We start from the raw sequence: 176,921 nt of genomic DNA, 5'->3' as shown, positions 1-176,921 counted from the left end.
CCTGTTGTTCCTGTTGCCGAAGCCCCATCAACATAAGTTTTTATGGCCTTAACACTTGGATATTTGGTATCGGAAGCTGCATCGGCTGCAACATTGGTGCTTTTATTTGCAGCAGCTTCTTTGGCAGCTACAGCTGTAGTTAACACGCCTTCTGCTGTTGTTGCGCGTGTGGTTTCCGCCGTTAATGCATTTGAATTGGCTAATATAGCTGCATCAACATAAGTAACAGTGGCCTTGCCATTAAATATCAGCCAGTCGGCTTTACTTAAATACCCATCGGTAGTGGCATCTGCTTTACCAATTGTAGCGGCTATATCACTTGGCAGCCAAACAGTTCCATTCCATTTAAGGATCTGTCCATTAAGCGGTACCGCAGTACTCACAGCAGCGCCCTGAAGTTTGGTTACTGTTGGATTAGGGTAAGTACCTCCCAAATCTCCTCCCGCAGTCCCACCTGGTGCGGCAGTACTTGCGTAAATGGCATAGGGAACAGACTGAAGCTGAGAAGTGCCCATATCTATAAAACTTCCACCTCCTGCAGGATCGATTTCTACCTGGAGAAATTTATTGCCGGTAGACCAGTTCACAGTGGTCATTGAACCGGTTTGCGAAAGCGCTCCTGTACTGCCAATCACCACAGCATATAAACCAAATTTGTTTGTGGTCCGCTGCCTGGTTTCCGAATAAACGCTGCTGCCGGTTGCCCCGCCATCACGAATAGTTAACCTTAATGCTATAGATTGCTCCATTACCGGGCTGCCATCAGCTTTTCTGGCCACCCCCTGATAATTGATTTGCGGAAGTTGTTGAGCCTGTACCTGTATACAGCTAAACAGGATCAATGCAAAAACCGCTAAAAAAAAACGTGTTTGGTAAAAATTAACCATATGTGTAGGAATAAGTGTTATTTTATTAGAGTAATGAATCCTCTTACTACGCCGATCTTACCGTCTTTTTTAAGCTTAATGCTATAAAAGTAAGTACCCTCAGGAAGTGGAACTCCCGAAAAATGGCCTGTCCAGTCGTTCTGGTAATTGTTTGTATGAAACAGAGCCCGGCCGGAAATGTCAAATATAGTTAACTCATTATCCGGAAATCTTTCGATATCCTTAATCTCCCAGGTATCATTTTTCCCATCCCCGTTAGGTGAAAGAATATTAGTGGCAAGGACCGGAAATCCTTCTGTAATGAAATGTATGGGCAGAACTGGCTGCAACAGACCGTTGGTAATAATTGCACGGCTATTTGTCATAGTTTCAACAAGGGCCAGTTCGCCAACGCTCCACTCAAATATAATTCCGGTGTTGTGAGTATAAGTATTGCCGGTGGCGTTGATAACTGTCTGATTCGTGGTTTGCGCGTCGCTCTGTCCAACAACAAATGCGACTATTAAGGAAGACAATAGATACTTCATAATGGGGATGAATTTGAAAATCTTTTTAAAAGGTACTAAAATTAAATCCAAAACTATCAAGAACATTACATAATAGTTAAATTTTAACTGCAGATTTTATACAACTATTCAATAGTTATAGTTAATTAGTAAAACTGCTGAAGTTATCAGAAAGGTTTATGACACTTGTTTTTGTGAAAAATAGGGTTTAGGCATCAGGCCAGCTTCTTTTTTAAAGGCATTGTAAAAAGTAGCCAGATTTTTAAAGCCAGATTCATGAGCAAGGGCTTCTATAATTATTTTTCACAAAAAAGCCCCTGTGAATGAATTTCACAGGGGCTTTCCTATTGTAACTGGAGGTTACTTACTCAAATTCAATCTTAAATTCAGTTCAAAACTACCATTGGTGTAACTACTCAAGGCCGAAGTCTGCGTGGTATAAGTACCACTGATCAGGTATTTCTTTTTATAATCCATACCCAAACCGAAGGTAGCATTTTCTGTACTGTGATACATCGCTAACAAAAGGACCTGCTTATTGGCAATACTAAATTGTGCGCCAGCATCCCAGATATTGTCAAACCCTTTCACTCCGCGGTATGCAACTTTAGGTTCTACGTCCATGCCCTCCATTCCTTCGCTGATACCAATTTTATAACTTACCGCTGTATAAAAAGTAGCCACATCAGCCAATTTGATTACATCTTTTTTCAATACACTTTTAAGGTTAGGAATAGCAGCCTGTACATTCAGTTTATCCGAAGTATAAGCTACCCCAAAGTCGCCGTCCAAATAAGTTTTACGATCATTATACTGCCCTACTGTTGGGTCATTTGGATTACCATAAATATCCGCATTCTCTAGTCGCTGATTCATGAACCCCAATGACACCCCAAAGTGTAACCTCTGGTTACCTTCATTCAATTGCAGGTGATAAGCATAACTCCCCACTACCCGTGTTTGTCTTTGCAAACCGGCACTCTCATTGTTCACAGTAAGCCCTACACCTACTTTTCCAAAACCATAATCGGCTGTCAGGCTCTGGGTTAAAGGGGAACCCGGTACATTGCTCCAAAGCTTGCGGTAAGCACCGTTTAATTTTATTCCTTCTCCTGCACCGGCAAAAGCCGGATTAATTAAATACTGGTTGGTATAATATTGTGCCGATAGTGGGTTCAACTGTGCTTTCGCCGAAGTGCCCATGACAACAAACGCGGATATTAATGCTGCTTTATATATTGTTTTCATCTGTTAGATCGATTGTACAAAAATATTTAAATTATTTATCGGGCCGACTCTCCTCTGACTACAGTAATATAGCCTTTAAATTTAACCCTACCGGTTCCAAAGTCGATAATATAATAATAAGTATCTTCAGCCAATGGCGAACCATTAACAGTAGCATCCCAACTATTGTCATATCCTTTTTTGCTGTATATCAAGCGACCGCTTCTATCGAAGATTTTCGCCTCATTATTCGGATAAAAATCGATATTATCAATCACCCACTTATCGTTAATACCGTCACCATTCGGTGATAAGATATTGGCCGCTTTAATCTTGGCCAAATCATCCAGTACCGTTAAAGTAAAGGTTTGTGCTTGCGAACATCCACTGGCATTAGTCACTGTTACGGTATAAGTAGTCGTTTCACGTGGCCTTACTGTCAATGTTGCCGAATTTAGTCCATTTTGAATGCTGTTGTGAGGTACCCAGGCATAACTGGAGCCACCCACCGCATTTAGGATTACTGTTTCACCTTTACTAATCTGTGTACCTTTATCGCTATTTATAGCAACAATTGGCAAAGCATTGATGGTGATCACAAAAGTTCTGCTATAAGTGTCCACACCACCGTTGGCAGCACCACCATTATCTTTAACGGTTACAGTAATGGTAGCCGTTCCTGAAACGCCGATTTTGGCTTTGTAGTTTACAGAGCCAGTAATACCTGAACCCGTTACATCTAAACTTTCAAATAAGTTCGCATTGGTGCTGCTTACGCTTAATGTAGTGGTTTGTGCAGTCTCGGGGCCGGCACTGATGCCATTTAAAGCTACCGTTTGATTTAAAGTCGTGTAACAAATCGTTTGATTATTAATTACTGAGAGTGTTGGAATTTCGTTTACATCACTTAAAGCAATAGTAAAGACTTTCTCCAGACTCAAGCCATGCTGTGTTGTGCTTTTGACACGAATACTATAGTTGGCTTTAGACTCAAAATTTAGACTTGCTGCCGTATTGATGGTATTTCCATTAATAACAAATGAGGCGTTATCAGTATCACCGATTCCACCAACCAATACATAGGTAAAAGTTGCTGAAGGATCATCTGAAGTGCTACTCAACATTCCTGCATTGGTTCCGGCGGTTTTGTTTTCAAACAATGTAACTCCAGCAAGGCTAATGTTAGTTGGTGCACCAGGTTTTACTTTCAAAATACCATCTACATAAGTAATGTCGTAATTTGCAGCAACAGCTCCGTTAGCTTTAATTGGGTAATTACCAGGGGCGCTGCCTAAGGTAGCCGTAGTAGTTATTGTAGGAAGCGTACTCAAAGCCGTACTACTTTCTCCGGTAATAAAACCTGTATATTTAATCGTAAACACCGGGTTTTCAGTACCTGCAAAGCGTTCTTTATCTTCAGCTGTGACGGTTAAAGCCTTCTTGTTCACTGTTAAAGTTTGCTGCACATTAGGCGCAGGATTATAATTGCTATTTCCTGTCTGACTTGCAGTAACCAAAGTACTTCCAGCTTTCAGAATTGTTGCCATGTTACCAACAATAGAAACAACAGAAGGATCAGTAGCTGTATAGGTTACAGGAAGATTACCTGAGGAATTTACATTACCCAGTGAGAAAGCAACGTCACCATAAATCTTCACTGTAATCGGGTTGAAAGTAATAGTTTGGCTATGATCAAAGGTATAAACATCACCGGCAGTATAACCTCCCGAAACGTTTCCAATCACATCTGTGATACCTGTTCCAGTGGCTTTTAAATCCAGTCTCAGTGTTCCGTCGCCCGTTACTGCATTTACAGTTACGGTATATACAATATTATCAATGGTTGAGACATTCGAAATTGTTCCATTCGTACCGGATGTGGTTAATACAAAATCATTCACATCTACATTGTTCACCTTTTCAGAGAAGGTAACAGTGTAGTTAACACTACTTGCATTGGTAGGACTAACATTTGCGCGCACTATAGCATTGACAGCAGGCGCAACATTATCAATAACATAATTATTACTGCTGGAGGTTCCTGTTCCGATATTGCCCGCTGCATCAACAACCCCCGAATTAGTCAGTGAAATCAAATTGGAATCATCGACAATAGAGGCGGTAGGTGTAAAAGTTGCTGTCCAGGTAACATTTCCATCAGATGAACTGACTGCTGTTAAAGTACCATTAGCAATAGTTAGATCGGCATTTGTAAAACCAGAAATTGCTTCATTAAAGGTAATCGTAACCAATGATGTTTCTCCAATACTAAGCCCTGCATCGGCTATTACTATGGTAGCCGTTGGACGTGTTGTATCAATAGCATAATTATTAGAGTTGGTAGTGCCGGTTCCCATGTTTCCGGATGCATTTTGTATGCCGGTATTGTCTTGTACAATCGCATTGCTAGCGTCTGTAATGTCAGTAGCAGGTGTAAAAGTTGCGGTCCAGGTAACCCCACCGTCTAATGAGCTAACCGCAGATAAAGTTCCGTTAGCAATGGTTAGGTCGTCATTGGCAAAACCGCTAACAGCTTCGCTAAAAGTAATGGTTACCAAAGAAGTTTCTCCAATCTTCATTGCGTTATCGGCTACAACAATAGTAGCTGTCGGACGTATGGTACTTATAGTAAAATTAGCAGAATTAGCAGTTCCCGTTCCTGCATTACCGGCTAGATCTAAAACACCAGAATTATTCAGTGAAATCAAATTGGTAGCAACGGCAATACCAGCAGCAGGTGTAAATGTTGCTGTCCAGGTAATTCCACCATCAGATGAGCTAACAAGAGTTAAATTCCCATTAGGAATGGTTAAGTCGGCATTAGTAAAATCGCTAACAGCTTCGCTAAAAGTAATGGTTACCAAAGAAGTTTCTCCGGCAATCAGTGCTGCATCGGCAACAACAATCGTAGCTGTCGGACGTTGACTGTCAATGGTATAATTATTAGAATTGGCAATTCCACTTCCTGCATTACCAGCAAGATCTGCAACACCCGTATTATCTAATGTAATCACATTGCTTGCATCTGTAATACTAGCTACGGGTGTCAAAGTCGCCGTCCAGATAATCCCATCAAAGGAACTAAAAGCAGATAAAGTTCCATTAGCTACGGTTAGGTCGGCATTGGTAAAACCGCCAACAGCTTCGCTGAAAGTGATGGTAACCAGAGAAGTTTGCCCAATAGCCAGCGCTGCATCAGTTATTACAATTGTAGCTGTTGGTCGTTTGGTATCGATAGCATAATTATTTGAGTTAGTAGTGCCACTTCCGGTATTCCCGGATGCATTTGAGACACCTGTATTATCCAGGGTAATTAAATTGCTTGCATCGGTAATGCTAACAGTTGGTGTAAAAGTTGCAGTCCAGGTAATTTCACCATCAGAGGAGCTAACAAGAGTTAAAGTCCCATTTGGAATGGTTAAATCGGCATTGGTAAAATCACTAACAGCTTCGCTAAAAGTAATGGTGATTAAGGAAGTTTCTCCAATCTTCATTGCGTTATCGGCTACAACAATAGTAGCTGTCGGACGTATGGTATTTATAGTAAAATTAGCCGAATTGACAGTTCCCGTTCCGGCATTACCGGCTAGATCTAAAACGCCAGTATTATTCAGTGAAATCAAATTAGTTGGATCGGCAATATTGTTTGCTGGTGTAAAGGTCGCCGTCCAGGTAATTCCACCATCAGATGAGCTAACAAGAGTTAAAGTCCCATTAGGAATGGTTAAGTCGGCATTAGTAAAATCGCCCACAGCTTCGCTAAAAGTAATGGTCACCAAAGAAGTTTCTCCAGCAATCAGTGCTGCATCGGCAACAACTATTGTAGCTGTTGGACGCGTAGAGTCGATAGCATAATTATTAGAATCGCTAGTCCCGCTCCCAGCATTACCCGATAAATCTGCAATACCTGTATTATCCAGCGTAATTAAATTGCTTGCATCGGTAATACTTGCTGAAGGTGTAAAGGTCCCGGTCCAGGTAATCCCACCATCAGCCGTGCTAACAGCAGATAAAGTTCCATTAGCAATAGTTAAATCGGCATTCGTCAAACCGCCAACAGCTTCGCTGAAAGTGATGGTAACCAGAGAAGTTTGCCCAATAGCCAGCGCTGCATCGGTGATTACAATTGTAGCTGTTGGTCGTTTGGTGTCGATAGCATAATTATTTGAGTTGGTAGTTCCACTTCCGGTGTTCCCGGATGCATTTAATACACCTGTATTAGCCAGGGTAATTAAATTGATTGCACTGGTAGTGCTAGCCGTTGGTGTAAAAGTTGACGTCCAGGTAACCCCACCATCTAATGAGCTAACCGCAGATAAAGTTCCGTTAGCAATGATTAGATCGTCATTAGCAAAACCGCTAATCGCCTCGCTAAAAGTAATGGTTACCAATGAAGTTTCTCCAATCCTCAATGCATCATCGGCGACTACAATCGTAGCTGTTGGACGAGTCGTATCAATGGTATAATTATTAGAATTAGTTGTTCCGGTTCCTGCATTGCCAGCGGCATCCGCAACACCTGCATTATTCAGGGTAATTACATTAGTAGGATCTGTAACACTAGCTACAGGTGTAAAAGTTGCCGTCCAGGTAATTCCACCATCAGATGTACTTACTGAAGATAAAGTACCATTGCCAATTGTCAGATCAGCATTAGCAAAACCGGTAACCGCTTCGCTAAAAGTAATAGTTACCAATGAAGTTTCTCCTGCAATCAGTGTCACATCAGCAACAACAATCGTAGCTGTTGGACGAGTCGTATCAATGGCATAATTATTAGAATTAGTTGTTCCGGTTCCTGCATTGCCAGCGGCATCCGCAACACCTGCATTATTCAGGGTAATCAAATTGGTTGGGTCTGAAACACTAGCTAAAGGCGTAAAAGTTGCCGTCCAGGTAATCCCATCACCTGAACCGACAGTAGTTAAAGTACCATTTACAATGGTGAGATCATCATTTGCAAACCCGCTAATAGCTTCACTGAAAGTAATGGTAACCAAAGAAGTCTCTCCAATCCTCAATGCATTATCTGTTACTACAATAGTAGCTGTTGGTATGGTATGATCAATGGTAAAAATCTGTCCAGAGGTATACCCACCGGAAACTGGAACTGCCCCTCCGTTTTGTATCCCGGTTCCACTGCTGTTAAGATCTAATCTTAGCGTCCCATTACCAGTGACCGGATTCACAGTTACGGTATATGTAGTGCCAGATCCTGATACCGATGCAATGGTACCAGCCGCTGTCTCTGTTGTTGTAAGTGCGAAATCGCTGACATTCACACCAGTAACACTTTCCGAGAAAACTACAGTAAATTGTTCTGAACTCCTATTACTTGGAGTTGTGCCCACACGGTTAATAGAACTTACAGTTGGAGGTGGTGGGGCCAAGCCAATACCATTAATAGAATGATTTGTTTTTGATTGATCAAGAAGATAGCCGCCTCCCGAAATATAAATCCGAACCTCATCAACATAGTCAAATGAACTACCTAAAGTAATTAGGTTGTTTGCATATCCGCTAGTAATTCCATCATAAATAAATGTAGTAGAAGCGACCTCAACACCATCCCTATATCCTTTAACGGTATTTGTTAAAATCTCTGTATCACCCCAATTTGAATAATTAAAATGATTGAGACCAAATTCTTTGCCATCCTTTGACCTGATTGACATTCCTTTTGCGCCATCGTTTTCATTAGGTGTCAAACCACCATCACCATAATAATTTTGGTAAGAAATAGCACCAAAATTATTACCTGCAATATTCGAGATACTCAGTACTTCAATTATAATACCGGGAATATTCACAGATCCACCTTCACCATCTTCGGCAATCCCGTCGGTCCAAGCACCATCAGCAGTAAATGTTAAAGTAGCATTTGTCGTCAATTGCGCCCTCGTCGCAAAAAAAAACAAAGAAAAAAATAAAGAAAGTAAAATTCTTTTCATGTGAGATTGTTATTAGATATAAATTAAATCGTTATAAATTTAAAACCGAGCAAAACGAGCAAGCCAATTAAACCGGTAGTTAAATATAATATTAATTTCTATTTCTATCCAACTATTCAATAGTTACAACAAAAAGAAAAAATCAGGAAACTTTTTTTTGAGAAAAGAAGGTCTTAGGCATTAAACCGGTTTCTTTTTTAAAGGCATTATAAAAAGTAGCCAGACTTTTAAAGCCAGACTCATAAGCGATTGCCTCTATAGTCATCAGTTCAGACTTTAACGGATATTGTTCAATAAAAAACCCAATCCGGTATCCATTGATCCAATCACGAAAATTTTTACCCAGTAAGTTATTTAACACAAAAGAACAATGATGTACCGGGATGTCCAGTTCACCAGCCAGATCCACAATCTGAAAATCATTCTGAAGATAAGGAGCCTTATTTTCCATATACGACTTCATAGAATCTGAATAGGTCGACAACTGGTCTGGCAATAATTTCACCTTCTTGGAAACCAAGGTCGCCGCTACAACTGGCTCTGGCAGCTCCTTAACCACTTCCACAGCATCATTACCCAGGTCGACCGATACAAACAGGTACCCGTAAAACATACGCGGCTGATGAAGGATAAACACCACGATAACTAAAAGTACCAGGCAATTCAGCAAAATGAAAGAAACATTAACCATAGGCTCTTTCATATCCCATACAATCAATGGCATAAAACTAACCACCTGAAAAAAAGTTCCGGCTTTAAGGAAGAAGAATATCCATTTTCTATCCGAATCACTTATCAATGTATGAATAGTCTTTGATTTCAGTACAGCAAACCAACTGGCACATAAGTACCCCAGTAACAAAGCAGGCCTCCCCAGATAATAAAACCAGGCTGCAAAATTCCCACTTCTTTCTGTAATAAAAAGCTGCTTATTATCTGTAATCTGATTGGCAATAACCTCCCATCTGATAGATGGAGAAAAAGGCAGAGGGAGCACATGAATCAAAGCCAGCACTGCCGGAATAAGATGAAGCCAATCCAATTTACCAAAACGAGTACGAGCACTTACAAAATTGGCAATATACAGGTAAAAACAAGCTGGCCCCAGGAAATATACAGGCGTGAATAATTGGTAAAAGAAGGCTAAAAAGTTATGCTGATTCGAACTGACGAGCAACATAACCAGAACCTGTCCAAATCTTGAAAAAAATATAATAGAGAGCAAGCGATTCAATAGCCTAGACCCTCGTTTTGCAAAAAACAAATGCAAAGAAAGCACTAGTAAAAAAAAACAGCTAATGCTGGCAAAAAAGCTCGACACCTCCATAAAGAGCCTGCAAGGTAGAGGTTTTTCTTCAAAAAATAGCAAGAATCAGATTTCTATTACCCTTGATTTTACCGACTTTTGCTAACATATTTTTTCAGGAGTTATTGAGCAAAAAAACAAAAGATGGACTTATTCAACACTGATACACCGGGTTCTAGAAATCTACTCCCCTATGACGGATCGGTGCAATATTTCGGTAAACTCATGTCTGGGCAGACTGCCGATCATTATTTAGATACCCTGTTGCATAATATTGAATGGAAAAATGATGAGGCGGTTATCTTCGGCAAGCACATTCTTACCAAACGAAAAGTTGCCTGGTATGGTGATCAGGAATTCGAATACACCTATTCCAATACGACAAAGCGCGCCTTACCCTGGACAACAGCCTTGCTCGAATTAAAAAAAATTGCGGAAAAAACCTTAGGCGAAACCTTCAACTCTTGTCTACTTAACCTTTACCATAATGGCGATGAGGGTATGGCCTGGCATAGCGATGGCGAAAAAGATCTTAAAAAAAATGGTGCAATCGGCTCCATGAGTTTTGGTGCTGAAAGAAAATTCGCCTTTAAACATAAACAGAACAAGCAAACGGTCTCTCTCATCCTGGAACATGGCAGTCTACTGGTAATGAAAGACAATACCCAAACCAATTGGTTACACAGACTCCCTCCTACTAAACTTACACAAAAGCCCAGGGTCAACCTTACCTTCCGTACGATTGTAACCTGAGCTTTAGCTTAAACTATTTACTTATATAAAATCTTCCCGGTGCGGGCTAAACACATCAATCAATACCCCTGGTTCCAAACAAACACAACCATGCAAAGTACTTGGCGGTACGTAGAAACCGTCACCCGTTTTCAAAACCCGCGTCTCATCTGCTATGGTTAACTCAAAAACGCCGCTCTCCACATAACTAACCTGGGTATGAGGATGCTGATGCACATCGCCCACCGCACCTTTCTCAAACTTAACCTTTACCAGCATCACCCGATCATCATAACCGTAAACCTGCCTTTGAATCCCCGGAGATGCATACTCCCATTCAAGATCTGAGCCAGTTTGAAAGTTTGGGCTTTTTAATAAGTCGCTCATATTCCTATTATTTGTACAAGGTTGCAAAAATAACACTTAAAAGCGCAGGCTTACTCGTATTCCATCAAAAATTTAATAAATCCACCTACATTCACTGATATCTTTAGTATTTTTAAACAATCATCCCAACCGCTCTATGGAAATACATTCCGGCTATGCTACACGCAGGCCATTTCTTTTTATTATTATCATTTATCTTCTTGCAGGACTGGCTTGGTTACACCTTGGCAAAATCATTATAGGTACTATTGACAGGAACAACCCCAACACAGACCTTCGCTTTCTGTACGACTTAAAAAACATTTCCTTTATGTTTTTTACAGCAGCCGCCTTATACTTCCTTCTCAGGGCAAGGCAGAAAAACCTACAAAAAGCGGAAAGTAATTATTTTAAGTTATTTGAGGCTTCGCCAGGAGCAGTGTACGTAATAGATAAATCCAACTTCAGATTTCTGGCAGTAAATAATGTAATGGTAAATAAGTACGGATATAGTCGTGCTCAACTGCTTAAAATGACAGCACTAGATATTCGTCCTGAAAATGAACGAGAACGATTAAGCAAGTACCTTCTGTCAGATCACGACGAAGGTCACGAAACGGGAATTTGGCTACATCAGAAGAAAAATGGGGACCTTTTTTACATGCTGATCTCTCACCACTCCATCAAATTCAAAAACATTGACGCATACATTGTCATTGCTATTAATGTTGATCAAAGTGTGCGAAATGAAAAAAGACTCAAGGAAATTGCCTGGACAAATTCACATGAGATCAGAAAACCGGTCAGTAATATATTGGGGTTGGTAGCATTAATGAAAACTGACGCCTCAGTCGAAATAGTCGACTCTAGGGTAATCGAAATGCTAATCTCTTCAGCAAATGAGCTTGATACAGTCGTAAAAAAGATCAACTCACATGCCGAAGAGTGGGAAAAGACCAGCTAGGAAGTAGCTACGTCTTTATCTTGCTTTGGAGGTCTTGGACCTCTTTTATAAATCACAAGTCCGTTTAAAAAGTTGCGCAGAATCTGATCACCACATTTCTTAAAATTAGGATGATCATCGGCTCTAAAAATATCTCCAAGCTCACTCTTACTCACCTTGAACTGTACCAGTTCCATTATTTTAATGATATCATCATTCGTAAGCGATAATGCTACACGTAGTTTTTTAAAAATATCGTTATTACTCATATTACATTGCTATTTCAATCTTTACCTTTTTATTCTTTATTTTCTCATTAAGCAGAGCACCCAATACACGAGGCACCATCTTCCGCTTTACAGCCACATAGGAAGCCTGATCCTTCACCTCAATTAAGCCAACATCTTCCTTTTGCAGTCCACCTTTTTTCAACAACAAACCAACAATATCGATTTTGTTTACCTTGTCTTTTTTACCAGCAGCGATGTACAAGGTTTGCCACTCGCTATCCCTCGGAAGAGAAAAACTACCTTTCAAATTCTCCGTTTCCATATCACTTTTCAAAAAAGGATACTTCTCATCATCCGCAACAATCAGGTAAGCAGTACCTTTTGCATTCATACGCGCTGTACGGCCGTTACGATGCAAAAATGCATCTTCGGTATAAGGAAGCTGATAGTGAATGATACATTCCACTTCCGGAATATCCAAACCTCTTGAGGCCAGATCCGTAGTAATCAGAATTTTAATACTACCGTTTCTAAATTTCAACAGAGCACGCTCACGTTCATCCTGTTCCATTCCCCCGTGAAAAATATCATGGGCAAGATCCTGATCAATCAACAAATCACTAATGCGATCAACCGTCTCCCTATGGTTACAGAAAATCAACATGTTCTTATTACCAACCTTGCAAATCAACTTCATCAAGGTCTCCAGCTTATCTTCCGCAGTCGTAGAAACTCTTTTCAGCTTTAAATCCGGGGCAACAGCAGCGTCCTTCAAAAAATTAATCTCTACAGGCTTTGCAATTCCAGTAAAATCAGGGATATCTTCCATCGCAGTTGCGGATGTTAACAAACGCTGTTTTAAAGAAAGTAGCTTACGGATGATATAAGACATATCCTCCTGAAAACCAAATTCAAGTGCTTTATCAAATTCATCCAGCACCAGGGTAGTAATAGACGATTCGTCGAAATTCTCATGACGAAGGTGGTAAGCAATCCTTCCTGGTGTACCAATAAGTACTGCAGGAGGTTGCTCAAAGTTATTCCGTTCAGTTCTTACAGCGTGCCCACCATAACAGCAGTTCACTTTGAAACCCGTCGACATTTGCCTGAATACCATTTCGATCTGCAAAGCCAGTTCGCGGGAAGGAACCAGGATCAACGCCTGTACACCCTGAACATCTTTCTTTAAATTATTTAATACCGGCAGCAAGAAACCTAACGTTTTACCAGAACCGGTAGGTGCCAGCAAAACTATATCACTCCCATCCTTACTTGCAGCCAATGTGTCCAACTGCATTTGATTAAGGGAAGTAATCTTTAATTTCTCCAGTATCTTTTCTACCATCATGGTGCAAAGATAGTGCAATTAAGCCTTAAAAATTCAGATACTTCTTCCTTAAGTACTTCAGCGAGCTATTCAGCTTCACATCCAGATTCATCAGCATACGTCCCCGTTCAGAAATCCAGGACGTCATTTTTTTATTAACCTTCCTAACCGGCATGTAAACACGATCCTCGATCACCTCATCATAATTAACCGAGGCCATGCTTTGTTGTAGCAGGTAAAACTCATTTAACAATTCTGTCTTCATAATACTCCTAGTTTAGTTTACTTCTCTTTTATATTAATGAATCGCAATTCCTTGTTATAACAATTATAAATCAAAAAGGGTTTCAATAAAGCTAATCTGTTGACAAATAGATAATTGTTGACAAATAAACAACAATTAATTAACGATTTTTAAATTTTATACACCTAATTTTAAGAAACCTAAATACGGGTTGTTTAAAATTAACACCAATAAACGTATGAACTGGAAGAAATTTAGTGGAGAAATCATCCACGCACCTATCTTAGAAGAGGTAGAAAACGCAATCATCAGGGAAACCGACAACGGCTACAAGCTAAAGGTCTGCATAGGTACCGACTCACAGGTAAAAGGCGCACACACGGATTTTGCGACAGTAATTGTTTTACTTAGGGAACATCATGGTGGATTCATGTACATCCATCAGGAAAAAACCACTCAACAGATGAGCATCAAGGAAAGGATGCTGGTTGAAGTGCAAAAATCTATTGAAACCGCCTACTCTATTTGCGATCTCTTAGATCTGTACAATGTTGATCTGGAAGTGCACGCAGACATCAACACGAGCCCAATGTTCAAATCAAATAAAGCATTGAACGAAGCAATGGGTTATATCTTAAGCATGGGCTTCATCTTTAAAGCAAAACCTGAAGCATTTGCAAGCTCTACCTGCGCAGATAAAATGGTGCATTAATCACCATTTCTGAGTAGGATTTACCGGTACTGCCTTAACTGCTGGTTGAACAGCGGCCCTACCTTTCATCGCCTCTTTAAAACGCTCCGCAAAAGCATTAACCGCCCTGGTTGTCGCTTTTAAGTAACTAGCCCACTCTCCGGCATTCAACTTTCCAGGCTTAGTTTCAAGTGGCGTACCAACAGTCGTTGAAGGCACAAAATTGCCATAGCGATCCCTTTGGTAAGGAATGAAATTAAAATCCGTAAGCCAGAAACGATATTTACCATCCCTGTTTTCTACATAGAAATTATAAAGCACTTCACCCGAAGGCCGACTTAAAACCAATGCTGTTTTATTGATAATCATTTTTCCTGAAGCATGAATCAAGGAATCTACCGCTAATGATTTCTGTTTTAGTGATTTGGCAGAGTTTTTAAAAAACGCAGCTAATCTTGCATCTAAGGAATCTTTAGTAGCCTCCTTCAATACAACTACCTCATAAAAAATCAACTTACCCCTGTCATCGTTCAACAAAGGCTTATCCTGTCCGAAGGCGGCAAGCGTAAAAAACAATAGAATAAATGGAGTTAAAAGTTTCATTTTATAAAGGTATAAAAGGTATATACAAAAAGGGGCATATCATAAGATATGATACACCCCTAAAATTAATCACAAGACAAACTAAAAAGCATAAACCGCTGCCAAAGAAAACTGTGATGCAGTTTTTGTTGCTGCCCCACTGCTTTTCACAAACGCCTGTGTATAGTCCTTATCATTATCCAAACGAACTTCCGGAATAAAAGTTAAGCCCCCGGCTTTAATGTTCGCAGAAAGTGTGCCGGACAAAATTGATGCGTCTGTCGCAGCTCCAACGCCTTTGATGTTAAAATATTCACCCCTCAAGCCTAAAGAAACAGCAGGAGTAAATGCATATTGAGGATATAGTGCCGCACCGCTATACCCACCATTATCATTCGAAACCGAATAATCAGCAGCGTTTATTCCTAATTTAAACTTATCTGTAACCTGATAAGCAGCAGTCAAATCAACAATAGTCCCAACGCCATCAGCACCATCAGAAAAACCACTTAAGGCATTCAAATAAGCTGTCAATCCTTTTACTGGTGCTACCATCAATTGAGCACCCACATGCGACACCCCATTAAAATCCTGATAAACATTCCAATCATTAAACAAACCTACCATCAAGCTAACCTTATCAGAAAAAGCATAAGCTCCCTTAATACCTGCGTTCTGAAATGGCCCTGCGCCGAAAAGATACGAGGTAGAATAGTTGAAGTTAGCCACAGGCGAAATCACTTCATACCCAATAAAGGTCCCCATATAACCCGCAGTCATGGTAAACTTGTCTGTAAAAGCATAATTCACGTATAGGTTCTGGATGTGAAATGACTCCCCGTCTTCACTTGGCACAATTGATTGAGCCTGTCCACGTGGTCCAAAAGACAGCTCTCCAACAAATGATGCCTTACCTGTGCTTTTCTTTAAAGTCAAATCAATCATACCTATTGAGACTGAATTCTGCTCTGAAGCAAAGTATGTCTTGATATTTGGCGTCTTTGCAAAATCATACTTAAAATAAGTATCCACTGATCCTGAAATTTGCAAAGGCGCTTCTACAGTCTCCTGGGCACTGGCCGCAGAAGCAATTGTCAATGTAATTAAAGTTAATAGAGATCTAAATTTCATAATCGGTTTGGTTTTAGGTTGAAATTTCGGTTGGTTGTATAGGCTTAACTAAATGGCATTCTCAAGCTCCTCACCTGTTGAAGAAACGATCAAAGTACCTTGAGTATATTTTTCATTATGCTGACTCGCATCTAGTCCTTCTTCTTCTTCTTCAGAAGTTACACGAATTGGCTGTACCAGATTGATCAGTTTAAAGATGACAAACGACATGACAAAGCTGAAGATGACCACAATCACCACACCTTTTAACTGAGTAAGGAAGAATGCTGGATTACCGTACAGCAAGCCATCAACACCAGCACCATTTACAGTCTTGGTAGCAAATACACCTGTCAATAACATACCTACTATACCACCAACACCGTGACAAGGGAATACATCTAAAGTATCGTCAAGACTTGTTTTTTGTTTCCATGATACCGCAAGGTTTGAGATAACCGCTGCAATCACTCCGATAAATATGCTGGAAGGAATACTTACAAAACCCGCTCCCGGTGTAATCGCTACCAATCCTACAACAGCACCGATACAGAAACCCAAAACCGATGGTTTTTTGCCTCTTGAAACATCAAAGAACATCCATGACAAACCTGCCGCGCCTGCAGCAATGTTAGTTGTGATAAAAGCTGATACCGCTAAGCTATTTGCACCCAATGCAGATCCGGCATTAAAGCCAAACCATCCAAACCAAAGCAATCCTGTACCAATTAATACATACGGGATGTTAGCAGGAGGTACTTCACGATGCTCAACATGTGATTTTCTACGTTTCAACACTAAGGCTCCGGCTAAAGCAGCCATACCCGCAGAAATATGAACTACTGTACCACCAGCAAAGTCAAGCACGCCCATCTGAAACAGAATGCCATCAGGATGCCATGTCCAGTGTGCCAATGGTGAGTATACGAACAACGAGAACAATACTATAAATAAGATATATGAAGTGAAACGAATACGCTCAGCTACAGCGCCTACCACTAACCCAGGGGTAATAATGGCGAACATCAATTGAAACACAGCGAATAAAGAAAGTGGAATAGTAGCAGCCAAACTCCATGAAGGGCTTGAATTTACACCCTGAAAAAAGAAGTAGGTCATAGGGCTGCCAATGAAACCTCCAATGGAGTCACCAAAGGCCAAACTAAAACTAACTACCACCCATAGTACAGAGATTACTCCCGCAGCTACTACACTTTTAATCATGGTAGAGAGTACATTCTTGCGATGAACCATACCGCCATAGAAAAACGCAAGCCCCGGAGTCATTAAAAACACCAATGCTGAAGCTATTAATACAAATGCGATATCTGGTGCACTGTATTTTCCCTCATCAAAATTAGGAAGCAAGGGAATAAATAGAGCTAGAACTGCAATTATTAATAAAACTGCGAACGGCCCCCACTGTTTAAACAAAACTTTTGCCATGATTTTAGATTTTACTTGTTATAATTATTAGTTTGTTTGATTTTTATTTAAATCTAGGCATTAATTATAACAAAACACAAAAACACACTAGTAAAATCAACGAAAACGTTATAATTTTCATCACAAATCACCAAAAACAATGAAACAATTAGAATAAAACTCTAAATATTTTGAATAAATCAAATATTCAGACTCAAAACATAGTTATTTTTTGATAAAAAAATAAAAATCACATAAAAACAGAAAAAAATTCAAAAACAAGCAATCGATGCTAAGAGAAATCATAAAAAACAAAACAAAAGGAAATAAAAATCCTCCGAATAACTTTTCGTATATTTAAGAAGCATGAAATTATAGTTTTTCTGTTCTCCCATTGGATATGGAGAAATAATGGCCGCAAGAATAAGCCAATAAGATATCGTAGCCAACGAGCTGCTACGTATTTTTAGTGTTATCCGGAGATCAGGAGATGAACTCCGGATAAAATCTGCTTAATGAAAGAAGAGTGTCGAATCCACATCTTTAAGCTGACCAGATGGCGCTTTATACTGCAGGTTTAGCGTATAACCGCCACCACCTTCTATAAATAGCAGTTCAAAAGGATGATAACCTTTCTCAAGCGCTATCTGTGCTGTTTTTTCAACGGCAGGATGCAAGCCGTCATTATCGATCAGCAACCGATTACCCAGTTTTAATACACTTCCATCGTCAGAGCGAAGGGCAAAGGAATAAATACCAGTTTCCGCTGCATAAAAATACCCCTTATGACGGGTAGCAAAACTGTCAGCAGTTTTTTCCACAGGAATCTCAATTACAGCACTAATATTTTGCTTTGCCAGATCGGTTTCCTGAATTGCATTTACCGTTTTATAAAATTTAGGATAGTACGAGAAATTTAAGCCCTTCTGAGCAGTAAATAATTCCACCGGCTTCAGGTAATTTTGCTGTTCGTAATTAATGGTATAGACATCACCTCTATTTCCATTCGACCTGAATGCGGCTACCTTAAACTCCACAGGCCTGGTTACTGTCAGATCTTCAGTAAATATCTTTGATTGCATCGTTGGCAATGTACCGTCAGTTGTATATCTAATGGTTAAACCCGCTAATGGTTTATTGATATGTAATATACCTTTATCAACAAATACACTCTGTGTAATAAAACCATCCAGATCAGGAAGGCGATAGTTTACGCCCATGGCATCCAGCAAAGGAAAATGCTTATGCACGCGCTGCTCAAAGCCAGTCCAATCTTCTCCACCTTTATACCAGGCTACTTCAGCCATCGCCAACATCCTTGGGAACACCATATACTCTAACCTTCTTTCAGAAGGAATGTATTCAGTCCATATATTCCCCTGAATACCTATTATAAATTTCTTCTCTTTTTCTGTGAGGTTGAACTGATAGGGATCAAAGGAATACACTTTTTTCAGCGACCCTCCATCCTGCTGAGCATCAAAATAACAAAACTCACCAGGTGTCATGATCACATCATTACCTTTTTCTGCCGCGTGTTTGGGTGCAGAAGGCACCCATGTCCTCCAGTACATCATCGTAGCTGTTGAGGAAACACCTCCATCAAGAATTTCATCCCAGCCAATTAGCTTCTTACCCTTCGTATTGAAAAACTTCTCCATCCTGCGCACAAAATAACTTTGTAACTCATCTACGCTTTTCAATCCTTCCTTACGCATCAAAGCTTCACACTCCGGCACATTTTTCCAGCTACTTTTTTCAACCTCATCAGCGCCAAGGTGAATATATTTACTCGGAAACAACGCAGCAATCTCTGTAAAGACATTTTCTGCGAACTCAAACGTAGTCTCTTTACATGGACACAAAGGCTCAGAGAAATCTTTGGCTTGTCCACCTTTACCATGAGAGGTTAGCCATGGCATCAGGTTCGTTGCCGCCATCATATGACCAGGCATATCAATTTCCGGTATAATTTCTATTCCTTTTGAGTATGCATAGGCAATCAGGCCCCGCATCTCATCCTGCGTATAGAAACCGCCATACATTCTTTTACCATCTATTACTTTAAAATGCTTTTCGGGTATAGCGTAATCAGGGTTTGTCTTAGACCGGGCAATACATTCTGCATCCTGATCATTCATATTTCTCCAGGCACCCTTTTCTGTTAGCTCAGGATATTTCTTAATCTCTATTCTCCAGCCCTGATCATCTGTTAAGTGTAAATGGAATTTATTGAATTTATAATAAGCCATCCTGTCGATCATCCTACGCAGATAACGCAAATCAAAAAAGTGACGCGAGACATCGAGGTGTATTCCTCTCCATGCAAAGCGAGGGGCATCCTCAATTTTCACACAAGGAATAACGATTGAACTGAACAGTGTTTTACGCATAACCTGTTTAGCTTGAAATATCTTGGCTCCCATCATTTGCTTTAAAGTAGCTACAGCCCAAAAAGCTCCTTGTACAGAAGCCGCATTAATCACAATCGCATTCCTATCTACAGACAGCGTATATCCTTCATTTTCTATAGAAGCATCAAGATTTAGGGTCACCACATTTACCGGCCCCTTCTCTTTTTTGAGATTCGCAGAAATAGCCCTTAATTCATTTAAAGCGGGCGCCAAGCGCTGCGCATTTTCTGCTAGAATTATCTTCGTTGAATTACTCCACTGAAAAGTGCCAGAAGCAGGGATTAGCTTTACAGGCCGAGGTATAATTGCATAAGTAGGTTTTGCTTGCTGCCCAAAAGTAGAAAGCGCACAAAAAAAGAGCACTAAAGTTATCTTTAGGCTCCGGTTAATCATTTTTTTCATTATACGTGTTTAGATGGTTTCCTAATTTAACCTATTTAGGCAGATATTCCGATCCCTGCACTACACCTCTACGTTCTATTTCCTTGTCAATATAAGTTTGAATAGCCGATTTATTCAGTCCCCAGTTTGGAGCAATCAGTAAATCCCAATCCGATATCCCAAATAATCGTTGTATAACAACATCAGGCCTAAGTAAAGGAATCAATTTGCACAACAAATCAGTGTATTCTTCGAGCGAGAACAGCTTAAACGGCTGTTTTTTATATTTAGCACCCATTATAGAACCCTCAACGATGTGAAGGTGATGGAATTTCACGAATTTAATCTGAGGGAATCTATTGATCTCATGAATATAGCCCAACATCATTTCCTCTGTTTCCCATGGGAAACCAAAAATAGTATGCACACAAAGATCAAGTTTTGAGTTTTCAAGCAATTTAACGGCTTCAACAAACTCACCATGGCTACAACCTCTATTGATCTGATTTAAGGTTTCGTCATATATCGACTCCATCCCCATTTCCAAATCCACATCAAAACGATCCGTATAACTTTCAAGTAGCGCCACCTTTTCGGCATCAATACAATCCGGTCTGGTACCCACTGAAAAACCAACAACATCTTCGGTATTTATAGAAAGTGCTTCATCATACATCATCTTTAAATAATGTACTGGTGCATAAGTATTGGTATTGGGTTGAAAATAAACAATAAACTTATCTGCTTTATAAAAGCCTTTACCTCTTTCCATCCCTTGCTCCAGTTGCTCGCGGATGGTAGGAAGTTTACGTGAAAGCTCAGGTGTAAAAGAGTCGACGTTACAGTACGTGCAACCACCATAACCTTTACTACCATCACGGTTAGGACAGGTAAAACCTCCATCAACAATTACTTTAAATACACGCTGCCCCTTGTATTTTTGTTTAAGGTGCGTACCGTAATTATTATATCCCTTTATGCCTAAATCTAACAGAGTTCCCAATTGCTTTATGTTTTCTGCAAAAGTACGGCTTTTTAATTTATTCTGTTGCCCTCCCAACAAAAGGACAACAGAATGAATCATAAAATTACTTTAGCAAGGTATTTATGGCAGTAACCGCTGCTGCTTCAGAAGGCATTGGCGCATCCATATCTACCATTTTAAAGTCCTTATCGATCAGTAAGCTTCTAGGAATACCTACAATATTATAAGCCTGCAGTTTAGCTCTGTTGATTAACCATTGGTATCCATCGGCTTTACGACTCTCCACACTTTGCTTCCATGGTTTTTCGCTATCGTCTATAGATAAGGATACAAAAACCACATTCGGGTTATCTTTATATTGCAATTTAAGTTTCTCAAAATGCGGCATCTCCTGCATACACGGGCCACACCAGGTTGCCCAGATATCCACATAGATAACTTTACCATTTAAGCTACTTAAACTAACCTGATTTCCTGCCAAATCAACTGTTGTAAAGTCAACAGCCGTATCGCCTTTTCCGAAAGACATCAAATGCTGCAACATTTTACTTGCAGCCACTTTATAACTCTCTGTTTTTAACGCAGCTATTTTTTCTTTAAAGGTTATCAGTTGTTGCTTGTCACTTACTTTTTGCATTTCTCTAACCAAAGTATTGGCAGTATACCAATCTTTGATCTTTTGGATATCAGCCGGGTCACCCCCTTGCTTTATCACATCATCTGCAATATCACGGTATACCACCATCTTCATCAAAGAAGCATCGGTAAAACCTTTGCTGTATGTTGCAACTTTTAACGAAACTGCCTTCAAGTAATTTTCAGTATAAGTTTTAGCGGCATCACCTTTTAATTTAAACATATAAGTACCATAATTCTCACCATTGTTGATACTATTAATCAAATCAGCCTTGATACGCGCTGTTTCCAAACGCCTAAATTCCTTAGTTACATTTTTAACAGCAGCCAGCTCTCTGGTACGCAAAGCAGCTCGTTCTTCAACCGCAGCCACAGTAGCCTCAGGTATTTCCTTCACATACTTACCACCTTCAATGAAAGAACCTCCTTTTGGAAAAGGTGTATTCATCATATAAGTATTTGCCGCTGAACCTTGTCCTTTAAACGTAGCCAGCTTTGGATTGCCCTTATCTATAAATACCTCCAGATTATCACCAGGTGTAAGATAAAGTGCATTTCTGCCTAAGCGATAATAATTAGGAGCGGCAGCTTTAAATTTTACACTAAATTTCCCTTCCGCATCTGGTATCACCATCCTTTCAGCAGATGGAGGAAGCAGATACTGGAACTCAGATAAATCTTCAATTTCGACCTGATTACTAAAACCCTTTAATTGGCCTTTCACGGTTATCCAACCTTCCTTCTGTTGTCCGAATGCACTTGCCAGCGTAAACAGGCTGAGGCAATATATCAAGGCAACTCTTTTAATTATCTTCATGTTTAATTTCATCTATTTATTTTTTTCCTTCAGTTGTCAGGTGGACCTTTGATGTCGGGTTCATTTCACAATTGATCCTTTACGTTGTAGCATTAAATTAATCATCAATTCGAGTTCATCTTCATTATCACCATCTGTTCTGAAATTTGAAAATACAACGCGACCCTCTTTGTCTATGATGAAATTTGCCGGAGCAGCACCCCTATTGTCAAGATTACCTTTTTGTCTGCCTTCAATATCTTCCAAAGGCGTGAAGCTATAGCCACTTCCTTTCATAAAGGGCACAACATATTCATTTTGGTCAGACACGATATTGATCCCTACATAGCTAAAATCTTTTCCTTTAAACTTACGGACAACATTTTCGAAGTGAGGGAATTCACCTCTGCATGGTCCACAACCGGGGAACCAATAGGTCAGCAACACAACTTTCCCTTTGTAATCAGACAATGAAGTCTGACCAGGCATCAGGTAGTTTTTTAATGTAAACGGTGTTGCCGTCTGCGCATTACTGTTAATATATTTCAAAATGTCGGTATTTACCTGACCTTCATTTTTGCCCAATTTGACACCATAACCATTAATAACTAATTTCAGTTTAACGCCAGGTTGTTTCGCAAAAGAAACAATTAAACTATCATAAGCGGCATTGGTATTACCTGCCAGTGCATAGGCTTCGGCTTTTAAAACCAGTATTTCTTTATTAAAACTATAATATCTTGGCAGTTTCACCTGAGCCAACAATGCCAGGGCCTCTGCGGATTTCTTTTCTTTCATTAAAGCTTTCGCATCATTAACACGTTGCGCTTGTAATTTAAGGTTGGTCCAATCCTTTTCCTGCTTTTCAATTTTAGCCATATCCTGTGCCAGCTCTAAAGCCTTTTTTGAATCTTCAGCCAACAATAAATCAAAATAAGAAGTCATACCACTTGCCGACCAGTTAAATTTGGCTGGTGAATAGCTGGTACGCAACAACTCATAATATTTCATCTTATCGGCAATATCTTTTGAACGCGTAGCATACCAATATAAGGCCTGGGCACCACGATCACTCTCAGGAAAACGTTTAGCAACACCCATTGTTAAATCATGATATGTTTTTGGGTCTTTGTCGCGGAAACTACTCGAATAATAAAATGCATAGGAAGCATTTTGAGGATCACTCTCTGTTGCTTTCTTTAAATACTCATCCCCGCCTTTGAAATCGCCCCAGCGTTGTGCATCTGTCCATAAACCACCCCAGGCTTCTGTAAAATTAGTATCAATGGCAACAACTTTTAGCAGATAAGGCTTTGCTTTAGGGCTTTCATGATTCAAATATGCTTTAGCTAAAGCATAAGGTACTATGGCCGACTTAGGGAATTTCTTCATCCACTTGTCGTACTGCGCAACTACCGCGGGGTTGTTTACACCTGCTGCTTTAATATATGCATCATGAGCAGTTAAACTATCAGGAGCAGCTTCAACAGCTTTAACTAAGGTCGAAAGTGTTGCTTTATCTGCAACCGTTTCAGCTTTTTTACCTTGAGCAATGCTCAGGGTTGGTATGGCAAGACTGCATATTAATGCAATTTTAATTAATCTTTTCATGCTATCAGGGTTATGCTTAGGTAAGGAAAAATATTTAATAAGGGTTTTGTGCGATTTGACCTTTACTGGCATCCATTTCTACACCATTAATAGGTACGAGCAAACGATTTGCACTTAGGGTATACGTTTTAGGCGCATTCATATTTACACCGGTAAGATTTACCTCAAAGAAATCACGGACTACCGTAACATTATCAGCAGGATAATCATTTACACTAAAGCGACGAATGTCGTACCAACGCAGCGCAAAAGGCATTTCCCTCCTTCTTTCCTCTAAAACCTTTTTAATGGCATCATCTTTATCTATAGCTGTTAAAGCAGTATAAGTACTCATTCGCTTTTGTCTGAGTATATTCACCGTATTCATTGCCCCCGAAGCATCTCCTTTACGAGCCAGTACTTCTGCTTTGTTTAACAAAACTTCTCCAAAACTAGGTCCTTCCGGTATGTACCTTCCATCATTAAATACTGTATACCTGAATGCACTTGGAGTAACTACAGAAAACCTTCTTCCCCCGTTAGGAATCATGAAACTCTTGTAACGTAAATCGTTTTGAGTATCATACAAGGCTAACAACCCATTACTTGGAACAAACCATTGGGCGCCTGTGTAAGCATAACGTGTATAATAGAATTCAGACCAATACAAAAACTTGGAGGCTGCCCAGTCATTCTGCTCAACATATTTTAATGTAGCTGCGGGGTTAGCATATGATACAGGAATTCCCGGCACCAGTGTATTATAATCTACCAGCTTAGCCGTTGCAGTGGTCAGCGCGATTTCCGCTTGAGCCAAACTCTGATCATACTCTCCTCTAAATAAGTAAACACGGCTCAAAAATGCTGCAATAGCTTTCTTACTTACTCTCCACGGACGAAGTGACTCAACGTCATCATTGGTTACTTTTTGAGCCTCAGCAATGTCACTCAGGATAAAATCGTAAGTTTCCTGTAAGGTTGCTCTTTTTAAAGATTCTGTATAATTCACAGTCTTCTTTAAAGGTAATCCTAAAGCATTTAGATTTGCAGCACTATACGGCGCACAGTAGTAGTTGGCGAGCACCCAATAAGAATAAGCTCTTATAAAATAAGCATCTGCTTTTACACGTTGTCTGCGTACATCATCGCCGGTTACCTGATCTATATTTTCGAGAATAAGATTTGCAGTAAAGATCTTTTTAAACTCTCCTGACCATAGGGCATCAGTAGCTGCAGCAACCACGCCATCAACACTATTCACATAATATTGTAGATTATCAATAGTAAAAGCAGTTGAATTGTTTTGATATAGCGCTTTTGGAATTTCTGTATCATCTGTGCTGTAAGCAGCGGTCTGAGAAGCTATATTAGAGAAATCAGTTGCATTGTCTACCAAGGCCTCTAACTGATCTACTGTCTTGATACTGGCTTGCTTTTTGGGTTCTTCTGAAAGGTATTTTTTACACCCCGCAAATAGGATTAAACCCATAATTATCATTAACGATTGTTGTAATTTCATAATGTTTAGGTATTAAAATTGAAGGTTTACACCGAAAGTATAAGTTTGCACAGGTCTGTTTGTACCAGGCAACCAGTCTGGGTTATACCCTTTACTGTTCGCATGCCATACCATTCCCAGGTCACGGGTTTGCGCAAACACTTTTACATTATTTACCTGTATGGCTTTTGCTAGCTTTTTAGACAATCTATATTCCAATGTAAGCTCTTTACATTCTATGTAAGAAGAACTTTCTACAAAGCTACTTAATGCCGGGGCGTAACGATCCCACAGGTAAGTTTTTGTTTCATTAGGATTTGCAAAGCCAGGAACATCAGGATTACCAGCAAGGACATCACTAATGTATTTACTTACAAAAGATTTACCGCCACCTACGGTAGTTGCATAGCTGAAACCAGGATTACGATACACACCACCCATTTTACCTACAAATACTGCGGTAAGGTTAAAGTTGTGCACCCTGATGTTATTTACCCAACCCAATGTATGCGGAGGTGTTGCAGTACCTTCATAATTTAGGAAAGGCAAGCCTAATCCCCTGTTGTATAGAGATACATCATTAAACGACTGTAAAGTACCATTTGGACCGGCAACCTGAGGCACACCGTCTTTCATTCCCATATAAGTGAATGAGTAAACCGCATTTACAGGTTTCCCTTCAACAAAAGCCCCTTCTATCATCTGAAACACATACAGCGAAGGGTTATACAAACTACTGATATTATTGTAGTTGTATGCGTAATTAAATGATGTGGTATAATTAATTGGCGTATTAGGTATATCTACATTTGTACCCAATAAAATTTCAACACCCCTGTTGGTGATCCCCGCATTGTTAAACTTTTGGCTGGTGGTACCCGTTGCAGCCGCCAAAGCTACTGTACCAATAATTCCCTCTCCTTGCTTGTTATAAAGATCAACCGACCCGAACAACTTGTTATTTAACAAGGCGAAGTCAACACCAAAGTTTGTACTTGTAGTTTTTTCCCACTGTAAAAAAGGATTCCCATTATCGGCAACTCTACCTGTTATGGTACCTGTACTCGCGTTCAAACTAGAACCAATATTCAAAAGTGCTTTTGTAGAAGTACTTCCATCTACGTTTCCGTTTTTACCATAAGTTAAACGAAGATCTAAACGATCTACTGCACCAATATGATCCATGAAATTTTCGTTCTTCATGTTCCACTTCGCACCTACAGACCACAATGGCGACCAGCGCATTTTAGGATCATCAGTAATGAAGTTAGAGGCATCACTTCTTACACTTCCCGTTAGGGTATATTTATTGTCGTAGGTGTAAGACGCATTGCTATAGAAAGAAACGTACTTGGTCCGGCCCCAGTCAAACACAGTGTTTCCACCTGGGATCGTAGCATTGGTACCCTGAAAATTTTTAAATTGATCAATAGAGCTACCATAACCATATGGAGGAGCGGTAGCCTGCAATTTATCAGAGTAATAGCCATAAACATAAGGATTAGCACGTTGATTTGTAGTATACTGCGCCATTTCCATACCTGCAATTACAGAAATACTATGTTTCGATCCTATGTTCTTATCGAAGTTGAATTGGTTCCTGAATAAGTAGCTCTCCAGATCGAGATTATTGACATCGTATTTGGTACCATTAGAAGCGGTAAACTCACGTCCTTTTAATATCCCCCCTTTTGGGATATAAACCTTTCCTACGGTTTTAGTAGCATTATTATACTCGGTCATCCTGTTTATCAATCCCCTAACAAAGAAAGTATTCTCATCAAAATAATCCTTGTAGTCCGTCCTTGCTCTTTCGTACTGAAGCTTGGTATCAAAAGTCAGCCCATTAACTATTTTCAAGTTAAGCCCTGTCTGGATTCGCATACTTAAGTTCTCAGTTTTTAACGATCGTCCGTCAACTTCACGCAACAGATTATATGACCAATCCGAATAGGTAAACTTGTCTGTTGGGATAAGTGCCAATTGTTCACGGTTATATATATTTAGGTTCGTCCCATAGCTGCCGTCAGCATTTAACAAAAGTTCATAGGGAGAGAGGTCCTGAATTTCAGCAATAGTAGCTCCACTACTTTCCTGATCTTTATACTGAAGATTGGCAGCAATGTTAAAATTAAGTCTCTTGGAGATTTTAAAATCGTTATTAAAGTTCAGGTTGATTCGATCATAACCATTTTTGATAAATGCGCCCTTGTTATTCTCATACATTAAAGACACATATGTTTTAGAACGCTCAGTGCCCGACTGCAGGTTTACATTATATTGATTTAGGATTGCTTTACGCATCAATAAATCCTGGACTTGCGACCTGTTGCTGATTTTGCTTAAACGATCAAGACCAGCATTCATATCTGCAGCACTTACTGTGCCTCCTCTGTTTGCATACAGTAATTCCTGGGCCAAAGTAAGCGATTTGGTAATATCACCGAAAGAGCCTGCGTACGGACTCAAAACCCAATTGTTCTCAAATGCTTTACGTTCATAGGCAACATGATCGCTTGAATTTGCCTGCGTAAATGCCTGATCAAGATCTACCCTGTTTGATATTCTTGAAAATACATTTGCATCAATTGTTAGCTTTTGATTTCCTTTCGCTCTCTTTGTTACCACAACGACTACACCATTTGCAGCACGAGCACCCCAGATAGAAGCAGCAGCGGCATCTTTCAATACCGTTACAGATTCAACGTCATTAGGGTTGATATCTGAAAAATCACTGTTTGAAACAGGAAAACCATCCACTACAACTAAAGGTTTTCTATCTGCATATAAACTAGTATTACCACGAATGAGGAAGTCCACACTGCCATCTGCATTTTCTTTAGCTTGCATTCCGGCAACTGTCCCCTGTAACGCGGTCGACAAGTTGGATACCGGACGGCGATCCAGGGTCTCCCTGTTTACCTGGCTAAACGAGCCAGTAGCACGTTCCTTTGATATTTTCTGATATCCAGTAACCATAACCTGCTCCAGGCTGGATAATTCTGGCTCCATCTGTATTTTTAAAAACTTCCCACTACCAACAGTTACTTCCTTTGTTTTATAACCGATAAATGATACTGTCAGAATGGTAGTCTCCTCCACTCCTGCCAGTTCAAACTCACCGTTGCTATTGGTAATTACGGTCTTCGTCCCATTTTTAACTTTAATGGTCGCACCGGGTAATGGGCCTCCGTCTTCGCTTACCACTACGCCCTTTACGGTTATAGCTTTAAAAAGATGGATTACCCTATCTAAAATACTAACCTGCTTCCTTCTCACCACAATGGTATTCTGGTCGATGGCATAAGTTAAAGGCTGATTGGCAAATACGATATCCAACAACACTTTAAGGTCTGTATTAGTTGCATTTATATTGACTCGTGTTGCAGCCTTCAATTCGTTTGGTTCGTATAGAAAATCATAGCCACTCTGGCTTTTAATTTCTTTAAATAGCTGCTGTAGGGTGATGTTATTTTTAGACAAATTTATTTTCTGCGCAAAACTTGTTGCGCTGACCTGAAGTAAACTTGTTAGGAGAACGATGCAAGTTAGGTTAATCCGCATGATGGTTCTTTTAGAAGGCATTGGTATTTTTTGCCATAAACAGGCATTATAAACCTGCAAAAATTGTAGGTAAATTTTCATACTTTTGGTTTAATGGGTTAGTTGATATGGTTGTTAACAGCAATTTGAAGGGTAACCCTATATTCTACCGGGAGTGGCTCGAATCACTCCTGGTTTTTTATAATTACCCAGTTATACGTAAAAATCTATGGCATAACGATAATTCTCCTTTCTTCTATTTTAAAATGAATATCTCCTGTTAATTCAAATTTTCTTAAGACTTCTGACACATTTTTAAAGCGTGATATAGACCCTTCAAAGGATCGATTGTGAAAATCTTTCGAAAAAACGACTTCCACGTCATACCAACGCGCTATCTTACGCATAATACTGCGCATCTCCTCATCCTTAAATATAAAATAACCATTTTTCCAGGCTACCTCGGCATCTGTGTCAACATTTTTAACATTTAATTGAGCCGCCTTTAACAACGCTTGCTGCCCCGGTTTTAATATAATTCCAGTTTTAATGACATCGTCGTTTGCCCCAATACTTATTCTCTTCACCTTTACAGCTCCTTCTACCAATGTTGTCCTGGTCTCCGCATCATCCGCATAACTACTAATGTTAAAATGAGTACCCAAAACTTCAACTTCCTGGTCATTGGTCCTTACCAAAAAAGGCATTCTTTCCTTAGCCCTACGTCCATTAGCTGCGCCATGTACCTTTGCCACTTCAAAATACCCTTCGCCTCTCAACTCCACAACTCGATTATCGCTTCCTGTAAATTCAGTTGGAAACTTAAGAGACGAACTAGCATTAAGCCATACCTTTGTCCCATCGGGTAAATTAACCTGATATTGCCCACCCTTTGGTGTTTCTATGGTGTTATAGCCAACTTCTTCTTTTCCCTTGGTCTTAACATGTGAAACTTCATAAACAATTTGTCCATCCGCTGTTTTCTGAATAGACAATCCTGATTGCTCTGCAATTTTTCCTGCAGCAGCTGCTGTCAATTCAATTTTTTGTCCATTGGCCAGGGTTAATACTGCATTATTACCACCAGGTTTAACATCGTGCGTTGCAAAATCACTTAAACCTAAACCAATAGAATTATCGTCTAAATAAAAAAAGAGGCCCACCGACAAGGTGATCAGTATCAACGCGGCTGCCGCAATACGTGGCCATAGTTTAATAGCGACCTTTTTCTTTTGAATGGGCTGCTGATCAAAGCGGCTATCTCCTATAATACGCTGGTACAACATGGCTGATTGTAAATCAGAAAAAGGCTGTCCAGTGGGACGACTATCCCATATTTTTTGCATAAAAGTATATAATTCTTCATCATGATTTGACAAAACGACTAAATCCATCAGCTCATTGTATTCCTGTATAGAAATCTTATTACTGGAGTAAGCAATCAATAAATTTTGCAGTCGTCTTTTGTTCATTTTGTTTTATTAATCCTGATATTTACGCGAAATCTATAGGTAATACACGGCAGCCCCCTTATATAACTAGTCGAATAGTAATTATTTTTTCAGATTACAAATAAATGCAAAAATGAATGTAAAAACACATGATGAAAGTCAGCTAATTGCAGATTTACTGAAGAGCGATGAATCTGCCTTTGCCCGGGTGTTTGACATTTACAAAGCAAAACTGTATAGTTTCGCCTGGCGGTTTTTAAAAAACCGAGAGTTAAGTGAAGAGGTTGTACAGGAGACATTGATTCTTTTATGGACCAATCGACTTACACTTGACATCAGGTACCCCTTAGGTCCCTACCTTTATACTATTGCACGAAGATTAACATTAAATGTGCTCCGCAATGCGGCTACTGCAGGTGCAGCAAGGGAGAAGCTTTGGATTGACCTTAACCAGGCGCATAACGACACTGAGGAGGCTATTTTATTAGCTGACCTGGAAGCTTTTACAGAACAAAGTGTATCAAAATTACCAGCCCGGCAGCAATTAATTTTTAAATTAAGTCGTTACGAAGGTCTTACCCACGAACAGATTGCTGAAACCTTGAATATTTCTAAGAGCACGGTAAACAATCATTTGGTTGAGGCCCTTAAAACCCTTCACAAACAATTTAAAGACTCTGGAATATCTTACAGCATACTAATCGCCTGGTTATTTTTGAAATGAAACTGTCAAAAACCTATTTATCTATCCTCATGGCTTCAATTTCGCTCATGTATTTAGTTAGCGCAGCCCTATAGGTTAAGTCTTGCCCAGCCAGGTTAGTTAAAAAGCTTTTAAAGTCATCCAGATCTACCGCAGTAAATCCCATTCTTACAAACAGCTCTTTATCGGTATCCCAATTGGCCATATTGATTTTCTTTTGCGCCAGTTCTCTATACAGCAACAAGCCTTTCACAAAATCCTTATAGGCAATCGTTTTTTTATAATCATTAAAATAATCAATAAGCGTACGATAAGTAGCGGGTTTCCCAATTCTCACCTGATCAAGCAGTAGTGTCCCAAGCATTGATCCCTTAAGAAAAACACTATCTATACTTTCGAAATTACCACAATGCTTAAGGATGGCGATATCGCGTTTCAGCAGACTATCCTTTTCAGAAGTTTTATGCTTAACAAAATAAGGCTCTGTATCCAGTACTTTTCCACAGTCTATTTCCTGTGCAGTCGCAACAGTACATAAAAAAACGCAAATGGAAAGAAGCAGATATTTAAAAGGCATAATTTATAGGAATCATTTAGAAAGCACAAAGGTATAAGCTTATCATTAAAAAGGCTGCCTTTTTACAAAGACAGCCCTTTAAAAACTTTATTAGTTTCGTTCAAATTCAACTCTTCGATTTAAAGCCTTACCTTCTTCGGTATCATTTGATGCCACAGGCTTGGTAGCACCATATCCTTTAATAGATAAATTACCAGAGCTTACTCCTGCGTTCACCAGGTACAACTTAACAGAATTTGCTCTATCCACAGATAAAGACATATTGTGCGCAGCAGATCCTTCTAATGAAGAATGACCGTTTAAAATGAATTTCACAGATGGGTCTTTCTTCATCTCACGAGCTACTTTGTCCAGGATTTCAAATGAAGCTGTTTTCAATACGCCCGAGTTAAACTCAAACTGAACATTGCTAAAATTATAATCTGGCTTTTCCGCAACCGGCGCAGGTTCTGGCTTAGGCTCAGGAACTGGTTCAGGTTTCTTCTCTTCTACTGGCGGTGCAGGTGCTTCAACAGGTGCTGCAGGTTTAACAATTGCTTTCTTTGTCTTACATGATTGCGCCGAAATAGCTAGCAGCCCAATAGCCGCCAATAATAAACTGGTTCTTGAAAATTTCATTTGTTTTGTGTCTTTGTGTTCGTAATGATAAAAAAATAAGTTTCACATCTAAAAAAGAACGCCCATTTAAAACGAACTATTTACACAAATAGTGCTCATGAAATTTAATTCCCTATTTCAACACCTCCTCAAGCTTAGCTGCTAAATCATTACCGCGTAAATTACTGGCTATGATCTTGCCATCAGGACCGATCAAATAATTTTGCGGTATTGACCTAACACCATAAAGACCAGCGACAGCATTTTTCCATCCCTGCAAATCACTCAATTGTGTCCATTCCAATTTATCCTTCTCAATAGCTTTCAACCAATCCTCTCTTTTTCCAGGGTTATCTAATGAAACACCTAAAACTGTAAAGTTTTTATCTTTAAACTTATGAAAAGTGGCTACAACATTTGGGTTTTCTGCGCGGCAGGGGCCACACCAGCTAGCCCAAAAATCTAAAAGAACATATTTTCCTTTGAAATCAGAAAGCTTTACATCTTTACCATTTACATCGGTCTGTGCAAAATCTGGTGCAATAGCACCTTTTGATGTCTTCTTAGCCAATGCGATTTGTTTCGCAAAAGATTGTCCGGCGGCACTACTTTTATTTGAAGCAGATAAAGTGCTAAACAATTGCTCTGCTTTTTCCACATCAAGAGGTGAACCACTTACATCTTTCAAGGCTGAAAAACTAAAATACGAATCCGGGTTCTTTAGAATATACTCCCTTTGAATTCTTTGCTTTTCTTCATTAAATGGCTGAGCCTTTGATCTTAATCGTTTAGCCAAACTTCCATCTTTTTTCTCTGCCTCAGTTCCCGCAGCCCATTCTTTATCCAGATTTTCAAGTGCCAGCTTCTGAGGCGCTATAAGCTTGCTGTACCGGTCATAATCTACACTTATTTTAGCTCCAGAAATAGAAGCATACTTAATAGAATCCTTTACAGAAACCACAGTGGCACCATTTTCTACATAAATGATGTAATAATCAGGATTCTTTCCAAGCCCACGTTCGCTATGACTAAGTTTCAATATGGCATGTGTAGGTCTCGATACTTTACCGGAAAATGAAAACGCTCCATTTTTCACTTCACAAGAATCTATTTTCCCTATTTCGCCAGGCATATATACTAAATATGCTTTTGCTCCTTTTTTAGGCTTTGATACTTTTCCTTCAATACTAAATGTATCGTTTTGAGCCCAAACAAAAAGTGGCAAAGACAATACTGCTGTTAATATTACTTTCTTCATCATTTTATCTTTATTTTAGGCTTTACTTTTTCTCTCTAATCTAGCCTTTTCTTTTTCTCTGATACCTTTAACCATTTCAATCTGGCTGTCAATTGTTTTAGTCGATTTTCCGCTTTTAACTGCATTCTCACGAATTTCATTACCTATTTCAAGCGCCTTTTCTACATTGTAATTTCTCCACAGAATATAGAAATAAGTTTCTAAATAACGAGGATTTCGATTCCTTTCCAGCAGATCTTCCATCCACTTGATGCCAGCCTTACCCAAATCTCTTCCTCCAGTCCAATTGCCTAGCATACTAGTCAACGATACGGTATAAGCATCATTCTTTTTGCCATACTTATTTAAGAAATCCGTACCTCTCTTCATATAGAGATTGATGTCACTTTTCCCTTTATCATCCTTTGAGTCAAAAATGGCGTAAAACTCAGCATACTCATCGTAAAAAGGGTAATTCTTGTCTTTGAACAACTTCATTTTGGCATCAAACTCGGTCAGATTATTATTGATGAGCCCTCCAGTGTGTAAACCCTTAAAATACCAAAGGTAAGAGGTCGCAATAGTACTATCGATCTTTGCCTTTCCTATGACCTTGTAATAATCCTTTATATTTTTCTCCATATAGTCAAAAGGAGTTGAGAAAGGACCTACGTTAAGAATCTTCATCAGACCATAGGTATCTTTGGAAGCTTTTTTATCCTTTGGAAGAGACTGAAAGTATTTTTCAAAGTCGTGTTGCGCCTTGTCACCACGGTAAGACCTGATCAACATCTGGAAGTACTTATCCATAAAAGCTTGGTCTCTGTTACCGGCATCCCATTCTTTGACTAAGACTAGCTGATTTTTATTAGGATCCAAAGCTGTTTTACCTAACTCGACAAAGGCTGCCACATCCAAACCACCCGCTACAGAGTGTGCCGTGATACCATTTGCATCCAGGTACATCAAGGTAGGATAAGCATTTACTTTATATTTTTTGCCTAACTCAACACCATAGCCAGAATCATCACATTGGATCTTGACATTAATAAATTTATTATTATAAAAGTCGCCTACAGATTTTTGTGGAAATATATCGGCCGACATGACCTTGCAGGGACCACACCATGAGGTGTAGAAATCCACAAAAATCATTTTGTTTTCAGCCTTTGCCTTTGCCAAAGCCTCATCAAGGTTATGTAGAAATGTGATGCCCTGTGCATAAGTAATTACAGGGGCGCATGCTATCCCTAAAAGGAAGATGCAAGCAACGATCAGTTTTTTAAAATTTTTCATTTGAATATAATTTTGTTTTTTAATGGTAATGAAGCTATCATGAGCAATATTCATTGCTATTTGTGAGCGTTAAAAATCCGGCCTCTTTCCCTCTCGTTATTTTCAGGCTTTGGAGGCATCATGACCTCCAAAGCCTGAAAATGATATTAAATCTGAATACCAAATGCGGTAATTCTTCCGAACCCATCGTAGGTACGGATATAATCGGGGTTAGTCACTAGCCCGCCTACACCTAATGTTTCAATTGGAATGGTTATGATCTTTCCTTCCTTGGTACTTTCATTATACGTACTGAGAATCACCAATCGTTGGGCAGCACTGAATGTTACACGTTTAGACCAATCAGTAGGGGCACTTGTACTAGGCAAATACATACGTCCTGCTCCTCCGTCATAAACCCCTGCGCCAAAATAAATATTCATACCAGTGATCTTCTCTCCTGGTTTTACTGTATAGCGCAAGTTGGTTGTAGAGGGCGACCCAATTTCAGTGATCATTGCATAAACCTTGTCCTCCGTCGCATAGAATAAGACCTGCTCCATGTTGGAAGAGGTAAAGTATTTCGCTTTGTTAATATCCGGATTTTGACTGATGTCATTGGCTGCTACACCCATAATTCCCGAAAATGGATTCACTAGTTTAAGTTGGTAAGCATAATATTTGTCTTGATCCCGTTCCTTCATTATAGAAACAATTCGTGAATCGTAGCCTTCAAATAGGTGCAAACAGGTCTTGTTACCCATATTATTCGGGTCGAATTTGGTCGCTGTATTGCCCATATCTGTCGCAGGGAAATTTCTAAGTGGATCCGCATTAGAAGTCATCCTTGGCAATAAAAGGAAACGATTATTCAATTCATCGTATACGACTCCGCCTGATTGTACAACCCCTGGATTCTGTAAGCCCAAAATCTTATTGGCTTTATAACCTTTACTATCTGAGGCCAGGAACGAGTAGACAAATTGTCGATTGTCCCCGTATCTACCAAAGCCTTTTCCATCATTGAGGATATACTGATGTTGGTTCATATAGTGAGCTGTTGAGATATCATCGGGCTGGATCTTATCTGGTGAAATCACAAAAAGCTTAGCGTCTACATCTTTTTTCTGATAGGTGTTGGGGTCAATACGAATAAAGGATTTATCCGTCATGAAAGTAACATCCTTATAAGAATTATACTTGTGGTAACTAAGCTGTTTGACAATGCCGCTTATTTTTTCACCATTGGCGGTACTATAAGCATTACGCATGATATTTGTATTTGCACTGTCTTTGGGTATGGATGTGGTAAAGTTAAACGCCATAATCAGATTGACATCGCTATTCTGTTCATCGCGGGTATCTGCTACAATAAGACCTTGACCAAATGGGGAAATAACCGTGATATCCCAGGTAAAAAAGGCTTTGATATTATTGCTGGAATCCGTTGCCGTAAATATCAACTTGTAGGGGGTTGCTGATGGCACTTCAGTGATTTCAGCATTTAGTTGCGCTTCGGCACCTACCACACGTTCATAGCCTTGATAGGCATTCATCGTCCATTTGTAGATCAGATGTTCTTGGTTGCCATTTTTGATGGTCACGGTAGGCTTTACACTTAGTATCCCCTTTTGGAATACAGTATATCGTACGGGTAGACCTGCGGTATCAATGCCAATGTTGGAGACCTCATGCAGATTCAAGGTTGATTTGTCCTTCATACAGGAGCCCATTAACACAGCGATACAAAATAATATATAAATTATATGTCTCATTTTCTTTAGTTTTAGTTATAAGGTAACTGGAAGTCCCTTGCTTGGGCCATCATCGTGAACAAAAGGGTCGTTGGGGTGTTCTAAATTATATTTGATAAGTGCTTCCTTTACTTTTAATCCCAAGGCTTGTATTTCCCCTGCGCCCATCCACCAGGTTACAGGGTCAGCACCCGACAAGCTAGGGTTGTAAGGGAAGGAAGTTCTTCCAGTAACCTGCATCACAAATTTGTACCAACCTGTAGAGAATGGCACACCAAGGTAATAGCGCAACCATTGGTTCCAATTGACAGGTTGTATGATTTTTGCTGTCCAGGTTACTTTGGACCTGGTGCCAAGCATCGTTCCAAGCTCTTTCGATGGCAGTAATTGCAAATTCAGGTCAACCAGGGAAGTATCTACGGTCATGTTACGTTTCAACACAATAGCAACACGTCCTTCGGTGCTATTCTTGGGTAATACACCTTCTTTGATTTCAAACCATTCGGGTTTGGCGGTCGTAGTGTTATCGAAGACAGGCTCTACTTTGAAGCTGCGATCATAACCCTTCAGTTCACCAGATAATCTGACGGTAAGGTAGATGGTCTTCGATTGCGCCGTCAGATCCTCAATAAAAGAATAGGAATAGCCAGAGAGTCCGTATAGAGATGGAGATTCGTCCTTATAGATTTCCAACTCTTCTTTCTGGCAGGCGGCCAAAAGTAGCAGAACCAAGAAGGAAAGACTAAAAAATGCTTTATTTGGTTTCATAATATTTGTATTAGAGTTTTACACTATTAGTTGCCTATTTCGATTTCGCGTTGTGGAAGTGGTAGTACATATACGCTATTGTTCATCACCTTATTGGTGCCTGGAATAGTCGTATTGCCTCTTCGTTTAAAGAAATAGAAGAGTTGGCCTTCGCTGATAAATTCCTTACGGTATTCCAGTTGAATTTCGGCTTGTACCTGTGCTTGATTTAAACTTTCACTAAGCTTGTAGGTCGTAGCAATCCCTCTATTGGTGCGTACCGTGTTCAGTTGTTCTACTGCCAAAGGGCTATTCCCCAATTCATTGTAACATTCTGCTAAAATGTAATACATTTCCGGTAGTTTGATCAAAGGCATTCGATCTTTGAAAGTTGAAGCGGTCACAAAGGTGAATTTCAATAATAAATATTCCGTTGATGAGACCTTGTTGTATAGCTCTTTATATCGATAATCCGAAAGGGACATTCCTCCCTTGGTATTGATTTCAAACAAGGTATTGGCAATACTACCTACTTGCGCCAGCCTCCTGCTGTTTACATTTAATCCATCTGGGCCATATTGAGTAATATAGGGTTTAATATACTCGAACATATTCTGCACATTCAAAGCAAAAATATGCTCGGTACTAAAGGTATAATCCTTGCTTACTGCATTCGGGTTATTGATATTGCCATTATGAAAAGTCACGAGTGTAGTCCGACCGTTGGTAGTTACAATTTCCGCTGCATCTCTGGCCTTCTCATAGTCTCCTCTCCATAGGTACAAGCGGGCTTGGGTGGCTTTAACTGCATAATAATTAAAACGCATTCTTCTGTTGCTGTAGAATTGATCCTGGTTTGGAACCTCAACATCTGGATCGAACTTTTCCGAGACCGCATCGTACTTAGATAGTAGCGCTTCGGATGCTGCAAGGTCTTTTTCTACCTGACCTAAATAATCTCTACCCGTAGTCGGCGGTGTAATCTGCTTAGAATATGTATTTACATAAGGGAGTCCAATTACATCTAAGCCTTGCGGCGCATTTTTCAAATTACCATAACCAAAAAGTCTATAGAGATCCAGATGTATAAAAGCCCTTAACCCCAGAGCCTCGCCCTTAATCATGGCGTAATTAGTGGGATGCATCTTATCTTTATAGCCATCGATGGTGTTGATGATATTGTTCAAATTAGCAATTACGGAGTAGCTTTTTGACCATATGTTGTCCTTCATGCTCATGAACGAGCCATTAAGAAATTGGTAGGTAGAGATATTTGCATAGGGATGTCCCGCAGCTGTAGTTGGATACTGTTGAGCCAACACATCTACAAAACCTATGGTACTTTCAAATCCATAAGCACCTTTATCGGTCATCAATAGATACGCTCCCATTAACGCGTCCTTAAAGCCCTGTTCGGATTTAAAAAGATCAGCGGAGGCTATTTCCGATTTGGGCGAAACGGAGAGCCATTTTTTGCAGGAACTCAGGCTCAAAATGACTAAAACAGGTAATATAATTTTTTTCATTTCTTTAGGTTTTAAAATGTGGCAGATAAGCTAAATGAAAATTTTCGCGCAAATGGATAACTCAATCCACGTTCCGTGGGTATGGTTGAGGCCGTAAATACATCATTGGTGTAAAGGGCACAACGCAAACGCTCAACCCTCATTACTTTCAGGTATTTCCAACGGTAGAAATCATAAGATAAACTCAAAGAAGCAAGAGATATTTCATTCTTATTCATCACAAACCGATCCGACGCTTGAGTGCGGACAAATTGCCTTAACCATGTGCCGTCCGGTTGTTGAATTTCCACAGACCCCAATGCTTTAAAAGGCTTGATATCACCCGGTTGATGCCAGGTTCCATTGAGTACACGTTTGTCCACATTGTAACTCATATCCACATTTTCCACACGATCAATCAAGGTTTGGTTGTACATCTGTCCACCATAAAGGAATCTAAAATAAGCCGAAAGCCCAATTCCTTTATATTCTCCATTCAGACCAAACGAACCAGATACCTTAGGCATCTTATCTCCAACAACAACCTGATCAGCAGGAGAATAAGCATAAACCTTCTCGTTATTTCTGTTTAAGAAGATTTCCTGACCATTGGCTGGATCTATACCCAAAGAACGAACCGCCCAAATCGCATCCATAGAGACACCATCATAGTATTTGGTAACCGGTCTATTGTTGAATCTATCTCCCGCTATTTTATCCTGTGCTTCGTTATAAGTTTTCAGCGCATCAGATATGGATACAATTACGTTCTTATTTTTGATTGCCGACCCTGTCACCGAGAAGTAAGAGCGATTTTTAGGATCAGAATAAACATTGTAAGTCAACATCAATTCCATACCCGTATTCCTAATCTTACCCAGGTTTTCTTTTATACTCGAGAATCCTGTCGAAGGCGGGAGTGTAAAATCCAATAAGGTATTTTCGGTAATAGATCTATAGTAATCAAACCTACCCGTTATTTTACGCAGGAAAGAAAAATCCAATCCGATGTTGTAATCCATTTTTTGTTGCCATTTCAAATCTGGATTGGCCAAGCCCTTGAGGTAAGATCCCAGGAAACCCTGGTACACTTTGTCCATAAAATAATTGTAGGTAGAGATGGATTGGTAAGAACTGAAGTTTTGCGAACCCGTAGATCCAACTGAAGCTCTGACCTTTAATCTTTCAAAAGCATTAAGATCCCTCATCCATCTTTCATTGTGAATGTTCCAGCCCACACCGGTACTCCAGAAAGCACCCCAGCGTTTATTGGCGCCAAATTGCGAAGAGGCCGAACCACGAAAAGAGGCATCCGCAAAGAACCTGTTATCATAGGAATAACTCGCAATGGATAATATCCCCAGGTCGCGGGTAGTTCCTTCTGTTCCTGTTGGTCTGTTTTGGAATTCGCTGTATTGCTTCGCAAATAGAATATCATTCATCCGATCATTAGGGAATCCCTCGGTATTGTAAATGACTTCTTCAAATGTACGTTCGCTAATGCTAGCGCCCATATTAACAAATAGTAAATGTTTTTCTCCAAATGGTTTGTTATAATTAATATTGATATCGCCCGAATAGCGCATTTGTGTACCCTCATTCTTCTTGTAGGAACCTTTCCTAAAAAAGTCGTCATCCTTATAACTATCAAACTTCAGGTGATTAGCAGGATAAAATTCATCTGCATGGTTCTTTGTATTGGTAAAGCTTCCACGCAAGAGCATTTTTAATCCGGTCATCAACATAGCTTCGGCATAGAGATTATTGGTAAATTCCGTGTATTTTTTGGATAACTTTGTGTTTAATGTAGAATTGTACAAAGGATTTGCGAAAGATATTGTGCTGGTAGCAGTACTTCCTACATAAGGCACAAGCCCTGTTTCTGCATTTTTCTTTAAATTTCCAAATTCATCATAAGGCGTCCAGTAAGGATTCATTTTGGAATAATCGGCGAAAGTTCCATACGGCGAATCATTGCTGGTTCCATCAGTATAGCTAATGATATTGCGGAATAAGAACCCTTTAAATCGATAAGACATCATCGCTGAAGTCGCTATCACACTTCTATTGGAGCCCTTCATAACACCAGCCACATTATTGTACGAGAAATCAGTAATTAATTTCAAATCTCGATCCCCAAATTCCATGGATACTCCATGTTTCTGGCCAATGGCATTGCGTAGTGGCAATGACATCCAATCGGTATTGACACCCGAAAGCACGGCCTTAAGACGCTGGTTGTATTGCTGGTCTAATGTCAATTGGGTGGCATAATTGGGAGCGTATGGACTGATTTGAGAATACATACCATAAATCCGTTCTGCTTCCAGTTTTTCTGCGGAATTAGTCAGGTTATAACTGCTCAGATCTGGTAATTCCGCATCTAAACTTCCATTGTAACTGATCAAGACCTTATTCGCTGTGGTTTTCTTGGTTTCAATGACAACGACTCCATTAGCGGCTTTTGCGCCATAAATAGCTTTGGCCGAGGCATCTTTGAGGATAGTGACACTTTCAATGCGATTCATGTCCAAATCGACAACTTTTGTCAGACTCACTTCAAAACCATCTAAAATAAAGAGCGGCTGATTCGGGTTATTAACATAATCACCTTTCAAATCGGTTGATGCATCTTGTGGGAATGATGAATTACCGCGAAGTGTCATTTGAGGCATTGCATTTGGATCTGAACCCAAATTCAAATTGTCAAAGATCATTAAGGATGGCTCCAGGACTTTCAAACTCTGAACAATGTTCTTATGACTCACACGCTGCAGTTCTTCTTTGGAAATACGATTAGCTGCACCGGTAAAGGTATTTAGATTTCTATCAATAATACCTGTAGAAACCACATTTACCGCCTCCAATTCAGACGACTGTGCTTCCATAACAATATTAAAAGGACTGCGTTGGCTTGCCTGAACTTCCTTTGTTTTATACCCGAGATATGAAATGACCAAAACATCCTTATCATCCAGGTTTTTAAACTCAAACTCTCCCAGATTATTTGTCTTAGTAGTTTTACTACTGTTTTTAACTTTTACAGTAGCATTCACTAAAGGCTTTCCCTTTTCATCCAGGACTTTACCTTTTACATCAATTGGCTTTCTGGCATTCAACAAACCTGTCATCAATAAACTAGCCTTTTTAACGATAACTGTTTTTTCCTCCAGGGTATAAATCAAGGACTGATTGGCAAAACATCGATCCAGAACATCCTTAAGGTCACCCTTACTAATACTGATACTGATGGGTTTCTTTGCTTTAATCAGGTCGGCATCGTAAAAAAAATCATATCCTGTTTGTTTTCTGATCTCTTTAAATACCTTTTCAAGTGGCGTATTTCTTTCATTTAAGGTTATCAGTTGCCCTCTTGCACCAAAAGAAACCTGCAAAAAGGTGGTGACTAAGATTAATACAGTCAAATTAACTCGCATGAGCAGTTTTCTCCTATTTATTTGCCTGACCTGGCTAGGAATAAAATCCATAACCAATAGGCATTTAATGATGTAGCCAGAAAGACTACATACAAATTTGTAAAAATTCATACATTTGAATAGTTTGGGTTAGTGATTATAAATTGTGTTTAGTCGCATCTTTTGACGCATTGCCCGAACGCTGTCAAGGGTGTTACCGCATCCTTGACTTTGTTTTTTATAGCATAGTGGTCTGAATTAGGGGGAGCTTTTCTCTTTCATTTTCGGTTTGTTTGGTTTTTAGGTTAATAGTAAGGTTAATTTTGTATTACAGTTATTTTACGGCCTTGCACTTTAAAGCTCACCTGGCCTGTCGACTGCATAATCTTTAATACTGCCGATATGTTTTTTGCTCTGGATACTATTCCTCCAAAATGCATTTCCTTGTCAGGTTTCTCCATATAAAACACCTCTACATCATACCATCTCGATATTTTGCGCATAATAGATTCCAGACCGTCGCGATCAAAAACAAAATCGCCATTTTTCCAGGCTATTTCATTATCTACATCTATACTTCGCACTTGTATACCATCACTGAGTACTGCCTGCTGGTTAGGCTCGAGTACAACTTGTTTATTACTTCCAGACACCCTTACACTGCCTTCAATTAAAGTAGTTTTGATACTGGCTTCATCGGGATAAGAATTAACATTAAAATGTGTTCCAAGCACTTGAACTTCCTGTCCCATACTTTTCACGATGAAAGGCTTATTCTTATTTTTAGTTACTTCAAAATAAGCTTCGCCAATCAACTCAACTCTCCGATCCTTTAACTGTGCAAAATTTGAAGGGAACTTTAATAACGACGCGGCATTAAGCCAAACCTTAGTACCATCAGGCAAAACTACATCGTATTGGCCGCCCCGTGGGGTACTAACAGTAAGGTTTTCTGCTGGCAACACAGCTCCTCCTTTCTTAGCCCTGATGGATTTTGCAGAAACAACAGATCCATCATTATAAGTTAATTTACCTGCATCTATAACTATCCCCGTTTTAGCATCACTTAAGCTAATCGTCTTGCCATTTGGCAAGACAAGCGTAGCCATATTTTTACCAGGAGCAATATCTATATCAGCCATAACATGACTACCATCTTTATCACCTTGCTTATTTATATAAAAGAACATGGAAAATCCTAAAATGACACCTATTGTAGCTGCCACAGCGATACGATACCATAATCGGGTTGTTTTTACAGCTTTATCACGTTCATTTAAGGCTGCCATTAAATCATGATCCAAGCGGCTAAGCAATGACTGAACCACAGGATGTGATTGACGAGCATCATCCTCAACTTCCAGTTCACGCTGAATAACACTACTCAACTCATGATTGCCTGCTGAATTATAAAAGCACTCCAGCAACTCATCAAGCTCTTCTGCCGTATAGTCATTATCCAGATACCTTTGATAAAGTGCTTTTATGTCTTGCGAATTGTTCAATTTCTGTCTTTTAATAGCTAATACGCCTGGGTTTGAAAAAGTACTTAGTCAACATTAAAAAAAACTAAAATTATTTCAACTGTCTGCTGATTAAATCCCCTTTAAGATCATTCCGACGAGTAGCATCCAGCCTTTCCCGGATTCAGACATAAAATGTTGCTTTAAAAACTTATTTGCCTGAAATAAGTGGCTATTAATGGTTTTAGCATTGATCCCAAGAATTTGTTCTATTTCTTTGTACGACTTGCCTTCCAGTTTACATAGCGTATATATTCGCTTACGCTGGGGCGGCATTAGATCAATTGCCTCATGTAGTAGTTCTGCATTTTCCTTTTTGAACAGTTGCTCTTCTATATGCGTATATATTTCAGTACTTGCCAGAATCATTTTATCACGCATCCCCCTATCGCGGGCAGCCCGACGGTAATAATCCATCGCCATGTTCTCGGCAATTTTAAATAAATAGGATTTGAAAGATTTTTCAGGATCAATCTGGGCCCTGGTATCCCATATCTTTAAAAAGAGATCCTGCAGAATTTCCAGGGTCAGGTCCTCGCATTTCAATAACTTAAACAAGTTACCCGCAAGTCGTTTTTTGTATTGATTATACAGCGTTTCAAAAGCCGACTTAGAACCATCCTTCAACGAAGCGACCAATTCCTTTTCAGAAAGATTGCTGTATACCATTTATTGCCCCCAAGTTAATTAGTTAACGCTTCTGCAATCTTAAATAATTATTTCCATTTGGTGGTTATTTATTTTTACAGTTATGCAATATTCAAGGCACTTCTACAAAAAATTAAAGGGTATCTTTTTAATGGTTGATCCGGACATAACCGAACCAACCATTAAACTAACGATTAATGCGAATGTCCTTCGTGTGAATGCGCAGTATCAATAGCAACTGAATCTGCTGGTGTTTTTTGAGTAGAATCAGCTACGTGATCATGTGCTCCATGAACAGTTCCATCTTCGTGTGTATGGGTTTCTTCAGTTTTTGCTGTGCTGTTGCAGGATGCTGCAAATAATCCAATGGTAATGGCCATTGCCAGAATAGTTTTTTTCATGTTTATAAATTTGTTGGCAAGTATATTAAAAATCATCACCTGCTTCCAACTGTTTGCATGAATATTGTCCCTGAGTAACAAAGATTTTTCATCTTCGGGAAGGAGTTTTAAGATTTATTGATCACACCAAATGCCATTGTTTTCCATTTGATATAACCAAGTTTCGCACATTGATCAGCTACTTCGGTCTCAATACTTGCAGGCACATCGTTAACAATCTGCCAGCGAACGCTATATTTACTATTGTAACCGATGTAAATCACTACATCGTCAAATAAGGGCTCAACAGTTTCCAGTCCCTTAAGGTGTGTATCCTGTAGTTCTTTTGCAAAACGTACAAGTCTTTCGTTCATCACTTTTGCCAGCGGTGGTGCAGGCTTAACATCTGGTTCTATAATCGCAAGTACAGTTACAGTCATCGGCTAAATATCAGTAATACTACTATTTTTAGCAAATCTAATTAATTTTCCTGAATTTATTAACATCTTGGTGGCGGATACAAAGTTATTTTTATGAGCAATATGTTATTTATTGTTACAATAATCGACTTTTCCGAGTAAACAACTGTCAGATAACCACTTGCTACAAACGAATTAAATCCACAATTACAAACATTTCAACAATAGGCACAACAGCAAAAAATTCAATTAAATTTGCTGCATGAGTAATGGCGGTTCTTCCAATTCAATTTTCGACAAGGTCCTTTCTTTCATTGAGTATACGAACAGGAATATTTTCCTGACCGGAAAAGCCGGTACAGGGAAAACAACGCTACTTAAACGGATCAAAGAAACCAGCTCGAAAAAGATGGCCATTATTGCGCCAACAGGAGTTGCAGCGATGAATGCCAAGGGCACTACCATCAACTCATTTTTCCAATTGCCTCCAGGCTCCTTCTTTCCAGGCGACATTAGTCTGGAAAACCTGCAATCAGGAATACTATCCATTCAATCGATGGTTTCCGATTTAAGCTATAGCAGAGAAAAGATAAGTCTTTTTAATGAACTGGCGCTACTGGTAATTGATGAGGTATCAATGGTACGCTCCGATTTATTGGATGTGATCGATGCCATATTACGTAGCGTAAGAAAAAACAATGCCCCGTTTGGTGGTGTACAATTACTGCTTATCGGCGATCTGTACCAATTACCTCCGGTAACAAAAAGAGAAGACTGGGCCTTTTTAAGTAAAGCGTACCCTTCTCCTTATTTTTTTGATGCCCTGGTCATCCGCAGAAATCCAGTTTTGCAAATAGAGCTGACAACCGTGTTCCGTCAAACTGAACCGGAGTTCATCAATATATTAAATGATATCAGAAACAACCAGATCAACGAAACCGGTCTGGCCCTATTAAATAAAAGATACAATTCGGAATACAATAATCCGGATGAGGTAAGTCCCATTATCATCACTTCGCACAATGCCGAAGCCAATACCATCAACAAGGAAAAGTTGGACGAACTCTCGGGTACTGAATATACCTTTGAAGGCGAAGTGAGTGGCGAGTTCAGAGAATTTGGTTTACAGGCCGAGCAAAGTCTGAAGCTGAAAGAAGGTGCCCAGATCATGTTCATCAAGAACGATACGGGCGAAAACCGGAAATTCTACAATGGAAAAATTGGCAAGGTAAAATCTGTTAGAGAGGGAGAAATCTATATCTCCTTTCCACAAGAAGAAGATTTGCTGCTGGAAAAAACCTCCTGGCAGTCCTTCGAATACAGAACTGATACCGAAGAAGCCATTGTACAGCAGCAAGTAGGAGAGTTTTCGCAATACCCGATTAAATTAGCCTGGGCAGTAACCATTCATAAAAGTCAGGGTTTAACATTCGACAGTGCCATTATTGATGCTGGGAAATCATTTGTTGCCGGACAGGTTTATGTGGCTTTAAGTCGTGTTAGAACACTTAACGGATTGATCTTAAAATCAAAGATCAGTACCGATAGTTTAAGATCGAATACAGAGGTAATTAATTACATGAAGCCGTCGAAAGAAGAAGAGTTGGACAATATTTTGGTTCAAGAGCAAGAAAGGTTTATCCTTCAATTGGTACTGGATCACTTCTCCTTCAGTCGCATCTATAGCGGATTGGAGACCATGGCCTCCAACCCCGAGGTTGTCAAATCAATACTTCCTGAATTCAAATCTTTACTGGCGCAACTCAACAAATCAGTTAATGATCTGTTGGGCTTGTCAGACCGCTTCCAAACCCAGGTAAAACAATTACATCAACAAACTGGCTTTAAAGATCAACAGGCATTGCAAGCCAGAATTGAATCGGCCATCACCTATTTCAGCAAAGAGCTCAACCTGCAACTCATCAATCAACTCAATAAGAACATAAGGGTTAAACCAAAAAACAAAATCCAGCAACAACTGCAACACCTGATGCAAAAATACAGACAGGTGATTGAGACCAGGATGGTGTTGATGCAGTACGCCGGAGGTTTATTGAAAGAACCAATTAAACCGACTGATTATACAGACTGGATCAGTAAACATAAAGCCCCTAAAAGCACGAAGTCAAACGCACAAGCCAATGATCAACCAACTATAAACCTCCAATTGTTTTAAAGCGTTTTCCGCTCTACTGAACTATTTCCTTTGGTCGGGTTAAATAATAAATCGGTATTCCGATAAGCACGATAATAAGTCCCGGCCAGGTAAACTGTGGTTTGAACCAGATTAACAAAAGACAGAAACTAATTCCCAGAACAATATATATGGCCGGCAACAGCGGATAGCCAAATGCTTTGTACGGACGCTCAGCGTGGGGTAATCTTTTCCGGAGAATAAAAATACCACCGATAGTAAGTACATAAAATATAACTACAACAAAGGAGATCATATCCAGCAGATCGCCATACTTACCACTGAGGCAAAGAATCGCGGCAACCAGACATTGTGCCCAAAGTGCCCATTGCGGTACACCATGCTTGTTTAATTTTCCAGCACTTTTAAAGAATAAACCATCTTGCGCCATGGTATAATATACCCTTGAGCCAGCAAGTATGAGACCATTGTTACAGCCAAAGGTTGAGATCATGATCATCACAGCAATCAATGCTGTACCCATACCGCCAAAAATAACTGTAGAAGCTGTTACGGCCACCCTATCCTTTGTAGCATGTGCTATTTCATCCATAGGTAACACCGCAAGGTAGACCAGGTTGGCACATACATAGATAATAGTCACAATAAGTGTCCCCAGGAACAGACTAAGCCCTATATTTCTTTTCGGGTTTTTCATTTCACCTGCGATAAAGGTCACGTTGTTCCAGGCATCACTACTAAAAACAGAACCTACCATAGCGGCAGCAATACCACCCAACAAGGCAGTTCCGGCAATTGGGGTTACACTGAATCCTGCAGCAGGGTTACAGCTATCTACTAACGCAGCCTTTGTTGCCATCCAGGTATTGGTCCAGTTAGCATTCCATACTTCCGGCTTAAACATGACAAAACCTGCGATAATCAAACCGAAAAGCGCGAGTAATTTGGTGGAGGTAAAAATATTCTGAATCCATTTTCCGCCTTTTACACCACGGGTATTGGAATAGGTAAGTAATGCTATAATCGCTATAGACATGATCTGCGCAGAACTTACAGAAAAATAGGTTGGACTATTACAACTATCAAGCCCTGTCTGTATCTGAAGCAGTTTATTGTCTTCACTCAATGCCGGAATCAGGTAAGCTGCAAATTTGGAGAAAGCAACCCCTACTGCCGCTATAGTACCTGTTTGTATCACCGCAAAAAAACTCCAGCCATATAAAAAGGCAATCAATTTGTTGTAAGATTCTTTAAGATAAACATACTGACCGCCAGCCTTTGGATACATACCGCTCAATTCTCCATAACTTATAGCAGCAGTCATGGTCATCAGCCCGGTGATTACCCATACGGCTATCAGCCATCCGGCACTCCCCACATTTCGTGTAATATCTGCACTTACAATAAATATCCCTGAACCTATCATTGATCCAACGACAAGCATTGTACCATCTAAAAGCCCAAGCTCTCTTTTAAAAGAGCTATCCTGATTTTCTTTCTCCATTTTTTTGGTTTAATTTGGTTGGTTTTCCAGGGTTTTTATCTCTCAAATCGAAATCAGGAGGCACATCCCTAGGCGCTAAGATATTTAAAAATCAGTATTGTCTGCTAAAACCAATATATTTTTTGTCGGATAACGGCATAAGGCATACCTTACCACGCCTTCTACTTTCCTCCTATTACAGCGTTTTAAATTTAGGTCCATCATAGGTTACTCAAAGGCTATTCAAAGGTCTACAGGCCCTACGAACCTCCTTTAAACATCCTATGAACCGCCTTTTTTCCTCCTTTGGTACTAAGAACCTGGTCAAAGGACACCTTGACTTGATATCAACCAGATACTCACGGAATCAGAACACTTGACGCCCCAAACGGCAATTAAACTCATATTCAATAAAATATTTTCCTCTTTTTAAAATGAAGCAGCTGTAAAATAAAAAGTGGCCCCAAATGCAAAAAAATGCGCAATGGATTATATTTTAAAAAAAGGTTAGCAATCAATTGATTAAAAATTTGTTAATTACATATACACAACTATTTTTGTTGTAAAGCCTATTTGAAAAAACGCATCAAGAACCACCGCGGATCACGAATATGCAAAACCAAACGAAAAAATTAAACAACCTAAACGAGAAGAATTAAAGTATGGAGTTTTTACAAAACAATTTAATTTACATGATCCCAGCAATGGGCTTAGTGGGTATTCTGGTAATGGCTATTAAGAGCGCATGGGTAAACAAACAAGATGCAGGTGATGCGAATATGCAGGAACTGGCCGGCTATATTGCCGATGGTGCCATGGCTTTTTTAAAAGCCGAATGGAAGGTGCTAAGTATTTTTGTGGTATTTACCGCAGCTATATTGGCTTATTCCGGAACGGTACATGAAATAAACGGGATACCCTTGCATTCCAGCTGGATCATTGCTATTGCCTTTATTATTGGAGCCGTATTTTCTGCAACAGCGGGATATATTGGGATGAAAGCCGCAACCAAGGCAAACGTTCGCACTACACAAGCGGCAAGAACAAGCTTAAAACAAGCACTGAAGGTATCTTTTACCGGTGGTACTGTGATGGGACTTGGTGTTGCCGGCTTGGCCATTTTAGGTTTGGGAGGTTTATTCATCGTTTTCCTTCAGATATTTAATGTAGTTGAAGCCAACAGTACAGAAATGAGAACAGCGATTGAAGTGCTGACTGGTTTTTCGCTAGGTGCTGAATCAATAGCCTTATTTGCTCGTGTTGGTGGTGGTATTTATACCAAAGCAGCCGATGTGGGCGCCGATTTAGTAGGTAAGGTTGAAGCAGGCATCCCTGAGGATGATGTGCGTAATCCTGCTACAATTGCCGATAACGTGGGTGATAACGTAGGTGACGTAGCCGGTATGGGTGCCGATTTGTTCGGCTCATACGTAGCCACCATTCTCGCAACGATGGTACTGGGACAAGAAATTGTAGTGGATAAATTAAATGGAGTTGCAGTAGACAACCTGAATGGTTTTTCTCCCGTTTTACTACCGATGGTGATCTGCGGGTTAGGAATTCTGTTTTCTATCATAGGCACCTGGTTTGTTCGCATTAAAGGCGAAGATTCAAACGTGCAGACAGCCCTGAACTTAGGCAACTGGGGATCCATCCTGATTACCGCCATTGCTTCTTATTTTGTGGTGATGGCCATGCTGCCCTCGCATTTACATTTGCGTGGCGTTAGCTTTACCAATCTGGACGTATACTGTTCCATCATTGTAGGCTTAGTGGTAGGTACTTTAATGAGTATCATTACTGAGTATTATACGGCTATGGGTAAAGGCCCTGTTAATTCAATTATCCAGCAATCGGGAACAGGTCATGCCACCAACATCATTGGTGGTTTATCTGTGGGCATGAAATCAACTGTTGCCCCTATCCTGGTTTTAGCTGGTGGTATCATTTTCTCTTATGCCTTTGCAGGTTTATACGGAGTGGCGATCGCCGCAGCAGGTATGATGGCTACTACTGCGATGCAACTGGCTATCGATGCTTTCGGACCAATTGCTGATAATGCCGGTGGTATTGCCGAAATGAGTCAACTCCCTCCGGAAGTACGTGAACGCACCGATAACCTGGATGCCGTTGGTAATACGACAGCCGCTACAGGTAAAGGATTTGCGATTGCTTCTGCGGCATTAACTTCATTGGCGCTATTTGCTGCCTTTGTAGGTGTTGCCGGTATCGATGCTATTGACATTTATAAGGCCCCGGTTTTAGCGGGTCTGTTTGTAGGCGCCATGATTCCTTTCATTTTCTCGGCCCTATGTATTGCAGCAGTTGGTAAAGCCGCTATGGACATGGTACAGGAAGTTCGTCGTCAGTTCCGCGAAATCCCCGGAATTATGGAATATAAAGCTAAACCTGAGTATGAAAAATGTGTAGCCATCTCTACTAAAGCTTCTATCCGTGAAATGATGCTGCCAGGCGCTATTGCATTGCTGGTTCCGATCATTGTTGGCTTTGGGTTCAAAGGAGTTTTTCCTTTAGTAAGCTCAGCCGAGATATTAGGTGGTTTATTGGCAGGCGTTACTGTTTCGGGCGTATTGATGGGAATTTTCCAGTCGAACGCCGGTGGCGCATGGGATAACGCCAAGAAATCATTTGAAAAAGGTGTATCCATCAATGGAGAGATGCATTATAAAAAATCAGAACCGCATAAGGCTTCCGTAACCGGAGATACTGTTGGTGATCCGTTTAAAGATACTTCAGGTCCTTCAATGAACATCCTCATCAAATTGATGTCGATCGTTTCACTGGTTATTGCACCATATATTGCCGTAAGTGCTTCAGACAAAGCAAAGGTTAAAGCATATTTAAAGCAAATCGAGATTATAGCTGCTCCGGGTATTCCTACAAAAGTCATTTCAGTGACCGAAACGATTCAAAGTGTGAAAGATACCACCGTTACCATCCGATAGTTAACAATATTGTTAAAAAATAAAAGGGATTTCTAAAAAAAATCCCTTTTATTTTTAGATATATTTTCTTTAGGTTTGACAATCATATGATAATTATGAATTTTGCATTAATGTGCAGCTGAAAAAGATTATCCAAATTAATCACCATTACAAAAACTAACTTATTAAACTAAACCACAAATTATGAATTTTAGAAAGTCTATTGACTTACTCACCATGGAAGCTGCAGAGAGCGGTGAGGGAACGCTAAAAAGAACACTTGGGCCGGTAAACCTGGTTGCTTTAGGTATTGGCGCCATCATCGGAGCCGGACTTTTCTCCATTACAGGTTCTGCAGCAGCCAACAACGCTGGTCCTGCCATCACCATATCATTTATTATTGCAGCTATAGGCTGTGCTTTTGCTGGCTTATGCTATGCTGAGTTTGCATCAATGATCCCGGTAGCTGGTAGTGCCTATACCTATTCGTATGCAACGATGGGCGAATTTGTAGCCTGGGTAATTGGTTGGGATTTAGTGTTAGAGTATGCTTTGGGAGCTGCAACAGTATCCATTAGCTGGAGCAGGTATCTGGTCAAGTTTTTGGGTTATTACGACCTTCATCTCCCTCCACAAGTAACGATGTCGCCTTTTGAGCATGCTACCTTGTTAGATGGCACGGTGGTTTCAGGGATGTTTAACTTACCTGCGGTATTTATCATTGTCTTAATGTCCTTTGTATTGATCAGAGGAACGAGCGAATCGGCTTTTATAAACGGACTTATTGTAGCCATTAAAGTGGTGATTGTTTTCATATTTATATTATTAGGATGGAAATACATCAACACAGAGAACTATACTCCATATTTTATCCCTGGCGACAAGCCTGGTCATGAGAGCGTGTTTACACACGGATGGGGAGGTGTAATACGAGCCGCCGGAATTGTATTCTTTGCCTATATCGGCTTTGACGCGGTTTCGACAGCTGCACAAGAGGCAAAGAATCCTAAGAGAGATATGCCAATTGGTATTCTGGTTTCCTTGTTTATATGTACCATACTATATATCCTTTTTGCACACGTAATGACAGGTGTTGCCAACTACGATCTTTTCAAAGGTCAGGATGGTATCGCTCCGGTTGCTGTTGCGATCGACAACATGGGGGCTAAGGATGCTGCAGGTGTAGTTACACCAGCATTTCCATGGTTAAACAAATTGATTATCCTTGCTATTTTAGGTGGTTACGCTTCAGTAATCCTGGTGATGCTTTTGGGACAATCAAGGGTATTCTTCTCAATGAGTAAAGATGGTTTATTACCTAAAGTATTCTCAAAAGTACACCCTAAATACAGCACTCCTGCAAAGAGCAATTTATTGTTCATGGTATTTGTAAGTTTATTTGCTGCATTTGTACCAGCTACTGTAGTTGGCGAGATGACCAGTATAGGTACCTTATTGGCCTTTATCCTGGTATGTATTGGTGTGGTTATTTTAAGAAAACGCATGCCTGATTTGCCAAGAGCATTTAAAGTGCCTTTGGTTCCATTAATTCCAATATTAGGTGTAGCAGTTTGTTTAGGTATGATGGTATTTTTACCATTAGATACCTGGGTACGTTTATTGGTTTGGATGATCATTGGGGTAAATGTTTACCTGTTCTATGGTATGAAAAACAGTCTGCTTTCTGACAACAAACAGGAAACATTAATGAAAAGCACTAAAACAGTTTCTTACATAGGATTGGCATTAACTGTTCTTTTAGTTATTGTAGCCATCATTCACCACCACATTACCGATGGCAAGGATATGGGCTTATATTACTTCTCATTGATTTTTGCAGCTGCACATTTTATTCTTTATGTGTTTAAAGCAGCTACAGCAAGTAGCGTAACAGCTAAATAATATATTCAATAATCAAAAAAGGCTCCTTGTACATAGGTATAAGGAGCCTTTTTCTTTATAAGCCGTTTCTCTACCTCAGGTTAACTCCTCACATAAAACACCGTTTTCCATTAAGATGGCCCTCACCATGTCTGTACAAGGGACAGACGACATTACTTTAAGCAACTTGTCTTCAAATGAAAACAACCAGTTTTGCTTACCAAACAACAAATTAAATACAGGTTTTACAGCGATCATATCGATTCTGTTTTGTACTGATGTTTTAAAGACCACGGTGCTCATAGCTTATAAATTATAGCATAAAGATGCAGGGTCTGCCACACAGTTAAAAGATTAACAAGGCAGAAATAAACAAAGCCCCGGTGAACTGTGAAAAATAGTCGGTGAATGTATCAGGACTCAAAACTCCGGGCGTCTGCTACTTTACCGATAATAATGATTGCAGGATAGGTAAGTCCACCCTCTGCAGCAGCTATAGAAAGATCTTCAGCTTTGCAAACAACCTTTTTCTGATTTGGCAATGTTGCATGTTGAATAATTGCTGCCGGCATATCTCCAAGCCCTGCATCCTTATAAATCCCAGCGATTTCTACCAGTTTTTTCATCCCCATATAAATAACAACCGTTGCAGAACTGTTGATTGCACACTTAAGGTCTTTAGATAAACTACCATCTTTTTTGGTACCGGTAATAATCCACATGCTTTCGCTAACCCCACGATGTGTTAAAGGAATACCACTGAACCCACCAGCTTGCATGCTGCTGATTCCAGGTATATAATGAGCTGGTATCCCATGTTTTTCAGCAAAAAGAACTTCTTCGTATCCTCTTCCAAAAATAAAAGGATCTCCTCCCTTCAAACGAACCACCACCTTATGTGTTAAGGCATATTCTTTTATCAGATCATGAATAACTTCCTGCGGAGTATAGTTTCCATAAGGTTGTTTACCCACATATATCATTTTACAATCCTTCGGAGCCAGTTCTAATAGCTTTGTGTTGATTAAATTATCATAAAGTATCACTTCCGCTCTTTTTAAGACCCGATATCCTTTTAAAGTAATCAATTCTGGATCTCCCGGACCCCCTCCTATTACAAATAACCCAAAATCATCTAATATTTCCGACATATTCCACAAAATAACTGATAAAAATTATATAAACAATTAAAAATACGATGAAAAATAAATTATTCAATGATTAATATCATATTATTTTGATTTTAACCTCACAAAAACATACATTTGAATAACAGAAACAATACAAAAATCAAAATACAACCAACAAAACCATATAAATACAAATATTTAAAGCACAAAAACAACAAATTAGATTAAAATACAAAACAAAACATCAACAATCCATATTGCAAATTCAATTACACTCAAAATAATAAAATTCTAAGATCATGAAACACAAAAAAATAGTCATAATTGGAAATGGAATGGTCGGATATAAGTTTTGTGAAAAAATAATAAGCAAATCAAACGATTTCGACCTCATAATTTTCGGAGAAGAGCCAAGAAGGGCATATGATAGAGTCCATCTAAGCGAATACTTCAACGGAAAATCTGCAGACGACTTATCTTTGTCTACAGAAACCTGGTATGCGGAACAAGGAATAACACTTTATCTAAATGACCCTGTAAAAGAAATAGACAGGGACAATAAAACAATACACTCTTCAAAAGGTCTTACAGTAACCTACGATTATTTAATTATTGCTACAGGCTCTGCTCCTTTTGTACCTGATATCCCTGGCATAGATAAAGAAGGCGTTTTTGTATATCGAACAATCGAAGACCTTAATTTGATCAAAAATTATACAGCTTATGCTAAAACAGGTGCTGTATTAGGAGGGGGATTACTAGGCCTCGAGGCAGCAAAAGCCTTGATAGACTTAAACCTTGAAGAAACAAACGTAATAGAATTTGCGCCTCGTTTAATGCCCAGGCAAATTGACAGCGCCGGAAGCGGAATGCTGCAAAGCAAACTTAAAGCATTAGGCCTGAACATCTACACCAATAAAGGGACAAGCAGTATTGAAGGCACAGACCGCATAAGCTCATTAAAATTTAATGATGGCAGTGAATTAAAAACAGATATGCTGGTTATCTCTGCCGGAATAAGACCAAGAGATGAATTAGCTAAACTTTCGGGTATTGAAGTAGGAACAAGAGGCGGGATTATTGTAAATGAATATATGCAAACCAGTGATCCCGCAGTTTTTGCCATAGGCGAGTGCGCTCTCTTTGATCATAACATTTATGGATTAATTGCCCCGGGTTACGAAATGGCCGAGGTAGCAGCAGCTAAACTGTGTGACGATAACAAAACCTTCAAAGGTTTTGACATGAGCACTAAGCTAAAATTGATTGGTGTGGATGTGGCAAGTTTTGGAGACCCTTTCACAACAGAACCGGATGCAAGATCTATTATTTTTGAAGACAGTCATAAAGGCATATATAAGCGCATCAACATCAGCAATGATGGAAAACAACTACTTGGCGGGATATTGATCGGAGAAGCTGAAGCTTACAACATGTTGCTCCAAACTGTAAATAACAAAATATTACTCTCACCCAACCCTGAAGACCTTATTCTAGGTTCAAGAGGCGGCAGCTCCCAAACAGAAAACGCAGGACTGGCAGGACTTCCGGACGACGCGCTAATCTGCAGCTGTGAAGGCATATCAAAAGGCACAATCTGTAATGCAGTGAATGAAGATGGTTGCGAATCAGTTGACGCATTGAAGAAATGCACAAAAGCAGGAACAGGATGTGGCGGATGCATACCTATGGTAAAAGACCTCATGTTGCATACCATGAAACAAAATGGCAAATACGTTAGAAATGTAGTTTGCGAGCACTTTCATTTAAGCAGACAGGAACTTTATGATCTGATAAAAATACATAACCTAAAAAGTTACGAGCAAGTACTGGATAATCTGGGCAAAGGAGATGGTTGCGAAGTTTGCAAACCATTGGTATCATCGCTTCTAGCGAGTCTGTGGAATGACATGATTCTTAAAAAAGGTAATGATACCGCCCAGGACAGTAACGACCGCTTTTTAGCTAATATACAAAAAGGAGGCACCTACTCTGTGGTTCCACGTATCCCGGGAGGAGAGATTACTCCCGAGAAACTAGTTGTTATAGGTCAGGTTGCAGAAAAATACGGCCTTTACACCAAAATAACCGGCGGACAACGTATAGATATGTTTGGCGCACACCTAAGTGACCTTCCCTTAATATGGGAAGAACTAATAGCTGCTGGTTTTGAAAGCGGGCACGCTTATGGCAAAGCCTTACGCACCGTAAAAAGTTGCGTTGGCAGCACCTGGTGCAGATTCGGCTTACATGATAGTGTTAGCTACGCCATCAGAATAGAAGAGCGTTACAGAGGACTGCGCGCACCTCACAAATTAAAATCAGCCGTTAGTGGCTGCATCCGGGAATGCGCTGAAGCACAAAGCAAAGATTTTGGAATTATAGCCACAGAAAAAGGTTGGAACCTATATGTATGCGGCAATGGAGGCAGCAAACCGCAGCATGCCCTATTACTTGCTGCTGATGTGGATAGCGACACCTGCATTAAATACATTGACCGCTTTTTAATGTTTTACATCCGCACCGCCGATCCTTTAACGCGGACCGCTCCATGGCTGAACAAGATGGAAGGCGGCATGGAATACTTACGAAATGTGGTTGTAAATGATAGCCTGGGCATGGCAGAACAATGGGAGCTGGAAATGCAGGCGCTGGTAGACAGCTACCAATGCGAATGGAAAACAGCCATTGAAGACCCGGAAATCAGAAAACGATTTAATCACTTTGTAAATGCACCAGAAGAAAAAGATCCTAGTGTAAAATTTGATGAGATGCGCGGTCAGAAAAAAGCAGCTGACTGGACATTAGCTTAACCCCAAAGACAGAAATCATGATAGAAACAACAACAAACTGGTTTGCAGCCTGCCGCGTAGAGGATGCGGTAGAGAATGGTGGAGTATGTGTGAAATGTGGAGATGATCAAATTGCACTGTTTTACTTTACCCGCCGAAATGAATGGTATGCTACGCAAAATCTTTGTCCACACCGCCAGCAAATGGCCCTAAGTCGTGGAATGATCGGGTCCTCAGGAGAAGATCCTAAGATAGCCTGTCCCTTTCATAAAAAAACCTTTTCACTGGCAACAGGCGAATGCCTCAGTGGGGATGAATGTGCGATACAAACATATCCGGTAAAAATAGAGAATGGACTAGTATATATAGGCCTAAAGAACTAAGCACAAATTGTAACAAAAAAGATCGTTTGAGCATGAACAAGAACTATTACAAGAGTCATTTAAAGTTAGACTTTATAGCCATGACTGGTCAGCATAAGCTGAACAGTGCAAAGGTTCTTGTAATAGGTGCAGGAGGACTAGGTTGCCCATGTCTTACAGCGCTGACTGCTGCCGGAATAGGAAATATCGGCATTGCCGATGGAGACATCATCAGCACTTCAAATATTTCGAGGCAAACGCTTTTTAATTATGCGGATACCGGAAAGTCTAAAACAACCATTGCAATCAATTCACTCAGGCTTAAAAACCCTTACCTGCTTTATCATGAACATTGCTTTTTTGTGAACGAAGAGAACATTTTAACACTGATTGAACCATATGATATTATCGTAGATGCTACTGACAATTTTCATGCAAGGTATTTAATCAATGACGCCTGTGTAATAAAAAACAAACCCTTGGTTTATGGGGCTATTTTCCAAAGTGACGGACACCTAACAGTATTCAACTATCAAAAATCGGCAACACTTCGTTGTCTTTTCCCAGAACCTGACCAGGAAGCAGGTATCCCTTCATGCGCAGACACTGGCGCTTACATGATTACAACCAATATCATTGGAACCATGATGGCTAATGAGGTTATAAAAATCATCTTGCAACAGGAGGATGTATTAATCGGAAAACTACTGTCTTTCGAGTCGTTGAACAATCAGACAACCTTTACCACCTATTACCCGAATAAATTTTCGGCCAACAAAAGCATTTCCAGGTTTAACACTTTACAAAAAACTATTGAACTGACAGCGGAAGAGTTTGCAGGAAAGACACAGACGATAGGCATTGAGGTGATCGATGTGAGAACTGCAGCAGAAAGAGCAATTCAAAATATAGGCGGCAAGCACATTCCATTACCAGAACTAAAACTACTTGATTTAAACAGATTTGCTTTCACGCAGCATTTTTACTTCTACTGTGAAACCGGAGTTAGAAGTTTGCAGGCAGCCAAATGGCTACGGGCAAATGGCTATAAAAATGCATTCAGTCTAAAAAATGGAATAACAAATTTCAACGACATAACAAATCTCAATTACCAAATTCAAAAACTCTGACCCATGCGCGATATCACCGGTAAACAGATTACATTAAGAACAGCACATGCTGTAGCGGTGATTTATTGCACAATAGAAACCATCGCCTTAATCAGAAATAATGAATTACCTAAAGGCAATCTGTTTGATGTAGCCAGAGCCGCCGGATTTTTAGGCGCTAAGCTTACCCCTCAGCTGCTCCCACATTGCCACCCGGTAACTATAGATGGCATGGACATCAGCTTCGAGATCAATGACACAGAAAGACCAGGAATCACGATTAGCGGAAACGCCAAATCTATAGGAAGAACAGGTATTGAAATGGAAATGCTAACCGCAGTTTCTATAGCAGCTTTAGAAATTTACGATATGCTTAAACCCGTTGACACCACCCTGGAGATCGGAGGCATTAAACTATTACAAAAAACAGGTGGCAAAAGCGACCGCAAAAAATATTTTTCAACCCCTCCTGTTTGCGCCATTTTGGTATGCTCCGACTCAACCGCCGCGGGGAAACGAGAAGATAAAAGCGGGGTGATGATCAGACAAATGCTGGAGCAGGTAAACGCAAAAGTAGCAGCCTATGAAATCGTTGCAGACGATAAAGAACTCATCCAGCAACAACTGTTAAAATGGGTAGCCGAAGATGTTCATTTTATATTCACTACAGGAGGAACCGGATTAGGTCCCCGCGACAATACAGTAACTGCAGTATCAGAAATACTGGAGCGCGATGCAGATGGCATTACCGAAGCCATGCGCAATTTCGGACAAATGCGCACGCCTATGGCTATGATGAGCCGCGCGGTAGCGGGATCAATATCAAATACCCTGGTCCTTACCCTTCCAGGCAGCACGGATGGCGCAAGAGAATCTCTGGAAGCAGTATTACCCGGCATATTCCATGCCCGAAAAATGATGAAGGGAGGAGGGCATTAATATGAAGACTTTTGAAGAAGCTATTGAAATCATCTCCAACATCTCCACTCCTTTTAAAAAGGAAACCATTAACCTGGAAGAAGCCAACGGAAGAATACTGGCGGAAAACATTTATGCAGACCGCGATTATCCACCTTTTAACAGAGCTGCAATGGATGGCTATGCCATCATGGAAAGTGACTGGGAAAAAGGCATCAGAAAATATAGCATCATAGACACCATCTTTACTGGTCAGCCGGCTAAACACCCCTTGGTTTCCGGTGCCTGTTATAAAATAATGACAGGTTCGGCAACCCCAGAAACTGCAAGTATCATTATCAGAAGAGAAGATGCAGAAGAATTTGGCGACAAAGTTGTTTTGCACGCAAACGCAATTAAAAGTTATCAGAATATTGCGCAACAAGGGGAAGACACTCAAAAAGGAACATTACTCCTCTCCTCAGCCCTAAGATGTACACCTCAGGTGATAAGTTTATTAACAACCGTTGGTAAAGCCACCCTGCAGGCCTACGCCTTACCAAAAGTAGCTATTGTGACCACTGGTGATGAAGTCGTTAGCCCCAACGCCACGCTCCATCCTTTTCAGATTCGCAACAGCAACCAGTACCTTTTAAAATCGCTTTTTGAACAATGGAAAATACAACCTGTTTTATGCGAACATGTGAGTGACGATAAAGCTAAGCTGACTACCACATTAACAGCTGCGCTGGAAGCCGATCTGGTTATCATCAACGGAGCTGTTTCAGCTGGCGATGCCGATCATGTACCTGCTGCACTTCGCGAACTAGGCGTCAAAATACTATTCCACAAAGTAAGTATTCGTCCAGGCAAACCCTTACTGGTAGGAAAAACACCTTCCGGAACAATTGTTTTCGCCTTACCTGGTAACCCACTTTCCTGCCTTACCACATTTACCATTTTTGTTGAACATTACCTATACCTGTGCTTTGGATTTGAAAGCAGACCTTTTCAAACCATTCCACTTTTGGAAAGCAGAATTAAAAAACACCCGTTAACAGAGTTTTTCCCTGTAAGCACAGGGCTTTGTGGCGGACTAAACCTCTTACCCTTCAATGGCTCAGGTGATGTTACTTCTTGCATAAATGCCAATGGGCTCGCCATGCAGCCGGCAGTCTCAGCGCAACTAAATAAAAATGACATCATCAATTTCTATCCATTTAACAATTATTTCAAATAACCATTATAAGCAAAAAACGGCGCCATAATCAATCATTTTAGAACCTTAACCTAAACCAACATGACTGCTGACTTTAAACCACTAAGTAAACTAAACATCTTTTCAGCCAAGGGCATTCAAATGCGAACCTTTCATATCACATGGGTGACCTTCTTTTTCTGCTTCTTTGGTTGGTTTGGAGTTGCCCCCTTAATGCCACTGATTCGGGAACAGTTGCATTTGAGTAAAAGTGAAATTGGCAACATCATCATTGCCTCCGTTTCAGCTACAATTATTGCCCGCTTAATTATTGGAAAACTCTGCGATACTTTAGGCCCCCGTTTATCCTACACCATACTGCTTGCAGTGGGCTCTATTCCTGTAATGTGTATTGGGCTAAGCAACAGCTATGAAAGCTTTTTATTATTCCGCTTTGTTATCGGAATTATTGGCGCCTCATTTGTCATCACTCAGTTTCACACCTCAATGATGTTTGCACCCAATGTGGTGGGCACAGCCAATGCAGTAACCGGAGGTTGGGGCAACCTGGGCGGTGGAGTTACCAATTTAATTATGCCGCTTATTGCAGCTGGGTTTGCCGGATTAGGATTTGTGAACCAGGCCGACTCCTGGCGCTTAGCGATGGTTGTTCCGGGAATAATCCTACTGATCATGGCTTTCATTTATTACAAATACACTAAAGACACCCCTGCAGGAAACTTTAAAGACCTGGAACAGTCGAACGTTAAAACAGCGAAAAAAGGTTCTTTTGTAACCGCCCTAAAAGATTACCGTACCTGGGTCCTTGCGCTTGCCTATGCTGCCTGTTTTGGCATTGAGATTACCGTAGACAATGTAGCAGCCACCTTTTTTACAGATCAGTTTGGCGCATCGATGATCATGGCCGGAGCCATGGCCAGCATATTTGGCGGGATGAACATTTTTGCAAGAGCACTTGGGGGATATGTGAGTGATAAAGTAGGCAAATCATACGGGCTTAGGGGAAAAGGAATACTACTAGGAGGTTTACTCGTGTTGGAAGGCGTAGGAATTAGCCTTTTCGCACACACACATTCACTAACTATGGCCATAATAGCTATGCTATTCTTTGCACTCTTCCTGAAAATGGCCAATGGAGGGACTTACGGCATCGTACCATTCATCAATAAAAATTCTATTGGAACGGTAAGCGGTATTGTAGGCGCAGGCGGTAACATTGGCGCAATGCTGGTGGGCTTCCTGTTCAAATCAGAACACCTCACCTACGCCGATGCCTTCCATTACATTGGGATTGGCGTAGCGATTATAGGTTTACTTGTGTTTATCACCAAATTCCAGGTTAAAGAAGCAGAGAAGACAGAAGCCATCATACCAGAGTTACAACAAGCTTAATACAAACATTAAGAATCAATTTATGCCAGCGCACAGAAATAAAACATACACAAGTACCTGCTGCTATTGCGGGGTGGGCTGTGGCGTAAAGATAACACTGGATAAGAACAAAAACATAGCTGTTGAAGGCGATAAGGATCACCCGGTTAACCATGGCATGCTTTGCAGCAAAGGCCTTAACCTACAATACACGGTTAACGACAAAAGCGACCGACTGCTCTATCCCCAAATGAGATACAGCAAAAGTATGCCTTTGCAAAGGGTAAGCTGGGATGATGCTTTGAACAGAACAGCAGCTGTGTTTAAGACATTCATCGACAAATACGGTCCCGATTCAGTGGCATTTTATGCATCGGGACAATGCCTCACTGAAGAGTATTATGTAATCAACAAGCTGATTAAAGGCTTTATTGGCAGCAATAATATAGATACCAATTCGCGCTTGTGTATGAGCAGTGCCGTTACAGCCTATAAAATGTCTTTAGGAGAAGACAGTGTACCCATTTGTTATGATGATATCGAGTTGGCGGATTGCTTTTTTGTTACAGGAGCCAATCCGGCATGGTGCCACCCAATCCTTTGGCGTCGTGTGGAGGCTTATAAAGCTGCTCACCCTGAAGTTAAACTAATTATTGCCGACCCAAGGGTAACGGATTCATGTAGTCTGGCTGACCTTCACCTTCAAATCAATCCAGGGACCGACGTTACACTCAACCACGCCATAGGAAGGATACTTATAGAAAAAGGTCACATCGATCATGATTTTATTGAGCGCCGTACAGAAGGCTTTAAAGCTTATCGGAGCAGAGTATTTGAAAGAACATTAAAAGAGTCTGCCGGAATCTGTGGAGTTACTGCAGCAGAAATAGAACTTGCAGCAAGCTATATAGGCAATGCAAAAAGCTTTTTAACCATGTGGACCATGGGCTTAAACCAGAGTTCCATTGGTGTAAATAAGAACCTGAGCCTGATTAACCTGAACCTGATTACTGGCCAAATAGGAAAACCAGGCTCTGGCCCATTCTCACTTACCGGGCAACCGAATGCTATGGGGGGGCGGGAAGTTGGAGGTTTGGCAAACCTATTGCCTGCACATCGCGACTTACTTAATGAAACACACCGCAAAGAAGTGCAGCAGTTTTGGGGTGGAACGACCATTTCAGGTAAAGCTGGACTTACTGCAACGGAAATGTTCGAAGCCTTAAATGACGGGCGACTCAAAGCGATATGGATCCTTTGCACAAACCCCATAACCAGTTTGCCAAATGCCCGCTTTGCAGAGCAAGCTTTAAAAAAGGCAAAATTTGTAGTCGTTCAGGAAATTACAGACAAAGCCGAAACCCTCGCCTATGCTGATGTGATTTTGCCGGCCGCCGCGTGGACCGAAAAGGAAGGCACCATGACAAATTCTGAAAGAAGAATCAGTCACCTTCAAAAAGTAACGGATGCTCCTGGTGAAGCTTTACCGGACGCAGAGATTATCTGTCGATTTGCAACAAAAATGGGCTATAAAGGTTTTGCATACAAAGGCATGGAGGACATTTATAAAGAACATACCAAGCTTACCCGCAAGTCGAGCATCGACATCAGCGGTTTGGACTACAAGCAGATTGACGATTGCAAGACCGTACAATGGCCTTACAACAAAAAAACACAAAGCGGGACAAAACGGCTATTTACTAATCATATTTTCCATACCGCATCTAAGAAGGCCATCATACACAATCCTTCTGATGAACTAAACAGCGAATTACCGGATGAAGATTTCCCTTTTATTTTAACCACAGGAAGGGTGCGCGATCAGTGGCACACGATGTCGAAGACCGGCAAAGTAAGTAAACTGAAACAGCACATTAAACATGCTTATCTGGAAATCCACCCTATTGACGCAGCATTAATGGAGATTTCAGACAATCAGGTGCTGACTGTGAGATCCAGACGTGGAGAAGTACAAGTAAAGGCAAGGGTGTCGGCCACAATAAAACAAGGGGTGGTTTTTCTTCCGATGCATTGGGGCAAAATTTTGGGTAGCGATCTGAACCGGGCCAACAACCTTACCAGCACCATTATAGATCCGATATCAAAAGAACCCGATTTTAAATACTGTGCCGTCAGTATAGAAAAGTACAAAAAGGATTTCCAACGCATCGTAGTAATTGGTGCAGGTGCCGGAGCACATGGATTTGTAAGATCATACAGGGAGCTTAATAAAGAGGATCAGATTACCATTTTCAGCAAGGAGAATCTTCCTTTTTACAATCGGGTAATGCTTCCCGACTATATCAGTGGCACCCAAAAATGGGAACAACTGGTTAAGATGAAAGACGAAGAAGAACCGGCATACAACATCAAACACCTAAGAGGCGTAGGCATTGAAAAAATTGATAGAGAGAAAAAATATGTAACAGATGTAACAGGTCGAAAAACGCCTTACGATGTACTCGTGATGGCTACCGGCAGCAGGGCAACCTTACCAAAAAATGCACCCTCGTTACCTGGGATTTTCACCATGCGTAACCGAAACGATGCGGATAATTTTAGACAACACATTCCTAAAAATGCCCATGTAGTTATAGTTGGAGGTGGCTTGCTTGGTCTGGAAATGGCAGCCTCCCTGCGAGAAATCGGCGTACGTATTACCGTTGTACAGCGGGTATCCAGATTCCTGAACCGACAATTGGACCCACTGGGAAGTCAACTTTTACACGAAGAAATGGTCGACCAGGGTTGTGACATTTACTACAATGACGAAGTGCAGCTTTACTACGGCCGATCGAAGCTAACCGGAATTGAGTTAAAAAGCGGCAGAAGAATAAACTGTGATGCGGTGATATTAGCCATAGGCACTACTCCAAATATTGAGTTAGCCAGAGAATGCGGGCTGGATTGCAAGCGTGGAGTATTGGTAAATGAGCGTTTACAAACCAGCGATCCCTCTGTATATGCTATTGGCGAAATCGCTGAATTTGAAGGCACGCTTTACGGAATAACCGCAGCGGCAGAGCAACAAGCAGAGGTTGTGGCCAAGTTCCACAATGGCGACATCAGCACATATTACCAGGGCAGCTTATTCATGAATATTATAAAAATTCATGGTTTTGACCTCTGCAGCATTGGCCTTTCAGAGTGCCCGGATCAGGTTAACTACGAAGAGATTGTCTTTATTGACAAAGCCAAACGCTACTATAAAAAATGTATCATCCACCAGGACAAGCTCGTAGGCACCATCTTAATAGGTGACAAGAGTGAATTCCTGGAGTTCAGGGATTTAATTGCCAATAAGACAGAACTGAGCGATAAAAGACTACAGTTACTCAGAAGTGGGAAGAAAACAGAACCTGTGATCGGCAAACTGGTGTGCAGCTGCAACAACGTTGGCGCAGGGAACCTACAAAAGAAAATTACGTCTGGATGTACAGACCTTATACAACTTTGCGAAAGTACAGGAGCAGGAATGGGCTGTGGGTCATGCAAACCGGAAGTTAAGCTCATTCTTCAGGAGGCATTGCAGACACAACTAGAAAAAACACTTTAATATGGAAGGCAGGGAAATTAAAAACCATCAGATCAAAGTTAACCTCCCTGGAGGCATTGTATCCGTAGGCGACCTTTCGGTGATCGTGGAAATACTGGAAAAGGCTGGTATAGAAAATGTAAGATTCGGAACCCGCCAACAGCTTTATTTCTCAGCAAGTTCTACGCAGCTGGAGGATATCGAGCATGGTTTCCTCATGTCGGATACTGACTTTGAAACGGATGCAGACCGACATCCGAATATAGTGAGTTCCTATGTAGCAGAAGAGCTATTTAATAGTGCAAACTGGCTACGTGAAGGCGTATACAAGGACATACTAGATACATTTAGCTATACGCCTGGACTTAAAATCAACCTGATTGATGACAGTCAGACGTTGATTCCCTTTTTTAGCGGAAACCTAAATTTCATTTCCTCGGACATTGGCAATTACTGGCATTTATATCTGCGCTTCCCTAAAACCAATCACATTTATTACTGGTCGTCTTTGGTTTATTCGGAAGACATCGCGGTGTTAAGCGAAATGATTGAATCCATGATTCTAAGTCAGAAAAATTTATACTACGACCAGCCAGAAATTGATGGAAATCAACTCGAAGCAAACGTTAGGGCTAGTGGTAATTTTCTTTTTCAGTCTCCTATATCTTTACTTAAGGCCCCGGAATTTCAGGTGCCCTATTATGAAGGCTTTAATAAATACAACGAAAAGTACTGGCTGGGCATTTACCGGAGAAACGAGCTTTTTCCTGTTGCCTTTTTAAAGGATCTCTGCAACATTTGCCGTAAAACCAGAATTGGACAGCTTTATACTACTCCCTGGAAATCCATCATCATCAAGGGTGTAGAATCTGCTGACAGGAAACTATGGAATGCTGCACTGGATAAAAACAGGATCAATGTTCGTCATGCTTCAAATGAACTGAACTGGCAAACCGAGGACCTCTGTGAAGAAAGCCTGGCATTAAAACACGAATTGATCAGGCAATTTAATGAGTACGATCTCAGAACCTTTAAGCTTTGCTTTGCCATTAAAATCAACCCTAAGAGTGGACTCTTTGGATCTGTAGTGATCAGAAAGCAAACAGCAGAGGGAACAGAAACTGATGCCCGATTTGACTTGCTCCATACGATTGACTTCAATCCCAATTCAAAGCATTACCACACTTATGCCAAGGGCATCAAAAAAACGGATTTACTTCCCTTTCTTATACAGCTTTGCGAAGATTACTATTACCTGCAAACTCTGGCCGCAGGGAAACAAACGGATAACTATTACGAAATCAACCAAAATATTGAGCAGGAAGTAACTTACGTGCAACAATGCAGTGTTTGCCTCAGCATTTATGATGAGGTATGGGGAGAAGAAAGTAAAGGAATACCAGCTGGAACTCCATTTTCTGCCCTTCCTGAAGAATATTGCTGCCCACTTTGTGAAGCAGACCTCTCTCAATTTACGCCAATTATTAAAGAAACCCTAAACACATTTTAAGCTATGGAACTTGACATCAGTATCGCATTTGCTTTATACCTGGTAGGTTTTCTCTATGCATCAGTGGGTCATGGTGGTGCCAGCGGATACATTGCTGTACTTTCCTTATTTGCCATCCCGGTTACCACTTACAAGCCGCTTATATTGATTTTGAACATCCTGGTAGCAGGCATGGGTTTTTATCAATTCTGGGAAGCGGGTTATTTTAAATGGAAACTTTGCAGGACATTTCTTATCACCTCCATTCCAGCAGCGTTTATTGGCTCCAAATATTCCCTTGAGGGCAATATTTATCATTTTTTGTTAGGATTAGCCCTGGTACTACCCATCATTAAACTATTAGACATCAAGCCCAATGAAAATAAAGCTTCAAAACCGGTAAAACTGATCCCAGCGCTGTTAATCGGCACACTAATCGGCGGACTTTCGGGAATGCTAAACATTGGTGGTGGCATCTTTTTAAGTCCCATCCTCATTCTGCTAGGCTGGGCAAACGTAAAGGAAGCGGCTGCGGCATCGGCCTTATTTATTGTATTAAACTCTATTAGCGGCCTTTTAGGCAGCTCAGCTACGCTCGTTATAACCCCATCAGCAATTACCTGGTTTATTATGGCAGCCGCCGGAGGTATTACCGGTGCCTATTGGGGCAGCAGCAGATTTCAACACATCACAGTACGATACCTGTTGAGCGCCGTACTGGCTATAGCATCTGTTAAACTTTTATTTTTTATGTGATGGAAGCAATTAAAGACCATTTGGGAAGAACTTTTAAAACACTGAGAATTAGCCTGATTAACACTTGCAATCTGGCCTGTACTTATTGTAGCTATAGTAATGAGGAAAACCACAAAAATGACTCAACCAATAAGGGCGCCGGGCTGACACCAACAGAACTGATGAACCTTGTTATTAAATTACACGAACGACTAAACTTTAGTACCGTCAGGTTTACAGGCGGTGAGCCATTACTATACAAAGAGCTACCTGCACTGATTAAAGGAACCAGAGCGCTAGGGATTACAGACCTCAACCTAACCACCAACGGACTCTTACTTCATAAAAAAGTACCAGCTTTAAAAGCAGCGGGTTTAACAGCGATCAATGTTTCGCTTGATGCAACAGATCCAATGACATTTTTTATGATGGCAAGGAGACATGGGCTTGAACAAACGTTAAAAGGCATAGATGCAGCGCTCAATGCCGGAATTGCGGTAAAAATTAATTCCGTCATCATGAAGGGCCTCAACCATATGCAGGTAATTCCATTATTAAAATATGCAGCGGATAAACAGATCATCATCCGCTTTTTAGAAATCATGGCAATGGGGCATTTACATGGAAAGGCCGACGAGTACTTTTTTCCGCAAAAGGAAATACTTGAGTTGATCAGTAAACAGTATCGATTTGCACCTATCCGAAGAAAACCGGGAGCTACGTCCAATTACTGGCAAACAGAAGAAGGGAATATTTTCGGCATCATTGCCAATGAAAGTCATCCTTTTTGTACGGATTGCGATCGTTTGCGACTAGATGCGTACGGAAATATCTATGGCTGTTTAAGCAGCAACTCCCCTATCCCACTAAGGGATTTAGAAGCTGCAGCGCTTGATTCCTCTTTAAGGAAAGCACTTGCACAAAAACAATCAACAAAATTTACTGGAAGCAAACTGAGCATGCTTCATATAGGAGGATAAAAAAATGAGAATACAGGTATTTGCAGTATTAAAGACCTTTTTTAAAAAAGAGTTTGAACTTAAAGCACGAATCAATACGATAGCTGAGCTAAGAACACATCTGCGAGTGGTCAATCCAGATGCCGCAGCGGTACTGGAACTCTGCCGTTTTGCTGTGCAGGACGAATTCGTAACAGATCAGTATATCTTAACAGGGAATGAGCATATCGTTGTCATTCCACCAAGCAGCGGAGGTTAATATGGATTTCATTACTAAAAAAGAAATAGACCTGGTTGCACTTCTTCAGAAATCTCATTGCCCATCGGCCGGAGCAGTGGTTTTATTTAGCGGAGAGGTCAGAAACCACAATATCGGCAAATCGGTGAGGTATCTTGAATACGAAGCCCATACCAATATGGCTACTAAAATGATTGCAGAAATCCTGTTAGCTGCAAGGAACCGCTGGAGTTTAAGCATCGCCTTCGCACAACACAGAATAGGAAAAGTAAAAGTTACGGAATCTGCGGTAGTGGTGATTACTGCCTCGGTACACAGAGGTGAAGCATACGCCAGCAACCGCTATATCATCGACAGGATTAAGCATGAAGTGCCCATCTGGAAGTGTGAACATTTTGCAGATGGCACTAAAGAATGGGGAGGTAACTGCAACTGTGCTAAGGATACCGGAGATGTAAATAAACACCTTTACGAATTTGAATCTGTATGATTAGGGGCGTAGTATTATGCGGCGGAGAAAGTAAGCGGATGGGCCGCGACAAAGGCCTGCTTCCCATGGTGAACAAAACCTGGGCACAACACGCCGTAGACAAGTTGCAGTCCTTAAACATCCCGGTCCTTGTCTCCATTAATAAAACCCAGGCGCGTAACTATCATTGTTTTTTTTCTCCCGAGCAGTTGGTTATCGATCAGGTAGCGTCTAAAGGTCCACTAACTGGCTTATTGAGTACACATCTTAATTATCCAGATGACAACCTATTGTTACTAGCCTGCGACATGACTGAAATGGATGAAGGCACTTTACAAGCTTTAAAGAGCAGTATAATAATATTTCCGGGCTTTGATTATTACCTGTTTGAACAGAGAGATTTTATGGAGCCTTTATGTGCGATTTACACATCGAGGATATTAAAAAAGCTATACCACAATCTTCATAATGGAGGCTTATCAAACTTTTCGTTGCATAAACTCATTAAGCAGGGCAACTATAAAACACTGTCAATTATCGACACTAAAAGCTTCAGCAATCACAATACAGCAACCAATAAACTCAACATATGACAAATCACTACAAAAAATCAATCTACCTCTTTGTTAGTCTTTCTCTTTTGGCCTTAACTGCCAGATCACAAAGCAATGCTGTTCAAACCAAGGCCACACTTTTTGAAGGTGTAATTGTTGCTGGTTATGTAGACAAAGGCGCCTTCATCAATTGCACAGGACCAGCCATCAAATTCTCTAAAAAACCATTCGCGGTATTGTTGGGATTGCTACCCAGCTTACGGATTAAAAAAGATAAAGTGGCAGCAGCTGCTCCACAAAACTCCGTAATCACCCCCAATCTGGGTGTAGGTATTACCGCAATCTACAAACATCTAGCCATTCAGGTTCCGGTATATTACAATACCAAAACAAGTACCAGGGATGGAAAATGGAACCCGGGGATAGGTATTGGGTATAAGTTTTAAGCTAATTAAGATTCCTGCGTAAGGAATCTTAATTTTTCTTCATTTATGATAGCAATCTGCTTCCCTGATAAAGCGATCAGGTTCTCGTTTACAAGTTCCGTTGTCATCCTGAATACGGTTTCATAAGTGGCACCAGTAAAAGCTGCCAGATCCTGCTTACTGAGTTCAATATTCAAATTACCGGCTTCAGTAAGTCCGAATTGATCCTTTAGCTGTAACAATGCAACTGCAAGCCTGTTTTTGACGGACATCAGCGCCAGATTGCGCATTTTCTTCTCGGATTCCTGTAATTCGTCAGCATAAAACAACATCAGATTAAAAGCAAAATCATGATTTACTTTTAAGGTTGCCATAAAAAACTCCAGATCTATAAAACAGAGCGTCGTTTCTTCAAGAGCCGTAGCAGAAATCGGGTAAACTGAGCTATATGTACCTAAGCCACGATGTCCAAAAATTTTACCATCATTAGCAAAACGTACAATTAGTTCCTTATCACCCCAGTGCTTATGTACTTTAACGTTCCCCTTATACACAAAATACACACCTGCTACAGGATCGCCTTCCTTAAAAATCTGTTCTCCCTTTTTTGCTATAAAATTCTTTCGGTGACTGTCGATTGTCAGCTTCCATTCTTTAAGCACCAACCTGCACATCAGACAGGTTTCAAGATCACAGCATTTACCCTTTTTCATATTTTCCGCAGCTTTTAAGTTGCAGTTTCTAATATCCTGATCTTTTTACTATCATTTATATTTTCGTTGTAAATAATACAACTCTGTTGGCGATAGGGCTATTCTATTTTTAAGCTTGATTTCATTTTCACCATCTAATCCAGGTGAAATACCTGCTCCAACGTTATACTAACCGGCGAATTATCTGAATTAGTTTCCATAATATCAGCCATGTAAGCCCACCATTTTCGTACAATCTCTGTAGTACCCAGGTCCTGGGATGATGCACCATCCTGGTGCTGGACGGCAAATAAGGTGTTGGTTTCTTCATCCAGAAAGATTGAATAATTACTTATCCCATTGCATTTTAACAATGCCGCCAATTCCGGCCATATTTCGTCATGTCTTTTTTTATACTCAGCTTTAGCACCGGCTTTCAATTTCATTTTAAATGCAATCCTTGACATAGTTACCCCTTTATTGACAAAATATAGATTTATTAACAGAATGGCGTCCTGCTGCATCCTGTCCCCTATAAACTACATTATATATTTCATTACTGCAGAAGGCTATGCGGTTCCTACCACGAAGAGAACCATTTTTTTTATGTTACTTTGTAAAATAAATCAACAGCTATGGAATTTAATTTCAGTCAGATTCTTTCGACATCAATGGTCCTATTTGCCATCATTGATATTTTAGGGGCTATACCTATTGTTATAGAACTTAGAAAAAAGGCGGGACATATCCAGTCTGAAAAAGCAACCATAGTTGCCACCATTTTAATGGTGATCTTTTTATTTGCCGGAGAAAGCCTTTTAAAGGTGATTGGTTTAGATGTAGCCTCCTTTGCCATTGCAGGTTCAATGGTGATCTTCTTTATTGCTATGGAAATGATATTGGGCTTAACTATATTTAAAGAAGGTGACGCTCCGGAAACGGTTTCTATTGTCCCTCTTGCTTTCCCACTAATTGCGGGTGCAGGTACCATGACAACCCTCCTATCATTGAAAACAGAGTATGCGACTCAAAACATCATTGTGGGTATCCTGATTAATATGCTCTTTGTTTATTTTGTGCTAAAGAATACCGAGCGCTTAGAAAGGCTTTTCGGAAAATCAGGCCTGAATGTATTGAGGAAAGCTTTTGGTATTATCCTATTGGCGATTGCCATTAAGCTGTTTCGAAATAATACAGGACTGTAATATACAGCAGGTGCTGCATTAAACACCTGCTATACAAATACACTAATTTGTTTTAACCAAACGGGCAACGAACATCGTATCTGCCTTATGGTTATATCCTTTAATGAGTTCCATCTGCTCTAACTTTAGAGGCAGGTGCTCGACCAGATAAGCAATCACTTCTTCATTTTCCTCTTTGAATACCGAACAAGTAATATAAATCAAGGGCTTCCCTTCTTTCAGATATTTTACAACATTCGTAGCAATGTTTTGCTGCAGCTTTGAAAAATAACTGATTTTGTGCGATTCGAAATAGTATAACATTTCGGGTGTTCTTCCCCAGGTTCCTGAACCAGAGCAAGGTGCATCCAATATAATCCCATCAAATTCGTAATGATGCAGATCCTGCTCATTGTTCTGAAGTAGATCCAACACCTTTTTCTGATACTTCTTTAATCCCGCTTCTCTGAAACGTTCATCAAGATTATTTAAGCTATTTTCTCTAACATCACTAACCAGTAACTCCACTTTAGGTTCCAGATCATGCAGAAGTAGCGACTTACCGCCGGATGCGGCACAACAATCCCACCATTTATCCCATGGCTGAGGCTGAAAAAAGCGGCCTGTCTGCTGGGATGAAAGATCCTGAACCTGATAATTTCGTTGTTCCGCTAAAATCTGATCCAATTTAGTACCATTAGCAACGGCTATGGTATTGTCGCCAATCTTTTCAGCAACAACCCCTTCTTTGTCCAGTATCTCTGCTACTTTCTCCTGCTGACCGGTATTTACTCTGATAAACAGATCGGGTTGCGTAAAAAAGGATTGAAAGAATTCCTGCTTATCAATGCTCTCCGAAAGTGATTCATGAAAACTAAAAACATCAGACAAGTCAAATGCAGGGTATCGTGACTGGATCAATGCCAGTTTTTCGGAAACTGGAAGTGCAATATGTTGATTCAATTCCGGCAAATGCGCTTCTATCACCAAACTTGTGGTATGATTACATAGAAAGTCTGCAATTGCCAAACGAAGCACCTTATCTTCTTTAATTAAAGCCTTTCCAAGTCTAAAAAAACTGTAGATATAACGAGAAGCCCAACGTCTGTCGGACGAGCCCATTTGCTTATTCTGCTTAAAATAAACGAACAAAAAGCGATGCAATGGCAATGCCCCATCATAGCTCTTAAAAATCTGTTCAAAAGCCCGAATCTGGTGTTCTACTCTCATTCTACAATATTTAAAGCAAAGTTCTTATAACGTAACAGCATCAGACTGGTGTTGATATAGCCAAACTTAACATCATGAACAAAATGGAAGGTGTTATGAAGTCCCCTATAATCTTGTTTAGTAAGGTGCTTTAGATAGTCGTCCCCATAAGCGGAAAGTAGCTTTCCAAAATACAAACCGATATCAAACCCCTTAAAGGCATATTCTCCTGGTTCAAAATTAAATGAAGCTCTGTACTTTTTAATAAAGTTATTCACCTCTGGCCTGGTATAATCAACCTTATACGAAGATGAAATAATGGTATTTAAAGCCTGTAGCTGGTCAGTATTGTAATTCTGTTTAACCCAATCCGGATGTCCAAAAAGCGAAACATTCAATCCCTTTTTCTTCATCTTCATTAGTTTATCCAATGTAGGCACGACGAACTTTTTGTCAGGCGAACTTACAATAACTACATATTGTTTCCCCTTCTGTAACTTGGTTTCCAAGGTGAAAACAGAAGCGTATTCCTGCAATGAAAAGCCTTTTTTACTATGTTCAAAATAAGCTCTTAATGGCTTCGCCATCACCTCATCAGATGCTCCTTTAGGATTGATCAATACCACAACAGTAGTTGCAGAATTGTACGTTTTAGCAATGTAGTTACCAACCTTTTCTGCATGAAGGTCGATGTTATTAACGATCGATATCAGATTAGGATTAGCAAATTCTGTAGGATGAGAAGCGGCAAGAGGGTTTACAACAGGGATTTCCCTGGATATAGAAAAATTGGTAATGTACTTTAATCCTTCAGGGTATACGGGACCAACGATTAGATTACCTACTAATCCGGCATTGTCAATTAAGTTAGAGATTGGATTATTGTTGTCCTGGGTATCGTAAACCTTTAGCTTAAAGCTTTTACCTGATGTTGCGGCAGAATCAATACCGAGCTTAAATCCCTGGTAAAAATCTATAGCAAGAGCAGCCTTTTCGACATCAGCTTTGGTTGCAGTTTTTAGCTTAATTTCATTCAAGCGAAAAGGAGCAAGTAAAGAAATAATAGCCTGCTGAGATTTTGCAGCAGGCTTTTCTATTTTCTTTTCTTCCTTTGGAGGTTCGGGCTTTTTGCTGACCGTTCTTATTTTTGGAGAACAGGCCGACAAAAAAAGCACCGAAAGTATTAGGATATAATACTTATTCCCACTCAATTGTTGCAGGGGGTTTTGAACTAATGTCATATACAACTCGGTTAATTCCTTTTACTTTGTTAATTATTTCATTAGAAATTTTTGCGAGTACGTTATATGGTAAATGGCACCAGTCAGCAGTCATGCCATCAACAGATTCAACAGCACGTAAGGCAATTGCATTCTCGTAAGTACGCTCATCACCCATTACTCCTACTGATTGAACCGGAAGGAATATTGCACCTGCCTGCCATACTTTATCGTACAAACCAGCTTCTTTTAAGTTGTTGATGTAAATGGCATCAGCTTCCTGCAGGATCGCTACCTTCTCAGCAGTTACTTCACCAAGAATACGGATAGCTAAACCTGGTCCCGGGAAAGGGTGACGACCGATGATAAAGTGCTCTAATCCTAATGATCTTCCTACTCTTCTAACTTCATCTTTAAACAAAGTATTCAATGGCTCAACCACTTTCAATTTCATGAAATCAGGTAAACCACCAACATTATGGTGTGATTTAATGGTTGCAGAAGGACCTTTAACAGAAACCGACTCAATGATATCAGGATAGATTGTACCCTGAGCTAACCATTTCACATCCTGTACCTGGTGAGCTTCATCATCAAACACCTCAATAAATACGCGGCCAATAGCTTTACGTTTCAATTCAGGGTCTGTAAGACCAGCAAGCTGACTTAAGAAGCGTTCTTTAGCATCAACACCTTTGATGTTTAATCCTAAGTGCTTGTATTGCTCAAGTACACCTTCGTACTCATCTTTACGCAGCAAACCATTATCTACAAATATACAGTGTAGGTTTTTGCCTATAGCTTTGTGTAATAATATAGCGGCAACACTTGAGTCAACACCACCCGAAAGGGCAAGTACAACTTTATCTTCACCTAATTGCGACTGTAAAGCCGCGATAGTTGTTTCAACGAAAGCATCCGGAGTCCATTCTTGCTTACATCCACAGATGTCTACCAGGAAGTTTTCCAGCAATTGTTTACCATCGGTACTGTGCGTAACTTCTGGGTGAAACTGTATCGCATAGGTATCAGTATCTTTAACCTGATAAGCAGCTACTTTTACGCTTTCAGTACTTGCAATAAGTTCAAAGTTTTCAGGAACCTGAGTAATGGTATCACCATGTGACATCCATACCTGCGAATCAAGGGCAATATTTTTAAATAATTTATTGCTGTTAGACACATAATTAAGGTTGGCCCTACCATACTCACGAGTTGATGATGCCTGTACCTCACCACCCGATTGCTGAGCGATATACTGGGCGCCATAACAAACGGCAAGCATTGGATAATTGTCGAACGTATTAAGGTCTACCTGAGGAGCATCATCCTGACGAACAGAATATGGGCTACCTGAAAGGATAATACCTTTAACGTTTGAAGTAATTTCAGGGATATTGTTAAATGGATGAATTTCACAATAAACATTTAACTCGCGTACCCTGCGTGCAATTAACTGTGTATATTGGGATCCAAAATCGAGAATTATGATTTTTTCTAGCATGGCCAAAGTTAAGAAAACTTCTGTGGCGCTACAAGCAGGATTGTTAATTAACCGTTATTTTCGTACTTAATTACCTCCACACCAAACCTTTTTAGGAAATCTACCCCTTCATCAGAAGGTAAACCTTTGTAAGCAGCGTAAGAATCTTTGTAATAAACTACCTTAATACCCGACGATAAAATCAAACGTGCACAGGCAATACACGGTGACAAAGTAGTATACAAAGTAGCACCTTCTATTTTCGAACCATTTTTGATGCCATATAAAATAGCATTCTCTTCCGCATGTAGCGCCAATGAACAGCTTCCGCGTGAATCTCTTGCGCAACCATCTTCAGGCCATTCTACATCACAATTATGTGTACCAGCGGGCGGACCGTTGTAACCTATGGAGATAATTCGCGTGTCTTTAGTTAATACTGCTCCTACCTGTGCACGCACGCAATGCGAACGAAACGCAAGGTCGGTAGCTAAATTCATAAATATGTTGTTGAAACTTGGTTTTACAGTCATTCTATTGATTTCTGCCATGATATTTATTAAAAATCACGGTCATTTATTTAATAATAATATGGAAAGGATGTCTTTTTTTGGGGCTAATTTATGTTTAAAATTGCATATTAGCACAAAATATACGTTAGGTGAATGTTTGAAGCTATATTACAAGGGATAGGTGCAGGAGTTTTATTTTCTTTTTTAACAGGGCCCGTATTCTTTTCAATGATCAAAACGAGCATTGAAAAAGGATTCAAGGCTGGATTTTCGCTAGCGATAGGTGTCATATTAAGTGACATCATCTTTATCAGTTTAACCATATTCTCTTCCCAGTTTGTTGATTACAACTCAACATACAATCAATATATAGGAATCATTGGAGGTTTATTTTTATTTGGCATTGGGTTATATTACCTGATAAACAAAGTAAAAGTAAGTTACAATATTGAAGAGGCAGTCAAGATCAGAAAGCGAGGATACATCATAAAAGGCTTTTTCATGTGTCTGCTATCTCCTTCCACCCTGATGTTCTGGATTATGGTAGGTGGGATTGTATCTGTGCATCTGCATTATGAAATGGCAGAAAAGATTGCATTCTTTATCGTTGCCATGGCAACGCAGCTGTCTGTTGATTGCTTAAAAACTTATTATGCCGCTAAATTGAGGTATAGGATCAAAGAGAAAACCATTCAAAACCTGAATAGGATTGCTGGGGCAGTCATATTGTTATTCGCGATCAGACTGTTTATTGAGGTGATCATTAAATATTATTCAAAATAAGCCATTCTATTCTGAGGCTGGAATAAGTTGCGCTGAAGAAGCGCAAATGAATCCTATGCCTCCTCATAGAAGACATATTTTGTTTCAATAGCTACACCACAAAACGCAAAAAAGAAGCAAAAAGAATAGGCCTGCTACAATCATGTAACAGGCCTATTCCTTAAGTTATATTATGTGCTACCTGTAAGTAGTAAAAGGCTTACTATGAGGAGGTATAGGATCCATTGATACTCTTCCGCATCAATTTTTCAGCCTTCTAATAGCACAGCTTTTTTACCCCCTTAGTAGGCTCTTTGGTTATTTCCTTCTTTCCAGTTAACAAAGGCTTTATTAACAACCTTATTACCACCTGGAGTTGGATAATTACCTGAGAAGTACCAATCACCAGTGTGATTAGGACAAGCTACGTGTAAGTTATCTAATGTCTGATAGATTACTTCTACTTCAGCAACAGTACCTGCCGGAGTAATAATCTTAGTAATCTGTGCAGAGATTTCTTCTTGTGTAAATGGTCTGTAAATATCCTTCACGTGGTTTACAATCTCCTCTTTAGGCAATAATAAAGAAGCTTTACATTTTTGATAAACTTCTTCGATTACATTTTCCATTCCACGAGCCTTCAACAATTGTATGGCAGCTTCAAATGCAACGAATTCGCCCATTTTAGACATATCAATGCCATAGCAATCCGGGTAGCGGATCTGTGGGGCAGAAGAAACAATAATGATCTTCTTAGGATGTAACCGGTCGATAATTTTAATGATACTCTGTTTTAAGGTCGTTCCCCTTACAATCGAATCATCAACTGCTACCAAAGTATCTACATGGTCCTTAATCACGCCATAGGTGGTGTCGTAAACATGTGCCACCATATCACTCCGCTCAGCATCCTGAGTAATAAAGGTTCTCAGTTTCACATCCTTTATCGCCAGTTTCTCAACCCTTGGACGCATAGACAATAATTCATCTAATTCTTTATCGTCCAATATATCTTTACGACCTAGCAGAACTTCTTTCTGCACCTTTCTGATATAGCTATGTAAGCCATCTACCATTCCATAAAATGATACTTCAGCTGTGTTAGGAATGAAAGAGAATACTGTATTTTTCAAATCAGCATTTACCGATTTCAAAATCTGATCGCACAATAAAGCGCCTAAATGCTTTCTTTCTTTATAAATTTCAGCATCACTACCTCTTGAGAAGTAAATGCGTTCAAATGAACATGCTCTTTTCTCTTCCGGTTCTCTGAAAAGCTCCTGTGTTACAGTACCGCTTTTCTTAACGATAAGTGCATGTCCGGGATCTATTTCTTTTACCTTATCAAACGGAATATTGAAAGCAGTCTGTATAGCTGGTCTTTCTGAGGCAGCAACCACAATCTCATCATCTGCATAATAATAAGCAGGACGTATTCCTGAAGGGTCACGAAGCACAAACGCATCTCCGTTACCTACAATACCCGAAATCGCATAACCACCGTCCCAGGTTTTAGCCGAGCGACGCAATATCTTAGCGATGTCAAGGTTCTCTGAAATTTTATGGGTGATCTCTACATTGTCAAGACCTTCTTTTTTATAGCTGTCAAACAATTCCTGATTCTCGTCATCCAGGAAGTGACCAATCTTTTCCAAAACAGTAACTGTATCAGCCTGCTCCTTTGGATGCTGACCAAGTTCGTATAACTGCTCCAGTAATTCATCTACGTTAGTCATGTTGAAGTTACCTGCAATTACCAGATTTTTAGTCATCCAGTTATTCTGACGTAAAAATGGATGGCAACTTTCAATGCTGTTTTTACCGTGGGTACCATACCTTAAATGGCCCAGTAACACCTCCCCAATAAAACTAACATTTTGTTTTAACCACTCAGGATCTTGCATCAGTTCAGGCGTTTCGTTCTGAATATCTACAAACTTGCTCTGAACGTATCCAAAAATATCTGCTACTGCATTCTGGGCCATCGACCTGTAACGGCTAATGTAACGGTGACCAGGCTTAACATCTAATTTGATTGTAGCAATACCAGCTCCATCCTGTCCACGGTTGTGCTGTTTTTCCATCAAAAGATAAAGCTTGTTGAGTCCGTAAAGTGCAGTACCGTATTTTTCCTGGTAGTATGAGAGCGGTTTTAAAAGGCGGATAAAGGCAATTCCGCATTCATGTTTTATCGAGTCACTCATTCGTGTGTGTTGTTTGAGCCGCAAATTTACCGTTAATAATAATTAGAACCTAGAAAGAAATATAAAGAAAATTTCGACCGGCCTAATGTGGCGAAAAACAAAAACGGGCTTAACGGCTACTTAAACAGCACTTTCAATATTCACACAATATTTAAAACGACTGCTATTTTCCTTTTGCTCAAGTCAATAGCATGTAATTTTTATTTACTTATTCCTATTTTATCAATAAGGGGAGGCGCGAATGGCGACAATCTCTTCGCCAAAAAATATAGAGGCACTGGAATTGAAATCTTCCTGATCGCCAGAAGTGAAAAAGGCAGTCTTCCCTTCTTTAGCTATTTGACTCTCTAACTCAGGATGATTTTGGAGATACAATACCAAACTATCAGCAACAATATCAGATTGCCCCAGCAAATTAATCTCTGGCGGTAATATCTCCCTTATTTTAGGAACTAACAATGGATAGTGGGTACAGGCCAAAACGATACAATCTATATTGCTGTCTTTGCTCAACAATTCGTTCACATACTTCTCCACGAAGTAGTCAGCCCCCGGACTCAGGTGCTCATTATTTTCTATTAAAGGCACCCACATTGGGCAACTTTGCTGCGCAATCTGTACACCAGGGAAGAACTTATTGATCTCCATTAAATAAGATTCAGAATTGATTGTCCCTCTTGTCCCCATTACTCCGATGCGTTTGGTCTGTGTGTATTCACCTACGATCTCAGCGGTAGGTCTAATCACTCCTAACACACGATGGTTAGGATACTTATAGGGCAATACATTTTGCTGTATAGAGCGTAATGCTTTTGCTGAAGCGGTATTACAGGCCAGGATTACCAGTGGGCAACCTTGGGCAAACAGCCACTCTACACACTCAAGGGTGTACTGATATATGGTTTCAAAAGAATGATCCCCATAAGGTGCGCGGGCATTATCGCCGAAATAGATATAATTGTACTCAGGTAGTTTTCCAATGATAGACTTAAATACAGTGAGGCCACCGTACCCTGAATCGAAAACACCTATTGATTGCTTATTCTTCATTATAAAAAAAGGCTGTATCATGATTAATGATACAGCCTGCAATTTAAATATTTTAGCTTATAAAACCTTTTTTCAAAGGTCACAGCAAGTTTTATTTTTTAGGTGCTACTGCTGCTGCAGTGATACCTAATTTAGTTCTTACTAAAGCAGTGATATCTTCACCACCATCCCAGTAAATTAAAGCCTGGTTTGCAGTATCAAATACATAAGCAAAACCCTTTTCTTTAGCTACTGCTTTAATTGCATTGTCAGCTTTCACTTGAATAGGGTTAAACAATTCTGCATTTTTAGCTTCTAATTCTTGTTGAGCTTTAGTTCTTGCGTCGTTAATACGTTTTTCAAGATCCTGAAGTTCAGTACCCATCACTTGCAATTCTTTAGTAACTGCTTCTTTGTTAGCCTCACTCATCGTCTTCTCTTTATCTTGAGCTGCTTTAAGTTTAGTCTGATATTCAGAAATCATTTTCTCAATTTCAGCTTGTTTAGCTTTCTGGATGTTTTCTAATGTTGTACGCGCAGTTTTAACCTCAGGCATTGCCTCAATAATCTGCGCAGAGTTTAAGTGTGCGAGCTTTTGTTGTGCATTTGCAATGTTAGCAGTAAACAATAATCCTGCTGCTAAAAAAAATGCGCTAATTAACTTTCTCATTCTATTTGTCTTAATAATTGTTTCTAATTTTTGTTCAATATATCTATTTAATTGCTGATTCAGGCTTATATCCTAATTTTTTTATCACATCATTGCTAACGTCATAACCACTACTTGCATAGATCATCATTGTTGCTTCGCTGCTTTTATCAAAGATAAAATCAAGTAGTTTCGCTTTAGCAATCTCTGCAACAGCCTTGGTTACATTGTTTTGAATCGGACTTAACAATTTAGTTCTGGCCTGGAACAATTCACCTTCAGGGCCGAATATTTTACGCTGAAATTCCTTTGCCTCTTTCTCTTTTTCAATAATATCGTTCTCTCTTCTTTTGCGCATATCATCAGTTAATAAAACCTGATCAGCCTGATATGCTTTATACATTTTATCAATCTCGATGAAATTATTATCCACTTGTTTCTGCCATTGTTGAGACAAAACGTTCAACTGATTTAATGATGATTTATAATCAGGTAAATGTTTAAGGATATACTCTGTGTCAACGTAGGCAAACTTCTGTGCAAATGCACCCGAACCTACAAACAGCAAAATGCAAATTAAAAAATACTTTTTCATGGGCTTCTGATTTATTTAAAAGTTAAACAGCGACCTAATTAAATCCGCCCAATTGCTGAGCGATACTAAAGTGGAACTGTCCTTTGTTGGCATCCGGTGATCCTGGAATTTTATCAAATCCATAACCCCAATCTATCCCTAACAAGCCAAATATCGGTAAAAATATTTTTGCACCAAAACCGGCCGACCGTCTAACGTTAAACGGATTAAAATCAGAAAACTTATCCCAGGTGTTACCACCTTCAGCAAAAGCTACTAAAAACGCTGTAGCTTGCTGACTAGCGATTACCGGATATCTTACTTCCATTACATACTTGGTGAAGATCGGGCTACCTGATTGCTGAGCAATATTAGGGTTTGATCCTACCGGTATTACTGAGTTGTTGGCATATCCACGCATCGCGATTAATTCAGACCCCTGAAGGAAGTCGAAACCTTGCATACCGTCACCACCCAATTTAAACCTTTCGAAAGCCGACTGACCAACGGCACTGTTGTATGAACCTAAGAAACCAAACTGCGCTTGTGCTTTAACAACAAACTTACCTGCTAACCTTTGGAACCACTGCGATTCAAATTTCCATTTATGGTACTCTGTGAATTTATAACGTTGCTGATCTGAAGCAGTCTCATAGTTCACATTGTTCAACAATGAATATGGAGGTGTTGCCTGAACAGTAAATTTAAAGTAAGAACCTCCGGTTGGGAAGATTGGGGAATCTCTTGAATCCCTGCTCAACTCCTGAGTTAAGTTAAAGTTATATGAAGTACCTGTGCTGAATAAAAATCCACCATAGTTCTTCAGGATATACTGCTGTGCATTGATCGCATGTGTTAACTGGAAATAGTTATCAGGGAAATTCAACCTTCTACCCAAACTAACTGTAACACCATTTAAGCGGATTTTTGAATACTGACTGCTATTAGGATCAATCGTACCATAGTAGCTTCTTCCACCGTTCGACTGCAATGAAGTAAATGCACTCACACCAAAACTGATTGGTTTTTTACCACCTAACCACGGCTCAGAGAAGGAGAAACTATATGACTGGTAATATTTACCATTGGTTTGCCCACGTAAACTTAATTTTTGTCCGTCACCTTTTGGCAATGGCTTATAAGCTTTTAAATTGAATAGGTTTCTTAACGAGAAGTTGTTAAATGTTAAACCTAAAGTACCGATGATGTTACCACCACCAAAACCACCTGATAACTCAATCTGATCAGAAGGTTTTTCTTCTACATGGTACTCAATATCTACTGTACCATCAGCCGGGTTAGGCTTAGGAATAGGATTAGTTTTTGACTCATCAAAGTTACCTAACTGACCGATCTCACGAACCGTACGGATCAATTGATCTTTAGAGAACTTTTCACCTGGCTTAGTACGAATTTCACGCATCACTACGTGGTCATTTGTAATGGTATTACCAATTACAGAAATACGGTTGTTCGTGTACTGAGGTCCTTCGTATATTCTCATCTCCATTTCCACAGTATCGTTGTAAATTTTGGTTTGAACAGGCTCAACGTTAAATGTTAAATAACCATCATTAAGATAGATGCTGGATACATCATCACCGTTAGCACTTCCTCTTAACTTCTTCTCTAATTTCTCTTCGCTAAACACCTCACCTTTTTCAATACCTAGTGCGGTTTTCAAATAATCAGTGGTGTATTTCGCATTACCTACCCAGGTGATGTTACCGAAATAATATTTAGGACCTTCAAACAAATCGATCTTAATGCCTACAGCTTTAGGGCTATACTGATAAATGCTATCTTTTAGAATCACCGCATCACGGTAACCCTTATCATGCATTTTAGCGATCAGTTTTACCTTATCCTCATCATATTTATCCTTGTTGAACTTTCCTGAACCAAATACTTTATAAAAAGCCTGTTGCTTAGTTTTCTTCAAATACTTGCGCAATTTAGCTGAGCTAAAATCTTTATTTCCGGTAAAGTTAATCTCATGAACTTTAACCTTACGGCCTTTGTCAATAGCGACCTGTAGGACAACGCTATTTTCCTGACTAGGATCAGGTTTGGTTTTATATTCAACATTGGTAAAGAAATAGCCTTTACCCAATAAAAATTTCTTTATGGTCGCCGTGGTGCTGCTATACAAGTTATCATTGATAATTGCTTTACCCGCTTTTTCACCTAACTTCTCCATCAGATCCGTTTTCTGTGATTTACTGATTCCGGTAAATTCAAAAGAACCTAAGCGCGGGCGCTCAACCACTTCAATATCAAAATAAACGGTATCCTCAACGATTTTAACGATATCCAACTGAACATCATCAAATAAGCCTTGAGCCCAAAGATTTTTGATGGCATTTGCAGTCGCCTCACCTGGAAGTATAATTCTTTCCCCCTTAATCAGTTTCGATAAGGTGATAATTACTTCCTTATCCAGATACTGAGTACCGGTTAAAGTAGTACCTCCAATGATATACTCTTTAGGATTGAAATAATCCAGTTCTAACCCTTTAACTTTTAGAGAAGGAGCTGCAGGATTGGACTGAGGACGTGTGATCTGTGCCATTGTTGGTAACCCAATCAATAACAATAATATAAGTTGGTATATTCTTTTCATTACAATCTAAAAATCGATGCTAAGTTAATTTAAACACATGTTAAAAAGTGTTAAAAGTAAAATTAGTTAAGTTGTTCACTAATTTTACCGAAGCGGCGTTCGCGTTTTTGGTAGTCTACAATAGCCTCAAAAAGATCTTCTTGTCTAAAGTCAGGCCATAAGACATCAGTAAAATACAACTCCGTATAGGCCATTTGCCATAACAGAAAATTACTAACCCTGTGTTCGCCACTGGTTCTGATCATCAATTCCGGATCGGGCATATTTACCGTGGTAAGCTGAGCTGAGAATTGCGCTTCGTTAATATCTTCAATATTTAATTGCTGATCCTTAACCTGTTGCGCCAATTTCTTTGCAGCTTCAATAATTTCCCATTTGGCACTATAACTCAAGGCCAAAGTTAAGGTACAGCGCGTATTATTGGCTGTCTTATCCATAGCACTCTTTAAGTCTTCAATGCATTTCTGAGGAAGAGAAGAAATGTCTCCTATTGCGTTAAGTCTGATGTTGTTCTTGGTAAGTGTTTCGGTTTCCTGGTTAATGGTTGAAATCAACAATTCCATTAGCGCATCCACCTCTTCTGCAGGTCTGTTCCAGTTTTCTGTTGAAAAAGCATAAACCGTTAGGTATTTGATACCTATATCCACGCAACCTTCAACAATATCTTTTACTGATAACACACCGCTTTCATGTCCGAAAACCCTAAATTTACCCTGATTTTTAGCCCATCTTCCATTACCATCCATGATGATAGCGATGTGTTCAGGCAAGCGTGTGATATCTATTTGTTCTTTAAATCCCATGTACTTCCGCAAATATGCTTAAAATGTATAACATTTTTGGGACACAAAGGTATAAGATATGCCAATACCTACAAACATATATGTATCCCTTTTTCTAAAATCGCCTCTCTGAATACCTGGATAGCCATATTGTGTGAGTGAAGGATCCGAAAGAAACTTACGATCAGCCAAATAGGCATCATTTTCCCAGACATTTGGATCAGGATATTTGCCACTCACATCGTCCAGATAATCCGTAAAAGCGGTTCGATATCCGACCTGTGAAAATAAGCCCAGATTGTTTTTCAACTGCAATTTAAAGCCTATTCCATATGGAACATTAAGGGCATATGACCTGCACGCCTCCGTTTGCCCCTCAGTCTGGTAAAACCTTAAATTGTATTCTTTATCATTATAAACGGCCTTCGGACTATAGAAAACCCCACCTATTCCTGTAAAAATATATGGTGTAAACTTCTTAGTTCCGCCCCCGGCGAAGTAATTCAAAAAATTAAAATCAATCTGCAGGTTAACTTCATTCAAAGTCGTTTTGAAATTTATATTGCGGTCTTTAAACTGACTATTAACAGACTCAGCATCATTTGCTTTAATTGTACCATGGGTATAATGTAAGCCTACAGACCAATACCCATCAATGTTCAACTTGCCATAACCACCTATCGAAAAACCGCTTATTTTTAAAGGATCATTTTGATTCAAATCCCCCATATAACCTGCTCCACCTCCCATCAATCCAATCTCTAAAGTCTGGGCATGAACCCCCAATATCCCCCAGAAAAAAGTAAAAAGATAAACAAGTGGCTTAATATATTGCATGTTAATAGTTCCGGGTATCAATCCCCCAAAGAAGTTTATTCCTTAACGTTGTCAGATAGCTTTCATTGTTAAGTCTGATCAGGTTTACATGAAAATTAGCCCTGTTTAGGGTAAGCTTTACTGATCGATCTACAGTCTTCGTTCTTGAATCACAAGACACCAGGAATTTGGTACTTCTGGCCTCTACCTCAAAGGTTAGTGAAACATCATCCGGGACAATAACCGGTCTGACATTCAAATTATGAGGTGCAATTGGAGTAATAACAAAATTCTGAGAACTCGGATAAATAATAGGTCCGCCGCAGCTTAACGAATAAGCAGTAGAACCTGTTGGCGTTGCTATAATTAAACCGTCGGCCCAATAAGAATTTACAAACTCATTATTCATATAAGCATGAATAATCATCATCGCAGAGTTATCGCGTCTGTGAATAGTAATGTCATTCAGTGCAAAATTCTCTTCCTCAAACAAGTCGATGGTTGAATCCAGACTCAATAAAGTTCTTTTATCCAGCGAATATTCTTTATTCTTTAAAGCTTCAATTGCCGTTTTTATCTCGTCTTTATTGATACTGGCTAAAAAACCAAGTCTACCGAAATTGATTCCGATTACAGGGATTCCCGAATCGCGCACTAATGATAAAGTATCCAGCAAAGTTCCATCTCCCCCCAGACTAATCAGTACATCCGTGTGCCCTACCAGCTCTGTATGCTGTTCAAAGGCTTCAATATTATTGGATAGCTTAATCTTATCCTGAATGAAATCAAGATATTTTTTATAGACATAAACAGGTGTTTTATACTGATCAAGAACATTAAAAACCTCTTGAACATAAGGCAACACACTGTTATTAAACTCTCTACCGTAAATTGCAATCCTCATCTAAAAATTGATTTTCATCCGTATTATAAATACAATTTTACACATTCAGATAATTCATAAATGAATTGAATCTGTCTTCCGTTCCGTCATCGGTTCTGGTGCTATTAAATACGGATTTCACGTGGTAATCATAACGCTCAAAAGAAGCTATAATCCCCGATAATTCTGTTTTATTAACCTTCAAAGTAACTTCCAGCTTGGTCGAATCTGGAAATGACTGCACATAAGATGAAAGGATCTGTGCATTATCAGCTTCCACAATCTGAGCCATGTGTGCCAAAGAATTATTTCTGTTACTGATTTCTAAAACGATGATCCCCCCAGGTTCTTTTAAGGCGAAAATATCTGAAGCATAAGTTAAAAGGTTCCTTTCAGTAACAAGTCCAAGATAGTTTTTCTTATAATCAAGCACAGGTACGACCGAAAGGTTCAATAGGTTTAGCAGCCGGATTACATCATATACATGCGTATCTTCATAAACAAAGGGATTTAAGAGCGATAAGGAAAGGCCTCCAATTGGCTCATTTAAATCTTTAACCTCTATCAATTCATCTTCCGACAATAGCCCTAGAAACTGGCTTTCATTTACTATGGGTAAATGCATCAATTTGAACTCAGTCATCCGCTCTAAAGCCTTCTGAGCAGAGTCAGATGTTTTTAGAGGTGGGATTGAATTTGATATGAGTTCAGATGCTTGCATTATTTAAGTAAGATTCTATTTAAAAAGGTTTCCAGATATCCATTAAAAACTTCCGGGCGCTCCATCATAGGTGCATGCCCGCATTTATCCACCCAGTTCAGTTCTGAGTTTGGTAAAAGTTCATGAAACTCTTCTGCCACCTCCGGTGGTGTTACTTTGTCTTGTTGTCCCCAGATCAATGAAACAGGGATTGTAATTCGTGATAAGTCCTTAGACATATTATGCCTGATGGCAGACTTTGCCAAGGCCAGAATACGAATCACTCTTGAGCGCTCATTTACCGTTTTATAAACCTCGTCAACCAATGATTTGGTTGCTGTGGCAGGATCATAAAAAGTAAATTCTACTTTCTCACGGATATAATCGTAACTCTCTCTTTTTGGGAAAGATCCTCCAAAAGCGTTTTCATATAAACCAGAACTACCGGTTAGCACTAGAGCCTTTACACTTTCCTGATGCGCAAGGGTAAATACAAGCCCAACATGTCCACCAAGAGAGTTACCAATTAAAACAACCTGATTAAGCTTTTTATGTTTTAAAAATTTGTGTACGTATTTAGACAAGCTTCTAACACCGAGTGTTAAAATGGGTAGTTCATAAATTGGCAGAATTGGTACAAGAACGTGATAATTTTCTTTAAAATGATCAATTACCGGCTCCCAGTTGCTCAACTCGCCCATTAAACCATGAAGTAATACCAGGGTTTCACCTTTTCCGGCTTCTATATATTTAAACCCGCCTTCGTCTATTACTTCGTATGTCATATATATATTGTGTATTGATTATTGCTACTAAGTTAGTAGAGTAAAATTATTAAATGTAATTTAATGTATTAATTTATTGAAAATAACTCAAACATTGTAATTGTATTGCACAATTTATGCCAATTGCTTTTTCACCAGTTCAGCAATGAGTTTTCCATCAGCCTTACCTGCCAACTCTTTGTTAGCCAAGCCCATTACCTTACCCATTTCCTTAACCGAAGTGGCGCCTGAATCTTTAATCAACTGAACAATAATCTGCTCAATTTCCGCAGCATCCAGTTGTTTAGGCATAAAAGCACTGATAACAGCTATTTCTTCTTCCTCAACTATACTAAGGTCTTCCCTGCCTTGTTGTTTATAAATATCAGCAGATTCTTTTCTTTGCTTAACCAACTTCTGTAAAAGTTTCAATTCCGTTTCTTCTGTAATTTCTTCGGAAGTTCCCTTTTCAGTTTTAGCTAATAACAACGCAGCTTTTATAGCTCGTAAGCCTCTTAATTTAGCCTGGTCTTTCGCCAGCATAGCTTGTTTTATTTCCTGATCTATAGTATTTGATATCATGATTGTTCTTCTTTATTTTCTATCTATTATTGTTCCTGTAGCTTGTGCTGTAGGCATAATTAGCATATCATTAATATTAACATGTGGTGGTCTGCTTACTATAAACCAAATGGCCTCGGCAATATCATCCGCGATCAGTGGCTCCAAACCATCATAAACTTTTTTAGCTCTGTTCTCATCTCCCTTGAAACGCACTTTCGAAAATTCTGTTTCCACCATACCGGGATGGATCGCAGAAACCTTTATTCCGTAAGGTAGTAAATCGATCCTCATGCTCTTATTTAAAGCATCAACCGCATGTTTTGTTGCGCAATATACATTACCATTAGGGTATACTTCTTTTCCGGCAATAGAGCCAATGTTGATGATGTGTCCACGTTTTTCGGCTACCATCCAGTTTGAAACTATTTTGGTGGAATAAAGTAATCCTTTGATATTGGTATCAATCATGGTATCCCAATCGGAAATACTTCCCTTATGGATAGGATCTAGACCCTGACTCAAGCCTGCATTGTTGATTAAAACATCTACCTTTTTCCATTCGGCTGGTAACGTTTCCAGGGCATATGATAAATTTTCAAAATCCCTGATGTCCTGAACAATCTTTTTCACCTCTATACCATACTTATCTTCCAGGTGTCTGGCTCTTTCAGCTAGTAACTCGGCCCTCCTGGCTACCAGTATTAAACGATAACCTTGTGCTGCAAACAAATGTGCACATGCAGCTCCTATGCCTGAAGTTGCTCCGGTAATTAAGGCTGTTTTCATTGGGTATAATTTTATTTTTCAATGGTAATGAAGCGATCATAAAAATGATCAGGCAAAGCTATAATTTTTTTATCAGTATAGTTGTGTTTTTGCCCTTAGGCCCTACTCAAAAAATAAACTGAAGGTAACATGACGTAGCATCAACTTATCAATTGGTGCTGAGTAAGGACTTGGGTCATTCTTTAAAATGCTATTTAAAGAATAGGATAATTTAATTTCGGGCGACATCTTAAAGTATTCAAAGTACAGATCCATACCGAAACCGGCCTCGTAAGACAAAAAACTCGCTTTATTTTTCAGAAACTTCTCCATTGGTGGATTAGGCGCATCATTGCTTCTTTTCTTTGACGCAATGTCCATCGAATACTTTGCTCCTCCTATTACATAAGCTCTGAAATTATTTCTCCTGTCCGATTTTAGTTTAAAGCCAAGAGGCAGATCAATCATGGTCGACTGCACCTTTCTTTCTATTGGAGCCTCTTCTCCTCCAAAATCATAATAAGCCAACCGATCGTTAAACACAAGTGTTGGTGTAAGTCGCAGATCTGCATTTTCTCCCAAACGTTTGTTGATTACAAAACCAATTCCAAAGCCAGGTGAACTTACCGAAGAAAGGGACCTTAGCTGTCCCGATACCTCCGATCCTGTTTCGGGATCAATGTAAGGTTTCTGCCAGCTGTACTTTTTTAAAATCTTAAATTCTGAAGAAAGATACTGAAAAGTGAAACCAAAATGTAAATTATCATCATCTACCCCGCCACCCCAATTCTGAGCACTGGCCGTATGTACAGTCAGACCACATAAAAGCAGCAGAGATAGTTTAATTTTATTTAACACCTGTATAGATTGCACTTATTCCGAAAGTCAAACGAATATCGTTACTTTTCTTAAAACCTACTTTATCCATTAACTTAATAAAGTCCTCCCCATCCGGAAATGCGGCGACGGATTCCGGCAAGTAAGTATATGCACAATTGTCCTTTGAAAAGACCTTACCAAAAAAAGGAAGCACCTGATTGGAATAAAAATTATAAGCTTGTTTAATAGGAAATGCTCTTGGTTTAGAGAACTCAAGAATCACAATTTTACCTCCCGGTTTTAACACCCTATACATATCGGCCAATCCTTTTTCCAGGTTTTGATAATTCCTTACTCCAAAGGCTACAGTTATGGCATCAAAGTGATCATCAGTAAACTGCAATCCTTCAGAATCGCCCATTTGAACTGAAAAAATATGCTGAAGTTTCCGGTCATTGATTTTTTTTCTTGCGACTTCCAACATTCCTTCTGAAATATCTACGCCAATTATTTTTTCCGGCTTCAGAATATTAATCGCCTCAAACGCAAAATCACCGGTACCGGTAGCTACATCAAGTATAATCCTGGGTTTTATAGATTTAAGCTCTTTAATCGCTCTTTTTCTCCATATAATGTCAATACCCAATGAAAGAAAATGATTTAAAAAATCATAAGTTTTCGATATATTATTAAACATTGTGGCTACCTGCTCTTTCTTAGTAGCGTTTTGAGATTGGTATGGTGTAATATTTTCGCTCATAGTAAGCAGCAAAGATAAGTATTGTTGAATTCTATTTTTCTACCTTTGTCAAATGATTATAAAATCAGCAACATTTATTTGTAGTAATACAAAGGTTTCGGCGTTACCTACAGCCAATATGCCTGAATATGCATTTATCGGCCGTTCAAATGTAGGTAAATCATCATTGATCAACATGTTGGTAAACCAGCATGGTTTGGCAAAAACCTCACAAAGACCTGGTAAAACCCAGCTTATCAACCATTTTCTAATCAATGAGAAATGGTATATTGTAGATTTACCTGGCTATGGCTACGCCAAAGTATCAAAAACCAGCAGGGAAAACTGGGAAAAATTCATCCGTAACTACATCACGAAGAGAGAGAGTTTACAATGTGTATTTGTTTTAATTGACAGCAGACTGGAGCCCCAGAAAATTGATCTGGAGTTTTGTTGCTGGATGGGTGAAATTCAAATTCCTTTTGCACTAATTTTTACAAAGGCCGACAAACAATCCGCAGTAAAAACGGATAAAAATGTTGCTTTGTTCAAGAAAGAACTAAGTGGATGGTTTGAAGAGATTCCTCCCACTTTCGTAACTTCAGCCGAAAAAGGTGCCGGAAGGGATAAAGTTCTTGACTTTATTGAAGAGGTAAACCATGATTTTGTGATGCCGATTTTGCCACCTTCTAATTCTTAAATTTATACTTGTACATGAAAAAGTATTTTTCATTGGTTCTGTTTGCGCACTCTATTTTTGCACTACCATTTGCAATGATTGGTTTTTTTCTGGGTGTTACCACTACCGAAAACCCCTTTAACTGGCTTAAGCTTGCACTGGTCTTGTTGTGCATGGTGTTTGCCCGTAACGCGGCTATGGCTTTCAACCGTTATCTGGACAGAAATATAGATGCCAAAAATCCTCGCACACAAATGCGTGACATCCCGGCGGGAAAAGTATCTGCAAGTGAAGCGTTGACATTTGTAATCATCAATTGTGTGCTTTTTGTCATCACTACGGCTTTCATCAATAACCTTTGTCTGTATCTTTCACCTGTAGCCTTATTTGTGGTTCTGTTTTACAGTTACACCAAAAGATTTACAGCACTATGTCACCTGGTTTTAGGCCTGGGTCTATCGCTAGCGCCAATAGGCGCTTATATTGCCGTAACAGGTGTGTTTAACCTGGTACCGGTTCTGTATTCATTAGCCGTACTATTTTGGGTTAGCGGATTCGATATCATATATGCCCTTCAGGATGAAGACTTTGACAGAGATGAAAAACTACATTCTATTCCGGCTGCCTTGGGTATCAGGAATGCATTAAACTTGTCGATAGGCCTGCATGTTTTATCCGCAGCCTGTGTAATACTTCCAGTATTCTTCACCGATTTTAGCTGGGTATATTATATTGGTGTAGCTTTTTTCTGCTTCATGCTAACTTATCAGCACTTACTTGTAAAACCGAACGACATCAGTAAAGTAAACAGAGCTTTTGCAACCACCAACGGTTTCGCTTCTGTTGTTTTTGCCATATGTTTTTTACTGGATGCTTTTTTAAGAACTCATTTTAATTTTTAGATTCAATGATCAACCTTACTATACCTCAGAAAACAAGAACCTATATCCCTCAAGACCTGGAAATTGAATGGAAAAACCTCGAGTCCATTTTCAATGAATTACTCCTGCGCCCTATAGATAATGTTGATGAATTAGAACAATGGCTTAAGGACAAAAGTGAGCTTGAAGCCGCTTTAGAAGAGGATTTCGCATGGCGTTATATCAAAATGAGTTGTGATACAGCTAATGAGGAACTGGTAAAAAACTTCCAATACTTTGCTACTGAAATTGAGCCTAAGATTTCTCCGGTTGCGAATCAACTGAATCAGAAATTTAATGACAGTCCTTTTATTGATGAATTGGATCAGGATAAATATTTTGTTTACATCAGAGCCATCAGAAAGGCGCTTGAAATTTACAGAGAGGAAAACGTTGAACTGTTAACTCAACTACAGGTTGCCCAGCAAAAATACCAGAGTATTACCGGTGCAATGACAGTAATGATTAACGGTCAGGAATATACCCTGGAGCAAGCCTCGAACTTTATTAAAGATACAGACAGACAGGTTAGACAACAAGCCTGGGAAACCATACAGCAACGCCGATTGGTTGACAAAGATGATTTAAACATGTTGTTTGATGAATTGATTGTTATGCGTCACCAGGTTGCTTTAAACGCAGGTTTTGAAAATTACCGCGATTACATGTTCCAGGCGTTGGGCAGGTTTGACTACACTGCTCATGATTGTTATCACTTCCATGAGGCTATAGAAAAAAAGATTGTTCCAATTTTAAAAGCTCAGGCTGAAAAAAGAGCGGAATTATTGGGTATTGAAGTGCTTAAACCATGGGATATGGAAGTGAGCACCACCGGAAAACCTGCTTTAAAACCGTTTAAAAATGGTAAAGAATTGATCGACAAAAGCATTGAATGCTTCAATGTGATCGACCCGAAATTAGGCCAGATGCTTGCCACAATGAAGGAAAACAACCTTTTCGATGTAGAAAGCAGAAAAGGTAAGGCTCCAGGTGGATACAATTACCCATTGGCTGAAACCGGTGCTCCATTTATCTTTATGAATTCTGCCAATTCGTTCAGAGATTTAACGACTATGGTGCACGAAGGCGGTCACGCCATCCATACTTTCCTTACTGCAAACCTGGAGCTAAACGATTTTAAACATTGCCCTTCAGAAGTAGCTGAACTAGCCTCAATGAGCATGGAATTAATATCCATGGACAATTGGGATATCTATTTTGATAACGAGGAAGACCTGATCCGCGCAAAGAAAGAGCAATTGGCTGATGTACTTAAAACCCTTCCATGGGTTGCTGTAATCGATCAGTTCCAGCATTGGATTTACACTAACCCTAGCCATAATGCAGCCGATCGTGAAGAAGCCTTCAAACAGATTTATACGCGCTTTGGCGCAGGCTTTACCAATTGGGATGGAATAGAAAAGGAATTTGGAAACGTTTGGCAAAAGCAATTGCACCTTTTTGAAGTGCCTTTTTACTATATAGAATACGCTATTGCTCAATTAGGCGCCATTGCAATTTGGAAAAACTACAAGGAAAACCCTCATAAAGCATTACAACAATATCTTGATGCATTAGCTTTAGGTTATACCAAACCAATAAATGAAATTTATGAAACTGCAGGGATCAAGTTCGATTTCAGTTTGAATTATATTGAAGAGCTGGCATCATTTGTTAAAGATGAATTACAGAAATTAGGATAGTTTACAAACTAAATTTATATGTTTGAAACAATACCAGCCAAACTAACTAATTTATGCTTGATAAACTGTTCAGGAAAAAATCCGTTGAAAAAATACTTGCAGATGCCGAAAAGGGATATGGAGAACACGGAACTTCCTTACACAAAACACTCGGTGTCAGAGATCTGACTGCCTTTGGGATTGCCGCCATTATTGGAGCCGGTATTTTTAGCACTATCGGAAAAGCAAGTGCTGATGGTGGACCGGCAGTAATATTTCTATTCATTTTCACAGCTATCGCCTGCAGTTTTGCGGCATTTGCCTATGCCGAATTTGCTTCTATGGTACCGGTTTCGGGAAGTGCCTATACCTATTCATATGTTGCCTTTGGTGAGCTCGTTGCCTGGATTATAGGCTGGTCGCTGATTATGGAATATGCCATTGGAAACATTACAGTGGCCATTTCCTGGTCCGATTATTTCACGGGACTACTCTCCTCCATAAACATTTCGGCCTTAAATATTAAAGGTATAAATCTGCCCGACTGGATGACTATGGATTACCTTACGGCCTACAATGGTCATAAGCATGCCGAAGCACTAATCAATGCTGGAAAGAGCTATGCAAATCTTGATGACGCCACCAGAATTGCCAATAACGCCTGGGCTACTGCACCAAAAATAGGCAGCTTTCACCTTGTTGCAGATTTACCTGCGCTAGGGATCATTATATTCATCACCTGGTTGGTTTACCGCGGGATGAAAGAGTCGAGGAATGCCAGCAATGCGATGGTGATTGTAAAGCTCGCTGTAATCCTATTAGTGCTTTCTGTAGGGATCTTTTATGTGGATACCAGCAACTGGAATCCTTTTGCACCTAATGGTGTATCAGGTGTATTAAAAGGCGTTTCTGCTGTATTCTTTGCCTACATAGGCTTCGATGCCATATCAACCACAGCAGAGGAATGTAAAAATCCGCAGCGAGATCTTCCCAGGGGGATGATGTGGGCAATTATCATTTGTACGGTGCTATATGTAGCCATTGCCCTTGTGCTAACCGGTATTGTTAATTACAGTTTATTAGCCGTAGGCGATCCTTTAGCCTTTGTATTTGATCAAATAAATTTGAAACTTATGAGCGGTATTATTGCCGTAAGTGCTGTTTTTGCCATGGCAAGTGTATTATTGGTATTCCAAATGGGACAACCGAGAATATGGATGAGCATGAGTCGTGATGGTTTATTGCCTAAAGCGTTTTCTAAAATCCATCCTAAATACCAGACCCCTTCCTTTTCTACCATTGTGGTGGGGTTTGTAGTTGCTGTACCTTCCTTATTCATGAACCTGACCATCGTAACCGATCTATGTTCTATCGGAACCCTATTTGCATTTGTTTTGGTTTGCGCAGGCGTATTGGTTCTACAAAATAAACCGGATATAAAAAGAGGTAAATTCAGGATTCCTTATGTAAATTCTAAATATGTAATACCTGTATTGTTTATTGGCCTTCTTGCAGCTGGCTTTACTTTATACGAGAAAGAGACCAAGGCATTTGTGTTTAACACTCCTGCATTAAACGAACCTTTAAAAATCATTACTTCCTTAAATGATACCGAGCGGACTGTGATCAAACAAGAAATTGTTGAAGCACAGACAAAAGCCAACACTGTTGTTAACAATGTGGATGCAGAAGCTTATTTGAATAAACTAACACCGGAACAATACCGTGATTTTATTGATCAATCAGGTATCAGCAGTACTAAAAAGTACGAAACTGGCTGGAGTCTATTTAGACATAAAATACCGATGTGGATTTTCTTCTTCATCAGTATTGCAGTCACCTATTTCTGCATCACTAAAAATCTTTCTCTTATACCGGTTTTAGGATTACTGAGCTGCCTGTATATGATGTGCGAACTGGGCATATCTAACTGGATAGGTTTTGGCATCTGGCTGATTGTTGGCTTGGTAGTTTACTTTTTATATGGATATAAACACAGTAAACTTAGTGTAGAAAATAATCCCCAATAGAAAATTTTTTGTAGATTTATTATAATATATTAATAATATACCATACATTAGAGTGGTAATCTGTAACGAGTTACACAAATGCTCTTTTTTCCCCAATTCAGGGAAAACATACCAAGTAGCATGATTAAATTGCCCTCCTAATTATCCCTATAGTTGTATGGTCGGACGACCAACAATAAAGGCTCCTCCCCGGAGCCTTATTTGTTTAATCAATTTCCGATTCAATTATTTCGATATCATTACAATAGTATTTAACTGAAGCAATGCAATTAACTTTGTATCGAATACAACAAACTATTAAGACTATTAATTGTTTTCATTGAGACTAACGTCAAGACATCGAACCAAAAGACAATAAGCGCGCCTGCCAAGGGCATAAAACTGCTTTACGATCTAAGTTCGCCACCTATTTTCTACTTAAACCTTTAGTAAAATGAAAACAATGAAAATGACTTCAATGGCGTTGCTGTTGGGATTATTCCTGACACTGAGCGCGAATGTGTATGCACAAGACCCGATGACTGTGGCTCCTAGTGCCTACAAAAAAGTTCTTCTGGAAAATGAAAAAGTACGGGTAATGGAAGTTGAACTTGCGCCCGGCGCTGAAGTACCTTGGCACAGTCACCCTAACCATGTCGTGTACGCTTTAGCAGATGGAAAGCTGGAACTGACTGAAAAAGGCAAAACCGCAGTTGTTGCAGACGTCAAAGCAGGTGAGGCCATGTACTTTCCTGCTGTAACCCATATGGCAAAAAACGTTGGGGAAACCACGCTTAAAATGATTGTAACCGAACTAAAAATGGGGAAAATGAGTAAAATGAAAAAGATGTAAATGTTAATTACTCGGGTTACTTTTAAAAAAGCAGGGTGGCGAAGTTTAATAACCACCCTGCTTTTTTTGAAAAAATTACGTTCTCAGAAAGAGCCTTCGCATTCTTCAATCTTCAGCGAAGTAATGCAACTCTTAAAAAGAACGACTACTGTTTAAATTGGCAACCTGTTCAACTCAATATCATCAGGTGTAACAAATATCAACGGAACTTTTTCAACGTTAACATAACTGGAATCTAATCCAAAACTTCGCTCTTCAGAAAGACTCAGTCGTTTCAGAATGAAATAATAATCCATAATGGTACGTTCGTAAAAACTTAGCTTAGAGAATTTAGACAAATGCTTTTCTAAGAGTACAAATCTAAAATCACCAGCGATTTTATGTTTATTCAATGAAGTGTACTGACTGGTAATATCAACCTCGCCATTTTTAACGAGCTCTTCAATCACCTTTCTGTATAACAAATTAACGCGCTGTTCGACCCTGAAACCAAGCTTGAAATCTATCCGGATCAATTTACCCGGAATTAAAAATTCCACCTTATAATCCCTTGTAAAAGGCTCATCAACCACATCAACGTGCACTAACCAGTAAACATCCGCTCTTTTAGGCTCTTTCTGAATAATTGAGTAAATGATCTTCGACTCAATCTCTGTTTTAAAATTCGCGCTGGTTAAATACACCAATTGCGAAGAGTATTTTGGAACTGAAATATCCTCACTCAGTTCATTAATGATCTGATAGTAATCTTCAATTTCAACATATTTAACAAATCTGTTCTTGATTTTTCTGGCTACATACCAACTCCACATTACAGTAAATAACGCCGAACCGATCAACACGGTTACCCATCCTCCATGTAGGAATTTAGACATATTACCCACTAAAAATGTAAGCTCAAGGGCCATATATATAGCTAAGAATATCCCAATAGCATATAATGGAACTTTTTTGCGCTTCATGTAGGCAGCAATCAGTATTGTGGTAGATAAGAACGCAAGGTTAATAGCCAAACCATAAGCTCCCTCCATTCGTCCAGAATTCTTAAAGATCAAAACAATAACAATACAACCGGCCCACAATATCCAGTTTATTGAAGGGACGTAAATTTGTCCTTTCATGTTACTTGGATAATTGATCCGCACTTTAGGCCAAAGGTTTAATCTTACGGCCTCTGATATCAATGTAAATGATCCTGTGATCATAGCCTGGCTCGCAATTACCGCAGCAACTGTAGCCAAAGCTACCATAAACAAGAGATAAGGAGCAGGAACAATCTCAAAGAAAGGATTTAAAGTAGCGTCATAATTACCATGTTTTAAAATCCAAACTCCTTGTCCCAGGTAGTTCAAGATCAGCATAATCTTAACAAAGATCCAGCTAATCTGAATATTGGGACGTCCACAATGCCCCATATCCGAATACAAAGCTTCCGCTCCGGTTGTACATAAAAACACACCACCCAAAATCAATAGAGCTTTAGGATTATTGACCAATAAATTGAAGGCGTAATACGGATTTAATGCTTTAAAAATGGTTAAATCCTGCAAGACAAACAACAAACCGAGCAAACCCAGAGCCCCAAACCATAAAAGCATGATTGGCCCAAACAACTTACCAACAAGGTTAGTACCGAACTGCTGTATAATAAACAGTCCCGTTATGATCGCCAGTACGATCGGGATAACACTTACGGTTGGAAATTTCAGCTGTAAACCTTCAATTGCCGATGTAACAGTTATACTCGGTGTAATGATCCCATCAGCTAATAAGGCGCAGCCTCCTACAATTGCAGGAATAACCAGCCACTTGGCATTTTTACGCACTAATGAATAAAGGGAAAACACCCCCCCCTCACCTTTGTTATCCGCCCTTAGCGTTAACACGACATACTTAATCGTAGTTTGCAAAGTTAATGTCCAAATGACACATGAGAGCGCGCCAAGTACCAGGTCGGCAGTAATAACCTGAGGATTCGGCATACCAATCACCGAATTAAAAATTGCTTTTAAGGTATAGAGTGGCGATGTACCAATATCACCATAAACGATACCTAAACTTACTAATAAACCGCCGGCAGAAAGGGCATTAAGGTTTTTATGACTTGACACTATTTAATGATAAGATTTGATAGTTATTTAACTTTAAACTAGGCAAAAGTACAGTAAATAAACAAAATTCAATCCATTAATATTTAGGGAGAATTTTAGACTAAATAAAAAACAAAAACCCGCCGTAAACGAATAAACTTGTTAAATATTGTTAAATATTGAAATAACAAACAAAATCATTGATTTTTTTATTTTATTATTTATATTTTTGGCAACAACCAAGCATGAAGAGAAAACTACCTATAGCGTACTTCCTTAACATTTCCTGCATAATTTGCATGAGTGTTTTGTGCAGCGTTAGTGTTTTTGGGCAGAAAAGCGACAGTTTATCGGTTGGTATCAGGTCAAAAAAGATCAACAAAACTCCTCAAATCAAGGCAAATATTCCTACATACAAGCCAAAGTTCAGTGTGGGCTACATTCCATACAACGACCTGGTTTCAGGAAACAAGAATGCAAACAGCCCTAAACAGGATAAAATTCTTTCCGTTTTAAAAGTCTATCCAAATCCTGTGGATGATCAGATCAATATCATCCTACGCATGGATAGAGAATCTAATCTTTCGGTTAAAATAATGGATTTACTGGGCAATGAAATTGTTACCCTCGCAAATGAACGAATCCCTGCAGGTGAACAAACGAAAAGCTATACCATTCCAAATCGCTTAAATAGCGGCATTTATTTCTTAAAAATAATGTCAGGCTCTGAAACTATTGTAAAACGTATCTCTGTTTTATAATAACCTCTGCACTATACTTCCTGCTAATTCTTTCTTATTTTTGGAACACAAAGTCGTTTTGACTTAATTCTTGTTATCATTTAATACAAATCCAGCATGAAGATAATTGCCATAGGTCGCAACTATGCCGAACACGCCAAAGAACTAAATAACCCTATTCCAACCACTCCGGTTATCTTTTTAAAACCCGATACGGCCCTTCTAAAAGACAATAAGCCTTTTTACATCCCCGATTTCTCATCTGACATTCATTTTGAACTGGAAGTGGTTTTAAAAATAGCCAAGGAAGGAAAACACATATCAGAAAAATTTGCGCATAAATATTATGAAGAAATAGGTTTAGGTATAGATTTCACAGCACGAGACATCCAAACTGCCCACAAAGCAAAAGGATTGCCCTGGGAACTGGCTAAGGCATTTGATCATTCGGCGGCTGTAAGTAACTTCATTCCTAAAACGGACATTGAAAATATCTACGATCTACCCTTTGAACTAAAAATTAACAATGAAGGCAGACAAAATGGTAATACAAAAAATATGATATTTTCGTTTGAAAAGATCATAGCCTTTGTGTCTCGTTATATCACTTTGAAAAAAGGCGATCTTATTTTTACCGGGACTCCTGAAGGTGTAGGCCAGGTTCATCAGGGTGATAAACTGGAAGCCTGGTTACAAGGACAACAACTACTTAATTTTCACATAAAATAGCCTTAATGATTAAAAAAAATGTACTGCTGGCCGTTGGAATACTTTGTTCATTAAACAGCTACAGTCAGCAAATATTTAGCAACAATAAATATCCGCTTGTAGATTTCAGAGCACCTTTAGATCTGTCTCCTCCTGCGCTTGCAGGTTCCTTTGGAGAACTCCGGGCTAATCATTTCCACTCAGGAATGGACTACCGTACCAATCAACGTGAAGGTTACCCGGTATACGCCATTGCCGATGGTTATATTTCGCGTTTACGTGTGCAGAATGGGGGCTTCGGACTGGCTTTATACATTAATCATCCGAATGGCTTTACTTCAGTTTATGCACACTTGCAACGATTTGGCCCTAGAATAGCTCAACAGGTAAAATCTATTCAATACCAGAAAAAGACCTTCGAAATAGATGATTTCCCCAATGCCACAGTTATACCTGTCCGCAAAGGTGATCTCATCGCATATACAGGAAACACAGGTGGCTCGGGTGGGCCACACCTACATTTCGAAATCAGAGATTCCAAAACGGAAGCTACCATAAACCCGCAACTGTTTGGATTTGAAATTGCCGACAACATCTCTCCTGTTATCCATTCTATGTACGTATACCGTCTAAACGGTAAGCCCTTTAATGAATTTGTCCCCAAACAATACTTTCAGGTTCTTGGTTCGGGAGGCAATTACCAGTTGAATAAAGTATCGACCATTAATCTGGGTGGGGAAGTCGGTTTTGGGATTGTAACCACCGACAAGCACAATGGGGCATCAGGTACCAATGGCGTCTATTCTATAACACTTGAATTAGATGGACAGCCCGTTTATACCTCCGCCCTGGAAAAATTTTCGTTCGAAAACAGCAAAGCCATCAACTCCCATATTGATTACCCTACTTACATCAATACCAAAAGAAGCATACAAAAAAGTTTTGTTGATTTGGGTAACCCTCTTAAAATTTATTACAATCTCGTAAACAATGGTAAAATAGCTTTTACAGATGGGAAACTACATAAGCTGAAATACACCGTTACTGATGGGAAAGGCAACAAAAGTACATTGGCTTTTAATGTTCAGGCTGATGCCAAAACCCTTATCGAAACACCTGAAGCGAGCCCTGGTGCTACAAGCTATGCTTACAACAATGTAAATGAGTTTAACAATGCCGAGGTAAAAGTGATTATCCCTAAAGGAAGTCTATACAACGACCTGAATTTCACCTATAAAAAGCTGCCTAAACCGGCTACCAATGCCTATTCGGCCATACATCAGATTCACAACAATCTTACTCCTTTACATACCGGCTTTGAGCTTTGGATTAAAGCGGATAGCAGCTTAAACAAATACAAGGAAAAGGCAGTTATTGTAAATACAGGCAGAGCATCTCAGGGTGGATATTTTGAAAATGGCTATGTAAAAGCAAAGCCGCGTACTTTTGGCAGTTACTTCATTGCGACTGATACCATAGCTCCTACCGTTACACCCCTAAACATTTCTGATGGCAAAAACATGAACGGTATCAGCAAAATGTCCTTCAAAATCAGAGATAACCTTTCGGGCATAAAAAGCTTTAATGGTTATATTGATGGCAAATGGATCTTAATGGAGTTTGACAGCAAGACAGCCACCCTATGGCACACCTTTGATGAGCGAACCAGCCCGGGAAAACATACGTTGGAAATTATTGTTACTGACATGAAAGACAACAACAAGAACTATTCAATTACTTTTTATAAATAGCATTATGAGTGAATTAAAAGAAGGTCAAAAAGCACCGGATTTTTCGGCAAAAGACCAGCAAGGCAATACGGTATCGCTTGATCAGTTTAAAGGAAAAACGGTAGTTCTGTATTTTTATCCTAAAGATGACACCCCGGGTTGTACAGCTGAGGCCTGCAATTTCAGAGACAACTACCAGGGATTAACCGCTCAGGGTATTGTAGTTTTAGGTGTTAGCACAGATGATGAAAAATCACATGACAAATTTGTGAACAAGCATAGCCTGCCTTTTACGCTACTGGCAGACACGGATAAGAAAATTGTAGAGGATTATGGCGTGTGGGGCGAAAAAAACATGTATGGCAAGAAGTACATGGGAACTAACAGAACGACCTTTATAATTGATGAAAATGGTGTTATTGCGCATGTTATCAAGAAGGTGGATACTAAGAATTCTACAGCTCAAGTATTGGAGTTACTTTCAACAGCGAAGTAAATAAAATCTTCTCTTCCAGGGTAAAAAAGTTGTGCTTTCTCAGACGGGCATGACTTTTTTACTTTCTTTAACCAACAATCTAATCTTTTCATACAGTTCTGTAGCCTGAAAGGGTTTCGATATATAAGCGTTCATACCAATTTTCAGACATTTTTCACTTTCCCCCTTAATGGTGTGGGCTGTCATAGCCACAATAGGTATATTCTTTTTATAAGAGTCAAGGTTCCGAATATGAATGGTGGTTTCATAGCCATCCATCTCAGGCATTTGAAGGTCCATCAAAATGATGTCAAAATCTACCTGGTTATATTTATGAAGGGCAATCTTTCCGTTTTCAGCTACCGTAGTCTGATATCCTTTCTTTTGCAGCAGTTTAATCACCAGCAACTGGTTTATTGTATTATCTTCAACAACCAGCACGCTTATCCCTTTCCCGACCTCCGATTCAAGTATGCCCTTTGATGGATCGTTCGCTGACGTTTCCCATTTTCCACCTGCATTAGCCTTAAAGAATGACATTCGAAAATAAAACTCAGAGCCTTCATTTTGGATGCTTTTCACTTTTATTTCGCCCCCCATTAAAGTAACTAAATGTTTTACAATGCTTAAACCGATTCCGATACCACCAAACTTGCGCTTCATGTGGTTACTTCCCTGTTCAAATGGATTAAAAATCTCTTCCTGCTTAGAGGATGGAATCCCAATACCACTATCCTTCACATTGAATTCAATTAGAATCTGGTCTTCCTGATCGGATATAGTCCTTACAAAAATAGAAACACCACCACTTTCAGTGAACTTAATGGCATTGGAGGTAAGACTTAAAATGATCTGACTTAGCCTTATTGAATCGCCATAGATTGCATCAGGTATATTCTTATCGAGGGTATAACTTAATCCAACTCCCTTTATTCGGGCTTTAGATTCCATGAGCATACAGACCGATTGAATAGAGTCTCTTAGATTAAAAGGAAGGCAAACAAAACTGATTTCCCCGGTTTCAATATTGGCAAAATCAAGAATATCATTTAAAGTAACCAAAAGGTGATCGCCGGATTTAATGATCATTTTTATAGATTCCAGCTGATCCGGGTCTTTTAAAGACTCCTGTAAATAACGGGCAAAACCCAATATGGCATTCATCGGTGTACGAATTTCGTGGCTCATATTAACCAGAAAATACTCCTTTACTTTTTGATAATGTCGAGTTTGCTCCTCTTCTTTTGACAACAAGAGGCTTAACCGGTCAACTTCAGTAATATGTGTTTCCAGTTTCCTGACCAGTTCGTTAAAAGTCCAGAACAGTATGCTCATTTCATTTTTCGACTCTCCGTCGATTCTGGCTTTCAGGTCACCTCTTTTGATGCGTCCCGCTCCGGTTACAATGCCTTTAATCCCTTCTACAACACTATCTCTTACCGATATCGCAATGATAATGCCGGCGGAACCACACATCAAACCTATTGTTCCGAGGGTATAAGCGGCTATAAATGATAATCGCAGCCACAAACTACATAGTCCTACCAGTACCAATACACCAATACCGTAAATAATATAATGTATCCGCTTTAATATGGATATTTCATTCAATCTTCTGAATAGAATGCGGAACATATAAACTCGTTAACAATTAAACTTCCTGTATTTACAATTAATTACAATAATAGGCAACACTCTATTTAGTTTGCCTATTCATTTTGTTCAACTATTGCGAACGAAAAGTATAGAAAATAGAAAGGGCAAAGCTTTTAAAGCTCTGCCCTTTCTATTTTAAACCATGGATAAAGCTATGCTTTACTCCTGATCTTATGTCCAGCTACAGCATAATAGCAAATAAACAAGTAACAAGGTACCATGATCCAATAAGCATGATGAGGGTTTACAACATCTGCTAAATAACCATATAATAATGGAATCACAGCGCCCCCAGCAATACCCATAATTAATAGAGAAGCACCTGTTTTTGTAAAACGGCCTAAGCCCGCTATTGCTAAAGGCCAAATTGCCGGCCACATTAATGAGTTAGCTAATCCTAATAAAGAGATGAATAATACCGATACATAACCATCAGTAAATATCGCCGCTATAGATAAGATCACGCCCAATATAGCAGAAACCTTTAAAGCTGTTTGTTGGGAGAAATATTTAGGAATACACAATATTCCAATGATGTACCCCACGATCATACTAACAAGCGTATAGGTAGTGAAGAATTTAGCCGTTGACAATGCTATACCTTGCGAAGATCCGTAGCTAATTACGGTATCACCAGCCATAACCTCAACACCAACGTACAAGAAAAGCGTTAAAACACCTAGTAATAAATGCGGAAACTGCATAATACTTGTTTTATTACTATTTGCTAAGGCAACATCATCATCTTCTTTATCTGTATCTATTTCTGGTAGATTTGAAAAATACACCAATACGGAAAGTACAATAAGCACAGCTATAATAGCAACATAAGGTAAAATTACTTTATGGGCTAATGCATCCAATTCCAATGCTTTTTCTGTAAGATTCATATTTGCAACTCTTGCCGTTACCCCGTCAGCGTCTTTTAAAGTTACTGCACCTAACAAAATTGGAGCAATAGCACCGGCTACTTTGTTACAAATCCCCATTATACTGATACGTTTTGCGGCACTCTCTGGTGGTCCCAAAATCGTAATGTATGGATTAGATGCTGTTTGAAGCACCGTTAAACCTGTTCCCTGGATAAAAAGTCCCAGAAGGAAAAGAGAATAAGTTCGGGTTAATGCCGCAGGAATAAATATCAAAGCACCTACTGCCATGATTACTAATCCAACAGCCATACCTTTTTTAAACCCTGTTTTTTTAAGTACCCATGCGGAAGGCAATGCCATTACGATGTACGCGATATAAAAAGCAAAAGCTACCAGATACGATTCAAAATTGGTTAGCTCACAAGCAATTTTCAAATATGGTATGAGTACAGAATTGAGCCAGGTTACGAACCCGAACACAAAAAATAAAGCACCTATAATAAAAATAGGACTTGAAGAATTTTTAACTGTCATAATGGTTATCTAAATGTTTAGTTTAAGGTTTAATGGTGTGTGATATGTACTTTTTTAACTATTTTAAAAACTTGACGGTCTAAAAATATAAATTTTCATTGAATTACCTGCTTTATTAGCTTTTTTCACGCAAACGTTTGCCTAAAAGCATTGGATCTTGTCAAATTACCATTAGATGTTACCCCCAACGTATTTTTAATTACATTTGTTCCATTAATCAAAACCCCAATTAATGAAACATAAAATAAATGAATTAGAGGATATCGCTGCTCAGGTAAGAAGGGATATTGTTAGAATGGTACATGCCTGCCAATCGGGTCACCCGGGAGGTTCATTAGGTTGTGCAGATTTTATGACTGCATTGTATTTTGAAATCATGAACCACTCTACTGATTTTAAAATGGACGGTAAAGGCGAAGATTTGTTCTTTCTGTCGAACGGACACATCTCACCGGTTTTTTATAGCGTTTTAGCTAGATCCGGATATTTTGAAGTAAGCGAGCTTGCAACATTCAGAAAGCTGAATTCAAGATTACAAGGTCACCCTACTACTCACGAAGGCTTACCTGGTATCAGAATTGCCTCTGGGTCTTTGGGACAAGGTTTATCGGTTGCCATTGGTGCAGCCCAGGCTAAAAAATTAAATAGAGATCATTCAACAGTATTTGTTTTACTTGGGGATGGTGAGTTACAAGAAGGCCAAAATTGGGAAGCCATCATGTATGCTCCACATAATAAGGTTGACAATCTGATTGCTTCTGTTGATTATAACGGACAACAGATTGACGGACCTACAGAAAAGGTATTATCGTTGGAAAACCTTCAGGCTAAATTTGAAGCTTTTGGATGGCATGTGATCAATTCTGACGGTAACGATATGGATGCGATTGTAAAGGCTTTACATCATGCTAAATCATTAACAGGTAAAGGGAAACCTATCCTGAACTTAATGAGCACTCAAATGGGCTATGGTGTTGATTTCATGATGGGATCACATAAGTGGCATGGTGTTGCTCCAAATGATGAGCAGCTTACAGCAGCCCTTAATCAATTAAGTAGTACCCATAAAGATTATTAAGAATGAAAAAGTATACATACACTGAAAAAAAAGATACACGTTCTGGTTTCGGAGCAGGATTGCTTGAAGCTGGGAAAAAGAATCCTGAAGTAGTAGCGCTGTGTGCTGACCTTGTTGGGTCCTTAAAAATGGATGCCTTTATTAAAGAATTTCCTGAGCGTTTTTTCCAGATCGGTATTGCAGAAGCTAATATGATCGGAATTGCAGCAGGTTTAACCATTGGTGGTAAAGTCCCTTTTACCGGAACCTTCGCTAACTTCTCTACAGGAAGGGTGTACGATCAGATCCGCCAATCGGTAGCTTACTCGGATAAAAATGTTAAAATCTGTGCTTCTCATGCGGGCTTAACCTTGGGTGAAGATGGTGCAACCCACCAGATTTTGGAAGACATAGGCTTGATGAAAATGTTGCCAGGTATGACCGTAATCAACACTTGCGATTACAACCAGACTAAAGCTGCTACCATTGCCATCGCAGAACACCACGGTCCGGTATACCTACGCTTTGGCCGCCCGGTTATCCCTGTTTTTACTGATCCTGATCAGAAATTTGAAATTGGAAAAGCCTGGATGGTAAATGAAGGTACAGATGTAACCATCATTGCTACCGGTCACATGGTTTGGAAAGCAATTGAGGCTGGAGAAAAACTGGCTGAATTAGGAATCGATGCTGAGATCATCAATATCCACACCATTAAACCATTGGATGAGGAAGCTATATTGAAATCAGTTAAGAAAACCGGTTGTGTGGTTACTTGTGAAGAGCACAACAAATATGGTGGACTGGGAGAAAGTGTTGCAAGATTACTTTCAACTGAGTTGCCAACTCCACAGGAGTTTGTTGCGGTTAACGATAGTTTCGGCGAGAGTGGCACACCAGATCAACTGATGACCAAATACGGTTTAGACAGCGTTAATATTGTTGAGGCTGCTCAAAAAGTAATGAAAAGAGCCATTAAAGTAACAATTAGCGAATAATAAAAAATTCAATTAATGAAGCAGGTTGAAGATTCAGAGATTTTAGAAAAGTTCTTAAACGTAAAAACTCGTGATGAAGCCTTTAACCTGCTTCTGAATAAATACCAGCAGAAAATCTACTGGCATATCAGGCGTTTGGTAATTGACCATGATGATGCCGACGATCTGGTACAGGATACCTTTATAAAGGTTTGGAAGAATCTTGAAAAATTCCGCAGTGACGCTCAACTGTATACCTGGATTTATCGCATTGCGACCAATGAAACGATTACTTTTTTAAATAAAAAGAAACAGCGTAACAACACCCCGTTAGACGAGGTATCTGCAGAACTCGCTGAAACTTTAGTGGCTTCCTCTCATTTTAACGGAGATAAGGTTCAGCTAAAACTTCAACAGGCCCTGCTTACCCTACCCGAGAAGCAACGACTAATATTTAACATGAAGTACTTTGATGACTTGAAATATGAGGAAATTTCGAACATCACAGGTACCAGCGTAGGGGCCTTAAAAGCCTCATTTCACATCGCGGTGAAAAAAGTTGAAACTTTTATGCTAAATGAAGACATTACCTTTTAAACCTTTTGGCTTATAATGCATCAATATATTTGAAATGGATAATAATTTAGAAAATAACGATTGGAAGAAGGAAGCCCCCATTTTGGCGGCCTTGCCTATCCACAATCCTTTTTCTGCTCCCGAAGGATATTTTGACGATTTATCGCTACAGATTACAAATGTGGTATATCTTGAAAAAATGAAAAACAAAGTGGCTGAACCGGGTTTTAACACACCTGAAAACTACTTTGATGAACTTAGTCAGGATATCAATACTGAAATACTAACATCACGCCTTAAATCTATTTCAACTGCTCAGAATTTTACTGCTCCGGCAAATTATTTTGAGCAAATGCAACAGCGAATCCTTGATCAAACGGTTAGAAAAGAAACTAAGGTATTGCGCTTGTGGCATTCAAGACTGTTAAAATACGCTTCGGCCGCCTGCCTGGCGATATTATGCAGTATTGGTTTTTATTTTTACCAGCACAAGTCTGCAGGCAGCAAATTAGCGTATATGGATATGGCTACCGAGCAGATGCTATATGACATTGACGAACAAGTGATCATTGATCACATAGAGGCTAATGGCCTTGAACAAGCAAAACCATCGGCTTCAGAGCTAGCCATGGAAAACTATATCCTCAGCAATTACTCGCAAAGTGATATTGCTGGGAATTTATAATCTATCATCTAATGAAAAACCTAATTATAGCTGTCCTCTTCATACTCCCAACTTTTGCTATCGCACAAAGGGGTAGCGAGCGCAATGCTGAAATTGAATCTTATAGAATTGCCTATTTAACTCAAAAACTTGATCTGTCGACCGAAGAGGCCAGGATTTTCTGGCCAATTTATAACGACTGGCAACGAGAGCAGGATCTTTTACGTAAAGAACGCACAAAAATGATCAGTTTCAGAAAGATAACAGAAATTGAGGCGCTGTCTGACACGGAGGTTCAAACATTGATTCTGAATGATTTCAGCTTTAAACAGAGGGAATTAAACCTGGAAAAAAGATATTTTCTAAAGTTAAAATCCAGCCTACCTATAAAAATAGTCGGCAAATACTATAGAGCTCAGGAAGCTTTCAAACGAGAATTACTGGCTAAATACAGGGCCAACGCCTCGCCACAGCGAAATTAATTCGTATTTTTGTGTATGCTTACACAACGTCAATTATTTCTGCAACATAATGCTCAAACAACCTTAGAACCGCTATTGCTGGAATTTGTCAAAGCCAGCGGGATGTATCTTTATGATACAGAGGGCAAAAAATATATGGATTTAATTGCCGGTATTGGTGTAAGCAATGTAGGGCATTGCCACCCGGCAGTTGTAACAGCGGTACAACAACAGGCAGCAAGTTATATGCATATTATGGTTTATGGAGAGTTTGTTCAAAACCCTCAGGTAAATTTTGCTAAAGCGCTTTCTGATGTGCTTCCTCCAAATTTAAATTGCACTTACTTTGTAAATTCAGGAGCTGAGGCCGTTGAAGGAGCCATGAAACTAGCAAAAAAATATACTGGACGTTCGGAAATCATTTCCTGCTACAATTCTTATCATGGCAGCACCCAAGGCGCCCTTAGCCTGATGGGTAATGAGGAATTTAAGCAAGCCTACAGACCACTTTTACCACATATAAAATTCATCAACTACTGCCATTTACCCGATTTGGACCTGATTACTAACCAAACTGCGGCTGTATTTATGGAAACCATCCAGGGTGAAGCTGGAATAAAAGTAGCGGACAAAGCTTATTTCACAGCACTTAGAGAAAAATGTACAGCGACAGGCACATTGCTTGTTCTTGATGAAATACAATGTGGCTTTGGCCGTACCGGAAGAATGTTTGGTTTTGAGCATTTTGACATTGTCCCTGACATACTGCTATTGGCTAAAGGTATTGGCGGAGGAATGCCTATTGGCGCCTTTATCAGCTCCAAAGAAATGATGCTAACGTTGGCAACAAATCCGATACTAGGTCATATCACAACCTTTGGTGGCCACCCAGTAAGTTGTGCAGCAGGATTAGCTACTTTGCAAACCATCATTAGCGAAAACATTGTAGCAGGCGTAACCGAAAAAGGTTTACATTTTAGAAAACTACTTCAACATAAAGCCATTAAAGGAATACGCGGTATTGGATTAATGATGGCTGTAGAGTTCGAAAGCTTTGAGGTAAACAAAAAGATTATTGATGCTTGTATTGCAGATGGCTTAATTACCGACTGGTTCTTACATTGCAGCAATGCGATGCGTTTAGCACCACCACTGATTATCACTCACGAAGAAATTGAAAAAGCTTGTGCTATTATTCTGAAGAATATTGATGCGATAGCATAATATCTTAAATTTTTTAGCTCATTTTTTGGCGCTTGATCAGATAAGCTTGTAATATCGGATAAAAGCCCTGCGCAATATCGGCATCTATCATATCGATTTTGTATTGGCTGCATTTTAATTGAATTTCCTGGCGGTATTCCTGCATACGGGCAAGGTAAGCATCCTTAACCTTTGATGTATGGGTTTTCAATGAAGCTCCTGTTTCCATATCGACAAATTCATATGGGCGGCTCTCGAATTTAAAATCTACTTCTTTAGCTTTATCAGTAACATTGAAGATGATGACCTCGTGTTTATTGAATTTCAAGTGCTGAAGCGCAGCAAACAAGCCTTCAATATGATGTTCATCCTGCATTGTGCTGAGCATATCACTAAAAATAACAACCAGGGAACGCTTATGAATCAGTTCGGCAATTTGGTGCAATGCGCTTTCCAAATTTGTCTGCACATTCATTTGTTCCTGGTTAAGAATCTCTTCCAACTTTGCAAACAAAAACTTTTGATGTGTAGTTGTTGATTTTGCTGTGGTATTCAATACCAGATGATCGGTAAAGAGGCTTAAGCCAAATGCATCACGCTGCCTTTTTAACAGGTAAATCAGCGCAGCAACAGCCTGTACTGAAAAATTGAGTTTGTTGTATTCCTTTAAAGGGAAATACATGGATGATGAAACATCAATAATAAACTGACAGCGCAAATTAGTCTCCTCTTCATAGCGCTTGCTAAACAGTTTATCGGTCCTGGCATATAACTTCCAGTCTATATTTTTAACGTTGTCACCAACATTATAAAGCCTGTGTTCAGCAAACTCAACAGAGAAACCATGAAAAGGGCTCTTGTGCAGTCCAGTGATAAAACCTTCAACCACCTGTCGGGCTAGTAGCTCGAGGTTAGTATTAAAATGTAGACTTTGTTCATCGATGGGCGACTGCATAGTGTAAATATAAAAAAAGCGTTCATAATGTTATGAACGCTTTTTTTATTGGTATTGAAATATATTACAACAATTGCTTGTCTAATTTTTGTGCAAGTACTGATTTAGGCACAGCACCAACTTGCTTATCTACTACTTCACCGTTTTTGAAGAACAACAAAGCCGGGATGTTGCGGATGCCAAACTGAGTAGAGATTTGAGGGTTGTTATCAACATTAACCTTTCCTACAATTGCCTTTCCGTCATATTCCTTTGAGATTTCATCTACAACAGGACCTACCATGCGACATGGACCACACCATTCCGCCCAAAAGTCAACTAAAACGGGTTTATCTGATTTTAACACAACTTCCTCGAAGTTAGCATCTGTGATTTCTAAAGCCATAATTCTATTTTTTTTAAATTAGTTATCTTATCTATTGCCTGAGTCTGATTTACTTAATCTATGGCTCATGCAGGTTGCAAATATATAATCAATTGTAATGCCATCAAGTTTGGTAATGCCATTATGACATTAGTTCAACTTTGAGGTCACATTTAAAGCGTCCAATTCCGCTAAAAAATCGTTTGTAGGGTTAATTTTAAACGACTTTGAGGGCATTTTCACCACCACGTTTTGCTCTCTATCGTATACATCAAAGAGCAATTGACAGTTTTGCTGCTCAGTGCTGGCCTTATTATTCTCAAGAATGGCGTGCACCTGAGCCATAAATTCATCGTTAACGCGCTCTATTGGCACCTGTATGGTTACACTCTTAGCTAATTTGTCTCTTAATTCTGACAACAGGTTAATCGAGGTAATTTTAAATTCCCAATCTCCTTCTTTTCTAAAGCGCTCTCCTACCCGTCCACGGATTTGCAAAAAGTATCCGTCAGTTAAAAACTGTTTGAATTTGATGAAATCGTCCCCAAATAAGGCCAGTTCACAGGTGTCCTCATAATCTTCGAACACCATTGTACCGAAAGGTTTTCCGGTTTTTGTCATGCGTTGTGCGGCAATAACGACCAATCCCCCCACTACTAGTTCCCTGTTCTTTATGCTTTCAAACTCGGCAAGAACTTCTTCATTGGTGTCACCGGTTCTTATTTTATTCACCAAAGCCAAGTGTCGTACTTTATTCTGACAGAATTCCTTTAGCTCTAATTTATAATTATCAAGAGGGTGCCCGGACAAAAATATTCCGATAGCATCCTTTTCATATTTTAGTCTGTCTATTAAACTCCACTCGGGCGCAACGGGTAAGCTAGGCTCAAGAATAAGATCGGCAACAGTGCCTCCAAACAATGAAGATTGTGAAGATGACTCATTGCTCTGAAAATCATTGGCATACTTGATTACCTTTTCAATACCATTCATTTTGTCGTTAATCCCAACAAAAAAATACTGGGCGCGATGATTACCGAAGCAATCAAATGCACCGCTGTAAATGAAACTTTCGTAAGCTTTTTTATTTACGGTACGCGTGTTCGATCTTCTGGCAAAATCATAAAGATCTTTATACATCCCCTTCTCTGCACGGTCTTCAATGATACTTTCTACAGCCTTATCACCAACACCTTTGATACCGGACAGACCAAAACGAACTTCGCCCTGCGTATTTACAGAAAACTTAGTACCCGACTCGTTTACATCCGGTCCAAGTACCTGAACGCCCAATTGCTTACACTCTTCCATAAAGAAGGCTACCTGCTTAATATCGTTCATGTTGTTGGATAGTACTGCAGCCATATATTCAGCCGGATAGTGTGCTTTTAAATAGGCTGTTTGATAAGCAATCCATGCGTAGCAGGTAGAGTGCGATTTGTTGAAGGCGTAGGACGCAAAAGCTTCCCAGTCTTTCCAGATCTTCTCTAATGTTGCCGGATCATGTCCCTTTTCCGCAGCCTGCTTTACAAACTTTGGTTTCATCTTATCCAGAACTTCTTTCTGCTTCTTACCCATCGCCTTACGCAAAACATCGGCCTCACCTTTGGTAAATCCGGCTAACTTTTGCGATAAAAGCATCACCTGCTCCTGGTATACGGTAATTCCGTAAGTTTCTTTCAGATACTCTTCACAAGCATCTAAATCGTATTTAATCTCTTCTTCACCATTCTTTCTGCGTACAAAACTCGGGATATACTCCAGCGGTCCGGGACGATACAAGGCGTTCATGGCAATTAAATCCGCAAATACTGTCGGTTTTAATTCCTTCATGTATTTCTGCATCCCTGTACTTTCGTACTGGAAGATACCGATCGTTTCACCTCTCTGGAAAAGCTCGTAAGTCCTGACATCGTCGATCGGGAAGTTATCCGGATCAAGGTCTATATTATGTCTAAATTTAACCAGTTTAACCGTATCCTTAATCAGGGTCAAAGTTTTCAACCCCAAAAAGTCCATTTTCAGCAAGCCGGCGCTTTCTACCACCGAGTTATCGAACTGGGTAACATATAGATCTGAGTCCTTTGCTGTAGCTACAGGAACGAAATTGGTAATATCGCTCGGCGTAATGATTACCCCGCAGGCGTGAATACCCGTATTCCTTAAAGATCCTTCCAGGATCTGTGCCTGTTCCAGTGTTTTAGCACCCAGATCTTTTGCTCCTGCCAGATTTTTAAGCTCCAGTACTTTCTCGTACTCATCCGCACGAAGTGCTTCTTTTAAGGTCTTTTCATCAAGTGTAAAGATCTTAGCCAGCTTCATATTAGGAATCAGCTTGGCAATTTTCTCCGCCTCAAATAATGGGAGATCCAATACCCTTGCTGTATCTTTTACTGAAGACTTAGCAGCCATGGTACCATAGGTGATGATTTGTGCCACCTGGTTGGAACCATATTTTTTGATTACATAGTCCATTACCCTGCCACGGCCTTCATCATCAAAATCGATATCGATATCGGGCATGGATACGCGGTCGGGGTTCAGAAAACGCTCAAAAAGGAGATCGTACTTGATTGGATCTATATTGGTAATTCCTAAACAATATGCTACCGCAGAACCTGCGGCAGACCCCCTACCGGGACCTACAGATACATCCAGATTTCGGGCCTCAGCAATAAAATCCTGTACAATCAGGAAGTATCCCGGATATCCGGTTTTTTCGATGGTCTGCAACTCGAAATCAAGACGTTCCTCAATCTCAGGGGTAATTTCGCCATACCGTTTTTTGGCACCTACATAAGTTAAGTGTCGCAGGTATTTATTCTCACCCCTTTTACCACCATCCTCTTCATCTTCCTTAACCAGAAATTCCTCGGAGATATCAAATTTAGGTAAAAGGACTTCGCGGGCGAGTTTATAGATTTCGATCTTATCGACAATTTCCTGAATATTAACAATTGCTTCCGGTAAATCAGCAAATAGTCCCTTCATTTCGTCAGGTGACTTGAAATAGTACTCCTGATTGGGCAAACCGAATCTAAATCCGCGGCCTCTTCCTATTGGGGTTGCCTGTTTTTCACCATCCTTCACACATAATAAAATATCATGTGCATTGGCATCTTTTTTATTAATGTAATAAGTATTGTTAGTAGCAATCAGCTTAACATCATGTTTTTTTGCAAGTGTTACCAGCGAGGTATTTACAATATCTTCATCCTCCTGGCTATGGCGCATCACCTCAACATAAAAATCTGCACCGAACTGCGATTTCCACCAAAGCAAGGCTTCTTCCGCCTGCTTTTCACCGAGGTTCAACAATTTACTTGAAATCTCTCCGTATAAGTTACCGGACAATACAATGATATCCTCTTTATATTGTTCAATAACGGCCTTATCTATCCTAGGGATATAGTAAAATCCCCTGGTGTAAGCTATAGATGACATTTTGGCCAGGTTATGATAACCGGCTTTATTTTTCGCCAATAATACTACCTGGTAGCCATTGTCCTTTCTACTCTTGTCTTCATGATTTTCACACACGAAAAATTCGCAACCTACAATTGGTTTGATGATTGCCTCTTCAGGAGTTTTTCCTTCGTCGATAGCAGCTTGATTCCTGGCTTCTACCCCTTTGTTGTGATTAAGTACCTGTGCAACAAAATGAAAGGCTCCCATCATATTGGCATGATCGGTCATGGCTACAGCACCCATTTTATAACCTGCAGTGGCCTTTATCAGGGAAGGGATATTTATGGTCGACTGAAGAACAGAGAACTGGGTATGGTTGTGTAAGTGCACAAAATTTGCCGATGCGAGTTCCTTTTTGTTCTCTTTCAGCGTATCCTTAGAAACTTTAGGCGCTTCGGTCTGTTGTAAGCGCTTCCTGATTTCCTCTGAAGCAGACTTTAGGTTAACGTGATTTAAGCCTACCCGTTCAAATACTTGTGGTGTATTTTGTTTAAAACGTTGTATATAGGCCTGATCAGTCTGTAATTGATCAAGCCTGAAAACCTCTAATTTGATCAGCTGTAAAAAACAACGTGTAGTCGCCTCCACATCGGCCGTTGCATTGTGGGCTTCAGAAAATGGCTCACCAAAAAGATATTGGTGAAGTTCTGTTAACGTTGGCAGTTTAAACCTTCCCCCACGTCCACCTGGAAGCTTTAACAGTTCAGCTGTAGTTTCGGTACAAGTATCGAGCACTGGCATTTGCGCCATCGGACTGTCAACACCGAGACGGTGAAACTCACAACCCATAATGTTCACATCGAAGCCAACATTTTGTCCGACAACAAATTTAGCTTTAGACAAAGCCACGTTAAATTTCTCTAGTACTTCGGCAAGTGGTATACCCTGTTCTGCCGCAAGTTCTGTTGAAATCCCGTGAATACGTTCAGCATCGTATGGAATATTAAATCCATCGGGGCTTACCAGGTAATCCTGGTGTTCAATCAGATTACCGAGTTCATCATGTAATTGCCATGCGATCTGAATACACCGTGGCCAATTGTCCGTATCGGTAATTGGGGCATTCCAATTGCGTGGTAAACCTGTGGTTTCGGTATCAAATATTAAATACATAGCTGGTAATTATTCTCGTTTTCTGAAATCAAAATGAAGGCTCAAAAATACGGAATTTTAGCTGCGTTTGATGAAAGCAATTGTAATTTTAAGCAGGTTCCTTTTCAAGCTCCTGACGCGGGGCTTTATGTCCTTGAGATACAAGTCTGCTGGTATCGTAACCTTTCTTGTTACATCGATCAACAATCTCCAACAACAGCTCCTTTGGTAATTCGGGCCTACGCGACATAATATAAAGGTTCTTATGCTTAGGGTGGCCCACTACTACATAAGAATAATCCTCAGCGAGCTCAATCACCCAATAATCATGCTTAAATGGCCATACAACCTGGGCTTTGAAAACGGCATTCCCTGTTCCCCGAACTACAAATAATTTAGACCTTATGTACTTTCTTTTTTGCTCTCCTACAATGTTGTAAGTAGTAAAAACGGCATAGTACCCATCGGGATGGATCACATAAGTTTCTATTTTCCTTCGCCAATGCTTGTCCATAAAGGTAGGAGTAGAATACAATGAATACCACTTCCCTGCGTACGCCATAATATCTACCCGTTTTACTGGTTGGTTATTCATAAGCTCCGATTATCAAGTATTTGGCAAATGTAAATTCTTTATCATAAAACCACTAACGTTAAATAAAGTTTTCAAAAGCATTTTTTAAACACATCTTATTTTCTAACTTCGACAGAAGGTAACATAAAACAAATATTTATGAAGATAACAGTTGTAGGCGCGGGTGCCGTAGGTGCCACATGCGCAGATAATATTGCCAGAAAAGAATTAGCCGAAGAACTTATTTTATTAGACATCAAAGAGGGGTTTGCTGAAGGCAAATCAATCGACATGATGCAGACATCGGCCTTGTTAGGTTTCGATACTAAAATTAAAGGTGTTACCAATGATTATGCGAGCACAGCCGACTCTGAAGTAGTAGTAATTACTTCAGGACTACCACGTAAACCAGGCATGACTCGTGAAGAATTGATCGGTACAAATGCAAATATTGTAAAAGGTGTTACCGAGAATATCTTAAAATACTCTCCCAATACGATCATCATTGTGGTTTCCAACCCAATGGACACCATGAATTACCTTACCTTAAAAACTTCAGGCTTACCTAAAAACCGAATTCTTGGTATGGGTGGAGCATTAGATTCATCAAGGTTTAAATATTACTTAAGTCTGGAACTAGGCTGCTCTCCTGCAGATTTAAATGCTGTAGTTATTGGTGGCCATGGTGATACAACCATGATTCCATTGATCAACCATGCAACCTGGAACAGTATCCCGGTAACGCAATTATTAACCAAGGAACAGCAGGATAAAGTTGTTAAAGCGACAATGGTTGGTGGCGCTACATTGACAGGATTAATCGGCACATCTGCATGGTATGCTCCGGGAGCAGGAACAGCTACCATGGTTGAAAGTATTGTGCGTGACCAGAAAAAACTAATCTCTTCAGGTGTTTACCTGGATGGCGAATATGGACAAAAGGATATATCGTTGGTAGTACCTGTCATTATCGGCAAAAATGGTGCTGAGAAAATCCTTGACTTCAAACTAAGTGATGAAGAGCAGGCTGCATTTAGTAAAAGTGCAGAGGCGGTACGCAGCATGAATGCGGTACTGACTGATATGAAACTAGTTTAGCAAGCGCATTTGAATGAGAACAATTTCTGTTCCCCTGATTTTAATAAATTTACAAGACGACGGTTTCCACCTATTGGTGGAAATTGTTGCTTTTGGGCAAAAGCTATTAGCGGTGGTTGATACCGGGGCCTCGAGATCTGTTTTCGACAGGTCGTTTATCGAATCTCATGTCAAAGAGATAGAACATACCGAAGAAGCCCATGCCACTACTCTTTTTACAACCTCCAGCACTTTACAGGCAACCATCCCTAAATTAAAGGTGGGTGGCCTGATTTTAAAAGATTACGAAACTGTCGCGCTTGATCTGGAGGCCGTAAATCAAGCTTACGAAGGCTTAGGACACCCTCCTATCGGGGCAATAATTGGTGGCGATCTGTTGTTGCAGTTTCATGCAACAATCAATTACCGGAAAATGAAATTGTTCCTGTATAAGGAATAAAAAAGCTGCCATAGATTTTATACTCCATGACAGCTTTTTTATACGATTGGGATTACTTTGTTTTCTCTAAAAATTTAGCCAATTCCTTCTAAACAACAACTAATTGCAGGACGAATCCCCAATAAAAAAGAGGGTACCTGCTGGCACCCTCTTTTTGTTATTTTGAAATAAAAAATTACCTTCTCAACGGGTATTTTTTACTATGCATCAATCTTCGCATATTTTGCATTACGTTCAATAAACTCTCTACGCGGAGCAACTTCATCACCCATCAACATAGAGAAAGTATGATCGCATTCAGCAGCATTTTCTATAGTAGCTTGCATCAAAGTACGTGTTGCAGGGTTCAGGGTTGTATCCCAAAGCTGTTCAGCGTTCATCTCACCCAAACCTTTATAGCGTTGAATATGTACGCTTTCTTCTTTACCTGCACCTTTTAAACGTTGTACGGCAGCATCACGTTGCTTATCATTCCAGCAATATTCAAACTCTCTACCCTTTTTAACCTGATACAAAGGCGGCGCAGCAATGTAAACATAACCCGCTTCGATAAGCGCCTTCATATACCTGAAGAAGAAAGTTAAAATAAGTGTTGTAATGTGTGAACCGTCAATATCAGCATCCGTCATGATCACAATCTTGTGGTAACGAAGCTTGGTAATATTTAAAGCTTTATCATCTTCCGGAGTTCCTATGCTTACACCTAAAGCTGTAAACATATTCTTGATCTCATCATTTTCATAGATCTTATGCTCCATTGCTTTCTCCACGTTCAGGATTTTACCTTTTAATGGAAGGATAGCCTGGAAGTTACGGTCGCGGCCCTGCTTAGCAGTACCACCCGCCGAGTCTCCCTCCACCAGGTATAACTCGCATTTTTCCGGATCACTATCAGAGCAATCGGCCAGTTTACCAGGTAAGCCTGAACCGCCCATAACACTTTTACGTTGAACCATCTCACGAGCCTTACGCGCTGCTGCACGGGCTGTTGCGGCAAGAATAACCTTATTAACGATCATTCTGGCCTCTTTCGGATATTCCTCCAGGTAAATACCCAGTGCTTCACCTACAGCGATATCTACGGCACCCATAACCTCGGAGTTACCCAATTTGGTTTTGGTCTGTCCTTCGAATTGTGGCTCCTGAACTTTTACAGATATTACAGCTGTCAATCCTTCCCTGAAGTCATCACCTGTAATCTCAAACTTTACGTTTTTAAGCAAACCGGATTTATCAGCATAAGCTTTCAATGTCCTGGTTAAACCTCTTCTAAAACCGGCAATGTGTGTACCTCCCTCATGTGTATTAATGTTATTCACATAAGAATGCACATTCTCAGAATAACTATCGTTATACTGTAAAGCAAGCTCTACAGGAATACCATTCTTTATACCTTCAACATAAATAGGCTCAGGAATCAACGAAGGACGTGTACCATCAAGGAACTGAACAAATTCTTTTAGTCCGCCTTCCGAGTGGAATAGTTCCGTTAAGAATTTACCGTCTTCCATTATTTCACGCTCATCAGTTAGCGTTAGCTTGATGCCCTTGTTCAAAAACGAAAGTTCTCTTAATCTAGAGGCTAAAGTATCAAAACGATACTCTGTGGTTTGCGTGAAAATAGTCGGATCTGGTGTAAAGGTAATTACCGTACCTCTTTTATCAGATTCGCCAACGATTTTAACATCGTATTGCGGCTTTCCTTTTTCATATTCCTGTGCCCAGATCTTACCTTCACCGTAAACTTCGGCCTTAAGATGTGTCGACAATGCGTTAACACAACTTACCCCCACACCGTGTAAACCGCCAGAAACTTTATAAGTATCCTTATCAAATTTACCACCCGCGTGTAGTACAGTCATTACAATTTCAAGAGCTGATTTTTGCTCCTTTTGCATGATCCCTGTAGGAATACCACGTCCGTTATCTTCAACCCTGATAGAGTTGTCTTTTAAAATATTTACATAAATAGTATCAGCATGACCTGCCAATGCCTCATCGATTGAGTTGTCTACTACCTCATATACAAGGTGATGTAAACCTTTAATCCCAGTATCGCCTATATACATCGAAGGGCGCTTACGCACCGCTTCTAATCCTTCTAATACCTGTATATTATCTGCCGAATAATTTGACTTTGGATCTTTTTCTTCGCTCATATTTTTTTATAAAACAATAAGATTCAAATTTAACCAATTATGGTCAATTTAAGGCAAATGTGGATAACTATTTGACCAAATAATGGCCTAAAAACATTCTAAAAACGATACTTCCTTAGGATACTAGTTTTGAAATTTTATATTTGTTGAAATTTATCCGTAAAAGATAAGTCATATGGCATTGAAATAAACGTCAGAACGCCTATCAATCAGATAACAAACACATTTTTTGACAAAAAAGAATAATTAATATAGATGAAAACAACATTAAAATTAAGCGGTATTGCTACAGCGGTTGCTTTAGTTTCTGTTATGGCATCATGCCAGAATAAAGATGATAAAGGTACTGCACCTAAAAAAAACGATTCAACGACAGTTTCAAACAGCGAAAAAATTGTTTATGTAAACTCTGATTCTCTTTTAACAAAATACAGCTACTTTAAAGACCTGAAGGTAAAATTAGAAGCAAAATCTAAAACTGCACAAACTGACCTTGCTTCTAAGCAACAAGCTTTTCAACGTGAAGTTGCTCAATATCAGCAGCAGGCTAATACCCTACCTGCCGATCAAAGAGCTTCTACAGAAGAAAGATTAGCACGTAAACAACAAGAATTACAAGCTTATACGCAAAATGCGGGCGCTGCAATTCAAAATGAGCAAGCTGCAGAAAACGAAAAACTTTACGATAAAGTTGCTGACTATTTAAAAGAATATGCGAAAAAGAAAGGCTATAAAATGGTATTGGGTTACTCAAAAGGTAACGGTACAATCTTATTTGCTGACGAAAGCTTAGATGTAACCAGCGAAGTAATTGTTGGCTTGAATGAAGCTTACAAAAAATAAATTCTATTACTGAATTGTGATGCCCCCGATCTGTCGGGGGCATTTTTTTTGTACTATATTTAGGTATGGATAAAATAGATCAACACGAAAAATTCATGAAGCTGGCCATACAGCTTTCAGAAAAAAATGTACTGGATAGCATTGGAGGTCCTTTTGGCGCAGTGATCGTAAAAGATGGAAAAGTAATTGCAAAGAGTGCAAACAAAGTTACTGCTACAAATGACCCAACTGCGCATGCAGAGGTATCAGCGATACGACTGGCGTGTAAAAAGTTAAAAACATTCGACCTGTCTGGCTGTATCGTTTACACCAGTTGCGAACCTTGTCCAATGTGCTTGAGTGCTGTGTACTGGGCAAAAATTGACATCATCTATTACGCCAACACCAAACTGGATGCAGATGCCATCGGCTTTAGCGATAAATTCATCTACGACGAACTAGATAAACCCATGAACCAACGCCAGCTTACCATCAAACAAATAATGCGTGATGAAGCCTTAAAGGCTTTTAAACTATGGGAACAAAGCCCTATCCGAACAGCATATTAAATTCTTATTTGCCTCCAGCTAACACCATACCTATCATGGTATCTAGTTCCCTTACAACTGCATCTGCAGATCCCGAAAAGCCCGTTGATTTAAAACGTATATTTCCATCCGGACCTATTATATATTTAGTAGGAATTCCGTCCACTTTATACGCGCTTACAACATCAAACTTTGATGGATCCTGTTTATTTTTGGTATCAAATAAAACATTAAACGAAACCTTCTTTTCTGCAATAAAGTCTCCAACCAATTTTTCACGGTTATCTTCTGTTTGCCAGGTATTCACAAAAAGGAAAACTACATTAGGATCGGCCGCGTACTTGGTAACCGCTTTTTGCATACCCGGAAATGAGGCTACACAAGGTCCACACCAGGTAGCCCAGTAATCAACAATAACCACTTTGCCTTTTAAATCCGACAACTTTACTAATTCTCCCTTTAAATTCCTGAGCGAAAAATCGGGTGCAGGCATATTGATCATTTTCTTTGCCCATTCTTCACGCTCTTTGGCTAGCGCCATCTTTTCCACACCTGCCAAATAGGTTTCAAAAGGCTCTTTAAGCTTCTTACTTTCATAAAGTACTTTGAATCGTTCCCTTATTTGATCAGTACCATTACCCGCTCTCAAATAACTCTCAGCGGTTGTAAATGCTTTCTCCTTATTTCCCGTCAAATCTAAATACATAACATAGCGCTCATTTTTACTAACATTGTCAAATGGCTTTGCTTTTTCCTGATAAACCAGCGCTTCAGCATTGTTACCCATGTTATGCATGATCAATGCATAGGTATCCGCATAATTCGCATAAGCTTTGGTTAAACCATCTAAATATTGTTCTTTTGAAAAGTAAAAAATGGGAACTTCGTCATTTTTTGCAGCAGTCGCCAAATCCAACGATTTTTTAGAAAGATCTGCAGCTAAGGCCGTCTCTTCGTTCTTTTCCGCTAAGTCCCAGGCAACAATATTATACAGGTCAGCCAACCTAGCTTTATCATCTATCTTATTTGCATACTGCTTGAATTTATCATATTTTTTTTCGTTGGCATACACCCGTGCAAGTTGTGGGAATATAAACGACATCCTTTTCCGGTCGCCATCTTTGTTCATATCCAAACCAAACTTCTGAATGAATTCATTAAGTCGTTGCTCCATTACAGTTCCCGCTTTCTCGGCATATATTGAATTTAAAACACTGTTCATCGCACTCGGACCTTGAGGAAATTTGGCAATAACTACTTTAAACATAGAATCAGCTTTCGGCTTTTGTTTCAAAATAGAATACATATTACCAATTAACACTAAGTTTTCTTCAGTCTCAGGCTTTGTGGCCGCCAGCTTATTGATATTATCATTAATCATCTTCCCACCGGTTTCTTTATCCTCCATGTAATTCAACCTAAGGTAGGAGATCAAAGATTTTCGCTTTAGTTTAGGGTCAATTCTAAATCCTTCATTATAAGCGGAAATCGCTTTTTCAGAATTTGCCTTCATTCCCAGATAATACCGTCCAAAAAAATCGTATACATAAGCTTCATTTATATACGCCCCGCCCGGTATTTTGCCATTTTTGGATAACTTAACAAAATACCCTTCAGGAAAATCATCCTTTACTTTCTCAGATGAAAATGCCAGCGCAACCAAATTTGTGCTATCAGTTGTGGGCACTTCGCCTTTATAAACCCCGCCTTCTTTAATCAAACGAATCTTAGTTGGCCCTGGCGATTTATATGTAAAAAGAAAAGCATCACATTCAATATTATTCTTTCCCGCAAGATTAGTACCCACCGGATCATAAACGAATTTAATCACATCTCCTGCCTCAGGAAGAGTTTTTGAAAACTTTATATGCTGACTGAGAACAGAAAGCGGCGCCATCAAAGACAGCAACAGGAAAGCACTATTGAACAATCTCATAATCATGGGTTTATATAAAAATGATACTTAAATATATAGTTTTCCATTCGAAAAAGAAAGTACTACTAAAAAAAGATCTGGTGGAATTAATGTAATTTTGTTTGGCTATGAAGTATGAAGAAAAAATAAAAATCGAGCTTGAATTCTGGAAAAGAGAAATGATGCAAAAACCTTCTCTTCTAAATAAAGTTACGAACAGTGTTCAGAAAAAGATCAATAGCTATATCCCCAAAAAAGTTCATCAAGCCATTACAACTGCCATGAAAGGTATGGTAAAGACCGTGCTCTACGGATCCACTTACACCACAACAGCCATGCCGCCAAAGGAAATGAGCATGATTCATCGGGAGGCACTTATCCTGCAAAAAATAGATAATTATTGCAAAACAGGAGCTGCCGAAGGAGGCATAACAGGTGCCGGCGGATTTTTAATGAGCATGGCAGATTTCCCAATCTTAATTGGTATAAAACTAAAAATGCTTTTTGAGATTGCCGCGCTATACGGCTTCGATGTAAAAGACTTCAGGGAGCGCCTTTACATCCTTTATATTTTTCAATTGGCATTTTCGAGTAAACAAGGCACTACAAAAGTTTTTCTGCATCTTAAAGATTGGGAAAGCCAGCGCTCCGCTCTTCCCGAACAACCTGAAGATTTTGACTGGCTTACCTTTCAACAGGAATACCGAGACTATATAGACCTCGCTAAACTGGCACAACTCCTCCCGGTAGTTGGCGCCGCAGTTGGTGCTGTGGCCAATTATCAATTGATTAAAAAACTAGGAAAAACAGCTATGCAAGCTTATCGATTACGTTTACTGGATAAACCGGCACTACCTGCCTAATCTTCCTCAAACATCCCCCCTATTAAATCATCAGTTTCCCGTCTGTCTTTTTTAGTAGGCCTGCCCGTACCGCGATCTCTTTTAAGCGCCGGTGCATGGAACATAGATTTAAATCCGTGTGTTTCCTCTAGCGGAGTAATGTCTTTGTACTTGGTGACCGCAATCTTCGATTCTACCCTGTTATACAGCAATTCAACTACCTCAATTACTTTCTTCTCTATTCCCCTCGACACCTGATATACATCCCCGGGTTTGACAATAGCCGAAGGCTTCAAATTCTGACCATTAAATTTAACACGGCCCGCTCTGCAAGCCTCAGTGGCCAGACTTCTGGTCTTAAACAACCTGATGGCCCATAAATATTTGTCTATCCGTAATTTTTCCTGTTCACTCATAACACCCCAAAAATAGTTATAATAACAATTTTATAAACTTTTCTAGAGGAAAATACACAGAAAAGATCGCTCAATACATAAAATTGATTTATTTTGTCAAAAAATAACAATCAATCATGATAGCACAATTAAAAAAGTTAGTAGAAGCCGCTTGGGACGACAGAACTTTATTAGAATATAGTGAACATTGCGAAGCAATTGAAACTGTAGTTATGCAGTTAGATAAGGGAGAATTACGCGTTGCAGAGCCTGTGCTGAACTCCTGGGGCGTCAATGAGTGGATTAAAAAAGCTGTTATACTTTACTTTCCTATCAGACAAATGAAGGAAATGGAAGTTGGCCCTTTTATTTTCCATGACAAAATGAAATTAAAAACTAATTACAAAGAAATTGGTGTAAGGGTTGTTCCTGGTGCAAGTGCACGTTATGGAGCATATTTAGCCAAAGGCGTAATTATGATGCCTTCTTATGTAAATATCGGCGCATATGTTGACGAAGGTACTATGGTGGATACATGGGCAACTGTAGGTTCATGTGCTCAAATTGGAAAACATGTACACTTAAGTGGTGGTGTTGGTATTGGTGGCGTTCTAGAGCCAATTCAAGCTTCTCCGGTAATTATCGAAGATAACTGTTTCCTGGGTTCAAGAGCTATCGTTGTTGAAGGTGTACGCGTAGAAAAAGAAGCAGTTTTAGGTGCCAATGTGGTATTAACAGCCTCTACCAAAATTATTGATGTAACTGGCCCAACTCCTATTGAATATAAAGGCATCGTTCCTGCACGTTCAGTAGTAATTCCTGGTAGCTATGCAAAGAAATTCCCTGCAGGTGAATACCATGTTCCTTGTGCCTTGATCATTGGTCAACGTAAAGAATCAACTGATAAAAAGACTTCTTTGAATGATGCATTAAGAGAAAACAACGTAGCAGTATAATTTAATAAATAATGAAAATTGGTTTTGATGGAAAAAGAGCTGCTAATAATCTTACCGGCTTAGGTAACTACAGTCGCTCGCTAATTGCCCACCTGGCAAATTATTTCCCTCAAAACCAATATTTCGTTTACAGCCCCAAAGTAAAAGACAATCCCCAGATTAAGTTTTTTACCAACACCAAGGGAATTCTGCTCAAATTACCTGAAACAAAAGGCTTGCTGTGGAGAACACTAGGCATTAAAAGACAGCTGATAAAAGATCAGATAGACCTCTATCACGGCTTAAGTCATGAACTTCCAATTGGCATCCATAAAACCGGTATCCGATCTATAGTAACCATACACGACCTCATCTTCATCCGATTCCCCCAGAACTTCGGAGCTATTGATCGCTTTATCTATAAGCTAAAAACAAAGTATGCCTGTGAACAGGCCGACCGTATCGTTGCTATTAGTGAGCAAACCAAACAAGATATCATTGAATTTTACAAGGTACATCCCGAGAAAATTGAAGTCGTTTATCAAAGTTGTGACGATAGTTTCAAATCAATTGCGGATGATGAAGTGAAAAAGGTGGTGAAGCAAAAATATAACTTACCAGATCAGTATATTTTAAATGTTGGCACCATCGAAACCAGAAAAAACCTGGTTACTTTGATAAAGGCCCTAAAAAATGTAAATGAAGATTATAAGTTGGTAGTTATTGGTAAAAAAACAGCTTACTTTAAATTGGTAGAAGAAGAAATCCAAAAGCTTGGATTAAAGGACCGGGTAATGTTCTTAAAAAACATCCCATTTACCGATCTTCCTGTCATTTACCAACTCGCCGCCACTTTTGCATACCCATCAGTTTTCGAAGGGTTTGGTATACCAATAATCGAGGCGCTATACACCCGCGTTCCGGTCGTTGCTGCAACCGGCTCCTGCCTGGAAGAAGCCGGAGGTCCATCGAGCTTATATGTTCAGCCTTACGACCACGTTGCAATGGCTAACGCCATCAACACCATATTGGCAGACCCCAATCTGCAAACAGAAATGAAAGAAAAAGGCATAGCTTACGTTCAAAAATTCAATAATGAGCAGATAAGCAGGCAAATGATGCAGTTATACACTAAAACTTTAGATAAAACTGTAATTTTACCCTATGCTAAGAACAGAAATTGAAAAGGCACTCGCTGTTTTAAAAAATGGAGGAGTAATCCTTTACCCAACTGACACGGTTTGGGGATTGGGCTGTGACGCCACCAATGAGCAGGCCGTTGCAAAAATCAACGAAATTAAAGGTCGCGCTGCCGACAAAAGCTTTATCATTCTTTTAGACACCGATGCTAAGTTGCAGAGTTATGTAACAGAAGTACCTGATGTGGCCTATGATCTGATTGAGTATACTGAAAATCCACTCACCCTCGTATTCCCAGGAGCAAAGAATCTGGCAAAAAATGCAATCAATGCGGATGGAAGCATAGGCATAAGAATCGTGAAACATGACTTTTGTCAACAACTGATTCAAAGATTTCGCAAACCTATCATATCAACTTCAGCAAATATATCCGGTGCTCCAACCCCACTCTTTTTCGACGAAATAAGCGATGAAATAAAAGAGCAGGTTGATCATATCGTTGATTGGGAACAGGAGATCAAAACGCAAAAAAAACCATCAACCATTATGAAATTAGCGCCCGGAGGTCAATTTTCCTTTATTAGAAGGTAAGTTTTACTACTTTTGCAATCTCATCAATGGAACAACATTTACAACACCCTGTTTTTAAAGCTCTTGCCGACATAGCCGACGCGCATCATATTGAAGCCTATATTATTGGGGGTTATGTGAGGGATATTTTCCTGCACAGGCCATCTAAAGACATTGATATTGTAGTGCTTGGAAATGGAATTGAATTTGCCGAACTCGCAGGGAAACAGCTGAAAAGTAAGGTAGCGGTTTTTAAAAACTTTGGTACGGCAATGCTAAAATACCAGGACCTCGAAATAGAATTCGTAGGTGCCAGGAAAGAATCATATCGCTCAGATTCGCGTAAACCCATTGTCGAGAATGGTACGATTAAAGATGATCAGTTAAGAAGAGATTTCACCATTAATGCCCTTGCGATCTCCTTAAACAAGGAAAACTATGGCAAACTGGTTGATCCATTTAATGGCTTGGTAGATCTGGAGAACAAATTAATCAGAACACCATTAGATGCAGAGCTTACCTTTTCTGATGATCCGCTACGCATGATGCGTGCCATTCGCTTTGCTTCACAACTCAACTTCTCAATTGATGAACAGGCAATAAATGCCATAAAGAAGCAAAAAGAACGCATCAGCATTGTTTCCAAAGAACGGATAACTGATGAGCTGAACAAAATCATCCTTTCAAAAATCCCATCCATTGGATTTAAATACTTATTTGATACAGGGCTCCTGCATCTTATATTTCCACAAATGTCAAATCTTTATGGCGTTGATATCATAAACGGCAAAGGACATAAAGATAATTTTTATCATACTTTGCAGGTACTAGACAATATCTGCGAAGCTACTGAAGACCTTTGGCTACGGTGGGCTGCAATTTTACACGACATTGCGAAGCCTGCAACCAAACGCTTCGAAGAAGGCCACGGCTGGACCTTCCATGGCCATGAAGACAAAGGTGCAAGGATGGTACCCAAAATATTTGCACACCTTAAACTTCCTTTGAATGAAAAGATGAAGTTTGTACAAAAGATGGTACAACTACATCTCCGCCCTATTGTTCTGGCACAGGAAGTGGTAACCGATTCGGCGGTAAGACGACTCTTATTTGATGCCGGAGAAGATATTGAAAGTCTGATGATCCTGTGCAATGCTGATGTAACCACCAAAAATGAATACAAAGTAAAAAAATACCGCAATAACTTTGAATTGGTAAAACAGAAGCTCAAAGATGTCGAGGACCGCGATAAAATCAGAAACTGGCAACCTCCTATTTCCGGAAATGACATCATGGAAATTTTCGGATTAAGCGCAGGAAAAGAAGTTGGCCTGATTAAAAACGCCATAAGAGAAGCAATTCTTGAAGGCGAAATAACAAACACATACGACAACGCATTACAGTTTATGCTTGAAAAAGCTAAAGAGTTCGGGCTTCAGCCAATAAAGCGTTAATACAATTATATAAAGTATATTTTATTTTTTAATTTTATACCTAGAAAAGAGGCTAAAATGGCAATTTATAGATTTAGAATAAGTTTCGAAGATTTCGATGAAGTAGTAAGGGAAATAGATATAAAGTCCACCCAAACATTTGAAGATTTACATAAAGCAATACACCGCTCTACGGGGTATTCTGCTGAAAAATCATCTTCATTTTTTGTGAGTACTGATAACTGGATAAAAGGTGATGAAATTGCTTATTTGCCAGTTCAGCGTAAGATCGACAGAGGAGTGACTTTGATGGAAAATTCCAAACTTAACAAGTTCATCGAAGATCCTCATCAGAAATTTTATTACATCTATAACTTCGATCGTCCTTTTGATTTCCATGTAGAACTCATCAAGATCATTCTTGATACAGATCCTAACATCGAATATCCATTCCTGGTAAAAAGTACCGGAGAAGCCCCTAAAATAATCGAGAAGAACAACTTTGATGCTGTAGCTGTATCTTCAAATCCTGTATCTACAGAGTTTGACTTCTTAAATGAAATGGACTTCGTACCCGAGGATACCGAAGAGATTGAAGCAATGGGTGGAAGAGGAATCAACACCGAAGAAAAATCAGAGGATGCTGAAGAAGACTCAGACGATACGGACGAGTTCGCAGACAATGACTTCGAAGACGAAGAATATAAGGAAGACGATTATTAATGCCCTATTATGGCATTAAATAAGACTTTAGTCGTAATCGTCGGTCCAACAGGAATAGGAAAAACTGCCCTGGCCATCTCATTGGCCAGGCACTTTTCTACTGAAATTATCTCAGCGGATTCCAGACAGTTTTTTAAAGAGATGGAGATCGGCACTGCAAAGCCCTCCGCCGAAGAACTGGCCGCTGCCCCCCACCATTTTGTAAACTCCCATAGCATTCAAAATCTGTTCAGCACAGGTGATTTCGAAATACAGGCCATTGACCTGATTAATCAGCTCTTTAAAAAACATGAGTTGCTGGTTATGGTAGGTGGATCAGGCCTTTATATCGATGCCGTATGTAACGGGCTGGATGATCTCCCTGAAACAGATCTCGCCATCCGTGAAAAGCTAAACCAACAACTTGCAAATGAAGGGTTGGAATCCATTAAAAAACAGCTCAGCGAATATGACCCCGAATATTACAACAAAGTTGATCAGGCTAATCCCCAACGCATGATCAGAGGTTTGGAATTCTACTTGTCTACAGGTACAAAACTCTCAGCGCATTTAACCAATAGCAAAAAGGTAAGGCCATTCAATATTATCAAAATCGGACTGAATATGGACCGTGCTGAGCTCTACAACCGTATAAACACGCGGGTAGATAAAATGATGGAGTCGGGATTGCTTGAAGAAGTTAAAGGATTAGTACCGTTTAGGAAATACAATGCTTTAAATACAGTGGGCTATTCAGAAATATTTGCACATCTGGATGGTGAACTTACCTTACCTGAAGCCGTTGAAAAAATAAAACAGAACACCAGGCGCTTCGCAAAACGCCAGTTAACCTGGTTTAGAAGAGATGACAGCACTGTCTGGTTTGAACCCGGACAAGATCATGCCGTCATCGATTATGTTACTCAGAAGACCAATTAAGCCTGAGCAGCTGGTCCACCAAAATTCATTGGAAAACCCGGAGGCTCCTCTTGTGTCTTAATACGTCCATTTGCAGCTTCATACTTTTCAATATTATCTTGCATAGCAGCTAATAAACGCTTAGCATGCTCAGGAGTCAATATAATTCTCGATTTAACCCTTGCTTTAGGAACACCAGGCATTACCCTGATAAAATCCAGTACAAACTCCGTATTGGAGTGGGTGATAATAGCCAGATTAGAAAATATACCTTCTGCAATTTCTTCAGAAAGTTCAATATTCAGTTGATTGTCGTTGTTTTGTTCTTCCATATAACAAACTTAGATAAATTTTAGTATTGAGTGGTCAAAAAAAATCCCCCAACTTTAAAAGAAGGGGGATTTAAGAAATAATATATTAAAGTATTAAGCTTCTACTTCGTCTTGTTTCGAAGCTAATAATTTATCGTATTCTTCTTGTGAACCTACAATGATACGCTCATATCCACGTACACCAGTACCTGAAGGGATTAAGTGTCCAACAATTACGTTTTCTTTCAATCCAAGCATGTTATCACGTTTACCAGCAATCGCTGCTTCGTTCAACACTTTTGTAGTTTCCTGGAACGATGCTGCTGAGATAAATGATTTCGTACCTAATGACGCACGAGTAATACCTTGTAGCATAGAGCTCGCAGTTGCAGGTCTTGCATCACGTACCTCTATTTGTTTCAAATCTCTACGTTTTAATTGAGAATTCTCATCTCTTAATTTACGTAATGAAACAATCTGACCAGGTTTAACTGTGTTAGAGTCACCAGCTTCAACGACAACCTTTTTATCATAGATCTCATCGTTTTCGATCATGAAGTCCCAACGATCTACAGAGTTGTTCTCTAAGAAAGTGGTATCTCCCGGATCTTCGATGTGAACTTTTTGCATCATCTGGTGTACAATAACTTCAAAGTGCTTATCGTTAATTTTCACACCTTGTAAACGGTAAACCTCCTGGATACCATTCACTAAGTATTCTTGTACAGCAGCAGGTCCTTTAATTGCCAAAATATCAGCAGGTGAAATTGAACCATCAGATAAAGGCATACCAGCTTTCACAAAGTCATTATCCTGTACCAGGATGTGTTTAGACAATGGAACAAGGTATTTTTTAACCTCACCGTCTTTAGATTCGATGGTCATCTCACGATTACCACGTTTAACACCACCTAAAGTTACCACACCATCAATCTCTGTTACTACAGCAGGGTTAGATGGGTTACGTGCTTCGAAAAGTTCAGTTACACGTGGTAAACCACCCGTAATATCCCTTGTTTTTCCAGTTGCACGAGGTATCTTAACTAAGATCTGACCTGTTTGAACCATATCACCCTCGTCGATGGCAATGTGCGCACCAACCGGGATGTTATAACCTCTGATCAATTCGCCTTTTTTGTCAACGATCCTTACAGAAGGGTTTTTAGTTTTATCACGTGTATCGATAATTACTTTCTCACGGTGACCAGTTTGCTCATCCGACTCCTCACGGAAGGTTACACCCTCAATGATTGCATCAAATTCAATCTTACCGGCAAATTCCGAGATAATTACCGCATTGTACGGATCCCATGAACAAATCCTGTCACCTTTAGTGATTTTAGCTCCATCCTCAACATATAAGAATGAACCATAAGGAATGTTATTTGTCATGATGATCTTACCAGTAACTGGCTCAACGATCTTAAATTCACCTGAACGTCCCAATACAATCTGCGTATCACCATCTTCAGTTTTTGTAGCAACCGTACGAACGTTTTCAAATTCGATGACACCATCAAATTTAGCCATGATCTGAGATTCTGCAGCAATGTTTGATGCAGTACCCCCAACGTGGAACGTACGTAATGTTAACTGTGTACCCGGCTCACCGATTGACTGTGCAGCAATTACACCTACAGCCTCACCTTTTTGAACACGTTTACCAGTTGCTAAGTTACGACCGTAACATAGCGCACAAACTCCTCTTTGGTTTTCGCAGGTTAATACCGAACGAATTTCAATACCTTCTAATGGAGACTCTTCGATTTTTTTAGCAATCTCTTCAGTTACATCCTGTCCGGCACCTACCAATAATTGTCCATCTAATGGATTGAATACATCATGTAGTGAAATACGACCCAAAATTCTGTCATATAACGGCTCAACAATGTCTTCGTTATCTTTCAATGCAGTAGTAAACATACCTCTCAATGTACCGCAATCCTCAGAATTAACGATCATATCCTGGGCCACATCATGTAAACGACGTGTCAAGTAACCAGCATCGGCAGTTTTCAAAGCCGTATCCGCCAAACCTTTACGAGCACCGTGGGTAGAGATAAAGTACTCTAATACCGACAGACCTTCTTTAAAGTTTGATAAGATCGGGTTTTCAATAATCTCACCACCTGAACCTGATTTCTGAGGCTTAGCCATCAAACCACGCATACCGCATAGCTGACGAATCTGCTCTTTCGAACCACGGGCTCCAGAATCCAACATCATATATACCGAGTTGAAACCTTGGTTATCGCTAGATAACTGGTTCATCACGAATGATGTTAAACGGTTATTAATACGTGTCCAGATATCGATAATCTGATTGTAACGCTCGTTGTTGGTAATGAAACCCATGTTATAGTTGTTTCTTACCTCATCAACTTCTGCAGAAGCTTGTTCTAATAAAACTTGCTTCTCAGCAGGGATGTTTACATCCTGTAAGTTAAATGATAAACCACCACGGAATGCCATTTGGAAACCTAATTCCTTAATGTCATCAAGGAACCTTGATGCACGTGCCATACCTGTGATTTTAACAACCTCACCAATGATATCTCTTAATGATTTCTTGGTAAGCAATTCGTTGATATAACCTACTTCCGCCGGAACCATTTGATTAAATAGTACACGTCCTACAGTAGTTTCTGTCAACTTATTAACAATCGTACCATCCTCTAATTTTACATTTACTTTTACTTTAATAAATGCATGAAGATCAATACGTTTCTCATTATAAGCAATGATAACCTCTTCCGGAGAATAGAAAGAAGAATCTTGTCCTTTAACTACACGTCCTTCGTCAGTTCTGCGGCCTTTAGTAATGTAATAAAGACCCAAAACCATATCCTGAGAAGGTACAGTAATAGGTGTACCGTTTGCAGGGTTCAGAATGTTGTGTGCTGCAAGCATTAATACTTGCGCTTCAAGGATTGCGGCGTGCCCTAATGGTAAATGTACTGCCATCTGGTCACCGTCAAAATCCGCGTTAAAAGCCGTACACACTAATGGGTGTAATTGGATCGCTTTACCTTCAACCAATTTAGGCTGGAACGACTGGATACCTAATCTGTGCAACGTAGGCGCACGGTTTAGTAATACAGGGTGTCCCTTTAAAACATTCTCAAGAATATCCCAAACTAATGGATCTTTCCTGTCTACAATTTTCTTTGCAGATTTTACTGTTTTAACAATACCTCTTTCTATCATCTTACGGATGATAAATGGTTTGAACAGCTCAGCTGCCATGTCCTTAGGCAAACCGCACTCGTGTAATTTAAGGTTTGGACCTACAACAATTACCGAACGTGCCGAGTAATCCACACGTTTACCTAATAAGTTCTGACGGAAACGACCTTGTTTACCTTTCAAAATATCAGAAAGGGATTTCAAAGCACGGTTACCTTCAGTTTTTACAGCATTAACTTTACGTGAGTTATCAAATAACGAATCTACAGCTTCCTGTAACATACGTTTTTCGTTACGTAAGATTACCTCTGGAGCTTTGATCTCGATCAAACGCTTCAAACGGTTGTTACGGATAATCACACGACGATATAGATCATTCAAATCTGAAGTCGCAAAACGACCACCTTCCAAAGGAACTAAAGGACGTAATTCTGGTGGAATAACCGGAACAATCTTAATGATCATCCACTCTGGGTTATTCTCGATACGTGATCTTGAACCGCGGAAAGCCTCAACAACCTGTAAACGTTTCAAAGCTTCGTTTTTACGTTGCTGAGAAGTTTCGTTTGCAGCCTGGTGACGCAAATTATATGATAATGTATCTAAATCAATACGTTTTAATAAATCCTCTAATGCTTCAGCACCCATTTTGGCGATGAATTTATTAGGATCTTTATCATCCAGATATTGGTTTTCTTTAGGCAACTTATCCAGAATATCAAGATATTCTTCTTCAGTTAAGAAATCCATAAACTGAATACCTTCTTCTGCCATAAAACCTGGCTGAATTACTACATAACGCTCGTAGTAAATGATCAGGTCAAGTCTCTTTGTAGGTAAGCCTAATAAGTATCCAATTTTATTTGGTAATGAACGGAAATACCAGATATGCGCAACAGGAACCACCAAATTGATGTGTCCCATACGCTCTCTACGCACTTTCTTTTCCGTTACTTCAACACCACAACGGTCACAAACAATACCTTTATAACGGATACGTTTATATTTACCGCAATGGCATTCGTAATCTTTTACCGGACCAAAAATACGCTCGCAAAACAAACCGTCACGTTCAGGTTTGTAAGTACGATAATTGATAGTCTCAGGTTTTAACACCTCACCACTAGAGCGCTCTAAAATAGCCTCCGGCGATGCCAAACTAATGGTAATCGAGGTGAAATTGCTTTTTAATTTATTATCCTTTTTGTAAGACATAGCTCTTTTGTTTGAAAGTTGAAAAATTTAAAAAGTTGGGATGCTTAACAGCACCCCAACAAAATAACTTTCAACATTAGTCTAACGTAATATCTAAACCTAATCCACGTAACTCATGCACCAATACGTTAAACGATTCTGGTACACCAGGAGTAGGAAGGTTCTCGCCTTTTACAATCGCCTCATAAGTTTTGGCCCTACCGATAACATCATCTGACTTAACAGTTAATATCTCTTGCAGGATATTGGCTGCACCAAATGCTTCCAATGCCCAAACCTCCATCTCACCGAAACGCTGACCACCGAACTGGGCTTTACCACCCAATGGTTGTTGTGTAATCAATGAGTATGGTCCGATTGAACGGGCGTGCATCTTATCATCAACCATGTGTCCTAATTTCAACATGTAGATAATACCTACAGTTGTTGGCTGGTCAAATTTCTCACCCGTTAAACCATTATGCAAATAAGTTCTGCCTGAAGCAGGAACACCGGCTTTAGCGATCCAATCTTCTACCTCCTCATGTTTAGCACCATCAAAAATCGGAGTCGCAAATTTAACACCCAATTCTTTACCCGCCCATGCCAATACAGTTTCATAGATCTGGCCCAAGTTCATACGTGAAGGTACACCCAGTGGGTTCAACACGATATCAACTGGAGTTCCATCTTCAAGGAATGGCATATCTTCATCACGTACAATACGGGCAACAATACCCTTATTACCGTGACGACCGGCCATCTTATCCCCTACTTTCAACTTACGTTTTTTAGCTACATAAACTTTAGCCATTTGTACAATACCTGATGGCAATTCATCACCAACACTGATGGCAAATTTATCACGTTTGTAAGCGCCTAGCTCTTCGTTTACACGAATACCGTAGTTATGTATCAATAATTTGATCTGATCATTTTTGTCATCATCAGTAGTCCATTTGTATGGATTGATGTGCGCAAATTCAAGATCTGCCAAACTTTTCTGAGTAAACTTAGCACCTTTAGGGAACAACAATTCTTTATAAACGTTGTATACACCCTGAGATGTTTTACCATTCACAATCTGGAATAGTTTGTCTACCAATTCATTTTTCAGATTTGAAACAGCCAGTTCATATCTCTTATCTAATTTCTCTATCGCCGATTTTTCTTCAGCTTTAGTAGTTTTCTTAGCTCTTGAGAATAACTTAGTGTCAATTACTACACCTCTGATAGATGGTGGAGTTTTCAAAGATGCATCTTTAACATCTCCTGCTTTATCACCAAATATCGCACGTAATAATTTCTCTTCCGGTGAAGGATCAGACTCTCCTTTAGGAGTGATCTTACCGATTAGGATATCACCTTCTTTAACCTCAGCACCGATACGGATGATACCGTTTTCATCTAAATCTTTAGTAGCTTCCTCAGAAACGTTAGGGATATCTGGTGTTAATTCCTCTTCTCCACGTTTTGTATCACGTACTTCCAATTCAAACTCTTCAATGTGTAAAGAGGTAAAGATATCTTCACGAACAATACGCTCGCTAATTACGATCGCATCCTCAAAGTTATATCCTTGCCAAGGCATGAAAGCAACTTTTAAGTTTCTTCCTAATGCCAGCTCACCATTTTCAGTAGCGTAACCTTCACAAAGTACTTGTCCTTTAACAACTTTCTGACCTTTCTTAACGATTGGTTTCAAGTTGATACAAGTATTCTGGTTGGTTTTCTTGAATTTGATTAATTTATAAGTTTTACTATCACCTTCGAAAGAAACCAAACGATCGCCGTCGTTTCTAACATATTTAATAGTGATCTCATTTGCATCCACATATTCAACTACACCATCACCTTCAGCATTGATCAGTGTTCTTGAATCGCGGGCTACGCGACCTTCCAAACCTGTACCAACGATTGGAGCCTCAGGACGCAACAAAGGTACGGCCTGACGTTGCATGTTCGATCCCATCAAAGCCCTGTTCGCATCATCATGCTCAAGGAAAGGAATCAACGATGCAGCGATCGAAGTAATCTGATTAGGTGCCACGTCCATTAAGTCTAATTTCTCAGGCTCAATAACCGGGAAGTCACCCTCATAACGCGCTTTTACACGTGATGTAGTGAAATTACCTTTATCATCATAAGAAGCATTGGCCTGGGCAATCGTTTTACCATCTTCATCTTCAGCAGATAAATAGATAACCGGTTCATCCATGGCAACAATACCATTCTCTACTTTTTTGTATGGCGTTTCAATGAAACCTAAGTTGTTGATCTTCGCATGTACACAAAGAGAAGAAATCAAACCAATGTTTGGTCCCTCTGGAGTTTCAATCGTACACAAACGACCGTAGTGCGTATAGTGAACGTCACGAACCTCGAAACCTGCACGCTCACGTGACAGACCACCTGGGCCTAAGGCTGACAAACGACGCTTGTGCGTAATCTCTGCCAAAGGATTCGTCTGATCCATGAACTGTGATAACTGGTTTGTACCAAAGAATGAATTAATAACCGATGATAAAGTACGGGCATTAATCAAGTCAGTTGGCGTAAACACCTCGTTGTCACGAATGTTCATACGCTCACGAATGGTACGAGCCATACGCGCTAAACCAACACCAAATTGAGCGTATAATTGCTCACCTACTGTACGAACACGACGATTCGACAAGTGATCAATATCATCCACCTCTTCTTTAGAGTTGATCAGTTTAATCAAATATTTAACAATCGCAATAATATCTGCTTTTGTTAAAACCTTTACATGATCAGGAGTGTCCATCTTCAACTTACGGTTGATACGGTATCTACCCACATCACCTAAGTCATAACGTTTATCCGAGAAGAACAAACGCTCGATAATACCTCTAGCAGTTTCCTCATCAGGTGGTTCTGCGTTACGCAAAGCACGATAGATGTTTTCAACAGCCTCTTTTTCAGAGTTAGAAGTATCCTTTTGTAAAGTATTATATATAATGGTATAATCAGCCTGGCTTGCACCATCATCTTTAGATAAGATGATCGTTTTAACACCAGCATCAATGATCATATCAATATGGTCGTCTTCTAATACAGTATCCCTGTCTAAGATCACTTCATTACGATCGATAGAAACTACCTCGCCAGTGTCCTCATCCACAAAATCCTCTACCCACTTCCTTAATACTCTTGCAGCAAGCTTACGTCCGATGTATTTCTTCAAACCTGATTTGCTAACCTTAACCTCATCGGCAAGATCAAACAATTCAAGAATGTCCTTATCAGAATCGTAACCAATAGCACGCAATAAGGTGGTAACAGGGAACTTCTTCTTACGGTCGATATAAGCATACATTACGTTATTCACGTCAGTAGCAAACTCGATCCATGAACCTTTGAAAGGAATTACACGGGCAGAATATAATTTAGTTCCGTTTGTGTGACGGCTTTGACCGAAGAACACACCCGGAGACCTGTGTAGTTGCGAAACAATTACACGCTCTGCACCGTTAATTACAAACGTACCTTTAGGAGTCATATAAGGTATGGTTCCTAAATATACATCTTGAATGATGGTTTCAAAATCTTCGTGTTCTGCATCATTACACGAAAGCTTTAATTTAGCTTTCAATGGAACACTATAAGTTAACCCACGGTCAATACACTCAGGTATATCATAACGTGGTGGGTCAATAAAATAATCCAGGAATTCTAAAACAAAGATGTTTCTAGAATCTGTGATTGGGAAGTTTTCAGCGAATACTTTAAACAGACCCTCTGTGTGACGGTTATCTGAAGTGGTTTCTATCTGAAAAAATTCTCTGAATGATTGCAACTGCACATCTAGAAAATCCGGGTAATCTATGATATGCTTACTACGTGCAAAATTTACTCTTTGGTCGACTTTATTTGCCAATGGACTAAAGTTAATTTACTTTAAGAATAAACTATTTGTTTGATTTGCCGTTAAATGCATTTCATCAATCAAACTAAATGAAATGTTTATAAACAGGTATAGACTCCGACTATACAGTCGGAGTCTATGTTAAAGTTATATTAAATTAAGTTATTACTTAATTTCAACTACAGCTCCAGCTTCTTCTAATTGAGTTTTCAAAGCATTAGCTTCGTCTTTAGAAACACCAGCTTTCAATTCTTTTGGTGCACCGTCAACTAAATCTTTAGCTTCTTTCAAACCTAAACCAGTTAAGTCTTTTACCAATTTAACTACTGCTAATTTAGAACCACCAGCTTCTTTCAATATTACATCAAAAGTAGTTTTTTCTTCAGCTACAGGAGCAGCATCACCAGCAGGACCTGCAACAGCAACTGCAGCAGCAGCTGGTTCAATACCATACTCGTCTTTTAAGATTTGAGCTAATTCGTTAACTTCTTTAACTGTTAAGTTTACCAATTGCTCAGCAAACGCTTTTAAATCTGCCATTTTTATAGATTTTAAAAATTTACGTAAAAATAATTTGTTTAATATGAACTTTTAAGGTGTCCTTAACCTTCTCTTTCTTGAAGAGTTTTAACAATTCCTGCAATTTTGCCACCACTTGACTTTAATGCCGATATCACGTTTTTAGCTGGTGACTGTAATAAACCAATGATGTCTCCAATAAGCTCTTCTCTTGATTTCAAGCTCACTAATGCATCTAAATGGTTATCTCCAACGTATATTGATGAATCGATATAAGCTGCTTTAAGCTGAGGTTTATCAGATCCTTTTCTCAACGCTTTAATCAGTTTCGCCGGAGCGCTACTTGTAGTTGAGAATAATAATGCTGACTGACCTTTAAGGGCTGCAAAGATTTCTGATGCATCGCCTTCCAAACCTTCAATCGCTTTTCTGATCAAAGTGTTTTTAGCAACTTGCATTTCAATCCCGCTTTCGAAACATTTACGACGGATACTGTTTATTTTCTCAACAGATAAGCTAGATGTATCGGCAATGTAAAAATTACCGAATTCCTGCATCTTCTCTTGAAGAGCCGAAACGACTACGTGTTTTTCTTCTCTGTTCATAATTAGATCCCCGCTACTGATTTAGTTTCGATTGCAATTCCAGGACTCATAGTTGAAGAAACATGAATGCTCTTAAAATAAGTTCCCTTTGCAGCAGATGGTTTTAGCTTAGAAATTACTTGAAGTACTTCTAATGCATTTTCATATATTTTTTCTGCTGGGAATGATACTTTTCCTACTGAAGCGTGTATAATGCCACTTTTGTCAACTTTAAAATCAATCTTACCGCCTTTTACATCAGTAACTGCTTTACCAACTTCGTTAGTTACAGTACCTGACTTAGGGTTTGGCATAAGGTTACGTGGACCTAAAACGCGGCCCAGTTTACCTACTTTTGCCATACAAGCAGGAGTAGTGATAATAATGTCAACATCAGTCCATCCACCTTCAATCTTGGCTACATATTCGTCTAAACCTACAAAATCTGCACCTGCCGCTTTAGCCTCTTCTTCCTTATCAGGAGTACAAAGAACTAATACACGTACAGTTTTACCTGTACCGTGTGGTAAAGTAGCAATACCACGTACCATTTGATTGGCTTTACGTGGGTCTACACCTAATGAAACATCAATATCAACTGATGCATCAAATTTAGTTGTAGTAATCTCTTTTACCAAAGCAGCCGCATCCTTTAAAGAATACGTTTTACCAGATTCTAGTTTAGCATGTGCCTTTTTTTGATTTTTTGTTAATTTAGCCACTGTTGTAAACTGTTTTTTGTTAATTAATTTGTCCAAGGTGCATCACCACTAACGGTGATTCCCATACTGCGTGCTGTACCGGCAACCATACTCATTGCCGATTCGATAGTAAATGCGTTTAAATCAACCATTTTATCTTCAGCAATTGACTTAACCTGATCCCAAGTCACCGAACCAACTTTCTTACGGTTGGGCTCAGCAGAACCACTCGTTAATTTAGTAGCATCCTTAAGTTGGATAGCAACAGGAGGGGTTTTGATGATAAATTCGAAAGACTTGTCAGCATAAACAGTAATTACAACTGGTAATACTTTACCTGGCTTATCTTGGGTACGAGCATTGAATTGCTTGCAAAATTCCATAATGTTCACCCCCTTAGCACCTAACGCAGGCCCTACTGGTGGCGATGGATTTGCAGCTCCACCCTTGATTTGTAATTTAACAAGCGCACTGACTTCTTTTGCCATTTTCTGTTTTGTTAATTAGTAATACTCAATGTTATTATGTTGGAAGCATGTAACATTTAAGATCTTATTATTGTTTCAAATAGTTTAAACTATTCTTTTTCAACTTGCATATAGTTAAGCTCCAATGGAGTCTTTCTTCCGAAAATCTTAACCATAACTTTTAATTTTTTCTTCTCTTCGTTAACCTCTTCAATAACGCCTGTAAAACCATTAAATGGTCCATCCATTACTTTAACGTTCTCTCCAACATAATAAGCTACGTTCATGGTTTCACCTTGCTGGCTCATCTCATCAACTTTACCTAAAATGCGGTTAACTTCTGCCTGGCGCATAGGTACCGGATTTCCACCCTTATCCCCTAAAAAGCCAATCACACTATTAATGTTCTTAATAATGTGCTCTAATTCTCCATCTAAAATAGCTTCGATCAAAACATAACCAGGATAGTAGTTACGTTCCTTTGCGATCTTCTTACCATCCTTCATCTGATAGTATTTCTCCATTGGTATCAATACCTGAGGTACCAAATGAGAAAATCCTAAACGACTAATTTCTGAATCGATATACTGCTTTACTTTCTTTTCTTTACCGCTAACAGCTCTAACTACATACCATTTCAACTGACCATCCATTGAGCTCTATTAATTAGAAAGTGATTTATAAAAAGTATCTAAAACAAAAGTAGATCCCTTATCCATTGCAAATACTACACATGCAATGATTAATGAAGCTACTAAAACCAACACCGCAGAATTTTGTAATTCTCCCCATGTAGGCCAGGTAACCTTCTGGGTCATTTCTTCGTACGATTCTTTAATAAATTGAACTACTTTAGCCATAATTATCTTTTTGCACGGGAACAAGGATTCGAACCCTGATCAAAGGTTTTGGAGACCTCTATTCTACCGTTGAACTATTCCCGTGTATATTAATTCTTATATTAAGAATCAGTACTTTTCATTTAAACAAAGTACTTAGGTGATAAAGCCTAAGTACTTTGCTTTATTTATCTATACTTCCCGAAGGAGATATTGACTATTTTACAATTTCAGTTACCTGACCAGCACCTACTGTTCTACCACCCTCACGGATTGCGAAACGTAGACCTTTTTCCATTGCGATTGCGTTGATCAATTTAACACTGATTGTAACGTTATCACCTGGCATAACCATTTCAGTTCCTTCAGCTAGTGAGATCTCACCAGTTACATCTGTGGTACGGAAATAGAATTGTGGACGGTATTTGTTAAAGAATGGAGTGTGACGTCCACCTTCTGCTTTTGACAATACATAGATCTCAGCTTTGAAATCAGTGTGAGGATTAACAGAACCTGGTTTACAAATAACCATACCACGACGGATATCAGTTTTCTCAATACCACGTAACAATAAACCTACGTTATCACCAGCTTCACCATAATCAAGGATCTTACGGAACATCTCAACACCTGTTACAGTTGATTTAAGATTTTCTGCACCCATACCCAAGATCTCAACTGGATCACCAGAGTTGATTACACCACGCTCAATACGACCAGTTGCTACAGTACCACGACCAGTGATCGAGAATACATCTTCAACAGGCATTAAGAATGGAAGCTCAGTTAAACGTGGAGGAATTGGAATGTAGCTATCAACAGCATCCATTAATTCCATGATTTTACCTACCCATTTCGGATCTCCGTTCAAGCCACCAAGAGCCGAACCTTGAATAACAGGGATATCATCACCAGGGAATTCATAGAATGATAATAATTCACGAATTTCCATCTCTACTAATTCTAATAACTCAGGATCATCAACCATATCCACTTTATTCATGAATACAACTAATGAAGGTACACCTACCTGACGAGCCAATAGAATGTGCTCACGAGTTTGTGGCATCGGACCATCTGTAGCAGCTACAACGATGATAGCTCCATCCATTTGCGCAGCACCAGTAACCATGTTTTTCACGTAATCCGCGTGACCTGGACAGTCAACGTGTGCATAGTGACGGTTAGCTGTTGAATACTCAACGTGTGATGTATTGATAGTGATACCTCTTTCTTTTTCCTCTGGAGCAGAGTCAATAGAATCAAATGAACGCGCCTCAGATAAACCAGCATCAGATAACACTTTAGTGATAGCTGCTGTTAAGGTTGTTTTACCGTGGTCAACGTGACCGATTGTGCCGATGTTTAAGTGCGGCTTGCTGCGGTCAAACTTTTCTTTTGCCATGTTTTTATACTTATTAGTAGGTTAACTTTTTATTTATTATTTGTTTTGATACTATTTCAACACGAAAAACCTTGTTCAGCTGCTTTCTACAACAGTTTCACAAAGCATCTCTTTTTTGAGCCAAAGATGGGACTTGAACCCACGACCTCTTCCTTACCAAGGAAGTGCTCTACCGCTGAGCTACTTCGGCTTTTAATCTTAATCTGCAACCCGTTTAACCGAAACAAAGGTTAAACTTCCACGCCTGCAGACTGCCCAGCTTTTTCCATTTTTGAGCGGAAGACGAGGTTCGAACTCGCGACCTATAGCTTGGAAGGCTATCGCTCTACCAACTGAGCTACTTCCGCTTTTGATTGCCAATCTTTCGATTTTAAATCTATGGTGGGGGGAGAAGGATTCGAACCTTCGAAGTCTTGCGACAACAGAGTTACAGTCTGTCCCATTTGGCCACTCTGGTATCCCCCCGCTTTTAATTTGCCAACACCTTACGACATCGAAATTAAAAGAGCCTCCTATCGGAATCGAACCAATGACCTACTGATTACAAGTCAGTTGCTCTACCAGCTGAGCTAAGGAGGCTTATATATACACCGCTGATAAATCAAGCAATGTTTTCTACAATATTAATCTTTCACAGAACTTCTCTCATTCTTGTTAGGCCTACGCCCTCTCTGAATGGGAATGCAAATCTACAAGAATTTCTATATGATGCAAAATTATTTTCAAAAAAAAATTGGCAGAAGTAAATCTGCCAATTTCATATCAAAAAGCTAAGAAATATCTACCTAATAATCAGATACTTCATTTGCATTCAAAAGAATCTTGTGTTCGCTCAACTTAATTCTCGTCTTATCTTTATGTTTAGTGATTTGCTTTCTTAACGACTCTATTGCTAAATCCGTGGCCTCTTCAAATGTTTTACATTGCTCTTTCGCAAACATCGTAACCCCCGGAACGATTAATTTTATCTCACTTATTTTATTTGCCTCATCGTCTACATTTTCTAATTTTAAATAAACTTCACCACTAATAATCTGATCAAAGAACTGATCCAACTTATCAACTTTTTTCTGAATAAAATCTAACAACTTCTGGTCTGCATTGAAATGGATCGATTGAACTGTAATTTTCATGTTTTCCTCCTTTTTTTACGCCTTTGGATGGGCCTGTTTATATATTGTTTTTAATCTCTCGACTGAATTATGCGTGTAAACCTGCGTAGCAGCCAAACTTGCGTGTCCCAATAATTCCTTTATTGCATTGAGGTCTGCTCCTCTATTCAACAGACTAGTCGCATAGGAATGCCGCAACACATGCGGGCTTTTTTTGTCCTGCGTCGAGATAAAGGCCAAATAACGCTGCACAATCCCTCTGATAAATCCAGGATAAGCATCCGCTCCTTTATCTGTAACGATTAATCCCGTCGTTTTGTTATGAAAGTTTTGTAATGTTTTCAGTGAAATATAATTTTTCAACTGTTCTGCCAGGCCTTTACCTATGGGGATGATGCGCTCCTTGCTCCTTTTACCCATTACACGGATCGTTGAATCATAAAAATTAACATCAGCATCCTTAAGTGCCAGCAACTCGGCCAAACGCATCCCTGTACCGAATAAAGTCTCAATAATCAACTTGTCCCGTACCGAAGGGAAACTGTCATCAAACAGCTCTTCAGAATCCAGCAACAGGTCCAGCTTAGTATCCTCTATAAATACAGGAAGTTTTTTAGGAACCTTAGGCGCTTTAACCAAAGCCATCGGACTGGCCGTGATTATATTTTCACGCAGCAGGAATTTATAAAAACTGCGAAGGGTCGATAATTTCCGGCCTACAGAATTAGCAGATACCTCATGATCCATTAAAGTGACCATAAAATCTCTGACATGTACATACTTCACTTCGGTGAGCGACAACTCAAAAGTTTTCAAAATAAAATCACCAAACTGGGTCAGATCAATTTTGTAAGACTGAATCGTATGTGAAGAATATCTCTTCTCGTGCTGCAAATAGGTTAGAAATTGCTCAACCACCATAGAAAACTTGTATTGCTCGTTGAAGTCAAGATACAAAACATAGTTCGACTAATTGTTTTTATTTTAACATAAAATTTAAATTAACCTCAAAATAAGCTTTAACATCAATTAACCAGCTAACCTTCAAATTATTCTCGTATATTAACTATAATTAAAGAGAATGAAACATACTGGCACAATCCGTTTTTACACTTTTAATAAAATATTATCTGACTTAATTTTTATATTTATAATCATATTTAAGAGAACTTGAACTAACCATTCACCGTTTTATTCAAACATTTATAACAAAATTAGATGAAGAAATGGATTGTAATAACCTGGCTAATACTGCTTTTCTCTGCTGTGGCTGCATTGTTTTGGTATAGCGACTGGGTATACCAGCAACCAACCCCCGTCCCAGAAAACTACCAAACAACCAATTTCGGTCAACTTATTACATTAAAAGCACCATTAGCAGCGCTTAAAAACAAACCCCTTTTCCTTCATTTTTTTAATCCTGATTGCCCTTGTTCGCGATTTAATATTAAAAATTTCAAATCACTGGTTAAGCAATATAACACTCAGGTGAACTTCTCAGTAGTCGTGATGACCACAAAAAACTATACCATTGAGGAGATTCAAAAGAAATTTGACTTAAATATACCTGTCTTATTTGATTCCGCCATAGCCACTTCCTGTGGAGTTTACTCTACCCCCCAGGCTGTTCTACTTGACAATGACCATAAACTATATTATAGAGGAAACTATAACAAGAGCAGGTATTGTACAGAAGAAAAAACAAATTATGCAAAAATGGCAATAACAGGTCTGCTAAACGACCATGCAACAATCGCCTTTAACAAATCCGCATTGCAAGCCTACGGTTGCCAACTACCGAATTGCACAAAATAATAGGAATCAAATATGAATAAAGACATTAATGCCTCCAATAACCAGACACGCACTTTCTTTTTTGAGGTTAAGGAAAGATCAGATAGGTTAATGAATTATTTCCTGATTAGCTTCTTTTTAGTTGGACTTATCTTCGCAAGATACTATGACACCTGGTTAATCGGATTTGGAGTGGGAGGGATTTCTTTACTTGCCTATTATTCTACCAAAATAGCTTTACCCAACTCCTCGCTTTACCAATACGTATTAAGTACTGTACTGGGCATCTTTATGGCCCAGTTTATTTATCAGATGCATGGGATGTTTGAGATGCACTTTTTCGCTTTTATCGGTAGCACCATGCTCATAACTTACCAGAAATGGAAATTGCAGATCCCCATACTTATCGTGGTGGTTTTTCATCATACAAGCTTCAGCCATCTTCAAAACATCGGTTTTTCTGAAATCTATTTCAGCACCCAGGATTACATTGATCTCCAAACCCTCATCACCCACCTCCTCCTGGCCTCCGTTATATTTTTCATTTGTGGATTATGGGCTTATCAGCTGGAAAAATATAGCACATTACGGAAGCTGAATGAAGAAGCACTTGATAAATCCAATCAACAACTAAGAAAATTTAATCAGGAATTGGAAGAAGCCCGCCAGGATGCCGATCAGGCTAGTCAGGCGAAGAGCATATTCCTCGCTACAATGAGCCATGAGATTCGCACCCCAATGAATGGAGTGATTGGTATGTCGGCCCTATTGGGAGAAACCCTTTTAACCGATGAACAGCGAAGGTTCAACGAAACAATTAGTACCTGTGGAGAAACACTGATCAATGTAATCAATGATATTCTGGATTTTTCAAAAATAGAGTCAGGGAATCTCGAACTAGAAAGAGAAGACTTTGATTTGCGCCGTTTAATTGAGGATGTACTTGACATTTTTGCAAGTAGAGCCGCACAACCACATTTGAACGTAATTTACCAAATCCAGGAAAATGTGCCACAGCAGATTATTGGGGATCATTTGCGATTGAGACAGATTTTGACCAACCTTGTGGGTAATGCAATGAAATTTACAGAGCGAGGGGAAGTTTGTGTGTTTGTACACTTGGAAAATACCGGACCCGATGGACAAGTATCATTAAGATTTGACATAAGGGATACCGGTATAGGCATACCCGAAGATAAATTAAGCAGGCTATTTAAAGCATTTTCCCAGATAGACTCATCTACTACTCGAAAATATGGAGGTACCGGGCTGGGCCTGGCCATCTCTGAAAAGCTAGTCTGCTTAATGGGTGGGCAAATTTGGGTAGAAAGCACTCCTGACCTAGGTTCAACATTTTCATTTACCATAAATACTTATATTGGAAATCGGAACAGATATACACCCCTTCAGGATGAAAAACTGATTCCGAATAAATTATCAACAAGCTTTAGCAAGAAGTTTCCATTCACTATACTCGTAGCAGAAGATAACCAGATGAACCAACATGTGATTCTGAATATTCTACGTAAAATGGGTTATTTACCTGATCTGGTTAAAAACGGACAAGAAGCGATTGAAGCAGTCAGTCAGAAGGACTACGGTATAATTTTAATGGACATACAAATGCCCATCATGGACGGACTGGAGACCACCCAGATCATTCGCAAGACGGTTATAAAGCAACCTGTTATTATTGCACTTACCGCTAATGCGATGACAGATGACGAGGAAGCATGCATGAATGCCGGGATGAATGACTATATCCGCAAACCCTTTAAACCAGAAGACTTAATGAATAAGCTGGAAAAATGGCATTTAGTCCCCATTGAAAAATAAAAAAAGCGCCACCGAATAATCGATGGCGCTTTAGTATGATAATTAACTATCAGAACTAGATCGTTCCTTCAAGTTGCATATTTTGCTTGTAAATAGCATGTTTAACTAGTGTACGACGAGCTACAGACTTTTTCTCATAAGCTTGGCGGCTACGTAATTCTCTTAACACACCTGTTTTTTCAAATTTCTTTTTGAAACGTTTTAACGCCTTATCTAATGATTCGCCGTCTTTAATATTAATAATAATCATAACGTAAAATACCTCCTCTCGTTGTTTTTAGGACTGCAAAGGTATAGCTTTCATTTGATAATCAAAAGAATATATTACTTTTAATTATTAATAAGCTAAATCGACATACATAAGCTGTTATTTATTTATATTTAAATATCTATATATAGCTATCTATGAAATCTAAAAAACCACTATTCATTGTACTGGGTGTTATCTTCCTCATCCTTGGCGGATTTTTCTACTACCGTTACTACTTTGTATTTGGCGAAGGTGTTAAAGCCGGACAACTCAACTATGTAGTTAAAAAAGGATATCTATTTAAAACCTATGAAGGTAAACTGATCCAGACCGGATTTCGTACCGGGCAGCCTGGAGCTATACAATCGAATGAATTTGAATTTTCGGTGGGTGATAAAGATATTGCAGAGAAAATGATGCTGAACAGCGGAAAAATATTCGAGCTACATTATAAAGAATACGTAAACAGCTTGCCATGGAGAGGTTATAGTCCTTTTGTGGTCGACAGCATCATCTCCATAAAATAATAAATCCGGGTATCGTTAGATACGCCGGACTTACCAGTTTTATATTTGGTTAGAATATTCGTTTTTAAATTGAGCGTACTAGTCTTTCAGTACTTCTCTTGCAATTACTATTTTCTGTATTTCTGATGTTCCCTCTCCTATTGTACACAGTTTACTGTCACGATAGAACTTCTCAACCGGGAAATCTTTAGTATAACCATAGCCACCAAAAATCTGCACTGCTTCTGTCGAACACCTCACAGAAACTTCCGAGGCGAAGTACTTAGCCATAGCCGATTCCTTTGTCATAGGTAAACCTCTATTCTTTAAATCTGCGGCTTGTCTAATCAACAAATCTGCAGCTTCAATCTCTGTAGCCATGTCGGCCAGTTTAAAGCTGATCCCCTGAAAGTTCGCTATCGGTTGTCCGAATTGGTGACGCTCCTTTGCATAAGCAACTGCAGCTTCGTAAGCACCTTTGGCTATTCCCAGCGACAATGCCGCGATAGAAATTCTTCCCCCATCCAGCACTTTCATGGCCTGTTTAAATCCATCTCCTACATTTCCTAAAAGATTTTCTTTAGGAACGCGACAATTGTCGAATATCATCTCCGTAGTTTCCGAAGCCCTCATGCCCAGTTTATTCTCTTTTTTACCGGCCGAGAATCCCGGTGTACCACGCTCTACAACAATTGCAGAAATACCTTTAGAATCGCCTTTTTCACCTGTACGTACCATAACAACTGCAATATCACCGCTTTTACCATGTGTGATCCAGTTTTTAGCGCCGTTAATTACATATTCATCCCCGTCCAGAACGGCCGTAGTCATCATTCTTAAAGCATCGGATCCTGTGTTGGCTTCTGTTAAGCCCCATGCACCTATCCACTCAGCTGTAGCCAATTTAGGCAGCCACTTTTGCTTTTGCGCTTCATTACCAAAAGCCAGAATATGACCGGTACATAAAGAATTGTGTGCGGCAACAGATAAACCGACAGAACCACAAACTTTTGCTACCTCAACAATCACATCTACGTATTCCTGGTAGCCAAAGCCTGATCCTCCATAAACTTCTGGAACCAATACGCCCATCAACCCAAGTTCACCCAATTGCTTAAAAACTTCCACAGGAAAATATTGCGCTTCATCCCATTCCATCAGTTTTGGTCTGATATTTTTTTCAGCGAAATCTTTTACCATTCTTCTGATCATCTCCTGATTTTCTGAAATACTAAAGTTGTATCCCACAGAGTTATCCATCGTTTCTAACATATTTTATTGTTTGAATTTGAGCAATGATAAACAAATAAAATCACAGCTTCACAAGCAAAAATTCGTCAAAAGATAGAACGAAATGGTATTTAGTTCATTAACCTACCCTATCATTTCTGGGCAAAATAAATACAGCACAAAAAAACTTTTATTTTTTTTCAAAAAAAATGCTGAACAGGCTCAAAAAACGAAGGAAATGAAGGAAATCACCGTAAATTAATAAGATGCCAGAGAGAAAATTTTATTGCAATAAGGCTCCAAACGCACTCTTCCGTTAAGGAAATCCAGTCCTATAATGAATGAGTATCCGGCAACCTCAGCCCCTAATTGCATAACCAATTCAGAAGCAGCAACAACAGTCCCGCCTGTAGCCAGTAAATCATCATGAATCAAAACTTTTTGTCCGGCTACTAAAGCATCCTCATGCAGCTCTATCGTTGCCGATCCATACTCAAGGTTGTAAGTCTGCTGTACAGTTTTGTAAGGGAGCTTACCGGCTTTCCGGATGGGTACAAACGGGACATTTAAAAGCTGTGCCAATGCCGGGCCAAACAAAAAGCCCCTGCTTTCTATACCTGCTACCACATCTATTTCAATGCCCTTTAGCTGCGCAGCCAAAGCTTGCGCGATCTCCAGGCACAATGCAGCGTCTTTAAGTATAGGGGTAATGTCTTTAAAAACGATTCCGGGTTTAGGGAAATCATATACATCCCTTACAGTTGACTTTATTTTTGATTCGATCATAATTAAAATTCAAGATAGGCAGCCAAACGATCAATCGTTTCCTGGTTTAAGATGGCCACTTTATTTAAGTCTGCAAAATTACTATATTTTCCATGTTGTTTTCGATATTGTATCAGTGCATTTACCTGCTTATACCTGATGTAAGGATGATTTTTAAAATCATCAATCTCGACTGTGTTGATATTTATCTTTTTTATTTTAGATGCATCAACGATTATTTGGTCCTTAATTTCAATATACTTTACAGAATCCAGTCCAAATACTTCCATCAATTGCTCTTTTTTATAAAATCCCCCTATTCGTGCTCTGTACTTCACAATACGATTTGCAAAGGCCATCCCAATTCCTTTTATCTTATCCAGTTCAATTGTATCAGCTCCATTAATCTCAATGATTTCAGACTTAGCTTTTACCAAAGACGATTTAGTATACGCTTTAGGCTTGATATCCGAATAATCCACATTAGGGGGAACAATCTTAACATAGGGCTCCAGCTGCACATACATTTGTTCAGTTATCGTATACATTTTGCGCAAATCTTCCTTAGTCCTGAACTGGCCACCTTTAGCTCTGTAGTTCAAAATAGACCGAGCCTGTCTGGCAGATAGTCCCAACCGTTCCCATTCCAACTGCCCAATCGTATTCGGATCAAAGACAAAGCGCACAGCTTTCTTTTTAGCTACATCTTTACCATTGCCCTTATTTACTGTTGCCTCAGCGATCTTCTGTTTATCTTCAAGAGCCAGTTTTAAAACCGCAAGTTCATCGGCTTCAGTAATGGGTTCTTCCGACTTTATTAAACCATATATATAAGGAAAAATCATCATAAGTAGAATCAAACCCATCAAGACCATTAAACCATTGAATTCTCTTTTGGTAAAACTAAAATAGGTAATCAGCCATCTCTTCATAGGCCAATTTAACCAGGATATTTAAGAACAACCAACCCACCATGCAAAATACTATTAGTTACTTAGGATTTACCGGAACTTTGCTCCGCCCTTAATGAGGCTATGGGTCCCGGCAAGAACTCATCAACACCCGGCCAACCTCCCAGAAATTATAAGGAGCAGCACCTTTTGCTAACTCCAGCATATATAGCGTGAAGCTTTAGCCCCTATCTAGAAACAGGCTATGCGGAAACCGCAATGATTTTATACATCAGGCCCGATTATACAATAACCCAATGTTATATTTTAAGCAGGTAACGAACTTTAAAAATATAAGTCTTATTTTTGAAATTGCTTTACAATTCATTAATCCAATTTAAATGAAGATCATAACTACCAAAGAGTTTGCAAAGGCCACTAAGATAGATAAGTTAGGGGTACCCGGATTAGCGGCTTTGCTCATGGAGATGATGAAATTAAACGACATCAACAAAGTCTTTTCTCAAAACGAGCACTTTAACGGGCTCGAATTTGTTGACAAAATATTAGAAACTATAGGGGTAAGCATAGATTTTGATGAAGATGATCTTAAAAGCATACCTAAAACAGGCGGCTTTATTGCAATTGCCAACCACCCTTACGGAGGAATTGAAGGATTGGCTCTTGTAAAACTATTATGCACAGTAAGGCCCGAAGCCAAGGTGATGGTTAATTTCATCCTTAAAAAAATCCCGAATCTGAGCGAGTTCTTTGTTGCGGTAAACCCTTTCGAAAACGTTCAACATACGTCCAGCATAAGTGGATTAAAAGCAACTTTTGATCTGTTACAAAATGGAATTCCAATCGGGATATTCCCTGCAGGTGAGGTTTCGACCTTTAGTTTAGATAAACAAGAAATCACGGATCGCATATGGCACCCTGTAGTTGGTAAATTAATAGCCAGAGCAAAAGTGCCGGTTGTCCCAATTTACTTCCATGGTAACAATGGGGTATTGTTTAACATCCTGAGTTTTATTCACCCTACCCTCAGAACGGCTAAGTTGCCATCAGAGTTTTTAAATAAACAGGGACTTAAAATAAAGGTCAGAATAGGCAAGCCGATCAATATCGAAGACATTTCGTACCGGAACAATACCAACAAATTACTCGATTTTTTAAGGGCCCGCACCTATGCACTGGGTACCGGACTGGAAGAAGAGAAGAAATTGTTTAACCCTATCAACCTTTTCAAGATTAAGAAAAAGCCGGAGCCGATTATCGAGGAAACAGATCGCAATGTGATTGTTGAAGAGATTGAGGGACTGGAAGGCTTTAGGGTTTGGCAGGAAAAGAATTACGAAGTATACATTGCGCCAACAGTCGCCATCCCAAACATATTAAGAGAAATTGGTCGCTTAAGAGAGATCACCTTTAGAGAAGTTGGCGAAGGGACCAATAAAAAGATCGACCTAGATAATTACGACATTTACTACAATCACCTATTTATATGGGATAAGGAACTGCAAAATATTGTAGGTGCTTACCGCATTGGTAAGGGCGATGAGATTTTAAATACCATGGGTCGCAGGGGATTTTACCTTTCTGAACTGTTTAAAATTAAAGAGCCATTCTATCCCTTGCTACGAAAAGGTATTGAGCTTGGTCGTTCATGGATCAGAAAAGAATATCAGTTAAAGCCATTACCCTTATTCTTACTATGGAAAGGTATTTTAAAATACCTATTGGATAACCCACAGTACAGATATATGTTCGGACCGGTTAGCATCAGCAACAACTTCTCTAAGTTCTCTAAATCGCTGATTGTTGATTACATCACTAAGAATCACTTCGACTACGAGCTGGCACATTATGTAAAGCCCAAAAACAAGTTTAAAGCCGATTTATCTGCCATTGATAAAGATCTGCTCGTTGAAAGTAGTGAGTCTTTAAAAGACCTGGATAGCTTAATCTCTGATATTGAAAACACCCATATCAAGATTCCTGTTTTATTAAGGCAATACATGAATCTGAATGCAAAAATCATTTGCTTCAATATAGATCCGAAGTTTTCTGACTGTCTGGATGGCTTCCTGGTTGTTGATATGCAAAACATTCCGGCGGAAATGCTGGAGAAGGTAGGAAAGAATTTTTAAAACAAAAAGCCACGACATCCATCGTGGCTTTTTGTTATCAACTAAACCTAAACTTTATAAATACTAACCAAATATTTATGTCACAAAAGTAAGGTCATCATGTTAAGGGCTTGTTAATTGTTCATTATGATAAAAAGTTTTAAAGACTAAAGCTTAATATACATTCTATGTTAATTCTATGTATATTTAATATGAATATAATATTAACCAGCTATGAACCGTCTGCTCAAAATATTCGGTACGCTCTGCCTGCTTCTGATCATGGAACAATCCTATGGTCAGGCCAAAGGGTATAACATCAGCTTCGAGTTTTATAACGACACCTTCAACCTCAATATAGACTCCTCCATTATTGTAAGCAATCAAAAAACGCTTTCAGAACAAACGGTTAAATCTTATTATGCAAAACTGAACAACGGAAAGTACGGCTCTGTTGTAGATACGCTGTTGTCTTATAAAAAGAAACACCAGCTAAATGACTGGTTATATTATCAGCTCATCCGGAAAACAGCTCAGGCTATCAGTCCGAAAAAGGACAACTACGAGCGCTATACCTTTTACAAATGGTTTCTGTTAGGCAAATCTGGTTATGATGCCAGGTTAACAATTGCCGACAACAGGATCATCTTCTATGTATATAATGATGAAGATATTTCGGACATTCCTTTTGCCATGTTTAAGGACAAAAAGTACATGTGTTTAAATCACCATGATTATGCCTATGCTGACCTGAATAAGGTCCCACCTTACAACATGATCAGTATGCCGGAAGCTAAGGGTGCCTTTTCTTATAAAGTGACCAGGATGCCCGACTTTAAACCGGAAGACTATTATGAAAAGCAATTACAATTTAGCTATAAACATAAAGTTTATCACTTCAACATTAAACTGAATACGGATGTAGAGAATATTTTTGTCAACTACCCGGTGGTAGATTTTGAATCGTACTTCAACATTCCATTGAGCAAAGAGGCTTATGGTTCATTGATTCCTTTGCTTAAAAAGAACCTCAACGGCATGAAACAAAAAAAAGGCATAGATTATTTAATGCGCTTTACCAGGTATGCTTTTTTATATGAAGAGGACGATAAAAACTTTGGCAAAGAGAAACGGCTTTCCCCTGAGGAAACACTATTTTCTAAGTATAGCGATTGCGACGATCGCGCTGCCTTGTTCTTTTACCTGGTTAAGGAAATTTACGATCTGCCAATGATCGCGTTGTTATACCCAACACACATTACTATGGCGGTACAATTTGATAAACCGATAGGTACCCCTATCGTTTATAATGGAAAAACATATTCTTTTTGCGAGCCTACACCTCAAAAGGAGAATTTAAGTATAGGACAGATCTCAACGAATCTAAAAAACTTACCTTATAGGGTGGTGTATGCCTATGAACCTGGTCTTAAATAACACAGAGTTACCGCATTTGTTATAAACCAAAACAGGCTGCCTCAAGAGGACAGCCTGTTTTACAATTGACTTCTTTAAATAGAAATCTTAAATTCTATAAGTTAGCTAATAAGTTCACACCATCAACTGTAGCCCATTTACCAGCAGCAAGAGAAGCTCCTGTTGCAGTAGTATTTACACCCCAGTTGGTACCAGGGAAGCTAGCAGCTGAAACTGTAAAACCTGCACCACCTGTAACGAAAATATTTGGCGTGTTGGTAACTTTAACATTCGTTAATTTGATTTTACCCCCAACTACCTGATTCGTATAGGTAGTTAAATCCAATATTTGAACAGCACCACCGTTAAAGGCAGTAGGAGTTGTTTGGTTAACATATCCATCGATTACGATATTGCTATAGTCACCATTTCCTTCTTTCTTAAACTGGATAGCATCTAACTGAATTTCACCTTGTCCTTCTGTTGTTGTACCAGCAGCTCTTTTTAAAGTGATATTAGTAACTTTTGGCCAAAAAGCATTGTTTACACTTTTTGCTTCAACTTCCATTCCATAATTAGCAACACCAGTTTGATATGCAAACCAGTTTGTATTGTCCTGGCCTTTCCAGCCATCTTGCCAGTCAAACGCATCATCCCCATTACCATAAGAAATTAAATTCTTTCCGCTAACGGTACCACCGTAAAACTCGAAACCATCATCGTTACCTTTATAAGAAACAAGGTTTTCAAGTACAGTACCAGATCCTACTGAATAGAAAGAAAATCCGTTATGCTCTTTTGTTTGTGATGTGATTACTTGTCCGGCATATTCTACTCTTACATATTTTAAAGAACCACCATTGTGTGCGGCGTTTGTTCCACCATAACTTAAGCTTAACCCATCTTCCGAAGTTGCAGATGTAGCTGATGAAAGACCCACAATCGGAGCATCACCATACATAATAATACCTGCCCATGATCCAGCGACTTTTGATTTTTCAGTGAATACGATTGGCTCATTAACTGTACCTTCAGCAATTAATTTACCACCGTTTAAAACGACTAAACCTGTTTCACCATTTGTTTTATCAGCAGTGATGGTAGATCCTTTTTCAAATGTTATGGTCACACCTGATTGGATTTTAACCATTCCTTTTAAAGTGTAATTGCCATAAGCAAAAGTTTTACTGGTTGTAAGGTTTCCACTGATTTCGCCTACAACTGGCTCTTTTATAACTGGCGCATCATCATCGCTTGAACAACCTGTGAAAATCGATGCTGAAATTGCAATTGCAAATAATACTTTTTTCATTTTTAAAAGATTTGTTTTCATTTCTTCAAATTTAATTCTTCAATATTTTCAATAGGTTAATTTTACTTTACCCTTAGATCATCAATAGGTTAAATAATTGTTAACTGATTTTTGATTTTAAAAGGTATAGCCCAAGCCTAGAGAGAAACCTACACCTCTTTTGTAATCCTTTACTGTCAGATCTTTCTCTACAATGTCTATCTGGCTCTTATCTCCTAATTCAACTTTATAAAGTGGGTTTAATATGTTTTCTACACCAACTTTTACATCCCATTTATCGCCAATTTTATTGTTCCAAATGAAATCCAGCTTACCAAAAGGTTTCTCATAATAGTGATCCAATCCATTTGTACCTACTGCATAAATACGTTCTCCATAAATATTATAAGCTAAGGTCATGGTGTTTTTCCATTTCTTACTAAATTCAGCCTCATACTTTATATCCGCATTAATCAACCATGGCGAAGCTCCCTGCAGCTTACGTTTACCACTGTTACCAGGCATTGCAGCAGTTTCAGTACTATTTTTAAGTCTGTCAATCGTCACTTCAGTAACCATCAATGAAGTGTTAAAGCCTACTGAGAAGTTTGAAAGTGATTCCGTTAATCTTTTTAATTCAAGTAAGAACTCTAATTCTGCCCCATACAAAATTGCTTTCTTAGAGTTGTTATAGGTAATCTGCAAACCACCACTGCCTGCTGATTGAACGAATAACCTTTCAATAGGGTCTTGTAAATACTTTGCAAAACCTGTTATGGCTAACATTTCTTTATTGGATGGAAACAATTCATATTTCACATCCAGGTTGTAATTCTTGCTATTGATCACGTTTGGATTACCATTTTCAATAGTTGCATCAGGGTTAACAAACTCCAGAGGGAATGCTTCCATAATTACTGGTTTCGTTAATGTTTTAGACGCTGAAATCCTGAAATTCGAATTGTCATTTAAAGCATATTTTAAATTCAGGGAAGGAAGGATGTCAAAGTTCTCTTTTACAATTTTCTCAAAAGGAGCATCAAAGCTTCCTGAGTTTCTGTACCTCGTTATTCTTTGCGACTGTTCAAATCTGGTACCTACATTTAAATTAGTTTTGTCACTTAACCTTAAAGCCAAATCTGCATACCCTGCATTAACTGCCTCTTGCATTCTTGCCTTATAAGTCGCGTTTGATCCATCTCTGTAAGTGAAACTGCCATCAGTGATTTCAGAAGAAAATTTAGCATCCGGCTGATTGGTATTAAAGATTACATTGTTTGAACCCATATTTTGAGAAACAAGGAATCTGAAAGTTGATTCCATTTTATTAAATGATCCATTGTAACCTAAAGAGAGTTTATGTGCTTTAGTTAAATCTTCATTTCCAAATTTCCAATTGTACTCTGCTAAGCCAGAAGCATAAAAGCTACCATCGAAATCCATGTATTGTCTAACTATGCTGTTACCGGTATAGTTTACTGAGCTGTTTTCATCATCAACACGTGAGCCTCTGAAGGATTTTCTATCAGGCAGTTCAAATTTTGTTTTCGAATAAGATACGCCTGCCTTTACACTATGTCTGTCGTCTTTAGTCAGTTTATAACCACCAGTAAGTTGAGCATTTAAAAAGTCCGTATTTTGCAACTGATTTAATCTGATAAAAGAATTATTTACAGTAGCCTGGCTATTGGTATAACCTAACTGATCCTGGATCATGTTCTCTGTGCTTTTAAGATAAAAAGCATTCACTCCTAAGTTTAAGCGTTCCGTCCTGTAGTTGATTGCACCCAACACAGATGAGTTCGTAGAGAACTTGTACTTGGTAGTGTATAGATTATTATCATAATTTCCCTGAGCGGTATTGAAAAATCTATCTACACCCTCTCTTACCTGGAAATTGTTATCGAAATTTACAGACACAAGGTATTGCAGATAACGCTGATTTTGAAGATTAATTTTTTGAGTATGCAAAATACCAAAGCTGCTATTCAAAGGAGCTGTTTTTTCCTCTACATCAAAACCAGAACCAAACTGTGTATTGGCCTCATCCGGTGTCATGGTGTAAGCGCCAGGAACCTTACCAACTACCTTAGGAAGGTCACGCTCATTTCCTGAGAAACCTACAAAATCACTAAAGGAATTGGCGTCTTTAGAAATCAGGAACTTCCTGAAGTTGTTATTGGTTGTAAAGCTAGTTCCTATATTAATCTTAGTTAGGCTTTTCTCTCCTTTGGCGGTAACAATATTAAATGTACCCCCTGCGAAATCACCATATAAACCTGAGTTAAAGGTTTTATAAGTTTCCAATACACTTACGATATCTGTTGGAAACAAATCCAAAGGAATAATCTTTTTGAACGGGTTATTTGAAGGAACCGCCAGACCGTTAATCAATAGATTATTGTATCTGTCTTCCAAACCACGTACAAATAGACCTCTACCGTCTACCTTTGTGATACCTGTAATCTTAGTCAATCCTTCCTCAACATCGCTTACGCCTTTTCTCGACATTTCCTGTATGCCGATACCCTGCTTGATCTCTGTTGAGTTTTTTTGATTCATAAGAATAGCAGTTTGTGTTTCTCTGCTCGCCTGTCCAGTCACAACCACTTCATTCAGTTTTTGTGAATTAGACTCTTCCATGATCAAATCTACCGAAGTAGTTCCCGTACCGGTTACTTCAACATCAGCGATGCTCTTAGTGGTATAACCAACATAAGAAGCTTCGATAGTATATTTACCTGCTGTTAATGCACTTATTACGTAGCGTCCTTCTACATCAGTAGAGGAGCCTTTTGTAGTACCCTTGATTTTTACCGTTACACCGATCAGTGTTTCACCCGTCTTCTTATCAGATATCTTACCTGAAATTTTTCCCGTTTGTGCAAATACTGTTGCGCTAATAATTACGAATAGTACAGTAATTATTGCTCTTTTAAGGTTTAGTTGTGATTTCAATTTTGCCGTATATTAATTTCCAGCAAAGTTATTACCACAATGTTAGCCCTATGTTAGCGCTAAATTACCATTCGTTTACCAACGTGTTAATTCTATGTTAAGTGCTATTAAGATCAGTATCTTAGCCCCACTTTTTTACAAATAAAGTGTAATAACCAAATTGGGCCGATTAACAAGAACTTAACATCTTCTAAAAATGAGGGCTTCTTTCCTTCGATTTTATGACCTATGAATTGACCTATCCAGGCTACTACAAAAATCACTGCACAAACTAACCAAAATGCAGGTCCACCAGCTGTCTGCCAGTATTCTAGCTGAACGATGAAGTAACTCATCAAACTTATTACCCATAGCATTAGAAAGGACAAAACAGGTGATAAGGTGAAGTAATAATATAAAGAAAAAGCGATCAGAAAGGATGCCCAGTTTAAAAACCCGTTATACTTCCCTAAAAATTCAAGGTGAGGAAAAGGGATGGCCCATACCAGCCCCAATAAGCTAAACACAATTAACGGGACACAAATCCAATGAATGATTTCATTGGTATGGTTCTGATGACTTTCTGCATATTTATCAAAAAGTACATCAACCTTGCTTTTACTTTCAATCGCCATTGCCTTATTTTGATCCTTCTTCATGTTATGGTAGTTTTCTTTGTAAAAATAGAAAAAGCGGTAGACTAATCTACCGCTTTTATGAAATACAACAATTTTGTTGCGCTTTTACTTTGCAAATGAAACCGATCTGGTTTCTCTGATTACCGTAACTTTAATCTGTCCCGGATAAGTCATCTCTGTCTGTATACGATTAGAGATATCAGCAGCTAACAATTCAGCTTGCTGATCAGTTACTCTTTCACTTTCAACTACCACACGTAGCTCTCTACCTGCTTGTATAGCGAAAGTTTTCTCTACACCTGGGTAAGAAAGGGCTAACTCTTCCAGTTCTTTTAAACGTTTGATATAGCTTTCTACAACTTCACGACGTGCACCTGGACGGGCACCTGAAATCGCATCACAAGCCTGAATAATCGGCGAGATCATTGAAGTCATTTCTATCTCGTCATGGTGAGCACCAATAGCATTACAAATTTCAGGATGCTCCTTATATTTTTCAGCCAGTTGCATACCAAGGATTGCGTGTGGCAATTCCGGGTTATCATCAGGCACTTTACCTATATCATGTAATAAACCAGCACGTTTCGCCATTTTAGCGTTTAAGCCTAGCTCAGCAGCCATAGTAGCACAGAAATTAGCTACCTCACGTGAGTGATGTAACAAGTTCTGACCATACGACGAACGGTAACGCATACGTCCTACCATCCTGATTAACTCAGGGTGCAGACCATGGATACCCAGATCAATCACTGTACGCTCGCCAATCTCAACAATCTCATCTTCGATCTGCTTCTTGGTTTTAGCTACAACCTCTTCAATACGTGCAGGGTGAATCCTGCCATCAGTTACCAAACGGTGTAATGCTAAACGGGCAATCTCTCTTCTTACCGGATCAAATCCTGATAAGATAATCGCCTCAGGGGTATCATCCACAATGATCTCAATACCTGTAGCAGCTTCAAGGGCACGAATGTTACGGCCTTCTCTACCAATTACACGACCTTTGATCTCATCACTTTCGATATGAAAGATAGAAACAGTGTTCTCAATAGCAGCCTCAACAGCAGTACGCTGTATCGTCTGAATTACCACTTTCTTAGCTTCTTTAGTTGCAGTAAGCTTAGCTTCATCTACAATATCTTTCACCTGAATCATAGCCTGCGTACGCGCTTCCTGCTTCATGCTATCGATCAATTGGTTTTTAGCTTCATCAGCGCTCAGGCCAGCAATAGTTTCCAATTGCATAACATGTTGATTCTTTAAAACATCAACTTCTTCCTGTTTCTTTACAGCCAGCTCAGTTTGTTTTTCCAGGTTCTTTTTGTGGTTATCAAGTTCCTGTTCTTTTTTGTTATAGTTCTCTAAACGCTGATTGATGCTTTGCTCCTTTTGCTTGATGGCATTTTCGCGTTGGTTGATCTGGTTGTTTTTGCTATTTACTTCTTGCTCATGTTCAGATTTCAATTGCAGAAACTTCTCCTTTGCTTCAAGTAAGCGGTCCTTTTTTAAAATCTCGGCTTTGCTTTCTGCGTCTTTAAGCATTTTCTTCACCTTCGTCTGGGCCGCAATCTCCTGCGTTTTTAGCAGGTTTCTCAGCAGGTATCTCCCTACCAGCACGCCGACAACGGCGCCGACCACCAGGCCGATCAATACATATCCTATTATATCCATTCTCTATTTTTATTTATTGTTTAATCAGATACAATCTTTATGATTTTTATCAACCCCTTCGGGATGTTGATCCTATCTGATTATTTTTCTCGTTAATTTATCTTTGTTTGTTTTGGTTACAAAACCATAAAAATGGTTTCAAAAAAAAACCGCAACTAAATTTATCAAGCCCCAAGTTTTAAAAACCTCAACTAATTATAATTAGGATTTGAGTCATTTTCAGGTACATAAATGCAAATGAAATACACCCTCTTAATCCTATAAATATTGAAGTGTTAAGTTTTAAAAATAGTGAAACTCAAAAACGTAGCTGCGGCTATATCTTCGTGCTAATCTTAACTTATATAAAGAACGTACTTATTTTGTAAAAAATCCGTTTAATAAACTATCCAATTCCTCCACCTTCTCGGCAACAGCAGTGTCCTGATTCTGGACTTTGTTCTCTACCCTCAATACTGCCGTTGCATAATGCAGTACTGCCATAGATAGCAAATCCTGTTTATCTCTAACCGCATAATTTTCCTGATAGTCCTTTATGCGCTCATTAATAATCTTGGCTGCCCGCCTTACAATTTCTTCCTCTTCCGTACTAACCTTTAAGGGATATATACGATCGGAAATAGTTATTTTTATCGAGATTTCTCCCATTTCTTAGCTTTGTTTCACTTTTAGGTACTACTTATTTTTTAAGTAATACAACACACTTGTCTATTTCACGCACAAAATCGTTAATTTTTTGCTTTATATCAAGTGTCTTTTCACTTGTGCCTTCGATACTTTTCGCCAACTTCAACACCCTAAGCTTTTCTTCAAGGTCCGAATTCTTTGTCTTCGCTTTATCAAATGCACTTTTTACTGATTCATTTTCCAGCTTAAGCAGCTCATTTTCTTCTTGCAAGGCACTACAAAGCTCCATTAAGCGGGTAGTTTTATGCAATACTGAGGTTAATTGATCTGCAACTGATGACATGAATAATATATTTTTATTTCTTACTTTCTAATTTCTGCTTTTACTGTTTGTGCTAAGTTATGAATAATCTTTTGCATAACTGCATCAATTTGCTTATCGGTTAAGGTTTGCTCCTCATCCTGAATGGTAAAATTCAACGCGTATGACTTCTTACCTTCAGGTAATTTATCGCCAACATACACATCAAATACCTGCACATTTTTAATCAATTTTTTCTCTGATTTAAATGCAACGGTTTTTAAAGCATCAAAAGTAACTGCTGTATCTACCAACATCGACAAGTCTCTTCTTACCGCTGGGTATTTAGACACCTCCTTGTTAACAATCTTGTTCTTCCTTACCATATCCAGTAACAAAGCCCAGTCAAAGTCTGCATAATAAACATCCTTATCCACATCAGCTTTCTTCTTATCCGCAGTCGTTGCCGCACCAAAGCTCACAATTACTTTATCTCCTCTGAAATACTTCAATCCGAAAGCAAAGCTCTCGTCATTTACTTCATCAGATTGATAACCGGTAATACCCAGGCGGCCGATGATTGCATCCACTGCAGCTTTTAAATGATAAAAGCTAACCGATGTTGGCTTTTGGTTCCACTGCTCAGTCTGGTTGCTACCAGAAAGCAATACCAATAGACGCGGACGCTCTACATACTTCTCATTAATCAGGTGATAAGTCTTACCAAATTCATAAAACTTAATATCAGCAGTCTTCCTGTTCTGATTGTAAGCAACACTTTCTAAAGCTGGCATTAACAACTCCTGACGCATCACATTCAAATCCGAACTTAATGGATTTAAGATCTGTACAGCTTCTTCAGGATTTTTTGAATAAACACCTTTGGTTAAAGAATTACACCAAATCTCTAAAAAGCCATTTGCTGTTAGCATATCAGCAATAACATGTTGAGTTTGCTCTTTATCAGGTTTCGAACTATAAGACAAAGAAGCATTTATTTTACTTGGAATTTCAATATTGTTGTAACCATAAATCCTAAGCACTTCTTCAGTAATGTCGCACTCACGTGTTACATCCACTTTAAAAGCAGGGACTTTCAGGCTCAGGCCCTCAGCAGTTTCAGCAACTACTTCGATGCCCAATGCAACAATAATAGCTTTAATCTCTTCCGCAGGGATTTCAGCACCAATTAATTTAGTAATATTTTGATAGCTTACTGCTACATCAAAAGCTTGTACCGGATTAGGGTAAAGGTCGGATACCGAAGAGGCAATCGTTCCACCACCTAGCTCAGCGATCAACAATGCTGCGCGTTTTAAAGCTACAACAGTCATATCAGGATCAGTACCACGCTCAAACCTGAATGAAGCATCAGTTTTTAAACCGTGTCTTTTCGAAGTTTTACGTACCGATACTGCATTAAAATAAGCACTCTCTAAAAAGATATTAGTAGTGCTCTCGCTTACGCCCGAGCTTTTACCACCAAAAACGCCGGCAATACACATCGGTTCTTCAGCATTGCAGATCATCAGATCTTCTGATGAAAGCTTACGCTCTACACCATCAAGCGTTACAAAAAGAGTTCCTTCTGCACATTTCTTAACCCTTACCTCTCCTCCTTTGATCTGATCTGCATCAAAAGCATGCAATGGCACACCCAGATCGTGTAAAACATAATTGGTAATATCTACAATATTGTTAATCGGTCTGATACCGATCACTTTCAATTTATCTTGCAACCAGTCTGGCGAAGCCTTAACAGTAACACCGCTAATGGTAACACTGCTATACCTAGGACAAGCCTCTGTATCTTCAACCTTTACATCGATTTGTAAATCTTCGTTATCAGTTTTAAAGCCCGAAATATCAGGCATCTGTATATTAGTACGGAAATAAGCAGCTAAATCTCTCGCTACACCTAAATGTGATGCAGCATCAGCTCTGTTTGGTGTAAGGCCAATTTCAAAAAGGTAATCATCTTCCAATTTAAAATAAGCTTTCGCTGTTGTGCCCACTACAGTGTCTTCAGGAAGAACCATAATACCATCATGAGAAACGCCTAAGCCAATCTCATCTTCAGCACAGATCATCCCTACAGATTCTTCTCCTCTTATTTTTGACTTATTGATTTTGAAAGGCTCGCCTGAATTCGGATATACGGTAGTACCAACAGTTGCCACTACAACCTTCTGGCCCTGGGCTACATTGGGTGCACCACAAACAACCTGTAAAACTTCAGGTCCACCTACATTTATAGTCGTTACGCGTAGGCGATCAGCATTTGGATGCTGCACGCAGCTCAACACATGACCTACTACCAATCCATCCAGACCACCTGCAACAGGTTGTACTGTTTCCAGGCTTTCCACCTCTAAACCTATATTGGTTAATATCAAAGATAGTTCCTGTGGTGTTTTATCTGTTTGAATGAATTGTTTTAGCCAGTTGTATGATATCTTCATTTTTATTCTATAAAACGCAAAGATATTATTTTAATGCTGAAAGCAGAAAGCTATGGGCATCTAAATTAAACCTGCATCTCCAAAGCTATAAAATAATTTATCTGTAATAATTAAATGATCCAGTACGTTTAGATCGAGTACTCTGCCAGCTTCAACCATTTTCTTAGTCATGTTGATATCCTGTTGACTGGGCTTCAAATTCCCGGAAGGATGATTGTGTGCCAGAATCACATAAGTAGCATTATGCTCCAGTGCGGTTTTAAAAATAACTTTCGGATCTGCTACTGTTCCTGTCACCCCACCCTTACTGATTGGCTGTTTGCCAATCACATAATTGGCGCGATTCAGCATCAATATCCAAAACTCTTCATGGTTCAAATCTGCAAACACAGGCAACAAGATCTCGAAGGCCTCTGTGGCTGTAGTTATCCTATCGAGCTCAGCTCCTGCGGTTTCTTTCCTCCTTCTTCCAAGTTCCAGTGCGGCAACGATAGAGAGCGCTTTAGCTTCACCAATTCCTTTAAATTTAGAAAGATCCTTTACCGAAGCTTTTCCCAGCGCATCCAGATCATTGTTATAAAATGACAGAATCCGTTTACTGAGGTCTACCGCCGTTTCATTTTTACTACCGGAGCCAACTAAAATAGCGATCAGCTCTGCATCAGTAAGGTGCCTGCGGCCATTAAGTAATAGCTTTTCACGGGGCCTGTCAGCTTCTGCCCAAAATTTTATGCCAATCTTCTCCTGGTAAGGGTTCATCTTTACAAGTTCAAATTTTTGAACAAAAAAAAACGGGATATGCGTTAGCACATCCCGTTTATAATATTGTAAAGCTATGTTTATTTTAAGCCATTAACAAATTTAGTCAACTTAGATTTGTTGTTAGCTGCTTTGTTTTTATGGATAACATTCTTTTTGGCTAAACGATCTAGCATAGAAACTACTTTAGGAAGTAATTCTAATCCAGTTTTTTTATCTTCAGCAGCACGCAATCTTTTGATAAACGTACGTGTTGTTTTTGCCTGATATCTGTTACGTAAACGTTTAGTTGCGTTTGCTCTAATTCTTTTTAATGAAGATTTATGATTTGCCATTTTTTGTTATTAAAGTATTTTATAGTTAGAGCAATGCTCTGTTTTTCTTTCTTTTTTCGGACTGCAAATATAGAACTAATGTTTTTAAATTACAAAAGCATTATGCAAATATTTTTTACATAATTGCTTTTTGTCCAATTATTTCAGACAAAGGTATAATTTCTGCTGGTTTTAAACTCAAATCTAAAGAAAGGTTTATTGCTTCCTCGCTTACCGGGCTCCTATGCTAACCTTTTGCCCACCACATCCCAATCCACCACATTCCACCAATTGGCAATATAGTCTGCCCGCTTATTCTGATATTTAAGATAATAAGCATGCTCCCACACATCCAGTCCCAACAAAGGCACTCCCTTTATTTCGGCGTTATCAAATAAAGGGTTATCCTGGTTGGCAGTCGAGGTGATCTTTAAAGTCCCCTTATCATTCACCAACCATGCCCAGCCCGAGCCAAAGCGCGATGCCGCGGCAGCCGAGAACAGCTCCTTAAATTTATCTACCGAACCAAATGCCTTAACGATACCTTCTTTTAATTTCCCTTGAGGTCCGCCTGAAGGACCGTGCTTTAAAGTCTCAAAAAAGAAATTGTGGTTCCAGGCACCTCCACCATTGTTGCGTGCCTTAGCCGAAAGCTTTGAGGCATTGTCGAAAAACTCCTTCATTGTTGAATAAGGAATATTCTCGGCAGCAATAGCGTCATTTACATTTTTAATATAAGCGGTATGATGCTTGGTATAGTGGATTTCCATGGTAAGCGCATCAATGTATGGCTCCATAGCACTATAGGTATATTTCAAAGGGAATTGCGTAAACTTCAAGGGAGCAAGACCTGAACCTTTTTCATCAGTTACTGCAGCGGCCATTGCGGCCTCTCCACCCAATAAAATCGGGGTTCCAATAGCAATCGCCAATGAAGCAGTCAAAGTATTCTTAATAAAATCCCTTCGGGTATTTGATTCCATAATTAAGCTATTTTTATAAGGTTTAAATAATATAACTTCATTTAACACAAAATGTTCTCTCCTCCTTACCATTTTTTACAAAGCCTGAACAATTACACTTGATAGTTATTATTTTTTATCTTTGACCTCAAATAAACCCAACGGAAACCTCATGAAGAAGCGCATCGCCATATTTGCCTCAGGATCAGGATCAAATGCTCAAAAAATAATGGAGCACTTTAAAAAGAGCACAGAAGTCGAAATCGCTTTGGTGCTAACCAATAATCCTGATGCTTACGTTTTACAACGGGCAGATAATTTCGAAATCCCTTCTCATGTGTTCGACAGACATGAATTTTATCAGACAGACAACATCATCGATCTTTTAAAAAATCTGGAGATTGATCTGATTGTGCTTGCCGGCTTCTTGTGGTTGATTCCCAAAAATCTCATTGTCGAATACCCAGGTCGTATTGTCAATATTCATCCTGCTATTTTACCTAAGTTTGGTGGAAAAGGTATGTATGGCGACAATGTTCACAATGCCGTAATGGAAGCTGGAGAAGCCGAAGGAGGCATTACCATACATTATGTAGATGAAAATTACGATGAAGGAGAATACATTTACCAGGCTAAGTACCGCATCGACAAAGGCGATAATCTGGAGATGGTCAAATTCAAAGGGCAACAACTGGAACACCTGCATTACCCTCGAATTGTGGAGACTCTCCTGAAAAAAATAAAAAAGTAAAGCGAAGAATTACTTCGCCATACTGTTTATCCAATCCCGGATTAATTGGATTCCTTCTTTATGTGGCAATGTCCTTGCCAGCTCAGGCATTGCTGTACCGGGCTCTGTGCTATTCATCCTATAGGCCAAAATAGAATGTTCAGCATCCCCTGGTATAATATCATAATCTAATCCCCCAGCACCTCCTCCGGCAGATACAGGTGCTTTTTTAATACCCAGATGATTAGGATTCGTTTGTTCATACTCTAAAAATAAACCTGTATTATAAGCATCGCCTCCCTTAGTATGGCAATGCGCACAATTGATATCAAGGTATGCCCTGGCCCGCTGCTCCAGACTAAAACGTTTTGCATCCGCCCAGTCAGGCAGCTGTGGTACTCCTCCCCCTTCTGGTAAGCCCTTTAATACTCCTTTCGCAGCCCAGGCTTTAAGCTGATTAGTGCTTTGTCCCCTAACAACAACATTAAGGTTTCTTGCCTTCGGTCCAATCGGAATCAAAGCATCATCTTTAATGTGACAACGCTTGCAGTCGTTCGTATTAGGTACCTGATAATTAGTCAATAGCTTATTCCCATTATTATCAAGCAATTCAATTGGAATCTTCGCTCCTGTGATGTGCTTGACAGCCTCCGTCTGTTCCTTATTCCATAAATAATCCATCACCTTCCAGTTTTTATCCCCCGGATCTTTAACCAGCAATCGGGTTTCGATCATGATCTTTTCGTGATTCACATTGGTATAAGCAAAGTTCTTAATGATGATCGTTCCTTCAGGAAAATCAAGCGCTCCCTCATTGGTATAATTCATTGCTAACCCTTCAGGCAATACGATGAAACGATCTTTGATGGCATAATCTGTAAACAACGCGGTGCTGATGTCATAAGGCAAAACACCTTCCCTGGCTTCCAATTTATTCAGCTTATTTTTGAAAAAGCCATAATCAGACAGCTTTTCCTTAAACACAAAAGCATTGTCGTGGCCACTTTGACCAGATTTGTTTTTGCAACCCTGACCACCGATCAGGGAAGCTGAGATGCAGAAAAAAAGAAGAATTCCTAAAATATAAGTTGTGCGCATTTATACTAAGTTTACTTGCAGAGATAAGGAGTGATGTCGGTATTAGGTTTCCAGTTTTTAGGGTTACTGATGTTTAAAAAGTCGGCGTTTACAAACAGGTTATCTCCCGTCTGCTTAATGCAAATACCATCAGGATTAACCCCGGTTCCTTTTGTTAATATATTGTTGGAGATACCATCATACATAATAAAAGGAATACGCTTATTTTTCCTCGAAGGATCGCTGGCGTTCAATTGCTGCTCAACGGCCACCAGGATTTTACCAATACGATGTTCATAAGCCGGCTCAGGAAATGCAGTTCCCATTTCTATCGTATTATCGTGAATCTTGATGTTTTTAGAAATTGGCGAATAATTGGCATTTATTTTTTCTGCGGCTTTATCATCAACCGCAAAGCCAGAAGCAATCGTAATTGCCGAACTGTTGTTATTAATGATCCGGTTATTATAAATTTCAATATCCGAGGCTGCTAATATAATAACACCACTACCAGGCGATGCATTACCTACACCCCAGGAGGTTCCAAAACTACCTGCCTTTGCAAAATTCCTGAAATTATTATCGTGGATGTAATTATTATAAGCCTTAACATGCCCCCCTTTCTTAGAAAGATCCGGCAGATCGAAAATCAGAAAACCCGCTGTATTGTTATAAAATTCATTGTCGTACACCTGAGCATTGGAAGTATTTTCAATTTCACAACCCGCAACATTTTTAGCCGCTTTACACTTTCTTACAATAGCACTATCCGTCTGCCCCACATAAATACCTGCATCCGAAGATCCTTCGGTATAACAGTTTTCTATCAAGACATTTTTACACATCACCGGATAAATGGCGTAGCCTCCACTGGTTGAATCAGCCTTACTCCAAACCGCATGCAGATTGGTTACTGTTACATCACGGCTTTTATTGATCTTCAGCAAATCGCCTTTTGAATCGCGAATCATCATCCCGTCGATAGTAAAACCTTTAACATCGGTTACCCTGATGCCTTCCCCGCCCTGACTTTGTTCTTTAAAATCAAGAATGGTTTTATCGTAGCCCTCGCCCTGGATCAGAATGTGATTTACCTGAGCAATACTTAAGTTATCGAATTTATAAGTGCCTTGTTTTAATATAATCTGCGTGCTGTCTTTTAAGGATAAAAAGGCTTCAGCAATTTTCTGCTCTTCTCCAGGCTTAAAGGTTAAGGTAGTTTTATAGCTTCCTTCTTTCAAAGACCTATTCCCCACACAAGAGGAAAGGGAGGCAGCAACAACAAAGATGATTAATAATGAAGATATTGATTTCATGTTAAAGAATGTTATAGGCATAAGTTACATAGTATACAGCGCCAATATTTGGGTTGGCAATCCCTGTTGAATAGTATCTGTTGGTTATATTTGTGGCGCCCAACCTAATTCCTGAGCGCGCCTTAATAAGTTTATAACTTACCTGAGCATCTATAACAGCCGAGCTAGGTACTTGCCCTTCAGCTAAACCACCTGAGACAACATAGAAATAACCTGGTTTATAACGCAGGGTGGTTCCGAATGACCACTGTTGTTTCTTCCCGAAACCACTGTTACCAAAATCCACATTAACGTGATAGTCCGGCGTATTAAAGTTATTCACCTGACTGTTGTTTTTGTTCTTGATGTGGTCCGAGTAGTAATTAACCTTAGCCATAAAGTTGTGCGACAAGTCGACACTAACACTTGCGGCATAACCATAAGTATTTACACTTTGTCCGCCATTAAAGGCGATGTTATATTGCACATAGGTATTGTGATCTTTAAATGCGTTTACATCATCGGTCCCTGGTGTATTTGCAACATTCGCGTAGCCAATAAAGTTCTTCCAGGTAGAGTAATACCCCAGCACATCAAACATAACACGCTTTCCAATTAATGCTGCGTACCCCAATTCAAAGGCATTTACCGATTGTGGTTTAATATCATTGTATTCGAACCTTTTTAAATCAGAAGCATTACCAGAGTCCTGAAAGTCACTCACACTTTCCAGCGTATATGGTGGATATTTATTAAATTGATAATTGTCATTTAGCAATAAAGAAGATCCGCCTGAAGAATAGCTGTTAGTCCCATTAAGCGTATTTTGCAAAGCCTGAATATTTGAAGGGAAGCTATAAGCATTTTGGTAAGAAAAGCGGATAAAATTCTCTTTAATGAATTCGTATACCGCTGAAGCTCTTGAAGTCACTTTAGGTGAGGCAAACAAAGTATTCTTATCATACCTGAAAGAAGTACTCAAACTTAATTGGTCTGCCGCCACTTTTTTTGCCAGCTGAACATAGGCACTATACTCCTTTACATTGATAGGCTTGCCTTTGTCGGGGAATAAAGTGTTTTTACTGTTTAAACTGTATAAACGCCAGTTCACGCCACCAATCACACTCATAAACTTCACCAGATCTGTAAAGTTATATTGTGCTTCAGCATTGTATAATTTACTACGATCAAGGAATAAAGTACCACCCTCAGAGATAGGCGTATTAGAGATTTTCTCTTTTAATGCATTAAACTCCGGGGAGCCCAGTTCGGCACGTCCCTGATCAGCAAAAGCCCGGGCAGCTAAATGGGCTTCATTTAGGGGAGCTCCTCCTGCAAGCGAAGCAAGCAAAGCACCGGTATATTCCGGATACCAGCCGCCCACATTACCATCATAACTAGTTTTCCAGCCTTCATTAATCAACTGAGCCGTAGGTCCGGCAATGATCGTTCTACCCGAATTTTCTGAAGTCGTATAAGCCCGTACAAACCAGTTTTCACTCCTCACCTCCGCTCTATACTGACCAACCTTAAAGTCTTTAATCTGATATCGGGTATCATTAGTATATACAATATTCCCGGTACCATAGGTTCCTGATACTATCGCTTCCAGCCTGGAATTGATCTTATACCTTAATTCGGCATTTACTTTAAGCAACTGGGCTTTATTATCCAGATAACCATACTCAGGATAACCTGTTCTGGCAACATAATTCGGCTTCACAAGCAATGGGTCAATAAGTGGAGCGAGTGATGGATCACCTGCAAGTGCCCCTTGCAAAAACGGATTGATGTCAACACTGGTAGCTCCTCCATAAAAATTCGCCCCGTTATAATTTGGGTCTGTAAATCTTGTTCCAGGACCATTTTTATTGGCACTATCCGTGGCTACCCAATCGTTTGCCCGTGTATATTGCCCATTAACTTTAAAGGCCAGTTTCTCATTGATCTTTTTAGCATATCGGATTGTCCAATCGTAATAGGGCGAAGCGCTTACCGGATCATAATCTCTGCTATTTTTAACGTGGTTCACACCCTGGGTAACCAATACGCTTAAGCCCTGATATTTAAAAGGATTCTTTCCTGTCATCACCATAGTTCCATTTAATCCTCTGGAACCATATAGCGCAGATGATGCACCTGAAAGCAACTCTACATTATCCACATCTAGCTGCGTTAAACTAATGGCAGAACCTAAGGGAAAGTTAAGCCCCGGTGCCTGGTTATCCATTCCATCAACAATTTGGGTAAAATTCGTATTACCACTGGTGTTAAATCCCCGGGTAGAGATACTGGTAAAACCAATACTGGACACGGTTACATCGACCCCTCTAAGTCCCTGAATCATGTCCATATAATTCAGCTGAGGCGAATTACTGATTTCCTTACTGCCAAGCTGCTCAATGGTCACCGGCGATGATAATTTCTTCTGCACCATCCTGCTTGCGGAGACGACTACTTCCTGCCCTAATATGGAAGTTGGATTGAGCATCACCTCAACTGCGGCAGAACTACTTGCTACATTAACCTCTTTAGTTTCATAACCAATAGAGGAAAGGATCAGCACAAGGGGAAATTTCTTTTTAATGGTCAATTGAAACCTTCCACGATCATCTGTGTAAGTGCCTTCCGAAGAATTTTTAACATGAACAGATACCGCCGGAGCACCTTCTAGTGTGGCGCTGTTCTTAATCGTCCCTTTAATCACCTGGGCATTTAAACTGCCGAATGAAAAGAGCGAAAGAATCAATAAAAATAGTCGGGTTACTTTCATTGTGTTTGGTTTTGGTTTATGATTACTTGATGCAATATAAATCACAAAATCATCCTTACACGATGACAAACAGCTGTTTGGGATGAAACTAGGCTATAATGGGGTGAATGGACTGATGGTATGCCTCAAACTTTTTTTGATGTGAGGCCGATACCGGAATCTGTAAATCGGGCAGTGGATCAAACTGAAGTATATATCCCTTATTGGTCTTTCTGGAAGAAGAAAGCGCTCTAATATTAATGGTGTATGATCTGTGAACCCTAATCAATCCAGCGTAATTACAGGTTGATTCAATCTTTTTTAGCGTAGTGCGGATCAGTTCAGTTTTCACCTCTCCCCCTAACAGATAATGAACATCAACATAGTTATCTTCAGATTTAAAGAACAGAATATTATTGGGATGAAGGGTTAAAATGATCTTTCCATTTTCATCGCCAATAAGCAGGTTATCTGAAAGCTGCCTGGGCTCGGTCGCTACCTGAGAAAGGTTATGCGCCAGGGTATATTGTTGTGCACCAAATAAAATGAGTAAAGAAATAGCATATGGAGGAATAGCAATTAATAAAACATAACTGAATGTATCCAGGTAATTATATAGCGTAAAATCCGGATGATTATCTAAAATCCAATCGCAGGCCAGTATCCCAAATGTTAAAATCATGATCTCTCCAATAAAAAAAAAGAAATATTGTCCGTAAGTAAGCTGCTGCAATCTTAGCCATTTACGTAAACCAAACTGGGTAAACAGAAGTGTCAGGGTTCCGGCAAGGGAAAAGGTACTGAAGATCTTAAACAGGGTAAGTTTGCTTACGTCATACCATCTGTTGATGTTAAAAGGCACAAATGTATACATAAAAAGCAGACTGATTACCGTAACAATTATGGTAAAAATAATTTTATTAGCCCTGGTGTTCAGTAATGAAAAGCGGCTTTCCAAGACAGTTTTAAAGAAGGAATTAGCCATAAAAGATGTTGTTGCCGGCATAAGGTATATTTGGATGCTTTGATGAAATTAAACATTTTTTGTGTTAACCATTATACTGAATAGAAAAATATAAAGTAATTTTAGTAAACTCGCAAAAATTTTAAAGCAAAAACAAGGATATAAACTTGGCTTTATTGTCGCGTCCTAAAAAAACTATACACCTGGTCTGATACGGGTTTTACTTTACAGTTTTGAGAGGGGTTAATAATTATAAAATTAATTGTTTTTCTTTAGTTCTATTATACTTTTTTCTACAGTTTTTCCACCGCTTAATTAACGGTTGTTCAGTAGTATGAGCAATTACTGGTGTGAGATAATCGCAACTCATATGTGGACGAAGATGATTATAAGAGTCAATGCTTTTAGCAACCTCATGCATCGCTTGACTCCTGGATTGAAAAATACGATTAAGCTTAAATTCTGTTTTGAGAATCCCATTTATCCTTTCGGCTATGGGGTTCTCATAAGCTTCTCCGTTTTCAGTCATACTGATAG

149 protein-coding genes, 5 tRNA genes and 1 pseudogene are annotated in these 176,921 nt (G+C 39.4%); 55 read left to right on the top strand and 100 right to left on the bottom strand.

What is annotated here, in order from left to right:
- The 5 genes and pseudogenes from B9A18_RS25180 to B9A18_RS18375 all read right to left on the bottom strand — a co-directional run.
- Positions 1–887 (bottom strand): annotated as a pseudogene (locus B9A18_RS25180) (hypothetical protein); the annotation flags it as partial.
- 17 nt (positions 888–904) lie between these two features.
- Positions 905–1,414, bottom strand: a complete 510-nt coding sequence (locus tag B9A18_RS18390) for a T9SS type B sorting domain-containing protein (RefSeq protein ID WP_159452689.1) — start codon at positions 1,412–1,414, stop codon at positions 905–907.
- 339 nt (positions 1,415–1,753) lie between these two features.
- Positions 1,754–2,641 carry a PorP/SprF family type IX secretion system membrane protein gene (locus tag B9A18_RS18385; RefSeq protein WP_084291009.1) on the bottom strand — a complete coding sequence of 296 codons (888 nt, stop codon included), beginning with the start codon at positions 2,639–2,641 and terminating at the stop codon, positions 1,754–1,756.
- A 35-nt stretch (positions 2,642–2,676) separates the two neighbouring features.
- Positions 2,677–8,571 carry an Ig-like domain-containing protein gene (locus B9A18_RS18380; RefSeq protein WP_084291008.1) on the bottom strand — a complete coding sequence of 1,965 codons (5,895 nt, stop codon included), beginning with the start codon at positions 8,569–8,571 and terminating at the stop codon, positions 2,677–2,679.
- Between the two features lie 142 nt (positions 8,572–8,713).
- Positions 8,714–9,751: a helix-turn-helix domain-containing protein gene (locus B9A18_RS18375; RefSeq protein WP_159452688.1), complete on the bottom strand. Its 1,038-nt coding sequence runs from the start codon at positions 9,749–9,751 to the stop codon at positions 8,714–8,716.
- Positions 9,752–10,021: 270 nt separating this feature from the next.
- Here B9A18_RS18375 and B9A18_RS18370 point away from each other — a divergent pair, with 270 nt between their 5' ends.
- The gene (locus tag B9A18_RS18370; protein ID WP_084291006.1) at positions 10,022–10,630 is read left to right on the top strand and encodes an alpha-ketoglutarate-dependent dioxygenase AlkB family protein; all 609 of its coding nucleotides are present in this window, start codon (positions 10,022–10,024) and stop codon (positions 10,628–10,630) included.
- A gap of 21 nt (positions 10,631–10,651) precedes the next feature.
- Here the strand turns inward: B9A18_RS18370 and B9A18_RS18365 are convergent, their stop codons facing one another.
- On the bottom strand, positions 10,652–10,996 hold the full coding sequence (locus B9A18_RS18365; protein WP_084291005.1) for a cupin domain-containing protein: 345 nt from the start codon (positions 10,994–10,996) through the stop codon (positions 10,652–10,654).
- A gap of 136 nt (positions 10,997–11,132) precedes the next feature.
- On the opposite strand from B9A18_RS18365, the gene B9A18_RS18360 reads away from it, so the two are divergent.
- Positions 11,133–11,939 (top strand): PAS domain-containing protein, encoded by an 807-nt coding sequence (locus B9A18_RS18360; protein ID WP_084291004.1) that lies wholly within the window; start codon positions 11,133–11,135, stop codon positions 11,937–11,939.
- Here B9A18_RS18360 and B9A18_RS18355 read toward each other — a convergent pair.
- Genes B9A18_RS18355 through B9A18_RS18345 form a run of 3 tightly spaced genes read right to left on the bottom strand, consistent with a single transcriptional unit; the run spans position 11,936 to position 13,740 of the window.
- Complete coding sequence (locus B9A18_RS18355) at positions 11,936–12,187, bottom strand: DUF1456 family protein (RefSeq protein ID WP_084291003.1); 252 nt, start codon at positions 12,185–12,187, stop codon at positions 11,936–11,938. The genes B9A18_RS18360 and B9A18_RS18355 overlap by 4 nt on opposite strands.
- 1 nt (position 12,188) lies before the next feature.
- Positions 12,189–13,496, bottom strand: a complete 1,308-nt coding sequence (locus tag B9A18_RS18350; protein WP_084291002.1) for a DEAD/DEAH box helicase — start codon at positions 13,494–13,496, stop codon at positions 12,189–12,191.
- A gap of 25 nt (positions 13,497–13,521) precedes the next feature.
- Entirely contained in the window at positions 13,522–13,740 is a 219-nt protein-coding gene (locus tag B9A18_RS18345) for a hypothetical protein (protein WP_084291001.1), read from the bottom strand.
- Positions 13,741–13,957: 217 nt separating this feature from the next.
- Here B9A18_RS18345 and B9A18_RS18340 point away from each other — a divergent pair, with 217 nt between their 5' ends.
- The gene (locus tag B9A18_RS18340) at positions 13,958–14,431 is read left to right on the top strand and encodes a ribonuclease H-like YkuK family protein (RefSeq protein ID WP_084291000.1); all 474 of its coding nucleotides are present in this window, start codon (positions 13,958–13,960) and stop codon (positions 14,429–14,431) included.
- Here the strand turns inward: B9A18_RS18340 and B9A18_RS18335 are convergent, their stop codons facing one another.
- From B9A18_RS18335 to B9A18_RS18290, 10 genes are all read right to left on the bottom strand, one after another.
- A complete protein-coding gene (locus tag B9A18_RS18335) occupies positions 14,432–15,013 on the bottom strand; it encodes a DUF4468 domain-containing protein (protein WP_084290999.1) in 582 nt (193 codons plus the stop codon).
- An 81-nt stretch (positions 15,014–15,094) separates the two neighbouring features.
- Positions 15,095–16,123: a porin gene (locus B9A18_RS18330; protein ID WP_084290998.1), complete on the bottom strand. Its 1,029-nt coding sequence runs from the start codon at positions 16,121–16,123 to the stop codon at positions 15,095–15,097.
- Between the two features lie 48 nt (positions 16,124–16,171).
- Complete coding sequence (locus tag B9A18_RS18325; protein ID WP_084290997.1) at positions 16,172–17,548, bottom strand: ammonium transporter; 1,377 nt, start codon at positions 17,546–17,548, stop codon at positions 16,172–16,174.
- Between the two features lie 491 nt (positions 17,549–18,039).
- On the bottom strand, positions 18,040–20,343 hold the full coding sequence (locus B9A18_RS18320) for a family 20 glycosylhydrolase (RefSeq protein ID WP_084290996.1): 2,304 nt from the start codon (positions 20,341–20,343) through the stop codon (positions 18,040–18,042).
- A gap of 31 nt (positions 20,344–20,374) precedes the next feature.
- A complete protein-coding gene (locus B9A18_RS18315; protein ID WP_084291019.1) occupies positions 20,375–21,325 on the bottom strand; it encodes a tRNA modification radical SAM protein MnmL/YtqA in 951 nt (316 codons plus the stop codon).
- A gap of 85 nt (positions 21,326–21,410) precedes the next feature.
- The gene (locus B9A18_RS18310) at positions 21,411–22,760 is read right to left on the bottom strand and encodes a TlpA family protein disulfide reductase (protein WP_159452687.1); all 1,350 of its coding nucleotides are present in this window, start codon (positions 22,758–22,760) and stop codon (positions 21,411–21,413) included.
- A gap of 60 nt (positions 22,761–22,820) precedes the next feature.
- Positions 22,821–24,350: a redoxin family protein gene (locus B9A18_RS25620; protein WP_159452686.1), complete on the bottom strand. Its 1,530-nt coding sequence runs from the start codon at positions 24,348–24,350 to the stop codon at positions 22,821–22,823.
- Between the two features lie 34 nt (positions 24,351–24,384).
- Entirely contained in the window at positions 24,385–25,848 is a 1,464-nt protein-coding gene (locus tag B9A18_RS18300; RefSeq protein ID WP_084290993.1) for a RagB/SusD family nutrient uptake outer membrane protein, read from the bottom strand.
- A gap of 12 nt (positions 25,849–25,860) precedes the next feature.
- Entirely contained in the window at positions 25,861–29,472 is a 3,612-nt protein-coding gene (locus B9A18_RS18295) for a SusC/RagA family TonB-linked outer membrane protein (RefSeq protein ID WP_084290992.1), read from the bottom strand.
- 125 nt (positions 29,473–29,597) lie between these two features.
- Positions 29,598–30,842 (bottom strand): FecR family protein, encoded by a 1,245-nt coding sequence (locus B9A18_RS18290; protein WP_084290991.1) that lies wholly within the window; start codon positions 30,840–30,842, stop codon positions 29,598–29,600.
- 112 nt (positions 30,843–30,954) lie between these two features.
- On the opposite strand from B9A18_RS18290, the gene B9A18_RS18285 reads away from it, so the two are divergent.
- Positions 30,955–31,545 carry an RNA polymerase sigma factor gene (locus B9A18_RS18285; protein WP_084290990.1) on the top strand — a complete coding sequence of 197 codons (591 nt, stop codon included), beginning with the start codon at positions 30,955–30,957 and terminating at the stop codon, positions 31,543–31,545.
- 13 nt (positions 31,546–31,558) lie between these two features.
- Here B9A18_RS18285 and B9A18_RS18280 read toward each other — a convergent pair whose 3' ends face one another.
- The 12 genes from B9A18_RS18280 to B9A18_RS18225 form a co-directional block, all read right to left on the bottom strand.
- Positions 31,559–32,101, bottom strand: coding sequence for a hypothetical protein (locus B9A18_RS18280; protein ID WP_084290989.1), 543 nt, complete (start codon positions 32,099–32,101; stop codon positions 31,559–31,561).
- A gap of 90 nt (positions 32,102–32,191) precedes the next feature.
- Positions 32,192–32,719 (bottom strand): OmpA family protein, encoded by a 528-nt coding sequence (locus B9A18_RS18275; protein ID WP_084290988.1) that lies wholly within the window; start codon positions 32,717–32,719, stop codon positions 32,192–32,194.
- Positions 32,720–32,831: 112 nt separating this feature from the next.
- Complete coding sequence (locus tag B9A18_RS18270) at positions 32,832–33,959, bottom strand: TlpA disulfide reductase family protein (protein WP_084290987.1); 1,128 nt, start codon at positions 33,957–33,959, stop codon at positions 32,832–32,834.
- Positions 33,960–33,971: 12 nt separating this feature from the next.
- Complete coding sequence (locus B9A18_RS18265; protein ID WP_159452685.1) at positions 33,972–35,231, bottom strand: thioredoxin family protein; 1,260 nt, start codon at positions 35,229–35,231, stop codon at positions 33,972–33,974.
- Between the two features lie 146 nt (positions 35,232–35,377).
- Complete coding sequence (locus B9A18_RS18260; protein ID WP_159452684.1) at positions 35,378–36,931, bottom strand: PKD-like family lipoprotein; 1,554 nt, start codon at positions 36,929–36,931, stop codon at positions 35,378–35,380.
- A 69-nt stretch (positions 36,932–37,000) separates the two neighbouring features.
- Entirely contained in the window at positions 37,001–37,732 is a 732-nt protein-coding gene (locus tag B9A18_RS18255) for a DUF4843 domain-containing protein (protein WP_084290984.1), read from the bottom strand.
- 26 nt (positions 37,733–37,758) lie between these two features.
- Positions 37,759–39,237, bottom strand: a complete 1,479-nt coding sequence (locus tag B9A18_RS18250; RefSeq protein ID WP_084290983.1) for a RagB/SusD family nutrient uptake outer membrane protein — start codon at positions 39,235–39,237, stop codon at positions 37,759–37,761.
- 11 nt (positions 39,238–39,248) lie between these two features.
- Entirely contained in the window at positions 39,249–42,641 is a 3,393-nt protein-coding gene (locus B9A18_RS18245) for a SusC/RagA family TonB-linked outer membrane protein (RefSeq protein WP_159452683.1), read from the bottom strand.
- A gap of 308 nt (positions 42,642–42,949) precedes the next feature.
- Positions 42,950–44,137 carry a FecR family protein gene (locus B9A18_RS18240; RefSeq protein ID WP_084290981.1) on the bottom strand — a complete coding sequence of 396 codons (1,188 nt, stop codon included), beginning with the start codon at positions 44,135–44,137 and terminating at the stop codon, positions 42,950–42,952.
- A gap of 90 nt (positions 44,138–44,227) precedes the next feature.
- A complete protein-coding gene (locus B9A18_RS18235; protein ID WP_084290980.1) occupies positions 44,228–44,824 on the bottom strand; it encodes an RNA polymerase sigma factor in 597 nt (198 codons plus the stop codon).
- A gap of 173 nt (positions 44,825–44,997) precedes the next feature.
- On the bottom strand, positions 44,998–45,204 hold the full coding sequence (locus B9A18_RS18230) for a hypothetical protein (RefSeq protein WP_084290979.1): 207 nt from the start codon (positions 45,202–45,204) through the stop codon (positions 44,998–45,000).
- Between the two features lie 107 nt (positions 45,205–45,311).
- Positions 45,312–45,623: a hypothetical protein gene (locus tag B9A18_RS18225; RefSeq protein WP_084290978.1), complete on the bottom strand. Its 312-nt coding sequence runs from the start codon at positions 45,621–45,623 to the stop codon at positions 45,312–45,314.
- Positions 45,624–45,864: 241 nt separating this feature from the next.
- On the opposite strand from B9A18_RS18225, the gene B9A18_RS18220 reads away from it, so the two are divergent.
- Complete coding sequence (locus B9A18_RS18220) at positions 45,865–47,778, top strand: ATP-dependent DNA helicase (RefSeq protein ID WP_084290977.1); 1,914 nt, start codon at positions 45,865–45,867, stop codon at positions 47,776–47,778.
- A 13-nt stretch (positions 47,779–47,791) separates the two neighbouring features.
- Here the strand turns inward: B9A18_RS18220 and B9A18_RS18215 are convergent, their stop codons facing one another.
- Positions 47,792–49,261 (bottom strand): APC family permease, encoded by a 1,470-nt coding sequence (locus B9A18_RS18215; protein ID WP_084290976.1) that lies wholly within the window; start codon positions 49,259–49,261, stop codon positions 47,792–47,794.
- Between the two features lie 641 nt (positions 49,262–49,902).
- On the opposite strand from B9A18_RS18215, the gene B9A18_RS18210 reads away from it, so the two are divergent.
- Both B9A18_RS18210 and B9A18_RS18205 read left to right on the top strand, forming a co-directional pair.
- Entirely contained in the window at positions 49,903–52,206 is a 2,304-nt protein-coding gene (locus tag B9A18_RS18210) for a sodium-translocating pyrophosphatase (RefSeq protein ID WP_084290975.1), read from the top strand.
- A gap of 183 nt (positions 52,207–52,389) precedes the next feature.
- The gene (locus tag B9A18_RS18205) at positions 52,390–54,087 is read left to right on the top strand and encodes an amino acid permease (RefSeq protein WP_084290974.1); all 1,698 of its coding nucleotides are present in this window, start codon (positions 52,390–52,392) and stop codon (positions 54,085–54,087) included.
- Between the two features lie 75 nt (positions 54,088–54,162).
- Here B9A18_RS18205 and B9A18_RS25175 read toward each other — a convergent pair whose 3' ends face one another.
- Positions 54,163–54,324, bottom strand: coding sequence for a hypothetical protein (locus tag B9A18_RS25175; protein ID WP_159452682.1), 162 nt, complete (start codon positions 54,322–54,324; stop codon positions 54,163–54,165).
- A gap of 155 nt (positions 54,325–54,479) precedes the next feature.
- Positions 54,480–55,217: a uroporphyrinogen-III C-methyltransferase gene (gene cobA / locus B9A18_RS18195; RefSeq protein ID WP_084290972.1), complete on the bottom strand. Its 738-nt coding sequence runs from the start codon at positions 55,215–55,217 to the stop codon at positions 54,480–54,482.
- Between the two features lie 278 nt (positions 55,218–55,495).
- On the opposite strand from cobA, the gene nirB reads away from it, so the two are divergent.
- From nirB to B9A18_RS18125, 14 genes are read left to right on the top strand one after another with little or no spacing between them, the layout of a single operon-like run.
- Positions 55,496–58,009: a nitrite reductase large subunit NirB gene (gene nirB, locus B9A18_RS18190; RefSeq protein WP_084290971.1), complete on the top strand. Its 2,514-nt coding sequence runs from the start codon at positions 55,496–55,498 to the stop codon at positions 58,007–58,009.
- A 17-nt stretch (positions 58,010–58,026) separates the two neighbouring features.
- Entirely contained in the window at positions 58,027–58,371 is a 345-nt protein-coding gene (nirD, locus tag B9A18_RS18185) for a nitrite reductase small subunit NirD (protein WP_084290970.1), read from the top strand.
- A 32-nt stretch (positions 58,372–58,403) separates the two neighbouring features.
- Positions 58,404–59,480 carry a HesA/MoeB/ThiF family protein gene (locus B9A18_RS18180; protein ID WP_159452681.1) on the top strand — a complete coding sequence of 359 codons (1,077 nt, stop codon included), beginning with the start codon at positions 58,404–58,406 and terminating at the stop codon, positions 59,478–59,480.
- A 3-nt stretch (positions 59,481–59,483) separates the two neighbouring features.
- A complete protein-coding gene (gene moaCB / locus B9A18_RS18175; RefSeq protein ID WP_084290968.1) occupies positions 59,484–60,398 on the top strand; it encodes a bifunctional molybdenum cofactor biosynthesis protein MoaC/MoaB in 915 nt (304 codons plus the stop codon).
- Position 60,399: 1 nt separating this feature from the next.
- A complete protein-coding gene (locus B9A18_RS18170; RefSeq protein ID WP_084290967.1) occupies positions 60,400–61,596 on the top strand; it encodes a molybdopterin molybdotransferase MoeA in 1,197 nt (398 codons plus the stop codon).
- 60 nt (positions 61,597–61,656) lie between these two features.
- Positions 61,657–62,967 carry a NarK family nitrate/nitrite MFS transporter gene (locus tag B9A18_RS18165; RefSeq protein ID WP_084290966.1) on the top strand — a complete coding sequence of 437 codons (1,311 nt, stop codon included), beginning with the start codon at positions 61,657–61,659 and terminating at the stop codon, positions 62,965–62,967.
- A gap of 22 nt (positions 62,968–62,989) precedes the next feature.
- Positions 62,990–66,502: a nitrate reductase gene (locus B9A18_RS18160; protein WP_084290965.1), complete on the top strand. Its 3,513-nt coding sequence runs from the start codon at positions 62,990–62,992 to the stop codon at positions 66,500–66,502.
- 1 nt (position 66,503) lies between these two features.
- Positions 66,504–67,991, top strand: a complete 1,488-nt coding sequence (locus tag B9A18_RS18155) for a rubredoxin (protein WP_084290964.1) — start codon at positions 66,504–66,506, stop codon at positions 67,989–67,991.
- Between the two features lie 3 nt (positions 67,992–67,994).
- Positions 67,995–68,726 (top strand): sulfite exporter TauE/SafE family protein, encoded by a 732-nt coding sequence (locus B9A18_RS18150; protein ID WP_084290963.1) that lies wholly within the window; start codon positions 67,995–67,997, stop codon positions 68,724–68,726.
- Positions 68,726–69,685 (top strand): GTP 3',8-cyclase MoaA, encoded by a 960-nt coding sequence (locus tag B9A18_RS18145; protein ID WP_084290962.1) that lies wholly within the window; start codon positions 68,726–68,728, stop codon positions 69,683–69,685. Before B9A18_RS18150 ends, B9A18_RS18145 begins: the two co-directional genes overlap by 1 nt.
- A gap of 4 nt (positions 69,686–69,689) precedes the next feature.
- On the top strand, positions 69,690–69,923 hold the full coding sequence (locus tag B9A18_RS18140) for a MoaD/ThiS family protein (protein WP_084290961.1): 234 nt from the start codon (positions 69,690–69,692) through the stop codon (positions 69,921–69,923).
- A 1-nt stretch (position 69,924) separates the two neighbouring features.
- Positions 69,925–70,392, top strand: coding sequence for a molybdenum cofactor biosynthesis protein MoaE (locus B9A18_RS18135; RefSeq protein ID WP_084290960.1), 468 nt, complete (start codon positions 69,925–69,927; stop codon positions 70,390–70,392).
- The gene (locus B9A18_RS18130; protein WP_084290959.1) at positions 70,389–70,964 is read left to right on the top strand and encodes a molybdenum cofactor guanylyltransferase; all 576 of its coding nucleotides are present in this window, start codon (positions 70,389–70,391) and stop codon (positions 70,962–70,964) included. The genes B9A18_RS18135 and B9A18_RS18130 overlap by 4 nt, the downstream gene beginning before the upstream one ends.
- Positions 70,961–71,371 carry a hypothetical protein gene (locus tag B9A18_RS18125; protein WP_084290958.1) on the top strand — a complete coding sequence of 137 codons (411 nt, stop codon included), beginning with the start codon at positions 70,961–70,963 and terminating at the stop codon, positions 71,369–71,371. The genes B9A18_RS18130 and B9A18_RS18125 overlap by 4 nt, the downstream gene beginning before the upstream one ends.
- A gap of 5 nt (positions 71,372–71,376) precedes the next feature.
- Here B9A18_RS18125 and B9A18_RS18120 read toward each other — a convergent pair whose 3' ends face one another.
- Both B9A18_RS18120 and rhaM read right to left on the bottom strand, forming a co-directional pair.
- Positions 71,377–72,063 carry a Crp/Fnr family transcriptional regulator gene (locus B9A18_RS18120; protein WP_084290957.1) on the bottom strand — a complete coding sequence of 229 codons (687 nt, stop codon included), beginning with the start codon at positions 72,061–72,063 and terminating at the stop codon, positions 71,377–71,379.
- Positions 72,064–72,197: 134 nt separating this feature from the next.
- The gene (gene rhaM, locus B9A18_RS18115) at positions 72,198–72,509 is read right to left on the bottom strand and encodes an L-rhamnose mutarotase (protein ID WP_084291018.1); all 312 of its coding nucleotides are present in this window, start codon (positions 72,507–72,509) and stop codon (positions 72,198–72,200) included.
- Between the two features lie 168 nt (positions 72,510–72,677).
- Between rhaM and B9A18_RS18110 the strand changes: the two genes are divergently transcribed.
- The gene (locus tag B9A18_RS18110; protein WP_084290956.1) at positions 72,678–73,247 is read left to right on the top strand and encodes a MarC family protein; all 570 of its coding nucleotides are present in this window, start codon (positions 72,678–72,680) and stop codon (positions 73,245–73,247) included.
- A gap of 42 nt (positions 73,248–73,289) precedes the next feature.
- Here B9A18_RS18110 and B9A18_RS18105 read toward each other — a convergent pair whose 3' ends face one another.
- The 4 genes from B9A18_RS18105 to B9A18_RS18090 are packed head-to-tail and all read right to left on the bottom strand — an operon-like array spanning position 73,290 to position 77,689.
- Positions 73,290–74,456, bottom strand: coding sequence for an RsmB/NOP family class I SAM-dependent RNA methyltransferase (locus B9A18_RS18105; RefSeq protein ID WP_084290955.1), 1,167 nt, complete (start codon positions 74,454–74,456; stop codon positions 73,290–73,292).
- A complete protein-coding gene (locus B9A18_RS18100) occupies positions 74,453–75,676 on the bottom strand; it encodes a type 1 periplasmic-binding domain-containing protein (protein WP_084290954.1) in 1,224 nt (407 codons plus the stop codon). Before B9A18_RS18100 ends, B9A18_RS18105 begins: the two co-directional genes overlap by 4 nt.
- On the bottom strand, positions 75,633–77,159 hold the full coding sequence (guaA, locus tag B9A18_RS18095; protein WP_084290953.1) for a glutamine-hydrolyzing GMP synthase: 1,527 nt from the start codon (positions 77,157–77,159) through the stop codon (positions 75,633–75,635). Before guaA ends, B9A18_RS18100 begins: the two co-directional genes overlap by 44 nt.
- A gap of 47 nt (positions 77,160–77,206) precedes the next feature.
- Positions 77,207–77,689 (bottom strand): deoxycytidylate deaminase, encoded by a 483-nt coding sequence (locus B9A18_RS18090; protein ID WP_235005372.1) that lies wholly within the window; start codon positions 77,687–77,689, stop codon positions 77,207–77,209.
- A 114-nt stretch (positions 77,690–77,803) separates the two neighbouring features.
- On the opposite strand from B9A18_RS18090, the gene B9A18_RS18085 reads away from it, so the two are divergent.
- Entirely contained in the window at positions 77,804–78,433 is a 630-nt protein-coding gene (locus B9A18_RS18085) for a LysE family translocator (RefSeq protein ID WP_084290952.1), read from the top strand.
- 281 nt (positions 78,434–78,714) lie between these two features.
- Here the strand turns inward: B9A18_RS18085 and B9A18_RS18080 are convergent, their stop codons facing one another.
- The 14 genes from B9A18_RS18080 to ubiE all read right to left on the bottom strand — a co-directional run bounded on the left by B9A18_RS18080 (position 78,715) and on the right by ubiE (position 92,344).
- Positions 78,715–80,616 carry an amidophosphoribosyltransferase gene (locus B9A18_RS18080; protein WP_084290951.1) on the bottom strand — a complete coding sequence of 634 codons (1,902 nt, stop codon included), beginning with the start codon at positions 80,614–80,616 and terminating at the stop codon, positions 78,715–78,717.
- A 222-nt stretch (positions 80,617–80,838) separates the two neighbouring features.
- Positions 80,839–81,666 carry a glutamate racemase gene (murI, locus tag B9A18_RS18075; RefSeq protein ID WP_084291016.1) on the bottom strand — a complete coding sequence of 276 codons (828 nt, stop codon included), beginning with the start codon at positions 81,664–81,666 and terminating at the stop codon, positions 80,839–80,841.
- Between the two features lie 91 nt (positions 81,667–81,757).
- Positions 81,758–82,315, bottom strand: coding sequence for an OmpH/Skp family outer membrane protein (locus tag B9A18_RS18070; RefSeq protein WP_084290950.1), 558 nt, complete (start codon positions 82,313–82,315; stop codon positions 81,758–81,760).
- A 43-nt stretch (positions 82,316–82,358) separates the two neighbouring features.
- Positions 82,359–82,889, bottom strand: coding sequence for an OmpH/Skp family outer membrane protein (locus tag B9A18_RS18065; RefSeq protein ID WP_084290949.1), 531 nt, complete (start codon positions 82,887–82,889; stop codon positions 82,359–82,361).
- Between the two features lie 34 nt (positions 82,890–82,923).
- On the bottom strand, positions 82,924–85,491 hold the full coding sequence (locus tag B9A18_RS18060) for a BamA/OMP85 family outer membrane protein (protein WP_235005371.1): 2,568 nt from the start codon (positions 85,489–85,491) through the stop codon (positions 82,924–82,926).
- Between the two features lie 62 nt (positions 85,492–85,553).
- Positions 85,554–86,294: an isoprenyl transferase gene (locus B9A18_RS18055; protein WP_084290947.1), complete on the bottom strand. Its 741-nt coding sequence runs from the start codon at positions 86,292–86,294 to the stop codon at positions 85,554–85,556.
- Positions 86,295–86,312: 18 nt separating this feature from the next.
- Positions 86,313–87,110: a type IX secretion system protein PorG gene (gene porG / locus B9A18_RS18050; RefSeq protein WP_084290946.1), complete on the bottom strand. Its 798-nt coding sequence runs from the start codon at positions 87,108–87,110 to the stop codon at positions 86,313–86,315.
- Between the two features lies 1 nt (position 87,111).
- Positions 87,112–87,993 carry an NAD kinase gene (locus tag B9A18_RS18045; RefSeq protein ID WP_084290945.1) on the bottom strand — a complete coding sequence of 294 codons (882 nt, stop codon included), beginning with the start codon at positions 87,991–87,993 and terminating at the stop codon, positions 87,112–87,114.
- A 37-nt stretch (positions 87,994–88,030) separates the two neighbouring features.
- Positions 88,031–88,693 (bottom strand): CBS domain-containing protein, encoded by a 663-nt coding sequence (locus B9A18_RS18040; RefSeq protein ID WP_084290944.1) that lies wholly within the window; start codon positions 88,691–88,693, stop codon positions 88,031–88,033.
- On the bottom strand, positions 88,693–89,457 hold the full coding sequence (locus B9A18_RS18035; protein ID WP_084290943.1) for an alpha/beta fold hydrolase: 765 nt from the start codon (positions 89,455–89,457) through the stop codon (positions 88,693–88,695). The genes B9A18_RS18040 and B9A18_RS18035 overlap by 1 nt, the downstream gene beginning before the upstream one ends.
- A gap of 114 nt (positions 89,458–89,571) precedes the next feature.
- A complete protein-coding gene (locus tag B9A18_RS18030; RefSeq protein ID WP_084290942.1) occupies positions 89,572–90,018 on the bottom strand; it encodes a GatB/YqeY domain-containing protein in 447 nt (148 codons plus the stop codon).
- A 12-nt stretch (positions 90,019–90,030) separates the two neighbouring features.
- Positions 90,031–90,786, bottom strand: a complete 756-nt coding sequence (locus tag B9A18_RS18025; protein WP_084290941.1) for an SDR family NAD(P)-dependent oxidoreductase — start codon at positions 90,784–90,786, stop codon at positions 90,031–90,033.
- A gap of 102 nt (positions 90,787–90,888) precedes the next feature.
- Positions 90,889–91,623, bottom strand: a complete 735-nt coding sequence (gene porT / locus B9A18_RS18020) for a type IX secretion/gliding motility protein PorT/SprT (protein ID WP_084290940.1) — start codon at positions 91,621–91,623, stop codon at positions 90,889–90,891.
- Positions 91,613–92,344: a bifunctional demethylmenaquinone methyltransferase/2-methoxy-6-polyprenyl-1,4-benzoquinol methylase UbiE gene (gene ubiE, locus B9A18_RS18015; protein WP_084290939.1), complete on the bottom strand. Its 732-nt coding sequence runs from the start codon at positions 92,342–92,344 to the stop codon at positions 91,613–91,615. Before ubiE ends, porT begins: the two co-directional genes overlap by 11 nt.
- Positions 92,345–92,396: 52 nt before the next feature.
- On the opposite strand from ubiE, the gene yihA reads away from it, so the two are divergent.
- From yihA to B9A18_RS17990, 5 genes are all read left to right on the top strand, one after another.
- A complete protein-coding gene (yihA, locus tag B9A18_RS18010) occupies positions 92,397–93,023 on the top strand; it encodes a ribosome biogenesis GTP-binding protein YihA/YsxC (RefSeq protein WP_084290938.1) in 627 nt (208 codons plus the stop codon).
- Positions 93,024–93,037: 14 nt separating this feature from the next.
- Complete coding sequence (locus B9A18_RS18005) at positions 93,038–93,904, top strand: UbiA-like polyprenyltransferase (RefSeq protein WP_084290937.1); 867 nt, start codon at positions 93,038–93,040, stop codon at positions 93,902–93,904.
- 5 nt (positions 93,905–93,909) lie between these two features.
- Complete coding sequence (locus tag B9A18_RS18000; protein WP_084290936.1) at positions 93,910–95,625, top strand: M3 family oligoendopeptidase; 1,716 nt, start codon at positions 93,910–93,912, stop codon at positions 95,623–95,625.
- A 53-nt stretch (positions 95,626–95,678) separates the two neighbouring features.
- On the top strand, positions 95,679–97,634 hold the full coding sequence (locus tag B9A18_RS17995; RefSeq protein ID WP_084290935.1) for an amino acid permease: 1,956 nt from the start codon (positions 95,679–95,681) through the stop codon (positions 97,632–97,634).
- 433 nt (positions 97,635–98,067) lie between these two features.
- On the top strand, positions 98,068–98,466 hold the full coding sequence (locus tag B9A18_RS17990) for a cupin domain-containing protein (RefSeq protein WP_084290934.1): 399 nt from the start codon (positions 98,068–98,070) through the stop codon (positions 98,464–98,466).
- Between the two features lie 152 nt (positions 98,467–98,618).
- On the opposite strand, the gene B9A18_RS17985 is transcribed toward B9A18_RS17990, so the two are convergent.
- Entirely contained in the window at positions 98,619–100,577 is a 1,959-nt protein-coding gene (locus tag B9A18_RS17985; protein WP_084290933.1) for a KUP/HAK/KT family potassium transporter, read from the bottom strand.
- Positions 100,578–100,801: 224 nt separating this feature from the next.
- Here B9A18_RS17985 and B9A18_RS17980 point away from each other — a divergent pair, with 224 nt between their 5' ends.
- From B9A18_RS17980 to bcp, 4 genes are all read left to right on the top strand, one after another.
- Entirely contained in the window at positions 100,802–101,317 is a 516-nt protein-coding gene (locus tag B9A18_RS17980; RefSeq protein ID WP_235005370.1) for a T9SS type A sorting domain-containing protein, read from the top strand.
- A 96-nt stretch (positions 101,318–101,413) separates the two neighbouring features.
- Positions 101,414–102,025, top strand: a complete 612-nt coding sequence (locus B9A18_RS17975) for a fumarylacetoacetate hydrolase family protein (protein ID WP_084290931.1) — start codon at positions 101,414–101,416, stop codon at positions 102,023–102,025.
- 5 nt (positions 102,026–102,030) lie between these two features.
- On the top strand, positions 102,031–103,755 hold the full coding sequence (locus tag B9A18_RS17970) for a M23 family metallopeptidase (RefSeq protein WP_084290930.1): 1,725 nt from the start codon (positions 102,031–102,033) through the stop codon (positions 103,753–103,755).
- A gap of 4 nt (positions 103,756–103,759) precedes the next feature.
- Positions 103,760–104,230 (top strand): thioredoxin-dependent thiol peroxidase, encoded by a 471-nt coding sequence (gene bcp, locus B9A18_RS17965; protein ID WP_084290929.1) that lies wholly within the window; start codon positions 103,760–103,762, stop codon positions 104,228–104,230.
- A 39-nt stretch (positions 104,231–104,269) separates the two neighbouring features.
- On the opposite strand, the gene B9A18_RS17960 is transcribed toward bcp, so the two are convergent.
- Both B9A18_RS17960 and B9A18_RS17955 read right to left on the bottom strand, forming a co-directional pair.
- Positions 104,270–105,844, bottom strand: coding sequence for a response regulator (locus B9A18_RS17960; protein WP_084290928.1), 1,575 nt, complete (start codon positions 105,842–105,844; stop codon positions 104,270–104,272).
- A gap of 173 nt (positions 105,845–106,017) precedes the next feature.
- Positions 106,018–107,271 carry a sugar MFS transporter gene (locus B9A18_RS17955; protein WP_084290927.1) on the bottom strand — a complete coding sequence of 418 codons (1,254 nt, stop codon included), beginning with the start codon at positions 107,269–107,271 and terminating at the stop codon, positions 106,018–106,020.
- 232 nt (positions 107,272–107,503) lie between these two features.
- Here B9A18_RS17955 and B9A18_RS17950 point away from each other — a divergent pair, with 232 nt between their 5' ends.
- The 6 genes from B9A18_RS17950 to B9A18_RS17925 are packed head-to-tail and all read left to right on the top strand — an operon-like array spanning position 107,504 to position 112,230.
- On the top strand, positions 107,504–108,349 hold the full coding sequence (locus B9A18_RS17950) for a transketolase (RefSeq protein WP_084290926.1): 846 nt from the start codon (positions 107,504–107,506) through the stop codon (positions 108,347–108,349).
- 2 nt (positions 108,350–108,351) lie between these two features.
- On the top strand, positions 108,352–109,326 hold the full coding sequence (locus tag B9A18_RS17945; protein ID WP_084290925.1) for a transketolase family protein: 975 nt from the start codon (positions 108,352–108,354) through the stop codon (positions 109,324–109,326).
- Positions 109,327–109,341: 15 nt separating this feature from the next.
- Entirely contained in the window at positions 109,342–109,902 is a 561-nt protein-coding gene (locus tag B9A18_RS17940; RefSeq protein ID WP_084290924.1) for an RNA polymerase sigma factor, read from the top strand.
- Between the two features lie 34 nt (positions 109,903–109,936).
- Positions 109,937–110,566 carry a hypothetical protein gene (locus tag B9A18_RS17935; RefSeq protein WP_084290923.1) on the top strand — a complete coding sequence of 210 codons (630 nt, stop codon included), beginning with the start codon at positions 109,937–109,939 and terminating at the stop codon, positions 110,564–110,566.
- Positions 110,567–110,577: 11 nt separating this feature from the next.
- Complete coding sequence (locus tag B9A18_RS17930) at positions 110,578–111,027, top strand: hypothetical protein (protein WP_084290922.1); 450 nt, start codon at positions 110,578–110,580, stop codon at positions 111,025–111,027.
- Between the two features lie 15 nt (positions 111,028–111,042).
- A complete protein-coding gene (locus tag B9A18_RS17925; protein WP_084290921.1) occupies positions 111,043–112,230 on the top strand; it encodes an aspartate aminotransferase family protein in 1,188 nt (395 codons plus the stop codon).
- A 13-nt stretch (positions 112,231–112,243) separates the two neighbouring features.
- Here B9A18_RS17925 and B9A18_RS17920 read toward each other — a convergent pair whose 3' ends face one another.
- From B9A18_RS17920 to B9A18_RS17905, 4 genes are all read right to left on the bottom strand, one after another.
- Positions 112,244–113,164: a DUF58 domain-containing protein gene (locus tag B9A18_RS17920; RefSeq protein ID WP_084290920.1), complete on the bottom strand. Its 921-nt coding sequence runs from the start codon at positions 113,162–113,164 to the stop codon at positions 112,244–112,246.
- A gap of 64 nt (positions 113,165–113,228) precedes the next feature.
- Positions 113,229–113,549 (bottom strand): thioredoxin, encoded by a 321-nt coding sequence (gene trxA / locus B9A18_RS17915; protein WP_073232517.1) that lies wholly within the window; start codon positions 113,547–113,549, stop codon positions 113,229–113,231.
- Positions 113,550–113,678: 129 nt separating this feature from the next.
- The gene (gene dnaE / locus B9A18_RS17910; protein ID WP_084290919.1) at positions 113,679–118,109 is read right to left on the bottom strand and encodes a DNA polymerase III subunit alpha; all 4,431 of its coding nucleotides are present in this window, start codon (positions 118,107–118,109) and stop codon (positions 113,679–113,681) included.
- Between the two features lie 88 nt (positions 118,110–118,197).
- Positions 118,198–118,683 (bottom strand): lipocalin family protein, encoded by a 486-nt coding sequence (locus B9A18_RS17905; RefSeq protein WP_084290918.1) that lies wholly within the window; start codon positions 118,681–118,683, stop codon positions 118,198–118,200.
- 138 nt (positions 118,684–118,821) lie between these two features.
- Here B9A18_RS17905 and mdh point away from each other — a divergent pair, with 138 nt between their 5' ends.
- Both mdh and B9A18_RS17895 read left to right on the top strand, forming a co-directional pair.
- Entirely contained in the window at positions 118,822–119,760 is a 939-nt protein-coding gene (gene mdh, locus B9A18_RS17900; protein WP_084290917.1) for a malate dehydrogenase, read from the top strand.
- 13 nt (positions 119,761–119,773) lie between these two features.
- Positions 119,774–120,199, top strand: a complete 426-nt coding sequence (locus B9A18_RS17895; protein WP_084290916.1) for an aspartyl protease family protein — start codon at positions 119,774–119,776, stop codon at positions 120,197–120,199.
- Between the two features lie 200 nt (positions 120,200–120,399).
- On the opposite strand, the gene gyrB is transcribed toward B9A18_RS17895, so the two are convergent.
- Positions 120,400–122,358 (bottom strand): DNA topoisomerase (ATP-hydrolyzing) subunit B, encoded by a 1,959-nt coding sequence (gene gyrB / locus B9A18_RS17890; RefSeq protein ID WP_084290915.1) that lies wholly within the window; start codon positions 122,356–122,358, stop codon positions 120,400–120,402.
- Positions 122,359–122,613: 255 nt separating this feature from the next.
- Between gyrB and B9A18_RS17885 the strand changes: the two genes are divergently transcribed.
- Both B9A18_RS17885 and B9A18_RS17880 read left to right on the top strand, forming a co-directional pair.
- On the top strand, positions 122,614–123,201 hold the full coding sequence (locus B9A18_RS17885; RefSeq protein ID WP_084290914.1) for an OmpH/Skp family outer membrane protein: 588 nt from the start codon (positions 122,614–122,616) through the stop codon (positions 123,199–123,201).
- A 65-nt stretch (positions 123,202–123,266) separates the two neighbouring features.
- Entirely contained in the window at positions 123,267–123,749 is a 483-nt protein-coding gene (locus B9A18_RS17880; RefSeq protein WP_084290913.1) for a nucleoside deaminase, read from the top strand.
- Between the two features lie 4 nt (positions 123,750–123,753).
- Here the strand turns inward: B9A18_RS17880 and B9A18_RS17875 are convergent, their stop codons facing one another.
- Positions 123,754–125,664 (bottom strand): TlpA disulfide reductase family protein, encoded by a 1,911-nt coding sequence (locus tag B9A18_RS17875; RefSeq protein ID WP_159452680.1) that lies wholly within the window; start codon positions 125,662–125,664, stop codon positions 123,754–123,756.
- A 107-nt stretch (positions 125,665–125,771) separates the two neighbouring features.
- Here B9A18_RS17875 and B9A18_RS17870 point away from each other — a divergent pair, with 107 nt between their 5' ends.
- Complete coding sequence (locus B9A18_RS17870) at positions 125,772–126,506, top strand: EcsC family protein (RefSeq protein ID WP_084290911.1); 735 nt, start codon at positions 125,772–125,774, stop codon at positions 126,504–126,506.
- Here B9A18_RS17870 and B9A18_RS17865 read toward each other — a convergent pair.
- Entirely contained in the window at positions 126,503–126,901 is a 399-nt protein-coding gene (locus tag B9A18_RS17865) for an RNA-binding S4 domain-containing protein (protein ID WP_084290910.1), read from the bottom strand. The two genes, B9A18_RS17870 and B9A18_RS17865, sit on opposite strands and share 4 nt — an antisense overlap.
- Before the next feature lie 116 nt (positions 126,902–127,017).
- Here B9A18_RS17865 and B9A18_RS17860 point away from each other — a divergent pair, with 116 nt between their 5' ends.
- Genes B9A18_RS17860 through miaA form a run of 6 tightly spaced genes read left to right on the top strand, consistent with a single transcriptional unit; the run spans position 127,018 to position 132,599 of the window.
- Positions 127,018–127,836 carry a 2,3,4,5-tetrahydropyridine-2,6-dicarboxylate N-succinyltransferase gene (locus tag B9A18_RS17860; protein ID WP_200816389.1) on the top strand — a complete coding sequence of 273 codons (819 nt, stop codon included), beginning with the start codon at positions 127,018–127,020 and terminating at the stop codon, positions 127,834–127,836.
- 11 nt (positions 127,837–127,847) lie between these two features.
- On the top strand, positions 127,848–128,999 hold the full coding sequence (locus tag B9A18_RS17855) for a glycosyltransferase family 4 protein (RefSeq protein ID WP_084290908.1): 1,152 nt from the start codon (positions 127,848–127,850) through the stop codon (positions 128,997–128,999).
- Positions 128,980–129,546 (top strand): L-threonylcarbamoyladenylate synthase, encoded by a 567-nt coding sequence (locus B9A18_RS17850; protein ID WP_084290907.1) that lies wholly within the window; start codon positions 128,980–128,982, stop codon positions 129,544–129,546. Before B9A18_RS17855 ends, B9A18_RS17850 begins: the two co-directional genes overlap by 20 nt.
- A gap of 26 nt (positions 129,547–129,572) precedes the next feature.
- Entirely contained in the window at positions 129,573–130,979 is a 1,407-nt protein-coding gene (locus B9A18_RS17845) for a CCA tRNA nucleotidyltransferase (RefSeq protein ID WP_084290906.1), read from the top strand.
- 57 nt (positions 130,980–131,036) lie between these two features.
- Entirely contained in the window at positions 131,037–131,681 is a 645-nt protein-coding gene (locus B9A18_RS17840) for an IS1096 element passenger TnpR family protein (RefSeq protein WP_084290905.1), read from the top strand.
- Positions 131,682–131,690: 9 nt separating this feature from the next.
- Positions 131,691–132,599, top strand: coding sequence for a tRNA (adenosine(37)-N6)-dimethylallyltransferase MiaA (miaA, locus tag B9A18_RS17835; RefSeq protein ID WP_084290904.1), 909 nt, complete (start codon positions 131,691–131,693; stop codon positions 132,597–132,599).
- Here the strand turns inward: miaA and B9A18_RS17830 are convergent.
- The 17 genes from B9A18_RS17830 to B9A18_RS17750 all read right to left on the bottom strand — a co-directional run bounded on the left by B9A18_RS17830 (position 132,596) and on the right by B9A18_RS17750 (position 147,706).
- Positions 132,596–132,910, bottom strand: coding sequence for a DUF3467 domain-containing protein (locus B9A18_RS17830; RefSeq protein ID WP_084290903.1), 315 nt, complete (start codon positions 132,908–132,910; stop codon positions 132,596–132,598). The genes miaA and B9A18_RS17830 overlap by 4 nt on opposite strands.
- 93 nt (positions 132,911–133,003) lie before the next feature.
- On the bottom strand, positions 133,004–137,290 hold the full coding sequence (gene rpoC / locus B9A18_RS17825; protein ID WP_084290902.1) for a DNA-directed RNA polymerase subunit beta': 4,287 nt from the start codon (positions 137,288–137,290) through the stop codon (positions 133,004–133,006).
- A gap of 76 nt (positions 137,291–137,366) precedes the next feature.
- Positions 137,367–141,170, bottom strand: a complete 3,804-nt coding sequence (rpoB, locus tag B9A18_RS17820) for a DNA-directed RNA polymerase subunit beta (RefSeq protein ID WP_084290901.1) — start codon at positions 141,168–141,170, stop codon at positions 137,367–137,369.
- A gap of 153 nt (positions 141,171–141,323) precedes the next feature.
- Entirely contained in the window at positions 141,324–141,698 is a 375-nt protein-coding gene (gene rplL, locus B9A18_RS17815; RefSeq protein WP_084290900.1) for a 50S ribosomal protein L7/L12, read from the bottom strand.
- Between the two features lie 62 nt (positions 141,699–141,760).
- A complete protein-coding gene (gene rplJ, locus B9A18_RS17810; protein WP_084290899.1) occupies positions 141,761–142,282 on the bottom strand; it encodes a 50S ribosomal protein L10 in 522 nt (173 codons plus the stop codon).
- 2 nt (positions 142,283–142,284) lie between these two features.
- On the bottom strand, positions 142,285–142,983 hold the full coding sequence (rplA, locus tag B9A18_RS17805; protein ID WP_084291015.1) for a 50S ribosomal protein L1: 699 nt from the start codon (positions 142,981–142,983) through the stop codon (positions 142,285–142,287).
- A gap of 23 nt (positions 142,984–143,006) precedes the next feature.
- Positions 143,007–143,450 carry a 50S ribosomal protein L11 gene (rplK, locus tag B9A18_RS17800; RefSeq protein WP_084290898.1) on the bottom strand — a complete coding sequence of 148 codons (444 nt, stop codon included), beginning with the start codon at positions 143,448–143,450 and terminating at the stop codon, positions 143,007–143,009.
- A gap of 89 nt (positions 143,451–143,539) precedes the next feature.
- Positions 143,540–144,082 carry a transcription termination/antitermination protein NusG gene (gene nusG, locus B9A18_RS17795; protein ID WP_084290897.1) on the bottom strand — a complete coding sequence of 181 codons (543 nt, stop codon included), beginning with the start codon at positions 144,080–144,082 and terminating at the stop codon, positions 143,540–143,542.
- Between the two features lie 9 nt (positions 144,083–144,091).
- The gene (gene secE / locus B9A18_RS17790; protein ID WP_012781011.1) at positions 144,092–144,289 is read right to left on the bottom strand and encodes a preprotein translocase subunit SecE; all 198 of its coding nucleotides are present in this window, start codon (positions 144,287–144,289) and stop codon (positions 144,092–144,094) included.
- 13 nt (positions 144,290–144,302) lie between these two features.
- A tRNA-Trp gene (locus tag B9A18_RS17785) sits at positions 144,303–144,373 on the bottom strand.
- A gap of 112 nt (positions 144,374–144,485) precedes the next feature.
- Positions 144,486–145,673 carry an elongation factor Tu gene (gene tuf / locus B9A18_RS17780; protein WP_084290896.1) on the bottom strand — a complete coding sequence of 396 codons (1,188 nt, stop codon included), beginning with the start codon at positions 145,671–145,673 and terminating at the stop codon, positions 144,486–144,488.
- 118 nt (positions 145,674–145,791) lie between these two features.
- Positions 145,792–145,863: transfer RNA gene (locus B9A18_RS17775), tRNA-Thr, on the bottom strand.
- Between the two features lie 84 nt (positions 145,864–145,947).
- Positions 145,948–146,020 (bottom strand) — tRNA-Gly (locus B9A18_RS17770).
- 32 nt (positions 146,021–146,052) lie between these two features.
- Positions 146,053–146,138, bottom strand: a tRNA-Tyr gene (locus B9A18_RS17765).
- 41 nt (positions 146,139–146,179) lie between these two features.
- Positions 146,180–146,252: transfer RNA gene (locus B9A18_RS17760), tRNA-Thr, on the bottom strand.
- A 206-nt stretch (positions 146,253–146,458) separates the two neighbouring features.
- Entirely contained in the window at positions 146,459–146,806 is a 348-nt protein-coding gene (gene hpf, locus B9A18_RS17755; RefSeq protein WP_084290895.1) for a ribosome hibernation-promoting factor, HPF/YfiA family, read from the bottom strand.
- A gap of 15 nt (positions 146,807–146,821) precedes the next feature.
- Positions 146,822–147,706, bottom strand: coding sequence for a tyrosine-type recombinase/integrase (locus B9A18_RS17750; RefSeq protein WP_084290894.1), 885 nt, complete (start codon positions 147,704–147,706; stop codon positions 146,822–146,824).
- Positions 147,707–148,003: 297 nt separating this feature from the next.
- Between B9A18_RS17750 and B9A18_RS17745 the strand changes: the two genes are divergently transcribed.
- Positions 148,004–148,600: a DUF6436 domain-containing protein gene (locus B9A18_RS17745; RefSeq protein WP_084290893.1), complete on the top strand. Its 597-nt coding sequence runs from the start codon at positions 148,004–148,006 to the stop codon at positions 148,598–148,600.
- 12 nt (positions 148,601–148,612) lie between these two features.
- Positions 148,613–150,415 carry an ATP-binding protein gene (locus tag B9A18_RS17740; RefSeq protein WP_084290892.1) on the top strand — a complete coding sequence of 601 codons (1,803 nt, stop codon included), beginning with the start codon at positions 148,613–148,615 and terminating at the stop codon, positions 150,413–150,415.
- 55 nt (positions 150,416–150,470) lie between these two features.
- Here the strand turns inward: B9A18_RS17740 and rpsU are convergent, their stop codons facing one another.
- Positions 150,471–150,665 (bottom strand): 30S ribosomal protein S21, encoded by a 195-nt coding sequence (gene rpsU / locus B9A18_RS17735; RefSeq protein ID WP_008243148.1) that lies wholly within the window; start codon positions 150,663–150,665, stop codon positions 150,471–150,473.
- Positions 150,666–150,820: 155 nt separating this feature from the next.
- Between rpsU and B9A18_RS17730 the strand changes: the two genes are divergently transcribed.
- Positions 150,821–151,192 (top strand): hypothetical protein, encoded by a 372-nt coding sequence (locus B9A18_RS17730; RefSeq protein WP_084290891.1) that lies wholly within the window; start codon positions 150,821–150,823, stop codon positions 151,190–151,192.
- A 78-nt stretch (positions 151,193–151,270) separates the two neighbouring features.
- Here the strand turns inward: B9A18_RS17730 and B9A18_RS17725 are convergent, their stop codons facing one another.
- The 3 genes from B9A18_RS17725 to B9A18_RS17715 form a co-directional block, all read right to left on the bottom strand.
- Positions 151,271–152,443: an acyl-CoA dehydrogenase gene (locus B9A18_RS17725; protein WP_084290890.1), complete on the bottom strand. Its 1,173-nt coding sequence runs from the start codon at positions 152,441–152,443 to the stop codon at positions 151,271–151,273.
- 216 nt (positions 152,444–152,659) lie between these two features.
- On the bottom strand, positions 152,660–153,187 hold the full coding sequence (locus B9A18_RS17720) for an adenine phosphoribosyltransferase (RefSeq protein WP_084290889.1): 528 nt from the start codon (positions 153,185–153,187) through the stop codon (positions 152,660–152,662).
- 2 nt (positions 153,188–153,189) lie between these two features.
- Positions 153,190–154,098: a ComEA family DNA-binding protein gene (locus tag B9A18_RS17715; RefSeq protein ID WP_084290888.1), complete on the bottom strand. Its 909-nt coding sequence runs from the start codon at positions 154,096–154,098 to the stop codon at positions 153,190–153,192.
- 359 nt (positions 154,099–154,457) lie between these two features.
- Between B9A18_RS17715 and B9A18_RS17710 the strand changes: the two genes are divergently transcribed.
- Positions 154,458–156,209: a lysophospholipid acyltransferase family protein gene (locus B9A18_RS17710; protein ID WP_084290887.1), complete on the top strand. Its 1,752-nt coding sequence runs from the start codon at positions 154,458–154,460 to the stop codon at positions 156,207–156,209.
- A 213-nt stretch (positions 156,210–156,422) separates the two neighbouring features.
- On the top strand, positions 156,423–157,625 hold the full coding sequence (locus B9A18_RS17705; RefSeq protein ID WP_084290886.1) for a hypothetical protein: 1,203 nt from the start codon (positions 156,423–156,425) through the stop codon (positions 157,623–157,625).
- Between the two features lie 94 nt (positions 157,626–157,719).
- Here B9A18_RS17705 and B9A18_RS17700 read toward each other — a convergent pair whose 3' ends face one another.
- The 10 genes from B9A18_RS17700 to B9A18_RS17655 form a co-directional block, all read right to left on the bottom strand.
- Positions 157,720–158,916, bottom strand: coding sequence for a hypothetical protein (locus tag B9A18_RS17700; protein WP_084291014.1), 1,197 nt, complete (start codon positions 158,914–158,916; stop codon positions 157,720–157,722).
- Between the two features lie 117 nt (positions 158,917–159,033).
- Positions 159,034–161,853, bottom strand: coding sequence for a TonB-dependent receptor (locus tag B9A18_RS17695; RefSeq protein ID WP_084290885.1), 2,820 nt, complete (start codon positions 161,851–161,853; stop codon positions 159,034–159,036).
- Positions 161,854–161,966: 113 nt separating this feature from the next.
- Positions 161,967–162,491: an Mpo1 family 2-hydroxy fatty acid dioxygenase gene (locus B9A18_RS17690; RefSeq protein ID WP_084290884.1), complete on the bottom strand. Its 525-nt coding sequence runs from the start codon at positions 162,489–162,491 to the stop codon at positions 161,967–161,969.
- Positions 162,492–162,575: 84 nt separating this feature from the next.
- Entirely contained in the window at positions 162,576–164,141 is a 1,566-nt protein-coding gene (gene rny, locus B9A18_RS17685) for a ribonuclease Y (protein WP_084290883.1), read from the bottom strand.
- A gap of 357 nt (positions 164,142–164,498) precedes the next feature.
- Positions 164,499–164,789, bottom strand: coding sequence for a cell division protein ZapA (locus tag B9A18_RS17680; protein WP_084290882.1), 291 nt, complete (start codon positions 164,787–164,789; stop codon positions 164,499–164,501).
- 31 nt (positions 164,790–164,820) lie between these two features.
- Positions 164,821–165,111: a hypothetical protein gene (locus B9A18_RS17675; RefSeq protein WP_084290881.1), complete on the bottom strand. Its 291-nt coding sequence runs from the start codon at positions 165,109–165,111 to the stop codon at positions 164,821–164,823.
- A 20-nt stretch (positions 165,112–165,131) separates the two neighbouring features.
- Complete coding sequence (gene pheT, locus B9A18_RS17670; protein WP_084290880.1) at positions 165,132–167,531, bottom strand: phenylalanine--tRNA ligase subunit beta; 2,400 nt, start codon at positions 167,529–167,531, stop codon at positions 165,132–165,134.
- Positions 167,532–167,591: 60 nt separating this feature from the next.
- Positions 167,592–168,290 (bottom strand): RadC family protein, encoded by a 699-nt coding sequence (gene radC / locus B9A18_RS17665; protein WP_084290879.1) that lies wholly within the window; start codon positions 168,288–168,290, stop codon positions 167,592–167,594.
- 80 nt (positions 168,291–168,370) lie between these two features.
- Positions 168,371–168,625 (bottom strand): 30S ribosomal protein S20, encoded by a 255-nt coding sequence (gene rpsT / locus B9A18_RS17660; RefSeq protein WP_084290878.1) that lies wholly within the window; start codon positions 168,623–168,625, stop codon positions 168,371–168,373.
- A 221-nt stretch (positions 168,626–168,846) separates the two neighbouring features.
- Positions 168,847–169,587, bottom strand: a complete 741-nt coding sequence (locus B9A18_RS17655) for a superoxide dismutase (RefSeq protein WP_084291013.1) — start codon at positions 169,585–169,587, stop codon at positions 168,847–168,849.
- Between the two features lie 151 nt (positions 169,588–169,738).
- Here B9A18_RS17655 and purN point away from each other — a divergent pair, with 151 nt between their 5' ends.
- Positions 169,739–170,317, top strand: coding sequence for a phosphoribosylglycinamide formyltransferase (gene purN, locus B9A18_RS17650; RefSeq protein ID WP_084290877.1), 579 nt, complete (start codon positions 169,739–169,741; stop codon positions 170,315–170,317).
- Between the two features lie 9 nt (positions 170,318–170,326).
- On the opposite strand, the gene B9A18_RS17645 is transcribed toward purN, so the two are convergent.
- The 5 genes from B9A18_RS17645 to B9A18_RS17625 all read right to left on the bottom strand — a co-directional run.
- Positions 170,327–171,394 (bottom strand): SO2930 family diheme c-type cytochrome, encoded by a 1,068-nt coding sequence (locus tag B9A18_RS17645; protein WP_084290876.1) that lies wholly within the window; start codon positions 171,392–171,394, stop codon positions 170,327–170,329.
- Between the two features lie 11 nt (positions 171,395–171,405).
- On the bottom strand, positions 171,406–172,689 hold the full coding sequence (locus B9A18_RS17640) for a parallel beta-helix domain-containing protein (protein WP_159452679.1): 1,284 nt from the start codon (positions 172,687–172,689) through the stop codon (positions 171,406–171,408).
- A 1-nt stretch (position 172,690) separates the two neighbouring features.
- Positions 172,691–175,441, bottom strand: coding sequence for a TonB-dependent receptor (locus B9A18_RS17635; protein WP_084290874.1), 2,751 nt, complete (start codon positions 175,439–175,441; stop codon positions 172,691–172,693).
- Between the two features lie 88 nt (positions 175,442–175,529).
- Positions 175,530–176,426: a LytTR family DNA-binding domain-containing protein gene (locus B9A18_RS17630; RefSeq protein ID WP_084290873.1), complete on the bottom strand. Its 897-nt coding sequence runs from the start codon at positions 176,424–176,426 to the stop codon at positions 175,530–175,532.
- Between the two features lie 208 nt (positions 176,427–176,634).
- On the bottom strand, positions 176,635–176,921 hold a 287-nt coding region (locus B9A18_RS17625; protein WP_144009535.1), incomplete at its 5' end, for an integrase core domain-containing protein.

Origin of the sequence: Pedobacter nyackensis (assembly GCF_900176505.1) — a bacterium.
GTDB lineage: Bacteria > Bacteroidota > Bacteroidia > Sphingobacteriales > Sphingobacteriaceae > Pedobacter > Pedobacter nyackensis.
The sequence above is the reverse complement of the archived record's forward strand: the minus strand, read 5'-3'. Positions and strand labels throughout refer to the sequence as shown.

Excerpts from the sequence above, each read along its gene's own strand:
- B9A18_RS18390 (WP_159452689.1), bottom strand. The coding sequence starts at position 1,414 with ATGAAGTATCTATTGTCTTCCTTAATAGTCGCATTTGTTGTTGGACAG.
- B9A18_RS18385 (WP_084291009.1), bottom strand. The coding sequence starts at position 2,641 with ATGAAAACAATATATAAAGCAGCATTAATATCCGCGTTTGTTGTCATG.
- B9A18_RS18380 (WP_084291008.1), bottom strand. The coding sequence starts at position 8,571 with ATGAAAAGAATTTTACTTTCTTTATTTTTTTCTTTGTTTTTTTTTGCG.
- B9A18_RS18375 (WP_159452688.1), bottom strand. The coding sequence starts at position 9,751 with ATGTTGCTCGTCAGTTCGAATCAGCATAACTTTTTAGCCTTCTTTTAC.
- B9A18_RS18370 (WP_084291006.1), top strand. The coding sequence starts at position 10,022 with ATGGACTTATTCAACACTGATACACCGGGTTCTAGAAATCTACTCCCC.
- B9A18_RS18365 (WP_084291005.1), bottom strand. The coding sequence starts at position 10,996 with ATGAGCGACTTATTAAAAAGCCCAAACTTTCAAACTGGCTCAGATCTT.
- B9A18_RS18360 (WP_084291004.1), top strand. The coding sequence starts at position 11,133 with ATGGAAATACATTCCGGCTATGCTACACGCAGGCCATTTCTTTTTATT.
- B9A18_RS18355 (WP_084291003.1), bottom strand. The coding sequence starts at position 12,187 with ATGAGTAATAACGATATTTTTAAAAAACTACGTGTAGCATTATCGCTT.
- B9A18_RS18350 (WP_084291002.1), bottom strand. The coding sequence starts at position 13,496 with ATGATGGTAGAAAAGATACTGGAGAAATTAAAGATTACTTCCCTTAAT.
- B9A18_RS18345 (WP_084291001.1), bottom strand. The coding sequence starts at position 13,740 with ATGAAGACAGAATTGTTAAATGAGTTTTACCTGCTACAACAAAGCATG.
- B9A18_RS18340 (WP_084291000.1), top strand. The coding sequence starts at position 13,958 with ATGAACTGGAAGAAATTTAGTGGAGAAATCATCCACGCACCTATCTTA.
- B9A18_RS18335 (WP_084290999.1), bottom strand. The coding sequence starts at position 15,013 with ATGAAACTTTTAACTCCATTTATTCTATTGTTTTTTACGCTTGCCGCC.
- B9A18_RS18330 (WP_084290998.1), bottom strand. The coding sequence starts at position 16,123 with ATGAAATTTAGATCTCTATTAACTTTAATTACATTGACAATTGCTTCT.
- B9A18_RS18325 (WP_084290997.1), bottom strand. The coding sequence starts at position 17,548 with ATGGCAAAAGTTTTGTTTAAACAGTGGGGGCCGTTCGCAGTTTTATTA.
- B9A18_RS18320 (WP_084290996.1), bottom strand. The coding sequence starts at position 20,343 with ATGAAAAAAATGATTAACCGGAGCCTAAAGATAACTTTAGTGCTCTTT.
- B9A18_RS18310 (WP_159452687.1), bottom strand. The coding sequence starts at position 22,760 with ATGAAGATAATTAAAAGAGTTGCCTTGATATATTGCCTCAGCCTGTTT.
- B9A18_RS25620 (WP_159452686.1), bottom strand. The coding sequence starts at position 24,350 with ATGAAAAGATTAATTAAAATTGCATTAATATGCAGTCTTGCCATACCA.
- B9A18_RS18300 (WP_084290993.1), bottom strand. The coding sequence starts at position 25,848 with ATGAAATTACAACAATCGTTAATGATAATTATGGGTTTAATCCTATTT.
- B9A18_RS18295 (WP_084290992.1), bottom strand. The coding sequence starts at position 29,472 with ATGAAAATTTACCTACAATTTTTGCAGGTTTATAATGCCTGTTTATGG.
- B9A18_RS18290 (WP_084290991.1), bottom strand. The coding sequence starts at position 30,842 with ATGAACAAAAGACGACTGCAAAATTTATTGATTGCTTACTCCAGTAAT.
- B9A18_RS18285 (WP_084290990.1), top strand. The coding sequence starts at position 30,955 with ATGAATGTAAAAACACATGATGAAAGTCAGCTAATTGCAGATTTACTG.
- B9A18_RS18280 (WP_084290989.1), bottom strand. The coding sequence starts at position 32,101 with ATGCCTTTTAAATATCTGCTTCTTTCCATTTGCGTTTTTTTATGTACT.
- B9A18_RS18275 (WP_084290988.1), bottom strand. The coding sequence starts at position 32,719 with ATGAAATTTTCAAGAACCAGTTTATTATTGGCGGCTATTGGGCTGCTA.
- B9A18_RS18270 (WP_084290987.1), bottom strand. The coding sequence starts at position 33,959 with ATGATGAAGAAAGTAATATTAACAGCAGTATTGTCTTTGCCACTTTTT.
- B9A18_RS18265 (WP_159452685.1), bottom strand. The coding sequence starts at position 35,231 with ATGAAAAATTTTAAAAAACTGATCGTTGCTTGCATCTTCCTTTTAGGG.
- B9A18_RS18260 (WP_159452684.1), bottom strand. The coding sequence starts at position 36,931 with ATGAAGGACAAATCAACCTTGAATCTGCATGAGGTCTCCAACATTGGC.
- B9A18_RS18255 (WP_084290984.1), bottom strand. The coding sequence starts at position 37,732 with ATGAAACCAAATAAAGCATTTTTTAGTCTTTCCTTCTTGGTTCTGCTA.
- B9A18_RS18250 (WP_084290983.1), bottom strand. The coding sequence starts at position 39,237 with ATGAAAAAAATTATATTACCTGTTTTAGTCATTTTGAGCCTGAGTTCC.
- B9A18_RS18235 (WP_084290980.1), bottom strand. The coding sequence starts at position 44,824 with ATGGTATACAGCAATCTTTCTGAAAAGGAATTGGTCGCTTCGTTGAAG.
- B9A18_RS18230 (WP_084290979.1), bottom strand. The coding sequence starts at position 45,204 with ATGAAAAAAACTATTCTGGCAATGGCCATTACCATTGGATTATTTGCA.
- B9A18_RS18225 (WP_084290978.1), bottom strand. The coding sequence starts at position 45,623 with ATGACTGTAACTGTACTTGCGATTATAGAACCAGATGTTAAGCCTGCA.
- B9A18_RS18220 (WP_084290977.1), top strand. The coding sequence starts at position 45,865 with ATGAGTAATGGCGGTTCTTCCAATTCAATTTTCGACAAGGTCCTTTCT.
- B9A18_RS18215 (WP_084290976.1), bottom strand. The coding sequence starts at position 49,261 with ATGGAGAAAGAAAATCAGGATAGCTCTTTTAAAAGAGAGCTTGGGCTT.
- B9A18_RS18210 (WP_084290975.1), top strand. The coding sequence starts at position 49,903 with ATGGAGTTTTTACAAAACAATTTAATTTACATGATCCCAGCAATGGGC.
- B9A18_RS18205 (WP_084290974.1), top strand. The coding sequence starts at position 52,390 with ATGAATTTTAGAAAGTCTATTGACTTACTCACCATGGAAGCTGCAGAG.
- B9A18_RS25175 (WP_159452682.1), bottom strand. The coding sequence starts at position 54,324 with ATGATCGCTGTAAAACCTGTATTTAATTTGTTGTTTGGTAAGCAAAAC.
- cobA (WP_084290972.1), bottom strand. The coding sequence starts at position 55,217 with ATGTCGGAAATATTAGATGATTTTGGGTTATTTGTAATAGGAGGGGGT.
- nirB (WP_084290971.1), top strand. The coding sequence starts at position 55,496 with ATGAAACACAAAAAAATAGTCATAATTGGAAATGGAATGGTCGGATAT.
- nirD (WP_084290970.1), top strand. The coding sequence starts at position 58,027 with ATGATAGAAACAACAACAAACTGGTTTGCAGCCTGCCGCGTAGAGGAT.
- B9A18_RS18180 (WP_159452681.1), top strand. The coding sequence starts at position 58,404 with ATGAACAAGAACTATTACAAGAGTCATTTAAAGTTAGACTTTATAGCC.
- moaCB (WP_084290968.1), top strand. The coding sequence starts at position 59,484 with ATGCGCGATATCACCGGTAAACAGATTACATTAAGAACAGCACATGCT.
- B9A18_RS18170 (WP_084290967.1), top strand. The coding sequence starts at position 60,400 with ATGAAGACTTTTGAAGAAGCTATTGAAATCATCTCCAACATCTCCACT.
- B9A18_RS18165 (WP_084290966.1), top strand. The coding sequence starts at position 61,657 with ATGACTGCTGACTTTAAACCACTAAGTAAACTAAACATCTTTTCAGCC.
- B9A18_RS18160 (WP_084290965.1), top strand. The coding sequence starts at position 62,990 with ATGCCAGCGCACAGAAATAAAACATACACAAGTACCTGCTGCTATTGC.
- B9A18_RS18155 (WP_084290964.1), top strand. The coding sequence starts at position 66,504 with ATGGAAGGCAGGGAAATTAAAAACCATCAGATCAAAGTTAACCTCCCT.
- B9A18_RS18150 (WP_084290963.1), top strand. The coding sequence starts at position 67,995 with ATGGAACTTGACATCAGTATCGCATTTGCTTTATACCTGGTAGGTTTT.
- B9A18_RS18145 (WP_084290962.1), top strand. The coding sequence starts at position 68,726 with ATGGAAGCAATTAAAGACCATTTGGGAAGAACTTTTAAAACACTGAGA.
- B9A18_RS18140 (WP_084290961.1), top strand. The coding sequence starts at position 69,690 with ATGAGAATACAGGTATTTGCAGTATTAAAGACCTTTTTTAAAAAAGAG.
- B9A18_RS18135 (WP_084290960.1), top strand. The coding sequence starts at position 69,925 with ATGGATTTCATTACTAAAAAAGAAATAGACCTGGTTGCACTTCTTCAG.
- B9A18_RS18130 (WP_084290959.1), top strand. The coding sequence starts at position 70,389 with ATGATTAGGGGCGTAGTATTATGCGGCGGAGAAAGTAAGCGGATGGGC.
- B9A18_RS18125 (WP_084290958.1), top strand. The coding sequence starts at position 70,961 with ATGACAAATCACTACAAAAAATCAATCTACCTCTTTGTTAGTCTTTCT.
- B9A18_RS18120 (WP_084290957.1), bottom strand. The coding sequence starts at position 72,063 with ATGAAAAAGGGTAAATGCTGTGATCTTGAAACCTGTCTGATGTGCAGG.
- rhaM (WP_084291018.1), bottom strand. The coding sequence starts at position 72,509 with ATGTCAAGGATTGCATTTAAAATGAAATTGAAAGCCGGTGCTAAAGCT.
- B9A18_RS18110 (WP_084290956.1), top strand. The coding sequence starts at position 72,678 with ATGGAATTTAATTTCAGTCAGATTCTTTCGACATCAATGGTCCTATTT.
- B9A18_RS18105 (WP_084290955.1), bottom strand. The coding sequence starts at position 74,456 with ATGAGAGTAGAACACCAGATTCGGGCTTTTGAACAGATTTTTAAGAGC.
- B9A18_RS18100 (WP_084290954.1), bottom strand. The coding sequence starts at position 75,676 with ATGACATTAGTTCAAAACCCCCTGCAACAATTGAGTGGGAATAAGTAT.
- guaA (WP_084290953.1), bottom strand. The coding sequence starts at position 77,159 with ATGCTAGAAAAAATCATAATTCTCGATTTTGGATCCCAATATACACAG.
- B9A18_RS18090 (WP_235005372.1), bottom strand. The coding sequence starts at position 77,689 with ATGGCAGAAATCAATAGAATGACTGTAAAACCAAGTTTCAACAACATA.
- B9A18_RS18085 (WP_084290952.1), top strand. The coding sequence starts at position 77,804 with ATGTTTGAAGCTATATTACAAGGGATAGGTGCAGGAGTTTTATTTTCT.
- B9A18_RS18080 (WP_084290951.1), bottom strand. The coding sequence starts at position 80,616 with ATGAGTGACTCGATAAAACATGAATGCGGAATTGCCTTTATCCGCCTT.
- murI (WP_084291016.1), bottom strand. The coding sequence starts at position 81,666 with ATGAAGAATAAGCAATCAATAGGTGTTTTCGATTCAGGGTACGGTGGC.
- B9A18_RS18070 (WP_084290950.1), bottom strand. The coding sequence starts at position 82,315 with ATGAGAAAGTTAATTAGCGCATTTTTTTTAGCAGCAGGATTATTGTTT.
- B9A18_RS18065 (WP_084290949.1), bottom strand. The coding sequence starts at position 82,889 with ATGAAAAAGTATTTTTTAATTTGCATTTTGCTGTTTGTAGGTTCGGGT.
- B9A18_RS18060 (WP_235005371.1), bottom strand. The coding sequence starts at position 85,491 with ATGAAAAGAATATACCAACTTATATTATTGTTATTGATTGGGTTACCA.
- B9A18_RS18055 (WP_084290947.1), bottom strand. The coding sequence starts at position 86,294 with ATGGGATTTAAAGAACAAATAGATATCACACGCTTGCCTGAACACATC.
- porG (WP_084290946.1), bottom strand. The coding sequence starts at position 87,110 with ATGCAATATATTAAGCCACTTGTTTATCTTTTTACTTTTTTCTGGGGG.
- B9A18_RS18045 (WP_084290945.1), bottom strand. The coding sequence starts at position 87,993 with ATGAGGATTGCAATTTACGGTAGAGAGTTTAATAACAGTGTGTTGCCT.
- B9A18_RS18040 (WP_084290944.1), bottom strand. The coding sequence starts at position 88,693 with ATGCAAGCATCTGAACTCATATCAAATTCAATCCCACCTCTAAAAACA.
- B9A18_RS18035 (WP_084290943.1), bottom strand. The coding sequence starts at position 89,457 with ATGACATACGAAGTAATAGACGAAGGCGGGTTTAAATATATAGAAGCC.
- B9A18_RS18030 (WP_084290942.1), bottom strand. The coding sequence starts at position 90,018 with ATGATATCAAATACTATAGATCAGGAAATAAAACAAGCTATGCTGGCG.
- B9A18_RS18025 (WP_084290941.1), bottom strand. The coding sequence starts at position 90,786 with ATGAAAACAGCCTTAATTACCGGAGCAACTTCAGGCATAGGAGCTGCA.
- ubiE (WP_084290939.1), bottom strand. The coding sequence starts at position 92,344 with ATGAGCGAAAATATTACACCATACCAATCTCAAAACGCTACTAAGAAA.
- yihA (WP_084290938.1), top strand. The coding sequence starts at position 92,397 with ATGATTATAAAATCAGCAACATTTATTTGTAGTAATACAAAGGTTTCG.
- B9A18_RS18005 (WP_084290937.1), top strand. The coding sequence starts at position 93,038 with ATGAAAAAGTATTTTTCATTGGTTCTGTTTGCGCACTCTATTTTTGCA.
- B9A18_RS18000 (WP_084290936.1), top strand. The coding sequence starts at position 93,910 with ATGATCAACCTTACTATACCTCAGAAAACAAGAACCTATATCCCTCAA.
- B9A18_RS17995 (WP_084290935.1), top strand. The coding sequence starts at position 95,679 with ATGCTTGATAAACTGTTCAGGAAAAAATCCGTTGAAAAAATACTTGCA.
- B9A18_RS17990 (WP_084290934.1), top strand. The coding sequence starts at position 98,068 with ATGAAAACAATGAAAATGACTTCAATGGCGTTGCTGTTGGGATTATTC.
- B9A18_RS17980 (WP_235005370.1), top strand. The coding sequence starts at position 100,802 with ATGAAGAGAAAACTACCTATAGCGTACTTCCTTAACATTTCCTGCATA.
- B9A18_RS17975 (WP_084290931.1), top strand. The coding sequence starts at position 101,414 with ATGAAGATAATTGCCATAGGTCGCAACTATGCCGAACACGCCAAAGAA.
- B9A18_RS17970 (WP_084290930.1), top strand. The coding sequence starts at position 102,031 with ATGATTAAAAAAAATGTACTGCTGGCCGTTGGAATACTTTGTTCATTA.
- bcp (WP_084290929.1), top strand. The coding sequence starts at position 103,760 with ATGAGTGAATTAAAAGAAGGTCAAAAAGCACCGGATTTTTCGGCAAAA.
- B9A18_RS17960 (WP_084290928.1), bottom strand. The coding sequence starts at position 105,844 with ATGTTCCGCATTCTATTCAGAAGATTGAATGAAATATCCATATTAAAG.
- B9A18_RS17955 (WP_084290927.1), bottom strand. The coding sequence starts at position 107,271 with ATGACAGTTAAAAATTCTTCAAGTCCTATTTTTATTATAGGTGCTTTA.
- B9A18_RS17950 (WP_084290926.1), top strand. The coding sequence starts at position 107,504 with ATGAAACATAAAATAAATGAATTAGAGGATATCGCTGCTCAGGTAAGA.
- B9A18_RS17945 (WP_084290925.1), top strand. The coding sequence starts at position 108,352 with ATGAAAAAGTATACATACACTGAAAAAAAAGATACACGTTCTGGTTTC.
- B9A18_RS17940 (WP_084290924.1), top strand. The coding sequence starts at position 109,342 with ATGAAGCAGGTTGAAGATTCAGAGATTTTAGAAAAGTTCTTAAACGTA.
- B9A18_RS17935 (WP_084290923.1), top strand. The coding sequence starts at position 109,937 with ATGGATAATAATTTAGAAAATAACGATTGGAAGAAGGAAGCCCCCATT.
- B9A18_RS17930 (WP_084290922.1), top strand. The coding sequence starts at position 110,578 with ATGAAAAACCTAATTATAGCTGTCCTCTTCATACTCCCAACTTTTGCT.
- B9A18_RS17925 (WP_084290921.1), top strand. The coding sequence starts at position 111,043 with ATGCTTACACAACGTCAATTATTTCTGCAACATAATGCTCAAACAACC.
- B9A18_RS17920 (WP_084290920.1), bottom strand. The coding sequence starts at position 113,164 with ATGCAGTCGCCCATCGATGAACAAAGTCTACATTTTAATACTAACCTC.
- trxA (WP_073232517.1), bottom strand. The coding sequence starts at position 113,549 with ATGGCTTTAGAAATCACAGATGCTAACTTCGAGGAAGTTGTGTTAAAA.
- dnaE (WP_084290919.1), bottom strand. The coding sequence starts at position 118,109 with ATGTATTTAATATTTGATACCGAAACCACAGGTTTACCACGCAATTGG.
- B9A18_RS17905 (WP_084290918.1), bottom strand. The coding sequence starts at position 118,683 with ATGAATAACCAACCAGTAAAACGGGTAGATATTATGGCGTACGCAGGG.
- mdh (WP_084290917.1), top strand. The coding sequence starts at position 118,822 with ATGAAGATAACAGTTGTAGGCGCGGGTGCCGTAGGTGCCACATGCGCA.
- B9A18_RS17895 (WP_084290916.1), top strand. The coding sequence starts at position 119,774 with ATGAGAACAATTTCTGTTCCCCTGATTTTAATAAATTTACAAGACGAC.
- gyrB (WP_084290915.1), bottom strand. The coding sequence starts at position 122,358 with ATGAGCGAAGAAAAAGATCCAAAGTCAAATTATTCGGCAGATAATATA.
- B9A18_RS17885 (WP_084290914.1), top strand. The coding sequence starts at position 122,614 with ATGAAAACAACATTAAAATTAAGCGGTATTGCTACAGCGGTTGCTTTA.
- B9A18_RS17880 (WP_084290913.1), top strand. The coding sequence starts at position 123,267 with ATGGATAAAATAGATCAACACGAAAAATTCATGAAGCTGGCCATACAG.
- B9A18_RS17875 (WP_159452680.1), bottom strand. The coding sequence starts at position 125,664 with ATGAGATTGTTCAATAGTGCTTTCCTGTTGCTGTCTTTGATGGCGCCG.
- B9A18_RS17870 (WP_084290911.1), top strand. The coding sequence starts at position 125,772 with ATGAAGTATGAAGAAAAAATAAAAATCGAGCTTGAATTCTGGAAAAGA.
- B9A18_RS17865 (WP_084290910.1), bottom strand. The coding sequence starts at position 126,901 with ATGAGTGAACAGGAAAAATTACGGATAGACAAATATTTATGGGCCATC.
- B9A18_RS17860 (WP_200816389.1), top strand. The coding sequence starts at position 127,018 with ATGATAGCACAATTAAAAAAGTTAGTAGAAGCCGCTTGGGACGACAGA.
- B9A18_RS17855 (WP_084290908.1), top strand. The coding sequence starts at position 127,848 with ATGAAAATTGGTTTTGATGGAAAAAGAGCTGCTAATAATCTTACCGGC.
- B9A18_RS17850 (WP_084290907.1), top strand. The coding sequence starts at position 128,980 with ATGCTAAGAACAGAAATTGAAAAGGCACTCGCTGTTTTAAAAAATGGA.
- B9A18_RS17845 (WP_084290906.1), top strand. The coding sequence starts at position 129,573 with ATGGAACAACATTTACAACACCCTGTTTTTAAAGCTCTTGCCGACATA.
- B9A18_RS17840 (WP_084290905.1), top strand. The coding sequence starts at position 131,037 with ATGGCAATTTATAGATTTAGAATAAGTTTCGAAGATTTCGATGAAGTA.
- miaA (WP_084290904.1), top strand. The coding sequence starts at position 131,691 with ATGGCATTAAATAAGACTTTAGTCGTAATCGTCGGTCCAACAGGAATA.
- B9A18_RS17830 (WP_084290903.1), bottom strand. The coding sequence starts at position 132,910 with ATGGAAGAACAAAACAACGACAATCAACTGAATATTGAACTTTCTGAA.
- rpoC (WP_084290902.1), bottom strand. The coding sequence starts at position 137,290 with ATGTCTTACAAAAAGGATAATAAATTAAAAAGCAATTTCACCTCGATT.
- rplL (WP_084290900.1), bottom strand. The coding sequence starts at position 141,698 with ATGGCAGATTTAAAAGCGTTTGCTGAGCAATTGGTAAACTTAACAGTT.
- rplJ (WP_084290899.1), bottom strand. The coding sequence starts at position 142,282 with ATGAACAGAGAAGAAAAACACGTAGTCGTTTCGGCTCTTCAAGAGAAG.
- rplK (WP_084290898.1), bottom strand. The coding sequence starts at position 143,450 with ATGGCAAAAGAAGTCAGTGCGCTTGTTAAATTACAAATCAAGGGTGGA.
- nusG (WP_084290897.1), bottom strand. The coding sequence starts at position 144,082 with ATGGATGGTCAGTTGAAATGGTATGTAGTTAGAGCTGTTAGCGGTAAA.
- secE (WP_012781011.1), bottom strand. The coding sequence starts at position 144,289 with ATGGCTAAAGTAGTTCAATTTATTAAAGAATCGTACGAAGAAATGACC.
- tuf (WP_084290896.1), bottom strand. The coding sequence starts at position 145,673 with ATGGCAAAAGAAAAGTTTGACCGCAGCAAGCCGCACTTAAACATCGGC.
- hpf (WP_084290895.1), bottom strand. The coding sequence starts at position 146,806 with ATGAAAATTACAGTTCAATCGATCCATTTCAATGCAGACCAGAAGTTG.
- B9A18_RS17750 (WP_084290894.1), bottom strand. The coding sequence starts at position 147,706 with ATGGTGGTTGAGCAATTTCTAACCTATTTGCAGCACGAGAAGAGATAT.
- B9A18_RS17745 (WP_084290893.1), top strand. The coding sequence starts at position 148,004 with ATGAAGAAATGGATTGTAATAACCTGGCTAATACTGCTTTTCTCTGCT.
- B9A18_RS17740 (WP_084290892.1), top strand. The coding sequence starts at position 148,613 with ATGAATAAAGACATTAATGCCTCCAATAACCAGACACGCACTTTCTTT.
- rpsU (WP_008243148.1), bottom strand. The coding sequence starts at position 150,665 with ATGATTATTATTAATATTAAAGACGGCGAATCATTAGATAAGGCGTTA.
- B9A18_RS17730 (WP_084290891.1), top strand. The coding sequence starts at position 150,821 with ATGAAATCTAAAAAACCACTATTCATTGTACTGGGTGTTATCTTCCTC.
- B9A18_RS17725 (WP_084290890.1), bottom strand. The coding sequence starts at position 152,443 with ATGTTAGAAACGATGGATAACTCTGTGGGATACAACTTTAGTATTTCA.
- B9A18_RS17720 (WP_084290889.1), bottom strand. The coding sequence starts at position 153,187 with ATGATCGAATCAAAAATAAAGTCAACTGTAAGGGATGTATATGATTTC.
- B9A18_RS17715 (WP_084290888.1), bottom strand. The coding sequence starts at position 154,098 with ATGAAGAGATGGCTGATTACCTATTTTAGTTTTACCAAAAGAGAATTC.
- B9A18_RS17710 (WP_084290887.1), top strand. The coding sequence starts at position 154,458 with ATGAAGATCATAACTACCAAAGAGTTTGCAAAGGCCACTAAGATAGAT.
- B9A18_RS17705 (WP_084290886.1), top strand. The coding sequence starts at position 156,423 with ATGAACCGTCTGCTCAAAATATTCGGTACGCTCTGCCTGCTTCTGATC.
- B9A18_RS17700 (WP_084291014.1), bottom strand. The coding sequence starts at position 158,916 with ATGAAAAAAGTATTATTTGCAATTGCAATTTCAGCATCGATTTTCACA.
- B9A18_RS17690 (WP_084290884.1), bottom strand. The coding sequence starts at position 162,491 with ATGAAGAAGGATCAAAATAAGGCAATGGCGATTGAAAGTAAAAGCAAG.
- rny (WP_084290883.1), bottom strand. The coding sequence starts at position 164,141 with ATGGATATAATAGGATATGTATTGATCGGCCTGGTGGTCGGCGCCGTT.
- B9A18_RS17680 (WP_084290882.1), bottom strand. The coding sequence starts at position 164,789 with ATGGGAGAAATCTCGATAAAAATAACTATTTCCGATCGTATATATCCC.
- B9A18_RS17675 (WP_084290881.1), bottom strand. The coding sequence starts at position 165,111 with ATGTCATCAGTTGCAGATCAATTAACCTCAGTATTGCATAAAACTACC.
- pheT (WP_084290880.1), bottom strand. The coding sequence starts at position 167,531 with ATGAAGATATCATACAACTGGCTAAAACAATTCATTCAAACAGATAAA.
- radC (WP_084290879.1), bottom strand. The coding sequence starts at position 168,290 with ATGAACCCTTACCAGGAGAAGATTGGCATAAAATTTTGGGCAGAAGCT.
- rpsT (WP_084290878.1), bottom strand. The coding sequence starts at position 168,625 with ATGGCAAATCATAAATCTTCATTAAAAAGAATTAGAGCAAACGCAACT.
- B9A18_RS17655 (WP_084291013.1), bottom strand. The coding sequence starts at position 169,587 with ATGGAATCAAATACCCGAAGGGATTTTATTAAGAATACTTTGACTGCT.
- purN (WP_084290877.1), top strand. The coding sequence starts at position 169,739 with ATGAAGAAGCGCATCGCCATATTTGCCTCAGGATCAGGATCAAATGCT.
- B9A18_RS17645 (WP_084290876.1), bottom strand. The coding sequence starts at position 171,394 with ATGCGCACAACTTATATTTTAGGAATTCTTCTTTTTTTCTGCATCTCA.
- B9A18_RS17640 (WP_159452679.1), bottom strand. The coding sequence starts at position 172,689 with ATGAAATCAATATCTTCATTATTAATCATCTTTGTTGTTGCTGCCTCC.
- B9A18_RS17635 (WP_084290874.1), bottom strand. The coding sequence starts at position 175,441 with ATGAAAGTAACCCGACTATTTTTATTGATTCTTTCGCTCTTTTCATTC.
- B9A18_RS17630 (WP_084290873.1), bottom strand. The coding sequence starts at position 176,426 with ATGCCGGCAACAACATCTTTTATGGCTAATTCCTTCTTTAAAACTGTC.